The following is a 174,052-nucleotide window of genomic DNA, read 5'->3' as shown; positions in this document are numbered from 1 at the left end:
GCCGAGCGCGGCCTTGAGGAAGGCAATCACGGCGAGGCCGGCGACTACGTCATCGAAAAGGCCTTCGTCGAGAAATAGAATACGGGATTGAACCCCGGCCGGAGGCAGTGCAGATACAGGCGCCCGCGCAGCGGGTCGCCAGAGAGAACCCTCCCCCCGCGTGAACATGGACGGCCTGGGCGCCGAACGCGCCAAGGCCCGACACTAAGACATCCCCCCGATGCGGGCCGCCCCCACCCGAAGGCGACCGGAGGCACCGGACCGCAGCTTCGACGGAAGCGGCAAAGTCCGATTGACAGCGACGAAAAACCGACCCTATCATTCGTATACAAACAAATTATGCGCTGAAATCGCGAGGGGACGAGATGTACGACGTTTTCGCCACTGACCGCTTGATCGATCACTGGCTGATCGAGGACATCGGGGCCTGCGATCTCACCGTCCAGGTCATGATCGAGCCGGACGAGGTCGGCGCGTTCTACATGAACGCCCGCGAGCCGATGATCGTCGCGGGGGTCGAGGTGGCGGCGCGCGTATTCCAGCGCTACGACCCGACGCTGAAGGTGAAACTGCGCGTCAGGGACGGGGACCGCGTCGAGAAGGGCGCCGTCCTGGTCGAGGTCGAGGGAGCGGCCCGCAGCGTGCTCACGGCCGAACGCACCGCCCTCAACATCGCCCAGCGCCTGTCCGGCATCGCCAACGAGACCGCGCGCTATGTGGCGGCGATCGAAGGCACGAAGGCCAGGCTCATCGACACCCGCAAGACCACGCCGGGCCTGCGCATGATGGAGAAGCATGCCGTGAGCTGCGGTGGCGGTCTCAACCACCGGCTCGGCCTCGACAACGGCGTCATGGTCAAGGACAACCACATTGCCGTCTGCGGCAGCATCGCCGCCGCCGTCGCGCGGGCCCGCAAGAAGCTGCCCGTCCTGACGAAACTCGAGATCGAGTGCGACAACCTCGGACAGGTGCACGAGGCCGTCGCCGCCGATGTCGATGTCATCATGCTCGACAACATGTCGATCAAGGACATGGTCGAGGCCGTCGCCATCATCGGTGGGCGGGCGAAGGTCGAGGCCTCCGGCGGGATCAGGATCGACACGATCCGCGCCATCGCGGAGACCGGCGTGGACTATATTTCGACCAGCAAGATCACGCAGGCTGCGGTCGCGGTGGATATCGGCCTCGACGAGGCGTGAGCGGCGGCGATGCGTCCCGGCACGCTGTTCTTCGTCATCGGCCCGAGCGGCGCCGGGAAAGACACGCTGATGCTCGGCGCCCGCGAGGCGCTGGAGGCGACGGGGCGCTACGTCTTCGCCAGGCGGGCGATCACGCGGCCCGCGGGTTCGCCCGGAGAGGACCACGAGGCGGTATCCGATACGGAATTCGAGCGCCGCAGGACGGCCGGGGAGTTCCTGATCGATTGGGAGGCCCATGGCCTGCGCTACGGGCTTCCGGCCTCTCTTGAAGGAGAGCTGGCAGCTGGCAGGCATGTCGTCGCAAACGGGTCCAGGGCGGTCGTCGCCGCCCTCTCGCGACGCGCCGCTAGGTTGGTCCTGGTGGAGGTGGTCGCGCCTGCGGCCGTCCTGGCCCGGCGCATCGCGGAGCGTGGGCGCGAGGATTCCGGAGCTATCTGCGAAAGGCTCGCGCGCGTCGTCGAACCGCCGCCGGCAGGTGTTCGGCGCGTCGAGGTTCTCAACGACGACACCCCGTCGGTCGGCGTCGAACGCTTCGTGGCCGCGATCGAGAACGCGGCCAACTACCTGACCCTGAAGCGCATGCCCTTCCTGACCGGCAGGCGCTTCTGCGCCTATCTGCCCGTCGGTGGCACGGTCGATGGACGCGACTATCTCGGGCCGGGCAAGATCGAGCTCTCCAGCGGCATGGCGGCGGTTCGCGCCGAGGTGCAGGCGGTCGAGCCGTCCGGGCTGCTGGGAGCCGACGAGATCGGCCTCTCGGCCGAAGCTTTCGCCGAATTCGCGATGCCAGAAGGCAGCGAGGTGACGATCCGGCGAACGCCTTCACCCGAAAGCCGCGAAGCCCTCACCGGCAAGCTCCGTGGCGAGGCGCTCTCCGAGGAGCAGTATCGCCTGCTGATCCGGGATATCGTCGAATCGCGCTATCCCGATGCCGAGGTGGCCGCCTTCCTGGTCGCGGCGACGCAGAAGCTGACCGACCGCGAGGTGGCCGCGCTCGCGCGCGTCCGCACCGGCTTCTCGCAGCGGATCGCCTGGCCTGACCGGATCGTCGTCGACAAGCATTCCATGGGCGGTATTCCCGGCAGCCGCATCACCCTCATCGTCGTCCCGATCATTGCCGCGCACGGCAAGTTCCTGATGCCCAAGACCTCCTCGCGTGCCATCACCTCGGCTGCCGGCACGGCGGACGCCATGGAGGTCGTGGCGAATGTCGAGCTCGATCCGGCAGGCTTGCGCCGCTGCCTCGAACAGGCCCGGGCCTGCATCGCCTGGAACGGACGGCTCAACCATTCCGTCGTCGACGACGTGATGAATGCGATCACGCGGCCGCTCGGCATCGACTCCAATCGCTGGTCGGTCGCCTCGATCCTGTCGAAGAAGTTCACGGCGGGATCGACGAATGTGATCGTCGATCTCCCTTACGGCCCTCGCGCGAAACTGCATTCGCTGGAGGAGGCCACCGAGCTCGCTCGCCTGTTCGAATTCGTCGGGAAGGAACTCGGCCTGGTGGTCGAGGCCCATCCGACCGATGGGAGCAGGCCGATCGGACGAGGCATCGGCCCGGCGCTGGAAGTCCGGGACGTCAGATGGGTCCTGAACCGCGACCTGCAGGCGCCACCCGATCTGTTGGAGAAGGCCCTGTTCTTCGCCAGCCGCATCCTCGCATGGGATCCCGACATCGGCTCCCCGGAGGCAGGCAGGGAGCGGGCCATCGCGCTGCTGGAAAGCGGAGCCGCGGCACGGGCCTTCGAGACGATCATCGATGCCCAGGGCCGGCGCGCGCCGCCGATCGAGCCGGGTCTGCTGGTGCATACGGTGCGCGCCGGGCGCTCGGGGCTGATCGAGGAGATCGACGGCTGGGCGGTCGCCGGCATCGCGCGTCGCGCCGGAGCCCCCTTCGACAAATCCGCCGGGGTCGACCTGAAAATGCGCGTGGGCGAACAGGTCCGCGCCGGCGAAGCACTTTTCGCTATTCACGCCTCATCGGCGGCCGATCTCGACGAAGCAAAGCGTCTGGCCGAGGCCGAAGCCTGCTATCTGATCGGCGATTGATCGCCGGCCGCATCGCGCCGCGGCACGAAATCAGGCGTGAACGGGCTCACGGTTCCCTGCCCCGCCCTCCCGAGCGGGGCACCGCCATCGCTCAACCGTGCCCGAGAGCCGGCATGGTGATCGGCCGCGCGAGCCTCGCCTGCGCCGTCAGGCGGATGCCGGCATTGACCGCGCCATAGCCCGCATAACCGTCGCGCTGGACGATCTCGAAGAACAGCCCGCCATCCAGCGTCTGCGTATAGGCCTGCCGGAAGCTGCCGCCGGCATCGCTGTCATGGAGGATGTTCAGCGCCTTCAGCCGGTCGATCTCCTCGGCCGACAGATCGGAACGGGCTTCCAGATCGTCATAGTAATTCTCGGGGATCGGGAGCATCGCGACGCCATTGGCGATGAGCCGCTCCACCGTCGCCACGATGTCGTTCGTCGCGAAGGCGATGTGCTGCACGCCCGAGCCGAAGAAATCGGTGATGAAGCGCGCCGACAGTGTTCGGTGGCTCTGCGAGCCGTTGAGGATGAGCCGCAGACCATGACCGGGCTCTCCGTCGAGCCCGCTCTCGATCACCTGGCTCTGGACCACGCCGCCGGGATCAAGCACGGCCTGGCTCGGCGCCTTCCTCGTGTCGAACAGCGAGGAGTAGAACAGCAGCCAGGTCAGCATCTCCTCGTACTGCATGCTCTGCGAGACATGGTCGACGCCGGTCAGCCCGGCCTCGGCGTCGCTTTCCTCCGTCGCCTCGAAATCGACCTCGGCCCAGCGGCCGAGCGACGAGGTGCGATCGAGGAAGTAGACGAGGCTGCCGCCGAGCCCGCGCACGGCGGGGATATCGAGTTCGCCCGGCCCGATCGCGCCGGCATGCGGCACGTCGAGCAGCGCCTTGGCCCGGGTGATCGCGGCCTGCGCATCCGGCACGCGCAGCGCCAGCGCACAGACCGAGGTGCCATGGGTGATCTGGTAGCTATGGGCGAAGCCGTCCGCCTCGCTGTTGAGCACGATGCGGATATCGCCTTGGCGCCAGAGATCGACATCCTTCGAGCGATGCGCACCCTTGCGGCTGAAACCGAGCGCGCGCAGAAGCTTCTCGAAGCCCGGCCGCTCCGCCTCCGAGGCAGCGAACTCGATGAACTCCACCGCCTGGACCGGCCCGGGCGGCGGCATCGGCACCACACCCGGCACGGGCTTGCCGATCTGCCGTGCCGTCTCGTCGAGCAGCCAGATCAGGGAGCGATGCCCGTCGAGCGCCACCGAGCGGGCCGAGCCCGCGCGGAAGCGGTCGTTGAAGATCTCCAGCGAGAGCACGCCGTCATAGCCGGTGGAGACCAGCGCGCGCATGAAGCCGGCGAGGTCGAGCTCGCCCTGCCCCGGCAGGCAGCGCCAATGCCGGCTCCAGGAAAGGAGGTCCATCTGCAGCAGCGGCGCATCGGCCATCTGCACCATCGAGATCTTGTCGCGCGGGATCGTGCCGATGGCGGACAGATCGAGCTTGCGGGACAGGATATGGAAGGAATCGAGCACGATCCCCACCTCGGGCCGATTTGCGCGGCGCACGATCTCCCAGGCATCGCGATAGTCGAAGACGTGCCGTCCCCAGGCCAAAGCCTCGTAGCCGACCTTGAGGCCGCGCCGCCCGGCCCGCTCGCCCAGCTCGGCGAAATCGGCGGCAAGCCGGTCGATGCCGGCCAGCGCTTCCGGCGAGGTGTTGGAGCAGACGAAAAGCAGGTCCGTGCCCAGCTCCTGCAGGAGATCGAACTTGCGCTCGGCCCGGTCGAAGACACGCTGGCGGCGCCCCTCCGGCATGCCCTCGAAATCGCGGAAGGGCTGGCAGGTGACGATCTCGAGGCCGAGATCGGCACAGATGCGGCGTACTTCCGTCGGCGAGCCCGGAAAGGCGATCAGGTCGTTCTCGAAGATCTCGACCGCCGTGAAGCCGGCCGCCGCGATGGCCTCGAGCTTTTCCTGAAGCGTGCCCGAGACACAGACCGTGGCGATTGACGGAATCACAGAATGCCTCCTCCGGCGCGGCTCACGCGGCCTTGGCCAGTGCAGGCGCGACCGTAAAGGGCGCACCGGTCTTGGCCTTGACCTCGTCGAGGGTGACGCCTGGCGCAAGCTCGATGAGGGTCAGGCCGCCGCCATTGGCCTTGTCGCAGGTCATCACGCAGAGATCGGTGATGATCATGTCGACGACGCCGGCGCCGGTCAGCGGCAGCGAGCAGCGCTCCAACACCTTGGATTCGCCCGCCTTGTTGGCGTGGTCCATCACGACGATGACCTTCTTGACGCCGGCGACGAGGTCCATCGCGCCGCCCATGCCCTTCACCATCTTGCCGGGGATCGTCCAGTTGGCGATGTCGCCATTGGCGGCGACTTCCATGGCGCCGAGGATGGTCAGGTCGATATGGCCGCCGCGGATCATCGCGAAGGAATCGGCCGAGGAGAAGAAGCTCGAGCTCGGCAGCACGGTGATGGTCTGCTTGCCGGCATTGATCAGGTCGGGATCGGCCTCACCCTCATAGGGGAAGGGCCCGATGCCGAGCAGGCCGTTCTCGGATTGGAGCGTGACGTCCACACCTGCAGGAATGTAGTTCGCCACCAGCGTCGGGATGCCGATGCCGAGATTGACGTAGAAGCCGTCTTTCAGCTCCTTGGCCGCGCGGGCGGCGACTTCTTCGCGGGTCCAGGCCATCAGGCTGCCTCCCTCTTGCGCTCGGTCAGCTTCTCGATGCGCTTCTCGTTGATCGTGCTCTTGATGACGCGGTCGACATAGATGCCGGGGGTGTGGATCGCCTCTGGATCGAGCGAGCCGACCGGGACGATCTCCTCGACCTCGGCCACCGTCACCTTGCCGGCGGTCGCCATGTTCGGATTGAAGTTCCGCGCGGTCTTTCGATAGACGAGGTTGCCGGCGGTGTCGGCCTTCCAGGCCTTGACGATGGCGAGATCGGCCTTGAGCCAGGTCTCGCGCACATAGAGCTGCCCGTCGAATTCCTCGACCGGCTTGCCCTCGGCGACGACGGTGCCGACGCCGGTCTTGGTGTAGAAGGCCGGGATACCGGCGCCGCCGGCGCGGATGCGCTCGGCCAGCGTGCCCTGCGGATTGAGCTCGAGCTCGAGCTCGCCGGCGAGATATTGCTGCTCGAACAGCTTGTTCTCGCCGACATAGGACGCGATCATCTTCCTGATCTGCCGGGTCTGCAGCAGCATCCACAGGCCGAAGCCGTCGGCGCCGGCATTGTTCGAGATCACGGTGATGTTCTTCACGCCGGAATCGCGGATCTCCGGGATCAGGCTCTCGGGGTTGCCCGACAGGCCGAAGCCGCCGGACATGATCGTCATGCCGTCGAACAGCAGTCCGTCGAGAGCAGCCTTCGGGCCGTCATAGATCTTGTTCGTCATCCATCCCTCGTCATTGTCGCTTGCCGAACTGACGGCAGACTATCCTGTTGTCTCAGACTCGTTCCAGCCCGATTGCGATGCCCTGCCCGACGCCGATGCACATGGTCGCGAGCGCACGGCGCTTGCCGGTCAGCGACAGCTCCAGCGCCGCCGTGCCGGCGATGCGGGCGCCGGACATGCCGAGCGGATGGCCGAGCGCAATCGCGCCGCCATTCGGGTTCACATGGACGCCGTCTTCGGGGATGCCGAGATCGCGCAGCACGGCGATGCCCTGGCTCGCGAAGGCCTCGTTGAGCTCGACGATGTCGAAATCCGTGGGCTTCAGGCCGAGACGCTCGCAGAGCTTGCGGGTCGCGGGAATCGGCCCCAGCCCCATCACGCGCGGCGCGACGCCGCCCGCAGCGCCGCCGACGATCCGCGCCAGCGGGGTCAGGCCATACTTCGCCGCCGCCTTCTCGGAAGCGATGATGAGAGCCGCCGCGCCGTCATTGACGCCTGAGGCATTGCCAGCAGTGACGGTGCCGCCTTCCTTGCGGAAGGGCGTCGGCAGCTTGGCGAGCTTCTCCAGCGTGGTGTCGCCGCGCGGATGCTCGTCGACCTCGACGCGGATGGGGTCGCCCTTCCGCTGCGGGATCGAAACCGCGACGATCTCCTTGGCGAGCCTGCCGTTCTGCTGCGCGGCCACGGCCTTCTGCTGCGAACGGACAGCGAAGGCATCCTGATCGGCGCGGCTGATGTTGCAATCGGCCGCGACGTTCTCGCCGGTTTCCGGCATGGAATCAACGCCGTACTGTGCCTTCATCAACGGGTTGATGAAGCGCCAGCCGATAGTGGTGTCATGGATCTCGGCATGGCGCGAGAAGGCGCTGTCGGCCTTGGGCAGCACGAAGGGCGCGCGCGACATGCTCTCGACGCCACCCGCGATCATCAATTCGGCCTCGCCTGCCTTGATCGCGCGGGCCGCGGTGATGACGGCGTCCATGCCCGAGCCGCAGAGCCGGTTCATCGTCGTGCCCGGCACCTCCTTCGGCAGGCCGGCGAGCAGCAGCGACATGCGCGCGACATTGCGATTGTCCTCGCCCGCCTGGTTGGCGCAACCGAAGATCACATCGTCAACGGCAGCGAAATCGACGCCCGCATGACGCTCGACCAGGGCCTTCAGCGGCACCGCACCGAGATCGTCCGCCCGCACCGAGGATAGCGACCCGCCGAAACGACCGATGGGCGTGCGGACATAGGCACAGATGAAGGCTTCGCTCATGTCGTCGTTGCTCTGCTTGCTGTCTGTTCGGGTCGGGAGGACGGCCGGAAGCCGCCCTCAGATATCGAAGAAGACCGTCTCGTTCTCGCCCTGCAGGCGGATGTCGAAGGTATAGACCGGCATGCCGTCCTCGTCGTCGCCGCGCGTCGCGATCAGCGTCGGCACGCGCAGGCGGTGCTCGATGCGGGCGAGAAGTGGATCGGCCGCATTGGCCTGTTCCTCATCGCCGAAATAGAGCCGCGTATGCAGGCCGATATTGATGCCGCGCGCCACGATCCAGAAGGTGATGTGCGGCGCCATCGGGCGACCGTCGAAATAGGGGACGATGCCCGGCTTGATCGTCTCGAAGCGATAGACGCCGGTGTTGCCGTCGAGCGGCTGGCGGAACCAGCCGGGAAAATGCGGATCGGCCTCGCCCCGGCGCTCGCCGGAGCCGGGATAGAGCCCCTGCGCATCGGCCTGCCAGATCTCGATCAGCGCGTCCTTGATCGGCGCCCCCGTCCCGTCGAAGACGCGGCCGGTGACGACAATGCGCTCACCCTTCACCTCCGGCGACAGCGGCAGCGAGCCGAGATCATGCGGAAAGATGCCCTCGATGCCGGAGAAGTTCGGCGTCGCGCCGATATGGATGTAGGGCCCCGCCGTCTGCGACGGGCTTTCCTTGAGACGGCGCAGAGACTGGACCATCAGTTCCCCTCCATCCGGTTCTCGAACAGGGTCGAGCGCCGGCCACGCAGCACGATATCGAATTTGTAGGCCATCGTGTCCATCGGCAAGGTCGCCTCGCGGTCGAGCCCTGCGACGAGTTGCTCCACCGCCTCGCGGCTCGGGATGCCCATCACGATCGGGCACTGCCAGATCATCGGGTCGCCCTCGAAATACATCTGGGTGATCAGCCGCTGCGCGAAGGCATGGCCGAAAACCGAGAAATGGATGTGCGCCGGGCGCCAGTCATTGACCCCGTTCGGCCAGGGATAGGGGCCGGGCTTGATGGTGCGGAACCAATAGCGGCCCTCGTCATCGGTGATGGTGCGCCCGCAGCCGCCGAAATTCGGGTCGATGGCGGCGAGATAGCTTTCCTTCTTGTGGCGGTAGCGGCCGCCGGCATTGGCCTGCCAGAACTCGACCAGCGCGCCGCGCACCGGCCTCGCATCCTCATCCAGCACCTGGCCGTGCACGATGATGCGCGGGCCGATCGGCTCACCGGTCTGGACGTAGTTGAGGATCAGGTCGTTATCGAGCGGCCCGAGCATGTTGTGGCCGAAGACCGGCCCGGTCATCTCGGAGAGCGTATTGCCAAGCGACAGCAGCGCGTTCTTCGGCGAGCGCAGCACGGAGGTCTTGTAATCGGGCGTAAAGGCCGGCGGATGCCAGCTTCGATCACGCTGGTAGAACGAACCGCCCTGATGGCTCGAATTCTCGTTGCGCATTTGCGGCGCCTCCCTCCGTCGGAGCCTGTCTCGTCAAGCTGAAAGCCAGATTGCGACGAGATCGGCCCACTGTTCTTGATCTTGCTCAATTCAAGGCTTTGCCACGCCCAAGCTGCTGCTCACCGAACGGCCGGCTCGCGACAGGTGGGCTCAGCCCGCCTTCTCGTTCTCCATCTCCGCATAGACCGCCTTGGCGATCTTGAAAGCGTGATTGGCCGCCGGCACGCCGGCATAGATCGCCACATGCAGCAGCGCTTCCTTGATGTCGTCCATGCTGGCGCCGGTATTGCGCGTGGCCCGGACATGCATCGCGACCTCGTCATGGTGGCCGAGCGCGGCGAGCAGAGCGATGGTTAGCATCGAGCGCTCGCGCTTGCTGATCCTGTCGCCCGACCAGACCGTACCCCAGGCGCTTTCCGTGATCAGCGTCTGGAAGTCTTCGGTGAAGGCATCGGTATTGGCGACGGCGGCGTCGACATAGCGCTCGCCGAGCACTTTGCGGCGGGTCGCCATGCCCTGTTTGAAACGATCCGATACGTCAGCCACGTCCGTGCTTCTCCAGATGTCCGGCCACCAGCGCGAGCAGCCGGGCGGGCTGCTCCACCGGGGGAATGTGTCCGCAGCCCTCGATCAGCGCGAAGCCCGCGCCCGGAATGCGCTGCGCCATCGCCCGAACCAGATCGGGCGGCGTCGAGAGGTCGCCATCGCCGGCCACGGCCAGCGTCGGCACCGTGATAGCGCCTATGGCGGCGGTCAGATCGGCCTGGCTCAGCGCCTGGCAGGTCGCGATATAGCCATCGGCAGGCTGGCGGAGCAGCGCATTGCGCCAGCCGGCGAGATCATCCGGCCGCTCGGCATGGAAGGCAGGAGTGAACCAGCGCTCCATGACGGGATCGGCGATGGCGGCAAGCCCGCCCTTGCGGACGGCATCGATACGCGCATTCCAGCTTTCGGCCGTGCCGACCTTCGCGGCGGTATCGGCCAGCACCAGCGCCGCAAGACGCTCCGGCGCGCGCACCGCCAGATCCTGCCCGATCAGCCCGCCGATCGAGAGCCCGACCAGCGAAAAACGCCGCAAACCAAGGTGATCGGCAAGCCCGATCAGATCATCGGTGAAGTCGGCAATCGCATAAGGCCCCGGTGGTACGTCCGAGAGGCCATGGCCGCGCTTGTCATAGACGATGACGCGCCAGTCGCGAGACAACGCCGCGACGACCTCGTCCCAGATTCGGAAATCCGTACCGAGCGAATTGACCAGCACAACGGCCGGCGCCGCGCGCGAGCCGCTGTCGCGCCAGTGCACGAGCTTGCCGTCGATGCGAGTGAAAGCCATGGAAGACGTCTTACCCCGAATACGAGGCCATCATGAGCGATTTGGATGCTCATGTTAAATGGCATTATCGCCGGTCAACATAACCCTGTAGTTATTTTAACTGGCGATCAAATGCTCCTCCGACTCCGTCTGGTTATGACTGGCGTCGTCGGCGCCCGCCGAGGCAGGCTGCGGCGCGAGCTGCGTGCCGCCGCAGACATGGATGACGTCGCCCGTGATGAAATTCGCGCGCGGCGAGGCCAGAAAGGCGATCGCGCCGGCGACATCCTCGGCAGTCCCGAGCCGGCCAAGCGGCGACATCTTGCGGAAGGAAGCGGCCAGCCCCGTGTTCTCCTTCACGATCTTGTCGTTGAAGGGGGTGTTGAGGAAGCTCGGCGCCACCGCGTTGACGCGGATATTGTCGGGGCCGAGCTGCACGGCGAGCACGCGGGTGAGACCGATCAGCCCCGATTTGCTGGAGGTATAGGCGACGCCGGTGCCGGCGAGATAGACCCGCGAGGCGACATTGACGATGCTGCCGCCGCCGCTCCCCTTCATCAAGGGCTGCGCCGCCTGGGCGAGCAGCATCGGCACGGTCAGGTTGAGCGCGAGCACCGCGTTCCAGACCGACAGCTCGACGCTGTCGATGCGCGGAGCGCCGGTCATGCCGGCATTGTTGACGAGGCAGTCGAGCCGCCCGAAGCGCTCCGCCACGCTGTCGATCAGGCGTTGCGAAGCCCCCTCCTCCAGCAGATCCACAGGCTCGGCGACGGCTTCGCCGCCATTGCGGCAGATCTCGTCGCAGATCGCTTGCGTCCGTTCGAGGGCGCGATCCGCCAGCACGACGCGAAAACCGTCCTCGGCCAGCATCCGCGCGGCGGCGGCCCCGACGGCGCCAGCACCGCCAGTGACAAGAGCAACCTTCATCGCCGTACCTCTTATTTCTGCTGCCAGGGCATGAGCCGGCGCTGCAGCCATTGCAGCGCGTAGGTCAGCAGCACGCCGAGGATCATGACGACGACGAGGCCGGCATACATCTTCTCGGGGTTGAGGACCTCCCAGTAATAGAAGGTCATGTAGCCGACACCCTGCTTGGCGCGCACGAACTCGACCGAGATGATCACGATCATCGCCGTGCCCAAGGCGATGCGCAGGCCGGAGAAGATCACCGGCATGGCGCCGGGCAGGATGACGTGGCGCAGCATCGACCAGCCCTTGGCACCGTAGTTCTTGCCCGCCATCAGGTAGACCTTGTCGATGCCGCGCACCGCCGCCATCGTGTTGATCGCCATCAGGATGAAGACGGACAGCGCCACCACCAGGATCTTCGGCGCCTCGCCGAACGGGTCGGCGAACATCAGCATCACGATCGGGAAGATCGCGATCTTGGGCAGCACATAGATCGCTGAGAGCGTCGTATCGAGCATCAGCCTGACCGTCTGGTTCAGGCCCATCACCACGCCGAGCAAAACGCCCGGAATGGCGCCGAGCACGAAGCCGACGAGGACGCGCGCCACCGTCGCGAAGACATGGCTCTCGGCCACCAGCTTCCAGACCCCGGCCCAGCCCTCGCTATTGAAGGCTTCCGGCATCAGCCAGGGCCGGCCGAGCAGGGTCGTGCCGGAGAAGCGATCGTAGCGCGTGCTCAAATCCCAGAGCGCCGCGCCGATCCGGCTCGGCGGCGGAAACCAGGTCGGGTTGATGAAGCCGCTATCGGCAGCGAGCTCCCAGAGCACGAGGACGAGGAGCGGAAAGCCCAGCGCCAGCGTGCGCTCATAGGCACCCCTGCCCTTCACCGGCACCAATCGGCCGACGCGCTCACAGGCCAGCACCAGCAGGACGAAGCTCGCCCCGATCGCCGGCCAGGCGAAATCGCTCCACAGCCCGGCGATCGCGAGCGCGGCATTGAGCGCCACGCCTGCGGCGAGCAGGAGAAGGATGGCGCGCGCATCGTTGTTGGCCGCCGGAGACCCCTTCACAGGCGTCCGGTCGTCACTCGCCGTGATGCCTTCGGTGGATGCGATCGTCATGGCCGTGCCTCCATGGCGCGCGTCACCTCGGCGCTGAGCTTCTCCCAGATCTCGGCCCGGTATTCGGCAAAGCGCGGCGAGTTCTGCATCGCGATGGTGCGCGGGCGCGGCAGGTCGATCTTGAAGGTGGCGAGGTGCCGGCCGGGCTGGGCACTCATCAGGATGACGCGGTCGCCGAGCAGCACGGCCTCGTCGAGGCTATGGGTGATGTAGAGCACGGTCTTCCGCGTCTCTTCCCAGATCCGCAGCAGCTCCTCCTGGATGACGACGCGAGTCTGGGCATCGAGCGCGCCGAGCGGCTCGTCCATCAGCAGCACCTCGGGATCGTTGGCAAGCGCCCGGATGATGCTGACCCGCTGCTTCATGCCGCCCGAGATCTGGTGCGGGTAGTACTCGGAAAACTTGCCCAGGCCCACGCGGTCGAGCCAGTAGCGCGCGGTGTCGAGCCGTTCCTTGCGACCGATACCGCGCATCTGCGGGCCGAAGGCGACGTTCTCGATCAGCGTCTTCCAGGGAAAGATCGCGTATTCCTGGAAGACGACGCTGTTGAGCGGCTTAGCCCTCTCCTGGCCGGGACGGATGTCGATCGAGCCCAGCGAGATCGATTCCAGCCCCGCCACCATCCGCAGGAAGGTCGACTTGCCGCAGCCGGAGGGGCCGACGATGCAGACGAATTCGCCGTCGGCCACGTCGAGGGAGAAATCCTCCAGCGCGACCATGGTGCCGTCGGCCGTGGGATAGTGCTTGCTGACATTGCGCGCGCCGATCTTCGGCGCGGCGATGGCCTGCATGGCGACGGTCATCGGCCGACCCTCCGGGCTTGTTGTTCTTGCATCGATCCTGTCCGAAAGCCGGAATTCAATCCGGGCCGCCGTGCCGCTCACTTCGCCGGAGCGACCTTGCCGAGGATCTCGACCGCCTTGGCGACGAGGCGTCCGTCGATCACCTTCGCCATGTCGAGCGGCTTGTCGTACTCGGTGCGGCCGTTCTCGCGGTGCACGCGCTCGATATCGGCGAGGCCGTCGGTGGGGATCGCCATATTGGGATCGAAGATCACCGAGCCGCCGTTCTTGATCGCCTCGGGCGTCGAGGCGGTATATTTCAGATAGCCGTCCATATTGGGCTGGGCGAGGAAGTCGGCGCCCTGCATCAGCCGCGCGGCTTCCGTCATCGCCAGCACGAAGCGCTCGGCCACCTCCGGCCGATCCTTGATGAACTTGCCCGAGGCGACGAAGGCGACCGTCATCAGGCCGGGCGTGATGTCCTGCATCAGGAGCTTGCCGGTACCGGCCTTGAGGATCTGGTCGGAATAGGGCGAGGAGGTCAGCACCGCATCGACGGACTTCGCTTCCATCGCCGCCGGCATGTCGGCATTGCCGACATTCAGGAGCTGCGCGTCGCGCAAGCTGAGCTTGGCGCTCTCCAGCGCCTTGCTGACGAAATACTCGCCGCCGCTGCCCGGTCCACCCGCTGCCGCGATGCGCTTGCCCTTGAGGTCGGCGACCGACTTCACCGCGCCGGAATCGAGCAGGTCCTTGCGAACGATCAGCTTGGTCGGGCCGTCGGTCATCGGATCGAGCCCGCCCGGCGCGATCACGCGGATATCGAGGCCGCGATTCCACGCCGACCAGAGCGAGGCGACGATCGAGATGCCGCCGACATCGACGGAGCCCTTGTCGAGGAAGGCGATCGCCTCGGTGCCGGATTTGACGCTGTCGAGCTGGACGTTGAGCCCGTATTTCTTGAAGAGCCCGCGCGACTCCGCGACATAGGCGGTGGCGAACTTCATGATCGGGACATAGGCGACACGCACGGATTGGGGCGGGTCGAGCGGCTTCGGCGCGGGTGCCTGGGCCAAGGCCGGCGAGCCGGCAAAACCAAAGACCATGGCGACGCAGGCGCTACGCCAGCGAGCAAAACCTTCGAACATCCGTTCCTCCCTTTGGGGACGGCTGCCTGCCGCCTTCCCGTTCGTGTCACGTCTGCGGGCTTCTTCGGCCCGCTCATCCGCTTTCGTCAACCATCCTGAGCGGCGGAAGGCCGTCGTCTCCTAGCTTACAAGCTCCGACACCGCGCTGAGATAGGCTCCCTGAGCTGTAAGGCCCGCCTGCAATTCCGCGATCGGCACCTGCGCCGGCGTCACGCCCCGGTCGGCGGCGATGGCGGCGGCGACGCCCGCCGCATGGCCGGTCAGCCAGCATTGCGGGATCTCGCGCATGAAAGAATGGCTGGTGGCATCGCAGGAGAGATGCCGGCCAGGCGCCAGCAGACCGTCGATCTCGCGCGGCACGATGGAACCGTAGGGCACCGAGATGTTCGCGAATTTCGGTGCGAGCGAGGGCGAGACGCCAATCTCGTCCGGCGCCGTGCTGCCATCCCAGTTCTCGCGGGTGAGCTTGCCCAGCCCCTTGAGGCGCCGGCCGTGCCGGACGCCGAGCTGCGGCGCCGACAACATGATGAAGGCGTCCGAAAAGCCCGGGGCATGGGCGCGGTAGAAGGCGAGATGCTCCAGCATCAGCTGGTGGCTCCTGATCTCGACCTCGGAGAGGTCCTCGACCTTGAGCGCCGAATAGCCGGCGAGCCGCGGCCCCATGAAGACGGCGATATCGTCCCGCCACGACACCGAGGGCTTGTCGAAGAAGCGCATCGCCTCGCGACCGCGCGCCATGAATTGCGAGAACTGCTCCGGCGTCTCGGCCCGGAAGCGCAGGAAGGCCTTCATGTCGACGCCCGCAAACAGCCAGGAGGTGTTCATGCAGCCATGGATGTCGCGGATATCGACCTCGGTGTCGAAGCCGGAGCCGGCGCCGGCATAGAGATCTCCGTCGCCCGTCGCGTCGATCGTCACCCGGGCGAGGATCGCGCGCCGGCCCTCCTTGCTCTCGAAGGTGCAGCCGGCGACGCGCCGCCCTTCCATCAGCGGACTCGCACCCCAGGCGTGGAAGATCGGATGCACGCCGGCCTCCAGCACCATGGCCAGCGATTCCGCCTTGAGCCATTCCGGATCCAGCGTCGGCGCATGAGTGACGGTGTTGTTGAACGCCGCGTTGCGCTGCCCCCAATAGGCGACGCGCTCCGGGTCATGCGAGCCCCATTCCTGCGGCTCCGGCCCGGCGATCTTGTCGCGGGTCAGGCGTGACAGCAATTCCTCGGCGAAACCGCGAATGACATGCCGGCCCTGCCAGTCGCTCATCCGGTCGATCCAGATGACGAGGCCGCCGGTCGAAAGGCCGCCAAGATGGTTGTAGCGCTCCAGCAGCACCACATCGGCACCGCGCCGGGCGGCGGCAACGGCAGCCGCCGTGCCGGCAGGCCCGCCGCCGACGACCAGCACGTCGCATTCGGTATGAACAGGCAGTTCGCGCGCCGGCTCTGTGATCGTCTTGTTCGAGAGCCTGCGGCGCTCGAATTTTTCCGTATCGAAGGTCTCGGAGCGGAAGAACAGCCGTCCTCCCTCGCCTTCCATCGAACCCATGATGCGTTTCCTCGGGCTTCGTGGCCGGGCCTTTCCGCAGCCGCTTGGGGCGTGAGGGAGGCTCGGCGGCAGTTTCTTGCAAGGAGGATAGTCAAGCCGAACAACGCTGTTCAAATGAATTTGGGAGGCCTATTCATGAGCAATATTGCTCAATCGGAAGCCACATGATGGACGTCGCCGGGCTCGAGGCTTTCATCCAGATTGCCGAATTCGGCAGCTTCCGGCGCGCCGCCGAAGCGATGCGCCTGTCGCAGACGGCGTTGAGTCACCGCATCCGCAAGCTCGAGGAGGATGTCGGCGTCACGCTGTTCCAGCGCACGACGCGCAGCCTCGCCTTGACGCGAGCGGGACAGGCGTTCTTCCCGGAGGCGCGCGACGCGCTGCTGCGGCTCAGCAATCTCTACGACAATCTCAAGCGCGAGGGCCGGCAGTCGCAGGAGAAGGTCTCGGTCGGCTGCCTCGGCTCGCTCGGCGAGCATTTCCTGCCGGACGTCCTGCGCGAATTCCGCCAGCGCTACCCGCAGGTCTCGGTGACGGTCTTCGACGAACCGGCCGCGGCTTTGCGCGAGCGCGTCTCCTCGGGCGAGGCCCAGTTCGCCCTGACCATCCTCGGCGCGCAGCTCTGGACCCAGAAGTCCCGCGCCCTGTTCGAGGAGGATTTCGTCGCGGCGGTGCCCGCCAGCCATCCGCTGGCGGAACGCGAGGCGCTGACCTGGGCAGATCTCGTCGGCTATCCGCTGGCCCGCGTCGCCACCACGACGAGCCACGGCTTCATGCTGAGCGAAAGCCTCGGCACCTTCGGCGAGAGGCTCGACTGGGCCTATGAGGTCCAGCGCGTCAACATGGCGGTCTGCTTCGTCGCCAACGGCATTGCCGTCACCGTGCTGCCGCGCCTGGCGATCCCGCCGAGCCCAAACCTGCGCATCCTGCCGATCACCGCGCCCTCGATCCGGCGCACGGTCGGCATCATCGCGCGCGACGGCGTACCGCTGCCCCGCCCGGCGCAGCATCTGCAACGCATGCTGCTGCACGCGATCGCCCGCCATCCCAAGGGAATTCCCTCCGGTGAGGCTCAGGCCTCCGGTCGGGACAAGGCGACCACGCCGGGCAGTTCCTCCCTGTCGAGCAGATAGGCAAGGTCGTAGGCGGTCCAGCCCGCCCGCCCCGGCGCCAGCCCCTGCGCGTCGAGCACAGGCTCGAGCACGCCGGCGATATCCGCGAGCCGGTTCCGGTCGTAGCATTCGATCATGATCGCCCCGCCATCGGCATAAGCGGCAACGCCGGCCGCCGGCACCGTGAACGGCACGGGCGCGACCGCCGGGTCCTTCTGCAGGACATGGACCGCGCTCGCCGCCGTCTCGCGCAGGACATGGTCCGCGACCACGTCCCAAGCGCCCTCAGTGGCTGAGACATCCGCGAAGGTCGTCGCCATCAGCGCGCTGCCGACGCCGCCGCCGCGGCTCAGTACCGCAAGATGGCCCACACGGAAGAAACCGCGGAAGGACGGGCGCATGCTGCGCGACCACGGCGTCGGGGTCTCCAGCAGCTTCCGATAGGGCGCGCTCGCCAGCACCGCGTTGTCTTCGAGCTCGTAGAGCGTCAGGAATTCCGGCAACGGCCCCTCGCCGCGATGATAGCGGCGGGCGCGCAGCATGCCGGGGATCGCGAGCCGCTCGGGAACATGCTCGCGCGTATGCCAGAGATCGTATTCCGCGCGCCGGTCCGGATCGACCCCGTTCCAGAGCGAAAGCAGCCCGCGCCCTTTCAGCATCGTCCCGCCCCGCCTTTGTCAGCCCCGTCCGCGCCGATTCTCACGCCGGCTTCCTCTTCAGGCGGAAATCGTAGTGCAGGCTGTCATAGGGCCTGTCCATCATCCGACCGTCCGGAGCCGTGCCCGGCGAATGGGACGGGAATTCGCGGATCAGCGAATCCTTCACGCCGAACACCACGTCGGAATCGAGATAGCGATCTCCGGCGACGAAGACATGGGTGACGAGCGTGTCATGCCCGTCCGCATGGATCATGAAATGCACATGGGCCGGACGGTAGGGATGACGCGCCTGTGCCGCCAGCATCTCGCCGACCGGACCGTCATGGGGAATGGGATAGGCCGCGGGCCTGATCGTCCAGAAATGGAACCGCCCTTGCGCGTCGGCCAGCAGGCGAGCCCGCATCGCCAGCCCGCCCAGCTCGTCCATCTGCTGCACGTCGTAATAGCCGTCCGCATCGGAATGCCAGACATCGACCGCAGCGCCCGCCAACGGCGTCCCGTCGGCGGAAGCCACCGTGCCCGAGACGAAAAGCGGCTCACCCTTGATCCCGTCCGAGATGTTCGAGCCCAGCGGAAACACGGCCGGGTCCTGCACATAGAAGGGGCCTAGCACCGTGGTGTCGGTCACGCCGTCCGCGTCGCGGTGATTGATGGCATCGACCAGCATCGAGACGCCGAGCGTATCCGAGAGCAGGATGAATTCCTGGCGCGTGTCGTCGCACATCTGTCCGGTGCGGGTCAGGAAGCCGATCGCCGCCTCCCACTCCGCCATGCTCGGCTCGACCTCCTTCACCAGGGCATGGAGATGGCGCACCAGCGCCAGCCCGATCTGGCGCGTGCGCGGATCGGGCGCCTGCGCGACGCGGTCGAGCACCGCCTGGGTGATCGAGTTCTCGTCGAAATTGCGCATGGCTTCCTCCTGCCTGCGATGCCTGCCGGGGCTCGCCCCGCTTCGCCGGATGCGCTGCGCCTCAGGCCGCGCGCGGCGCCGATTCCAGCGGCTTGCCCGCGAGCCAGGCCCGGCCGCGCCGGTAGAGATCCTCGACGACCGGCCCGGTCAGTCCCGGCATGTCGGGCTTGACCTTGAAGCCCAATCCCGACTGCAGATAGGCGAGATGGCGATAACCGACGGGGAAACTCTCGAGCCTCGCCCGGTCCAGTTTGGGAGCCTGCGAAGGATCGACCGGATCGAGGCGATCCTTCTCGTAGATCGGCTGGCGCAGCACCAGCCCCCAGCTTCCGTCGCGCTTTTCCAGGAAATCGTAGAACCGGCCGGTGCAGACCACGTCGCAAATGACGCCGTCCACGCTGGCGCGCTGGTTGATCGTCATCTTGGTCTGGGCGATGGCGCGCTCGCCGGCAAGGTCGATCGCCGTCCCGCCGAGGAAATGCAGGATGCTGACGCCCTTCTCGAAGCCCTCGCGGCTGACCTTGATGAACTCGTCCGCCGTCCCCTGGAACCAGGTCGCCATCATCCGCCCGTCATCGTGCCAGACGCTGCGGAAGCGCTCCCAATCGCCGGCATCGCGCCAGACGGCCCAGTTCTCCACGAGATCGCGGATCAGCAGGCGCTCCCTCCATTCCTCGCTCATCCGATGCCTCCCATTGCACATTCGTTGGAAGTTTTCATATGAGAACAAGTTCATTATGTAAAGAAGTCATCGCGGCTCGCCGGGTCCGAACCGGGAAACAGGTTGAAACCACCCGGACGAAGCTCCACTATCGCACGGCGCTTCCACGGGCTGACCGAAGCATTTGAAGAAACCGGATAAATTCATGCAGCCGGCCGAGTCGGGCTCCGTCAAATCAGCCATGCGCGTGCTCGACCTGCTCGAGTATCTGCGTCGCTGGAACGCCGCCCAGACCCATACCCAGATCGCCGCGCAGCTCGCGATCCCCAAGAGCAGCCTGACGCAACTGCTCAAGACCTTGGTCAGTCGCGGCTATCTCGACTACGACCCGGCCAGCAAAGGCTATTTTCTCGGGCCGGCCATCGCGGCTTTGGGGCAGCGCAGCGCCGAGACGCGGGACCTCGCCAGCGTCGCGGAAACCGTGCTCGCCGAAACCGCGCGGGCGACCAGCGAGACCTGCGCGCTCAACGTGCTGAAGGGCGACGTCTCCGAGGTCATGGCGACGGCCAGCGGCACCCACCGGCTGCACTACCTCATGCGCGTCGGCGATACGGCGCCGCTCTATGCGACCTCGGGCGGCAAGGCGCTCCTCGCCCATCTGCCGACGGAGATGCGCCAGGACTACCTTTCCCGCATCCGCCTCGAGGCGATCACGCCGCGCACGATCGGCAGCGTCGCCGCGCTCGAAGCGGAGATCGCGGAGATCCAGCGCAGCGGCATCGCCTTCGTGGTGGAAGAGTTCACGCCCGGCATCGCGGGCATGGCCCGACCGATCCTGAATCGCTCCGGCTTTCCGCTCGCGGCGGTCAATATCGCGCTGCCGGTGGCGCGCTATGACGAGGCCCTGAAGCAGCGCTGCCTCAAGGCCTTGGACGCAGCCGTTGCGATGATACGCGAACGGATCGGCATCGCCTGAAACAGGCCGATTGAGATCGGGCCCTTCTCAGATCGGCTTGCCTTCGAGGAAGTCGAGCATCAGCTCGCGCTGCGCCAGAAACATGCCGACGCCGGTCTGCGTGCGGCAACCGATGCGCCGAGCCGCATCGAGCAAGGGCGAGACTTCCGGCACCGTGATGACATCGCCGACGAATGTCTCCGGCTTCAACCTGCTGACCTCGACCGGAAGCGGATCGCCCTGCTTCATCCCCATCGGGGTCGCGTTGGCGACGATGCCGAAACCGGTGGGATCGGCCGAACCGGGCACCACCTTGCGGGGATGCATGCCGGACAATTTCGCGATCAGCGCATCGCGCTTGGCCACATCCATGTCGTGCACGGCAAGCTCGGCGACGCCGGAATCGAGCAGTTGCAGGCCGATGGCGCTGCCAGCCCCGCCGGCACCCACGAGCAGCGCGCGTTGCCCCAGCGGCTCGCAGCCCGTCTGCATCATGGCGCTGACGAAGCCCTGCCCGTCGGTCATGTCGCCGTCCCAGGAGCCGTCGGCGTTACGCCGCACAACATTCGCCGAATCGAGCAGCCGCGCCCGCGCCGAGACCGAGCTGCAATGACGCCGCGCTGCGAATTTATGCGGCACGGTGGCGATGATGCCATCGACATTCCGGATCGGCCCCAGCGCCTCGATAAAGGCGTCGACATTCTCCGGCAGTACATGGATCGGCACGACGATGGCGTTGCGGCCACGCTCGACGAAACCCTTCGTCATGCCCGCCGGCGCCTTCACCTGCGCGATGGGGTGACCGATGATCACGAAAATCCGCGTCTCGCCGCTCAGCATCTCCAGCATCGCTTCCTCCGTCGCAGCGGCCATGGTGCCGCCTTTCGATTGATCTAATATATGAACTTATTTATAGATGAAAACAATCAGCGGACCAGCGGCGCTTGAAACGGCTGCCGCCTTTTCTCCGGAAGCCATGCCATGCTGTCGCTCGCGCACCTCACCTTCATGCAGGCCGGGCCGCTCGAGCTGATCTCGCTCGCCAAGCAGGGAGGGTTCGACGCGGTGGGGCTGCGCCTGATCGACCCCGCGCCCGAAGCCGCCTTCTTCCCGGTCGTCACCGATGCCGGGCTGCGCCGGCGGACCAAGGCGGCGCTGGAGGCGACGGGTCTCACGCTCCTCGATATCGAGGCGGTCTGGCTGTGGCCGCAGACGCAAGTCCCGAAACTTCGTCCCGCGCTCGAGGCCGGAGCCGAACTCGGCGCCCGCAACCTGCTGGTCGCCGGCAACGACACCGACCGGAACCGCATGACGGACCGCCTCGCCGAGCTCTGCGGCATGGCCCGCGAATACGGCATGGGTGTCGGCTTCGAGTTCATTCCCTATACCGCCCTGGATTCGCTCGCCTTTGCGCAGGAGATCCTGAAGGCGGCCGATCAGCCCCATGCCGGCCTGCTGATCGACGCCTTGCACCTCGCCCGCTCCGGCGGTTCCCCGGCCGACATCGCCGCGATCGATCCTGCACTGATCGCCTACGGCCATCTCTGCGATGCGCCCGAATCCTCTCCCGGCCTGGAGGGGCTACGGGCCGAAGCGCGCGGCGCAAGGCTCTATCCGGGCGATGGCGGCCTGCCTTTGGCGGACTTCCTGAAAGCGTTGCCGGCGGACAAGCCGATCGCCCTCGAAGCGCCCAGCGTCGCCTATGGCCATGACGACGGCGAAAGGGCACGCCGCGCCGGCGCCGCCTGTCGCGCTTTGCTGGCGAGCATCGGCCGCGGCTGACCGAGGCGCCATCAGCAGGCCTGCCGCTTCTCGCTCGACCGCGCGGCGCGCCTGGCTGCAAAGCGCCGCGTGTGCTCGGCGGCGCTGGCGACCTTCTCCCGGAGCGTCAGGGCAGCCTCGCTCGCGACGGGCGTTTCCACCACCATCTGCAAGCCATCCGGCAGGACGTCGAGGATGTCGTCGAGGGCGATGACACCCTCGCCGAGATGGAGACGCCCTCCCCGTGCCTCGGCCGGCAAGGCTTCGAGCGGCGGCGCAACCGGGCCGGCATCGCAAAGCTGGACATAGGCAATGCGTGCGGCGGGACAGGCGGCGAGCTGTTGCGGCGTGCCGCCGGTGCGGTGGAAATGCAGCACGTCCAGGATCACGCCGGCATTGGCCTTGCCCGCCGCCTCCAGCAGCGCGAGCGCGGCCGCCAGATTCGGGATGTCGCGATAGCGCATGAACTCGACACCGACATGCAGGCCGCAACGCGCGGCTTCCTCGCAAAGCCGGGAAAACATCGATCCGCTCAGCTTCCGACAGGAAGCTGTCATGGCCGATGATCTCGGTCCCGATCGCCGAGATATGGGTCGCGCCCAGCTCCGCACCGGTTTCGAGCGCGGGCACGAAGCTCGCCGCATCGATCCCGGGGCGCAGCACGAAGGCCTCGACATCGAAGACCCGGACACCGGTCGCCTTCGACGCAGCCTTGATCGCGCGGATGACCTCGGGTCGGCCGATGACCTCGCGGGCCAGCGGCTTGTTCATCGCCGAGCGCAGCACGAGCCCCGCAGCCCCGAAGCCGCTTTCACCCGCAGCCTCGATCAGGGCCACGGGATCGCCGCCGCCGACCGTCAGATTGGCGATGGAGAGGTCGTGCAGGTTCAGCGCGCGTGTCATGGCGGATGTCCTGTTGCGGAGGAGTGGAGGTGATGCGCGGCGTTCCTTCCGACGAGGTAGCCGAAGGTCATGGCCGGGCCGAGATTGATGCCACCCGCCGGATAGGTTCCGCCCATCACGCTCGCCATGTCGGCTCCGACCGCGAAAAGGCCGGCAATCGGACGCCCCTGCGTATCCAGAACGTTGGCTTGTGCGTCGGTCTTCAGCCCGGCGAAGGTGCCGAGGCTGCCCGGCACGATTTTGACGGCATAGAAGGGGCCATGCTCGATCGGCGCGACCGACGGATTGGGCCGGACCGCCGGATCGCCGCCCATCCGGTTATAGGGCGTTTCACCGCGGTGGAATTGCGGATCCCTGCCCTGAGCGGCTGCCGCATTGTAGCGCGCCACCGTCTCGACGAGCCCGTCCGGATCGATGCCGCAGATCCGCGCAAGCTCGGCCAGCGTCTTACCGCGCCTGAGATAGCCGCTGGCAAGATAAGGCGCGAGCGGCAGTGGCGCCGGCTTGGCGAAGCCGAGCCCATAGCGGCGCTGGAAGCGGTGGTCGCAGATCAGCCAGGAAACCGGCTCCGCCCCGGCCGGGATCGCCTTCAGCAGGGCCTCGACGTAGTCGTAATAGCTGTCGGCCTCGTTGACGAAGCGGCTCCCATCGACCGTCACCGCGATCAGCCCCGGCTTGGCGCGCTCGACGAGATGCGGGAAATGCCCGAAGGAACCGTCCCTGCGCGGCACCAGCGAGACCGGCGCCCAGGCGCAGGGCGCCGCGAGCCCGCCATCGACGAGGGCGCCGACACTCTCGCCCAGGCGCAGCCCGTCGCCGGTGTTGCTGCGCGGTGCCGCCGACCAATGCGCCCGCCCGGTCGGATTGCGCGGCACCAGCTCCTTCAGGCGCTCATAATCATGCGGAAAGCCGCCGCAAGCCAGCACGACGCCGGCGCGCGCGATGATCCGATGCTCCTGCCCGTCCCGGTCGACGACGGCCCCGATGACCGCCCCGTCATGGCTCAGCAAGCGACGGGCCGGCGCTTTCGCATGCAGATCGACGCCGAGATCGCTGGCGGATTTGAGCAGCCGCGCGACAAGCGCATTGCCGTTGACGAGCTGCATGCCGCGCCCGTGCCGCGCGAGGTCGAGAGCATGCCGACCGATGCGGCGCGCGACATGGCGGAAGGACGTCCAGGATCGTGTCGCGTTGAGGAAATGGGCGAAATCGGCACCCGAGGCGATCCCCATGCCCAGCAGCGAGATTTCGGGCAGCGGCGGCCGCAGCTTTGCGACCAGCGGTCCAAGCTCGCGCCCGTCGAACGGAGCCGCGCAGACCGAGCGCCCGCCCAGCCCGGCGCCGGGCGCGTTGCCATGCATGTCGGGGATCTTGTTGCCGTCGATGAACTGCACGGCGGTGTTCGCGCGAAAGAACGACACCATCTCGGGTGCCGCCGCCAGGAAAGCCTCGATCCGGGCCTCGTCGTAATGGTTGCCGAGTTCGTGCCGCAGATAGGTGCGAACCGCCTCCCCGTCCTCCTCGATCCCGGCCTCGCAGGCGAGCGGATTGCGCGGCACCCACATCCAGCCGCCGGACCAGGCGGTGGTGCCGCCGAAGACCGGCTCCTTCTCGACGACCACGACCTTCAGCCCGTGCCAGGCTGCGACGACGGCTGCCGAAAGACCACCCGCCCCCGAGCCGATCACCAGCAGGTCGCAATGCTCTTCAGGACGGTTGCTCATATCCATCAGGGATCGGCCTTCGCCGGTGGAGGCGTGAGGTATCAGACGCTGGCCGTGGCCTGGACCGCGCGCAGCATCGCCTCTGTCTTCTCCCGCAGCATCCGTGCGCGTGGCGCCGCCGGCATGGTCCTGGCGAGCTCGGCCATCGGAATCTCCACGCTGATCGGCAGGTCCTGAGGAACGGCGCGCAGCATGCCCGTGAGGTCGAGCCCGCCCTCGCCCGGCGGCAAACGTGCCTGCCGCGCCTGGTAGATCATCGTCTCGTGATCCTTCGGACGTTCGGCGGGCAGGTCGCAGATCTGGAAATAGCAATGCAGGTGCCTGGGCATCGCCGCCACGTCGGCGGCCGTTTCGCCGGAGCGGTCGACATGAATCGCATCGACGATGATGTGCCCGTTCGCCGGGTTGGTCGCCTCGACGATGCGCCGGGCGGCGGCGAGCGTCTTCACGCCGGTCCAGGGCATGTGCTCCAGCCCCATCCCGATGCCGAAGGGTGCGCCGAGTGCGCAGATCTCGGCGAATTTGTCGATCATGAAGGGCTCGTCCTCGACATCGCCGGCGACGAGCACGAACTTGCCGCCGAGCTTCGCGCCGGTCTCGATCACCGGCAGGAAATCGGTCAGGCGCGTGTCGCGGTTGATGCGCAGGATCTCGAAATCGAACAGCGCCACGCCGCTATCGGCGATACGCCGCTGCGTCTCACGGAACATCGGCGTATCGCCGATCATCGGGAACTGAGCCTCCTTGCCGGGCGCTGCCGGCGCAAGACGCAGGCTGGCATAGCTGTAGCCGGCCTCCGCAGCCGCGCTGAAGACGTCCGGCGGCGCGAGCTCCATGACAGTGAGATGGGCGAGCGAGATCAGGCGGTTCATGCCTTGCGGTCCTGATGGCGGTAATAGGCGATGGTGGCGGCGATGCCGTCCGAGAGGCTGGTCTCGGGCAGCCCCGGGAGGAGCGAGGCGATGTCGTCCTTCGCGAGCTCGGGTGCGATCGGCATCGGCGCGCCACGCGCGCTGAGCTTTGCGCCCGGCACCTGCCGTGTGATCTCGGCGATGACCTCGTCGATGGTCACGGTCCTGCCGGCAAGGGTGAAGGCGTGGGCGCCCGGCGCATCGCTGAACAGCGCCGCCTCGAAGGCCGCCGCGACATCGTCGACATAAACGAGCCCGGACGGGCCGACATAGTCGATCTCATAGGGCACGCCCTGCGCGGCGGCCCGGCAGGCCAGGGTCGGCCCGGCGCTGGCGCCCGCCTCGCCACGGCCCGGGCCGTAGACGATATAGGGGCGGAAGCCGACGCTCGGCATGGCGTGATCGGCCCAGTAAGCACGTGCGCTGCCCTCGCAGGCGAGCTTGAAGGCGCCGTAATGCGTCATCGGGAACGGGGTGCTGCCGCTGTCCGGGCCGAAGACGCCGGCCGAGCTGGCATAGACCACCCGCGCCATGCGCAGGCGCAGCGCCGCCTCGAAGACGTGGAGCGTGCCGATCAGGTTGATCTCCGCGCCCTTGACGGGATCGGCCCGGCAGGCCGGCGTCAGGATGCCGGCCATCGCGATGGCGCGGTCGCACCCCTCCGCCGCCTCATGGACGACTGCCCCGTCGCGGACATCGCCGCGCCGCCATTCCACCCGGCCGGCAAGCTCGCCGAGGATGTTGCGCACAGCGCCGCTGTCCGAGGCGATATCGAGGACGCGCACGGCAACGCCGCGGGCCAGAAGGCGGCGAATGATCCAGGCGGCGATGAAGCCCGTGCCGCCGGTCATGAGCACACGCATGGCGCCGCCCCTCCTAGCTCAGCGGCGAGAAGGCGGTCGGCAGATAGATCGCCGAGCTCAGGCTGGTCAGATGCGCCGGCCCGCCCTTCGGCGGCCAGATGCCGCGCTCGACGGCCTCGGCCCGCTTGGCCATGCGGTCATTGAGCGAGGCGAAGGGCCAGATATGGAGGAAGCGCGGCAGCGCCCCGTCGAGCGCATACATCGCGCCGAGCAGAGGCGAGACCTTCGCGCGCTCGGGCACGGCCGCGCGCCACAAATCCATGGTCGGCTTGAGGCCGCCCGCCTTCACGCCGTAGATGCGGATCTCGTAGACCGGGCCGTGCTTTCCGGGCGCGAGCGGCGCGACGAAGTCGAAAGGCGCATAGGTCGTCGTCTCGACCTCCAGGAAATGCTCAGCCGCGCCGAACAGACTGCCCTCGACGACCTGCCGCGCGCGATCCTCCGCCAGAGCGCGGTCATCCTCATAGCCCTGCAGAAACAGGACCTGGTTCAGCGCGCCGATCTCGGCCGTGAAGCAGCCGAGGAGCTTGCCCGCAAATCCATTGCCTGTGACGGCGGCCTCGATCCCGGCGAGAACCTTCGGCAGCCCTCCGACCTCGGGCCTGATCCTGGTGACGGCATAGCGCATCGGCGTTCCTCCTGCTCGTTAGCGACAGGACATAGCCGCATCGCGTCATCAATGAAAGTTCATTCTGGAATTTCATTTCAGTTTTGAATATACGGCTCACCAGAGAGCACCGACAAGAGCCGGGTAGCGGCGGCGTCGTGGTCGGCCGGTGGCGAAGGCCTCGCCGATGGCCGATCCGGCACCGCCAGGGAGAGGAAGCGAAGCGTGGCCGGATCACCCGAAGGAATCGCCTCGGCAGTGGCGAAGGATGCGAATGTCTACGACCTGGTCGTGATCGGCGGCGGCGGCGCCGGCCTCACGGCGGCCCTGTTCGGTACGCTGCGCGGGGCGCGCGTGCTGCTGCTGGAGAGCACCGAACATGTCGGCGGCACCACCGCCTTCTCGGGCGGGACCATCTGGATTCCGAACACGTTTCACACCGCCGAGGTCGGGACGCAGGACAGCGTCGAACAGGCCGAGACCTATCTCCATGCCGCGCTCGGCAACTACGCCGCCCCCGACATGATCCGCGCCTTTCTCGAGGCGGGCCCGCGCGCCGTCGAACTGCTCGACCGTGAGACGGATGTGAAGCTGCGGCCCTACCCGCTGCACCCGGACTACATCTCCGACCTGCCGGGGTCGACGATGAAGGGCCGCGCGCTGGAGCCCGTTCCCTTCGACGGCCGATTGCTCGGCGACAAGTTCGATCTGATCCGCCCGCCGATCCCGGAATTCACCATCCTCAACGGGCTGATGGTCGATCGCAACGACATCGCCCATCTGCTCAACCTGAAGAAATCCTGGGCTTCATTCCGCTATTCGCTGGCACTCGTCGCCCGCTATGCGCGCGACCGGCTCAGCCGCAGGCGCGGCGCCCGGCTGACCATGGGCAACGCCCTGATCGGCCGGCTGCTGCACTCCTTCCTCCAGCGCGGCGGCACGGTCTGGACTGAAGCCCAGGTCGACAGGCTGATCGAGGAGGACGGACGCATCGCCGGCGTCAGCCTCCTTCGCAATGGCGGGCGCCAGGACATCCATGCCGTGCACGGCGTCATCCTCGCCTCCGGTGGCTTCAACCGGAACCCCACCTTGCGCAAGGAACTGGTGCCGGATGCCGAGATCCACACGCCGGGCGCGCCGGGGCACAAGGGCGCGGCGCTCGAACTCGCGCTGAACGCTGGCGCGCGCATGGGCGACCGCAATGTCGAGAACGTGTTCTGGGCGCCGGTCTCGATCCGTCAGCGGGCGGACGGCACCAAGGCCGTCTTCCCGCATTTCGTCTTCGACCGGGCCAAGCCGGGCACGATCATCGTCAACAAGGCCGGCAGGCGCTTCTTCAACGAAAGCACCTCCTATCACCTCACCGGCAAGGCGATGATCGAGGCGCACCGCAACGAGCCCAGCATTCCGGCCTTCCTGATCGCCGATCATCAGGCCATCAAGACCTACGGCCTCGGCATGGTCCGTCCCGGCGGCAGCGGCATGCCCTTCCTGCTCAAGGACGGCTATCTGGTGAAAGGCGAAACGCTGGCCGAGCTGGCAAGCAAGCTTGGTGTCAATGCGCCGCAACTGCAAAAGACCATCGAGACCTTCAATGGGTATGCCGCGACCGGGATCGACCCGGATTTCGGCCGCGGGACCACCGCCTATCAGCGCAATCTCGGCGACCCGAAGCACGGCCCCAACCCAACCATGCGAGCGCTGGAGAACGGGCCATTCTACGCTGTGAAGCTCTATCCGGGCGATATCGGCGCCAGCGCCGGCCTGGTGACGGACGCCCACGCACGGGTGCTCGGCAAGGATGGGCCGATCGCCGGCCTCTACGCCATCGGCAACGACCAGAACTCGATCATGGCCGGCCTCTACCCGGCGCCGGGCATCACGCTCGGGCCGGCGATGACCTTCGCCTACATCGCGGTTCAGGACGCCCTCGCCGCCTGACCGGCTTCGCACCTCTGTCCCCGGATCGGAATTCACATGCTCGACAATTTCAGCGGCGCGACCCGCGTCTATTTCATCATCGGCCATCCGATTGCGCAGGTGAAATCGCCCTACGGCATGACCCGGCTGTTCGAGGAGAACGGCAAGGACGCCATCATGGTGCCGATCGACATCCTGCCCGAGGATGTCCCCGGCTTCGTCACGCTGGCCGGTCGCCTACCCAATTGCGACGGCATCTGCATCACGGTGCCGCATAAATTCGCGGTGGTCCCGCATTGCCGTACGATGTCGAAGACGACGCAGGTGCTCGGCTCCGCCAATGTCATGCGGCGCAACCCGGACGGTTCCTGGCATGGCGACATGTTCGACGGCCCCGGCCATGTCGGCGCGATGCGAAAGAACGGCGCCGAGCTCGACGGCAAGCGCGCCTTGCTGATCGGCGCAGGCGGGGCCGGCAGCGCCATCGGGCTTGCGCTGCTCGATGCCGGCGCGCGCGAACTCGCCATCCACGACACCGACGCCTCACGCCGCGACACGCTGATCGCAAAACTGAACGGGGCTCATCCCGGCAAGGTCACGATCGGCTCGCCCGACCCCACTGGCTATGACACCGTCTCCAACGCTTCGCCGGCCGGGATGAAACCGGACGACGCCCTGCCCTTCGACATGACGCGGCTGAGCCCCGCGACCTTCATCAGCGATGTCGTGACCAAGCCGGCGCTCACGCCGCTGATCGAGACGGCCCGCCGGATCGGCTGCAAGACCTCGACCGGCATCGAGATGTTCGAATCCGAGGCCGCGCTGATGCTCGACTTCTGGCTTGAAACCGCAAACTAGCGCGAGCCGCGGATTTCAGGGAAACGCCGCAGGCTCCGGCGCTTCAGACGAAGATGTTCGGGCGCGGCTCGCCCGGCTTCTCGACCGGCAGGCGCACCGTCGGGCCGAGCTGGCCGAGCTCCTGGGCGGCCGCCACCAGCAGAGGCGCGAGCTGCTGCATGCGCTCCTCGGTCAGCCGGATGAACGGCCCGGCGATGCTGATCGTGCCGGTGACGCGGCCGTCGAGCGAGGCACGGATCGGCGTGGCGATGGCGTTCATCCATTGCGAGAATGTCTGCTGGGTGACAGCGTAGCCGAGCAATCGCGCCTCGCGCAGCCGCCGGCGGACCGCCTGTGCCGTCTGCGGCGCGTTCGGCCCGTACTCCTCGCGCGAGCCGTAGCCTTGCTTCTCGATCAGCGCGATGGCCTCCTCGTCGGATTTGGTCGAAAGCCATGCCAGCCCCGAAGAAGAGCAGGAGAGCCTCGCTTCCTGTCCGGCGTCGGGATCGTAGCGCAGCCCGCCGCGCGCGCCTTGCGCCTTGGCGACGAAGATCAGCCGGTCCTCGTCCAGGATCGTGACCCGGACGAGCTCGCCGCAGTCCTGCGCCAGCCGGTCGAGCACCGGCTGCATCAGATCGGTGATGCCGTGCGCCTGCAAATAGCGCAATCCGAGAGAGGCGACCTTCGCCGTCAGAACGTAGGAACCGAAATCGCGCTCCTGCCGGACATAGCCCTCCTCGACCAGGCTCGCCAGAAGGCGATGGGTCGCGCTGCGCGGAATCTTGATGGCGTCGGCGACCTCGTAGAACGGCATGCCGCCCGGATGGTTGGAAAGGATTTCCAGGATCCGCAGGGTGCGTTTGAGAATGCCATCTGGCCCCGCCCCTTTTTCTTTTGTCCTGGGCATCATTGTCTCCGACAGCGTTGAAGGGTCACGATAGAGGAGGCCGGGCTCTCTTCACAAATGCCCGGCCGGGCCGTTCACCGCCACCCCATCGGCAAGAACGCCCTAACATCTTGTAAAAGATCGAATTTTTTATTGACCGGAGCACCACTTGAAGACCGGTATCACAAACTGGACTTTTATTCCAGTTTACGATACCGCTACCGCGAGCGACCCGAAAGACGGCGCCCCAAGAAGACACCCGGAGGAGACCTGATGACCCAACGCAACGGGAATGGCGGAAGGGGAGCCGGCACCTCGCGCCGTTCGCTCCTTCTCGGAGCCGGCGGCCTCGCCGCGACGCAATTGGCGAGCAGCAAGCTCGGCATGCCCTATATCGGCAATGCCGCCGCGGCCGAGCCGATCCGGATCGGGATGATCTGGGCCAAGACCGGCGCCATCGTCGACCAGTCGACCTTCCTCGCGCAGGGCGGTCTTTTCGCAGCCGAGCAGCGCAACAACCAACTCCTCGGCCGGCCTCTCGAGATCATCTGGCTCGACGAGCCGAACCCGCAAGGCGCCCAGCTCAACGCTCAGCGGCTGATCGACGAGCACAAGGTCTGCGCGCTCATCGGAGGCGCCCAGAGCTCCTTCGCGCTGGCCATCTCCGCGGTCGCCAAGAAGGCCAAGATTCCCTATGTCGCGGCCAACGCCGCCGCGCTCGATCTCACCGGCAAGCTCTGCAACAAATACACCTTCCGGCTGCAACCGCCCGTCGACGTCCACACCAAGGTCCTGGCCCCCTATTGCATGGGCCTCGGCAAGCGCTGGTACACGCTGACGGCGGCTTACGCCTTCGGCCAGGACATCAAGGCGAGCTTCACCGACTTCAACGCCAAGAACGGCGGTACCATCGTCGGCGCCGACGAGGTGCCGGTCGGCACGCCCGACTACTCGTCCTTCATCCTCAAGATCCGGGCCGCCAAACCCGACGTCGTCGTCGGCGGCCTTTCCGCCAGCGACCTGACCACCTTCCTGAAGCAGTGGAACGAGCTCGGCATGAAGGGCAAAATTCCCTTCGCCGAAATCTCGATCGGCAACACCGATATCTGGGGCGTCGGCCCGGACGCCGCGACCGGCATCTACACCATGGTCTGGTACTATAAGAACCCGGCCAACACCGAGGACGACAAGGCCTTCACCGACGCCTACATGAAGAAATTCAACCAGCCGCCGCCGGACAAGGCCTGGATGGGCTGGTTCGGCATGCGTTCCCTGCTGGAATCGATCGAGCTCGCGAAGTCGACCGAGCCGGCCGCGATCGTCAAGGCCCTGGAAACCTGGCACGTGAAGGACGGCGACCTCGACGTCAGCTATCGCGACTTCGACCATCAGATGAAGCGGCGCACCATCATCTGCAAGGTCAAGGACAAGATCACCGACAAGTGGGACTATGTCGACGTGCTCGAGAACGCGCCCAAGACAGTCGCCGAGATCGACGCGGCCTTCGGATCGGCGGCCGACAGCGCCTGCAAGATGGATAGCCTCTAGAGCCGGAACCTGAATCCGTCTCTCACCAAGGAGTCAGAGCAGGATGCGAAAAACCGGTTCCCGCTTTTTCGCATCCTGCTCCAAGGCGCCGTCGGCCAGCCGCGGCAACCCGGCGAAACCGCGGCTCTCGCGACCCTCTCATTCCGCGCCACGTCTTTGACGTGGCGCCTTCCCCGCCCGGCAGCCCGATCCGTGCCGGCGCGGGAGGGGCCATGCCATGCTCGACATGATCATCTCCCAGGCGGTGAACGGCCTCATCCTGGGCTTTCTCTACGTTCTCATCGCGATCGGCCTGTCGATCATCTTCGGCATGCTGGGTATCGTGAACTTCGCCCACGGCTCGTTCTTCGCCATCGGCGCCTATCTCGCTTTGGTGCTCGCCCGCGATTTCGGCTGGCCCGCCGCCCTGCTCTCGCCGCTCATCGTGGGCGCCATCGGCATGGTCGTCGAGATGACGTTGATCCGGCAGCTCTACGGCAAGGAGCCGCTGCTCGGCCTGATCCTGACCTTCGCGCTCGCCCTGCTGGCCGAAGCGATCCTGCGGCTCATCTTCGGCGGCGCCCCGGTTCCGTTCAGCCCGCCGGCCATCCTCTCCGGCTTCGTCGAATACGGACCGATCCTGATCACGAAATACCGCATGACGGTGTTGATCGTGACGGTGCTGGCGCTGATCAGCTTCTGGGCCTTCCTGCGCTTCACGCCCTTCGGGCGGATCATCCGCGCCGGCTCGCGCGATGCCGAAATGGTCGGCCTGCTCGGCATCAACCTGCCGATCGTGCTTTCCGGCGTCTTCGGCATCGGCTGCTTGCTGGCGGGGCTGGCCGGCATGCTGGCCGGGCCGCTCTGGACGGTCATCCCCAGCATGGCCTCAGGCGCCATCATGCCCGCCTTCGTCATCGTCACCATCGGCGGGCTCGGCTCCTATTCCGGCGCGATCATCGCCGGCCTTCTCGTCGGCATCACCACGGCCATGACCATCCAGTTCGCCCCGGTCTGGTCAGGCGCCGCGATGTACGTGCTGATGGCCGCCATCCTGCTCATCCGTCCGCGCGGCCTGTTCGGCGAGCGCTGGGAGAGGTTCGAATGAGACTCCGCTCCATCCTGACCAGCCCGATCCTCTGGATAGCGATCGTCTTCGCAGGGCTCACCCTGGCTTGGATGGCCCAGGGCGCCCCAGTCAACCTGATCACCCAGATCGCGATCTACACGCTCTATGGCGCCGGCGTGAACCTGCTCGTCGGCTATACCGGGCTGGTGCCCTTCGGAGCCTCCGTCTTCTTCGGCTGCGCCAGCTACTTCGCCGCCCTGCTGCTTCTCGGGCCGGTCAAGCAGGACATCGCGGCCCTGCTCCTCTCCGTGCTGCTTTCGATGGCGCTGGCAGCCGTGCTCGGCGCGCTGATCCTGCGCCGGCGCGGCCTCTATTTTTCGCTGCTGACGCTCGCCTGCTCGCAGATCGCCTTCGAGGTCGCCTATAAATGGACGGCCGTGACCGGCGGCGAGAACGGCCTTCAGGGCGTGCCTCGCACCAGCTTCCACACCGAGATGCAGTTCCATCTCTTCGCGCTCGCCACGGTGCTGCTCGCCATGTGGTTCCTCTGGCGGCTGGTCCATGCGCCGTTCGGCCGCGTCCTGCAGGCCGTCCGCGACAACGAGCAGAGGGCGAGCAGCCTCGGCTACAACACCTATCTGGTGAAGCTCCTCGCCTTCGTCATGATGGCCGGCCTCGTCGGTTATGCCGGCTCCCTGCTGACGTTGATGCTGCAAGGCGTCTACGCCAACAATCTCGGCTGGCAGCGCGCCGGCGACTCGCTGCTGATGACCGTGCTCGGCGGCGTGCATCATTTCCTCGGGCCGCTCTGGGGCGCGATCGCCTTCATCGTCCTGGAGAACCGGCTTTCCGCCATCACCGAGAATTGGTGGCTGATCTTCGCGCCGATCATCATCGTCTTCGCGCTCTTCTCCCCCGAGGGCATTCAGGGACTGGTGCAGCGCCTGCGCCGCAACCAGCGCTGGACGCTGACCCGCAACACCATCCCGCCGCGCCCCGCCGTGATCGAGCCCTATGAGAGCACGGCCCAGGCGATGGACCCTGACAAACCGGTGCTCGAAACGCGCAAGCTGAGCAAGAGCTTCGGCAGTCTGGTGACCGCCAAGGAGATCGACCTCGAGGTGCGCCCCTTCGTGCTGCACTCGATCATCGGCCCCAACGGCGCCGGCAAGACCACCTTCTACAACATGCTGACCGGCGTCCTGCCGCCGAGCGGAGGCACGATCCTGTTCGAGGGCAAGGACATCACGAAGCTGCCGATGTATGCCCGCGCCCGGCTCGGCATCAGCCGCTCCTTCCAGATCCTCTCGATCTTCCCGAACCTCTCGGTCTTCGAGAACGTCCGGGTCGCGGTGCAGGCGCAGCGGCACGGCGCGCTCGGCTTCTTCAGGGACGCCCACGACATCGCGCCGCTGAACGAGCGGACATGGTCGATCCTCGATGCGGTGGGGCTCGCGGACCGGGCGGCGGACCCGTGCATGAACCTGCCGCACGGCGCCAAGCGCCTGCTCGAGATCGCCGTCACGCTCGCGATCGATTCCAAGCTGCTCCTGCTCGACGAGCCGCTCGCCGGGCTGGCCGAGGCCGACCGGCAGATCGTCGCGGAGCTGATCCGCAACCTGTCGAAGAAGCACGCCGTGCTCCTGATTGAGCACGATATCGACCGGGTTCTGGCGATTTCGGACCGCATCTCCGTCCTGCACCAGGGCCGGATGATCGCCGACGGAAAGCCCGCCGAGGTCGCGCGCAATCCGGAGGTGATCGCCGCCTATCTCGGCACAGCCAAGGGCGAGTCCAAGGCGCCGCCCGCGGTCGAGCGCGTGGCGCATGCCGCAGGCAAGCCGTTGCTGGAGGCCAGGGCGCTGGCGGTCGGTTACGGCGGCAGCACCGTGCTGAACGGGGTCGACATCACGGTCCATGAAGGCGAGGCGATCGCCCTGCTCGGCCGCAACGGCGTCGGCAAGACCACGCTGCTGCGAGCGCTGACCGGCACGTTGCCGCTGGACGCAGGCTCACTCAGCTTCGCGAGCACGGATATCGGCGCGCGCAAGCCCTATGAGATCAACCGGCTCGGCATCTCGCTGGTGCCAGAGGGCCGCCGGCTCTTCCCCAACCTCACGGTGGTCGAGAACCTGCAGATCGCCCAGCGCGCCGGGGGCTTGAGCATCGAGCAGTGCTTCGAGCTCTTCCCGCGCCTGCGCGCCCGGCAGAAGGCCAAGGCCGAGAACCTCTCCGGCGGCGAACGCCAGATGGTGGCGATTGCGCGCGCCCTCGTCGTGCCGAGCAAGCTCGTCCTGCTCGACGAGCCTTTCGAGGGGCTCGCCCCCTCGGTCGTCGAGGAGGTGATGGCGGCGCTCGTCAAGCTGCGCGGCAAGGTCGCGATGGTCATTGTCGAGCATCATGCCGAGACCGTGCTGCCGATCGTCGACAGGGCGGTCGTGCTGGTCAACGGCCGCATCGCCTTCGCCGGCGACGCCGGCGATCTCGAGAAGGATCATGCCTTGCAGGCCAGGCTGCTCGGCGTGGTCCAGGCCGATGAATCCGTGGCGGCCTGAGGCGGCTACGCGGGAGAGGCCTCGACCTCTCCCGGCATGAGGACCATGCCATGTTCAAACGCATGTCCATTCTCGAAAAGAGGCCCGGCGACGATCCGGCCTTCTTCTCGCATCACTGGCAGGAGCGGCATGGGCCGCTGGTCGCCCGCCTCCCCGCCATCCGCAGCTATGTGCAGAACCATGTCGAGGTGGTGTACGAGCCTGTGCCCTTCCGCATCAGCGGCATCGTGGAGCTCGGGTTCGACGATGCCGACGCCATGGAGAAGGCCTTCACCGCCGAGACGGTGCGGGCCGTCAGGGCCGACGAGCCGCACTTTCTCGGGAACACCACCGGCTACGTGATCGGAGCTTCGAGCATCCGCATGGCCGAGGAGCAAGGCAAGCTCATCGTCCTTGCGGCGCATGGCGGCGACCGGGCCGGGCTGGAGCCTATCGAGACCGCGTTGCGGCGGTTGCCGGGCTTTGTCCAGTCCATCCGGGACGATGTCGCCTCGACAATCCCGCGCCCCGGCTCCGAAGGGGCGAGTCAGCGGGTCGACAGCTTCTTCCATCTTTATTTCAGCGACGTCGCCGGCGCGGACCGAGCCGCGCTGCAGATCGCCGCAATATCCGAGGGGACGGCAAAGCTCGGTATCGTCCGGGTGCGGACGGTCAGGATCGTCTAGCGGCCGCTTAGGCTCCCCGCCCGGGCCGCACATGCAAGGGCGCCGTGGGCTGCAATCATTTCCCAACCTTCAAGTTCACAGATCACATCGGAGGACATCATGGCGCGCGCGCGGATCGGGATCATCGGCCTCGGCACGATCGGAAAGACCCATCTTGCTGTGTTGCAGGAGACGGAGAATGCCGAGGTCGTCGCCATCTCCGATCCCACGCCGGCCGCACGCGACCATGCGGCCAGCCGCAACGTCAAAGCGTATGACGACCATCGCGCGATGATCGAGGCCGAGCGCCTTGACGGCGTCGTCATCGCCACGCCCAACGACCAGCACGTCCCCATGGCGCTCGACTGCATCGCCCGCGACATCGCGGTTCTCGTCGAGAAGCCGATCGCCGAAAGCGTCGAGGCGGCGCGTCGGCTCTGCGATGCCGCCGAGGCGAAAAATGTCCCGGTGTTGGTCGGCCATCACCGCCGGCACAATCCGGCGGTCCGGGCGGTGCGCCAGGCCATAGCGGACGGCCTCATCGGCAAGCCGGCCATCGCCACCGTGATCTACACGCAGCTCAAGCCGGAGAGCTATTTCAACCTCGGCTGGCGTCGCGACACCGCGAGCGGCGGCCCGATCCTGATCAACCTGATCCACGAGATCGACCTGATCCGCTATGTCTTCGGCGAAATCGACAGCCTGCAGGCGCTGAGCTCTTCGACGGTACGTGGCTTCCCGGTGGAGGACACCGCCGCCGTATTGCTGCGCTTCCGCAACGGCGCGCTCGGCACGATCAGCCTCTCCGACACGGCGGCCTCGCCCTTCAGCTGGGACCTAGCCTCCGGTGAATTCGACCAGATGTCGGACACGGCGGACAAGCTGAAACGCCAGAAGGTTTCCTCCCATGTCTTCGCCGGCTCGGAAGGCTCGCTGACCCTGCCGGATGTCCGCCATTTCAGCTATCGCGGCGCGGGCGAGCCGGGCTGGCTCAGCGAATTGAGCGAGGACAAGCTCGCCATCAGCGTCGAGAGCTCCTATCGCCGCCAGGCCCGGCATTTCGCCGCCGTCTCCCTGCGCCAGGAAGAACCCGTCATCAGCGGCCGCGACGGCTTGCGCACGTTGGAGGCGACGCTCGCGGTCAAGACGGCGTCCGAAAGCGGCAGCACCGTCCGGCTTCCAGCCTGACAGGCAGCCGCAGCCGCTACGGCGCCGTCAGAGTCAACATTGGAGATGGAAGGGACGCACTCAGCCGAGCCGGGCGACGCTGCGCAAATCCTCGGCCGTGGTCGAGGGGAAGCCGAAGAACTCCAGATAGGCGGGGATCTGCTCGAACAGCATGTCCTTGCCGACCTGGACCTCGCAGCCACGCGCACGCGCCGCCGCGAGGAACGGCGTGATCTCTTCGGCCATCACCACCTCGCCGACGAAGGTCGCGGCATCGAGCCGGGCGATGTCGAGCGGCAGCGGATCGCCCGGCTTCATCCCGAGCGGCGTGGCATTGACGACGATGTCGAAGCCGGCAGGATCATTGGATGCCAGGGACACGCCGAGCGCGGGATAGTAGCGCGCAAGCCGCGCGCCCAGCGCCTTGGCTGCGGCCGCGTTGATGTCGTAGAGGCCGAGCTCGCTGACGCCGGCCTTGGCGAGAGACGCAGCAATGGCGGAGCCGACGCCGCCGGCGCCCAGCACCAGCGCCCGCTTGCCGGGGATGGCGCGCCCCTTGCGCAGCACGCCGCGCACGAAGCCCTCGCCGTCGAACATCTCGCCGGTCAGGCGGCCATCGGCCTCGCGACGCACGGCGTTGCAGGCGCCGGCGATCGCCGCCGTCGGCAGCAGGACGTCGACGAGCCCGGTCGTGGTGACCTTGTGCGGCATCGTCACCAGCGCGCCATGGGCATTCGAAAGCCGGAAGACCAGCTTCAGGAAGTCCGGATAGTCCTCGGCCCGACAGCCCATCGGCACGACGACGGCGTCGATCCCCTCGCGCTCGAAATAGGGGTTGTAGATCATCGGCGCCTTGAAGCTCTCGGTCGGGTAGCCGAGATGGGCGATGAGCCGTGTGGTTCCGGTGATCATGCTGCGCTCGCCGCCGGCTCGGTGAGGACGACGGTTTCGCCCGAGCGGGCCGCCCGCTTGACGGCGTCGATCACGGTGAGCGTGGCAAGGCCTTCGCGGCCCGAGGCGATCGGTGCGACGCCGTTGCGGATGACATCGCAGAAATGGCGGATCTGGCGCGCCAGCGGGTCGTCCGGAACGAAGGGAATGCGCTCGCGCACAAGCGGCTCCCACCAGCTCCGCTTGTCGCGGTTCGACCAGATTTCGAGCTGCGGGATGGTGAGTGAACCATGCGTCCCGCCGATCTGGTAGCAGGACTGGTCCTGCTGCGGATAGGCCGGGTTCTCGCCGGTCGTCAGCTCCCAGCTCCAGGGCGCGACGATGGTGTCGGAGACCGTGACGGTCGCGAGCACGCCATTGGCAAAGCGCAGCAGGATCGCGGCCGTCTCCTCGACCGCGTGCCCCCTCACCGCATTCGAGCTCAGCGCCTGCACGGAGACGACCTCGCCGCAGAGATGGCGGAAGAGATCGACGTCGTGAATGAGGTTGAGCAGGATCGGCCCTGCCCCCTCTTCGCGGCGCCAGCCGACCTCGAAATAATCGTCCGGCTTCATCAGCCAGAAATGGCCCTGGATCGCGAGCACCCGGCCGAGCCGGCCGCTCTCGACGATCTCCTTCGCCTTGGCGATCATCGGATTGTAGCGGCGGTGATGACCGGTCAGCAGCGGTAAGCCAGCCCGCTCCGCGGCTGCGACGAGACGGGCCGCGCCGGCAAGATCGTCGGCCAGCGGCTTCTCGACGATGGCGGGGATGCCGGCCTCGATCGCTTCCAGCCCGTTCTCGACATGGAGCCGGTTCGGCGTCGCGATGATCACGCCCTCCGGCCTGTCCACCGCGACCAGATCGGCAAGGCTGCGATGCCAGCGCGTGCCGAGGCGCTCGGCCAGATCGCGCCCGACCTCGGAGGGGTCGACGATGGCCGAGAGCAGCGCGCCCGGCTCCCGCGCGACATGCTCGGCATGACGTCGGCCGATCAGGCCGGCGCCCATGACTGCGAGTTTGACCGGTGCCATGCTCAATTCCGTTGGAATCCGTGCCTGCCCGCCATCACTTGGCTGCGTCGTCGATGAGCTTCGCGATGCGCCTCAAGCCCAGCTGGTAGCCCTGGGTGCCGAAGCCGGCGATCACGCCGTCGGAGCGCATCGAGACATAGGAATGGTGGCGGAAGGCCTCGCGCTTATGCACCTGCGAGATATGGCATTCGATCACCGGTCCCTCGAAGGTGTTGAGCGCATCGAGCAGCGCGACCGAAGTATGGGTGAAGGCGGCCGGGTTGATGACGATGCCGGCACCGTCCTCGCGCGCCTCATGGATCCAGTCGATCAGCTCGTATTCGCGATTGGACTGGTGGAAGCGCAGTTCGAGCTTCAGCTCCTCCGCCAGCTTGCGGCAGTCGCGCTCGACATCGGCCAGCGTCTCGTGGCCGTAGATATGCGGCTGGCGCTTGCCGAGCAGATTGAGGTTCGGTCCGTTGAGGACATAGACGAGACGGGACATCGATCGCGGTCCGTTGCTGGTTCTGAGACGTTCAGTGCTTGTGCAGGATTTCGCCGAGGAATTGGCGCGTCCGTTCATGGCGCGGATTGCTGAAGAATTCCTGCGGCGGCGCTTCCTCGACGATCGCGCCCGAGGCCATGAAGATGACCCGGTTCGCCACCTGCCGGGCAAAACCCATCTCATGGGTGACGCAGATCATGGTCATGCCCTCCTCGGCGAGGCTGATCATGGTGTCGAGCACCTCCTTGACCATTTCGGGGTCGAGCGCCGAGGTTGGCTCGTCGAACAGCATGACCTTCGGCTTCATGCACAAGGCGCGCGCGATCGCGACGCGCTGCTGCTGGCCGCCCGAGAGCTGCGCCGGGTATTTCTCCGCCTGTTCGAGAATCTTGACGCGGCCGAGCAGCTTGCGGGCGGTGGCCTCGGCCTCGGCCTTGCTCACGCCGAGCGATCGCATCGGCGCCAGCATGCAGTTCTGCAGCGCGGTCATATGCGGGAACAGGTTGAAGTGCTGGAAGACCATGCCGACCTCGCGGCGCACCGCGTCGATCGTCCTGGCATCGTCGCCCAACCTGGTACCGCCGACCCTGATCTCGCCCTTCTGGTAGCTCTCCAGATGGTTGATGCAGCGGATCAGCGTCGACTTGCCCGAGCCCGACGGCCCGCAAAGCACGATGCGCTCGCCTTTGCGGACCGCGAGGTTGATGTCGGTCAGGGCCTTGAAGTCGCCATACCATTTCTCGACATGCGCCATGGCGATCATGGCGTCCGTCGCGGCGGTGTTTTGCGCGGCAGGCTGGTTCATGGCCCTGTTCCCGATCAGTGCTGGTTCAGCTCGCGGTGAAGGTGATGCCTTCGAGGCTGTCCGGGAACTTGTGCACCGGCACCTTCATCCACTTGTCGTAGACCTTCTGCAGCTCGCCATTGGCCTTGATCTTGTCGATGAAGGTATTGATCGCCGCGTTGATCTCCTTCTCGCCGAGACGGGTGCAGGCGCCGTTGTAGAGGTTCTGGAATTCGAGCTTGTTCTCGAACTCGCCCGGCCGGCCCTGCTCGATGCGCTGCATGTAGAAGATGTTGCCGCCGAGCGCCTGGACCTGGCCGGAGACCAGCGCCTGGATCGAGGGCGCATCGCCGTCATAGCGGCGAATGGTGGTGCCGGAGGGGGCATTCTTGGTGACCTGCGTGTCCTGCGCCGCGCCCTTGGCGACGCCGATGGTGTACTTCGCCATATCCTCGTTGGTGGTGATCTTGTCCTTCTTGGGGCCGATCAGCACGATGGTATTGGCGACGTAAGGCTTCGAGAACTGCACCGCCTTGGCACGCTCCGGCAGCATCGCCATGGTGGCGAAGAGCACGTCGACGCGGCCCGTCGTCAGCGCCGGGATGCGGTTGTTGACCTCGAGCGGCACGAACTCGACCTGCACGCCGAGTTCCTTGGCGAAGAGCGTCGCGATGTCGGCGTCGAGGCCGTCCTGCTTGCCGGCGCTGGTGACGAAGCCCCAGGGCGGGTTGTCGCCCTGGATGCCCACGATGATCTTGCCGCGGGCCTTGATCTCGGCCGGGGTGATGGCCTGGGCCGGGCTGCCGAGCAGCGCGGGCAGCGCGAGCGCAGCGGCACCGGCGGCAAGAATGCTGCGGCGTGTGGTCTTGGTCATGTTTCTCTCCCTCTGTCGTTGGTGGTTGGGCTTCTGCGGTGAACGTGTTGTCGGCCTCAGCGCGATGCGACGGCCATGCGGCGCTCCAGATGCGATCCGTAGAGCGAGAGCGGCCAGCAGATCAGGAAATACAGGATGCCGACGATCCCGAAGACCAGCAGCGGCTTGAAGGTCTGGTTGGAGATGATGTTGCCGGCCCGGGTCAGCTCGGTGAAGCCGACGATGGCGGCCAGCGACGTGCCCTTGATGAGCTGGACCAGGAAACCGACCGTCGCCGGCAGCGAGATGCGGATCGCCTGCGGCAGGATGACGTCCTTCATGCGCGAGACGTAATGCAGGCTGAGCGCCTTGGCGGCCTCGGTCTGCCCCTTCGGCACGGCCTCGATCGAGCCTCGCCAGATCTCGCCGAGATAGGCGCTGGCATGGAGCGTGAAGCCGATCGCGACCGCGACCCAGGCATCGAGCTTCAAGCCGACCAGGGCAAGCCCGTAATAGACCACGAAGAGCTGCATCAGGAGCGGCGTGCCCTGGAAGAGCGAGATGTAGCTCCTCGAACCCCGTTCGAGCGGAGCGATGCCGGAGGTGCGCAGCAGCGCGACCGCGAGCCCGAACACGCCGCCGCCGACGAAGCCGACGAGCGAGAGCAGCACGGTCCATTTGAGACCGGTGAGCAGGAAGAGGAATTCGTTCGATCCCATCGCGCCCTCACTTCACCGGATAGCTGAAGTAACGGGTCGAGATCGCGTCGAAGAAGCGCATCATCACCCAGGAGATCACGAGGTAGAACAGCGTGATCGTGCCGTAGACCTCGAAGGAGCGGAAGCTGTCGGACTCGATCCGCTGCGCCACCGAGGTGAGCTCGTAAGCCGAGATCGCCGAGCAGATGCTGGTCGACAGGGTCAGCAGCACGAACTGGCTGGTCAGCGACGGGAAGATCGCGCGCAGCGCCGGCTTCAGCACGATCAGCCGGAAGACCTGGGCCTTGTGCAGGCCGAGCGCGAGCCCCGCCTCGATCTGGCCTTTGCCGATCGACTGCACGCCGCCGCGGATGATCTCGATGGCATAGGCGCCGCCATTGAGGCCGAGCGCGATGATCGCCGTCGGCGTCGGATCGAGCCGGACGCCCGCCAGCGGCAGCGCGAAATAGATGAAGAAGATCTGCACCAGGAACGGCGTGTTCCGGACCAGCTCGACGAAGCCCTTGATCAGCCAACGCACGGGAGCGAAGCGGGAATCGCGCAGGATCACGCCGCCGACGCCGATCACGATCGCCAGCGCCATGCCGCCCAGAGCGAGACCGAAGGTGCCGAGGCACGCCAGCAACAGCTCCGGCAGCCCCTCGATCACGGGCGTGAAGTCGAGCTTGTAGTTCATTCTCTCTCCCTGGGCGGCCGACCTTCTTTGGGTCGATCCGTGGCGTTTCCCTGACGGCGCCTCTTGTCGGGCACCGGACACCGCGCAGCTTGCACCATCGCAGCGAAGTGATAAATGTACCGGCTAGTTCAATTGGTCAAGCGCAATGTACCGCCCCGTTCATTTCATCGTGGCCGGCCCTCGCCGTCACGCTCGCTCGACAAGAGCGGCAGCGTGACGAGCCCGGTCATCACCACGCGCGAAAAGCGGCGCCAGGCCTCCTGGACCCAGGATCCCGAAGGGGTGCGCCGCAACATTCTCGAGGTCGCTCGCGCGGAATTCGTCGAGAACGGCCTGAGCGGCGCCAGGGTCGACGATATCGCGGCCAAGACCGCGACCAGCAAGCGGATGATCTACTATTACTTCGGCGACAAGGAGGGGCTCTACCGCGCCGTCCTCGAAACCATGTATGAAGGCATCCGCAGTTTCGAGCGCAGCCTCGATCTCGGCTCGCTGCCGCCGGTCGAGGCGATGGCGCGGCTGGCGGAAGCCACGTTCGACTACCATGTCGAAAACCCCGATTTCGTGCGCATGGTGATGGTCGAGAACGTGCATCATGCCCGGAATCTCAAGGCTTCGCGCACCATCGCCGGCCTGAACAGCTCCGTCGTCGAGGTGACCCGCAACATCTACGAGCGTGGTGTTGCGGCAGGGCTGTTCCAGCCCGGGCTCGAGCCGCTCGACATCTCCCTCACGATCAGCGCGCTCAGCATCTACAATGTCTCGCATCGGGCGACGGTCGGCCAGGTCTTCGGCTACGACATGTGCACGCCGGAGGCCCTTGCCCGGCGCCGCAGCATGACCGTGGCGGCCGTGCTGGGCATGCTGCGGCGCTGAAGCAACAGCGATCCCGCCGTCTTGCGGGCCCCTACTTCCGCTCGACGAGCCCCGCCATAGCCTGGATGGCGAGCGCGTAGCCGGCGACGCCCAGCCCGGCGATGACCGCCGTCGCGGTGCGGGAGACCAGCGAGTTGTGATAGATCGCTTCCCGCGCATGGATGTTCGAGATGTGCAGCTCGATCTTGGGGCCATCGAACATCTTGAGCGAATCAAGCAGTGCCACCGAGGTGAAACTGTAGCCGGCCGGGTTGATGATGATGCCGCAGGCTTCCTGCCGGGCCTGATGCACGCTCTCGACCAGTTCGCCCTCGAAATTGGTCTGGCGAAAATCGACCTCGTAGCCCAGCGTGCGCGCCTTCTCCTCGCAAAGCTGTTTCACCTCGGCCAGCATCGTCGTGCCGTAGATATGTGGCTCGCGCTGGCCGAGCAGATTCAGGTTCGGGCCGTTCAGGACGAAAATGGGCTTGCTCAACGCGGTCACTCCAAAGGTGCTATGGTCGCTATCCGCCCATACTGATCACGGCAGCGGGGGCGGAAGGAACAAGGTTCGGCATAGACTAAAGAATGAGGAGAGACGCGGTTTAGACCGGCGCGCAGATGATTCATCATGGTGGCAATCGGGCGGCTAGATCCGATCTAATCCATTAAATTGGGAGGATAGCGATGCACCTGACCCGTCGCGGGTTCACGACCGCTCTTGCCGGCACCATTGTGTCTCCGGCCGTCATACGCAGTGCCTACGCCCAGGGCGCCACCGTCAAGATCGGCATGGTCGTCCCGATGACGGGCGCGGCCGCCGAATCCGGCTCCTTCGCCCAGACCGGCGCCAAGATCGCGCTGGAGCAGGTCAACAAGGCCGGCGGCGTGCTCGGCAAGCCACTCGAGCTGATCTTCGAGGACGACCAGACCACCAACCCCGGTGCGGTGCTCGCCTTCTCCAAGCTCGCCAGCCAACCCGACATCGTCGCCTTCCTCGGCTCGATCCGCTCGACGCAGATGCACGCCATGGCGCCCGACATGCTGAAGATCGGCAAGCCGGTCGGCTTCGGCGGCACCGACCCGAACCTGACCAAGCTCGGCAATCCCTGGCTCTTCCGCTTCCGCCCGAACGATTCCTATTCGGGCAAGGTGATCGCGCAATACGGCAGCAAGGAACTCGGCAAGAAGAAATGGGCGATCGTCCATTCGACCGATGCCTTCGGCACGGCCGGCGCCAAGGCGCTGACCGAGGCCCTGCCCGACAATGGCGCCACGCTCGCTCTCGACCAGGGCTATGCCAACCAGAGCCAGGACTTCACGCCGGTCGTGCTGGCGGTGCGGCAGTCCGGCGCCGATATCCTCGGCACCTATTTTACCTTCGAGACCGACCTCGGCATCTTCGCCCGGCAATTGCGCCAGCTCGGCGTCAACATCCCCTGGGTCGGCTCGCCTTCCATCGTCAACGTCTCGGCGCTGAAGCTCGCGGGGCCGGCGCTCTACAACACCTATGGCGTGGCCGACTATGCCGAGGATTCGAGCGACGCCTCGAAGGCCTTCGGCAAGGCCTATCGCGAGGTGCGGAAGGTCGCGCCGGACAACCAGTCGTCCTGGACCTTCGACGCCGTCACCTGCCTGGCGATGGCGATGAACAAGGCCGGCTCCACCGAGCCCAACAAGGTTCGCGAGGCGATGCTTGCCATCCGCGGCCACAAGGGCGCCGAGGGCGAATACAACTTCGACAAGAACGGTGACGGCCTGCACGGCTACAACATCGTCAAGAACGACAAGGGCGAGATCAAGTTCGACAAGCGGATCGACTTCACGCCGAATCTCGGCTGATCCTCAGGCTGCTCGGCTTCCCTGCTCCTGCCGGGAAGCCGGCCGCCAAGCGCGGCTCGGATCGCGAGCCCCGCGCGGCAACGCCCGACGCATCGCATGTCACGCCTTTCGCGGCGAACGGCCAAACCGTTCACCGCGGAGAACCGATCGCTTCAACGCCAGCGCGGTAGACAGATGGATCTCGTTCTTCAGCTTCTTTTCACCGGGATCGGCATCGGCTCGGTCTATGCGCTGGTCGCGCTGGGCTTCGTCCTGATCTTCCGGGCCACCAACGTCGTGAACTTCGCCCAAGGCGAGTTCTCCATGGTGGCGGCCTTCCTGATGGTGGTCTTCTCGGTCAAGATCGGCCTGCCCTACTGGCTCGCCTTCATCGTCTCATTGTTCGGCATGGCGGCGCTCGGCGCGGTCTTCAATCGTGCGGTCTATTATCCGCTGCGCCACCGCACCTATCTGCCGGTCATCATCTCGACCATCGGCGCCTCGATCTTCATGGCCAACACGACGCTGGCGATCCATGGGCCGGAGCCCGAGGTGCTGTCGGGCTGGTTCGACACGCCCGGCTTCATGCTCGGCCCGGTCTATCTCGACAACCAGTATCTGCTCATCATCGTCGTGACGGCGCTGCTGGTGGCGCTGCAATACTGGTTCTTCGAGCATACGCTGCTCGGCAAGAAGCTGCAGGCGACCTCGCAGGACAAGGAGATGGCCTCGCTGCTCGGCATCCCCGTGGCGGTGATGATCATGATCACCTTCATCTATTCGGCGGTAATCGGCGGCATCGCCGGCATTCTCGTGGCGCCCGTCCTCTTCGTCTCGATCGGCATGGGCGCGACCATCGCGCTGAAAGCCTTCGCCGCCACCATCATCGGCGGCTTCGGCGACGTGACCGGGGCGATCATCGGCGGGCTCGCGCTCGGCGTCATCGAGACCTTCGGGGCGGCCTACATCTCGGTGCCCTACAAGGACGGCTTCGCCTTCCTGGTGCTGATCGCCTTCCTGATCTTCCGGCCGCAGGGCATCTTCGGCGAGCGCGTGGCGGAAAAAGCATGAGCACGACCGAAACCACCGCGACTGCCGGCGATATCCGCCCCCGCCTGCGCTGGGGCGTCCCGGCCTATGTCCTGCTCGTCCTGGTCGCGATGACGCTCGCCATCGTCGTCCCCAAGACCGGCTATATCCTCAACATCTCGATGCAGGCGACGACCTACGCGGTCGCCGTGCTCGGCCTGACGATCGTGCTCGGGCTCTGCGGCCAGATCAATCTGGCCCAGGCCGCCTTCTTCGGGCTCGGCGCCTATGCGGTCGGCCTCGGCCAGACCGATTACGGCCTGAACTTCTGGGTTTGCCTCCTGATCGGCACGGGCATCGCCGCCGGCTTCGGTGCCCTGCTCGGCGCCTCGACGCTCAGGCTCGGCGGCCATTACCTCGCCATGGTGACGATCTCGTTCCAGCAGATCGTCACCCTCGTCCTGATCAACTGGATCCCCGTCACCAAGGGGCCCGACGGTGTCCGCGCCATCCCGCGCCCGCCTCTCTTCAGCGACGGCTCGGCCTATCTCGCGCTGTGCATCGCGGTGCTGGGCATCCTCGGCTATCTGGTCTGGCGCCTGCGCGACACGCGGCTGGGCCGCGCCATGCGGGCGGTGCGCGACAACGAGCTCGCCGCGGGCGTCGCCGGCATCGACGTCTACCGGACCAAGGTCACGGCCTTCGCGTTGTCCGCCGTCCTCGGCGGCATCGGCGGCGGCCTCTTCGCCGGCGGCTTCTCCTATGTCAGCCCGGACCAGTTCTCCTTCGCCGAATCGGTGGTGTTCCTCACCATGGTGCTGCTCGGCGGCGTCGCCTCGCCGATCGGCGCCGTCATCGGCACGGGGCTGCTGATCCTGATCCCGGAATGGCTGCGCTTCCTCAAGAGCATTCCCGGGCTTTACCTCGCCATCTACGGCGCGGCGGTGATCCTGATCGTGCTGTTCATGCCGGATGGCATCTGGGGCTATCTGCGCGGCCGGCTCGACCGCTTCAAGCGCGCCGTCCTCCCAGTCAGCTCCGGCCTGGCGCTCCCGCTGTCGGGCGGCGGCGAAGGCTCCGAGACCGTCCTGGAGGTGCGCGGTCTTTCCAAGCATTTCGGCGGGCTGAAGGCGGTCGACGAGGTCGATCTGACGATCAGGCGCGGCGGGGTCCACGCGCTGATCGGCCCCAACGGCTCAGGCAAGACCACGACGCTGAACGTCCTCTCCGGCCTCTACCGCGCCACGGCCGGGACCGTCACCCTCAACGGGCAGGACATCACCAATCTGCCGCCGCACGCCCGCACCAAGGCCGGGCTCGGCCGCACCTTCCAGAACATCCGGCTCTGGCGCTCGATGACGGCGCTGGAAAACGTCATGGTCGGTGCCGAACGGCCCGGAAACCCGGTCGCGAACGATCCTGCAGCCGTGGTGGCGCAGGCCCGGGCGGCTCTCGCCTTCGTCGACCTGGAAGACCGCGCCAATGAGGTGGTGGCGAGCTTCTCCTACGGCCATCAGCGCGCGGTCGAGATCGCCCGGGCGCTGGCCGGCGACCCCGTCCTGCTCCTACTCGACGAGCCGGGCGCGGGCCTCAACTCTTCGGAGAAGGTGGAGCTGCGCAACCTGCTCAAACGCATCTCGGCGCGCGGCCTCACCATCATGATCATCGACCACGACATGACGCTGGTGAGCGAGGTCGCGCAGCACATCACCGTGCTGAACTTCGGCCGCCGCATCGCCGACGGCTATTCGGCCGACGTGCTGAAACACCCCGATGTGATCGCCGCCTATCTGGGGACGGGTCCCGATGTCGCTGCTTGAACTCAAATCGCTTGTCGTCCGCTACGGCGAAGTCGAAGCCGTCGACGGCGTCTCGCTCATCGTCGAGGCCGGCGAGGTCGTGACGCTGCTCGGGTCAAACGGAGCCGGCAAGTCGACCACCTTGCGCGCCATCTCGGGCCTCGCGAAGCCGGCCTCGGGCGACATCCTCTTCGAGGGCCAGTCGATCGTCGGGCTGAAGCCCGAGGAGATCGTCCGCCGCGGCATCGCCCATGTTCCTGAAGGCCGCCGCGTGTTTCCGGGCCTGAGCGTGCGCGAGAACATCATGCTCGGGGCTTCCAACCGGCGCGGCATGAAAACCGCCGAGATCAAGCGGGAGGCCGACGAGATGTTCGACCTCTTCCCCGACATCCGCCGCTTCTCCAATGCGCTGGGCTGGACGCTCTCGGGCGGTCAGCAGCAGATGGTGGCGGTCGCGCGCGGGCTGATGGCGAAGCCGCGCATCCTGCTGCTCGACGAGCCGTCGCTCGGCCTCGCCCCCGTCATCGTCCAGGCGGTCTTCGCGATCATCGCCGAGATCAGGCGGCGGGGCACGACCGTGCTGCTGGTCGAGCAGAACGCCCGGATGGGCCTCTCTGTCGCGGATCGCGGCTATGTGCTGGAAACCGGCAAGCTCGTGCTTTCGGGCACGCCGGACCAGCTCTGGTCGAACGAGGAAATCCGTGCCGCCTATCTCGGCGGACGAACGGCTGCGGCCTGAGTCCGGCCGCCACGTTCAGGGCCCTCAAGCCTCCAGATCACCGACTGATTCCGGTCAGTCAATGTGCCGTCATTCCGGGCGCAGCGTAGCGGAGACCCGGAATCCATCGTCGAGCGCTGCATTCCAGGATGGATTCCGGATCGGCGCCGCTGAAGCGGCTCGTCCCGAATGATGGGAGCTGCGCGACCAACGCTCCGTTATCTCCAAACAATCGCTCTCCCCGCCAGTCGACCGTCCGAACGCATAAGCGCTGCACGCAGCTCCTTCGCGCGCTCCCTCTCGTCGGAGCGCAGCTCATCCCGGCCGCTGCGATGCAGAGAGCCGAAATCCATCCTGAACCTTCCACCGTAGGCGCTCTGGCATGGATCCCGGGTCAAACCCGGGGATGACGACGTGGTTCTGCGCGCTCCTTCCAGCCAATAGCTCCACGCAGGGACAGCTGCCGGACAGCCGGCCGGCGCATCGGCTTGCTGCGCGGTGGCATTTCCGCGCTTGACGCTTCATGGCCTCGCTTCGTATGATCCAAATAAGAAAACAATTGATCCATATATTGGACCACCCGATGACAGCAGCTCTCGCAGGCATTCTTCCCGTCCTGCCGACCCCCTTTGCCGCCAATGGCGCGATCGACCCCGCGGCACTGGGGCGCGTGACCGCCTTCGCCCTCGGGGCCGGCGCGGCGGGCGTGGTGTTTCCGGGCTTCGCCAGCGAGGTCGACAATCTCTTGGCGGAAGAACGGGAGATCTTGCTCCGCGAAGTCGTCCGCGCCGTCGCGGGGCGCGTGCCGGTGGTCGCGGGCGCGAGCGCGCCGTCTGCGGCGGAAGCCATCGGCTATGCCAGGCAGGCACAGGCGCTCGGCATCGGCCATGTCATGATCCAGGCGCCGAAATCCGTCGGCATCGATGGGGCAGCCGTGGCGGCGTTCTACCGCGAGATCGCGAATGCGGTGCCGGGGATCGAGATCGTCCTGCAGAATGCGCCCGCCCCGCGCGGCTCCGACCTCAAGCCCGACGTGCTGCTGGAGATCGTCCGCGGCAACCCGGCCATCACCTATCTCAAGGAAGAGACGATTCCCGCCGGGCCGGCGATCACGGCGATCCTGAAAGGCAAGCCAGCCCATCTGAAGGGCGTGATCGGCGGCGGCGGCGCCCGCTACATCATCGACGAATATGTCCGCGGCGCCTGCGGCGCGATGCCGGCGGCCGAATTCACCGATATCCACGCGGCGCTCGACCGGGCTTTCCGCGGCGGGGCGGTCGAGACGGCTCGTCACCTCTATATGCGCACCCTGCCGCTGCTGCTGGTCCAGGCCAATCTGCGCATGGCCTTCACCAAATACGTGTTGACCCGCCGCGGCATCCTGTCGAACCAGATCTGCCGAGCGCCGCTCCCGGCCTTCGACGCGGTCGACCGGGCCGAGATCGACGCCTGGCTCGGACGGATCGCGGACCTGCTTGCTCCGGCGGCCTCGCTTCAGGCAGCGGAATAGCGCCATGGCTGAGCGTGTCGCCAAGGTCGATGTCTATACGCTGACCATCCCGCGCGAGACCGTCTATCTCGGCGATCCGCGCCCCGGCGAGAGCATCAACGAGAAGGGCTACATCGTCCGCAAGGGCAACCGCACGGTCTATCCGACCATGGACCGCACCGTCGTGGTCCGGCTGGAGACGAGCGGCGGCCTTGTCGGCTGGGGCGAGACCTACGGCATCGTCGCGCCGGGCGCCGCCATCGCGATCATCGACGATCTGCTCGGCCCTTACGTGATCGGCCGCTCGCCGCAGGACGTCGTCGTAATTCACGAAGACCTCTACGACCTGATGCGCGTGCGCGGCTATACCGGCGGCTTCTATCTCGACGCGCTCGCCGCCATCGACATCGCGCTCTGGGACCTGAATGCCCGCCTCGCCGACCGGCCGCTCGTCGCCATGCTCGGCGGAAGGCGGCATGAGCGGCTGCCGGCCTATATCTCGGGCCTGCCCAAGCGCACCCGGGCCGAGCGCGCCGATTTCGCCGCCGAATGGCAGGCGAAGGGCTTCGACAGCTTCAAATTCGCGGCGCCCGTCGCGGATGACGGCAATGTCGCGGAGATCGCGACTTTGCGCGAACGGCTCGGGCCCCAGGCCCGCATCGCCTGCGACATGCACTGGGTCCACACCGCCGAGGAGGCCGTCTCCGCCATCCGGGCGATGGAGCCGCATGGCCTCTGGTTCGCCGAGGCGCCGGTGAAGCCCGAGGATGTCGACGGCCTCGCCCATGTCGCGGCCCGCGTCTCGACGCCGGTCGCGGCCGGCGAGGAATGGCGCACGGTCTACGATCTCGTGCCACGGGTGGCGCGGCGGGCCTGCGCGATCGTCCAGCCGGAGATGGGCCACAAGGGCGTCACCGAGTTCATGCGCATCGGGCAATACGCCCAGGCGCACAATCTCGCAGTGATCCCGCACGCGACCATCGGCATGGGGTTGTTCATGGCGGCAAGCCTGCATGCCAGCGCGGCGCTCTCGGCGGTGAGCTGTCACGAATACCAGCACTCGATCTTCGAGCCGAACCGGCGCCTGCTGACCGGCGACATGGATTGCCGCGAAGGCTTCTACAGCCTGCCGACCGGGCCGGGGCTGGGCGTCGCGCCCTCCGAGGAGGCGTTGAATCTGCTTCGCAAGCACTGACCGTAACCGCCGGACAACACGGCAGAAAAACGAGAGGGAGAAACGTCATGAGGATGCTGGACTGGAAGCGGCTCGCCGCCGCCGGGCTCGTCACGCTCGGCACGATGACGGCCCTGCCCGCGCTCGCCCAGAACAAGGTGCTGAAATTCGTCTCCTGGCAGAAGGACGAGCGCGGCACCGGCGACTGGTGGGGCTCGGTCATCAAGGAATTCGAGGCGACCCATCCGGGCGTCAAGATCGAGTGGACCAAGGTCGAGCGCGGCGCCTTCGCCGACACGATGACGACGCTCTTTGCCGGCGGCCAGCCGCCGGACATCGTCCATCTCGCCTCTTTCGAGTTCCAGAAATTCGCCGACAATGGCTGGCTGGAGCCGCTCGACCCCTACATCAAGAACGCCAAGCTCGACCTGAAAGGCTGGGCCGGCCAGGACACCTGCACCTGGAACAAGCAGAATGTCTGCGTGATGATGCTCTATTTCGGGTACTTCATGGCCTATAACGAAGACCTCCTGAAGAAGGAGGGGCTCGAGGTTCCGAAGAACTACGCGGAATTCCTCACCGCTGCCCGCAAGCTCACCAAGGACATCAACGGAGACGGCATCGTCGACCAGTTCGGCACCGGCCACGAGACCCGTGGCGGCGGCGGCCAGTACATGTCCGAGATGATGAACTACACGCTCGACGCCGGCGCGCGCTGGACCGACGAGAACGGCAAGGTCACGATCAACACGCCGCAGATGATCGAAGGCCTCACCCGCTGGAAGACCATCGTCAAGGAGAACCTGACGCCGCGCGACCTCGCCGCCGGCGAAGTCCGCCAGCTCTTCGCCGATGGCAAGATCGCGCTGAAGATGGACGGCCCCTGGCTCTGGCCGATCATCCAGAAGGGCAAGGCCCGGGACCAGATCAAGCTGACCACGGTACCGTTCAACCCGCCGGTCGGCGGCTCCTCGAACGTGCTCGGCATCGCCTCCGAGATTTCGCCGGAGAACAAGAAGCTCGCCTGGGATTTCATCGCGATCGCGACCTCCGACAAGTTCCAGTCGAGCTATGCGACGCTCGGGGCCTCGCCGCCGCCGGACCCGCGTGCCGACACGACCGGTGCCAGCAAGGAGACGCCGCATTTCGACCTGCTGGTGAAGGCCACCAAGGCCGCCGCCGACGCCAAGGTCGACCGGATCCCCAAGGGGCTCGAGCTGCAGTTCAATGAGTTCGCCAAGATGGTCATGGAGGAGAGCCAGCGCATGATCATCCAGGATCTCGACCCCAAGATCGTGGCCGCGACCATGCAGAAGAAGGCGGAGACGCTGCAGCAGCAGTGACGACCGTTCCCTTCTCCCCCTGCGGGAGAAGGTGGCTCGGCAAAGCCGAGACGGATGAGGGGTCGCGCCGCCTTGCGTCGTTAGCGCTCGTGCGAGGCACTCACGCCGGCAACGTCGAGAGACCCCTCGCCTCAACCCTCTCCCGCAAGGGGAGAGGGGGTCTGTCGCGGAACATGCTCCCTACCTGAAAGCCGACCCATGTCCCGATCAGCCTTTCTCGATCTCGCCCGCCCGAGCCGGCGCCATTGGCTCGGCTACCTCCTGCTGTTGCCGGCGGTGCTGCTGATCGGGCTGATCATCGCCTATCCGCTCTTCGTCTCGGTTGATCTCTCCTTCCAGAATGTCGGCATCCCCCGGCTCGACCAGCCGCGGCGGCCCTTCACGACGATGAACTACGAGCGGCTCTTCACCTCGCCGGAATTCTGGAACGCGAGCTGGACCACGCTGAAGCTCGTCGTGATCGTTTCCTTCTTCTGCTTCCTGCTGGGCCTCGGCACGGCGCTGCTGGTCAACAACCGCTTCAAGGGCCAGTCGCTGGCGCGCCTGCTTGTCGCCCTGCCCTGGGCGGTGCCGGAAGTCGTGGCCGTCGTGGTCTTCGCCTGGATCTTCGATTCCTCCTTCGGCCTGATGAACTGGGTCTTCATCCGGCTCGGGCTCGTCGACACCACGATCAACTGGTTCTCCTCGCCGGAGGCCGCCTTCGCCGTGGTCTGCGTCACCATGATCTGGAAGGGCTACCCGTTCGTCTCGATCATGATGCTCGCCGGTTTGCAGTCGATCCCGGAGGATTTCTACAACGCGGCCCGCGTCGACGGCGCCAATGCCTGGCAGCGGCTGATCAACATCACCCTGCCCTCGCTGATGCCGGTGCTCGGCGTGACCCTGATCCTCGTCATGCTCTGGGTCTTCCGCGACTTCTCGATCATCTACGTCATGACCGGCGGCGGGCCGCTGAAGGCGACGCAGACGCTCTCGATCATGACCTACGAGCAGGCCTTCGGCTTCTTCAAGATGGGCTACGCCTCGGCGATCGGCGTGGTCACGCTGATCATCTGCGTCATCGCGAGCCGGCTGCTGATGGGCCGGGCGCCCGAGAACATCTGAGGAGGCGCCGATGAAACGCAAGCTCCCCGCAGCCGCCCTGCTCTATGTGACGGTGATCGTCACCTGCGCGCTCCTGGTCTTCCCGATCTATTGGCTGATCGTCACCGCGCTGGCGACGCCGGCCGAGCTCAGGGCGCTGCCGCCGACATTCTGGCCGACAGCCCCGCGCTGGGGCGTCTTCGAGGAGATCATCGAGCAGCGGCCGATCCTGCTCTGGCTCGGCAATTCCGTGCTGGCGGCGGCGGGCGCGGTGACCTTGTCGATGCTGGTCTCGGTGCTCGCCGGCTACAGCCTCTCGCGCTTCAAGGTGCGCGGCGGCCAGTCGCTCGGCCTCTTCATCCTCACTGCCAAGATGCTGCCGGCGACGCTGCTCGTCATCCCGCTCTTCGGCATTTTCCGGATGACGGGAATGATCGGCAGCCTGTGGTCGATCATCCTCGCCCACGCCACGTTGATCGTGCCCTTCACCACCTGGATGCTGAAGGGCTATTTCGACACGATCCCGCGCGAGCTGGAACAGGCGGCGATGGTCGATGGCTGCTCTCCGCTCGGCGCGATGGTCCGGGTCATCCTGCCGGTCTCGGCGCCGGGCCTGGCCGCAACGGCGCTCTACGGCTTCGTCCTGTCCTGGTCGGACTATGCCTATGCCCGCACCTTCCTGACCAACGCCCAGACCAACTGGACCGCCAATCTCGGCCTGACCACGATGAAGGGCGAGTATGTCTCGAACTGGGCCGATATCTCGGCAGCGGCGCTGATCGTCGCCCTGCCGGTCCTCCTGATCTACCTCTTCCTCGAACGCTACCTCGTCGGCGGGTTGACCGCCGGCGCGGAGAAGTGAGCTCACGCATGGCCGGCATCAGCATCGAACGCGTCACCAAATCCTACGGCCCGCTGCAGGTCCTGAAGGACTTTTCGCTTGAGATCACGGATGGCGAGTTCGTCGTCTTCGTCGGCCCCTCCGGCTGCGGCAAGTCGACCATGCTGAAGATCCTCGCGGGGCTGGAGGATGCGACCTCGGGCACCGTCCGGATCGGCGGGCGCGACGTCACCGACCTCGCGCCGGGCGACCGCGACATCGCCATGGTCTTCCAGAACTACGCGCTCTATCCGCATCTGACGGTCGCGCGGAACATGGGCTTCGGTCTGAAGATGCGCGGCATGCCGGCGGCCGAGATCGAGCGGCGGGTCAACGAGGCCGCGCAGATCCTCGGCGTCGCTCATCTGCTCGACCGCAAGCCGAAGGCGCTCTCCGGCGGGCAGCGCCAGCGCGTCGCGCTCGGCCGGGCCATCGTGCGCGAGCCGCAGGCCTTCCTGATGGACGAGCCGCTCTCCAATCTCGACGCGAAGCTGCGCGTCCACACCCGCGCCGAAATCTCGGCCCTTCACCAGCGCCTGAAGACCACGACGATCTACGTCACGCATGACCAGACCGAGGCGATGACCATGGCCGACCGCATCGTCATCATGCGCGACGGCGAAATCCAGCAGATCGCCGATCCCGACACGATGTTCCGCAAACCGGCCAATCTCTTCGTCGCCGGCTTCATCGGCTCGCCGGGCATGAACTTCTTCCGCGCTGAGTTGACGGGCGCGCGCACGGCCCGGCTGCTCGGGCGCGAGATCGAACTGCCTCTGGCGAAGGCGCCCGGCACCCGCGAGCTGCTCGTCGGCCTCAGGCCCGAATATCTCAGCGCAGGCGCAACCGGCCCCGTCACCTTCGAGGCGACGCCACGGCTCGTCGAAAGCCTCGGCAGCGAGAAATACCTTTATCTCGACCTGGTCGAGGAGAACCGCACCTCTCTCAAGGATGCCGGCAGCGACGACCGCCGAGCGGACCAGTTCATCGCCCGCGTGATGGACGCCGACCATGTGACACAGGGACAGCCGGTCTCGCTCTCCTTCGATCCGGCGCGCCTGCATCTCTTCGATCCCCAGACGCATCTCGCCCTGAACTGAGGACAGCGTAGCCATGGCCATTCTCGTCACGGGCAGCGCCGGGCGCATCGGTTCCCGCGTCATCGACCGCCTCCTCGCCGAAGGGCAGACCGTCACCGGCTTCGACCTGCGCAGCGCGGGGCGCTCCCAGACCGGCTATCGCGAAATCGTCGGCGCCTTCGACGATCCGGCCGCGGCGCGCGAGGCGGTGAAGGATGCCGAGGCGATCCTGCATCTCGGCGCCTTCATGTCCTGGCTTACAGCCGATGCCGACAAGGTCTTCCGCGCCAATGTCGACGGCACGCGCATCCTCATGGGGGAAGCAGCCGGGGTGAAGCCCGCCCGCATCGTCTTCGCCAGCTCCGGCGAGGTCTATCCGGAGAATGTCCCGGACTACCTGCCGGTCGACGAGAACCATCCGCTCAAGCCGCGCTCGGCCTATGGTCTCTCCAAGCAGCTCGGCGAGGAGATCATCCGCCTCACCGAGCGCAGCGCCGGCATTCCGGCGACGATCCTGCGCTTCTCGCACACGCAGGACGCGGCCGAGCTGCTCGACGAGACGAGCTTCTTTTCTGGCCCCCGCTTCTTCCTGCAGCCGAAGATCCGTCAGCAGGAAGCCTTCGGCAACGCGACGGCGGTCGCCGCGCTGAAGGCGGCTGATGACGGCACGCCCGCGCTGGTGCTCTCCCGCAACGAGAACGGCCGGCCCTTCCGCATGCACATCACCGATTCCCGCGACATGGTCGACGGCATCCTGCTCGCGCTGAAGAGCGAGAAGGCGGCGGGGCGCACTTACAATCTCGGTGCCACCGCGCCCGTCGATTTCGCCGACGCCTTGCCGCTGATGGCGCAGGCGACGGGGCTGCCTCTGAAAACGGTCGACCTGCCCGGTTCCGGCGTGTTCTACGAAACCTCGAATGCCCGGATTCGGGCCGAATTGGGTTTCGAGCCGCAATGGACGATCGAGCGGATGATCGCGGAGGCCGCCGCAGCGCGCGTGGTCCGCACGAAGGTGGGTTGAGGATGCAGGAAGAGCGCGTCCTGCCCCCGAAAGAGCGCGACGTCCCGGTCGGCGCCGCCGCGCTGGCCAAAGGCCTCTATCTGCTCGAGGTCATCGGCGAGCACCCGACGCCGCCGCGCTTCAAGGATCTGCAGGCGGCGACCGGGCTCGCCAAGGGCACGCTCGCCCGCCTGCTCAACACGCTGCTGCTCTTCCGTTTGATCCGGCACGAGGACAGCGACAACACCTACCGGCTCGGCCACAGGCTGTTCGAGCTCGCCCATCGCGTCTGGGAATCCTTCGATCTGCGCGGCGCTGCCGCGCCCATGCTGGAGCGGCTGGCGGAGGAAACCCGCGAGACGGTCGCGCTCTGCGCCATCGATGGCGGCGAGGTGCTCTATATCGACCAGCGCAGCCGCGGCGGCGCCTTCGGCTTCCGCATCGAGGCGGGACGCCGTGCGCCTCTGCATTGCACGGCCGGCGGCAAGGCGCTGCTCGCCTTCGCGGCCCCCCATGAACGCCGGGCGTTGCTCGATGCGATCACGCTCGAATCGTACACTCCTGCGACCATCACCACGGAGGACGCGCTCCTCGCTGATCTCGCTCTCGCACAGGTGCGCGGCTACTCCGTTTCGCAGGAAGAGCATCTGCCAGGAGTGTCCTCCGCGGCGGCGCCGATCTTCGACCATACCGGGCGAGCGGTGGCCGCCATCGGCGTGTTCGGCCCTTCGACGCGGCTGTCGAACGATCGCCTCCACACGACAGGCCGCGACTTGATGGCCGCCGCGCGCCAGATCTCCGGCAATGTCGGTGCGGTTCCGCCCAACAGCATCGCGCCGCCCTCACCCGCCCACCGGCAAAGCGAGAGCGACGCCGAATGCGTGCTGCCCTGGGGCGCGCATCTGGCGGAAGGCCCGCTCTGGTCGGCCGCCGAGCAGCGCCTCTACTGGGTCGATATCCTCGCCCCGGCGGTCCACCGCTTCGACCCGGCGACGCGGACCAATCAGGAGGTCAAGCTGCCGCGCCTCGTCTCCGCCGTTATCGAGAGGCGGCAGGGCGGGCTCGCGGCGCTGACGCAGGAAGGGCTGGAAAGCTTCGATTTCGCCAGCGGCGCCTTGTCGCCCCTCGTCGACCCGGAAAACGACCTGCCTGACAACCGCTTCAACGACGGCAAATGCGACCGGCAGGGCCGGCTCTGGGCGGGATCGATGAGCCTCGATGCGAGCAAGCCGACCGGCTCGCTTTATCGAATCAACGGCGATCTGAGCTGGGAGCGGGCCGATGGCGGCTTCCGCGTCGCCAACGGCCTCGACTGGAGCCCCGACGGCCGCATGTTCTACTTCACCGACAGCGCGCCCGGCCGCATCTACGCCTATGACTTCGACATGGCCTCGGGCGCCGTCTCCAGGCGCCGCATCTTTGCCGAGATCGACCCTGCTGAAGGCCGTCCGGACGGCCTCGCCGTGGACAGCGAAGGCTTCATCTGGTGCGCGCTCTGGGACGGCTGGTGCGTGCGCCGCTTCACCCCGGATGGCCGCCGCGACCGCGATATCCGCCTGCCGGTGCCGCGCCCGACCAGCCTCGCCTTCGGTGGCGCCGATCTTTCGACCCTCTTCATCACCACGGCCCGCATTCGCCTGCCCTCCCGCGTGCTGGCGGAAGCGCCCTTCTCCGGCGGCCTCTTCGCTGCGCCCGCGCCGGTCCCCGGCCTGCCCTCGACGAGCTTCGCAGGATGACGGTCGAAGCCACCTATCCGGACCTCAAGGGCCGCACCGCCCTCGTCACCGGCGGGGCCGACGGGATCGGCCGAGCCACCGTCATCGCACTGGCCCGCCAGGGAGTCCGCGTCGGCTTCATCGACATCGCGATCGATGCCGGCCGGGCGCTCGAAACCGAATTGCGAGCAACAGGCGCCGATGTGGCCTTCGCCTGCGCCGATCTGCGCGACATCGAGGCTGCCCTGGCCGCTGTCGATGTCCTCAAGACGAGGCTCGGTCCGGCCACGATCCTCGTCAACAATGCCGGCCATGACGAGCGGCACGCCTTCGCGAGCGTGACGCCGGAGTACTGGGACGACCGTTTCGCCGTGAACCTGCGGCCGATGATGTTCCTCGCCCAGAAGCTCGCGCCCGAGATGGCGGCGCTCGGCGGCGGCACGATCGTCAATCTGAGCTCGACCTCCTGGATGAAGCGCTCGGCCGATCTCATCGCCTACACCACCGCGAAATCGGCGGTCATAGGCTTCACCCGCTCATTGGCGCGCGAACTCGGCAAGGACCGCATCCGCGTCAACTGCGTCACGCCCGGCTGGGTGATGACGCCGCGCCAGCGCGCCGAGCGCCTGACGCCCGAGCGCTGGGCCGAGGCCCAGGAGCAGCAGGCGATCAAGGGCGCGATCGAGCCCGAGGATATTGCCGCGATGATCCTGTTCCTCGCCTCCAATGCCTCGCGCATGTGCACCGGCCAGAACTTCATCGTCGACGCAGGGAGCGTCTGACGACGACGCGCCGAAGCTGCATGCCGCCGCACCCCGGCCATGCCCCGACCGAGCTTGAGCGCCCTGCCGGCCCATCCTAGTCTGAGTGTGCCGGCTGTCGTCGGCTGCTCGCGCCTCGCCTTCCGGCCGGCGCTTCCCCGAGTTCCAGGCGCATTCTCATGGCTACCTCCGACGCATTGGCCGCAGTCTTCGATCATATCGAGGCGAACCGGGCCGCCTTCCTCGACCGCCTGATCGACTATCTGCGCCACCCCAGCATCAGCGCCGAGAACATCGGCATCACCGAGGTCGGCAATCTGCTGCTGGGCATGCTGACGAAGATCGGCCTCGAAACCAGCCTCGTGCCGACCGAAGGCCATCCGATGGTGGTCGCGCGCTGGGAGAAGGCGCCGGGCAAGCCGACCGTGCTGCTTTACGGCCATTACGATGTGCAGCCGGCCGACCCGCTCGACAAATGGCTTTCGCCGCCTTTCGAGCCGACGATCCGAGACGGGCGCCTCTATGCCCGCGGCGTCGGCGACAACAAGGGCCAGCACTTCGCCCAGATCCTCGCCATCGAATCGCATCTCAAGGTCCATGGCGAACTGCCCTGCAACGTCATCCTGCTGCTGGAGGGCGAGGAGGAGATCGGCAGTCCGAACATCGCCGGCTTCGCGCGCGCCAACCGGCATCTGCTGAAGGCCGACCTCTCCGTCACCGCCGACGGCCCGCGCCATGCCAGCGGCAAGCCGAGCATCAAGTTCGGCTCCCGTGGCGTCGTCTCCTTCGAGCTGCGCTGCCGCCATGCCAGCCGCGACGTCCATTCCGGCAATTTCGGCGGCGTCGTTCCGAACCCGATCTGGACGCTCGTCCATCTGCTGTCCACGATGAAGAACGCCGATGGCGAGATCACCATCGAGGGGCTGCATGACGACGTCGAGCCGCCGACTGCCGAGGATATCGAGGCGATCAAGCGCCTGCCGCTCGATATCGAAGGTTTCAAGCAGGGTTTGAGCCTCACCCGGCTCGACGCGCCGCTCGACCGCCCCTTCTACGACCGCCTCTGCTTCCAGCCGACGCTGACGATCAACGGCTTCCATGGCGGCTATGGCGGGCCGGGTACCAAGACCGTGCTGCCGAACGAGGCGCTGGTGAAGTGCGATATCCGCCTCGTCGAGGCACAGGATCCCGAAGACATCCTGCGCAAGGTCAAGGCGCATGTGGAGAAGCATGCGCCCGAGGTTGAGTTCATCGCCGAGGAGATGGGCATGCAGCCCTCGAAGACGCAGATCGCCTCGGCCTATACCGCGCCGCTGCGCCGTGCCTTCGTCGCCGCCCATGGCGAGGAACCGCTGCTGATCCCGGCCGGCTTCGGCAGCCTGCCGAACTACGTCTTCACCAAGATCCTCGGCATCCCGGCTTACGTCACGCCCTATGCGAACCATGACGAGGCCAATCACGCCCCGAACGAGAACATGACCTTGGACTGCTTCTACAGCGGCTTGCGGACGGGTGCTGCGCTGCTGCACGAGCTTGGGCAGATGCCAAGCCGGCACTAAGCGCCAGCCCAAATTTCCACGTCATTCTGGACAAGCCGCGAAGCGGCGCCGATCCGGAATCCATCATAGGCCTCCGCGCTCTGCGATGGATTCCGGGTCAAGCACGGAATGACGGCGTGTTTCCGAACCACCCTGGAAGCACCTCGAACCTATGAGGCAGACGGCTCCTCTTCCGCACGCCTGCGCAAGACGTAAAGCCCGGCCCAGGCGCTCATCCCCGCGAGGCAGAACCAGGTCAGCGCATAAATCAGATGCGTGTTGCGGAAGCTGACCACCGTCAGCCCGCCCAGTGGCAGAGGGCCGGGCTCGGAGGCAGCATCCGCATCGACGAAATAAGGCGCGACCTCGCCGAGTCCGCCTGCCTCGGCAATCGCTGCGACATCGCGTGAATACCAGCGCCCGCCGGCCGCGTCGTTGCTGCGCAGGAACCCGCCGCCCGGCTCGCTCAATCGCAGCAGCCCGACGAGATGCGTCTCGCCGCGCGCCGCCGCATCGCTGCGCTCTCCTGGCTCGCGCCGGTCTTCCGGCACGAAGCCGCGATTGACCAGAACCGTGAAGCCGCGCGCGGTGTGGAACGGCGCCAGAACCCAGAAGCCGGGTCCTTTCTCGGTCACGGCCTTCACCAGCGTCTCCGGCCCGGGAAGATAGCGCCCTTCCAGCGCGACCCTCCGGTACTCGTCCCCGGCGATGCCCGCCCAATCCTCCGGCCCCGGCGCAGGGGCCGGCGGTGCGTGGATGCGCGCATCGACGCGCGCGATCAGATCGAGCTTCCAGCTGCGCCGTTCGACCTGCCAGAGGCCGAGCCCGGCGAAGACGAGCGTGAGCAGGCCGGTGAGGCCGAGAAGGGCAACCCGGCGTGCCGGCGATGGCCGGCCGGCCTCGGCCTGTGCCGGGGGCGGCCATGGCGACGCCCTCACATCGGGTGGTCGCCGGGCGCCATCGGCATCATGTTGCTGTTGAGGTGGTACATCACCCACAGCGAGCCCGAGAGCGCGATCACCACGATGACGATGGTGAAGATCAGCGCCATCATCGTCCAGCCGCCTTCCGAGCGCGAATTCATGTGCAGGAAGTAGACCATGTGGACGACGATCTGCACCGCCGCGAAGGCCATGACCACCAGCGCCGTCACGGTCGAGTTGCCGAGCACGTCGCCCATCACCAGCCAGAACGGAATCGCGGTCAGGATGGCCGCGAGGACGAAGCCGGTGAGATAGCCGCGCAGCGTCGCATGCGAGGCGCCGTGATCGTCATGGCCGGCGCCATGCGCTTCGGCGTGGGCTCCGGAGTGGTCCTGCGATCCGCTCATTTCAGCACGCCCATCAGATAGACGAAGGAGAAGACGCCGATCCAGACGACGTCGAGGAAGTGCCAGAACATGCTCAGGCACATCAGACGGCGGCGATTGGCCTCGATCAGGCCGCGCTGCTTGACCTGCACCATCAGCACGGTGAGCCAGATCAGGCCGAAGGTGACGTGCAGCCCGTGCGTGCCCACCAGCGTGAAGAAGGAGGAGAGGAAGGCGCTGCGCATCGGCGTCGCGCCCTCCAGGATCATGTGGTGGAACTCGTAGAGCTCGATGCCGATGAAGGCGAGGCCGAACAGGCCGGTCACCGCCAGCCAGCCCTGCACCGCGGCCTGCCGCCCCTTGTCCATCGCCAGCATGGCGAAGCCGTAGGTGATCGAGGAGAGCAGCAGCATGGTGGTGTTGACCGCCACCAGCTTGAGGTCGAACAGATCGGCGCCGGAAGGCCCCGCCGCATAGTTGCGCCCGAGCACGCCGAAGGTCGCGAAGAGGACTGCGAAAACCAGGCAGTCGCTCATCAGGTACATCCAGAAGCCGAGCATGGTCGAGCCGCCGGAGTGCTCGTGCTCGTCTTCCGTGACGTGGAAGACCGGGATGTCGGCCTTGTCGGTGTCCAGCGCTGTCGCCGTGGTCATCGTCATCCCTCAGGCCTGCCCGAGTTGCTCGGTGCGCGCATTCTCCTCGCGCAGGACCGTCTCGGCCGGGATGTGAAAGTCCCGGTTATAGTTGAAGGTATGGGCGATCGCCGTCGCGATCACCGCGATGAAGGCCAGCGCCGCCAGCCACCAGATGTACCAGACCAGCGCGAAGCCGCAGATCGTCGCGAAGGCGGAGATGATCAGGCCTGCGCCGGTGTTCTTCGGCATGTGGATCGGCTTGAAGCCGGTCAGCGGTCGCCGGTAGCCGCGCTTCTTCATGTCGGCCCAGGTGTCATGGTCGTGGATGACGGGCGTGAAGGCGAAATTATAGGCCGGCGGTGGCGAGGAGGTCGACCATTCCAGCGTACGCCCATCCCAGGGATCGCCGGTCGTGTCGCGCAACTGCTCGCGACGCAGGATGCTGACGCCGATCTGGATGAGGAAGCAGAGGATGCCGAGCGCGATCAGCACGGCGCCGAAGGCCGCGATCACGAACCAGATCTGCAGCGACGGATCCTCGAAATGGTTCACCCGACGGGTCACGCCCATCAGGCCGAGCACATAGAGCGGCATGAAGGCGACGTAGAAGCCGATCACCCAGAACCAGAAGGAGAGCCTGCCCCAGAACTCGTCGAGCTTGAAGCCGAAGGCCTTCGGGAACCAGTAGGTGATGCCGGCGAAGGCGCCGAAGACCACGCCGCCGATGATCACGTTGTGGAAATGCGCGATCAGGAACAGGCTGTTGTGCAAGATGAAATCGGCTGGCGGCACCGCCAGCATGACGCCGGTCATGCCGCCGATGACGAAGGTCAGCATGAAGGCGAGCAGCCACATCATCGGCAATTCGAAGCGGATGCGGCCGCGATACATCGTGAACAGCCAGTTGAAGATCTTCGCGCCCGTCGGGATCGAGATGATCATCGTCGTGATGCCGAAGAAGGAGTTCACGCTGGCGCCCGAGCCCATCGTGAAGAAATGGTGCAGCCAGACGAGGTAGGACAGGATGGTGATGACCACCGTCGCATAGACCATCGAGGTATAGCCGAAGAGCCGCTTGCCGGAGAAGGTCGAGGCCACCTCCGAATAGACGCCGAAGACCGGCAGGATCAGGATATAGACCTCCGGGTGCCCCCAGATCCAGATCAGGTTCACGTACATCATCGGGTTGCCGCCGAGATCGTTCGTGAAGAAGTTGGTGCCGACATAGCGGTCCAGCGTCAGCAGCGCGAGCGTGCTGGCCAGGATCGGGAAGCTCGCCACGATCAGCACGTTGGTGCACAGCGCCGTCCAGGTGAAGACTGGCATCTTCATCATGTCCATGCCGGGCGCGCGCATCTTCACGATCGTCGCGATCAGGTTGATGCCCGACAGCGTCGTGCCCACGCCCGCGATCTGGAGCGCCCAGAGGTAGTAGTCCATGCCCACCCCGGGCGAGTAGGCGGCCCCCGACAGCGGCGGATAGGCGAGCCAGCCGACCTTGGCGAACTCGCCGACGAAGAGCGAGGCCATGACCAGCACGACGCCGCCGACGGTCATCCAGAACGAGAAATTATTGAGGAAGGGGAAGGCGACGTCGCGCGCGCCGATCTGCAGCGGCACGACATAGTTCATCAGCCCCGTGACCAGCGGCATCGCCACGAAGAAGATCATGATCACGCCATGCGCCGTGAAGATCTGGTCGTAGTGATGTGGTGGCAGATAGCCCTCGTTCGCGCCGAAGGCGATGGCCTGCTGCCCACGCATCATCAGCGCGTCGGCGAAGCCGCGCAGCAGCATGACGATGCCGAGCACCATATACATGATGCCGATCTTCTTGTGGTCGACGCTGGTGAACCACTCGTGCCAGAGATAGCCCCAGGCCTTCATCCGGGTGATGAGCGCGATGAGCGCGAGGCCGCCGATCACCACGCCAGCGAAGGTCGCGAGCAGGATGGGCTCATGATACGGAATCGCCTCGAGCGTGAAGCGTCCGAACACGAGCTTCCACCAGTCGGGATAGGAATTCATGGCTTCCTCGGATCGCTAGGCTTGGCCAGGCGGCCGTTCAATTGGCGGCTCAATTCGCGACTTGGGCTGTCACGCCGCCCTTGCCGTAGACATCGGCCGGCGTGCAGATCGCGGTGACGAAGGGGCGCGGCGGCAGGGGCGCGCCGCCCCGGCGCACCGACTTGTCGTATTCGAGCGCCATGACGGTGGAGATGCCCTCCTTGCCGCCGCCGCCCTTGGCATCCATCGCCATCATGTCGCGCATGCACATCTTGGCGCGGTCGACGCACATGTTGAGGATGGCGTCGTAGAGATCGGGCGCGACGCTGCCGAACTGGCGGGCCGGCTCACGCTCGCTCGGCCGCTCGAAGACGAGATATTCCTCGCGGCCGAGCTTGTCGCCCTTGTCGCGCGCAGCCTTCACCCAGTCCTCGAATCCGTTGCCTTCGACACCACGGAAGCGGAAGCGCATCCCGGAGAAGCCCTCCCCGCTATAGTTCGCCGAGAAGCCCTCGAAATCGCCGGCATGGTTGATGACGGCGTTGAGCTTGGTCTGCATGCCCGGCATCGCATAGATCTGGCCGGCGAGCGCGGGGATGAAGAGCGAGTTCATCACCGAGGAGGCGGTGATGCGGAATTCGATCGGCTGGTTCACCGGCGCCACCACCTCGTTGACCGAGGCGATGCCCTGCTGCGGGTAGAGGAACAGCCATTTCCAGTCGAGCGCCACGACCTGGATGACGAGCGGCTGCTTGCGTACCTGCGCCTCGCCGCCCTGCGGCGTCGCGATCGGCGCCGTCGCGCTGATGCGGTTGAGCGGCCGATAGGGGTCGAGCAGATGCGTGCCCATCCAGGTCAGCGCACCGAGAATGACGATGATCAGCAGCGGCACCGCCCAGATCACCACTTCGAGCGGCAGCGAGTGATTCCAGTCCGGATCGTACTCGGCCTTCGCCGAAGCGCGGTAGCGCCAGGCGAAGAACACCGTCAGCGCCATCACCGGCAGGATGACGGTCAGCATGAGCCCCGTCGAGATCAGCATGAGGTTACGTTGCTGCAATGCAACATCACCGGAGGGCGACAACAGCACCGCCTGACAGCCCCCAAGCAGGGCGAAAAGCGGCAACAGCGCCAGAAAACGACGATTCATCAAGAGACCAAGCCCTCCGTGACCGGAAAGTCGCCGTCCTTCTATCGCATTCTATTGCACTGCACAGAGGACAGAATGTCCCATTGGCAGATGATCGACGCTCCGCTTTTATCCGCCGCATCCATGGCGTCCGGAGCGGGGGAATGTTATCCCTTTTCCGCGCGAACGAGGAAGCCCCCGAATGAGCGCCCATGTGGCAAGCCCGGCATCGAGCCATCCGACCGACGAACATGGTCGCGATCACGTCACCCCGGGCGAGATCGCGCTCGGCGTCATCATCGGCCGGACATCGGAATATTTCGACTTCTTCGTCTTCGGGCTGGGCTGCGTGCTGGTATTCCCCCAGCTGGTCTTTCCCTTCGCGGATCCGCTGACCGGAACGCTCTATTCCTTTGGCATCTTCGCCCTCGCCTTCCTGACGCGACCGATCGGCTCCGTGCTGTTCATGTCGATCGATCGCGTCTATGGCCGCGCCACCAAGCTCACCGCCGCGCTGTTCCTGCTTGGCGGCTCGACGGCCGCGATCGCCTTCCTGCCAGGTTACGAGACCATCGGCATCTGGTCGGGCATCATCCTGGCGACATTCCGCCTGTTGCAAGGCGTCGCGCTCGGCGGCGCCTGGGACGGGCTGTCCTCGTTGCTCGCGCTCAACGCCCCGCCGAATCGGCGCGGCTGGTATGCGATGCTGCCGCAGCTCGGCGCGCCCATCGGCTTCATCCTCGCGGCCGGGCTGTTCGCCTTCTTCGAGGGCGCGCTCTCGACCGAGGATTTCCTCGGCTGGGGCTGGCGCTATCCCTTCTTCGTCGCCCTGACGATCAATGTGGTGGCGCTGTTCGCCCGCTTGCGCATGGTCGCGACGCAGGAATTCGCGCAGCTCATGGAAACGCGCGAACTCATGCCCAGCCCGGTCATGCAGCTCATCCGCAAGCGCGGCAGCACGCTGGTCCTCGGCGCCTTCGTGCCGCTGGCGAGCTTCGCGCTCTTCCACATCGTCACGATCTTCCCGGTAAGCTGGATCAATCTCTTCACCAACCGCTCGGTCTCTGAGTTCCTGATCGTGCAGGGGGCGGGCGCCGTGGTCTGCGCCGGGGCGATCATGACGTCGGGCCTGATCGCCGACCAGATCGGCCGGCGCCGGACGCTGATCCTCTCCGGCCTGATGATCGGCCTGTTCAGCCTGGGTAGCATCATCGCCCCCCTGCTCTTCGGCGACAGCCTCGCCGGTCAGACGGTCTATGTCATCATCGGCTTCGGCCTGCTCGGGCTCTCCTACGGCCAGACGGCCGGCGCCGTCGCCTCGAGCTTCGGCCGGGAGTATCGCTACACCGGCGCGGCGCTGACATCCGACCTCGCCTGGCTGATCGGCGCCGGCTTCGCGCCGCTGGTGGCGCTGACGCTCTCCAGCAAGCTCGGCCTCGCCTGGGTCGGGCTCTATCTGCTGTCGGGCGCGATCTGCACCCTCGTCGCGCTCTGGTTCGACCGGCGGCTGGAAGCCCGCTACGGCTGAACGAAGCGTCTTCCGCCGCCTGCCTCAGCGCCCCCGCCAGATCGGGGGACGCTTGGCGAGGAAGGCCTCCATGCCTTCCCGGAAATCCTCGCTCGTGTAGCAGAGCGTGACCAAGTCCTCGCCAGCGACAGCTTGCGCCGTGGCGGCCGTCAGCCGCCGCATCGCCTCCTTGGTCGCTCGCATGGTGAGCGGCGCATGGCCGGCGATGGTCGTGGCGAGCTCGGTCGCCCGCAACATCAGCGCGGGATGATCCGGCAGCAATTCGCTGTAGAGCCCGGCCCGGCGCCCCTCCTCCGCCTCGACGAGCCGCGCCGTGAAGACGATGTCCTTGACCAGCGCCGGGCCGAGCAGGGCGAAGAGCCGGGCGTAGTTCGCCATCGACAGGCTGTTGCCGAGCGTGCGCGCGATCGGGAAGCCGAAGCGTGCCGTCACCGTCGCGATCCTGAGATCGCAGGCGAGCGCGATGGCCGCCCCGCCACCGGTGACGGCTCCGGAGATCGCCGCCAGCGTCGGCACGGCGCAGCGCTCGATGGCATCGATCACGCCTTCGATCCGCTCCTCATAGGCCAGAGCATCCGCCGCGCTCGCAAAGGAACGGAACTGCGCGATATCGGTGCCCGAGGCGAAAGCCTTGTCGCCGGCGCCGGTCACGATGATGACGCGCGGGTCGCCATGGGCCACCGGATCGCGGCAGATCTCGGCCAGCCGCTCATACATGGCGAAGGTCATGGCATTGCGCGCTTGCGGCCGGTTGAGCGTGATCGTCCCGATCCCGCCCTCTACCGCATAGAGAATGTCTTCGCTCACTCCGGCCTCCGTCAGATCACGCCCTCGGCCCGCAACCGCGCGAGCCCGGCTTCGTCATAGCCGAGTTCGGCCAGGACCTCGTCATTATGCTCCCCGGCGGCCGGCGTCGGCGTCGCCACCGTGGAGGGGGTGCGCGAGAGCGTCACCGGCTGGCCGACGACCCGGATATCCCCGAGCTGGGGGTGTTCCAGCGGCCTGGCGATGCCGAGATGGCGCACTTGCGGATCGTCGAACATCTGGTCGACCGCATAGATCGGCCCGGCCGGCACGCCATGCGCCTCCATCGCGGCGAGCCAATCCGTGCTGCCGGCGGCGGCGAAGCGCTCCTCGATCATCCGCCGCAGCTCCGGGCGCTGGTCGAAGCGCTTTTCCATGCTGTCGAAGCGGGGATCGCTGCCCCATTCCGGCCGCTCGACAGCCCGGCAGAAGGAGCGCCATTGCTCCTCCCCGCCGACGCCGAGATTGATGGCGCCGTCCCGGGTTTTATAGACCCCCATCGGCGTGGAATAGGGATGGTCGTTGCCGGCCTGCGGCGGCACCGAGCCTTCGACGAGATAGCGCGCGGCCTGGAAATCCATCATCGCAATCTGCGCCTCGAGCAGCGAGGTCTGCACCCATTGCCCCTTGCCGGACAGGGCCCGCTCCTGCAGTGCCACCAGCGCGCCGACGGCCCCGTAAAGCCCCGCCGAGGAATCGGCCAGTGCGATGCCGGCGCGTACCGGCCCCTGCCCCGGCAGGCCGGTCACCGACATCATCCCGCCCATGCCCTGCGCGATCTGGTCGAAGCCGGCCCGCGTCCGGTACGGGCCGGATTGCCCGAAGCCTGAGATCGAGACCAGGATCAACCGTGGATTGATGGCATGCAGGGTCTCGAAATCGAGGCCGAGCCGTTCCTTGACGTCCGGCCGGAAGTTCTCGACCAGGAGATCGGCTTCCTCGACCAGCCGCATCAGGATCGCCTTGCCCTCGGCCGTCTTCAGGTTGATGGCCAGGGAACGCTTGTTGCGATGCAGATTCTGCATGTCATAGCCGAGGCGCGGGCCGCTCATGTTCTCGTTCGGATCGAAACCCGGCGGGCTCTCGACCTTGATCACGTCAGCCCCGAAATCCGCGAAGATTCGCACGCAGGTCGGCCCGGCCCGCACCCGCGTCAGGTCCAGCACCCGCAGCCCTCTCAGGGCCATCGATGGCTCGGCTTGTGCCATGCCGTTTTTCCTCCCTGCCCTGCCGGACGCATGGCCGGAACGCGCCGACTGCATCGGAACGGCTCAGCCGCCAGCGCATCGGTCGCGTCCTGCCGCAATGACCCAGCCGGGCTGTCCGCCCGCTTTGAGGAGCCATTCATTTCTAGCTGCATACTGCATGCAGAGACAAGACCAGCGGCAATGCAAGGTTGCGCCGGCCTGGGATCGCGGCATCGGCGCGCTGTTCGCGGCGGCGATCATTTTTCCTCTTGAACCTGAAGTGGCTACAGCTTGTAGAAGCTGTGTCCCGTAGCGAAGGCAGACGGAGACAGGCCATGGCGACCCGCACCGAATCCGAACCGAAGACCCTCTCCTGGAAGGTCGGCGGCATGGATTGCGCGAGCTGCGCGACGAAGATCCGCGGCGCGGTGGAACGCATGCCCGGCGTCAGCGACGTCAGGCTTTCCGTGATGTCGGAGACGCTGACGCTGGCGCTCGACGAGGCGCAGACCAGCGCTGGCGCCGTGGAAAAGCGCGTCAACGGGCTCGGCTATACCACCTTCGCGCTCGCGGCCGCCCCCGCTCGGAAGCCGGCAGGCGAAGTGGCGCCCTGCTGCGGCGGCCACGATCATGACCACCATGGTCACGCCCAGGAATCGCATGACCATGAATCGCATGACCACGGCGCGCACGCCCATGACGGCGCCGGCTGCTCGGGTCACGATCATGGACACGACCACGCTGGCCACAATCACGCCGGCCACGATCATGCCGCCCATGGCCGGCACGGACAATCGGCCGGAGCCGCCGCGAAGGCCGACCAGGGCCACGGCCTGCCAGGCCATGTCCACGAGGTCACGCCGGGCGGCGTGAGCTGGTACCAGACCGGCAAGGGCCGGCTGGTGCTGGTGACGGGCGCGCTGCTCGCTGCCGCCTGGGTCGTCGGCACGGTCCGGCACGACATCGCCTATTGGGCTTTCGTCGTCGCCTGCGCGATCGGCGTGGCGCCGGTGGCGCGCCGTGCCCTCGCGGCGGCACGCTCCGGCATTCCCTTCACCATCGAGATGCTGATGACGATTGCCGCCATCGGCGCGCTCTTCATCGGCGCCGCCGAGGAAGCGGCACTGGTCGTCTTCCTCTTCGCCGTCGGCGAGGTGCTCGAAGGCGTGGCGGCCGATCGCGCCCGCGCCTCGATCCGCGCGCTCGGCGACCTCGTTCCGAAGACCGCCATCGTCGAGGAGAACGGCGCCACCCGGCAGGTCGACGCTGCCAGCCTGACGATCGGCCAGATCGTGCTGGTGCGTCCCGGCGACCGCATCCCGGCCGATGGCGAGATCACCGACGGCATTTCCGGTATCGACGAGAGCCCGGTGACGGGCGAGTCCGTGCCGAAAACCAAGGGCGTCGGCGAGCCGGTCTTTGCCGGCTCGGTCAACCGCGAGGCGGCGCTGCGCGTGCGCGTCGACAAGGCAGCGCAGGACAACACCATCGCCCGCATCATCCGCCTGGTCGAGGAGGCGCAGGAGGCCCGCGCGCCGACCGAACGCTTCATCGACCGCTTCTCGCGCTGGTACATGCCGGCGATCGTCGGCCTCGCCCTGCTGGTCGCGCTGGTGCCGCCGCTCCTTTTCGCCGGCGAGTGGTCAGTCTGGATCTACCGCGCTCTGGCGCTGCTGCTGATCGGCTGCCCCTGCGCTCTGGTCATCTCGGTTCCGGCCGCCATCGCCGCCGCGCTGTCGGCCGGCGCCCGCCAGGGCCTGCTGATGAAGGGCGGCGTCGTCATCGAGACGGCCGCCCGCACCGGCCTCGTCGCCTTCGACAAGACCGGCACGCTGACCCAGGGCAAGCCCCGCGTCACCGACATCGTCGCCCTCGACCGGGAAGAACGCGAGGTTCTGGCCTTCGCGGCCGCCGTCGAGGCCGGCTCCGCCCACCCCCTGGCGGAGGCCGTTCTGGAGCGAGCCCGCGCCGACGCGGTCGCCTTCGCACCGGCGGCGGAAGCGGCGGCACTGGCCGGCCAGGGCGTCACCGGCAAGGTCGGGAGCCGCGCCGTGTTCGTCGGCGCGCCGCGCCATGCCACGGCCCGCGCCCCATTCGACGATTGGGCCAAGGCCTCCGTCGAGTCGCTGGAATCGGCCGGCAAGACCGTCGCCGCCGTCATCGTCGACGGCACGCTCGCCGGGCTGATCGCGCTGCGCGACGAACCGCGGGAGGATGCCGCCCCCGCCATCGCCGAACTCAAAGCGATGGGCGTCCGCGCGACCATGCTGACCGGCGACAACGCCCGTACCGCGGCCGCCATCGCCGGCGCGCTCGGCATGGAGCACAAGGCCGAGCTGATGCCGGACGGCAAGGTCGCGGCGCTGCGGGAGCTCGCCGCCGGCACGCCGGTGATGATGGTGGGCGACGGCATCAACGACGCTCCGGCGCTGGCCGCGGCGAGTGTCGGCATCGCCATGGGCTCGGGAACCGACGTGGCGCTGGAAACCGCTGACGGCGCCGTGCTGAAGAGCCGGGTGCGCGACATCGCCGCGATGATCCGGCTGGCCCGCGCGGCGATGGGCAATATCCGCGCGAACATCGCCATCGCGCTCGGCCTCAAGGCCGTGTTCCTGGTGACAAGCGTGCTCGGCTATACCGGGCTCTGGGTCGCGATCCTGGCCGATACCGGCGCGACGGTCCTGGTCACGGCGAATGCGCTGCGGCTGCTGCGCTTCGACGCGGGTAAGGCCAGTTAAGGCGGGCTGTTTTGGATCGCAACCACGAGGCCGCCCAGGCTCCAAGGACCTTTCTTTAGAAGCGGCCGCTCAGACCTTGATATCGGCGACAGTGCCGGTGCGGCGCCCGCCCTTCGTGTCCATCTGGCGCAGGATCTCGTCGCGGACCTTGGCGAGGACATCGCCCTTGGCCTTGGCGTCGAGCTTGTTGAACTGTTCCTCGGTCATGCCGAGCTTCGACAGGACCGCCTGCTGAACCCGCTCCTCCGGGCTCATCCGCGCGAATTTCAGGAAGTCGGCCTTGACCGAGGAGGAGGCCGAAGCATCGCCCTCCTTGCCATCCGCTTCCGTCGCGGCGGTGCTCGACGAACGCGTCCCGAGCGGGAATGTGGAAGCCGGTGCAGGGGACCGGCTGGAGATGGCGACCGACATGGCATCCTCCGGATGTGATCCATATGCCCAGCAAGCCCCGGGCCGCACCGCCAGGCGGGGAAATGCCTTCTTTTTCAGTGAGATAATCGCGAGAGCCCATTCGCCCCTCGCCCAAGCGGCACAAATTGCCCGGCAAAAGCAGCCGATGGGCGGCTCGGAATCGGCTTCGCGGCTCGCTCCGCCGCTTCCGGGAATCGGCCCGGCTTCCGTTGCCGGCCGGCACCTCCGATTGCGACCGGACAATGACGATCGCTCCATTTTGCAGCGCAGAGCCTCAGCTGTCCCCGCCATGCATCAGTGAGCACATGCAACATGGTCAAAACGCAGGCACCCGTTCGTTCGACCTGGATCGCGAATGGAGGAAAGACAAAATAATAGGCAGGAAATCGGTTGCATTTGAAACGAGGCACGTCTCCAGCGCAGGGCAACGGCACAAAAGTAACCGACATCTTAATGGTTCATGCGTAAGGCGCATAACGGAATTGAGGCAGAGCCTCTGTAAGCGGCAGACCGCCTGGCTTATATGCACTGCACAACGAGATTGTCGCTGTGGGCACCGCCCCGCTCCGGAATACACGCAAGGAAAACCACCATGTTCGTCACCATGATCGCTGCCAAGATCCGCGCCTACCTCCGCTACCGCGAGACCGTTCGCGAGCTCTCCCGTCTGACCGACCGTGAGCTCGACGATCTCGGCCTTTCGCGCTCGGAGATCAACTTCATCGCCCGCTCGCACGCCGCGGCCTGAAGTGACCGAATACGAACCGCCACGCGTCGTGCGTGGTGCGTTCCGTGTAGTTTCTCCTGAGGCTCGTGTTTCCCCTCCCCTCGAGCTTCGGTCGAAGAGCGAATGCCCGCCTCCCGGCGGGCATTTTGCATTTTGGGGCCGTCTGACCCCGCCGTCATTGCTTCGCCGCTACGCGTCTCGCAATGATGCAGCCCGAATTCATCCCTTGACCTGAAAGCCGGCTGCGGACACATCCGAGCCATGGCAACCTCGTCAGTTCAACCCGTACACGTCATCGGCGGCGGCCTCGCCGGCTCGGAAGCTGCCTGGCAGATCGCTCAGGCCGGCATTCCCGTCATCCTCCACGAAATGCGTCCGGTGCGCGGCACCGACGCACACAAGACCGAGGGGCTGGCCGAGTTGGTCTGCTCCAACTCCTTCCGCTCCGACGATGCGTCGAGCAATGCCGTCGGCCAGCTCCATTGGGAGATGCGCCGGCTCGGCTCGCTGATCATGGCCAAGGGCGACGCGCATCAGGTCCCGGCCGGCGGCGCGCTCGCGGTCGATCGCGACGGCTTCTCGCAGGCCGTCACGGCCGCGCTGGAGGCTCACCCGCTCGTCACCATCGAGCGTGGCGAAATCGCCGGCCTCCCGCCTACGACATGGGACAATGTCGTCATCGCCACCGGCCCGCTCACCTCCTCGGCTTTGGCGCAGGGCATCCTGTCGCTGACCGGCGAGAGTTCGCTCGCCTTCTTCGACGCGATCGCGCCGATCGTCCATTTCGACTCGATCGACATGGATCAGGCCTGGTTCCAGTCGCGCTATGACAAGGCCGGTCCGGGCGGCACCGGTGCCGACTACATCAACTGCCCGCTCGACAAGGACCAGTACGAGGCCTTCATCGACGCGCTCCTCGCCGCCGAGAAGACCGAGTTCAAGGAGTGGGAAGGCACGCCCTATTTCGACGGCTGCCTGCCGATCGAGGTCATGGCCGAGCGCGGCCGCGAGACCCTGCGCTGGGGCCCGATGAAGCCGGTCGGCCTCACCAACAAGCATAACCCGACCGTGAAGGCCTATGCGGTGGTGCAGCTTCGCCAGGACAACGCGCTCGGCACGCTGTTCAACATGACCGGCTTCCAGACCAAGCTGAAATATGGCGAACAGGCCGCGATCTTCCGGATGATCCCCGGCCTGCAGAACGCCGAGTTCGCGCGGCTCGGCGGCATCCACCGCAACACCTATCTCAACTCGCCGAAGCTGCTCGACGAGCGGCTGCGGCTGAAAGCCGATCCGCGGCTGCGCTTCGCCGGCCAGATCACCGGTTGCGAGGGCTATGTCGAGAGCGCCGCGATCGGCCTCCTCGCCGGACGCATGGCGGCGGCCGAGCGGCTCGGTCGCGACCTGCCGCTGCCGCCCGCGACGACGGCGCTGGGCGCGCTGGTCAACCACATCACTGGCGGCCACATCACCACCATCGACGAGGGACCGCGTTCCTTCCAGCCGATGAACATCAATTTCGGCCTGTTCCCGCCGATCGAGGGCGTCGCCAAGACGGGCCCCGACGGCAAGCGCCTCAAGGGCCCGGCCAAGAGCCTCGCCCGCAAGCAGGCGCTGACGGCGCGCGCCAAGCAGGTGATGGAGGAATGGGCCGGGAGTGAGCAGGCGGAAGCGGCCGAGTGAAGCGCTGACCGTCATCCCCGGTTGGAAGCGAAGTGCAGCGCCGGGGGCTCTTTTGGAGGAGATGCTCGGTCCGAGCCCGAGCATGACGGAGCCTTTCAGCTTTTCCGCGCCGCCCGCCACAGGATCCACTGCCGGCGCCAGGCCGGCAAGGCGATGATGGTGCGATAGGGATCGTAGCCCTTGCCTTCCATCTTGCGCAGATAGGGCTCGACCAGCGCGACCGGCAGGAAGGCTGCCTGCACCGCCGGCGGAATCGTGTCGCTCAGGCTCGCGAGCTGCTTGAGATGGTTGCGCGCGATCTCGCGCAATTCCTTGAGCGTATAAAGCACACCGGGCCCGCCGCGCCCGCGCACGATGTCGTCCCGCGTCACGCCGTTGCGGGCCAGGATGTCGGCCGGCAGATAGACCTGCCCCTCCGCCGCATGCCAGGGGAAGGCGCGCATCAGCCCGGCCAGCGCATAGGCGACGCCGGCATGGCCGCAAGCCACCGCCCCGCCGGGGTCACGCCCGCCGGCCAGCACGATGCAGGCGAGCCGGATCAGGGCGCTGGAAGTCTCTCCCGCATAGCCATCCAGATCCCGCAGCGACGGCATGGGGTCGTCATAGAGATCGAAGGTGCGGGCATCGATCAGCCCGGTCAGCGGCGCGATCGGCAGGCGATAGCGCTTCACCGTGTCGAGCAGCGCCGCAGCGACAGGGTGGCCCTGCACCTCGCCATTCGGCTGGCCTTCGAGCAGGTCGCGCCACCATTGCATCCTGACCTCGCCCGGCAGCGGCTCGCTGACGAGCGCCCTCACCCGCGCGATCTCCTGGCTGAAGGCATAGAGCGCGAAGAGCCCGTGGCGGCGCGCCTCAGGCGCGTAGAGCGTCGCGATATAGCGATCCTGATCCTGCTCCCGGATCAGCGCCGCGCAATGCGCATAGGCCTCCGGCAGGCGCGCAGGCACCCTATCGTCGCGCTGATCTGTCTGAACCTGCGGTGTCGTACCGTCTCGGCCCGCCATGCCCGGCCTCGCTTTCGTCCTCAGTCTAGGCCAATGCCCCCGCGGGGGCTACGCCCACGATTCATGGCTGCCAAAACGCCGCAGCCGGATGCGGCCCGTGCCGCGATCTCAGGGGATCGCGATCAGCGCCGCAGCAACGCGGCGATCCTCGGCGACGAGGACATTATAGGTCCGCGCGGCGGCGCCGGTCGCCATGCCTTCCACGGTGATGCCGGCCTGCTTCAGCGGCTCGCGCAAGGCCGGCGGAATGAAGGCGATGTCCGGCCCGGTGCCGATGATCAGGAAGTCGATCGCCCCGGCCTCATCGAGTATCGGCTGGAGGCTGTCGAGCGTGACCTCGGAGAATTGCGTCACCGGCCAGAGCCGTATCCCGGCCGGCGTCGCGATGATCGAGCCCTTGTGGCTCATCTCGGCGAAACGGAAGCCACCGGCTCCGATCGCATCGAGCGCCCAGCGCCCCGGCACGAAGCCCTCGAAGCGTGCCATGGCCGCCGGTCTCAGCCGGCCTCGGGCTTGGCGCCGGCGAGCGTCTTCTCGCGGGCTTCCTCGCGCTGGCCCTGGCCGCGAACGTCCATGTAGAGCAGCACCGGCGTCGAGACGAACATCGCCGAATAGGTGCAGACCACGACGCCGAACAGCATGACGAGCGCGAAGCCCTCGATCGCCGAGCCGCCGAAGATGACGAGCGCGAGCAGCGACAGGAAGGTCGTCGTCGCCGTCATCGCGGTGCGCGACAGGGTCGAGTTGACCGAAAGGTCGAGCAGCTCCGGGATCGGCATCGTCTTGTAGCGGCGCAGCAATTCGCGCGTGCGGTCGAACACCACGACCGTCTCGTTCAGCGAATAGCCGACGATGGTCAGGATCGCCGCAATCGAGGTCAGGTTGAATTCGAGCTGCGTGATCAGGAAGAAGCCCATCGTCAGCACGATGTCGTGCAGCGTGCCGAGGATCGCGCCAATGGCGAGCGGCATCTCGAAGCGGAACCAGAGATAGATCAGCACGCCCATGATCGCGAGCACGACGCCGAGCGCGCCGGCCTGAACCAGCTCGCCCGAGACACGCGGCCCGACCGTCTCGACGCGGCGGAACTCATAGGTCGAGGCGAAAGCGTCGCGCGCCTTCGTCACCACGCCCTGCTGCGCCGCCTCGCCGCCCGCCTGGAGCGGAAAGCGCATCGACAATTCGGTGCCGTCGCCGAACTCCTGCACCTCCGCCTCGCCGAAGCCGAGGGCATTGGCGGTCTGACGCACTTGCGCGATCTCGATCTTGCCGCTCTTGGCCTGCATCTCGATCAAGGTGCCGCCCTTGAAGTCGATGCCGAAATTCAGGCCGACCGTCAGGAAGAGCGCCAGCACCAGAATCGAATAGGCGGCCGAGATCGGATAGCTGAACCGGCGGAACCAGACGAATTTGAAGCGGGTATTGTCGGGAACGATACGAAGCAGGCGCATGGCCAATCTCCTGGAGCTTGGGCTGCGTCAGAACGGGAGGTGCTTGGGCTTGGCCCAGCGATACCAGACGGCGATCAGCATCCGAGTCAGCGTCACCGCCGTGATGACGGTGGTGAGGATGCCGAGGATGAACACCACGGCGAAGCCGCGCACCGGGCCGGAGCCGAGCGAGAACAGCGCCACGGCCGCGATCAGCATGGTGACGTTCGAGTCGATGATCGTCGCGAAGGCGCGCTGGAAGCCGGCCTCGAGCGCCGAGACGAGGCTGCGGCCCTGATGCTCCTCCTCCCGCATGCGTTCATAGATCAGCACGTTCGAATCGACGGCCGTGCCGATGGTGAGCACGATGCCGGCGATGCCGGGCAGCGTCATCGTCGCCCCGATCAGCGACATCAGGCCGAAGATCAGGCAGACATGGACGAAGAGTGCGACGCTCGCGATCAGCCCGAAGATGCCGTAGGTCCCGAGCATGTAGAGCACGACGAGAACGCCGGCGATCAGCGTCGCGAGCTTGCCGGCATGGATCGAGTCGGCGCCGAGGCCCGGACCGACCGTGCGCTCCTCGACGATGGTCATCTTGGCCGGCAGCGCGCCGGCGCGCAGCAGGATCGCCAGGTTGTTGACCTGCTGGACGGTGAAGTTGCCGGAGATCTGACCCGAGCCGCCGGTGATCGGCGACTGAATGACCGGCGACGAGATCACCTTGTTGTCGAGCACGATGGCGAGCGGGCGGCCGAGATTTTCGGTGGTGATCTGGCCGAAGCGCTGCGCGCCGCGGATGTTGAAGCGGAAATTCACGATCGGCTGGCCGGTGCGCGAATCGAAGGAGGGCTGCGCATCGACGAGATCGGCGCCGTCGACGACGGGCTGGCGCAGCACCGGCACGGGCTGGCCGCCGGAATCCTGCGAGGGCAGCATGTCGACATCGGTGCTGTTGGCATCGCCCAGCAGGCGGAACTCCAGCTTGGCGGTGTCGCCGAGGATTTCCTTCAGCCGCTGCGAATCCTGCAGGCCGGGCACCTGGACGAGGATGCGGTCGAGGCCCTGGCGCTGGATGTTCGGCTCGGTCGTGCCGAGCGCGTCGACGCGCCGGCGCAGCACTTCCATCGCCTGCTCGACGGCGCGGCGGATGCGCTCGTTCGAGCCGGCTTCCGTCACGGTGAGCTGGATCAGTCCGTCGGGCTGCTCGGTGATCGCGATCGACTGGTTGCCGGACGGGCCGAAGGCGCCGAGCGTGCCGACCGGCTGCGAAAGCTCTTGCAGCTTGGGCAGCACACGCGCGCGCTCGGCCGCATCGGGGATGCGCATCTGCACGCCGCGCGTCGTCGTCTGGATGCCGCCCTGGAGGCTGATGCGCTCCTCGCGCAGGATGCGGCGCGTATCGTCGCGCAACTGCGTTACCTGGCTGCGGATCAGATCGGCGCGGTCGATCTCGAGCAGGACGTGCGAGCCGCCCTGCAGGTCGAGGCCGAGCACCACCGCATGGGTCGGCAGCAGGAAGCGCGGAATCCAGGAGGGGGCATTCTCCTCGATCGACTTGCGCGTCTCCGGCGAGAACAGGTTCGGCACGGCGAGCCCGCAGCCGAAGAACAGCACGAGCAGGACGAGAATGACCTTGCGGGCCTGGAGACGAAGCATCTGCGTGAACAGCCTTGTTGTGGGGGCTGGCCTCACGAGGAGGCCAGTCGTCGTCTTGGGCGACGTCGCCTCAGTTCTTGACCGGCTCGCTCTTCGAGCGGACGTCCTGGATCATGCCGCGCACGATGCGCACCCGCACGCCTTCGGCGATCTCGGCCTCGACCTCGCCGTCGTCGACGACCTTCGACACCTTCGCGACGAGCCCGCCGGAGGTGACGATCGTATCGCCGCGACGCACGTTCTTGATCATCTCCTGATGCGCCTTGGCCCGGCGCTGCTGCGGCCGGATGATCAGGAACCACATGATGACGAAGATCAGAAGGAACGGCACCAGCTGAATCAGCATGTCGGAGCCGCCGCCGGCTCCAAGCGACTGGGCAAAAGCGGGGGTGATCACAAAAACACTCCTCTGGTGCGACGGCAACGAGCCGCCAAGCCGCAAGACACGCCGCGAAAAGACACGACAAAAGCATCGCCCGGCCGGAAAATCGCGCGGACTATAGCCAGCAATGCCGTGAAATCAATCGGACACGCCCACTCGCGCAAGCGCGCTCCTCACCTATGGGCTTGCCGCCATTCGCGCAATGCCCTTGCGCAAGATCGCACAACGCGGTTTAGCTAGGCACGCAACCGTACCGGACGGTACGGTACGGTTGTCAGCCAAACCATGAAGGCGCATGCCAGATGACCGACAAGACCACCGAGAAGACCATCGACCAGACCGCCACCGAGACGCTCGCGACCCTGCTGCGGATCGCTTCCGCGCTGGAGCGCATCGCCCCCCTCCCGCGCAAGCCGATCGACCTTGCGGCGGCGGACGCCTTCGTCTGGCACGCGGCGGGCTCGGAGCTCGTGCCGGTGCCGAAGGTCAACCGCGTCGCCCTGTCCCTGCTGCGCGGCGTCGATCGCGTCCGCGACACGCTGGCCGAGAACACCGAGCGTTTCGCCCGCGGCCTGCCCGCCAACAACGTCCTGCTCTGGGGCGCGCGCGGCATGGGCAAGTCCTCGCTGGTCAAGGCGGTCCATGCCGACACCAACCAGCACCTCGCCAAGGGCGAACGGCCGCTGAAGCTGATCGAGATCCACCGCGAGGACATCGAGAGCCTGCCCGCCTTGATGAGCCAGCTCCGCAGCGATCCGCACCGCGCCATCGTCTTCTGCGACGATCTGTCCTTCGACGGCGACGACACCTCCTACAAATCGCTCAAGGCTGCGCTCGATGGCGGCGTCGAGGGGCGGCCCGAGAACGTCGTGTTCTACGCGACCTCGAATCGCCGCCACCTGCTGCCGCGCGACATGATGGACAATGAGCGCGCGACCTCGATCAATCCCGGCGAGGCGATCGAGGAGAAGGTCTCGCTCTCCGACCGCTTCGGCCTCTGGCTCGGCTTCCACAAATGCAGCCAGGACGAATATCTCGCGATGATCGACGGCTATGTCGCCCATTTCGGGCTCACCGTCGCCCCGGAGGAGTTGCGCCGCGACGCGCTCGAATGGGCGACGACGCGCGGCTCCCGCTCCGGCCGCACCGCCTGGCAATACATCCAGGATCTTGCCGGCCGGCTCGGAAAGAAGCTGGAGGGGTAAAGCGCGAAGGTCATGGTCGGGCCTGTCCCGACCATCCACGCCTTCATCGACGCAGCGCACTGCTCAGGATCTGGATGCTCGCCACAGGGTCGAGCAGGACGGTATCCCGAAAAGCAAACAAAACGGGGCGCCTCTTCTGGAGGCGCCCCGTTCCGTATTCGATCGGCGGGGTCTCGCGGGTACCGATCGAAGGCTGAAGCCGGATTTGGGCAGCTTCGATCAGTTGTTCAGATAAGGCGTCGGATCGACCGGGGTCGAACCCTTGCGCAGCTCGAAGTGCAGCTGCGGCGACGAGACGTTGCCGGTCTGGCCGGAGCTGGCGACGACCTGGCCACGCTTGACCGTATCGCCGCGCTTCACCTTGAGCTCGCCATTATGGGCATAGGCCGAGACATAGCCATTGGGGTGACGGATCAGGACCAGGTTGCCATAGCCCTTCAGCTCGCTGCCGGCATAGGCGACGGTGCCCTCCTCGGCGGCCTTGACCGGGGTGCCGTCCGGCACCGCGATGTTGATGCCCTCATTGCCACCCTTGCCGCTGAAACCCGAGATGACGCGGCCCCGGGCCGGCCAACGGAAATCGGCCTTGTCGGCGCTCGACGTCGCCGCTTCCTGCTTCGGCAGGCTGGCGGTCGTCTTGGGCTCGGGAGCGGGCTCGGCCTTCGCGGCCGGTGCAAGCTTCTCGGTCGCCGGAGCGCTGGCGACGGCGACGGGCTTCGTCGACTCGACCGCCGGAGTCGCAACCTTGGGCTGGCGGAGCTGCGCCGGGGCTGCCGCAGGCTTGGCCTCGGCGACGGCGGCCTTGCGGGCCTCCGCCTTGGCCTTGGCCTCGGCAGCGAAGCGGGCACGCGATTCCTTCATCGCCTGCGCATCGGCCTCCGCCTTGGAAGCAGCCGCAGTCCTGGCTTCGGCGACCGGCTTGACCTCGGCGGCGCTACGAGCCTGCGAGCGGACCTCGGTCGCAGCCTGGCGCACCGGCGCCGCTCCCTGAACGAAGCCGCGCGACTCGGGCGCGGGGGAAGCCGCACGCCGAACCGGCTCGGCCGCGGCCGTAGCCGCTCCACTGGCATTGTAGATCGGGATCGTCAGGCGGGTGCCCGGCGCCACATTGGCATTGCTCAGCCCGTTCGCCGAGATCAGCGCCGCGCGCGGCACGCCGTAGCGGGAAGAGATCATGTCCAGCGTTTCGCCCTGGGCGAGCACGATCGGCGTGCCGCCCTGCGCGGTCCAGCCAGCGGCGCTGCCCCCGACAGGCTGCGCCGACGGGGCGGCCGCGACCGGGGCGACCGGCGCCGGCCGCATTGCGGCGGAGGCCTGCGGCGGCGGCAGCGACTGCGAGCGCACGACCGGAGAAGACGGCACCGGCTGCAAAGCGCCGGAGCTGGAGCCGATCGAACCAGTGGTCACCGGGTCGCGCACAGGCGCGGCTTGCGCCGTCCTGAACGGATTGTCGAAGGGAGTCTCGGTGAAGCGCATCGTATCCGACGAGCAGGCGCTGACACCGAGGGCAAGCAGACAGACCGTCGAAAGACGGCAAAGGAGACGGGATTTGACCGTTCCGGCTTGGCTACGCATGGACAGAGTACTCGCGAACGACGCAACTCGATGAAGGCCATTAAAGTCCCGTTCAGGTTACGAAAGCGTTTCTCTCGCGAGTCCCGATTCACCTTTTTCGATTTTTTGCCGGCGTGGCCGCGACGTGCAGCGCGTTTGTCCGATCCGGCGGGAAAGCCGTCAAAGGGCCTGCGAGCGGCCCGGAATCAGCGGCGGCAGCCGCAGGATCGGCCCCGTCGCATAATCGAACTGGCCGTCACTGAGGCGGGTCACCACCACGCGCCGCGCCACGCCTTCGACGCGGAGCGCCCCGACCAGCCGGCCGCCGGGCGAAAGCCGCATCAGCAAGGCCTCCGGAACGGAATGCGTCACGCCATTGACGAGGATGCGGTCGAACTGGCCCAGCGTGCGATCAGGCTGGAAGCCGTCGGCGTGGCGCAGATCCACCACCTTGCCGAAGCCGCTGCCGGAGACGCGCTCATGCGCAGCCAGCGCCAGCGAGCGATAGCGCTCGAGCGAGACGACCTCGCCGCCAAGAGCGGCGAGAAGCGCCGTGACATAGCCCGAGCCGGTTCCGACCTCGAGCACGCGCGCGCCTGCCTGCAGGTCGAGCGCGCCGATCAGATTGGCGACCGTATGCGGCGCCGTCATCGTCTGGCCGCAAGGCAGCGGCACCGAGACGTCCTGCCGCGCGAGATCGGCGAAGCGGGCCGGCGCGAAGCGGTCGCGCGGCACGCGCTCCATCGCCCGCAGCAGCGCAAGATCGCGCACACCCCGCGCCCTGAGCGACAGGAGAAAGGCGACGGTGCGCTCGCCCTCGCTGGCCGGCACCTCCTCCCCCATCTCTGCCCCTCCCCTCAGCCTTCCCGAATCGCCTCAGGCGAAGACCTGCGCGAAGCGCGTCAGCGTCGGCTCATGGGTCAGGTCGAGTTCCAGCGGCGTCACCGAGATGCGGTTCTCGGCCATGGCGCGCAGGTCGGTGCCGTTGGCCGGCTCTTTGCGACTGCGCTGGAAGGCGATCCAGTAATAGGGATTGCCGCGCCCGTCCTTGCGGGGCTCGAGCTTGACCAGTTCCTGGTCGCGCCGGCCCTGCACCGTGACGGAGACGCCCTGCACATCGCCGGGCCCCGCATTGGGGAAGTTGAGGTTGAACAGCACGCCCTCGGGAATCCCCTCCTCCAGCAGGCGGCGGATGATGCCCGGCGCATGATGTTCGGCGCAGTCCCAGCGGATATTGTTGCGGTCGCCCGGCGTATAGGCCTGGCTGATCGCGATCGAGGGGATGCCGAGCAGCGTGCCCTCCATCGCCGCGGCGATGGTGCCGGAATAGGTGACGTCCTCGGCGACGTTCGAGCCGCGATTGACGCCCGAGAGCACGAGGTCGGGCCGCACCTCGGCCATGACCGAGCGCACCGCCATGATGACGCAGTCGGTCGGCGTGCCCGCCACGGCGAAGCGCTTCTCGCTGATCTGACGGAGCCTCAGCGGATTCGACAGCGACAGCGAATGGGCGACGCCGGACTGGTCGCTCTCCGGCGCCACGACCCAGACATCGTCGGAGAGCTGATGCGCGATACGCTCCAGCACTTCCAGCCCCTCGGCATGGATGCCGTCATCGTTGGTGACGAGGATTCGCATCTCAGGCTGCCTTCTCGATCCGCGTCACGCCGCGCATATAGGGCACCAGCACGTCCGGCACGGTGATCGAGCCGTCGGAATTCTGGTAGTTCTCCATCACCGCGATCAGCGCGCGGCCGACCGCCGTGCCCGAGCCGTTGAGGGTGTGCACGAAGAACGGGCCCTTGCCGTCCTTGGTCTTGTAGCGCGCATTCATGCGCCGCGCCTGGAAATCGCCGCAGACCGAGCAGGACGAGATCTCGCGATAGGTCTTCTGCCCCGGCAGCCAGACCTCGATGTCGTAGGTCTTCTGCGAGGCGAAGCCCATATCGCCGGTGCACAAGGTCATCACGCGATAATGCAGGTCGAGTTTCTTCAGCACGGCCTCGGCGCAGGCGAGCATGCGCTCATGCTCCTCGCGCGATTTTTCGGGCGCCGTGATCGAGACCAGCTCGACTTTCTCGAACTGGTGCTGGCGCAGCATGCCGCGCGTATCACGCCCAGCGGAGCCTGCCTCCGACCGGAAACAAGGTGTCAGTGCGGTGAATCGAAGCGGCAGCTCCTCTTCGGAAAGGATTGATTCCCTTGCCAGATTGGTCAGCGGCACCTCGGCGGTGGGGATCAGCCAATGCTCCTCCCCAGCGCGGAACTGATCCTCACGGAACTTCGGCAACTGCGCCGTCCCGAACATCGCATCGTCGCGGACCAGCAGCGGCGGATTGACCTCCGTATAACCGTGCTCCTCCGTGTGCATGTCGAGCATGAACTGCCCGATCGCCCGCGACAGCCGCGCGATCTGCTTCTCCAGCACGACGAAGCGCGCGCCCGAGAGCTTGGCCGCCTTCTCGAAATCCATCTGGCCGAGCGCCTCGCCCAGCTCGAAATGCTGCTTGGGATCGTTCACGCCCTTGAGAAGCCCGCGCTCCTCCGGTTTCACGCCATGGACATGCAGCACGACATTGCCGTGCTCGTCCGCGCCACCGGGCACGTCGTCGAAGGGCGTGTTCGGGATCGCCGCGAGCTTCTCGTCGAGAGCCTCCTTGGCGGCCTTCTCCTGCGCCTCCAGCGCCGGCTGCTCTTCTTTAAGCGCGGCGACCTCGGCCTTCAGCTTGTCGGCGAGCGCGACATCCTTCGCGCCCATCGCCTTGCCGATTTCCTTGGAGAGCGCATTGCGGCGCTCCTGCGTGGCCTGCGCTTTGGCGATCGACGAGCGGCGGACATCGTCGAGTTCGAGCAGCGAGGACGACAGCGGCGCCAGGCCTCTGCGTTCAAGCCCCTTGTCGAACGCCGCGGCGTTCTCGCGAATCCATCTGATGTCGTACATCGTCGTCCGGCCATGCCATCGCTGCGGAATGCAGCGTTGGATGCTCTAGACCGGGATCGCGCGCGAGGGAACCACCGACATCGGCATTCGGCGCCCCGATCACGTCATGGTCGGGCTTGTCCCGACCATCCACGTCTTCGTTCGGAAGCAGCGGCGTTCAAGACGCGGATGCTTGCCACAAGGGCGAGCATGACGACAGCACCCTACTCCGCGTCCTCGGCTGCCTTCGCGGCCTCGCCCTTCTTCTCCACGCGGCGCACCGAGAAGATCGAAAGCTCGTAGAGCAGCAGCATCGGCACGGCGAGCATGAGCTGCGAGATCACGTCCGGCGGCGTCAGAACCGCCGCGACGATGAACACGAAGACGATGGCGTAGCGCCGCTTGTCCTTGAGGAACTGCGAATCGATGATCCCCGCCTGGCCGAGCAGCGTCAGGATCACCGGCAACTGGAAGGCGATGCCGAAGGCGAAGATCAGCGTCATGATCAGCGAGAGATATTCGCTGACCTTCGGCAGGAGCGCGATGCCGGCCTGCGTCTCGGTCGCCGCCTGCTGCATGCCGAGCGAGAACTTCATCAGCACCGGCATGGCGAAGAAGAAGACCAGCAGCGCGCCGAGCGTGAAGAACACCGGCGTCGCCACGAGATAGGGCGCGAAGGCGGCCTTCTCATTCTTGTAGAGGCCGGGCGCGACGAATTTGTAGATCTGCGTCGCGATCACCGGGAAGGCGAAGAAGCCGGCGCCGAAGGCCGCCACCTTGATATGGGTGAAGAGCAATTCGAGCGGGCCGGTATAGATGAGCTGCGCGTTGGCCGCGCTCCCCGCCGCCCAGACATAGGGCTTCACCAGGATGTTGTAGATCTGCGTCGAGAAGCCGAAGCAGATGAAGAACATGATCAGGAAGGCGATCAGCGACTTGATCAGCCGCGAGCGCAATTCGATCAGATGGTCGAGGAGCGGCGCGCGCGAGGCCTCGATCTCGTCTTCGCCCTCGCGAGGATTGGCGACGCTCATGCGGAAGTCTCCTCGCCCTTCGCCGTCTTCGTCTTACGCTTGCGGGCAGGCTTGGCCGGCTCCGCCGCGGTCGCTTCCGGCAAGGGCGTGTCCAGCTCTGCCGGCGCCACGGCCGCGATCGGCTTGACGCGCCGCGCGCGGGCCGGCTTGGGCTCAGCGCCATTCGTCTTCGCGGCGGGCTCGACGGCTTCCGCTGCCGGAGCGGCGGCGACAGGCGCAACCTCTTCGGGCTTTTCTTCCGGCTTGGCCTTGCGGACGCGCTTCGGCTTGGCGGCCGGCGTCTCGGCGGCAATCTCCATCGGAGGCAGCTCGGGAGCCGGCATCGCGGCGAGCTTGGCTTCCGCCTCCTTCAGCGCGGCCGTATCGGGCTTGGCCACATCGCCGGCCGTTCCGGAAGCCGAAAAATCCTTCGGCTCCTCGATCGGCTTGTAGTCCGTATGGGTGTTGAGCGAGCTCGACACGCTGCCGCCGACATCCTCGACCTGCTTCTTCAGGTCGGCGAGCTCGGCCTCGCGCATGGCCTCGTTGAACTGGCCCTGGAATTCGGCCGCCATGCGCCGGACCTTGCCGATCGTCTGGCCGACCGTGCGCAGGACTTTCGGCAGATCCTTTGGACCGATCACGACGAGCGCGACCGCCCCGATCAGCACCATTTCGCTCCAGGCGATGTCGAACATCGACGGCTCTTCCTATCGGCGCGCTCGCCGTTCGACCACAGGGTCGAACGGTCGGGCCGCGCGCATCACCAACACCACGCCCTCGGGGCGCGCGCCGCGTCAGGCCTTGTGGTCGGCCTTGGCCTGCGCCTGAGCCGCCGCGTTGCTGGCCTGCGTCTGGTCGATCACCTTGGGGTCGACAGTGGTGGCGGTCGGCGTCGGCTCGTCATCTTCCGCCATGCCCTTCTTGAACGATTTGATGCCCTTGGCGACATCTCCCATCAGCTCGGACACCTTCCCGCGTCCGAACAGAAGCATCACGATGACGCCGACGACGATCCAGTGCCAAATGCTCACGCCACCCATGGCGAAACTCCTCCGAAATTGCCCCGACCGGGGCCTGTCCCCGACCAATTCTGGCCCGGTCGTTCGCTCGGCGGCGGAACCTATTGATCCGCCGCGGGAAACACAAGGACTTCGTCCGACGGAATGTCGACGCCGACCTCGTCGCCCACGCCGACCTCGTCCGACAGCGCCATGCGCGCGGCGAGCGGCCGGTCGAAGCCATCGACGGCCACGAGCACATGATCGACCTCGCCGAGAAAGCGCCGCGCGACCAGCCGCCCCTTGAGATAGTACCCCTTCGGCACGATCCGCACCCGATGCGGCCGGATGCAGACGATCGCGTCGCTGCCTTCCGCCACGCCCTGCGCCGCGAAGCGCCCGAACGGCGTCTCGACCGTTCCGCCCGAGACCCGGCCCTCGATCTCGGTAAAATCGCAGAAAAATCGGGCGGCAAAGAGGCTGGCGGGCTTGCGGTAGAGCTCCTCCGCGGTGCCGATCTGGGCGATGCGCCCGGCGCGCATCAGCACGATGCGGTCGGCGATGCGCATCGCGTCCTCGGGGTCGTGCGTGACGATGATCGAGGTCGCTCCCGTCTCCTCCAGCAGCGCGGCGGTCTCGTCGCGCACCACGTCGCGCAGCCGCCGGTCGAGGTTGGAGAAGGGCTCGTCCATCAGCAGGACGCCGGGGCGTGGCGCAATGGCGCGCGCCAGCGCGACACGCTGCTGCTCGCCGCCCGAGAGCATGTGCGGATAGGAGCCGGCCAGATGCTCGAGCCCGACGCGCGCCAGCGCCCGCAGCGCCGTGGCGTCGGCGGCGCTTCCCGACCGGTCGCGCAGTCCGAAGCGAACGTTCTCCCGCACGCTCAAATGCGGAAACAGCGCATAATCCTGAAAGACGAAGCCGATGCCGCGATGTTCCGGCTCGACGAAGGCGGCGGGCGACGAAACATCGCGCCCTTCCAGCAGCACCCGCCCCGCGCTCGGCCGCTCGACTCCGGCCGCGAGCCTCAGCAGCGTCGTCTTGCCGCAGCCCGACTGGCCGAGCAGGGCGACGATTTCACCGGGTCGAACCGAGAGGGAGACGTCCGACAGCGCCGTCACCGCGCCGAAGCGCTGGGTCACGTTCTCGAAGCCGAGCGCCATGGGAATCGCCGCGCCGGCCGTGCCGCGCCGGCCCCAGCCGAGCCATCCTGCTTTGGTCTCGCTCCGCGCCAAGTCCCTGCTCCACCTATCCAAATTTGCGCCGTCATCCGGGCGACCGAAGGGAGGCCCGGGATCCATGCCGGAGCGCTCCCGAGGAACGTTCAGACATGGATCCCGGACCGGCGCCGCTTCGCGGCTTGTCCGGGATGACGCCGGGGGAACTGGCGCGATATCGCGGTGACCGCTTTTACCCCTGCGGGCCGCCCTCGCCGTCGTCAAGCGGGCTGAACAGATCGCCGAGTGGATCCTCGTCGTCGCGCAGGCCCGGATCGTCGTCGGGAACCGGCACGGTGAGGTCGCGCGTCAGCCGGCCCTCGATGAAGCCCGCCCCCTTCAATTCGTCGAGCCCCGGCAGGTCGTCGATGCGGTCGAGCCCGAAATGATCGAGAAAGCCGCGTGTCGTGCCATAGGTCACCGGCCGGCCCGGCGAGCGCCGCCGCCCGCGCAATCGCACCCAGCCAGCCTCGAGCAGGATGTCGAGCGTGCCCTTGGCGGTGGCGACGCCGCGGATCTCCTCGATCTCGGCGCGCGTCACCGGCTGGTGGTAGGCGATGATCGCCAGCACTTCGAGGGCCGCTCGCGACAGCTTGCGTGGCGGCTCGGCCTCGGCGGCGAGCAGATAGCCGAGATCGGACGCCGTCCTGAAAGCCCAGCCTCCGGCGACCTGCCGCAGATTGACGCCGCGCGCCGCGTAGAACGCGACAAGACGGGCCAGGACCTGCCCGATATCGATTCCCGCCGGCACCGAGCGGCCGAGCTCCTCCTCCGACAGCGGCGCCGCGGAGGCGAAGAGCAACGCCTCGACGATGCGCAGCGCCTGCGCGAAGGCTTCCGCCCCGCCGCCATCCTCCTCGTCGCGCGTCTCGGCCATCGCCGCCGTCATGAGGCGTCCTGTCCGACGAAGGGCAAGGCCGGTGGCCGCGCCGAGCGGCGGCGGACATGGATGGGCGCGAAGGCGTCGTCCTGCCGGATGTCGAGCATGCCTTCCCGCACCATCTCCAGCATGGCTGAGAGTGCTGACGCCCTGACAGTCGCCCTCATCTCACCCACCGGCAGCCCATGCGCCTGCATGTAGCGCGTCAGATAGGGGTCGATATCGGTCCAGTCCCCCGCTTCGCCGACGAGCTTTTGCAGCGCCTCGCGCGCCTCGACCAGCGACCAGACGACGCGATGGCCGACCGAGATATGCCCCTGCACCCGCTTCTGCCGCTGATGCGCATAGGCGGCGAGCAGATCGTAGAGCTCCGCCTCCCAGACCGGCCGGGCACCGGCGACGATCTCCTCCGGGGCGCCGCGCGCGAAGACATCCTGCCCCAGCCGCTCGCGCGCCGAGAGCTTGTTCGCCGCCGCCCGGATCGCCTCCAGCCGGCGCAGGCGCAAGGCGAGCGCCGTGGCGAGATCGGCCGCGCTCGGCTCCTCGCCCCTCGGCGGCTCGGGCAGCAGCAGGCGCGACTTGAGATAGGCGAGCCAGGCCGCCATCACGAGATAATCGGCCGCCAGTTCCAGCCTCAGCGCCCGCACCTGCTCGACAAAGACGAGATACTGCTCGGCCAGCGCCAGGATGGAGATGCGGTGCAGGTCGACCTTCTGGCGGCGCGCGAGATCGAGCAGCAGGTCGAGCGGCCCTTCATAGCCGTCGACATCGACGACGAGCGCAGGCTCGTCCTCGCGCCGCGCGCGATCTTCCGCGAATGGCAAATCGGCCGTCATGCTGGCCTGCCCTCACCCGCCTTGCCCATCTCTCGCCGTCACCCCGGACGCAGCGAAGCGAATATCCGGGATGGCATGCGGGAAGATGTGATCAACCCCGTGGGACAGATTCGGCTTTTCAGCCGTCCAGCGCAAGGGCGCCGGCAACCTCGGCGCGCGCGGCGGTGACATCGAGAGGCTCTGGCTCGTGGCGGATGCGGCCGAGCGCAACGGCAGCCCGACGCGCGCGCGCGCCGGTCATCTCCGGCACCACCCCGGCGATGGCGACCATCTCCTCCATGATGCCGTGGCAATGCAGCACGACGTCGACCCCGGCGCGGATGGCGGCCCGGGCCTTCGCCTCGAACGTGCCGGAGAGTGCCTTCATCGAGATGTCGTCGGTCATGATCAGCCCGTCGAAGCCGATCTCCTCGCGCATGATCCCGCGCACGATCTTCCGCGACACGGTGGCCGGGTGCTTCGGATCGAGCGCAGTGAAGACCACATGCGCCGTCATCGCCAGCGGCATGTCGGCGAGATGGCGGAACGGCCGGAAATCATGCGCCCTGAGTTCGTCGAGCGTCGCATCCACCACCGGCAGGTCGTGGTGGCTATCCGCCCGCGCCCGGCCATGGCCGGGCATGTGCTTGACGACCGGCAGCACGCCGCCGGCGAGAAGCCCTTCCGCCGCCGCCCGGCCGAGGCGCGCCACCTGGTCCGGCTCATAGGCATAGGCGCGGTCGCCGATGACGTCGTGGCTGCCGGCGACCGGCACGTCGAGCACCGGAAGGCAGTCGACATCGATGCCGACGCTTTTCAGGTCATGCGCCATCAGCCGTGCCGAAAGCCGCACGATCTCGCGCTGGCGCACCGCATCGTTGATGGTCAGGAAGGCCCGCGCCGACGCGTATTTCGGCCAGTTCGGCGGCCCCATGCGCTGCACGCGGCCGCCTTCCTGATCGATCAGGATCGGCGCCTGCCAGCCGACGGTCTCGCGCATCTCGGCCGTCAAGGCCGCGACCTGCTCGGGCGACTGCGTGTTGCGCCGGAACAGGATGAAGCCCCAGGGACGGGCATCACGGAAGAAGGCGCGCTCGTCGGGCGTGAGGCTCGTGCCGAGGCAGCCGGCGATGAAGGCGCGCGAGGTCATGGCACCGGGTTAGAAACTGGCGCGGGCGCGGTCAAGCACCACGCGTCCCCTCCCCCCGCTTGCGGCGGGGAGGGAACGGCGGAGTGCCGACCGCCTCACTTGATCTGTTGGAAGTTCTGCGCGTTGAAGGCGTCGAAGGGCAGCTCCGCGATGCGGAACCAGAGCTGCTCCTTCTTCCAATAGGGCAGGAAGGAATCGTAGAAGGTCTTGAACTGCGGGTTGCTGGCGGCGAGCTCCGCATACATGGCGAAGGCCTCCTTATAGGCGGCCGCCATCACCTCCTGCGGGAAGGCGCGCAGCTCGGCCCCGGTGCCGACCAGCCGCACCAGCGCATCCGGGTTGCCGTGATCGTATTTGGCGACGCAGAGCGCGTTGGCCTCGGCGCAGGCCGCCTCGAGAATCGCCTTGTAGGACGCCGGCAGCGCGTTCCACTTATCGAGGTTGGCGATGAAGCTGACGTTGGCGTTGCCCTCCCAGAAACCGGGATAGTAATAATATTTCGCCACCCGGACGAAGCCGAGCTTCTCGTCGTCGAACGGCCCGGAGAACTCGACCGCATCGAGCGTGCCGCGCTCCAGCGCCGGATAGATGTCGGCCCCGCCGATGGTCTGCGGCACCACGCCGAGCCGCGCCATGATCCGCCCGCCGAGCCCGGCGATGCGGAACTTCAGCCCCTTCAGATCCTCGAGCGTCTTGATCTCCTTGCGGAACCAGCCGCCCATCTGGGCGCCGGTGTTTCCCGAGGGGATCGTGTAGCAGTTATAGGTCTTCATGAAGGCGCGGCAAAGCTCGAGCCCGCCGCCCTGATAGAGCCAGGCGTTCTGCTGGCGGGTGTTGAAGCCGAAGGGCAGCGAGGTCTCGAAGGCGAAGGCCGGATCCTTGCCGATATAGAAGCTCGACAGCGTGTGGCTGCATTCGACCGTGCCGTTCTGCACCGCGTCGAGCGCCTGCAGCGCCGGCACGATCTCGCCCGGCGCGAAGACCTGGATCTGGAAATTGTTGTCGGTCGCCTCCGCCACGCGCTTGGCGACATGGGTCGAGATTCCATAGAGCGTGTCGAGGCTCTTGGGATAGCTCGAGGTCAACCGCCAGCTGATCTTGGGCTGAGACTGCGCGAGCGCCGGCGCCGCGATGGCGGCGCTGCCGGCAGCGCCCACACCGGCGACCTTGACGAAGTTGCGACGATCCATGGGTATCCTCCAGCTGGTGCTTTGCGTCACGCCGGCGGCACGCGGCCTTCCGACGCATCGTTGATTGTTGTCAGCTAAGTCGCATGCGCCTTCGGGCGCGACAAGTATGCCCGGCGCCATGCCTGCTCGCACAAAAAGCGCAGGCGGCCGGAGCATGGACGCAGCGAGACGGCCAAACAAAAGGGCAGCGCCCGAAGGCGCTGCCCTTTCATGACGAAACGAGGCTGTCTCAGTTCTTGGCGATGAAGCACTGACCGCCCGCGGCCTGAAGCGCCGAGCACATCGAGGTGGCGTCATCGCGGGAATAAGGCCCGACGCGCAGGCGATAGACCGTCTTGCCGCCAGCGAGCTCCGTCTTGCGGACGATCGGCGACTGACCGCCGAGCTGCTGCGGATATTTGCGCTGCAGCGCCGCGAAGGTCGCCCGCGCCTCCTGCTCACTGCCCGGCGCCCCGAGCTGGACCACGAAATCGCCGGTTCCGGCGCGGATCGCGGCGTTGGCGGGAGCCGGCGTCGGAGCGGCAGGCGCTGCGCTGGCGAGGCGGGTCGGAGCGGCAGGCGCTGCGCTGGCGAGGCGGGTCGGAGCGGCGGGCGTGGTCGCGGCCGGCGGTGTCGTCGCGCGCTCCTGCGGCTTCGGCGCAGCCGGCGGCGGCACGGCGGCCGCGATCGGCAGATTCGCACTGGCCGGGCTGCCCGCGATCGAGCGGCTCGGCGCCGAGCCGGTCGCGATCGGGCGGTTGCCATTGGCGTCGGCAGCGGCCGCCTGCGCCGGCGAGCCGTCGGGACGGATCGAGACGGTGCGGACCTTGCGCGGCTCGCCGAGGCCCGGCACCGGCGGCATCGGGGTCAAGGCGGGCTCGGGCATCACGATGCTGCGCTCGGCGCCGCTGGGCGCCGGAGCGGTGACGGTTTCGCTCGAAGCGGTGCCCGGTCCGGGCAGAACCACCCGCGAGGGCATCGAGCGGGCCGCTTGCTGGATGTCGACCGGCTGCTCCTGGCTGTCGACGAGCTTGGTCTTGCCCTGCGGGTCTTCGGCGGAGCGCTCGTAGATCTGCTTGTTCTGGTTCGGAATTTCCCGGCCGCCCGGATTGGCGGGCTCGACCTTGACCGGGCCGCTATCGGCCGCGATCACCGGCGGCGCGCCGCTCTTCGAAGACGAGCCGCCGCGCAGCAGCATGGTTCCGCCGACGCCGATGACGCCAATGGCGATCACCGCAGCCGCCGCCCAGAGGCCCTTGCGAGAGCGCCGGGGCTCGAGATCGGGCAGGTCGTCTTCGGCATATTGAGGATGGTAGGTCTGCTGCCGCGCATCGAAGCCCTGGTCCGAAGCCTCGGCGTCATAGGCGGGTTCCTGCTGATAGACCGGGGCCCGGTAGAAGCCCTGCTCCTCGTCAAGGTCGCGCGCGGCTGGCGCCCCTTGGGCCGGCACCGGCCGGGAATAGGCGGCCGGCTCGGGATGAGCGTAATCCTGCTCCGCGGGCTCGTCGTCGTATTGATAGTGTTGCCGGGGCTGAACCGGCGCGGCCGCGGGCTTGCGCTCGGGCTCGGTCCGGCGCAACAGGGCCTCGAACTCGTCGAGGGCGCCGCGCATCTCGGCCGGCGGCTCGGCGACGGGCAAAGGAGCCTGCGCCGCACGCGGCGGCACATAGACGGGCTGCTGCGGCACCACAGCGAAGCTGGGCTCCTGGCGCGTCGCCGGCGCAGCAGGCTGCTGCCTGCGCTCGGTGAAGATGTCCTTGAGCGGATCGTCCTGACTGACGATACGGGTCAGCTCCGCCAGCGGATCGGGCGAGTGCGCGGGGCGCTGCGCCTGCCCTGCCCCCCGAAGCTGGCGCTCGAGATCCTCGAGATCGAGCGCGAAACGATTCCTAGCTGGCTCACTCATGGTACGATCCATTCCAGCACAAGCCGCTTCCCCCTATGGAAGAACCGGGAACTCTGTGCGGTCAACCTGACCTTGTGCGCGCCGCCGGAATAGTGCCCCGTCAGCGCATCTCTTCCGGCGCCGCAACTCCGGCGACAGCCAGACCGGAAGCAAGGACGCTGCGCACCGCATGTACGAACGCCAATCTCGCCAAGGTCGACTTTCGATCAGTTTGATTAACGAACCGTAATTGCGGCGAGTCTTTGCCCTTGTTCCAGAGAGAATGGAACGCGCTCGCCAGTTCATGCACGAAGAATGCCACGCGATGCGGCTCGTGGGCCGTGGCCGCGCCTTCGATGATCCGCGGATAGGCGGCGATCATCTTCACGATGCCGACCTCGGCCTCATCCACCAGAATCGACAGATCCGCCTGCGACAATGCAGCGGGGGACAGGTCGAGATCGGGGAACGCCTCGCGGGCCTGCCGGAAGATCGAGGCGCAGCGCGCATGGGCATACTGGACATAGAAGACGGGATTGTCCTTCGACTGCTCGACCACTTTCGCAAGATCGAAGTCCAGTGTCGCGTCGTTCTTGCGGAAGATCATCATGAAGCGCACCGCGTCGCGGCCGACCTCGTCGATGACCTCGCGCAGCGTGACGAAGTCGCCGGAGCGCTTCGACATGCGCACCTGCTCGCCATTGCGCAGCAGCCTGACGAGCTGGCAGAGCTTGACGTCGAGCGAGCCCTCCCCGTTGGTCACGGCCTTCACCGCGGCCTGCATCCGCTTGACGTAGCCGCCATGGTCGGCGCCCCAGACGTCGATCATCTCGGCAAAGCCGCGCGTGAACTTCGAGCGGTGATAGGCGATGTCGTTGGCGAAATAGGTATAGCTGCCGTCCGACTTGAGCAGCGGCCGGTCGACATCGTCGCCGAACTGCGTGGCGCGGAACAGCGTCTGCTCGCGATCCTCCCAGTCCTCGTCCTTCTGGCCCTTGGGCGGCGGCAGGCGGCCTTCATAGACCAGGTCGCGCGCGCGCAGATCCTCGATCGTCTCAGCGACGGCATCCTTGTTGCCGTCGACGGCCTGCAGCGAGCGCTCCGAGAAGAAGACGTCGTGGACGACGCCGAGCGCGGCGAGATCGTCGCGGATCATCGCCATCATGCCGTCGATGGCGGCCTGCCGGACGAGCGGCAGCCACTCGCTCTCGGATTTGTCCTTCAGCGCCGGACCGTACTGCTTCGCCAGCGTCTCGCCGACCGATTTGAGGTAGTCGCCCGGATAGAGCCCCTCGGGAATCGCCCCGATATCCTCGCCCAGCGCCTCGCGATAACGCAGGAAGGCCGAGCGGGCGAGCACGTCGACCTGCGCGCCGGCATCGTTGATGTAGTATTCGCGCGTCACGTCATGGCCGGCGAAGGCGAGCAGGCGGGCGAGCGCGTCGCCGAACACCGCGCCGCGGCCATGGCCGACATGCATCGGCCCGGTCGGATTGGCCGAGACGTATTCGACATTGATCTTCGGCGCAGGCTTGCCCCTGCCGCGGCCATAGTCGAGCCCCGTCTCGATCGCGGATTTCAGGATCGCAGTGAACACCGCCGGCTGCAGCGTCAGATTGATGAAGCCCGGCCCGGCGATCTCGGCCTTGGCGATCTCGGGATCGCGCGACAACTCCTCGACCAGCAACGCGGCCAGCGCGCGCGGATTGGTGCCGGCCTCCTTGGCGAGCACCATCGCGGCGTTGGTGGCGAGGTCGCCATGCGCCGGGTCCTTGGTCGGCTCGACCACGACACGCCCGAGATTGAGCCCGGCGGGAAGCGCGCTTCGCTCAGCAAGCGCCCAGAGCGCGGCGTGAAGGCGAGCGGAATAGGTCTCGAACAGGTTCATCGTGGTCATCTTGTCGGCAGGAAACTTCCGAGCCCTCATCCTGAGAAGCGTTTCTGCGAAGCGCGTCTCGAAGGATGATCCAGGAGGCTCCGGAAACCGCTGGAGCATCCTTCGAGACGCGGCCTTCGGCCGCTCCTCAGGATGAGGGCTCACCAAGCTCGAACATTTTTGTACGGCCGCCCGGCCCTATCGCAGCGAGGGGGTGACGTCAAACAGGCGGCGATGCTCGTCGAGCGCGTACCAGTCGGTCATGCCGGCGATGTAGTCGGCGATGCGGCGCATGCGGCGATGCTCGTCGAGCCCGTCGCAACCCGCCGCCCACTCCTGCGGCATCGCCAAGGGATCGGCGCTGAAGCGCGCAAACAGCTCCCGCACCACCTGCGCGGCCTGGGCGCGGATCGGCGCGATGCGCGGATGACGGTACATATTGGGATAGAGAAAGCCCTTGATGTCCCGGTCGGCCGCCTCGATCGCCGCCGAGAAGGCGACGACCGGCTGCCCTGCCCGCCTGATCGCATCGGCCTCAGTGGGCGCGAGCGCCTCGAGCCGCCGCTGCGATTCTGCGATCACATCCTCGACGAAGCGGGTGATGACGCGCCTGACGAGCTCATTGGTCAGGCGCGCTTTTTCGAGCCCCGGATGCAGCCGCTCGATCTCGTCGAGCAGCCCGGCCAGGAACGGCACCGAGCGCAGGGCGGCATGGCCGAACAGCCCGGCCCGCAAGCCATCGTCGATGTCGTGGGCGTTGTAGGCGATGTCGTCGGCGAGCGCGGCGGCCTGCGCTTCGGCCGACGCATAGCTGTCTAGCCAGAGATCCTGCCGATGCTGGTATTCGACGATCGCCGCCGGAATGCCGGTTTTGGCGTAGCGCGCCGTCGGCTTCCCTTCGGCGTCGAGCAGCGGGCCGTTGTGCTTGACCAGCCCTTCCAGCGTCTCCCAGCTCAGGTTGAGCCCGTCGAAATCGGCATAGCGTTGCTCGAGCCGGGTCACGATCCTCAGCGTCTGGGCGTTGTGGTCGAAACCGCCGAACCCCGCCATGCATTCGTCGAGCGCATCCTCGCCGGTATGGCCGAAGGGCGTGTGGCCGAGGTCATGGGCCAGCGCCAGCGCCTCGGCCAGATCCTCGTCGAGACCAAGCGCACGCGCCAGCGCCCGGGCGATCTGCGCCACCTCGATCGTGTGGGTCAGCCGCGTGCGGTAATGGTCGCCCTCATGCGAGACGAAGACCTGCGTCTTGTGCTTGAGCCGCCGGAAGGCGGTCGAATGGATGATGCGGTCGCGATCGCGCTGGAATTCGCCCCGCGTCGCCGAGGCGGGCTCACCGACGAGCCGGCCGCGGCTCATGCTGGAGCGGCACGCATAAGGAGCGCGCCAGCGCTCACCGGGCTCAGCGCCCGCTGAGAAGACCGATGTCGGGATGTGCGGATGCGGCATGGCAGCCTCGTCGCCGCCCCGTGCTTGTAGAGGCGCTGCCGGGCCATTACCTTTACGGACAACCAGGGTGCAAGGAACATCTGCCCATGTCGACCGATCTTGCGGTCAACCCGCGCGGCATCGCGGTGACGGCAAACGCCGCGAAACGGATTCTCTCGGTGATGGCAAAGGAGCCGCCGGGCGCGATGCTGCGCGTCAGCGTCGCCGGCGGCGGCTGCTCCGGCTTCCAATATGTCTTCGATATCGAGGAGAAGAAGGCGCCCGACGATCTCGTCATCGAGCGCGATGGCGCGACCGTGGTGATCGACGAAACCTCGCTCGACCTGCTCGAAGGCTGCACCATCGACTTCGTCGACGACCTGATCGGCCAGTCCTTCCGGATCACCAATCCGAACGCGACCAGCTCCTGCGGCTGCGGCACGTCCTTCGCGGTCTGAGCCGGTTCAGGCCGCGTCCTCGGCCGCAGCGCTGGCCGCAGGCCGCGCCATCATCTTGCCGAGCCGCGCCACGGAGCTGCTCAGGACCACATTGCCGAAGGCGCGCAAGAGGTCCCGGTCGAGCTTGTCGCCCATGCCGATCAGCGTGGCGAAGGCTTCCTCCGGCGACATGGGCGCCTTGTAGGAACGACGTTCGATCAGCGCGGCATAGATGTCGCAGATCGTGATCATCCGGACCGGATCGGGAATTCTGTCGGCGCCGATGCCATGCGGGTAGCCGGAGCCGTCGAGCATCTCGTGATGCGACAGCACGGCGGCGAGCACCGCCGGCGCGAAACCGCCCTGCGCGACCAGCATGTCGTGCCCGATCTGCGGGTGCTGGCAGATGACGGCACGCTCTGTCGGCGTCAGGCGTCCTGGCTTGCGCAGGATATCGAGCGGGATTCGCGCCTTGCCGACATCATGCAGCACGGCGGCCGTCGTCATCAATTGCCGGTCGCTCTCGCCGAAGCCGAGCTTGCGGGCGAAGGCGGCGACCAGTCCAGAGACCAGAAGGCAGTGCTGGTAGGTGGCGTCGTCATGCTGCCAGACCATATCCAGCCAGGCATCGAGATTGCCGTCATCGGCCGCCCGGTTGATCGCCTCGACACTGTCGTTGATCGCCTGCACGGGCAGCGGCCCGTCGGAGCCGGCGGCTTCGAGCAGGCCGGCGAATGCGGCGGAAGCCCTGACGAATCGCCGCTGCAGAACCGTTTCCGGCCCACTGCCCCGCAGCAAGCCGAGCATGGCCCCGACCTTGTCGAGCAGCGCCGACGGCGGCGTTTCGGCCGGCAGGATCGCCTGGGCCCCGAGAGCGTTCGCCTGCATCTGGCTGCGCGGCGACATGTCCCGCAGGAGGAAGAGGAAGGGGGCGCCGGACTGTCGGTGAGTCGCGAGCGCCGCGCTCGCCGAGACGATCGTCGCGGGCCGGGAGAGATCGAGATCCACGATGAGCAAACGACCAGCGGCCTTGCGGATCTCGTCGATCTCGGCGAGGTCGAAGGCCCTGCACGCTCCCCAGACCGAGAGCGCGCGTTGCAGCGACTGACGCTGCTGATCACGATCGCTGACGAGAAGGACGATGGCGCTAGGTCTCCGGCAAGACCTCCATCTTAGCCCGGCCGATTGACGAAGCGTAAAAACCGCAGCCGGAATTCGCGCCAGGCGGGTGCCGGCGCGATAAAAAACCGGCAAGGGACGATAACCTTGCCGGCGTGCTTACCGGATTCTCAATTTAGAGCTCCCAACAACCCCAGAGGGGTTTCGATGGGGTTTGTCGAAGGCCCTCAGTGCGATGCGGCGGCGCCGCCCGGCTCGAGCCGGATCTCCGCAGCCATGAGCCCCTTCGGCCCCGGTCCGTAGCGCACCAGCACGGTCTGTCCCGGAACGAGCTCGACGAGCCCGTAGCGGCGCAGCGTCTCCATATGCACGAACACGTCCGGCGCCCCTTCGCCCTTCGAGACGAAGCCGAAGCCGCGCAGCCGGTTGAACCACTTCACCACCATCGGCTCCAGGCCGCTCGTCGGCGCCACGGTGACGTTGGTGCGGGCGAGCGGCATCTCCGAGGGATGCCGCGCCACTGTCGTATCGATCGAGAGAACGCGGACCGCCTGACGCCCCCGCGGCTTCTCGACCGCCTCGAGCACGATGCGAGCACCTTCCGCTATCGCATTGAATCCGTCGCGTTTCAGGGTCGTGACATGGAGCAGCACATCCGCCCCGCCGGTCTCGGGAACGACGAAGCCGTAGCCCTTCGACACGTCGAACCATTTGACGTAGCCGCTGGTCTCGACCGGGACCTCCGAAGCGTGAGGGCTTGGCCCATCGAGGCGCACGACACGGTTGAGTGACTGGATGGGACCCATCGGTGGTCGCCCGCTCTCACCGAATTCGTCGGACATTTGCCGCTCACCCCACGCAGAACGTCTTGATTCGTGACATTACGATAGCACTGCTGCGGATTCGGGGAACACCCCCGAAGATCTCGTCCACATAATCTCCAGCGGAAAGTTCACTTTTTCGATCGGGAAAGCTGGAGCCGTGAGCGAGTCGGTGCCTTGTCTCGGATCGGCGCAGGCCTGTCGCTCAGGACAGGAGCGGCGCCAGGGCCTTGCCGCTTTCGGCCCGGATCACGAGATCGGCGATCGCGTCGAGCTCCGTCGGCTCGCGGTTGAGGATGACGAGCCTCGCCCCCTGCCGTTTGGCGATGACGGGCAACGTCGCCGCCGGAAAGACCACGAGCGACGAGCCGACGACGAGGAAGAGGTCGCATTCCAGCGCCAGTCCTTGCGCCCGCATCATCGCCTCCTGCGGCATCGCCTGCCCGAAGGAGATCGTCGCGGATTTCACCGGCCCGGTGCACATCAAACAGGACGGCGGCTCGCCCGTCGCCTCGAAGGCCGGCCGGATCGCGGCGAGCTCATGCCGCCAGCCGCAATCGAGGCAGGTCGCATAGGTGCCGTTGCCGTGAAGTTCGATCACCTGCTCCTCCGGCACGCCGGAAGCCTGGTGCAGCCCGTCGATGTTCTGCGTCACGATGGCGGGCGAGCGCCCATCCGCCACGAGTCGCGCCAAAGCGCGATGGCCGATATTGGGCTGCGCGTCGCGGTAATGGTCGTCCATCGTGAATTTGCGCCGCCAGGCCTCCCTGCGCGCCTCGCGGCTCGTCACGAAGGCCTCGAACGGGATCGGCTTGTTGACCATCCAGGGCGAGCCCGGCGAGCGGAAATCCGGCACGCCCGATTCGGTCGAGATGCCCGCGCCGGTAAAGCTGACGATCCGGTTCGCGCGATCCAGCATCGCGTGCAGCTCGGCGATCGCATCCTCTGTCTCGTCCTGCATCGGCTCGCCCGGTTTTATGGAAATGGAACACCTCCAGATATGGAACGCCGCTGCGACGCTTCCAAGGCGATTGACGCAAGGCCGGCGCCGCAGCAAACCAGACTGATCATGCCGACACTCTCCCCCGCCGCGCTGAATCCCGACCTGATCGATACCGGCACTCCGCCGATTCCGGAGGCGCAGGGCTGGGCCAGGTCCTATGACGGCCGCCATGGCCCGCTGATCGACCTGTCGCAGGCCGTGCCCGGCTCGGCCCCGCCGGAAGCGCTGCTGCGGAAGCTGGCGGAAGCGGCGGCGGAGCCCGGCAGCGCCCGCTATGGCGGCATCACCGGCGATGCCGCTTTGCGTGAGGCCTATGCCGCCGAGATCGCGGGCATCTATGGCGCGCCCTTCACGCCGGCGGAGATCGCGATCACGTCGGGCTGCAACCAGGCCTATGTCGTGACGATGATGGCGCTGGCCCGGGCCGGCGACAACGTGCTGCTGCCGACGCCCTGGTATTTCAATCACGAGATGACGCTGACCATGCTCGGCGTCGAGGCACGCCCGCTGCCCTGCACGCCCGAATCCGGCTTCGTGCCGGATGTCGCCACTGCCGAGGCGCTGATCGACGAACGCACCCGCGCCATTGTGCTGGTGACGCCGAACAACCCGACCGGCGCCGTCTATCCGCCGCAGACCATCGCCGCCTTCGCCGCGCTCTGCGCAAGGCGCGGCCTCTGGCTCGTGCTCGACGAAACCTATCGCGACTTCCTGCCCGAGGGGCTTGCCAGGCCGCATGAGGTTTTCTGCGCAAGCGACTGGCAGGATTCCGTGATCGGCCTCTACAGCTTCTCGAAGGCCTATGCCGTTCCGGGCTGGCGCCTCGGCGCGATCACGGCCGGCGAACAAGTCCTCGCCCAGATCGGCAAGGTGCTCGACTGCGTGCAGATCAGCCCCGTCCGGGCCGGTCAGGCCGCCGTGACCTGGGGCATCGACGGCATCCGCGACTGGCGCGAGCGCAACCGCGCCGAGATCAACACCCGTGCCGGCCTCTTCCGTGAGACGATGGCGCCGCTGAACGGCTGGCGCGTGCTCTCGGCCGGTGCCTATTTCGCCTATGTCGCGCACCCCTTCGCGGGCGCGAAGGCGGCCGAAATCGTGCGCCGGCTGGCGCAGGAGCGCGGCGTGCTCGCCCTGCCCGGCCCCTATTTCGGCCCCGGACAGGAAAACCATCTGCGCATCGCCATCGCCAATGTCGCCGCCGACCGGATCGGATTGCTGGGCGAGCGGCTCAGGGGCTTTTCGTTCTAACCTGATCTGAACGCCGTCATCCCGGACAAGCCGCGGTAGCGGCGCTGGTCCGGGATCCATCGAAGGGCGCTGCGCTCCATGATGGATTCCGGGCCTCCGCTTCGCTCCGCCCGGAATGACACGATAGTTCCAAGGCCTAAAGGCCTACCGAAACATCTCCGCATAACGGTCCCGGTAGGCCCAGACCAGCGGCAGCCCCAGGACGACGAGGACCGCTGCCACCGGCAGACCCTGCGGGTTGATCGTGGCGTGGAAGAGCACGATTACCGCCATCACCGGCGCGATCAGCGCGAGCCCGAAGGCCGGCACGACGTTGGAGATCAGGCTCAGGCCCCCGGTCAGGTTGATCGCCTTCACGAAGGGCCAGAAGAAGCCGGAATCCTGCAAGGCCGCCTCGAAGGCGGCACCCCGCGCGCTGGTCGGCGGATGGATCAGGTTCATGCCCGTAGCGAGCCACCAGAAACCGTCGACGGCGCTGATGAGGAAAATCAGCCCAAGCAGGATGCGCGGGGCGGTCACGAGAAAAAGATTCTTCATGGGAATCCAGGCCGATGCGAGAACAGGCCGGCGCCGCTCTCGAGCAGCGCCGGCCTGTTCCTTGATCGCTTCGGCCTCTCGCCGGGTTCAATCGGCGAGACGAAAAACTACATCGTCGCGCCGATCTGCCACGGCACGTATTCCGCGTCGCCATAGCCGAGCAGCTCAGACTTGGTCTTCTCGCCCGACGCGACCTTCAGCAGCTTCTCGAAGATCTCGCGGCCCTTCTGCTCGAGGCTGACGCCGTCGAGCACATCGCCGCAATTGATGTCCATGTCGTCGATCATCTTCTCGTAGATCGGCGTATTGGTGGCGAGCTTCACCGAAGGCGTCGGCTTGCAGCCATAGGCCGAGCCGCGCCCCGTGGTGAAGGCGAGGATGTTGGCGCCGCCGGCCACCTGCCCCGTCGCCGCGACGGGGTCGTAGCCGGGCGTGTCCATATAGACGAAGCCCTTCGCCCTCACCGGCTCGGCATAGTGATACACCGCCGAGAGCGTCTTGGTGCCGCCCTTGGCCGCCGCACCGAGCGACTTCTCCAGAATGGTGGTCAAGCCCCCCGCCTTGTTCCCCGGCGAAGGGTTGTTGTTCATGCTCATCCGGGCGCGTTCGGTATAGTCCTCCCACCACTTGATGATGCCGACAAGCTTCTCGCCGACCTCGCGCGTCGCGGCGCGGCGCGTCAGGAGATGCTCGGCGCCGTAGATCTCGGGCGTCTCGGAGAGGATCGCCGTGCCGCCATGCTCGACCAGGATGTCGACGGCCGCACCCAGCGCCGGATTGGCGGTGATGCCCGAATAGCCGTCAGAGCCGCCGCATTGCAAAGCCAGCATCAGTTCGGAAGCCGAGACCGTCTCGCGCACCGCCCGGTTGGCGATCGGCAACATCACCTTCAGCGCATCGATGCCGGCGGCGACGGCCTTCTTGGTCCCGCCCGTCTCCTGGATCGTCAGCGTGCGGAAGACGTCGCTTTCGGTAACACCGTAGGCTTCCTTCATCCTGCTGATCTGGAAGCCCTCGCAGCCGAGGCCGACGACCAGCACCGCCGCCATGTTGGGGTTGCAGGCATAGCCCCAGGTGGTGCGCTTCAGCACCTCGAAGCTCTCGCCATTATAGTCGATGCCGCAGCCGGTGCCGTGGGTCAGCGCGATCACGCCGTCGACATTGGGATAATCGGCGAGCAGGCCGGAGCGCTTCACCTCCTCGGCCATGAAGCGCGCGGCCGAGGCCGAGCAGTTCACCGAGGTCAGGATGCCCACGTAGTTGCGCGTGCCGGCCTTGCCGTTGGCGCGGCGGAAGCCCTCGAAGGTCGCCTGCTGCTCGACCGGCAGCACGAATTCGGGCTTGGCCTCGGCCGCATAGGCATAGTCGCGCTCGAAGGCGTGGAAACCGGTATTGTGCTCGTGCACCCAATCGCCCGGCACGATGTCATCCGTCGCGAAGCCGATGATCTGGCCGAATTTGCGGATCGGTTGATCCTTGGCGATCGGCACGATCGCCATCTTGTGCCCGCGCGGAATGCGCTTCAGCGCCTCCACGCCGGCCGCGGTCACGCCTAGATCGACCGGATCGACGGCGACGACGACATTGTCGGCGGCGTTGAGCTTCAGCGTGCGGGGCGGCGCGGATTTGTCGAGCATGGCGGGAACCGAGATCTCCGGACGCCGCGATGGCGGCGCGCGTCCCTAGAGATGCGCCCAACCGGCCGCGTTTTCAATCGGTTCAAAGGAGGAAACGGTCATGCGTCAGACTCGGGCGCCGGCTAAAGAACGAACGCCCGCGGCAAGGTTCACCCAACAGTAACCATCCAAGCCGATGTATCTCCTCAGACCTGCCTGAGAGATACCCCATGCTGACGCGCCGCTCGTTTACGTTTCCTGCCCTGTCCGTCGCGGCGGCAGGCTTGGCCGGCTGCGGGTCGAGAAGCATCGTCGCGCTGCCGGAGATCGGCTCAGGCGCGATCGCCCAGAGCCCGCAGGGCCTCGTCACGCGCACCTTGGCACGGCCCAACTATGCCGAGGTCTATGCCGATTATCCCGGCGAGCGCTTTCCGATTTCGGCCATCGACTATCAGCGCATCGATCCCCGCTTCCTCCGGCAGACCGTGGCGTTTCCGCGCGACGACAAGCCCGGCTCGATCGTCGTCGATCCCGCCGGCTACCATCTCTATTTCGTCGAGTCACCGCGCGTCGCGACGCAATACGGTGTCGGCGTGGGGCGCGAAGGCTTCGGCTGGTCGGGCGCCGCCCGGATCAACATGAAGCGGGACTGGGCCGACTGGGTCCCGCCGCCGGAGATGATCGCGCGCGATCCCGAGATCAGGTCCCAGCTCGAGCAGACGCCGCGCGGCCTTGGCGTGCGCGGCGGCTCGAAAAGCCCACTCGGCGCCCGAACGATGTACCTCTTCGGCGAAGGACGGGACCTCGGCTACCGTATTCACGGCACATTCGAGCCCTACACGGTCGGCACCAATGTCTCGTCGGGCTGCATCCGCATGATCAATCAGGATATCGCGCATCTCTACGCGCGCGTATCGCTCGGCACCCCCGTGACGGTGCTGCCTGCGTGAGCAGGGCCGGATGAACGGCAGCGCTCGGACCGGTTCATGTTCCGTTGAACTTCTGTGTGTTTTGATGGGTATTGAAAGGAGTTTGCCATGCGCAAGCTGTTGATTTTTGCGACGATTGCGGTCGGGAGCGCGCTCGCCGCGCCGGCCATGGCCACCGAGGCCCTGCCAAGGGAACTGGCCGCGCGCCTCGACAAGGCGCCGGCCGAATATTCCTGGTCGGCGGCAGCCGAGCGGCGGCACATGATCATGGAAGAGACGATGCGCCAGCAGCGCTACGGTCGCGGCTACGGCCCGCCGCGTGGCTATGGCCCACCGCGCGGTTATGGCTACGGTCCCCGCCCGGGCTGGGGCCCGCCGCCTCCGCGCTATTATGCTCCGCCCCCGCCTCCCGGCTGGTGGTAATTCCGAGAGCGACGGGCAACCGTCGCTCTTTTTTTTGATAGGCAGGCGCGCTTGCCAGCCGGGCCATCTGGCGGCGATCTCCGCCACGCTCCACCTTCTACTGACCTGAGATCCTGAAGGCCGCGCTCGATCCGCCTGGGCAGGCGGCTGCGACAAGCCGATGCTCATGACCGGCTCGAAGAAGCCTTCCACGCTGGCGCTTTTCGAGGCAGCGGGTTTCGAGCCATCCAAGACCGGCCTTCAGGCCAGACGGCTTCCGGCCCGCACCGGATAAGCGGCAGCCGGCGCAACGAAAAACCCCGGCCTTGCGGGCCGGGGCTCTCAAACGCAACTGAACTCTAGGCAGCACCGGCAACGCGGATCAACCGCGCCACAGGATCACTTGCCGCAAATCACTTGCCGGCGGCGGCCGGGACAGCCTTCGAGACGATACCTTCGAACGGCTTGTAGGCGTCCTTGGCGAGAGCGGTGTAGAGCTCGCCCATCTTGGTGAGCTGGGCGACAGCGCCCTCGAACGAGGTCTTGACGTAGTCGGCCTGGATCTCGAGAGCCTTGTCGAAGGTCTTCACGCCGGCGAGCTTCTCGAGCGTCGCGGTGCTGGCCTCGAAGGACTTCTTGGCATAGTCGGTCGCCTCGACGGCGATCGTCTGAACGCCCTTGGAGGTGGCGCCGAAAGCCTTCAGAGCGGCATCGACGTTCTCTTTGGAAGCCTTCTGGATGGTCTCGAATTGCTGGATCATGGCTGGTCTCCTGGCACCTTGGGTGCGGCCTCTGGTGACGGGCGTTGTCTCGCCCTGACGTGTCGCCCCAAGGTCGGATGAAGAGATCACCACCGGGGACTGCCGCTATATTGTGCAGCGCAACATGAATGTCAAGCGAACGCTGCAATGCACCAAACGCATATCGTTCCGATCGCAACCATTCAAGTTTTAACGGCTCCGTAACCGCGTCCGCCTAACCTCTCCCTCTGTGTCCTTCGCGCCACGTCAACCAGCGCGCGGAGGTCGGACTTTTGAGTATCGAGTTCGGGGCGTTTCATGGTGTTTGGTTGCGTTGGGTTGCGGCGTCCGCGTCTGCGGGTCGTCGCCGGGCTGATCGGAGTTGTCGCCATTGCGGCTACGATGGCCGCTTCCCCCGCCGAGGCGCGCAAGCGTCGCCATCATGCTGCGGGCGGCGGTGGCTACACCCCGCCCTATGCCGCGATGGTCGTCGACGTGAAGAGCGGGCGCACGCTGCACGCCGTCAATGAAGACGCGGCCCGCATCCCCGCCTCGCTCACCAAGGTCATGACGCTCTATCTGTTGTTCGAGCAGATGGAACGCGGCCGCTTCGACATGGATTCCGAGCTCAAGGTCTCGTCCTATGCGGCCTCGCAGCCGCCGACCAAGCTCGGCCTGCGCGCCGGCTCCACCCTCTCGGTCGGAGACGCGATCCGCAGCATGATCACGCTTTCGGCCAATGATTCCTCCGTCGTCGTCGCCGAGAATATCGCCGGCTCCGAGGATGCCTTCGCCGAGATGATGACGCGCAAGGCGCGCTCGCTCGGCATGAGCTCGAGCCGCTTCTACAATCCGCACGGCCTGCCGCATTCTCCGCCGAACCTGACGACCGCGCGCGACCTCACCATCCTGGCCCGCGCCATCCAGGAGCGCTTCCCGCGCTATTTCGCGCTCTTCCAGACCCGCGCCTTCCAGTATGGCAGCCGCACCATCCGCGGCCATAACCGCCTGCTCGGCAAGGTCGAGGGCGTCGATGGCATCAAGACCGGCTACACCCGCGCCTCCGGCTTCAACCTGATGACCTCGGCCAAGGCGGACGGTCACCAGATCGTCTCCGTCGTGCTCGGCGGGCGCTCCGGCGCCTCCCGCGACAAGATCATGACCGACCTCGTCCTCGCCAATCTGCCGCGCGCCTCGACCAGCGGGCGCTCCTCGGTGATGGTCGCCGAGGCGCCTGAGCGCGAGGAACGCCCGCGCCAGGAAGAACGCCCGCGTCCCGAGGAGCGCGTCCGGCCGGAAGAGCGCCCGCGCGTCGCCGCCCTCGCCGAGCCTGCGCCGATCCCGGTGCCGCGTCCGGAGAACGTCGCCGCGCCGCAGCCCCAGCCGCTGCCGGTGGCCGCCCGCTCCTATGCGCCGATGCCGACCCAGACGCCGATCGCGCCGCCGCGTCCGATTGCCGCCGGCCAGCCGCTGCAGATCTCCGGCATGCGTCCGGTCACCGCGACCACCACGCCTTCGGCGATGCGCTGGTCCATCGGCGCCCAGCCGGCCGATGCCAAGGTCCTGCGCCCGCCGGCGAATGTCGACACCACCTCCTCGATCGCGCGACTGGCCGAGCCGGCCGCCGAGCCCGTCAAGGTCGCGGAGAACAAGGTCGAGGCCCCGGCCGCCACCATCGCCCGCAAGTCGGACGCCGTTCCCGCCAAGGCACAGGCTCCCGAGCCTGCCCCCGCCATGTCGCATCAGGCCGCGGTGGTCGCCTCCGGCAAATGGGTGATCCAGCTCGGCGCCACCGACGACAAGGGCAAGGCCGAAGAGATCCTGGCCCGGGCCCGCGCCAAGGCGGCCGGCTCGCTCGCCAGCGCCTCCGGCTTCACCGAGAAGGTCGAGAAGGGCGGCTCCACCCTCTTCCGTGCCCGCTTCGCCGGCTTCGACGACTCGAAGGACGCGCAGAACGCCTGCAACAGGCTGAAGCGTGGCGGCTTCTCCTGCTTCGCCACCCGTAGCTGACCGGACCGGGAAAGGAGTTCACGCCATGTCGCAGACCTACTCCGGAAGCCCGTCGCTATCCCCGCTTCAGAAGGATGTCCTTGGCCTGGTTGACGCGAGCGGCAAGGCCGCTCGTACCCCCGGCATCCGGATGAATCCGCTTCATCAGGGATCGGTGGGCCTCACGGACCGCCTCCTCGCCCGCCCCCTGCTGAAGCCCCAGGATCTCGTAGGCCTCCTGCTGCGACATCGTGCCCGTGCCCGCCGCGCCGCGCTGCCCCGCGTCACCGTCACGATCAGCGTCTTCACGCCAGCCGGGCGACCGGCGGTCGAGATATGCCTCTAGCAGGCGAGCCCCGTCAGGATCTCGCGCCAGGCAATCGCGCATCAGAGCGCCGAGATCCGCCTGGCCCAGGCTGTCGAGATCGCGCCCGGCATAAGCTCCGCTCTTGACCCGGCCCCGCATCGCGCCGCTGTCGTGATCGAGTTCCATCGCAAGCAGGACCGACTGCACCTGCGAGGTCGCGCCCGGCGCCGGCCCGGCGCGATCGGCCCAGGGAAAGCGGATGCCGCCCGGCCCGGTGGCGCTCCAGCCGAGCAGCCAGGCGCCGATGCCGCCGAGAAAGACGGCCATGTCCAGCCGTCCGCGCACCATCAGCAGGGCGGCGACACCCAGCGCAGCGACCCCGCCCACGGTCTTGGCAAGCTTGGCGACGATCTTCGGATTGGCGCCGGCGAACAATTTCACCAGCCACCAGACGAGAATGAGAACGGCGACGCCGTAGAGCAGGCTCACCCGCGCCCTCCTTCCATCGCCGCGATCAATCCTTTGACCGCCGGGCTCGCGCCGGCGAGACGCAGCATCGCCTCGCGCCCGCCCGCGGCATAGGCCGCCGCGCCGCGCAGGAGCTCCAGCAGCGAGGCCGGCGCATTGACGTCGAAGCGCGCATGGGCGCCGCCGGTCAACCTCGCGATGCCGGCGAAGGCACGGCTCGCCGCCGGCTCGGAACCCTCCTGGAACACAAAGCCGCGGATACCGCGCAGGCCGAGCTCGCCGGCCAACGCCGCGAGCGCATCGGCATCCTCCTCCATCGCATCGCCGACGAAGACGAAGGCCCGGATCGGCACGCTGCGCGCCTCGTCGCGCACATGCCTCAGCACGCGCGCAATCTGCGTCTGCCCACCCTCGCAGGCGATGCGGCCCATCAATCCCTTCAGCCGCTCTGGCTCGCCGACCCAGCCGGAAGCCCGGCACTCGCCGAGCCCGCGGAAATAGACGAGCTGGACAGCAAGGCCGCCGCTCTCGGCCGCCACCTCGAACATCCGGCCCTGCAATGAGCAGGCGAGATCCCAGCTCGGCTGCCGGCTCATCGTCGCGTCGAGCGCGAAGACGAGGCGGCCCGCCGTTCCCGCCGCGAGCGGCGCCAGACGCTGCGCCGCGCCGAGAAAACGGTCGATCTCGCCCGGCTGCGACCGGCTGGCCGCCGCCGTCCCGGCGGCCTTGCCAACGGCACGGTCATTCTTCTCGCTCATGACGCGACGGCGACCTTTCTGAATCACTTCCCATCCTGATATTGGCCACAGCGGCCGCATTTGCTACCCGTCCGCCAAACGGAGGACGCGAGAGTGGCTGGGATCACGGTTTTCGAGACGGTCGCCGCGATGCGGGAAGCCGTCGCCGGCTGGCATGCGGCAGGCGAAAAGGTCGCTCTGGTTCCCACCATGGGCGCCCTGCACGAGGGCCATATCGCCCTGGTGAGCGAAGGCCAGCGCCATGCGAAACGGGTCATCGTCTCGATCTTCGTCAACCCGACGCAGTTCGCCCCGCACGAGGACTTCAAGAAATATCCGCGCACTTTCGACGACGATTGCGCCAAGCTCGTCGCCGCCGGGGCCGACGCGGTGTTCTTCCCCTCGGTCGAGGAGATGTATCCGGCCGGCTTCGCGACCCGCGTGCTGCTGCTCGGCCCCGCCGCGGTCGGGCTGGAGGATCGCTTCCGGCCGACGCATTTCGAAGGCGTGGCAACGGTCTGCTGCAAGCTCTTCACCCAGTCGCGCGCCGACTGCGCCGTCTTCGGCGAGAAGGACTACCAGCAGCTCAAGGTCGTCACCCGCATGGCTGGAGATCTCGACCTCGGCATCCAGATCGTGCCGCTGGCGACGATCCGCGAGGCGGACGGCCTCGCCATGTCCTCGCGCAACCGCTACCTCTCGGCCGAGCATCGGGCGCTCGCCCCCACGCTTCATCGCGTCATGCAGGGACTCGCCGCGCGCATCCGCAACGACGACCTGCTCTTCCAGGCGGTGACGGAGGCGCAGAACGCCATCATCACCGCCGGCTTCGAGCTCGACTATCTGGAAGCCCGCCATGCCGAGACGCTGGCGCCGGTCACTGCGCGCACGGACGGCCCCATCCGTCTGATCCTGGCCGCCCGCATTGGCGGCACGCGGCTGATCGACAATATCGCGGTGTAAGCGCTCGCAGCGATCTGCGCCGGCCGGCTCGTCCGCCTTTGCCGCGTCTGCACCGTTTCCTGATGAACTGCGGCCCGTCTCGCATCGGGCGGAAGTCGCATGCCTGCGACAGTGCCAAAGCGCGTCGGCCAATTTATCTTGATGATCAAGATAAATGGAAGTAAGCTCGCTCCGAACGCCCTTGGTAAGCGGCGCAGGACGGGGCAACGGCAGTGGAGCTGATCATCGGAATGGCGATCCTCGCCGCCGCCACGGGGATCGGCGGCGGGCTATACGAGTTCATCGTGATCGATCCGGCCTGGCCGAACCGGCCGTCCCTGGTCCAGCCGAAGCATGGCGGAGTATCCCGCAAGCGCTTCTGGATCCCGCAGCATATCGTCTTCGAGTTTCTGCTCGTTGCGGCGCTGGTCGCGGCCTGGACGGCATCCGGCGTTCGGCAGTGGCTGCTGGTTGCCGTCGCGACCCATGCGGCGATGCGCATCTGGTCGGCATGCGACTTCATCCCGAAGGCCCTCGCCTTCGAGCGAGCCGAGGCCGACAGCATCGCGCCTGAGGCCGCGCTTCGCTGGACCAGGCGCAGCCGCTTCAGAATGCTGCTCGATCTCGCGACGCTGGCCGCCTTGCTCGCCGCATTCCGGGCAGCCGCCCAGAGCGCTGGCCTCTGATCGCCATGTCCGATCGCGACAACGACGCACTCCTGCGCCAGCTTGGCCTCGCGGTGAGGCGGATGGGCGCGCAGGGCGTGCTCAGCAGCGCCGCCATGGCGAGGCGTTTCGGGCTGCATCCGACCGATCTGGAGGTTCTCGACCTCATCTTCCTGCGCGAGACCGTCACGGCCGGCGAGCTCGCCACGGCCACCGGCCTGACCTCGGGCTCGGTGACGGCGCTGGTCGACCGGCTGGCGGCGCGCGGTTACGTCACCCGCCGCCGGGACGAGACCGACCGGAGGCGCATGCTGATCAGCGTCGTGCGGGCCGCGACGGCGCCGATCGAAGCAGCCTTTGAGCCGCGCCGGGTCGCCATGCACGCGCTCTGGTCGAGCTATGACGATGAGACGCTGCGCGCCGTGACCGACTTCCTGACGCGCAGCACGGAGCTGCTCGTCCGCTACACCGAGGACATTGCCGCGCCGGCTGAAACCGGAACGATCAATGGAACGACCGAGCCAGGCTGAGGCGCAGCACGACCCGCCCTCACTCTACAGCAGCCCGAGCCCCGCCAGCTCCCGCCGCAATTCCTCCGGCATCTCGCCGAGATCGCCGCCGTGCTCGGAGAGGTCGCGCGGCGCGTCCTTCGCCTGCAGATAGCGCCAGCCCTGGAAGGGCCGGAACGGGCGCGGCTCGACCGGCACCACCACCGGCTCCATGACCAGATGGCAGCGGCCGATGCCCTCGCCATCGGTGAAGGGGCGGATGTCGGTGAGACGCTGCCGCGCCGAGATCTGTCCCTTGATCACCCAGTAGAGCGAGCCGCCGTCGAGGATCTCCTCGATCTTCTTGGGGACCATGCGCGTGGTGTGCAACTGCTCAAGCGGCTCGCCGCGGGCACGCCGCTGCGCCTGGCGTTCGGCGATCCAATCCTCAAGATCGCTGATCGATTCGGCGCCGACGCAGAGCTTGAGCAGATGAAGGGACATGGCCGGTAAAATAGGCTCCTCCGCGCCGCCGGGCCAGCCTCCCGCATGCTTCTCCACAGACGCTCCTCAACGGCCATGCGCGAGCACGTTGACCAGCCGCCCGAAGGGATCGCGGAGGAAAAAGCGCCGCACGCCCCAGGGTTCCTCAACCGGCCCGTATTCGATCGGGAGGCCCGCGGCCCGAACCTTTCGCAAGACCGCCTCGAGATCGTCGACCTCGATCGAAAGATCGGGTACTGGCGTGCCCGAGCCGCCTTCGCTGGCAAAGCTGAGCTGCGGTCCGGCGGGGTCTCCCTCCGCCGCATAGGTCTGGATCCAGCCGTGATCCATGACGGGGTGCATGTCGAAAATGCTGCCGTAGAAGGGCTTCGCGAGGCCCGGTTCGGCCGTTAGCATATTCGCCACGATACGCTTCACCGTCATTTTCCCCTCCCGCAACTGGCTACGGACGTTTCATCATGCGCGGACTTGCAGGCAAGGCCATCCTCGTCACCGGCTCCTCGACCGGTATCGGCTATGCGATGGCGGAACGCCTCGTCGCGGAGGGCGCGAAGGTCCTCATCCACGGTCGCGACAAGGCGGAGGTCGATGCTGCCGTGGCGCAGCTCGGCGACGCCGCGAGCGGCACGACGGGCGATCTCGCCGAACCCGAGACCGCGCAGGCCATCGTCGACGCCACCATCGCCGCCTTCGGCCGCATCGACGGCCTCGTCAACAATGCCGGCATCTATCCGCGCGGCATTCTCGGCGAGACCACCGCCGCCTTCTTCGACCATATGTTCGCGATCAACACCCGCGCGCCGCTGCTCTGCGCCGAGGCCGCGATCCGCGCCTTCCGCGCCCAGAAATCGCCAGGCGCCATCGTCACGGTCGGCTCGATCAACGCCTATTGCGGCCTGTCCAACCTCACCGTCTATTCGATGTCGAAGGGCGCGCTGATGACGATGACGCGCAATCTCGGCAACACGCTCGGCCCCGAGCGCATCCGCGCCAACCAGCTCAATGTCGGCTGGACCTTCACCGCCAATGAGGACGCCACCCAGCAGCGCGAGGGGCGCAAGCCCGGCTGGCAGAACCATCTCTCGCTGCGCGAGGCGCCGACCGGCCGCATCATGCAGCCGGACGAGATCGCCGCCCACACCGCCTTCTGGCTCTCCGAGGACAGCGCGCCGGTCTCCGGCCAGATCTACGAGGCCGAGCAGTACCCGATGATCGGCCGCGGATGAACGACACGTCTCCCTCGCCCCTTCTTGCGCCCTTCGAGCCCTGGCTGACGCATTGGCGGCTGGTCCCGGACGGCGAGCCGATCAGGACCCATGCCAGCCGCCTGCTGCCGGTCCGGCAGGATGGCGCGCCGGCGATGCTGAAGCTGCCTGGGGTCGAGGACGAGCGCCTCGGCTATCGCCCGCTCCAGTACTGGGACGGCGATGGTGCCGCCCGCCTGCTCGCGCACGCCGACGAAGGCGCTGCCATGCTGATCGAGCGCGCCACTGGCCGACGCTCGCTCTCCGCCATGGCCCGCAACGGCGAGGACGATGCCGCGACGGCGATCCTCTGCGACGCCGTCGCGGCGCTGCAGAAGCCACGCGGCCCTTTCCCTATCGGGCTGATCCCGCTCGAAATCTGGTTCAAGGACCTGTTCCCGATGGCGGCCGAGCGCGGCGGCTTGCTGGCGCGATCGGCCGCTATCGCGAGCGAATTGCTGCCGGCTCAGCAGGACATCCTCCCGCTCCATGCCGATTGCCACCACGACAACGTCCTCGATTTCGAAGAGCGCGGCTGGCTCGCCATCGATCCGAAGGGCGTCATCGGCGACCGCGCCTTCGAATACACGATCCTGTTCTGCGATCCCGATCTCGGCGATCCCGAACCACCGGTCGCGATCCTGCCCGGCCGTTTCGAGCGCCGTCTGGAAATCGTGCTGGCGAAATCGGGGCTGGAGCGGCGCCGGCTGCTGCGCTGGATCGTCGCCTGGTGCGGGCTCTCGGCCGCCTGGTTCATGGGCGACGACGATCCGCTGGCGGAGGTCAATCTGACGATACTGGGAAAGGCAGCAGCAGCGCTCGGCGAATAGCGCGCCGTCATGCTCGCCCTTGTGGCGAGCATCCACGTCTTGAACACCGCATGGCATCGACTAAGACGTGGATGGTCGGGACAAGCCCGACCATGACGCACTGAATCGAAACCTCAGCGATCGCCCACAAGCACCTCCAACGACTCGACTATTCGCCGATCACCACCACCTTCGCGCCCTCGGCCACCTGCGCTCCCGGCTCGCCGACGACCTCGCTCACCGTGCCGTCGCGCGGAGCGGTCAGCACATGCTCCATCTTCATCGCCTCGACGATGGCGAGGCGCTGGCCCTTCACCACCGCCTCGCCCGGCGCCACGAAGAGCGCGACGAGCTTGCCATGCATCGGCGCCTTGACCACGCCGCCGGAACCGGCAGCCCCATCGAGATCGACCGTAAAGGGATCGAACAGCGAAACGGCCGTCTGCCGGCCGCGATGCAGCGCGTACCAGACACCGCCCTCGCCCTCGGCCAGCGAGACCTCGTGCTCGCCCTCGCCGATCTCATGGCCCGGCAGGCTGACGCGGGCATCCTCGCCCCGCCACTCGATGCGCGCGTCGACGCGCTCGCCATCGACCGTGAGCGGCAGGCCAAGCGGCTGGCGCGGCATCAGCGAGAAGGCATCCGTCACCAGCCAGGGCGAGCGCGTCTCGCCCTCGGCTCGCCCGGCCGCCTCGACGATGCCGGCGACCTGCCGCTCTTCCTCGAGCTGCAGGGCGACGGCCGCGACCGCCGCGGCATCGAGCGGCTGCGGCTCGGCGCCGAGCGCCTGGATGTTGCGGTCGATGAAGCCGGTATCGAACGGCCCCTTCCGGAACCCCTCCGCCTCCGTCAGCTTCTTCAGGAAGGCGAGATTGCTGCGCGGACCGGCGACGACCGTCTCGCCCAGCGCCGCGCCCAACCGGTCGAGCGCCTCGTCGCGCGTCGCGCCATGGGCGATGACCTTGGCGATCATCGGGTCGTAGAACGGCGTCACCGTATCGCCGGCCTCGACGCCGGTATCGATGCGGATGCCTTCGCCATGCGGAAAGCTCAGCGCCCAGAGCTTGCCGGTGGAGGGCAGGAAGCCCTTCTCCGGATCCTCGGCATAGAGCCGCGCCTCGACGGCATGGCCCTTCGCCTCGACGTCGTCCTGCGTGAAGCCGAGCGGCTCGCCGGCCGCGACCTTGAGCTGCAATTCGACGAGATCGAGTCCGGTGATCGCCTCCGTCACCGGATGCTCGACCTGGAGGCGCGTATTCATCTCCATGAAGTAGAAGCGGTCGGCCTGCAGGCCCTCGCGCCCATCGGCGATGAACTCGACCGTCCCGGCCCCGACATAGCCGACGGCCCTGGCGGCTTCCGTCGCGGCCTTGCCCATGGCGGCGCGCACCTCCCGTGTCATGCCGGGCGCCGGTGCTTCCTCGATCACCTTCTGATGACGCCGCTGCAAGGAGCAGTCGCGTTCATAGAGATGGACGACATTGCCGTGGCTGTCGCCGAAGACCTGGATTTCGACATGGCGCGGCGAGAGAACGTATTTCTCGACCAGCACACGGGCGTCGCCGAAGGCGCTTGCGCCCTCGCGCTGGGCGCTGGTCAGCGCGTCGTCGAAATCCTCGGGCCGATCGACCTTCTTCATGCCCTTACCGCCGCCGCCGGCGACCGCCTTGATGAGCACGGGGTAGCCGATGCGCCGCGCCTCCCCGCGGAGGAAATCGGCGCCTTGCTCGGCGCCGTGATAGCCCGGCACCACCGGCACAGCGGCCTTCTCGACCAGAGCCTTGGCGGCGTCCTTCAGCCCCATCGCCCGGATCGCCGAGGCCGGCGGCCCGACGAAGACGATGCCCGCCGCGGCGCAGGCATCGGCGAATTCGGCATTCTCGGAGAGGAAACCGTAGCCCGGATGGATGCAGGCCGCGCCCGCCGCCTTTGCCACGGCCAGAATCTTCGCGGCGTCGAGATAGCTCTCTCGGGCCGGCGCGGGGCCGATATGATAGGCTTCGTCGGCCATCTGCACGAAGAGCGCCTCGGCATCGGCATCCGAATAGACGGCGATGGTGCGAAGCCCCAGCCGCTTCGCGGTGCGGATGACGCGGCAGGCGATCTCGCCGCGATTGGCGATCAGGATCGAGGGCAGCTTGGCAGCGATCGTCATGGAAGCGTCCTCGGCAACATCCTTGAAAGGCTTTTCGCCTTTATAGCCCGCCTGCCCCATCTGTCTGCGCCTTGTTGCGCAAACCGGTTTGGGCCGCTTCCGAATCCGCGCTCCGCCGCAACGAGCGCCAGATCGCCCATGTCGCCTGGAAGCAGATCCCGGCGACGACAAGGTCGAACAGATATTCCGGCCAGCGCACCACCGGCAGGGCACGGGCGGCGAGCCCGACCAGAGCGAAACCCGTGGTCGAGATCGCATCGTTGCGGCTCGACAGCCAGGTTGCCTTGATCACCGGATTATCCTCGCGGCGGAAGCGCCAGAGCACGGCAATCACGAGGAGCGCGATCACGATGGCGCTCACCGCGGCGAAGCCGAGCGTCCAGATCTCGATAGGCCTGGGATTCAGAATCTTGTCGTGGAGGTCGTAGAGCGTGTGCAGCCCGGCGACGGCCATCACCGCGCCGATCGCAATCGCAGCCAGGCGTTCGGCCCGGTCGTCGCGGCCGAAGACGATGGCGGCGATGCCGTAGAGCGCGACGTCATAGACCCAATCGACGCCGTCCTTGAAAAGCTGGGCATTGCCGATGGCATGCGCCCAGGCGACCGTCGCCGCCGCCTGGACGAAGATGCCGAGCGCGATGCCCCAGATGGTGAGGGTGTAGGCGCGGGCGATGGCGGGATCGGGAGCCGCAGTTCCGCCTCCCTCGCCATGGGCGGGCCTCTCCAGACCATCCATGTCTTGCGCCCCAGCGACCATCCTCACCTCGTCATCCTGGACAAGCGGCTTTAGCGGCGCCGATCCGGGATCCATGCCGGAACGCGAACCGATCAGGTTCAGGCATGGATCCCGGGTCTACGCTTCGCTCCGCCCGGGATGACAAGCAAGCGGGACGGCCAACGGGAAGGAACGCCTCACCCCCGCCCGACGAGCGGAGCCTTGGTCGCCATCACCGTGACGAAGAGGATGTTGGCGTCGAGCGGCAGCCCGGCCATGTGCAGCACGGTCGAGGCGACATGCGCGACATCCATCACCGGCTCGACCTTGATCGAGCCGTCGGCCTGCGGCACGCCGGTCGTCATCTTCTGCGCCATGTCGGTCAGCGCATTGCCAATATCGACCTGGCCGACGGCGATGTCGTATTTGCGCCCGTCGAGCGAGGCGGTCTTGGTCAGGCCCGAGATCGCATGCTTCGTCGCGGTATAAGCCGCCGAATTCGGCCGCGGCACCTGCGCCGAGATCGAGCCGTTATTGATGATGCGCCCGCCGCGCGGCTCCTGTGCCTTCATCGCCTTGAAGGCGGCCTGCGTGCACAGGAACGGACCGGTCAGATTGGTGTCGACCACCTTCTGCCAATCCTCCAGCGAAAGGTCCTCCAGCAGCACGCCGCCCGGCGCATTGACGCCGGCATTGTTGAACAGCACGTCGACCCGGCCGAAAGCCGCCTTTGTCCTGGCGAACAGGTTCTCGACCGAGGCCTTGTCGGTGACGTCAGTCGGCACGGCGAGGCCCCTGCCCTTGTCGACGCCGGAGAGCGCGATCGTCTCCTCCAGCGCATCCGCCCGGCGCCCGGCCAGAACGGTGCGGTAGCCATCCTTCAGGAAGGCGATGGCGACGGCCCGCCCCACGCCCGAGCCGGCACCGGTGATGATCGCGACCTTGTCGTGCTGAGCCATGCGTTTCCTCGCGCTTTTGGGAATTCAATCGTTTCGTTCCCAAAGCATAAGCGTAGGCGCGCGACAAGGAAGAACGGCCGGCGCAACCCTTGCCGGCGCCGGCCGAGGAGCGCGCGCCTCAGGCGACGCCGTAGCGCTTGAACCAGGCGAGCGCCCGCGCCCAGCCATCCTCGGCCTGCGCCTTGCGATAGCTCGGCCGGTAATCGGCGTGGAAACCATGCGGCGTGTCCGGGAAGATCACGATCTCCACGGTCTTGCCGGCGGCCTTCGCGGCATCGCGCTGCTTCTCGACATCCGCGACCGGAATGCCCGTATCCGCCCCGCCATACAGGCCGAGGACGGGCGCCTTGAGATCGCCGACGACATCGGCCGCCGTCTTCGGCTGGATGTCGGTGCGGCTGCCGCCGAGCGGCCCGTACCAGGCGACGGCCGCCTTCACCTGCGGGTTATGGGCGGCATAGAGCCAGACGGCCCGCCCGCCCCGGCAGAAGCCGGTGACGCCGAGCCTTGCCGCATCGCCTTTCGAAGCGGCCGCAGCCCATTTCGCCGTGGCGTCGAGGTCGGAGAGCACGGTCGCGTCCGGCGCCTTCGAGATCACGTCCCGCACGATCGCCTGCACATCGGTCATCTTGGAGAGATCGCCGAGCCGGGCATAGAGCTCGGGCGCCACGGCGCAGTAGCCCAGCTTGGCGAAGCGCCGGCAGATGTCCTTGATGTATTCGTGGACGCCGAAGATCTCCTCGATCACGAGGACGATCGGAAACGGCCCCGCCCCTTCCGGCATGGCGCGATAGCCCGGCAGATCGCCATCGGCCGTCGGGATCTTCACCTCTCCGGCGACGAGGCCCTTGCTGTCGGTCGAGATCGTCTGGCCGTGGACGACGGTGGTGGCGAGGGTGAAGCCGCTGATCAACCCGGTCATGACGAAGCCGCGACGGGAGAACGGCTCCCTGACCAGCCCGTCCAGTTGCTCGAGCGTGCTTTCTGCTGCGGTCTGCGCCGGCGCCGTCATGTGCATCTCCCGTTGTTGTGGCGGGAGCCTGCCGCGACGCGGGACGGCTTGCCAAGAGGCGTCAGCACGGCTGCGGTCACAGTGGCGTGAGGAAAGCCGCCCTCACATCCGGAACACGCCGAATCTCGTCTCGGGAATCTCGGCGTTGAGCGTCGCCGAGAAGGCCAGCGCCAGCACCCGGCGCGTCTCCGAGGGCAGGATGATGCCGTCATCCCATAGCCGCGCCGTGGCGAAGTAGGGCGAGCCTTCTTCCTCGTAATTGCTGCGGATCGGCGCCTTGAAAGCCTCTTCCTCGGCCGCCGACCAGATCTTGCCCTCGGCCTCGATATTGTCGCGGCGGACGGTGGCGAGCACGCTCGCGGCCTGCTCGCCGCCCATCACCGAAATCCGCGAATTCGGCCAGGTGAAGAGGAAGCGCGGCGAATAGGCCCGCCCGCACATGCCGTAATTGCCGGCGCCGAAGGAGCCGCCGACCAGCACGGTGACCTTCGGCACGCGCGCCGAGGCCACCGCCGTGACGAGCTTCGCTCCGTCCTTGGCGATGCCGCGCGTCTCAACATCGCGCCCGACCATGAAGCCGGTGATATTCTGCAGGAAGAGCAGCGGGATCCGCCGCTGGCAGCACAGTTCGATGAAATGCGCGCCCTTCAGCGCGCTTTCCGAGAACAGGATGCCGTTATTGGCGATGATTCCGACCGGGATGCCGTGGATACGGGCGAAGCCCGTCACCAGCGTCGTGCCATAGAGCTTCTTGAACTCGTCGAATTCCGAGCCGTCGACGAGGCGCGCGATCACCTCGCGGATGTCGTATTGCTTCTTGAGATCGGTCGGCACCACGGCTTCGAGCTCGGCCGGATCATAGAGGGGCTCGACCGGCTCGGCGATGTCGATGTCCGGCCGCTTCACGCTGTTGAGGTTGCCGGCGATCCGCCGGGCGATGGCGAGCGCATGGGTGTCGTCGCCGGCATAGTGATCGGCGACGCCCGAGAGTCTTGCATGGACATCGGCGCCGCCGAGATCCTCGGCCGAGACGACCTCGCCGGTCGCGGCCTTCACCAGCGGCGGACCGCCCAGGAAAATAGTGCCCTGCTTCCTGACGATGATCGTCTCGTCCGACATCGCCGGCACATAGGCGCCGCCGGCGGTGCAGGAACCCATCACCACCGCGACCTGGGGGATACCTTCGGCCGAAAGCGTCGCCTGATTGTAGAAGATGCGGCCGAAATGCTCGCGATCCGGAAAGACCTCGGTCTGGTGCGGCAGGTTCGCGCCGCCGGAGTCGACGAGATAGATGCAGGGCAAGCGATTCTCGCGCGCGATCTCCTGGGCGCGCAGATGCTTCTTGACCGTTAGCGGATAGTAGGTGCCGCCTTTGATCGTCGCATCGTTGCAGACGATCATGCATTCGCGGCCGGCGACACGCCCGATTCCCGCGATCATGCCGGCGGCATGGACATCGCCCTCATACATGCCGAAGGCGGCGAGCGAACCGATCTCGAGGAAGGGCGAACCCGGATCGGTCAGCCGCAGCACGCGCTCGCGAGGCAGCAGCTTGCCGCGCGCCGTGTGGCGCTCGCGGGACCGCGCATTGCCGCCGAGCGCGGCGGTAGCGCGGCGCTCCTGCAATTCGCCGCGCAGCCCGGCCCAGGCCTCCGCATTGGCCCGCGTCTCGGCGGCATTCAGGTCGACCTTGCTTTCGATGACCGGCACGGGCGCGCTCCCTCGAGACTTCAGCCTTATCGGGAGCGTTATGGCGCGGCGCCGGGCAAACGCCAACCGGCGCGGACGCACGGACGCGACCATGCAAATCCGCGCCGAAGGATGATCTTACTCGCTCGCCTGGTTGATCGACCCGGTCACGCTGGGCGCCGCGACCGCGCCGATGGCTCCGCCCGCCACGGCCCCGATCGGCCCGCCGACAAGCGCGCCCGCCCCCGCTCCCGCGGCCGCGCCGGCGATGCGCTGGTCGGTGGTGTTGCAGCCCGCGAGCAGCGTCGCAAGGCAGCTTGCGAGAAGAATGGCTCGCATAATTCGTCCCCTTTTGCTCGAGGCATCAGGCCGAAAAGCGAAATCCGCCTGTCTCAGCAGCCCGATGCATCACCGAAAGCCGGGCCGCCAACGCGCCCATGCAGGCGCATCGCGGCCAGGCTCTGACCGGGCCGAGCATGGGTTTGCATGGCTAACGAAAGGTAAATCAGGCCGAGACGGTTGGGCCGAAGACCCGCTCGAAGGCTTCGCGCAGCACCGAATCGACCTCAGGCATCGTCACCGGCAAGCCGAGATCGACCAGCGAGGTCACGCCGTGCCGGCTGACGCCGCAAGGCACGATGCCGTCGAAATGGGAGAGATCGGGATCGACATTGAACGAGATGCCGTGGAACGAGACCCAGCGGCGCACGCGGATGCCGATGGCGGCGATCTTGTCCTCGACGCCCTCGCCCCGTTCCGGCCGGCGCACCCAGACGCCGACACGATCCTCGCGCCGTTCGCCACGAATGTTGACATCGTCGAGCGCGCCGATCAGCCAGCCCTCCAGCGCAGCGACGAAGCGACGCAGATCCGGCTGGCGACGCTTCAGGTCGAGCATGACATAGGCCACGCGCTGGCCGGGGCCGTGATAGGTGAACTGCCCGCCCCGCCCCGAGCGGAACACCGGGAATCGCTCCGGCGCGATCAGGTCCTCGTCGCGCGCCGAGGTGCCGGCGGTGTAAAGCGGTGGATGCTCGACCAGCCAGACGCGCTCGCGCGCCTGCCCGTCGGCGATCAGCGCCGCGCGCGCCTCCATCTCGGCGACCGCCTCGTCATAGCCCGTCAGCCCTTCGGCCACGACCCATTCCACCGGCTCGGCGCCCGCTTCCGGCAGGAAGGAAACCGCCAGCGCATCCCGCATATTCACCATGGCTTAACCATGTTTCGTCCAAAGTTTACGGGCCGGTTTCTGCCGGCCGACCATGACCGAGCCTCTTGCGCCCAAAAGCCGCCGGCAGGCAAGTTTCGCTGGTCCAATTCTGAAGTAGGGTTCCGGAGGCAGGACTTGAAGACCGATCTCGATCTCGTTCCTGTCGAGCTTACCGTCGTGCTGGGGCAGACCCAGATGCCGATCTACAAGCTGCTGCGACTCGGCCGCGGCGCGATCATCGAGCTCAACGCCAGCGAGATGGACGAGGTCCAGATTCTCGCCAACAACCACCCCTTCGCCAAGGGAATCGTCGTGGTCAGCGGCGCGCGCATCTCCGTCGAGATCACCCAGATGCTGAAGCGCCCCACCGTCTACACACTCCAGAGCGTCGCCGAGGCGGCCTGATCCCTCTTTTTTCAGGAAAATGCGGCGCGCGTCGCTTTTCCACAGTGATGCTCTTGTGGCGGCGGATTCGATTTGCTAGATCGGCGCCGCTCCCTGGTTGCACCGCCCGCAACTGGAACAGAGCTGCGGTCGTGGCGGAACTGGTAGACGCACTACCTTGAGGTGGTAGCGGGGAGACCCGTGGAGGTTCGAGTCCTCTCGACCGCACCAAATTCGGACGATAAGTCCAGCGAACGGCGACCCCCTCGGGTCGCCGTTCGCGTTTCCGGCCTCATGCTCGATTCGTCCCAGGCTGCACCGTTCCAGGCTGACAGGCGTCAGAACTTTGGTAACGTAAATCGGTCATCAACGTGTCTCGTCTGATCCCCGAGAATACCGCTCCCCGCATGTCACGCATCCGCATCCTGCCTCTTCTGGCTGCCGCCGCCGTTGCGGTCCTTGGCGGCTGCGTGGCGCTCGACACCGCCGGTGACCGGCGCCCGCATGCCGGCGTCGTCGAGGCTCACAGCTACCCGATCCACGGCATCGACGTGTCGCGCTGGCAGGGTGACATCGACTGGTCTGCGGTGCGCGCCTCCGGCATCCGCTTCGTCTACATGAAGGCGACAGAGGGCGGCGACCACATCGACCCGGCCTTCCAGCGCAACTGGGACGGCGCGCGCCGCGCCGGCATCGCCCGCGGCGCCTATCATTTCGTCTATTGGTGCCGCCCGGCCCATGAGCAGGCGCTCTGGTTCAAGCAGCAGATCCCGAACGATCCCGACGCCTTGCCGCCGGTGCTCGACGTCGAATGGAACGGCCATTCCAAGACCTGCCCGCAGAAGGTCAGCCGCGAGCTGGCGCTGGAGAAGATCCAGCTCATGCTCACCGAGCTCGAGCAGCTCACCGGCAAGAAGCCGGTGATCTACACCGACATCACCTTCCACAAGGAGGTGCTGGAAGGCCAGTTCAACGACTACCCCTACTGGATCCGCTCGACGGCGGCGAAACCCGAGACCCGTTACCAGAACCGTCCCTGGGCGATCTGGCAGTTCACCACCACGGCCAAGGTCCCGGGCATTCGCGGCGATGTCGACCGCAACGCCTTCTTTGGCAACGAAGGGCAGTTCATCGGCTGGCTGCAAGGCGAATACGACATCGCCACCCGCCGCTGGGAGAAGCGCAAGCCTGTGCCGCCGCAGCCGAGTCCCGGGCCGGATCATCCCGCGGCGCCAACCCCGATGCCCGTGGCACCCGGCCCGTTCTCTCCCGCTCCCGCCCCGCTTCCGAACGAGGACCCGGAGGACGTGCCGATGGCGCGCATTCCTGGCGGCGTACCGCCGATGGCCTCGGCCTTCCAGCCTCTGGGCGACCAGAGCATTTCGGACTGAGGCTGCTGGACGCCGTCAGAGGCGCACCGTCATTCCGGCTTGACCCGCGATGACGCGCCTTTTCCCCCAAAAACAGCACGCAGCAGCCCTGTCACGCCGCGCGAATCCCGCCGGTTAACCAAAGCTGAAAAACATCCTGCGATTGCCGGGCAATTCTAACCGCCGCTTAACCACGCTCTCCGCATCTGGACCTGTGATGCAGGAGAAACACATGCCGGCGCGCAAGCTGACCCACGGCAGGATCTATCTCGGAGCCTTCGCCTTTCTGACGGCCCTCACCTGTCTGGCCGAGCCCGTCTTCGCGCTCTATCCGAAGAAGGGCGACAGCGCACCGCATCACGGCGTGCGCGATGCCCGCCGCAAGGTCATCCAGGGCATCGACGTCTCGCGCTGGCAGGGCGAGATCGACTGGGAGAAGGTCAAGGGCGCCGGCACGCGCTTCGCCTTCATCAAGGCGACGGAAGGCGGCGACCATCTCGACCCCAATTTCCGCCGCAACTGGGCCGAGGCGAAGAAGCACGGTGTCCCGCGCAGCGCCTATCACTTCGTCTGGTGGTGTCGCCCGGCCGCCGAACAGGTGCGCTGGATCAAGAAGCACATTCCGCGCGACCCCGACGCATTGCCCCCGGTGCTCGACGTCGAATGGCAGAACGGCTCGCAATGCGCCCGCAGGGTCTCGCGCGAGGATGCGCTCGCGAAGATCGAGATCATGCTCAAGGGGCTGCGTGAGCACACCGGCAAGAAGCCGATCATCTACACCGACATCAATTTTCACGAGGACGTGCTCGAAGGCGCGTTCAACGACCATCCCTACTGGCTGCGCTCGACCGCCGCGCCGCTGGCGAAGCGCTATGCCCGCGACCGCTGGGAATTCTGGCAGTTCACCACCACCGGCCGCGTGCCCGGCATCGCCGGCGATGTCGACCGCAACGCCTTCTTCGGCAGCGAGCGCGAATTCGAGGCCTGGCGGCAGGGGCGCTTCGACATCGGCCTGCGCAAATGGCATGGCGGCGAGCCGAAGGTCGCGGCACGCACGCCGCCCCCGACGCCGGCAGGGCTGCGCGCACCCAGGGCGGCTGGCGGCGCCACGCTGAAATTCGCCCCGCCCGGCCGCATTCCCTCGCGCACGGCGGATAGTCGCGACGTCGGCACGACGGGTTCCGTCCGGCGCAACTGAAGCGGCGCCGGCCGTCACGTTCCTGTCATATCGGCGGAGCCCTGTGCCGCGCGCACAAGCGCCACCCGTGATCGAGACGAACGACGATGCCGACCGATCTGCAATCCCAAACCGGCGTCATCTGGGCCTATCGCTTCGATACCGAGGGCCGGCCCAGCCTGATCGCGCGCGACACCCTGCCCGACCTCGCCCCGGATGAAGGCTTCGTCTGGCTGCATCTCGACCTCGTGCATACCCGCGCACAGAGCTGGATCGGCGAGCAGGAGCTGCCGGACGCGGCGCGGGAAACCCTCCTCTCGCAGGAAACGCATCAGCGGCTCGACCATTCGGCCCAGCTTGCCTGGGGCGTCTCGCATGACCTCATCCGCAGCATCGCCGACAAGTCGGACAGCGTCGGCGCGCTGCGCTGGGTCATCGGCGACAGCTTCCTGCTCACCGGCCGGCGCGAGGCACTGCACTCGATCCGGATGACGGCGGAGGCGCTGAATCGCGGCGAGCCGGCGGAGAGCCCGAGCGCGCTTTTCGAGCAGATCATCGAATACATCATCGACGACATCACCGACAGCGTCGTGCGCCTCGTCGACGAAACCGACAGCGTCGAGGACCAGATCCTGCTGGACCGGCTGCATGACGGGCCGCAGCGCGTCGGCGCGATCCGCCGCACCGCCGTGCGGCTGCACCGGCAGCTCAGCGGCCTCCATGTCCTGTTCCGGCGCTTCGCCGAGACGCAATCCGGCCGCAGCGCCCCCGATGCCGTCAAGGCGACCGCAGCGCGCCTGCTGCAACGGGTCGACACGCTGCATCACGACGTCCAGTCGGTGCAAGATCGCGCCCGCCTGCTGCAGGACGAGATCGCCGCCCGCTCGGCAAACCGCACCAACCGGCAGCTCTACGTCTTGTCGATCCTGACCGCGCTCTTCCTGCCGGCGACCTTCATCACCGGCCTGTTCGGCATCAATGTGAAGGGGCTGCCCTGGGTCGAGTCCGAGGCCGGCGCGATCTATGTGTCGCTGGCCTGCATGCTCGCGGCGCTGCTGACGCTCATCCTGCTGCGGCGCCGCGGCGTGATCGGCGACTAAGCCGCGCTGCCGCGCAAAGGCTTCACATGGCGGCTGGTCGCGTATTCACCTCGACAGTGACATGCGACAACGTCGGCAGGTCGGCAAGCAGCGCCTTGTAGGCCGAGGGTGATTTCGGCTGGCCGGTCACGACCGAGACGATGGCGCTGCGATGCCCGGGCCCGACCTGCCAGAGATGTAGGTCGGCGACCTCCGCGCCCTCGGCGGCGAGCCGCTGGCCGATGCGCTTCGCCAGCGCCTCATCCGGCACCGTGTCGAGCAGCACGGCCCCGGAACGACGCAGCAGCCCGACGGACCAATGCGCGATCACGCCGGCGCCGACGATCCCGATCAGCGGATCGAGCCAGACCCAGCCATAATACCGCCCGCCGAGCAGCGCCGCGATCGCCAGGACAGAGGTGAAGGCATCCGCGATGACATGCATGTAGGCCGCGCGCAGATTGGTATCGGCGCCATGGCCGCCATGGGAATGATGGCCGTGGTGGTGATCGTCGTGATCATGGTGGTGGTGCCCGTGGCCGTGATGCCCGGTGTCGCCATGGTGATGGTCGTGCCCGTCCCTGAGCAGCCAGGCGCTTGCCAGATTGACCGCGAGCCCAAGCGCCGCGATCGCGGTCGCCTGGGTGAAATCGATCGCAACCGGCGCGTAGAGCCGCAGTGCCGATTCCCCGGCGACCGCGAGCGCGATGAACATCAGCAGCAGGGCGCTGGCGAAGGCGGCGAGATCGCCGAGCTTGCCCGTCCCGAAGCTGAAGCGGCGATCATGTGCATGCTGCCGCGCGAAGCGATAGGCGAAGGCCGCGATGCCGAGCGCCGCCGCATGGGTCGACATGTGCCAGCCATCGGCCACGAGCGCCATCGAGCCGAAGACCGTGCCGGCGACGATCTCCGCCACCATCATCACGGTCGTCAGGCCGACGACGAACCAGGTCCGCCGCTCGTGGCGCTCATGCTCGCTGCCAAGGAAGACGTGCTGGTGCTGGGCGGGAAAGCTGTTCGCAGCCGGCATCGGTTCGCTCCGGACGGTCAGAGATATTTGGTGAGGGCCTTGAGCTCGTCGAGCGACTTGCGCGCCTCAGGCGTCGCGACCTGAGCGTGGTCGAACAGGTGATGCTCGATATGATCGAAGATCAGCAGTGACTTGACCTTCTCCAGCGCCTTCTCGACGGCTTGGAGCTGCTGCACCACGTCAGGAACCGCCCTGCCCGCCTCGACCATCCCCACGACCGTGCCGAGATGGCCCTGCGCGCGGCGCAGGCGGTTGATGATGTCGGAATCCATGGCGTGGCTCATGTGCTCTATCCTATCCTCTTGGATAGGATATGCAATAGCTCTCGATTGCCTGCGGCAGCGCAACCGCAAAGCGCCACCTCAAGCGGGCAGCGACGATGTCGACAGATCGATGACCGAAGCCGCGAGGCGCTCGTTTCCCTGCAGGTCGCCCCGCTTCTCGGGTGACCGAAAGCGAAAGCCTCGGGCGGAGACAAAGGGCCAGGTCGCCGCCTTGCCTCCGTCAGAGCGCAGGCCGGTCTAGGCTTTGCCCTTGGCAGCCTGCCGCTGTGCCCGCTTTTCCTCGGCCTTCGCGCCCCAGCCGATCGCGAGGCGGATGACCAGGAACTCTAGCACCAAAATCCCAAAAAACGCCGCAGCAATGATCACTTGATCGCTGCTGCGGTATCCCCCGATGCTCGCGACGCCGCCGGGCATGAAGCCCGCGATGACGAGCACAAAAACACCCTGCACCACAAAGGTCGCAAGCGCGCACAGAAGCGCGACGGGCCAGGCCCGGCCAGACGGCGGACGGGCCTGCTCACGCTTGAACCAAATTTGCCCGATCCAGGAAGCCGCGCTCCAGACCATGATCAGGCCAAGGGCGCCCATGCTGCCCGGAGCCGCCTTGAAATAGTCCTCCAGGGCAATGACCACCACATTGAGGATGATCACCCCGGCAACGAGGAAGGCGATATACCGCAGGACGAGAGCCCCATTGGAAATAGGCGAGGCAGTCGATGGTTGGGGCATTGGGAAACTCCGGGCAGGCATGGTCCAGCGTGCCGGCTACGATGACCGGCAGTGCGGGTAAAGCCCGGGCGCTGCATAGGGGGCAGCCTTTTCGGGCGGTTTCGACCGGTGCGAATCCTCGCAGACCGCCCTCTGATCTGCTCAGCCTGACACCGGCATTTCCGATCTGTAAGCTCACCGCAAAGCGGCCCCGTGCAGGCTGCGCAACACCGTCTGACCCGGGAGGTTCCGCCATGCTCGCCAACGCGCCGCGCCCGTTCAATTTCGACCTCGGAGAGACCGCCGATGCGATCCGCGACACGGTCCACGCCTTTGCGCAGGAGAAGATCGCACCGCGCGCCGAGGAGATCGACAGGACCAATCAGTTCCCGCGCGATCTATGGCCGGAAATGGGCGCGCTCGGCCTGCACGGCATGACGGTCGATGAGGAGCATGGCGGCTCAGGCCTTGGCTATCTCGAGCACTGCATCGCGGTCGAGGAAGTCAGCCGCGCCTCGGCCTCGGTCGGCCTCTCCTACGGCGCCCACTCGAATCTCTGCGTCAACCAGATCAGCCGCAACGGCAACGAGGCGCAGAAGCGGAAATATCTGCCGAAGCTGATCTCCGGCGAACATGTCGGCGCGCTCGCCATGTCGGAGCCCGGCTCTGGCTCGGACGTCGTCTCGATGCGCACCCGCGCCGACAGGAAGGGCGACGCTTATGTCCTCAACGGCAACAAGATGTGGATCACCAACGGTCCGATCGCCGAGACGCTGGTCGTCTACGCCAAGACCGATCCGGAAGCCGGCCCGCGCGGCATCACCGCCTTCCTGATCGAGAAGGGCATGAAGGGTTTCTCGACCCACCAGAAGCTCGACAAGCTCGGCATGCGCGGCTCCGACACTTGCGAACTCGTCTTCCAGGATTGCGAGGTGCCCGAAGAAAACGTGCTGGGCCAGGTCGGGCGCGGCGTCAACGTGCTGATGTCCGGCCTCGACTACGAGCGCGTCGTGCTGGCGGCCGGCCCGCTCGGCATCATGCAGGCGGCGCTCGACGTGGTCATGCCCTATGTCCATGAGCGCAAGCAGTTCGGCCAGTCGATCGGCGAGTTCCAGCTTGTCCAGGGCAAGGTCGCCGACATGTATGTCGCGCTGAATTCCTGCCGCGCCTATGTCTATGCCGTGGCCAAGGCCTGCGACCGCGGCGAGACCACCCGCGAGGACGCCGCCGGCGCCATTCTGCTCGCGGCCGAGAAGGCGACGCAGGTCGCGCTCGACGCGATCCAGCTCCTCGGCGGCAATGGCTACATCAACGACTACCCGACCGGCCGCCTGCTGCGCGACGCCAAGCTCTACGAGATCGGCGCCGGGACGAGCGAGATCAGGCGGATGCTGATCGGCCGGGAGCTGTTCAACAAGACGAAGTGAGGCTAGAGGGCTTCATGCCCCTCTACTTCGCCTACGGCCTCAACATGGACCCGGACGGGATGGCGCGGCGCTGCCCGAACGCCCGGCCGCTCGGCCCGGCCCGCTTGCCCCGCCACCGCTTCATCGTCACCCGCGACGGCTATGCCTCGGCGATCCGCGATCCGCGCGAGGAGGTCCATGGCGTGCTGTGGGATTGCTCGCTCAGTGACATCCGCGCGCTCGACAAGTTCGAGGACATCGCCAGCGGTCTCTATGTGAAGATCAATCAGCCGGTGATCGTGCCCGGCGGCGCCAAGCGCGCGCTGATCTATATCGGCCGTTCGGGCGATCCGGGAAAGCCGAAGCCGGGCTACATGGAAGCGGTCATCGCTGGGGCGAAACATTTCGCCCTGCCAGAGACTTACATCGCCGGCTTGAATCGCTTTCTGATCGAAAATCGCCGCGCCGTGCTGCCGCGATTGTAGGAAAAACTCCGCAATTCGCTTTCCCTCGCGCGGCCTCGGCCAGGCGTTGGATGTGGTGCCGACAGACCTAGAACCCTTTGTAGTCGGGCACCCATCCATTCATCCTTTGGCGCGAAACTCCGCCGGTGCGAATGTCGCGAGCTCCTGCAGCAGAAGCGGCCAGCTGCGCAGGCCGAGCGCGATTGAATCGAGATGGAAGAACTCGTTGGGTGCGTGAACATCCTCGTCTGGCAGGTTCAGGCCGAACATCAGCGTGTCCATGCCGAGCAGCTCCTTGAAGATCGCGGTGATCGGGACTGTCGCGCCGAGACGCACATGGACGGGGTCGCGTTGCCAGACCCGTTGCAGCACCCGCGTCGCCGCCTGGACCAGCGGGTGGTGGCCCGCCAGCGTCGAAGCCGGCGAGCCACCGCCGATGCCGGCGAATGCGATGCGCACGCCGGGGCGAGCGACCGAGCGGATATGATCCTGCAGCGCCTGAATGGCCTGTTCGGGATCCTGTCCGGGTGCCAGCCTGATCGTGACCTTGGCGCGCGCTTCATCGGGGATGACCGTCTTGCTGCCGGCGCCGGTATAGCCGCCCCACATGCCGTTGACGTCGATCGCCGGGCGCAGCGTCAAGCGCTCGCGCAGGCTGTAGCCGGGCTCGCCCGCCGCGATCCCGCCGACATCGGCGACGAAAGCGGCCTCGTCGAACGGCAACGCCGCGGCATCGCGGCGGTCCTGCGCACTCGGTGGCGGCAGCGCCTCCATCAAGGCGGGGACGGCGATCGCCCCGTTGGCGTCGTGCAGCGAGGCGATGATCGCGGCGAGTTCGTGCAGCGCGTTGCGCACGGCTCCGCCATAGCGGCCGGAATGCATCTCCTTCTCCGCGCTGCGCACGATGAGTTCGAGCTTGGCCAGGCCACGCGCCCCGACATTGATCGTCGGTTCCGTCGGGCTCGCACGCCCGCCATCGGCCGAGATCATCGCATCGGCCTGCAGCAGCGTCCCGTAGCGGTGCACGATTTCGCGGAGGCTTGGGCTGCCGGTCTCCTCCTCGCCCTCCAGGAAGAGCTTGATGTTGACGGGGCAGCCTCCGTGCACGGCGAGGAAGCCGGCGACGGTCTCGATCGCGATCGTGGTCGAGCCCTTGACGTCGGAAGCGCCGCGCGCATGCAGGCGCCCGCCCTGGATCGTCGGCTCGAAGGGCGGCGTCCGCCACAGGGCGAGCGGATCGGGCGGCTGCACGTCGTAATGGCCGTAGACGATGATGGTCGGCGCGCCCGGCGCCCCGAGCCAGGCGCCATAGACCGCCGGATGTCCGCCGCCATCGAGCAGTTGCACATCCGACAGCCCGATCTCCGCCAACCAGTCGAGCAGAAAGGCGCGGGTGGCGGCCATGCCCTCGGCATAAGCAGGATCGGTGCTGACGCTCGGCAGCCTGAGGAAGGCTGTCAGCCTGTCAAGCACGGCGTCATGGCGCTGCAGGAGGTGGTCGACGACCGGCTCGGCATTCATCGGGACTTCCTCGACATGGGTGCCGACGGCGCAAGGTGCCGCCTGCGTTGGGCTCTATTCCGGCTGGATGCCGGCGGCCTTCACGATCTCGGCCCATTTGGCGATCTCGGTCCCGACGAAGGCCTTGAGCTCGTCTGGCGTGCTGGTCTCAGGCTCGACGCCGGCCGCGAGCAAACGCTCCTTTGTCGCCGGATCGTTGACGGCGGCAGTCAGCGCCTGATTCAATTTGTCGACGGTGGAGCGCGGCGTCCTGGCCGGGACAAAGGCCGCGAACCAGGCCGCGAGGTCGTACCCCTTGACGCCGCCCTCGGCCATGGTCGGCAGATCGGGCGCCAGCACGCTGCGCCTGGCGGTCGAGACGGCGAGGCCGTTGACCGCGCCCGCTTTGATCTGAGGCAAAGTCGTCGAGATGTCGGCGAAAACGATGTTGATCTGCCCGCCGAGCAGATCGGTGATCGCCTGCGGATTGCTGCGATAGGGCACATAGGTGATGTCGAGGCCGGCCAGGGACTTCAGCATCTCGCCGGCGATGCGCGACGAGCTCGACCCGGCACCGAAGGTCAGCTTGCCTGGATTGGCCTTGGCATAGGCGACGAACTCCTGGACGGTTTTGGCCGGCACGGCGGGGTTGGTCGCGAGCGCGAGCGTGATCGTGCCGAGCTTGCCGACGGCCTCGAAGCTGTTGATGGCGTCATAGGGCACATGCTTGAGCAGGCTCTGATTGGCGCCATGCGTGGTGTTGGTGGTGATCAGCACCGTGTGGCCGTCGGGCTCGGCGCGGGCGACGTTCTGCGCGGCGATGACACCGCTCGCCCCGGCCAGATTCTCGATAACCACCGGTTTCCCGAGGTTCTTCGAGACATGCTCGCCGAGGATGCGGGCCACCGCGTCGGTCGCGCTGCCGGCCGCGAAGGGCACGACGAATTTGAGGGATCTCGACGGGAATTCCTGGGCACTCGCGGTGCCGGTGAGGCCGATGGCCAGCGCACCTGCGGCGATCATGCGCAAAATCGATGTTCTCATGGATTTTCCTCCGCTTTTGTCGGTCATGTCGGGGCGGCGTCTTGCTGCGCCGTTCGATTGGGATCAGTCGTCCGGAATTTCGATGTCCAGCAGGGCGGAGCTCAGGGACTTGCCGTGGGTGTCGAGGGCGAGCGAGCGCGTCACCCCACCGCCCAGCGCCTGCCGAAGCACGAAGTTGAGCGCCCCCAGCGACGCGATCTCGTAGCGGCTGACGCTGCCGCGAAGGAGGCCAGCGAAATGCGTCGCCACCCGCTCCGCCGTGACGTGCCGCACCAGGCGCGGATAATCCGCCTCCTCATAGGCGATCAGCGAGATGCTGGAGGTGTCACCCTTGTCGCCGGCGCGAGCATGGGCGATGGCGCGCAGCTTCATTTCAGCTCTCCAACATATGGATCGAGGGCTGGACCCGCTCGCGCGGCAGCAGCGTCGAGAGCACTCCGAGAACCTCGCGGACCTGTTTGGTGACGCCACCGCCGCCCGCCGGCCCGTTGGTGTAGAGGGTCTCCACCTCGCTGCCGACGCGCACCGCTTCATCCATCGTGGACGTGCGCCCGACCACGCGCAGCCGCACCTCGTAGGGCTCCGCCCGCTCGCCGCCGCCGGCCGGCAGTCCGAGGCCGTGGAGCGCATCAATGCCGATCAGATCGAAGCGCAACTCCTGCGCCGTGAGCCCCGTCAACTCCAGCCGCTCGCGCACGATCGCGGCCGCCAGTTCCGCGCGGTCTCGCGCGCCGCTGCCGGCATAGGAAATCTGACCTTCGCCCACGAAGCCTTCTGCGACGCCGAGCGAGACCTTCAACGCTTCGGGCCGCGCGCGGCCGCTCGCTCCGGAGATGCGGACCCGGTCTTGCCCGACCTGTTCGACACGAACCTGCGAGAAGTCCGCGACGACGTCGGGGGTGAAATACGCCGCCGGGTCATGAATCTCGTAGAGAATCTGCTCCTTGCAGGTGGCGGATGTCACGCAGCCGCCCGAGCCCTCGACCTTGGTGATGATGGCCGAGCCGTCCTCGCCGACCTCGGCGAGGGGAAAGCCGAGCCGCGCCAGCCCCGGCACCGTCTTGAAGCCGGGATCCGCGAAATAGCCGCCGGTGACCTGCCCGGCGCATTCCAGCACATGGCCGATCAGCGTCGCCTGGCCGAGCCGCGGCCAATCCTCGAACGACCAGCCGAATTCATGCACCAGCGGCCCGAGGAAAAGCGAAGGATCGGCGGCACGTCCGGTGATCACGAGATCGGCGCCGGCGGCGAGCGCCTGTACGATCGGCTCGGCCCCCAGATAGGCATTGGCCGAGATCAGGCTCGCCCCCAGCGCAGCAGCGGGCCGCCCATCTTCCAATATACGGCCATGACCATCGCCGACCGAAGCCGCGACGTCGTCGCCCGTCACGGCCGCCACCTTGTAGCCGCGCAAGCCGAGGTCGCGCGCGGTCGCACGGACAAGCTCGGCCGCCGCCAGCGGGTTGGCCGCCCCCATATTGGTGATGATGGCAGTGCCGGCGCGGCGACAGGCCGGAAGCACCGCGCGCATGCGTGCCGCCAGCAGCGGATCGTAGCCGAGCCCTGGATCACGCCGCCGTGCCTGCTGCGCCAGCGCGATGGTGCGCTCCGCCAGACATTCAAAGACGAGGTAGTCGAGCCGGCCGCGCTCCGCGAGTTCGACCGCAGGCTCGATCCTGTCGCCCGAATAGCCCGCGCCGGCCCCTATTCTTACCTGTCGCATGCATCCTCCAGTTGCCAGAGAATGCCGCCGTAAATTCATAGCACAATTGAAATTATTCTATCTCAGTAATAGCGTTTCAGTATGAATTTCGATGTTCGGCAGCTACGGGCGTTCATTGCGGTGGCGGAGCATGGCAGCTTCACCCGCGCCGCGGCGGCGCTCAATCTCTCTCAGCCCGCCCTGACCGTTCAGGTCCGGGCGCTGGAGGAAGCGCTCGGCCTGCGGCTCTTCGACCGGAACACGCGCAATGTCGCGCTGACGCGCCTGGGCCGCGAGCTCTTGCCGGAACTGCAGCGCGTCCTGCGCGAACTCGAGGCGCTGCTCGACAAAACCCGGCAGCTCGCGCGCATGGCCGGAGGGATGGTTCGCATCGCGGTCCTGCCCTCCTTCGCCTCGAGCCTGCTGCCAGATGTGATCGCACGCTTCCGCGCGCAGCATCCCGAGATCGGCTTTGCGCTGCGTGACGTCGTCGCCAGCGGCGTCACGGCGCTGACGCTTGCCGAGGAGGTCGATCTCGGCATCACCGGCGGACCGTTCGAGGATGCGGAGCTGGAGCTGATGCTGAGCAGCGTCGATCGGATGCATGCCGTATTCCCATCGGGTCACACACTGGACGACGGCACCTCGCCTTCACTTGCAGCGGTGGCACGCCACCCGCTCGTCCTGATGTCGCGGGCGACCAGTGTGCGGGCGGTGGTCGATGCCGCCGTCGCGGCTGAGGGGCTGGTGGCGGAGGTTGCCGCGGAGGCGACCTACATGTCCACGGCCGTCGGCATGGTCCGTGCTGGAATGGGGATCGCGATCCTGCCCGAGACCGCAATGGAGATCAAAGCGCTGCCGATGCTTCGTTCGGCGCCGATCGACGATCCGCGGCTGGCGCGCAGCATCTCGGTGATCAAGCGCAGAGGCCGGACATTGCCACCGGCAAGTGCGGCCTTCCTGGACCATCTTGGCGTTGCGTTCGATGCGCTGCGGCAAAACGCAATGTGAGCCGGGTTTGCCTCTTGCCTTGGGTGCGGTGCCCGGCACCCGCTATCGCGGGGTCCGCGCCGCGATCCATCGCGCTAGCGATCGAACAGGCCTTCGAAGACAAGGCGAACATCCTTGGACGGATCGGTCCGGAGTTCGGCGCCGTCGACGTCGAAAACCAGCGTCGCCCGCTGTCCCAAGTCGTATGGCGGCCAGGCGGCGACGCCGCCGGCATGGATGAAAGCCGTGACCATTTCGTGCATGCCACCATCGCCGGGCCCCGCCGCAGTGCCGTAAGGTCCCGGCTGATTCCAGATGAGGCTGAGATCGGCGACATGGGGTGCCTGGCCGGCGAAGGGCCCGGCCGCGAGCGGCCTGTCGTTGCGATAGACCCAGGTCGGCCGCCCGGCCGCATGATGCGCATCGGCCAGCCGGATCGATGGCAATTCGTATTCTTCCGCCGTCAGCAGCTTCAGGTGCCGCGCGCTTGCTGGCATGCCGGGCCACATCCGCAAGGCACGCCTCTCGGCTTCCGCCATGATCTCGGGCCCCAGATGCGCCAGCAGCCGGCCATCCCAGTCCTCCGCCGAATGACCGTCTCCATGCGTCGCTTCGCCCAGGAAGGGCGCGGCCTCGTCGCGCGCCGTCCCGATCAGAAGCGGCACGGGGTGGCGGGGCAAGAGCCGCCGCGGCGACCGGGGCAGGAATGTCCCGTCGGCTACGGGGCGAAAGGGCTGGCGCCGGGTCTCGTTTCTGCTCAATCGCTCTTGCAGGGCAATGAGGCCGGCGGCCGGAATGTCCTGGAGGTCGCGGAGGCAACCGCCGGCGAGGGCCAGCACCCTGTCGGCCACGGCATCCGCCGTCTCCCGGCTATGGACCGTGTCGCCGCCGCCGGAGCTCGAAAACGCCGCATGGAACAGGCCGGCCGCCGAGGGCGCAGCCAGAAGGGCCGCGACGTTCTTGGCCCCGGCCGACTCGCCTCCGACCGTGACGCGGCCGGGATCCCCGCCAAAGGCGCCGATGGCCTGCCGGATCCAGACGAGCGCCGCGACGATGTCCCGCAAGGCATTGTTGCCGCTGCCGCGGAATTCCTCGCCGAAGATCCGCCCACCTTCGAGAAAGCCGAGCAGGCCGAGCCGATGGCCGATCGTGACGCACGTGATGCCGGCTCGGGCAAAGACCGCTCCGTCATAGACGGGCCGGCTCGTCCCCCCGACAGACTGGCCGCCGCCATGCAGCCAGACCAGCACCGGATGCGGCCCCGCCTCGGCCGGCGACCAGATGTTGAGATAGAGACAATCCTCGCTCGTCGGCACGGCGGGCATGGCGTCGGGATCGCCGGGATAGAAGCCCGGATCGGCTGGCTGCGGCGCTGCCGGCGCGAAGGTCAGTGCCTCGCGCAGGCCGGTCCAGGGCGCAAGCGGCTGCGGCGGACGGAAGCGCAAGGAACCGATCGGCGCGGCGGCATAGGGCACACCCTTGAATGACCGGATCCCGCCGGAGAGCAGGCCGCGCAGCCGGCCGAAGGGCGTATCGACGATGAGAGCTTCGCCGGAGAGCGCGCTTGCGGATGGATCGAGTGACATGGGTTGGGATGTGTCGCGGTGCGGCTGCGGCCGTGGGTTATGCCGGGCCTTCACCGGAGTGCCCGCTGCCGGCGATGCGAGGCAGCAGGCACTCCGGGAATTGCGGCAGGGCCGATCGTCGGAGGGCTATTTGCGGGCGATGTTCCAGTAGACCGGCGCCGGCGGGGTCAGGAGCCCGGTCAGATCAGTGCGATAGGCACGGATCTGATATTGGACGCCAATCGGGACATAGGGAACGGTCTGAGCCGCGCGCAGCTGGATCTTCTCCGCCAGCGCCTTGCGCTGCGCGCCGTCCGAAAGGTCGGAAAAAGCGGCACGCATCTGTTCGATATCGGCATCGCAGGGCCAGCCGAACCAGGCCTTCTCGCAGTTCGAGCGAAGGCCGAGATGGCTGACCGGCTCCATCATGTCGAGCCCGCCCGGCCCCGAGATGAAGATCGACCAGCCGCCCTTGCCGACCGGCTCCTTGCTGGCCCGGCGGGCGACGACCGTCGCCCAATCCATCGCCTGCACATCGGTCTTGAAGCCGATGCTCTTCAGCAAGGCTTCGGCCACCATGGTGAAAGCGTGGATATTGGCATTCTCGGTGGCGTCGAGCAGCACCACCGGAGTGCCGTCATAGCCGGCTTCCTTCAGGAGGGCCTTGGCCTTGTCGAGATTGACCGCTGGAAAGCCGGCCTCGGTGAAATAGGGAGACGAGCAGACGTAGAAGGAGCGGCAGGGCTTGCCGAGGCTCGGATCGTCGATCACCGCGGAGAGGAACTCCGCACCGTCGACGGCATGGAGCAGGGCCTGCCGCAGCTTCGGATTGTCGAATGGCGGCTGGGTCGAGTTGATACGGATCTGCTGGGCGACGCCGATATCGTCCTGGCGCTCGAGAGCGATGTCCTTCGACGCCTTGGCGAGCGGAATGAGATCGCCGGGAATCTCCTCGCTGATATCGAGTTCACCCTTGATCAGGGCGTTGATCGCGGTCTGCTGGTCCGGGATGATCTGCCATTCGACACGATCGACCTTGACCACCTTGCCGCCGGAGAGGCCGGCCGGCGCCTCCGGGCGGGGCTTGTATCCCGCGTTCCTGGTGAACACCAGCCGGGCGCCGGCCAGCCATTCGTCCTTCTTGAAAACGAATGGGCCGGAGCCGGTGTGATCTGTCACCGCCTGATTGGGTGGCGTCGCCGAAGCGACGCGGGCCGGCATGATGAACGGCACGGGCGCGCCTGGCTTGCCGAGGGCATCCAGCACCATCCCCCAGGGCGAGGTCAGCGTCAGGCGGACGGTCTTCGCATCGACCGCCTGCCAGCTCGCACCACGCTGGTTGAGCTGCTGCCCCATGCTGTCATTGACGCTCCAGCGCTTCAGCGAGGCGATCACGTCGTCAGCCGTCACGGGCTGGCCGTCGCTGAAGGCGAGGCCATCGCGCAGGACGAAGGTCCACACCTTGCCATCGGCCGAGATGTCCCAGCTTTCGACCATTTGCGGCTTGATCGCCAGCTTGTCGTCCACCGCGAACAGCGTGTCGTAGACCATGTAGCCGAAATTGCGGGCCATGGAATCCGAGCCGAGGAGCGGATCCAGCAGCTTCACGTCCCCGGACGGTTTGACCTTGAGAACGCTCTCGGCGATGGCCGGCCCCGTCAAGACGAGCATGGCACCGGCGAAAAGCGCGGCCGTCACTGTTTTCAGACTCATGTCCTCCCCCTTATCGTTTGATGAAGTTATGCGCGGCCCTGTTCTCGGCCGCTTCCGCGGGTCGCATCGCGCCCCGTTGCAGATAGGCGTGGGTGGCGAGCGCCAGCCCGGCGGCCGGCTCCCGCCCCAATTCCGCATTCGCGAAGGTGAGGTTCACGGCTGCGGCTCCGCCGAACAGGCTGGCCTCGATGCCGCCGAGCACGCTGGCATGCATCTTTTCGCCCAGCTCCGCCGGCCAGCCGGCCACCACCACCCGTCGGATCGGCGTCAGGTTGAGCGCATTGCCGATGGCGTGTCCGAGGCGCGCCAAACGCGCCGCGAGGTCGGCCTGCGCGCGCGCCGACAGTTTGAGCCGGCCGGCCTGCCATTCATCCATCGCCAGCAGGTCTTGCTCACGCAGACCGATGGCCGGCGCGACGGCGGCCGTGGACACATAGGCCTCGAGACAGCCGGAATGGCCGCAGCGGCAGCGGGGCCCGCGGGGATCGAGCACCATATGGCCGATCTCGCAGGCAGCCACCTCCCCGCTCGAAGCGAAGTCATCGACCAGGGCGGCGGCCACGCCATGGCCGACGAAGGTGTAGAAATAGGGGCCGCCGGCAAGATCGACACCGAGCTTCAGGCGGTGGGCGACGGCGCGGGTCACGATCGAATTCGCCGCGAGCAGCGGCACCGAAGGCAGTGCGGCCTGGATCTCCCTCAGGAGCTCGGCGGGGTCGAGCGCGATGATCGGATTTGCGCGCAGATCCTCATGATAGCCCGGGATCGACACCGCGAGCTGGCAAAGCCTGATGCCCGCCCGGTGCAGATGATCGGTGAGCTGATGAAGAGCACGGCGGTAGGTCGACCTCACCGTTTCCGGCTCTGCGCCGTCCGGCAAATCCAGCCATTCGGAAAAGCGGATCTCGCCGGTCAGCGACCCGACGCCAATATGGACACGGCTGCCGGAGAACTCGATCGTGCCGACATAGAGATCGTTACTTAATGTAAGAAAGGAGCTTGGACCGCCCTGGTAAGGCGCGGTGCGCTTCGACTCGTCGATCAGCCGCTCGGATTTCAGCTCGGCGACGATGCGCGAGATGCTCGCATCGGTCAGCCCGACATGATCGGCCAATGCGGGGCGAAACGAGCCGCCAGAGCACCAGAGATAGCGCAGGACAGCCGATCGCGTTTCTCGCCGGCTTCGCGGCTCCCGCATGCATCCTCCCGAGTTTATTTTTACTTTATGTAACGATGCTGCTGTGCGCTGGCGATCTTGTCAATATCGCCATACCGGCTCTCGGAATGGAAACGCCATGCAGGTGGTGGCAGGCGTGGGGCAGACAGGCCGACGCCCTGCTCGGCTCGGGGCCGGACGTCAGGCGAGACAAAAGGCAACCCTGCTTCCGGGCGACGAGCGAGAGGCCACTGGCGGCTGGGCCCTCCCCGCAAACGTTGCGCAATCCCGATGCCGCATGTGGACGAACGCGCCCTACTGCGCGCAGCGCGTCTGCAAGGAGCCGCCTACGTATCTCGGATGGGTCAGCCGTAACGAGGAGAGCCGCCCGCGGCTCAGATATCGAGAAGCCCGGCCAGGCTTTTCGCCGCTTGCTCGATGTCGGCTTGGAGGGATCGTCTGGCCGCCGCAGCATCTTTGCCCAGCAACGCCGCATGGATCGCCTTGTGGTCGCGATTGGCGCTCGTCCAGTTGTCGGTCTCTTTGAGCAGGTTGATGTAGGGCCCGATCTGCAGCCAGAGCGACTCGATGATGGCCATCAGGGCCGGCGAGGCGGCGGCCTTGTAGATGGTGAAGTGGAAGTCCCGATTGGCCGGCACATAGCGGGCGCGGTCCTTCTCGGCCTTCGCGGCGTCCATGATCGCAATCAGCTCTTCGAGATGGCGCAATTGCGCCGGCGTGATCGCCGCAGCGGCCCACTCCGTGGCCATGCCCTCGATCTCGCAGCGGACGCGCCTGAGGTCGTCGAGTCGTTCGGCGCTGAGCGGCGGGATGCCGACGGAGCGGCCAGCCACCACGGTCAGGGCCTTTTCGGCGACGAGCCGGTGCAGCGCCTCCCGCACCGGCATGGCGCTGACGCCAAAGGCCTCGGACAGGCTGCTCACCGTCACCGTACGGCCCGGCTCGATGTCGCCGTTCAGGATCATCTCCCGGATCCGGCCATAGACATGCTCCTGGATCGTCGCGCGGGAGATGGGTGAGTAAGGCAGCTCCTGAGGGCGCACGAGGCTCATCGTCTTGAAATCCAAGGTGTTCGTCGGGGCGACCATAGCGGTCGCGGGCTCGACATCAAATCCGCATTGCATTGATATATGATTTGTGATCTTTGATCAAAAGAAACGAGGCACCGGTCAAGGCGCCCTGACGATTGAACGCCACCGCGTCGGGGAGGACGCTCATGATGAAAAAGAAGCACTTGATGGCTGCTGCCGCCGCGCTGGCCTTGTCCGCAGCCGGAGTCTCCGCCGCGCAGGCCCAGGCCAAGCACAAGATTTTCCTGTCGATGAGCTATATCGGCAATGATTGGCAGGGTGAGGCCGCCAACATGATCAAGGCCATGGCCGCGTCCAAGACGATGGCCGACAAGGTCGACCTGCAGGTCCAGGTCGCCGGCCCCAACGCCCAGCGCCAGATCCAGCAGATCAACGCCATGGTCCAGGCCGGGGCCAAGGCGATCATCGTCTTCCCGATCTCGCCGACGGCGCTCAACGCCGCGGTGAAGAACGCCTGCGAGAAGGGCGTGACCGTCATTGCCTATGACGGCGAGATCACCGAGCCCTGCGCCTACAATGTCGCGATCGATCAGGAAGAGGCCGGGCGCGTCACCGCCGAATGGCTGGTCAAGAAGCTGAACGGCAAGGGCAACATCGTCTCGATCACCGGCGTGCCCGGCACTTCGGTCGACACGCTGCGCACCAAGGCGGCAAAAGAGGTCTTCGCCAAGCATCCCGACATCAAGATCGTCAACGAGGCGGTCGGCATGTGGAGCCAGGCGGTCGCGCGCACGGAGCTGTCGAAGATCCTGGCCACCCGCAAATGGGACCAGATCGACGGTCTCTGGATGCAGGTCGGCTGCTACACCGCCAATACGATGCAGATCGAGGCCGGCATCCCTGAGGACAAGCTGAAGCCCTGTGCAGGCGAAGGCTCCAATGGCGGGCGTGTGCAGATGCTGCCCACCGGCACCGAGGTCGAAGGCGCCAACGGCACCTACAAGCCGATGGCCGCGCCGCGCATCTCCTACGCCTCGCCGCCCTATTCCGGCGCGCTGGCGCTGAAGCTCGCCGTGGCCAAGCTGGAAGGCAAGGACGTGCCGAAGAAGACCGTCCTGCCGCTACCGGTCGTCACCAACGAGACGATCAAGCTCTGCCAGGAAGGCACCTGGGACGAGATGAAGGCGGGCTGCAACGCCTTCAAGCCCTCGATCGTGACCAATCCCGGCTGGTTCGCCTCGATCTTCTCGAGCGAGACGCCCGAGATCGGTCTCAACGCTGCCCTCGTCGGCCAGCCCGAGAACTGATCGCAGGATCGCCGCGCCCGGGTCGGGCGCGGCATGACAGTCCTGCTCGTTCAGCATCGGACTTTTCCGAAAAGTGGATCCCACTTTTCGGTCCGGTGCTCCAGCGCCCGGCGGCGCCACGTCGCCCGGCATCCCGCTACCGCCAACGCAGGAAGGACGGCCGCCCGTGCTTCAGCGCAAGATTTCCCCTGACGGCGCACCTGTCGCGATCGCCGCCCGCGACATCCGCAAGGTTTATGGCGCGACTATCGCCGTCAACGATGTCGGCTTCGACATCATGGCCGGCGACACCCATGCGCTGCTCGGCGAGAACGGCGCCGGCAAGTCGACGCTGGTCAAGCTGCTCTCCGGGCTGGTGCGACCCACCACGGGCGGGTTCGACATCTTCGGCGAGCGCGCGGATTTGCATTCGCCGGCCGCCTCGCACCGCTGCGGCATCCGCACCGCCTTCCAGGAACTCAGCCTCGTCCGCGATCTCAGCGTACTCGACAACATGCTGCTGCCGACCCCGCCGCGCGGGCCGCTCGGCCTGATCCGGCGGGCGGAGGCGCGCCGCACGGTCGAGGAACATCTTGATGCTCTCGGCCTCAGCGCCATCGACCCTCGCTCGGAGATCCGCGACCTCGATCTCAACGAGCGACAGAAGATCGAGATCGCGCGCGCACTGTTCCGCAGCCCCCGCATCCTGCTGCTCGACGAGCCGACCTCGACATTGTCGGGCAGCGATATCGACTGGCTCGGCACGATCATCGCCAGGGGCAAGGCTCAAGGCGTCACCACCGTCTTCATCTCGCACCGCATGCGTGAGGTCCGCGCCTTCTGCGACCGCGTCACCGTCCTGCGCGGAGGCAAGCATATCGCGACGCGCCCGCTATCCGATGTCGGGGACGAGGAGCTGATCGGGCTCATCGCCGGCGGCAGCGGCGGCCATTCCTTTCCACCGCGCCCGCCGCGCAGCAGGCTCTCCGAGGAACCCGTGCTGGCGGCCACCGAGCTTTCGGTCGGCAACCGCCTCGACGGATTGTCCTTCGGGCTGCGACGCGGCGAGATCCTCGGCGTCGCCGGCCTCCAGGGCATGGGCCAGCTGGAATTGTTCTCGGCCCTCTTCGGCACGGCCGAGAGCCGCGGCGAAATCCGCATCGACGGCCGTCCGGTCAGCCTGACCTCGCCGCGCGATGCTCTCGATGCGCGGATCGGGATCGGCCTCGTGCCGGAGGACCGCAAGACGGAGGCGCTCTTCCTCAAGCTCGACGGCCGGCGCAACATCTCCTTGCCGGCAATCGAGCGCTACAGCCGCTTCGGCTTCGTCGACCGAAAGCGCGAGGAAACGGTGGTTGCCCGCGTCATGGCTCGCCTCAACGTACAGATGCGCGCGCTCTGGACGCCGGTGAAGGCCTTCTCCGGCGGCAACCAGCAGAAGATCGCCGTGGCGAAATGGCTCTTCGCCGAAAGCCGCATCCTGCTGCTGTTCGACCCGACGCGCGGCATCGATGTCGGCACCAAGAACGAGATCTATGCGCTGATGCGCGAATTCGCGGCTGCGGGCGGCTCGATCCTGTTCCACTCGACCGAGACGGCCGAACTCGACCATCTCTGCGACCGCGTGATCGTGCTCTACCGGGGCAAGGCAGCGGCGCGGCTGGAAGGCGACGCGATCACGGAGGATGCGATCCTGCGCGCCATGCTCGGGAGCGAAGCCGGCGCACTTGCCGCGCAACAGGTTTCGACGCTGGAGGCCCTCTCATGAGCGCGATCGCTGCCACGGCGCCGCAGGCCGCAGGCGCCTCCCTCGTCCGCGGCTGGCCCGACCGCCTGCGCGGACCGCTGATCGCGATCGGCGTCTTCCTGCTCTGCCTCGGACTCGTGCGCTGGCTCAGCGGCGGCACGCTCGGCTATTACGAGCTCGGCACGCTGGCTGCCGGCGGCGCGACGCTCGCCATCGCAGCGAGCGGCCAAACCATCGTGGTGCTGACCGGCGGCTTCGACCTGTCGGCCGCTGCCGTCATCTCGCTCGTCAACGTCACGCTCGCCGGGCAGATGCAGGACAGCCCCGATTCGATGCTGCTGTGGACGCTCGCCGGCATCGGTGTCGGCGCGGCGACCGGCGCCTTCAACGGCCTGTTCATCGCGGGCTTGAGGCTCCAGCCCATCGTGGTGACGCTCGCCACCATGTTCATCCTGCAAGGCGTCACCCTCCTCGTGATGGACAAGCCCGGCGGGCAGATTCCCGGCAGCTTCGCGCAGGCCCTGACCGGCGACGCCATCCCCGGCGTGCTGCCGATGCCGGTGCTGCTGCTGGCGGCTCTCATCGGCCTGTGGCTTGCCTTGAAGAACACGCTCTTCGGCAAGGCCCTGCCGGCCCTGGGCTCCGACCGGGAGGCCGCCCGCGCCGCAGGGCTCAGCGTCCGGCTGCACGAGTTCTTCGCCTATGTGCTGGCGGGCGGGCTCTATGGTCTGGCGGGCGTCTTCATTACGGCCCAAACCGGCTCGGGCGATCCGCTCGTCGGCAATCCGATGCTGCTTCAGATGTTCGCGGCCGTGGTGCTGGGTGGCACCGTGCTGGGCGGTGGGCGCGGCGGCATCGTCGGCACGATCTTCGGCGCCTATGTGCTGATGCTCGTCGTCAACATCCTGCTCGTGCTCGACGTGCCCGCCTTCTACTCCTCGGTGGTCGAGGGCTTGATCCTCGTGCTGGCAGTCCTCGCCTCCTCCCTGGCGCGCGATTCCGTGCTGGCCCGCACGCTGCGCCAGGGTTTTGCCCGCGGTGCCGCCCGCCGGGCCGGGCGCCTGCCGCGCCAGCTCGATCTGCCCCCTGCCCGCATCGCCCTGCCGATGCACGATCCGGCGATCGAGCACCCAGCCTGGTGGCGCCGCCATGCCGAAGCGCTGCGCAACGCGGTGCCGGCCTATCTGTGCTTTGTCGCGGTCCTCGTGGTGACGCAGTTCGTGCTCGGCAACACGATTGTCTCCTGGCCCTATTACGACTCGCTGATCGTGCTCGGCTGCTTTCTCGCCGTCCTCGCGCTCGGACAGGGCGCGGTGATCCTGACCGGCGGGCTCGACCTGTCGCTGCCCTGGACCATCGGCCTCTCCGGCATTCTCTGCGCCGGCCTGCTCTCGGGCTCGGATGCCGCGCTGGTCTATGCCGTGCCCGCCGTGCTCGCGCTCGGCGCGCTGATCGGCCTCGTCAACGGGCTCGGCATCGTCGCGCTCGGCCTCTCGCCGATCGTGATGACGCTGGCAATGAACGGCATCCTGCAAGGAGCGGCGCTGGTCTATTCCGGCGGGACGCCAAACGGCTTCGCCTCGCCCGCCTTGCGCTGGTTCATGACCGCGAAAATCTTCGGCGTGACGCCGGTCGTGCCGCTCGTGGTGCTTTTCGCTGCCGGCGCCTCGATCCTGCTCGGACGCACCGTCTTCGGCCGGCGGATCTACGCCATCGGCAATGGCGAGCGCCCGGCGGAGCTTTCCGGCGTTCCGGTCAAGGCGACGCTGGTCAAGGTCTACATGCTTTCGGGCGCCTGCGCCGCGCTGGTCGGCATCATGCTCGCGGGTTTCTCCGGTCAGGCGAGCCTGGGCATGGGCGACGACTACCTGCTGCCCTCGATCGCGGTCGTCGTGGTCGGCGGCGCGCTCATCACCGGTGGGCGCGGTTCCTATCTCGGCATGCTCGGCGGCGTGCTGCTGCTGACCGCGCTCCAGACCCTGCTCGCCGGAACCACCCTGCCCTATGCCACGCGCGCCATCCTCTATGGCGTCGTGGTGCTCGGCGCCGTCGTGGCGCTGCGCGAACGCGCGCATTGAGGAGACGCAAGACGATGCCAGCACTCGCCCTGAAGCCCGGCCTTCGCGTCGTCGTCACGGCCGGCGCCTCCGGCATCGGCCGTGCCATCGCCGATCTGCTGATCGAGAACGGCGCACGCGTCCATATCTGCGACATCGATGAGAGGCATCTCGCCGATTTCCGCGCCGCCCATCCCGGCCACGGCGCGACGACCTGCAATGTCGCGGATGACGACGACGTGGCGCGGCTGTTCGACGAGGCTCAGGCCACGCTCGGCGGGCTCGACGCGCTGATCAACAACGCCGGCATTGCCGGGCCGACCGGCGGCGTCGACGAGATCGACCCGGGCGAGTGGCGCCGCACCATCGACATCTGCCTGACCGGCCAGTTTCTCTGCACGCGGCTTGCCGTGCCGATGCTGAAGGCGGCGGGTGGCGGCGCCATCGTCAACATGTCGTCCTCCGCCGGGCGCTTCGGCTACGCCTTCCGCACCCCCTACTCCGCCGCGAAATGGGGCATCATCGGCCTGACGCAGTCGCTCGCGAAGGAACTGGGCCCGGCCAATATCCGCGTCAACGCCATCCTGCCCGGCATCATCAAGGGGCCGCGCATGGACGGCGTCATCCAGGCCCGCGCCGAGCAGGTCGGCGTATCGTTCGCGGAGATGCGCGAGCAGTACCTCCAGCGCATCTCGCTGCGCCGCATGACCGACGCCGAGGACGTCGCGGCGATGACGCTCTTCCTGCTGACGCCGGCCGGCAACAACCTCTCCGGCCAGTCTTTTCCCGTCGACGGCAATCTGGAGTCGCTATGAGAACGACCATCGTCGGCTCCGGCCTGATCGGCCGCTCCTGGGCGATCAGTTTCGCCCGCGCCGGGCATGAGGTCCGGCTCTGGGATCGCGATCCGAAGGCGCCGCGTGCCGCGCTCGAATTCGCGGCGTCCGTCCTGCCCGAGCTCGCGGCCAACGGCCTGCTCGACGGCCAGGAGCCGGCCGAGGTGCTGGCGCGGCTGCAACCCGTGGACGCCCTCGACGAGGCGCTCGCCGGCACCGACCATGTGCAGGAAAGCACGGCGGAGATCGTCGAGAGCAAGCGTGCGGTCTTTACCGATCTCGACCGGCTGGCGCCATCGCACGCCGTGATCGCCAGCTCGACTTCGGCGATCCTGCCCTCGCGCTTCATGGACCATGTCGCGGGCCGCGGCCGCTGCCTCGTCTGCCACCCGATCAACCCGCCCTATCTCGTGCCGGCGGTCGAGGTCTGCCCCTCGCCCTGGACGGCACCGGAAACGGTCGATAAGGCCGCCGCCTTCATGCGCGGCTGCGGACAGCAGCCGCTGGTGATGAAGCGCGAGATCGACGGCTTCATCATGAACCGGATGCAGGGCGCGCTGCTCGACGAGGCGTTCCGGCTCGTCGCCGACGGCATCGCCGATGTCGAGGATGTCGATATCGGCATCCGCGAGGGGCTCGCGCTGCGCTGGTCCTTCATCGGCCCGTTCGAGACGATCGACCTGAATGCGCCCGGCGGCGTGCGTGACTACGCCCAGCGCTACCAGCACATCTATAGCGGCATCGCCGCCGAGCTCGCCGGCCGCCGCGCCGACTGGAGCGGGCCGCTGATGGACGAGGTCGAAGGCCAGCGCGCTGCGCGCCTCTCCCGCGACGACCTCGCCCAGCGCCAGATCTGGCGAGACCGGCGCCTGATGGCGCTCGCCGCCCATAAGCGCGCCGCCGCGCGCGACATCGGAGAATAGGAGTCCATCATGGCGAAAGCCCGCAAGGTCATCATCTCCTGCGCCGTCACCGGCGCGATCCATACGCCCTCGATGTCGCCCTACCTGCCGGTGACGCCGGAGGAGATCGCGGACGCGGCGATCGGCGCGGCTGAAGCCGGCGCTGCGATCGTCCATCTTCACGCCCGCGATCCGCAGACCGGCGCGCCGGACCAGACGCCAGAGGCCTTCGCCCGCTTCCTGCCGATCATCCGCCAGCGCAGCGATTGCGTCGTCAACATCACCACCGGCGGCGCCCCGACCATGACGATCGAGGAGCGCGTGAAGCCGGCCGCAACCTTCAAGCCGGAGCTGGCCTCGCTCAATCTCGGCTCGATGAATTTCGGCCTCTTCGGCATGCTCGACCGCTTCAAGGACCTGAAGCACGACTGGGAGCGGACCTATCTCGCCAACAAGGAGATCATTTTCCGCAACACCTTCGGGCAGATCGAGCACATCCTGACGACCTGCGCCGGCAGCGGCACGCGCTTCGAGTTCGAGTGCTACGACACCGCCCATCTCTACAATCTCAAATACTTCCTCGACCGCGGGCTGGTGCAGGGGCCGCTCTTCATCCAGACGGTGTTCGGGCTGCAGGGCGGCATCGGCAACCACCCCGACGACATCGCTCATATGAAGCGCACGGCCGACCGGCTCTTCGGAGACCAGTATCGCTGGTCCGTGCTCGGGGCGGGTCGCAATCAGATGAATGTCGCCGCCATCGCCGCGGCCCAGGGCGGGCATGTTCGCGTCGGGCTGGAGGACAGCCTCTGGCTCGGGCCGGGGCGCCTCGCCGAGACGAATGCCGATCAGGTTCGCCGCGTGCGGCTGATCCTGGAAGGGTTGGGGCTGGAGATCGCCACGCCGGACGAGGCCCGCGAAATGCTGTCGCTCAAGGGCGGCGACAAGGTCGCGTTCTGAACCATCACGGAGCAGGAGACGAACATGCGCATCGAGGTGCTGGTCGACGTCAAGACGACGCTCGGCGAAGGCCCGCTCTGGGACGTGGAGCAGGAGCGGCTCTACTGGATCGATTCCTTCGACGGCCGGGTCTTCCGCGCGACCGTGGATGGGCGTGAGGTCCGGGCCTGGGACGTGCCGCAGAAGATCGGCTCGATGGCGCTGCGCAAGGATGGGCAAGGCGCGATCGTCTCGCTGCAGCGCGGCTTCCATGCGCTGGATTTCAAATCCGGCGAGGTCACGCTCGTCCATGATCCGGAGCCTGATCAGCCCGCCAACCGCCTGAACGACGGCAAGGTCGACAAGCGCGGCCGCTTCGTCGCCGGCTCGATGGACACGCAGGAGGAAGGCGCCAACGGCGCGCTCTACAGCCTCTCGACCGACTTCAAGGTGACGAAGCTCGACACCGGCATCGTCTGCTCGAACGGTCCGTGCTGGAGCCCGGACGGCAAGACCTTCTATTTCCAGGATACCTGGTCCGGCGAGATCTGGGCCTATGACTACGACCTCGACAGCGGCGCCGCCACCAACCGGCGGGTCTTCGCCAAGGTGGATACCTCGAAAGGTGGCGCGGCGGACGGCTCGACCGTCGATGCCGAGGGCTATCTCTGGAACGCGCTGGTCTATGACGGGCGGCTGGTGCGCTACGCGCCGGACGGCAGCGTCGACCGCATCATCGACATGCCGGTCAAGAAGGTGACGAGCGTGATGTTCGGCGGCCCGAAGCTCGACATCCTCTTCGTGACCTCGATGGCGAAGCCCCCGCTACCGCGCTTCCCCGGAGACGGCGTGCTGCGCGGCAGCCTCTTCGCGATCCACGATCTTGGCATTCGCGGCCTGCCGGAGATGCGGTTCGGGGCATGAAGAATCCCGACATTCAGCCGGGATCAGGCAGTTAGCCTGGGGTTGCGCAGCCGCTCAAACGGCAGCTCCCGCCCATAGAGGGAGCATGGCCGCGAGCGGACGCATCGAAGCCCAACGGCAGGGCGAGTTCGTCGTCAATGCTCCCTTCCCTTGCCTTGTCCACTTCTGGTGTGGCTGGAGCAGCCATGCCATCCTGCCCGCTGCGGCGGAGGACATGGCAATGGAGTTGAAGTGGCTGGAAGACATCCTGAGCCTGTCGACGACGCTGAGCTTCTCGCGCTCCGCCGTTGAGCGGAACATCACGCAATCCGCCCTGAGCCGCCGGGTCAAACAGCTGGAGGAATGGCTCGGCCTGCCGCTGTTCGACCGCAGCAGTTATCCGATCCGCCTCACCGAAGCCGGCCGGACCTTCCTCCCGCGTGCCCAGGACATCCTCAGGCAGGTGCAGGACGCGCGTCGGGAGGTCCGCCAGCAGCACGAAGACGAGTCGGAGACGCTGACCTTCGCCACGCTCAACACCCTGTCCCTGACCTATTTCCCCAGCCTGATGCGCCGCATCGAAGACAAGCTCGGTCCGCTGAAGACGCGATTCTGCGATCAACGCTCATCCTTCGACGGCAATGTCGCACTGCTCAATCATGGCGAATGCGATTTCCTGCTGACCTATGCGCATCCGGCCGTGCCGCCCGAACTGGACGCCGAACACTTCGTCTACCGCCACCTCGGCGCCGAAAGAGCGATCCCCGTCTCGATCCCCGACAGCGCCGGCGAGCCGCTCCACGCCTTCCGCTGCGGCGGTGCGCCGGTGCGCCTGCTGAGCTATGGCAACGCCTCCTTCTTCGCGCGCCGGCTTGCCTTGCTCTTCGCCGAGCGGCCGACACCGCTGGTCACCGTCTACGAGAATCCGATGTCGGTTGGCCTCAAGGCCATGGTCCTGGCCGGACATGGCGTCGCCTGGGTGCCCGAGAGCCTTGTCGTCGAGGAATTGCGCAGCGGCCAGCTCGTGCCGGCGGCCGACCCCTCATGGTATATCTCGGCCGAAATCCGGCTCTATCGGGCAAGGCAGCGGAGCCGCCTTCCCGTCGAGCAGTTCTGGGCCGCCATCGCGGATGACGGCCAGCCAGCACGCCCGGACGACCCGCCCTGCCCTGCCGTCAGTCGACGCGGCTATGCGCGCCCGGCTTCCGCGGGTTCCGACAGCAAGCTGTCGAGATCGGCCATGGCGTCGATATCGGCGAGCCGGGCGTAAAGCGCGGCGGCGCCCGGCATCCCGGCGCAACAATCCCGGAACTTCGCTTCCCGGTCGGCATCGTCGAACGGATCGGCGATCGAGCCCTTGGCCTCCAGCCGATCGGCCTTGAGCACGCGCCCGTCCTTGAGGCTGATGGTGACGCGATGCGGCTGGCGCCCCGCCACCTCCTCGCTCTTGTCGTAGGACCGCATCACCGTCAGCGGCAACAGCCGCCGGACCTCCCGACGCGCGACCGCTTCCGGCGTGAAATCGGCCAACGAAAGCCGGTCCTGCAAGAGCGCGAGCGCGACGCAATAATGCATCGAGAAGCGGCCCTGCATCTCGTCCTGCGGATCGGGATAAGCGAGATTGCGCGCATTGGCGATGCCGACCAGCGTGTCGACCCCCGCGACATCGTCGGCTGCGAAACCATGCTCCGCCTTGAGGTCGAGGATCGCATCGACCGCAAGATGCGTCGAGCCGCAGCAGGGATGGCGCTTCGGGGTCAGCCCGTCACTCTCGATCACGTGCGGCGCTGCCAGCACCATCCGCTCCCAACCGGCGGCGCTGTCGTCGCCGAACAATTCGGCAATGCCCATCGGGCATTCCAGGATGTCGAGGCGCCCGGTCATCCCCGCTGCCGCGAGCGCAGCCGCATCGACGGCATTGCGCGCCGCGAGCCCGGCATGCAGCGGCTTGGCCGGCGTGCCGAACTGGCCCTTCGGGCCGGCTGCCATGCTGGCGGCAACGCTCATCGCGCGGGCGATGCCCGCCCCGTCGAGCCCCATCAGCCAGGCCGTGCCCGCCGCCGTCCCGATCGCGCCGACCGTCGAGGTCGCGTGCCAGCCGATGGTGTAATGCGCCGGGTTGATGCCGCGCCCGACGGCGGCCTGCGCCTCTAGCCCGACGAGATAGGCGTCGACGAAGGCCCGCCCGCTCGCCCCGCGCCCCTGCGCCACCGCGAGCAGCGCCGGCACCAGCACCGCCGAGGCATGGGTGATGCCCGGCCTGAAATTATCGTCATAATCGAGCGCATGCGCCGCCGTTCCGTTGACCAGCGCGGCGATCGCCTCGGTCGCCCTGCCACCGCCCGCAACCGCCGCAGCGCCCCGCGGGCCGATCCCGGAAGCGAAGGCCTGACGCACGGCCTGCGTCGCCTGATCGCCAACCCCGGCCAGCATGCAGCCCACGGTATCGGTGATGGCGTGATGCGCTCGCAATCGGGCCAGTGGCGAGAAGGCTGGCGCGGAGCGGCTCCACTCCGCGATACGTTCGATGGCGCTCGGCATGATCACTCCCGGTCGGTCTTGCGATGGCAAACGCTGCTCAACTCTGCCGGCGCGCTTCGAGGATCAGGCGCAGCAGGCGGCCGAAGGCGAAACGGCTCACCTCCGTGCCCTTGATATCGGTGTTGACGCGGTGGACGATGACGAGGTCGAGCGACGGAATGACGAGGCAGGTCTGCCCGCCGACGCCCTGGGCGCTGTAGCTGCCGGCCGGCAGCACGACTCCGGGGAAGCCCGTGCCGGAGCGCTCGGTCCACCACATATAGCCATAGCCGCCGCGCGGCCCGGCATCGGAGAGCGGCAGCACGCTGGTCGCGACCCAGTTGGCCGGCACGACCTGCTCATCTTGCCAGCGGCCCTGCCGCAGGAACATCAGGCCGAAACGGGCGAGGTCGCGCGTCGACATCCGGAACGGATAGGCGGGATGAACCGAGCAATCGTCAGGCTCCAGCCAGCCGTCGCGCCGCTCGCTGTCGAGGCGGAAATCCTCCATGCCGAGCGGGCGGCCGATCCGCGCCAGGAAATCGTCATGGATGCCGGCGCCGGTCAGCGCCGTGAAGATCGTGCCGAGCGCGTTGAAATCCCAGTTGTTGTACAGCCAGAAGGCACCCGGCGGCTGCGAATGGCGGGCCGGCTTGATCGACTTCATCCAGGGCGATTCATAGCCGGCGGGGTGGAAGATGCCTGAGCGCGCCGTCAGCAGATCATAGATCGTCGCCGCCTTCTCGCGCTCGCTGAGGCCTTCCTTGTCGTCGATGCCGAGATCGGCGAGCGTGCGCGACAGGTCGATCCGGCCTTCTTCTTCATGGATGCCGATCAGGGCGCTGAGGAAGCTCTTGCGGACGGAATGGCACTGGTAGCGATGGGCGAGATCGCCGCGGCTCGCCACCACGCGCCCGCCCTGCACGATCATCAGCGTCGCCGTCGAGATGGTATCGGCGAAGCGCCAGGCCCGGTCGAGCCCCTCGCGCGACCAGCCTGCCGCCTCCGGCGAGACGCTCTCCCAGCCCTTCGCCGGCCAATGCTCCGCACCCAGGGCTTCGCCCCTCATCACTGTCTCGTCCATCATCTGATCCTCCGCAGCCCGGCCGCTCACGCGATCGGGCGATAACCGACGCTCGCCTCGAGGAACTCGCGCGTATAGGGCTCATGCGCCCGGCCCGCCCTGACGTCGGCGGCGCTCATCTCCTCGAGAATGCGGCCCTCGCTCATCATCGCGACGCGCTCGCAGAGATGCGTCACCACCGCGAGATCGTGGCTGACCATCAGATAGGTCAGGTCGCGGTCACGGCGGAGCTGCTTGAGCAGGTTGAGGATTTCCGCCTGCACGGAGACGTCCAGCGCCGAGGTCGGCTCGTCCAGCAGCAGCAGCTCAGGCTCGATGATGAGCGCGCGGGCGATCGCGACGCGCTGGCGCTGCCCACCCGAGAGCTCGTGCGGGAAGCGATAGCGGAAGGACGGCCCGAGGCCGACGGCGGTCAGGATTTCGTCGATGCGCTCCTGCGGCCGGTCGAAGCCGTGGATCTTCAGCGGCTCGGCCAGCACGTTCTGCACCATCTTGCGTGGATGCAGCGAGGAATAGGGGTCCTGGAACACCATCTGCACGCGCCGGAAGAAAGCCTTGTCGCGCTTATGCGGCACCTCGCGATCCTGGAAGCTGATCGTGCCGCCATACTCGCTGTTGAGCCCGGCAAGCGCGCGCAGCACGGTCGACTTGCCGCAGCCGGATTCGCCGATCAGCCCGAAGGCTTCGCCATGGCCGAGCGTGAAGGAGACGTCGTCCACCGCCTTCAGCATCGAGCTGCCACGGCCGAAGACGACCGAGAGATGGCTGACCGTCAGCGCGGCCGGGCGGCTCACCGCCGAAGCGGGATCGACAGCGCTCATGCCCGGCTCCCGCTCTGCAAGGTCGGCCCATCCAGCCAGGCCGGGTCGCGGCTCGGCACCTGCAGCATGTCGGCCTGCCGGTCGAGCCGCGGCAGGCTGTCGAGCAGCGCACGGGTATAGGGATGGCGGGCATTGCGGAGCTCCCGCGCCGGGATGTCCTCCATGATCCGGCCGGCATACATCACCAGCACGCGGTCGCAGAAATCCGCCACCAGATTGAGGTCGTGGCTGATGAAGATCAGCCCGGCGCCGCGCCGCGTCACCAGCTCGTCGAGGATGCTCAGCACCTGCCGCCGGATGGTGACGTCGAGCGCCGAGGTCGGCTCGTCCGCGATGATCAGGTCAGGCTCCGGGATCAGCATCATCGCGATCATGATGCGCTGGCCCATGCCGCCCGAGACCTCGTGCGGGAAGAGCTTGAAGACGCGCGCGGGGTCGCGGATCTTCACCGCCTCCAGCATGGCGAGCGCCCGCGCCTCAGCCTCCTTGCCGCCGACCTTGTGGTGCAAGCGGTAGGCCTCGGTGATCTGCTCGCCGACCCGCATCAGCGGATTGAGTGAGAATTTCGGGTCCTGCAGGATCATCGAGATGCGGTTGCCGCGGATGGTCCGCATCTGGCGCTCGCTGGCGGCGATGAGGTCGATCCCGTCGAAGGAGAGCTTCCTGGCGGAGATGGTCGCCGCCTTCGGCGTCAGCTTCAGGATCGTGCGCCCCGTCAGCGACTTGCCGGAGCCGGATTCGCCGACGATGCCGACCTTCTCGCGGCCGACACTGAAGGAGATGCCGCGCACCGCCTGCACCGAGCGATGCGCGCCCTTGAAGGTGACGGAGAGGTCCTCGACCTCGAGCAGCGGCTTATCCATGACGCGGGTCCAGGATGTCGCGCAGGCCGTCGCCGAACAGGTTGAAGGCCAGGCTGGTGACGAGGATGGCGAGGCCGGGAATGCCGGCGATCCAGCCATTGGTCAGGATGAACTCGCGGCCCGAGGCCAGCATCGCGCCCCATTCCGGGCTCGGCGGCTGCGCGCCCAGGCCGAGGAAGCCGAGGCCGGCCGCCGTCAGGATGATCGACGCCATGCTCAGGGTGATGCGCACCACGACGGAGGGGATGCACATCGGCACGACATGGCCGAGGATGATCCGCAGCGGCGACGCGCCCTGCAGGCGGACCGCCGCGATGTAGTCGGACTTGCGGATCGACAGCGTTTCGGCCCGCGCCAGCCGCGCGATCGGCGGCCAGGCGGCGAGCGCGATCGCAATGATCGCATGGTCGATGCCGGGCCCGAGCGCCGCGACGAAGGCGAGCGCCAGCACCAGGCTCGGGAAGGCCAGGAAGATGTCGACGATGCGCATCAGCACGGTATCGACCCAGCCGCCGAGATAGCCGGAGGTCGTGCCGACGATCAGCCCGAGCGGCGCGGCGATCACAGCCGTCAGCAGGGCGATGTAGAGCGTGATCCGGGCGCCGAAGACCAACCGGCTGAAGATGTCGCGGCCGAGCTCGTCGGTGCCGAACCAATGCGCAGCCGAAGGCCGTTGCAGGCGCTTGGTCAGGTCCTGCGCGTAGATGTCGTGGGTCGCGACGAGGGGCGCGAACAGCGCCACCAGCACGATCAGAACGATGACGGCGAGGCCGAACATGGCGGCAGGATTGGCCCTGAGCCGCCACCATTTCAGCGACAATTGCTGCATCCGCGCCTGGAAGGGCGAGGACGGAACGGGCGCCGCGAGCCAGGCCTTGAGGCCCCGCCCGCCGGCCTGGTCGATGGATTGTGGTGTCATGGCCATGCCTCAGCGGGTCCGCGGGTCGAAGACCCGGTAGAGCAGGTCGCACAACAGGTTGAGCGTGACGAAGATGACGCCGACCAGCAGCGTGCAGCCGACGACGGCGTTCATGTCGCCGGCGAGCAGCGCATTGGTCAGGTAGCGGCCGAAGCCCGGCCAGGCGAAGACCGTCTCGGTCAAGACCGCGCCTTCGAGCAGGAAGGCGTAGGACAGCGCCACCACCGTCACCACCTGCACGGCGATGTTGCGGAAGGCATGGCCCCAGACGGTGCGCGCCCAGGACAGGCCCTTCACCCGCGCCGTCACCACATATTCCTGGCTGAGCTGCTCCATCATAAAGCTGCGGGTCATCCGGCTGATATAGGCGAGCGAGCTGAAGGCCAGGATCGAGGCCGGCAGGATGATGTGCGACACCGCATTGCCGAACATCTCCCAGTTGCCGGCGAGAAGACTGTCGATCAGCAGGAAGCCGGTGACGGGCTCGAGGTCGAACTCGTAGGTGAAGTCGATGCGACCGGGGCCGCCGACCCAGCCCAGCGTCGCGTAGAACAGCACCAGCCCCATCAGGCCGAGCCAGAAATTCGGCGCGGAATAGCCGATCAGGCCGACGACCCGGACGATCTGGTCGACAAGGGAACCGCGATACATCGCCGAGAGCACACCGAGCGGGATGCCCAGGCTGGTTCCGATGACGATCGCGACGCTGGCGAGCTCGATCGTCGCCGGGAAGACGCGGGCGATATCGGCCATCACCGGCTTGCCGGTGGTCAGCGCCATCCCGAAATCGAGATGCAGCACACCCCAGATATAGCGGCCGAATTGGACATAGAGCGGCTGGTCGAGACCGAGCTGCTTGTACATCGCCTGATAGGCTTCCTGGGTCACGTTGTCGCCGAGCACGGCGACGACGGGATCGAGTGGCAGCAGACGGCCGATGAAGAAGGTCAGCGCTGCCAGCCCGAGCAAGGTGACGGCGAAGGATGCGAGGATCCGGCCCGATACCTTGAGCCAGGACGGAAGAATCCGCCCTGGTTCGGTGCCCGGGCCGGACGCCGCTATGGCGGTCCGGGACATCGCGGCGGCCTTACTTGGTCGCCAGCTCGTAATAGGTCCGGAAGCCGTTCCAGGTCCACGACTTCAGGTCCTTGCGCACGCCGGCGACGTTGTTCATCTGGAACATGAAGGCCATCGGGCCCTTGGCCATGACGTCCTTCTGGAGCGCCGCATAAAGCGCGTCGCGCCTGGCCGGATCGGGCTCGAGCAGCGCCTCGTCGACCTTCTTGTTGAGCTCGAGATCCTGATAGGCCGAGCGCCAGCTCGGATACTGGGTCTGCTTCGCTTCGAGCCGGTTGTCGGGGTTGAAGACGAGGCGCGAGGCGTTGCCATGCGCATCCGGCACGTTGGTCTGCCAGGCCAGCATCGCCGACTGGTATTCGCGCCCGCGCACCTTGCTGAAGAGCTGGGCATTGGCCATGCGTTCGAGCGAGAGCTTGACGCCGACCTTGGCCGCATTCTGCTGCACACTCTGGGCGATCGGGTTCGAATGCGGCAGCGTGCCGAAGATCATCGTCGCCTCGAAGCCGTTGGGATAGCCCGCCTCCGCCAGGAGCTGCTTGGCCTTGTCGAGGTCGAGCTTGAAGGGCTGGCCTTCCTTCGCGTCGAGCGCACCGACGGCGCCGAGCTGGGCGAAGCTGGCGCGCGGCACGCCGAGATGGGTCATCACCGTCTTGCCGAGGCCGTCATAGTCGATCAGGTAGCGCATCGCGAGGCGCACCTTCTCCTTGGAGAACGGGCCGTCGGCGACGTTGAAGCCCCAATAGAAGAGCTGTGGCCGCAGGACCTTGTTGATCGTGATGTCCTTGGAGGACTCGAGATCCCGCAGGTCCTCCGGGGTCAGGTCGCGCGCCACATCGACATCGCCCTGGCTCAGCAGCAGGCGCTGGGTGCCGGGCTCCGCGACATGGCGGATCAGCACGCGCTTGAGTGCAGGCGCCTTGCCCCAATAGCCATCATTGGCTTCGAGCACGATCGACTCGCCGGCATTCCAGCGCGTCAGCTTGTAGGGGCCGACGCAGGCCGTGCGCGTCGCCAGATATTTGTTGCCGAGATCGCCGCCCTGTTCGTTCGCCATCAGGGTCTTCTTGTCCATCACCATGGACACCCGGTTGGCCGCGATCGACTGCAGCACGAGCGTCGTCGGATAGGGCTTGTCGAGCTTGAAGACGAGCGTGTCGTTCGGGCCCGCGACGATGGTCTGCTCGACATTGTCCCTGGTGAAGCCGAACTCGGTCAGCGTCGCCGCGTTGCCGAAATTGAGCTTGACGACGCGGTGCAGCGACCAGGCGACATCCTCGGCCGTGACGGGATTGCCGGAGGGGAATTTCGCGCCCTTCTGCAGATGGAAGGTGATCTCCTTGCGGTCCGGCGAGACGTCCCAGCGCTCGGCGAAGCTCGGCACGACCTTGCGCTCGTCGGCCGGGTCGAAATCGGCCAGCGTATCGCAGGTGTTCTGCAGGATCTCGTTGGTGACGACCTCACCGACCTGGGCGGGGTCGAATGTGCTGATCGCGTCGACGTTCCACGCCATCACCAGCGCGTTCTTCGGCGTCGCAGCAACGGCCATTCCCGCGCCGGCGCAAAGGGCGGCGACTGCCGCGGCGGAAAGCAGCTTGCGTCCGGCGAGGCGTCGCTTGATTACGATCTCGTCGTTTCGGTTGGTCATGATCTCGATCCCGCTCTTTGATTATTGTTTGATTGGAAACGCATATGTCGTCCGGGAGCAGCCTTGCGGTTGCTCCCGAGGTCGCGCCGACTCAGGCGGCAGCAGCAGGCCGCGGCTTGATCGGCGGCTTCACATCGGCCGGGATCGGGCAGACATAGGGCGTCCGCGTCACCCGCTCCTGATGGTCCTTCTTGGCGCGCGCCAGCAGCGTCTCGTCGCTGATCACGTCGACCGCGGTCGCCGCCATGATCTTGGCGGCATGGACCATGCCCTTGTGCGCCGCCGGCGCCTTGCCCTGCGCCGTGATCTGCCAGGAATGGCCGGGCGTGCCGATGGCATGGGTCGCAACCCGCGCCTGGATGGTCGGCACCTTCCAGCTGACATCGGCGACATCGGTCGAGCCGATCATCGGCACGCCGCGCGTGCCTTGCGGCACGACGAAATCGCAGAGCGGCGTGTTCTCGCGCGGCGCGATCCCGGTCTTGCGATAATCGTTGAGGATGTCGGCCGGGCCGAGCGTCGCCTGGATCTTGGCCGCATAGGCCTTGTCCGCCGCGTCGAAGGGCACGGGGCCGAGCCGGTCGATGTTCTTGAACATCGCATCTTCCAGCGGCGTATTGCCGAGCATGTTGGAGACCGCGCTCATGATCGAGATCGAGACCGTGGTCTCGGTCATCAAGGCCGCACCCTCGGCGATCTTCTTCACGCGCTCGTTGAGCTCCAGCATGCCGGCGAGGTCGCGGGCCCGGATGGCGTAGCGCACCTTGGCCGAGGCCTGCACGACATTGGGCGCAATGCCGCCGGCATCGAGATAGGCATAGTGGATGCGCGCATCGGACGGCATATGCTCGCGCATGTAGTTGACGCCGACATTCATCAGTTCCACCGCATCGAGCGCCGAGCGGCCGAGATGGGGCGCAGCCGCAGCATGCGAGGCGCGGCCGGTGAACTGGAAATCCATCCGGGTGTTGGCGAGCGACAAGGCATCGTCGACCTTGGTCATCGAGGCCGGGTGCCAGCTGATTGCGACATCGACATCGTCGAAGGCGCCGGCCCGCACCATGAAGGCCTTGGCCGCGCCGCCCTCTTCCGCCGGGCAGCCGAAATAGCGCACGCGCCCCGAGCGGCCGGTCTTGGCGAGCCAGTCCTTCACCGCGGTCGCCGCCAGCAGCGCAGCCGAGCCCAGCATGTTGTGGCCGCAGCCATGGCCGTGCCCGCCGGCCTCGACCGGCTTCGGCTCGGCGATACCAGCCTCCTGGCTCAGGCCCGGCAGCGCGTCGTATTCACCGAGGATCGCGATCACCGGGCCGCCCTCGCCCGCCTCGCCCATCACCGCGGTCGGAATGCCCGCGACGTTCTCGGTGATGCGGAAGCCCTGCTCCTTGAGCATCGCGATATGCTCGCCGACCGAGCGGTACTCGGTATAGGCGATCTCGGGCATGCCCCAGACGCGGTCGCTCAGTGCCTCGAAAGGCTGCCGCTTGGCATCGACCAGCTCCCAGATGATTTCGGAATTCTGCATGGCTTGCGTCCTTTCAGATGCCGGGGGCGCTCAGAGATGCTCTCGCAGGAAACGGGCCACCCCGCCGAAGACGGTGCGCCGGTTCTCGATCCGGGCGAAGCCATGGCCCTCATGCGGGATGCGGACATACTCGACCGGCCGGCCAAGGCCGCGCAGCACCGAATAGACCATCTCGCTCTCGCCCGGCGGCACGCGCGGATCGTCGAACCCCTGCGCGATGAAGAGCGGCGCCCGGATGCGGTCGAGCTTATGGATCGGCGAGAAGCGGATCAGGCTCTCGCGGTCGGCGACCGGATCGCCATATTCCACCGCGCGCAGATAGCGCCGCCACGGCCCGGTCGTCTGCAGCAGCGTCAGGAAATTGGCGATGCCGTAGAACTCGATGCCGACCTTCCAGAGTTCGGGCTGCTCGGTCAGCGCCGCCAGCACCATGAAGCCGCCATAGGAGCGACCATAGACCGCGACGCGGTCATCGTTCACATCCGGTTGCTCGCGCAGCCACAGCCGAACCGCCTTGAGATCGGCGACGCTGTCCATGCGCAGATGCTTGTCGTCGAGATGGTGATAGCTGCGGCCATAGCCGGTCGAGCCGCGCACGTTCGGCGCGATCACCATGATGCCCTGGCTCAGGAAGAACTGCAGGTCGGCCCGGAAGATCGGGGTCCACTGCGCCTCCGGCCCGCCATGGACCACGACGACGGCAGGATAGCCGCCCTCGGGCGCCTTGCCGCGCGGCCGGTAGACGAAGAACGGCACGTCGAGCCCGTCGAAGCTTTTCGTGCTCGCAACGGTCGGCTCGACGAAAACAGCGGGATCGAGCCCGGCCTTCGAGGCATCCGTCAGGCGCTCGACCTGCTGGGTCGCACTATCGAAACGCCAGATATCCGACGACGAGGTCGATCCATCCAGCGGGAAGACGAGCCCCGAACCATCCGGCAGCCAGGTGACGGAGCCGATCGAGCCGGGAGGGAAACCCTCGACCTCGAACTCGGCTCCACCGGCGATCTCGCGCACGAAGATGCGGTTCCAGCCGCGATCATTCGCGACATAGGCGAGGCGGTTCTGGTCCGGCGCCAGCGCCACCGCCTCGATATCCTGCCCGTCGCGTTCGACGATCCAGTGCAGCGAACCATCGGCCATCGACCGGAAGCCGACGCTGAGAAACTCGCGGCCCTGGTCGGTGATGGTGAAGAAGCCGCTGCCGTCCTTCTTCATCCGGTTGGCGGCATAGCGGGCGCGGCCCTCATGCGGCAACAACGCCTCGCGCGCCCCGCTTTCGAGATCGAGCCGGTAAAGGTCCTGATCGTTCATCGCATGGGTGGCGTCGGCCACCAGAAGCGAGCGCCCATCCGGGAAGAAGGCGACGGCCTCGCGATAGCCGCTGCCCTCGAAGACACGCCGCGCCGCCCGCGTCGCCATGTCCATCACATAGATGTCCATATGCTCGCGGTCGCGCGCGTTCGAGGCGAAGGCGATGCTCTGCCCGTCCGGCGCCCAGCAACCCCAGACATGCACCACCGTCGGATCGTCGGTCAGCGACTGCGGCACGCCGGAGGCGTCCGGTATGAGCCAGAGCTGGTGGCGCTCGTCGCCGCCGCAATCCATCGTGAAGAGCAGGTCGCGGCTCTTCGGGTTGAAGGCGATCGAACCGACCGGCTCCGGCATGTCGGTCAGGCGCCAGGGCGCCCCGCCGGCCAGCGGCCGGAGCCAGATCTGGTGCGTGCCGCTCTCGTCGCTGAGATAGGCGAGTAGCTCGCCATCCGGCGCGACGGCCGGGCTCTTGGCGCTGCGGATTTCGAGATAAGGCTCGATACCCAGGCGGATCTGGCTGGCGGCTTCGTACATGGTCTTTCCTTCAGGCCGCGAGGGCCGGCATGGAGTCGCGCAGGCGATCGGTCGCGTCGCGCAGCGCCAGCGACAGGGCCGGGGCGCTCGGCGTCGCCGCGTGATTGGCCTCGGTCACGATGGTGAAGCGCGCCTCGGGCCAGGCCGTCTTCAGGCGCCAGGCCGTGCACATCGGCGTCACGATGTCGTAGCGCCCCTGCACGATCTCAGCCGGCAGATGCCGGATGCGCGAGACGTCGCGCAGCAGCTGGCTGGGTTCGAGGAAGGCGCCGTTGACGCAGTAATGCGTGAAGATGCGGGCGAGCGCGAGCGCAGCATCCGGCTCGGTCAGCGCCGCGACATGCTCGGCATCGGGCAGGAAGGTCTGCGTCTTCCCCGAGAATGTCCTGAGGCTGATCGCAGCCGCCAGCTGCTGCTCAGGGTCGGACCCGGTCAACCGGCGATAATAGGCGGCGAGCAGGTCGCCGCGCTCCGCTTCCGGCACGAAAGTGGCGAAGGTCTCCCAATGGTCCGGGAAGATCGTGCGCGAGCCGTGGAACCACCAGTCGATCTCGGTACGCTCCGCCATGAAGATGCCGTGCAGGCGGAAGCCGAGGCAGCGCTCCGGGTGGGCCTGTCCATAGGCGAGACCGAGGCAACTGCCCCAGGATCCGCCCGTGACGAGCCAGCGCTCGATGCCGAGATGCTCCCGGATTCGTTCGAGATCGGCGATCAGTGCCTGCGTGGTATTGCCCGCGAGTTCGGCGGCGGGGCTGGAGCGCCCTGCCCCGCGCTGGTCGAAGGTCACGAGGTGGAAGGCCGCCGGATCGAAGGTCCGGCGCTGGGCCGGCTTGGTGCCCGCGCCGGGGCCGCCATGCAGGAAGACGACGGGAATGCCATCGGGATTGCCGCTCAGTTCGACCTGAAGCTCGTGGCCGTCACCGACCGGGAGACGCAGCGAGCGGTAAGGTTCGACCACGGGATAGAGAGCGCTCTCGTCGTCAGGCACATCGGGCTCCGCTGCAAAGGAGCGCCCCGACGCTCCCCATGCGACCGGAGGATGGCATGGCCGAACCATCGCTGGCCAATGCATTTGGAATGCGTTGTTATGACGATCTGGAATAGTTTTACGTGAACCGACGGTGGCAAATGCTCCTTTGCTTGAAGGTTCGTGTCACGATCTCAAAGGCTTAACCGCCTGATCCCGTGCCGATCATCCTCGAACCATGTTGCGGCGGAGACGGACACGGCAGGCAACTGCCGAATTCCGGACTGGCTCGCAGCGCTCGATCAGCGTCGCTGTTGGAATCCGTATCTTTCAAGCGGGTTGCTGCCCCGGCGGTCGGACGACATAAGCGCCGGCGGGCGTTGCGGATCGACGATATTGGCCATTGCAGTGCGTAGGCAGGCGCTCACACGGCCGATCTCCGCGAAGAGGTTGAGGCCGGCGTCATGCGGCCAGCGCATGGCTGATGCTGTAAACGGGGCTCTTATTCGAATTTGTCGCAGTATAGGTTGGCTGGGCGGCTCGCTATGAAAGCTGAGCCCGCAAGAGAACGGTTGGTAGGCGATGCTCTCCACCAAAACCACGCGGCCCAACCGCCGGCAGTTCCTCTCCTCGACGGCGATCGCCCTGTTTCTCGGCTCGACCGGGCGAGGCCTTGGCGAGACGATCGCGGGCAGCCCACCCTGGAAGCCCTTCGACGCAAGCCCGCCGCAGACGCTGGGCTCAGGCACCTGGTATTTCCTGACGCCCGATGAAGTCCGCATGGTCGGCGCGATCACCGAGCGCCTGATCCCGGCTGACGAATTGAGCATCAGCGGCAAGGATGCCGGTTGCGTCGAGTTCATCGACCGGCAGCTCGCCGGCAGCTATGGCTCCTCCGAGCGGCTCTACATGAAGGGGCCGTTCCAACCCGGCACGCCCGAACAGGGCGACCAGTTCCCGCTCGACCCGCGTCAGCGCTACCGGCTGGGGCTCGCGGGCCTTCAGGCGCATTGCCGCGAAACCTATCAGAAGGCTTTCGCCGATCTGCCGCCCGAGCAGCGCGACCAGGTCCTGACCCAGCTTCAGACCGGCGCGATCACGCTGAAGGATGTCGATGGCAAGGCCTTCTTCGCGCTCCTCCTGCAGAACACCATGGAAGGCTTTTTCGCCGACCCGATCTATGGCGGCAACAGGGAGATGGTGTCGTGGCGGATGCTCGGCTTTCCCGGCGCGCGCTACGATTACCGCTACTACATCGACAAGCATAACCAGAAGCTCGATTTGCCCCCGCTCAGCATCGCCGGGCGGTCCGAATGGCGCGTGAAGGATTGAGCCATGGCCACGAAACTGCCCGCGACGGATGTGGTGGTGGTCGGCCTCGGCTGGGCGGGATCGATCATCGCCAATGAACTGACGGAACAGGGGCTCTCGGTCGTCGCCTTCGAGCGAGGCCCCTGGCGCGAGACGGCGCGCGACTTCAACATCGCCTCCGCCCCGGATGAGCTGCGCTACAGCCAGCGCCAGGAGCTGATGCTCCAGACCGCGCAGAACACCGTCACCGCGCGCAACAACCCGTCCCAGACGGCGCTGCCGATGCGCAGCTGGGGCTCGTTCCATCCCGGCAACGGCACGGGCGGCGCCGGCAACCACTGGGCCGGCATCACCTTCCGCTTCCAGCCGGAGGAGTTCCGGCTCAAATCCCATCTCACCGAGAAATATGGCGCAGGCGCCATCCCGGCCGAGCTCACCTTGCAGGACTGGGGCACGGATTGGAGCGAGATGGAGCCGTTCTACACGGCGTTCGACCGGCTTGCCGGGCTCTCCGGCCGGGCCGGCAACCTCAAGGGCCAGATCCGCGAGGGCGGCAACCCGTTCGAGGGGCCACGCTCGGAAGAATACCCGACCGGCCCGATGCGCCAGCCCTATGGGCCGACCCTGTTCGCGCAGGCCGCCAAGGAGCTCGGCTACAAGCCCTTCCCGGTTCCCTCGGCGCTGATCTCCGAGGCCTATACGAACCCGCTCGGTGTCACGATGGGGCCCTGCACCTTCTGCGGCTTCTGCACCAATTACGGCTGCGCCAACTACTCCAAGGCGAGCGCGATCACGACCGTCCTGCCCGTGCTGGTGCGAAAATCCAATTTCCGGGCACAGACCAATTCCGAGGTGCTGAGGGTCACGCTCGACGCCACCGGCAAGCGCGCCACCGGCGTCGTCTATATCGACACCTCCGGCAAGGAATGGGAGCAGCCGGCCGACCTCGTCATCGTCACCGCCTTCACCTTCGAGAATGTGCGGCTGATGCTGCTCTCGGGCGTGGGCACGCCCTATGACCCCGAGACCCAGACGGGCACGACAGGGCGCAACTACGCCTATCAGACCGCCAACAACGTCCAGCTCTTCTTCGACGACAAGAACTTCAACCCCTTCATCGGCGCCGGCGCGCTCGGCATGGGGATCGACGATTTCAACAACGACAATTTCGACCATTCCGGCCTGGGCTTCTTCGGCGGCGGCAGCATCCGCGTCACGCCGATCGGCGCGGCCCCGATCGGCTACCGGCCGACACCGCCCGGCACACCGCTCTGGGGTTCGGAGTGGAAGCGCCAGACCGTCAAGAACTACCTCAGCTCCATGTCGATCGGCTGCGAGGCGTCGAGCTATGCGACGCGCACCAACTATCTCTCGCTCGACCCGACCTATACCGACCGGCTCGGGCGGCCGCTGCTGCGCATCACCTTCGATTTCACGCAGAACGACCTGAAGATGTCGCAATACTGCACCGACAAGGTCGCCGGCATCGCCAAGGCGATGAACCCGCGCCAGTTCGTGCCCCATCCGATGACCGGGCACTGGAACACCGGCCCCTACCAATCCTCGCATGTGGTCGGCGGCTTCGTCATGGGCGCGGATCCCAAGACGAGCGCGGTCAACAAATACCTGCAGAGCTGGGATGTGCCCAATCTCTTCGTGGTCGGCGCCTCGGCCTTCCCGCAGAACCCCGGCTACAACCCGACGGGAACCGTCGGCGCCCTCGCCTTCAAGGCGGCCGACGCCATCCGCCGGCTCTATCTCAAGAACCCCGGCCCGTTGGTGAGCGCATGAGGATGCTCCTTTCCAAACGGCTCGGCAGGGCCGCCTTCGCCGCCTTCATGACCGCCGCCATTCCGGTCGGCGCGCAGGTCACCGGTGACGCCGCCTTCTCGCAGGTCGAGAAAGGGCGCTACCTCGCAGTCCTGGGAGACTGCGCGGCTTGCCATACCGCACCGGGCTTGCCGCCTTTCGCCGGCGGGGTGGTGCTGCAGACGCCCTTCGGCAATCTCGTCGCCCCCAACATCACGCCCGATCCCGGGACCGGGGTCGGGAGCATGTCGCTCCAGGACTTCCAGAGCGTGATGTCGAAGGGCATCGGCAAGGGCGGCTATCATCTTTATGGCGCGATGCCCTTCACCGCCTACACCAAGGTGACCGCGCAGGATAACGCGGCGATCTGGGCCTATCTGCAGACGCTGGAGCCGGTGAAGAACAAGATCGAGCCGAACCAGTTGCCGTTTCCGTTCAACATCCGCGCCAGCCTGATCGGCTGGAACCTGCTCAACTTCACCCAAGGCGAGTTCAAGCCCGATCCGGCGAAATCGCCCGACTGGAACCGGGGCGCCTATATCGTCGAGGGGCTGGGCCATTGCGGCACCTGCCATACGCCCAAGAACCTGATCGGCGGCGACAAGAACAGCCAGTTCCTCGAAGGCGCGACGCTGCAGGGCTGGTTCGCGCCCAACATCACCGCCGACCCGCATAAGGGCATCGGCGCCTGGAGCGAGGACGAAATCGTCCAGTATCTGAAGACGGGCGCCAACCGCTTCGACATCGCGTCGGGCCCCATGGCCGAGCTGGTCGAGAAATCGTCGCAGCACTGGACGGACGCGGATCTGAAGGCCGTGGCGGTCTATCTCAAGGCTGGCCGCAATGGCGAGGCGAAGGCGCCTTCACCGCTGCCCGCCGGCGACAAGCTGATGACAGCCGGGCAGGCAATCTTCGCAGACCGCTGCATGGGCTGCCATCTGTCGAACGGAGCCGGCGTGCCGAAGCTCTTTCCGCGTCTGGCAGAGGCGCCGCTCGTCAATGCGGGCGATCCGACCTCGCTCATACGCGTCGTGCTCGCGGGAAGCCGGGCCGGCGCCACAGAGGCCGTTCCGACAGGTCCCGCGATGCCCTCCTTCGCCTGGAATCTCGGCGACCAGGAGATTGCGGCGGTTCTCACCTATGTCCGAAACAGCTGGGGCAATGCTGCAGCGCCCGTCGAGGCGAAGGATGTCGCAACGTTGCGGAAGACTCTGGCACCCTAGCCCGATCGAAGCTCGGCACCCGCCTGCAGCTCCCCGCACAGCATCGCGCGAGACCCCAGATAAGCCCGTCGGCAAAACGAAAGGGCCGCTCGCGCGGCCCTTTCGGTCTCGGAGCAGGCTGACGGCTTACGCCGCCAGCCCCTTGGCCAGTTCGCTGACCTGCTTCTCGAACAGCGCGCGATAGGCGCCGTCCTCGCGGGTCAGCAGGGCCTCGTGCGGCCCCTCCTCGACCACCTGGCCGCGATCGAAGACCAGGATGCGGTCCATCGCCCTGACCGTCGAAAGACGGTGCGCGATCACGATCGTGGTGCGGCCCTCCATCAGGCGCTCGATCGCCTGCTGGATCAGCGCCTCCGATTCCGAATCGAGGCTCGAGGTCGCCTCGTCCAGGATCAGGATCGGCGCATCGGCCAGGAAGGCGCGGGCCAGCGCGACGCGCTGGCGCTCGCCGCCCGAGAGCTTGATGCCACGCTCGCCGACCAGCGTGGCGTAGCCCTTGGGCAGGCGCATGATGAAGTCATGCGCGTTGGCGAGCTTCGCCGCCTGCTCGATCTGGGCCTGCGAGGCGCCGGGCCGGCCATAGGCGATGTTCTCGGCCAATGAGCGATGGAACAGCACCGGCTCCTGCTGAACGATCGCGATCTGCCGGCGCAGGCTCTCCTGCGTGACGCTCGCGATGTCCTGCCCGTCGATCGCGATGCGGCCCGCCGTGACATCGTAGAGCCGCTGCACCAGCTTGACGAAGGTCGTCTTGCCGGAGCCCGAGCGGCCGACGAGGCCGACCTTCTCGCCGCCACGGATGGTCAGCGAGAAGTCGCGATAGAGCGGGTGGTGATGGCCGCCATAGTGGAAGGTCACGTCCTCGAAGGCGATCTCGCCCGCCGTCACCCCCATCGCCACCGCCCCCTTCCGGTCCGGCACGCCATAGGGAAGGTCGTGCATCCAGACCAGCTCCTCCATGTCGTTGACCGAGCGCTGCAGGTTGTGGATGTGCTGGCCGACATCGCGCAGATAGCCGTGCACCACCGCATAGGCCGTGAGAACGAAGGCGACATCGCCCGTGCTCGCCTGCCCGTTCAGCCACAGCCAGATCACGAGGCCGATCACCGCCGCCCGCAGGAAGAGCAACACGACGAGCTGGCCGGTGCCGGCCCAGGTGCCACGCAGCCAGGCGCGCCGCGTCCTCAGGCTCCACTTCGCCACGACGGTCGCGAGCCGCAGATCCTCACGCGTCTCCGCGCCATAGGCCTTCACCACCGGGTTGCAGGTGATGGCATCGGCCAGGGAGCCGCCGAGACGGGTGTCCCAGGCGTTGCCGAGCCGCGCCGCCGGCGCGACGAAGCGTAGCGACAGCACCAGCGTCAGCCCGATATAGGCGAGCGCCCCCGCCGCCACGACGAGCCCCATCACCGGCCAATGCCAGGCCAGCAGCGCCGTCATGCCGAGCAGAATGACGAGCGAGGGCAGCAACGCGATCAGAATCGTGTCGGTCATCAGGTCGAGCGCCCACATGCCACGCGTGATCTTGCGCACCGTCGAGCCGGCGAAGTTGTTCGCATGCCAGTCGGTGGAGAAGCGCTGCAGCCGCGCGAACGCTTCCTGCGCCACGTTGCTCATCGTGCGCAGGGTCATGACCGTGATCCCGGTGAAGGCGAAATGCCGCCCGAGCACCGTGATCGCGGCGAGCACCATCATCGCGCCCAGCGCCCATAGCGCCGCATCCGCGCTGCCGACGCCGCTGGCGACCGCATCGACGAGCCGACCGGCATAGACCGGCGTGAACAGCTCCGCGAGCGTGGACACGATGGTGACGCCCGCAACCCAAGCGACCTGGCCGGGCAGGCGTGCCCAATGACTGAAAGTGAAGCCGAGAACGGCCCGGAACGGCTCCCGCCGCCCGGTTTGAGTATCGAGAGACATAGCGTCATTCGGCGCCAGGACGGCAGCCGACTCCGAATCAAGGTGGAGACGACGACGGGACGCCAGTCTCCAGAAAAAGGGAAAAGGTTTGAAAAAGGCTCTGGGAGGCCGCGGCAGGCGGGCCTCGTGCGAGACCGACCTAGTGCCGGTTTGGTCGCTCGGGAGCGACGATGATCATGAATTTCATTCAGTCCTCCCTTGTTCGTGTTGGAGCCGGAGAATCAAAATGCCTGATCCGCGGGCAGAACGCAAGCCACCCTCCCATGCGCCGGTCGCACAGGTCGCCCTCCCCCATTTCAAATCGGGATAGACCGCTACCAGAACAGCGCCAGCACTCGCAGCGCGATCACCAGCACGAAGGCGGCGATGATCGTGGCCAGCACCTGCTGGCGCTTGGCGCGATTCGGAAACTGCCGGGCGAGCAGTCGCCCGAGCGGCTTGCGGAAGATGAAGGCGGCAACCAGCAGGACGATGACGATATGGGACAAGGCGTCGGTCTCAAGCCCTGGCCGCTGGGGCGGCTTCGACCGCTGCGCCGGCCTTCTTCCAGGCCCCGAAACCGCCATCGATATGCGCGACCGGCTTCAGCCCCATCTCCTGCGCCGTCCTCGCCGCGAGCGCCGAGCGCCAGCCGCCGGCGCAGAAGAAGACGAAGCGCTTGTCCTCCTGGAACACCGGCTTGGCATAGGGGCTTTCCGGATCGATCCAGAATTCCAGCATGCCGCGCGGGCAGTGGAAGGCTCCGGGCATACGCCCTTCCCGCTCGAGCTCGCGCGGATCGCGCAGGTCGACGAAGACGACATCGTCCCGGCCGTGCAGCGCCCGCGCCTCTTCGACGGAGAGCGTCTCGACCGCCTGCCCGGCCTCGGCGAGCAGCGCCTTGTAGCCCTTCGTGATCACCTGCGGCATGGCCTCGTCTCTTGGGGTCTGCGGGCGCGGCGTGACGACAGCCCGCGTAGCGTCAATGACATCGCCCTCTCTTGCTGCCACCGGCGCCGCGAAGCAAGCTGCTTGCCTCGGCAGCAAGAGAAATGGCAGAGCGGCGCCATGTTCGGTTTCACCCCCTTCGACCTGTTTGCGCTGGCCTTCTACGCCGCGTCCTGGATCGGCTACCATTATGCCGTCGAGCTCGGCCCGCATGCGCCCAAGAGCCTGAACATGCGCATGAACCAGCGCCGCGCCCGCTGGGTGCGCGAGGCGATGATGCGCGACAACCGGATCGTCGACACCCAGGTCATGAACGGCCTGCAGAACGGCACGGCCTTCTTCGCCTCGACCTCGCTGATCGCGATCGGCGGCACGCTCGCCTTGCTGCAATCGACCGACCGTGTGGTCGCGATCTTCGGCGACCTGCCCTTCGTCCCGATGACCCAGCGTGCGGCCTGGGAGCTGAAGGTGATCGGGCTCGCCATCATCTTCGGCTACGCCTTCTTCAAGTTCGCCTGGGCCTATCGGCTGTTCAACTATTGCGTGATCCTTGTCGGCGCGCTGCCCTCCGCGCGCAATCACGACGAGAAGGAGGCCCGCAACGCCGTGCACGAGACGATCGAGATGAACGTCGCGGCCGGGCGTCATTTCAATCGCGGCCAACGCGCCTTCTTCTTCGCGCTGGCCTATCTCGGCTGGTTCCTCGGGCCGATCACCTTCCTCATCTTCACCGGCTCCGTACTGGTGGCAATGTACCGGCGCCAATACGCTTCCGACGCCGCCCGCGTCTTCCGCTACCCCGAGGATCCTTGATGGCCGACCAGGCGACGCTCGAAACGACGATCCTCGATCTGCTGGCGCGGCAGGAGCCCGGCCGCACGCTCGCGCCGATGGATGTCGCCCGCGCGATCGGCGGCGACCATCCCGATGGCTGGAGCCCGCTGATGCAGCCTCTGCGCCGCGCCGCGGTGAAGCTGATGAAGGAAGGCCGGCTCGTCATCACGCGTAAGGGCCGCCCGGTCGACCCCGACGATTTCCGCGGCGTCTACCGGCTTTCCTTGCCCGACACGCCCTGACGATTCAGGGGCCGGGAAACAGCGTGTCCGTATAACCGGCGAGACGATAGGCGACGAGGCCAACCCATTCCTTGAAGCCATTATCGGCGATCTCGAGCGCGCGCGGCGCGCGGCTATAGGGCTGGGTGAAATCATCCGGCTTGCCGCGCGACCAGTAGTCGACCGGGAAGGCCTCGACCGCGAAGCCTGCCTTGCGGAAGACGCCCATTGCGCGCGGCATGTGCCAGGCCGAGGTCACCAGCAGCCAGCGCTCGCCGGGCTTGGGATCGACGAGGCGGCGCGTGAAGACCGCGTTTTCGAGGGTGTTGCGCGACTTGTCCTCCAGGATGAGCCGGCCCGGTTCCAGTCCGAGCCCCTCCATCAAACGCTTGGCGCCATCGGCCTCGGTCACCGTCGCCTCCGAGATCAGATTGGCGGCGCCGCCCGCGAAGACGATCTTGGCCTGCGGGTGCAGGCGCGCCAGCTCCACCGCCTTCGTCATCCGCGAGGCCGAGGCATTGAGCACGACGTCGCCGCGCGCCAACCCGATCGCCCCGCCGAGCACGACGATGCCGGTCACCGGCCCCTTCGCCGCGTCCTGCTGCGGAAACCGGTCCTCCAGCGGGCGGATGACCGCACGCGGCAGCGGGCTGAACGCCATCAGCCCGAGCATGATCACCGCAAACAGCCCGAGCCAGCGCGCGGGCCGCGCGAAGCGGGTGAAAGCGAGGAGCGCCGCAAGTCCGGCCAGCAGGATGACGAAATTGACCGGCGAGAACAGGAACCAGACAATCTTGGAAAGGACGAAGAACATCGCTGGCCCGGATCGAGAGGAAGATCGCGCACCCGCTATAGCCGCCGAATGCTGACAGCTTTCTAAAGCCGCTCTCTTCAGCGAATGATCTGCGGGGGACTCTGCGGGCGCCGCGACGGCGTCCGAGGCAGCGACTTCGCCACCTCGATCGCGCGCTCGGCCACCTCACGCAATTCGCAGCCGGCCTGCCGGCCGGGCTGGAGGCCGTCGCGCTGGCCAGCGCCGTAGAGCGCGCATTTCTGCGCGACATAGCTTTCCCAGGTCAGTTGCAGCGCCGCGAGCCGGCTGCGTTGGCCGGCATCGAGCGGACGCGAAGCCATCTGCAAAGCGAGGCCCAGCCGCTCGCGCCAGGCCACCTCCTCGCGACGAGCGCATCCGGCCTCCGCCCCACGTGGGTCGCTGCTGGCGGCACGGACGCAAGGCACCGCGACAGCGCCGATGCAGGCTGCCGGCGATGCGCCATTGTCCCGCAGGCATGCGGCGAGCTGGGTCCGATCCGCCGGAGCGGCCGGTGCCGGCGTCGAATCCTGCGCCAGCGCCGGCACGGAGAGGGAAGTCAGGATGCAAAGCGCGGCGAAGGAACGGATCATCCCCGCATCATGCCAGCCGCCGCCTTGCGATCAAGCCGCCAGGCGCGTCCTCACGCAATCGGCAACGGCAACGCGGCCTTGGCCGCCGGTCGCGCGAAAATCGTCTCGTACCAGCGCCGCACTGCCGGCCGCTCCACGCGCTCGACCGGCATGTTGAGCCAGCGATGTGCGCCACAGCCGACAGTGATGTCCGCCACACCGATGCGCTCCCCTGCCAGGAAGGGCCGCTCCGCCAACTGGTCCTCGATGATCGCCATCAGCGCCTCGGCCCGCTTCATGCCCTCGGTAATCACCTTGGGCTCGGTATAGCCCGGCACCTTGCGCACCACGCCCCAAAGCACCGGCGCCAGCGCCGGCTGCAACTCGGAGAGCATCCAGTCCATCCAGCGTTCGGCTTCGGCCCGCCGCGCCGGCTCCTCCTCCCACAAGGTGGAGGCGCCATAGCGTGCCGCCAGATAGCGCACGATGCTGTTCGACTCCCACAGACGAAAGGCGCCATCCTCCAGCACGGGAATCTGCCTGTTCGGGTTCATCGCGCGAAATTCCGGCGTATCGAGCCCTCCGAACGGACCGCCGACATCGACGCGCTCGAAAGCCTGCCCGACCTCCCCGGCCGCCCAGACGACCTTCTGGACATTGATCGAGCTCAAACGCCCCCAGATCTTCAGCATGACCGGCCCTCTCAGGCGAATTCCATGATCACGGCATCGACAGCGAGCGAGTCGCCCTCCTTCGCCAGGATCTTGGCGATGGTGGCGTCCTTT

The 174,052-nt window shown here is 67.0% G+C and carries 166 protein-coding genes, 1 tRNA gene and 1 pseudogene; 64 read left to right on the top strand and 104 right to left on the bottom strand.

Going from position 1 to position 174,052, the window contains the following annotated elements; translation table 11 throughout:
* Nucleotides 1–365: 365 nt before the first annotated feature.
* Together nadC and phnN are read left to right on the top strand one after the other, a co-directional pair.
* Nucleotides 366–1,199: a carboxylating nicotinate-nucleotide diphosphorylase gene (gene nadC / locus AB6806_RS26025; protein ID WP_142022708.1), complete on the top strand. Its 834-nt coding sequence runs from the start codon at nucleotides 366–368 to the stop codon at nucleotides 1,197–1,199.
* A 9-nt stretch (nucleotides 1,200–1,208) separates the two neighbouring features.
* Entirely contained in the window at nucleotides 1,209–3,251 is a 2,043-nt protein-coding gene (gene phnN, locus AB6806_RS26020; protein ID WP_142022707.1) for a phosphonate metabolism protein/1,5-bisphosphokinase (PRPP-forming) PhnN, read from the top strand.
* A gap of 91 nt (nucleotides 3,252–3,342) precedes the next feature.
* On the opposite strand, the gene AB6806_RS26015 is transcribed toward phnN, so the two are convergent.
* From AB6806_RS26015 to AB6806_RS25955, 13 genes are all read right to left on the bottom strand, one after another.
* Nucleotides 3,343–5,250 carry a bifunctional sugar phosphate isomerase/epimerase/4-hydroxyphenylpyruvate dioxygenase family protein gene (locus AB6806_RS26015; protein WP_038365675.1) on the bottom strand — a complete coding sequence of 636 codons (1,908 nt, stop codon included), beginning with the start codon at nucleotides 5,248–5,250 and terminating at the stop codon, nucleotides 3,343–3,345.
* A 22-nt stretch (nucleotides 5,251–5,272) separates the two neighbouring features.
* Nucleotides 5,273–5,935: a 3-oxoacid CoA-transferase subunit B gene (locus AB6806_RS26010; protein ID WP_038365674.1), complete on the bottom strand. Its 663-nt coding sequence runs from the start codon at nucleotides 5,933–5,935 to the stop codon at nucleotides 5,273–5,275.
* Nucleotides 5,935–6,645 carry a CoA transferase subunit A gene (locus AB6806_RS26005; RefSeq protein ID WP_133563699.1) on the bottom strand — a complete coding sequence of 237 codons (711 nt, stop codon included), beginning with the start codon at nucleotides 6,643–6,645 and terminating at the stop codon, nucleotides 5,935–5,937. Before AB6806_RS26005 ends, AB6806_RS26010 begins: the two co-directional genes overlap by 1 nt.
* 52 nt (nucleotides 6,646–6,697) lie before the next feature.
* A complete protein-coding gene (gene pcaF, locus AB6806_RS26000; RefSeq protein WP_112763248.1) occupies nucleotides 6,698–7,906 on the bottom strand; it encodes a 3-oxoadipyl-CoA thiolase in 1,209 nt (402 codons plus the stop codon).
* Nucleotides 7,907–7,963: 57 nt separating this feature from the next.
* On the bottom strand, nucleotides 7,964–8,593 hold the full coding sequence (gene pcaG / locus AB6806_RS25995; RefSeq protein WP_038365671.1) for a protocatechuate 3,4-dioxygenase subunit alpha: 630 nt from the start codon (nucleotides 8,591–8,593) through the stop codon (nucleotides 7,964–7,966).
* Nucleotides 8,593–9,336, bottom strand: coding sequence for a protocatechuate 3,4-dioxygenase subunit beta (pcaH, locus tag AB6806_RS25990; RefSeq protein WP_038365669.1), 744 nt, complete (start codon nucleotides 9,334–9,336; stop codon nucleotides 8,593–8,595). Before pcaH ends, pcaG begins: the two co-directional genes overlap by 1 nt.
* A 150-nt stretch (nucleotides 9,337–9,486) precedes the next feature.
* On the bottom strand, nucleotides 9,487–9,882 hold the full coding sequence (gene pcaC, locus AB6806_RS25985) for a 4-carboxymuconolactone decarboxylase (RefSeq protein ID WP_133563694.1): 396 nt from the start codon (nucleotides 9,880–9,882) through the stop codon (nucleotides 9,487–9,489).
* Nucleotides 9,875–10,669 carry a 3-oxoadipate enol-lactonase gene (pcaD, locus tag AB6806_RS25980; RefSeq protein ID WP_142022706.1) on the bottom strand — a complete coding sequence of 265 codons (795 nt, stop codon included), beginning with the start codon at nucleotides 10,667–10,669 and terminating at the stop codon, nucleotides 9,875–9,877. The genes pcaC and pcaD overlap by 8 nt, the downstream gene beginning before the upstream one ends.
* A 96-nt stretch (nucleotides 10,670–10,765) precedes the next feature.
* A complete protein-coding gene (locus AB6806_RS25975) occupies nucleotides 10,766–11,575 on the bottom strand; it encodes an SDR family NAD(P)-dependent oxidoreductase (protein WP_185748003.1) in 810 nt (269 codons plus the stop codon).
* An 11-nt stretch (nucleotides 11,576–11,586) separates the two neighbouring features.
* On the bottom strand, nucleotides 11,587–12,678 hold the full coding sequence (locus tag AB6806_RS25970; RefSeq protein WP_142022704.1) for an ABC transporter permease: 1,092 nt from the start codon (nucleotides 12,676–12,678) through the stop codon (nucleotides 11,587–11,589).
* The gene (locus AB6806_RS25965) at nucleotides 12,675–13,481 is read right to left on the bottom strand and encodes an ABC transporter ATP-binding protein (RefSeq protein ID WP_370955854.1); all 807 of its coding nucleotides are present in this window, start codon (nucleotides 13,479–13,481) and stop codon (nucleotides 12,675–12,677) included. The genes AB6806_RS25970 and AB6806_RS25965 overlap by 4 nt, the downstream gene beginning before the upstream one ends.
* Before the next feature lie 77 nt (nucleotides 13,482–13,558).
* Nucleotides 13,559–14,608: an ABC transporter substrate-binding protein gene (locus AB6806_RS25960; RefSeq protein WP_142022703.1), complete on the bottom strand. Its 1,050-nt coding sequence runs from the start codon at nucleotides 14,606–14,608 to the stop codon at nucleotides 13,559–13,561.
* Nucleotides 14,609–14,728: 120 nt separating this feature from the next.
* The gene (locus AB6806_RS25955; protein WP_142022702.1) at nucleotides 14,729–16,153 is read right to left on the bottom strand and encodes an FAD-dependent oxidoreductase; all 1,425 of its coding nucleotides are present in this window, start codon (nucleotides 16,151–16,153) and stop codon (nucleotides 14,729–14,731) included.
* A gap of 164 nt (nucleotides 16,154–16,317) precedes the next feature.
* Here AB6806_RS25955 and AB6806_RS25950 point away from each other — a divergent pair, with 164 nt between their 5' ends.
* On the top strand, nucleotides 16,318–17,286 hold the full coding sequence (locus tag AB6806_RS25950) for a LysR family transcriptional regulator (protein WP_142022701.1): 969 nt from the start codon (nucleotides 16,318–16,320) through the stop codon (nucleotides 17,284–17,286).
* Here the strand turns inward: AB6806_RS25950 and AB6806_RS25945 are convergent.
* The 3 genes from AB6806_RS25945 to AB6806_RS25935 all read right to left on the bottom strand — a co-directional run bounded on the left by AB6806_RS25945 (nucleotide 17,226) and on the right by AB6806_RS25935 (nucleotide 19,516).
* Nucleotides 17,226–17,924: a hypothetical protein gene (locus AB6806_RS25945; protein ID WP_142022700.1), complete on the bottom strand. Its 699-nt coding sequence runs from the start codon at nucleotides 17,922–17,924 to the stop codon at nucleotides 17,226–17,228. The two genes, AB6806_RS25950 and AB6806_RS25945, sit on opposite strands and share 61 nt — an antisense overlap.
* 40 nt (nucleotides 17,925–17,964) lie before the next feature.
* Complete coding sequence (locus AB6806_RS25940; RefSeq protein WP_370955851.1) at nucleotides 17,965–18,834, bottom strand: intradiol ring-cleavage dioxygenase; 870 nt, start codon at nucleotides 18,832–18,834, stop codon at nucleotides 17,965–17,967.
* A gap of 61 nt (nucleotides 18,835–18,895) precedes the next feature.
* Nucleotides 18,896–19,516 (bottom strand): nuclear transport factor 2 family protein, encoded by a 621-nt coding sequence (locus AB6806_RS25935; RefSeq protein WP_113254097.1) that lies wholly within the window; start codon nucleotides 19,514–19,516, stop codon nucleotides 18,896–18,898.
* A 184-nt stretch (nucleotides 19,517–19,700) separates the two neighbouring features.
* On the opposite strand from AB6806_RS25935, the gene AB6806_RS25930 reads away from it, so the two are divergent.
* Nucleotides 19,701–20,471 (top strand): IclR family transcriptional regulator, encoded by a 771-nt coding sequence (locus AB6806_RS25930; protein ID WP_370955849.1) that lies wholly within the window; start codon nucleotides 19,701–19,703, stop codon nucleotides 20,469–20,471.
* Between the two features lie 27 nt (nucleotides 20,472–20,498).
* Here AB6806_RS25930 and AB6806_RS25925 read toward each other — a convergent pair whose 3' ends face one another.
* Nucleotides 20,499–21,323, bottom strand: a complete 825-nt coding sequence (locus AB6806_RS25925; RefSeq protein ID WP_370955847.1) for a shikimate dehydrogenase family protein — start codon at nucleotides 21,321–21,323, stop codon at nucleotides 20,499–20,501.
* Between the two features lie 108 nt (nucleotides 21,324–21,431).
* Here AB6806_RS25925 and AB6806_RS25920 point away from each other — a divergent pair, with 108 nt between their 5' ends.
* Nucleotides 21,432–22,232 carry a sugar phosphate isomerase/epimerase family protein gene (locus AB6806_RS25920; RefSeq protein WP_370955845.1) on the top strand — a complete coding sequence of 267 codons (801 nt, stop codon included), beginning with the start codon at nucleotides 21,432–21,434 and terminating at the stop codon, nucleotides 22,230–22,232.
* A gap of 11 nt (nucleotides 22,233–22,243) precedes the next feature.
* On the opposite strand, the gene AB6806_RS25915 is transcribed toward AB6806_RS25920, so the two are convergent.
* Nucleotides 22,244–22,735, bottom strand: coding sequence for a sugar phosphate isomerase/epimerase family protein (locus AB6806_RS25915; protein WP_370955843.1), 492 nt, complete (start codon nucleotides 22,733–22,735; stop codon nucleotides 22,244–22,246).
* A 31-nt stretch (nucleotides 22,736–22,766) separates the two neighbouring features.
* Between AB6806_RS25915 and AB6806_RS25910 the strand changes: the two genes are divergently transcribed.
* A complete protein-coding gene (locus tag AB6806_RS25910; protein ID WP_370955841.1) occupies nucleotides 22,767–23,147 on the top strand; it encodes a hypothetical protein in 381 nt (126 codons plus the stop codon).
* Here AB6806_RS25910 and AB6806_RS25905 read toward each other — a convergent pair.
* The 4 genes from AB6806_RS25905 to AB6806_RS25890 are packed head-to-tail and all read right to left on the bottom strand — an operon-like array spanning nucleotide 23,111 to nucleotide 27,240.
* Entirely contained in the window at nucleotides 23,111–24,838 is a 1,728-nt protein-coding gene (locus tag AB6806_RS25905; RefSeq protein WP_370955840.1) for an FAD-dependent oxidoreductase, read from the bottom strand. The two genes, AB6806_RS25910 and AB6806_RS25905, sit on opposite strands and share 37 nt — an antisense overlap.
* 41 nt (nucleotides 24,839–24,879) lie before the next feature.
* A complete protein-coding gene (locus tag AB6806_RS25900; RefSeq protein WP_142022694.1) occupies nucleotides 24,880–25,710 on the bottom strand; it encodes a sugar phosphate isomerase/epimerase family protein in 831 nt (276 codons plus the stop codon).
* Nucleotides 25,707–26,612, bottom strand: coding sequence for an NAD-dependent epimerase/dehydratase family protein (locus AB6806_RS25895; protein ID WP_142022693.1), 906 nt, complete (start codon nucleotides 26,610–26,612; stop codon nucleotides 25,707–25,709). The genes AB6806_RS25900 and AB6806_RS25895 overlap by 4 nt, the downstream gene beginning before the upstream one ends.
* Before the next feature lie 13 nt (nucleotides 26,613–26,625).
* Nucleotides 26,626–27,240: an NIPSNAP family protein gene (locus tag AB6806_RS25890; protein ID WP_142022692.1), complete on the bottom strand. Its 615-nt coding sequence runs from the start codon at nucleotides 27,238–27,240 to the stop codon at nucleotides 26,626–26,628.
* A 204-nt stretch (nucleotides 27,241–27,444) separates the two neighbouring features.
* Between AB6806_RS25890 and AB6806_RS25885 the strand changes: the two genes are divergently transcribed.
* Nucleotides 27,445–29,160, top strand: coding sequence for an FAD-dependent oxidoreductase (locus AB6806_RS25885; RefSeq protein WP_142022691.1), 1,716 nt, complete (start codon nucleotides 27,445–27,447; stop codon nucleotides 29,158–29,160).
* 36 nt (nucleotides 29,161–29,196) lie between these two features.
* Nucleotides 29,197–29,997 carry a shikimate dehydrogenase family protein gene (locus AB6806_RS25880; RefSeq protein WP_142022690.1) on the top strand — a complete coding sequence of 267 codons (801 nt, stop codon included), beginning with the start codon at nucleotides 29,197–29,199 and terminating at the stop codon, nucleotides 29,995–29,997.
* 43 nt (nucleotides 29,998–30,040) lie between these two features.
* Here the strand turns inward: AB6806_RS25880 and AB6806_RS25875 are convergent, their stop codons facing one another.
* Nucleotides 30,041–30,883 (bottom strand): IclR family transcriptional regulator, encoded by an 843-nt coding sequence (locus AB6806_RS25875; RefSeq protein ID WP_112763267.1) that lies wholly within the window; start codon nucleotides 30,881–30,883, stop codon nucleotides 30,041–30,043.
* A 252-nt stretch (nucleotides 30,884–31,135) separates the two neighbouring features.
* Here AB6806_RS25875 and AB6806_RS25870 point away from each other — a divergent pair, with 252 nt between their 5' ends.
* The 5 genes from AB6806_RS25870 (at nucleotide 31,136) to AB6806_RS25850 (ending at nucleotide 37,845) form a co-directional block, all read left to right on the top strand.
* Nucleotides 31,136–32,410 carry an ABC transporter substrate-binding protein gene (locus AB6806_RS25870; protein ID WP_038365635.1) on the top strand — a complete coding sequence of 425 codons (1,275 nt, stop codon included), beginning with the start codon at nucleotides 31,136–31,138 and terminating at the stop codon, nucleotides 32,408–32,410.
* A 217-nt stretch (nucleotides 32,411–32,627) separates the two neighbouring features.
* Nucleotides 32,628–33,497, top strand: a complete 870-nt coding sequence (locus tag AB6806_RS25865; RefSeq protein WP_038365633.1) for a branched-chain amino acid ABC transporter permease — start codon at nucleotides 32,628–32,630, stop codon at nucleotides 33,495–33,497.
* Nucleotides 33,494–36,013, top strand: a complete 2,520-nt coding sequence (locus tag AB6806_RS25860) for a branched-chain amino acid ABC transporter ATP-binding protein/permease (RefSeq protein WP_142022689.1) — start codon at nucleotides 33,494–33,496, stop codon at nucleotides 36,011–36,013. Before AB6806_RS25865 ends, AB6806_RS25860 begins: the two co-directional genes overlap by 4 nt.
* A gap of 50 nt (nucleotides 36,014–36,063) precedes the next feature.
* Entirely contained in the window at nucleotides 36,064–36,678 is a 615-nt protein-coding gene (locus AB6806_RS25855; protein WP_142022688.1) for an EthD domain-containing protein, read from the top strand.
* Between the two features lie 99 nt (nucleotides 36,679–36,777).
* Entirely contained in the window at nucleotides 36,778–37,845 is a 1,068-nt protein-coding gene (locus AB6806_RS25850; protein ID WP_142022687.1) for a Gfo/Idh/MocA family protein, read from the top strand.
* 60 nt (nucleotides 37,846–37,905) lie between these two features.
* On the opposite strand, the gene AB6806_RS25845 is transcribed toward AB6806_RS25850, so the two are convergent.
* Genes AB6806_RS25845 through AB6806_RS25815 form a run of 7 tightly spaced genes read right to left on the bottom strand, consistent with a single transcriptional unit; the run spans nucleotide 37,906 to nucleotide 43,304 of the window.
* The gene (locus tag AB6806_RS25845; protein ID WP_142022686.1) at nucleotides 37,906–38,736 is read right to left on the bottom strand and encodes a shikimate dehydrogenase family protein; all 831 of its coding nucleotides are present in this window, start codon (nucleotides 38,734–38,736) and stop codon (nucleotides 37,906–37,908) included.
* Entirely contained in the window at nucleotides 38,733–39,788 is a 1,056-nt protein-coding gene (locus AB6806_RS25840; protein WP_142022685.1) for a Gfo/Idh/MocA family protein, read from the bottom strand. The genes AB6806_RS25845 and AB6806_RS25840 overlap by 4 nt, the downstream gene beginning before the upstream one ends.
* A 34-nt stretch (nucleotides 39,789–39,822) precedes the next feature.
* Nucleotides 39,823–40,272, bottom strand: coding sequence for a type II 3-dehydroquinate dehydratase (gene aroQ / locus AB6806_RS25835; protein WP_038365623.1), 450 nt, complete (start codon nucleotides 40,270–40,272; stop codon nucleotides 39,823–39,825).
* Nucleotides 40,273–40,303: 31 nt separating this feature from the next.
* Nucleotides 40,304–41,077: an amino acid ABC transporter ATP-binding protein gene (locus AB6806_RS25830; protein ID WP_370955836.1), complete on the bottom strand. Its 774-nt coding sequence runs from the start codon at nucleotides 41,075–41,077 to the stop codon at nucleotides 40,304–40,306.
* A gap of 25 nt (nucleotides 41,078–41,102) precedes the next feature.
* A complete protein-coding gene (locus AB6806_RS25825; protein ID WP_038365619.1) occupies nucleotides 41,103–41,930 on the bottom strand; it encodes a transporter substrate-binding domain-containing protein in 828 nt (275 codons plus the stop codon).
* Nucleotides 41,931–41,986: 56 nt separating this feature from the next.
* Nucleotides 41,987–42,628, bottom strand: coding sequence for an amino acid ABC transporter permease (locus AB6806_RS25820; protein WP_038365618.1), 642 nt, complete (start codon nucleotides 42,626–42,628; stop codon nucleotides 41,987–41,989).
* A gap of 7 nt (nucleotides 42,629–42,635) precedes the next feature.
* A complete protein-coding gene (locus AB6806_RS25815) occupies nucleotides 42,636–43,304 on the bottom strand; it encodes an amino acid ABC transporter permease (protein ID WP_142022684.1) in 669 nt (222 codons plus the stop codon).
* 213 nt (nucleotides 43,305–43,517) lie between these two features.
* Between AB6806_RS25815 and AB6806_RS25810 the strand changes: the two genes are divergently transcribed.
* Nucleotides 43,518–44,180 carry a TetR/AcrR family transcriptional regulator gene (locus AB6806_RS25810; RefSeq protein WP_051988291.1) on the top strand — a complete coding sequence of 221 codons (663 nt, stop codon included), beginning with the start codon at nucleotides 43,518–43,520 and terminating at the stop codon, nucleotides 44,178–44,180.
* Between the two features lie 31 nt (nucleotides 44,181–44,211).
* Here the strand turns inward: AB6806_RS25810 and AB6806_RS25805 are convergent, their stop codons facing one another.
* Nucleotides 44,212–44,655: a type II 3-dehydroquinate dehydratase gene (locus tag AB6806_RS25805; protein ID WP_142022683.1), complete on the bottom strand. Its 444-nt coding sequence runs from the start codon at nucleotides 44,653–44,655 to the stop codon at nucleotides 44,212–44,214.
* A gap of 191 nt (nucleotides 44,656–44,846) precedes the next feature.
* Here AB6806_RS25805 and AB6806_RS25800 point away from each other — a divergent pair, with 191 nt between their 5' ends.
* The 14 genes from AB6806_RS25800 (at nucleotide 44,847) to AB6806_RS25735 (ending at nucleotide 61,609) form a co-directional block, all read left to right on the top strand.
* Nucleotides 44,847–46,001 carry an ABC transporter substrate-binding protein gene (locus tag AB6806_RS25800; protein WP_038365612.1) on the top strand — a complete coding sequence of 385 codons (1,155 nt, stop codon included), beginning with the start codon at nucleotides 44,847–44,849 and terminating at the stop codon, nucleotides 45,999–46,001.
* Nucleotides 46,002–46,175: 174 nt separating this feature from the next.
* Nucleotides 46,176–47,051: a branched-chain amino acid ABC transporter permease gene (locus tag AB6806_RS25795; protein WP_038365609.1), complete on the top strand. Its 876-nt coding sequence runs from the start codon at nucleotides 46,176–46,178 to the stop codon at nucleotides 47,049–47,051.
* Nucleotides 47,048–48,829, top strand: coding sequence for a branched-chain amino acid ABC transporter ATP-binding protein/permease (locus tag AB6806_RS25790; RefSeq protein ID WP_142022682.1), 1,782 nt, complete (start codon nucleotides 47,048–47,050; stop codon nucleotides 48,827–48,829). Before AB6806_RS25795 ends, AB6806_RS25790 begins: the two co-directional genes overlap by 4 nt.
* A complete protein-coding gene (locus AB6806_RS25785) occupies nucleotides 48,816–49,547 on the top strand; it encodes an ABC transporter ATP-binding protein (RefSeq protein WP_038365605.1) in 732 nt (243 codons plus the stop codon). Before AB6806_RS25790 ends, AB6806_RS25785 begins: the two co-directional genes overlap by 14 nt.
* Before the next feature lie 562 nt (nucleotides 49,548–50,109).
* Nucleotides 50,110–51,036, top strand: coding sequence for a dihydrodipicolinate synthase family protein (locus AB6806_RS25780; protein WP_370955833.1), 927 nt, complete (start codon nucleotides 50,110–50,112; stop codon nucleotides 51,034–51,036).
* Between the two features lie 4 nt (nucleotides 51,037–51,040).
* Entirely contained in the window at nucleotides 51,041–52,210 is a 1,170-nt protein-coding gene (locus tag AB6806_RS25775) for a mandelate racemase/muconate lactonizing enzyme family protein (RefSeq protein ID WP_038365603.1), read from the top strand.
* A gap of 53 nt (nucleotides 52,211–52,263) precedes the next feature.
* Nucleotides 52,264–53,532, top strand: a complete 1,269-nt coding sequence (locus AB6806_RS25770) for an ABC transporter substrate-binding protein (protein ID WP_142022722.1) — start codon at nucleotides 52,264–52,266, stop codon at nucleotides 53,530–53,532.
* A 198-nt stretch (nucleotides 53,533–53,730) separates the two neighbouring features.
* Nucleotides 53,731–54,636 carry a carbohydrate ABC transporter permease gene (locus AB6806_RS25765; protein WP_142022679.1) on the top strand — a complete coding sequence of 302 codons (906 nt, stop codon included), beginning with the start codon at nucleotides 53,731–53,733 and terminating at the stop codon, nucleotides 54,634–54,636.
* Nucleotides 54,637–54,646: 10 nt separating this feature from the next.
* Nucleotides 54,647–55,477: a carbohydrate ABC transporter permease gene (locus AB6806_RS25760; protein WP_142022678.1), complete on the top strand. Its 831-nt coding sequence runs from the start codon at nucleotides 54,647–54,649 to the stop codon at nucleotides 55,475–55,477.
* A gap of 8 nt (nucleotides 55,478–55,485) precedes the next feature.
* Complete coding sequence (locus tag AB6806_RS25755) at nucleotides 55,486–56,595, top strand: ABC transporter ATP-binding protein (protein ID WP_142022677.1); 1,110 nt, start codon at nucleotides 55,486–55,488, stop codon at nucleotides 56,593–56,595.
* A 13-nt stretch (nucleotides 56,596–56,608) separates the two neighbouring features.
* Nucleotides 56,609–57,595 (top strand): NAD-dependent epimerase/dehydratase family protein, encoded by a 987-nt coding sequence (locus AB6806_RS25750; RefSeq protein WP_038365593.1) that lies wholly within the window; start codon nucleotides 56,609–56,611, stop codon nucleotides 57,593–57,595.
* Nucleotides 57,596–57,597: 2 nt separating this feature from the next.
* Nucleotides 57,598–59,310: an SMP-30/gluconolactonase/LRE family protein gene (locus AB6806_RS25745; RefSeq protein ID WP_142022676.1), complete on the top strand. Its 1,713-nt coding sequence runs from the start codon at nucleotides 57,598–57,600 to the stop codon at nucleotides 59,308–59,310.
* A complete protein-coding gene (locus AB6806_RS25740) occupies nucleotides 59,307–60,071 on the top strand; it encodes an SDR family NAD(P)-dependent oxidoreductase (protein ID WP_370955831.1) in 765 nt (254 codons plus the stop codon). Before AB6806_RS25745 ends, AB6806_RS25740 begins: the two co-directional genes overlap by 4 nt.
* A gap of 158 nt (nucleotides 60,072–60,229) precedes the next feature.
* Nucleotides 60,230–61,609, top strand: a complete 1,380-nt coding sequence (locus AB6806_RS25735) for a M20/M25/M40 family metallo-hydrolase (protein ID WP_142022674.1) — start codon at nucleotides 60,230–60,232, stop codon at nucleotides 61,607–61,609.
* Nucleotides 61,610–61,758: 149 nt separating this feature from the next.
* Here the strand turns inward: AB6806_RS25735 and AB6806_RS25730 are convergent, their stop codons facing one another.
* From AB6806_RS25730 to cyoA, 5 genes are read right to left on the bottom strand one after another with little or no spacing between them, the layout of a single operon-like run.
* A complete protein-coding gene (locus AB6806_RS25730) occupies nucleotides 61,759–62,526 on the bottom strand; it encodes an SURF1 family protein (RefSeq protein WP_465247259.1) in 768 nt (255 codons plus the stop codon).
* Nucleotides 62,523–62,918, bottom strand: coding sequence for a cytochrome o ubiquinol oxidase subunit IV (gene cyoD / locus AB6806_RS25725; protein ID WP_038365587.1), 396 nt, complete (start codon nucleotides 62,916–62,918; stop codon nucleotides 62,523–62,525). Before cyoD ends, AB6806_RS25730 begins: the two co-directional genes overlap by 4 nt.
* Nucleotides 62,915–63,550 carry a cytochrome o ubiquinol oxidase subunit III gene (gene cyoC / locus AB6806_RS25720; RefSeq protein ID WP_142022672.1) on the bottom strand — a complete coding sequence of 212 codons (636 nt, stop codon included), beginning with the start codon at nucleotides 63,548–63,550 and terminating at the stop codon, nucleotides 62,915–62,917. Before cyoC ends, cyoD begins: the two co-directional genes overlap by 4 nt.
* Nucleotides 63,551–63,559: 9 nt before the next feature.
* The gene (gene cyoB, locus AB6806_RS25715; RefSeq protein WP_142022671.1) at nucleotides 63,560–65,560 is read right to left on the bottom strand and encodes a cytochrome o ubiquinol oxidase subunit I; all 2,001 of its coding nucleotides are present in this window, start codon (nucleotides 65,558–65,560) and stop codon (nucleotides 63,560–63,562) included.
* 49 nt (nucleotides 65,561–65,609) lie between these two features.
* Nucleotides 65,610–66,689: a ubiquinol oxidase subunit II gene (gene cyoA / locus AB6806_RS25710; protein WP_081925532.1), complete on the bottom strand. Its 1,080-nt coding sequence runs from the start codon at nucleotides 66,687–66,689 to the stop codon at nucleotides 65,610–65,612.
* Nucleotides 66,690–66,870: 181 nt separating this feature from the next.
* On the opposite strand from cyoA, the gene AB6806_RS25705 reads away from it, so the two are divergent.
* Nucleotides 66,871–68,196: an MFS transporter gene (locus AB6806_RS25705; protein WP_370955828.1), complete on the top strand. Its 1,326-nt coding sequence runs from the start codon at nucleotides 66,871–66,873 to the stop codon at nucleotides 68,194–68,196.
* A gap of 24 nt (nucleotides 68,197–68,220) precedes the next feature.
* Here AB6806_RS25705 and AB6806_RS25700 read toward each other — a convergent pair whose 3' ends face one another.
* The gene (locus AB6806_RS25700) at nucleotides 68,221–69,003 is read right to left on the bottom strand and encodes an enoyl-CoA hydratase/isomerase family protein (protein ID WP_370955826.1); all 783 of its coding nucleotides are present in this window, start codon (nucleotides 69,001–69,003) and stop codon (nucleotides 68,221–68,223) included.
* 11 nt (nucleotides 69,004–69,014) lie between these two features.
* A complete protein-coding gene (locus AB6806_RS25695) occupies nucleotides 69,015–70,208 on the bottom strand; it encodes a CaiB/BaiF CoA transferase family protein (protein ID WP_113254072.1) in 1,194 nt (397 codons plus the stop codon).
* Between the two features lie 314 nt (nucleotides 70,209–70,522).
* On the opposite strand from AB6806_RS25695, the gene AB6806_RS25690 reads away from it, so the two are divergent.
* Nucleotides 70,523–72,925 carry a heavy metal translocating P-type ATPase gene (locus AB6806_RS25690; RefSeq protein WP_370955824.1) on the top strand — a complete coding sequence of 801 codons (2,403 nt, stop codon included), beginning with the start codon at nucleotides 70,523–70,525 and terminating at the stop codon, nucleotides 72,923–72,925.
* 69 nt (nucleotides 72,926–72,994) lie between these two features.
* Here AB6806_RS25690 and AB6806_RS25685 read toward each other — a convergent pair whose 3' ends face one another.
* Nucleotides 72,995–73,336: a hypothetical protein gene (locus AB6806_RS25685; protein WP_112763203.1), complete on the bottom strand. Its 342-nt coding sequence runs from the start codon at nucleotides 73,334–73,336 to the stop codon at nucleotides 72,995–72,997.
* A 592-nt stretch (nucleotides 73,337–73,928) separates the two neighbouring features.
* Between AB6806_RS25685 and AB6806_RS25680 the strand changes: the two genes are divergently transcribed.
* Nucleotides 73,929–74,084 (top strand): DUF1127 domain-containing protein, encoded by a 156-nt coding sequence (locus AB6806_RS25680; RefSeq protein WP_081925531.1) that lies wholly within the window; start codon nucleotides 73,929–73,931, stop codon nucleotides 74,082–74,084.
* Between the two features lie 240 nt (nucleotides 74,085–74,324).
* On the top strand, nucleotides 74,325–75,746 hold the full coding sequence (gene trmFO / locus AB6806_RS25675; RefSeq protein ID WP_370955823.1) for a methylenetetrahydrofolate--tRNA-(uracil(54)-C(5))-methyltransferase (FADH(2)-oxidizing) TrmFO: 1,422 nt from the start codon (nucleotides 74,325–74,327) through the stop codon (nucleotides 75,744–75,746).
* A 95-nt stretch (nucleotides 75,747–75,841) separates the two neighbouring features.
* On the opposite strand, the gene AB6806_RS25670 is transcribed toward trmFO, so the two are convergent.
* The 5 genes from AB6806_RS25670 to yajC form a co-directional block, all read right to left on the bottom strand.
* Nucleotides 75,842–76,750, bottom strand: a complete 909-nt coding sequence (locus tag AB6806_RS25670; RefSeq protein WP_142022664.1) for a phytoene/squalene synthase family protein — start codon at nucleotides 76,748–76,750, stop codon at nucleotides 75,842–75,844.
* Between the two features lie 108 nt (nucleotides 76,751–76,858).
* Complete coding sequence (locus tag AB6806_RS25665) at nucleotides 76,859–77,236, bottom strand: Mth938-like domain-containing protein (RefSeq protein ID WP_038365570.1); 378 nt, start codon at nucleotides 77,234–77,236, stop codon at nucleotides 76,859–76,861.
* 11 nt (nucleotides 77,237–77,247) lie between these two features.
* Entirely contained in the window at nucleotides 77,248–78,201 is a 954-nt protein-coding gene (gene secF, locus AB6806_RS25660; protein ID WP_142022663.1) for a protein translocase subunit SecF, read from the bottom strand.
* A 27-nt stretch (nucleotides 78,202–78,228) separates the two neighbouring features.
* Nucleotides 78,229–79,839 (bottom strand): protein translocase subunit SecD, encoded by a 1,611-nt coding sequence (secD, locus tag AB6806_RS25655; protein ID WP_038365566.1) that lies wholly within the window; start codon nucleotides 79,837–79,839, stop codon nucleotides 78,229–78,231.
* A 70-nt stretch (nucleotides 79,840–79,909) separates the two neighbouring features.
* A complete protein-coding gene (gene yajC, locus AB6806_RS25650) occupies nucleotides 79,910–80,185 on the bottom strand; it encodes a preprotein translocase subunit YajC (RefSeq protein WP_166653019.1) in 276 nt (91 codons plus the stop codon).
* Nucleotides 80,186–80,523: 338 nt separating this feature from the next.
* Here yajC and AB6806_RS25645 point away from each other — a divergent pair, with 338 nt between their 5' ends.
* Nucleotides 80,524–81,426, top strand: a complete 903-nt coding sequence (locus AB6806_RS25645; protein ID WP_370955822.1) for an ATP-binding protein — start codon at nucleotides 80,524–80,526, stop codon at nucleotides 81,424–81,426.
* A 219-nt stretch (nucleotides 81,427–81,645) separates the two neighbouring features.
* Here the strand turns inward: AB6806_RS25645 and AB6806_RS25640 are convergent, their stop codons facing one another.
* From AB6806_RS25640 to AB6806_RS25570, 15 genes are all read right to left on the bottom strand, one after another.
* Nucleotides 81,646–82,902: a peptidoglycan DD-metalloendopeptidase family protein gene (locus tag AB6806_RS25640; RefSeq protein WP_370955820.1), complete on the bottom strand. Its 1,257-nt coding sequence runs from the start codon at nucleotides 82,900–82,902 to the stop codon at nucleotides 81,646–81,648.
* 258 nt (nucleotides 82,903–83,160) lie between these two features.
* Complete coding sequence (locus tag AB6806_RS25635; protein ID WP_051988287.1) at nucleotides 83,161–83,823, bottom strand: protein-L-isoaspartate O-methyltransferase family protein; 663 nt, start codon at nucleotides 83,821–83,823, stop codon at nucleotides 83,161–83,163.
* A 33-nt stretch (nucleotides 83,824–83,856) separates the two neighbouring features.
* Nucleotides 83,857–84,618, bottom strand: a complete 762-nt coding sequence (gene surE / locus AB6806_RS25630; RefSeq protein WP_113254066.1) for a 5'/3'-nucleotidase SurE — start codon at nucleotides 84,616–84,618, stop codon at nucleotides 83,857–83,859.
* 1 nt (nucleotide 84,619) lies between these two features.
* On the bottom strand, nucleotides 84,620–85,921 hold the full coding sequence (gene serS, locus AB6806_RS25625; protein WP_370955819.1) for a serine--tRNA ligase: 1,302 nt from the start codon (nucleotides 85,919–85,921) through the stop codon (nucleotides 84,620–84,622).
* 203 nt (nucleotides 85,922–86,124) lie between these two features.
* Nucleotides 86,125–86,934 (bottom strand): twin-arginine translocase subunit TatC, encoded by an 810-nt coding sequence (tatC, locus tag AB6806_RS25620; protein ID WP_038365557.1) that lies wholly within the window; start codon nucleotides 86,932–86,934, stop codon nucleotides 86,125–86,127.
* Nucleotides 86,931–87,611 (bottom strand): Sec-independent protein translocase protein TatB, encoded by a 681-nt coding sequence (gene tatB / locus AB6806_RS25615; protein ID WP_370955818.1) that lies wholly within the window; start codon nucleotides 87,609–87,611, stop codon nucleotides 86,931–86,933. Before tatB ends, tatC begins: the two co-directional genes overlap by 4 nt.
* 99 nt (nucleotides 87,612–87,710) lie before the next feature.
* Nucleotides 87,711–87,956 carry a twin-arginine translocase TatA/TatE family subunit gene (locus tag AB6806_RS25610; RefSeq protein ID WP_038365555.1) on the bottom strand — a complete coding sequence of 82 codons (246 nt, stop codon included), beginning with the start codon at nucleotides 87,954–87,956 and terminating at the stop codon, nucleotides 87,711–87,713.
* Nucleotides 87,957–88,036: 80 nt separating this feature from the next.
* Complete coding sequence (locus tag AB6806_RS25605; protein WP_370955817.1) at nucleotides 88,037–89,149, bottom strand: ABC transporter ATP-binding protein; 1,113 nt, start codon at nucleotides 89,147–89,149, stop codon at nucleotides 88,037–88,039.
* A gap of 175 nt (nucleotides 89,150–89,324) precedes the next feature.
* The gene (scpB, locus tag AB6806_RS25600) at nucleotides 89,325–90,008 is read right to left on the bottom strand and encodes an SMC-Scp complex subunit ScpB (protein WP_370955860.1); all 684 of its coding nucleotides are present in this window, start codon (nucleotides 90,006–90,008) and stop codon (nucleotides 89,325–89,327) included.
* 8 nt (nucleotides 90,009–90,016) lie between these two features.
* Complete coding sequence (locus tag AB6806_RS25595; RefSeq protein ID WP_370955815.1) at nucleotides 90,017–90,847, bottom strand: segregation and condensation protein A; 831 nt, start codon at nucleotides 90,845–90,847, stop codon at nucleotides 90,017–90,019.
* Between the two features lie 118 nt (nucleotides 90,848–90,965).
* Nucleotides 90,966–91,976, bottom strand: a complete 1,011-nt coding sequence (gene nagZ, locus AB6806_RS25590) for a beta-N-acetylhexosaminidase (protein ID WP_370955813.1) — start codon at nucleotides 91,974–91,976, stop codon at nucleotides 90,966–90,968.
* Between the two features lie 95 nt (nucleotides 91,977–92,071).
* Nucleotides 92,072–93,166: a TRAP transporter substrate-binding protein gene (locus AB6806_RS25585; RefSeq protein WP_038365551.1), complete on the bottom strand. Its 1,095-nt coding sequence runs from the start codon at nucleotides 93,164–93,166 to the stop codon at nucleotides 92,072–92,074.
* A gap of 229 nt (nucleotides 93,167–93,395) precedes the next feature.
* On the bottom strand, nucleotides 93,396–95,051 hold the full coding sequence (locus AB6806_RS25580; RefSeq protein ID WP_370955811.1) for an SPOR domain-containing protein: 1,656 nt from the start codon (nucleotides 95,049–95,051) through the stop codon (nucleotides 93,396–93,398).
* Nucleotides 95,052–95,151: 100 nt separating this feature from the next.
* Nucleotides 95,152–96,918 (bottom strand): arginine--tRNA ligase, encoded by a 1,767-nt coding sequence (argS, locus tag AB6806_RS25575; protein ID WP_142022653.1) that lies wholly within the window; start codon nucleotides 96,916–96,918, stop codon nucleotides 95,152–95,154.
* Nucleotides 96,919–97,104: 186 nt separating this feature from the next.
* Nucleotides 97,105–98,352, bottom strand: a complete 1,248-nt coding sequence (locus AB6806_RS25570; protein ID WP_142022652.1) for a deoxyguanosinetriphosphate triphosphohydrolase — start codon at nucleotides 98,350–98,352, stop codon at nucleotides 97,105–97,107.
* An 86-nt stretch (nucleotides 98,353–98,438) separates the two neighbouring features.
* Between AB6806_RS25570 and AB6806_RS25565 the strand changes: the two genes are divergently transcribed.
* Nucleotides 98,439–98,789 carry a HesB/IscA family protein gene (locus tag AB6806_RS25565; RefSeq protein ID WP_038365549.1) on the top strand — a complete coding sequence of 117 codons (351 nt, stop codon included), beginning with the start codon at nucleotides 98,439–98,441 and terminating at the stop codon, nucleotides 98,787–98,789.
* Nucleotides 98,790–98,795: 6 nt separating this feature from the next.
* On the opposite strand, the gene AB6806_RS25560 is transcribed toward AB6806_RS25565, so the two are convergent.
* The 3 genes from AB6806_RS25560 to AB6806_RS25550 all read right to left on the bottom strand — a co-directional run bounded on the left by AB6806_RS25560 (nucleotide 98,796) and on the right by AB6806_RS25550 (nucleotide 101,669).
* The gene (locus AB6806_RS25560) at nucleotides 98,796–99,776 is read right to left on the bottom strand and encodes an HD-GYP domain-containing protein (RefSeq protein WP_370955859.1); all 981 of its coding nucleotides are present in this window, start codon (nucleotides 99,774–99,776) and stop codon (nucleotides 98,796–98,798) included.
* Between the two features lie 338 nt (nucleotides 99,777–100,114).
* A complete protein-coding gene (locus tag AB6806_RS25555; RefSeq protein ID WP_038365547.1) occupies nucleotides 100,115–100,729 on the bottom strand; it encodes a cold-shock protein in 615 nt (204 codons plus the stop codon).
* Nucleotides 100,730–100,913: 184 nt separating this feature from the next.
* A complete protein-coding gene (locus AB6806_RS25550; protein WP_142022651.1) occupies nucleotides 100,914–101,669 on the bottom strand; it encodes an SIR2 family NAD-dependent protein deacylase in 756 nt (251 codons plus the stop codon).
* 108 nt (nucleotides 101,670–101,777) lie between these two features.
* On the opposite strand from AB6806_RS25550, the gene AB6806_RS25545 reads away from it, so the two are divergent.
* On the top strand, nucleotides 101,778–102,962 hold the full coding sequence (locus AB6806_RS25545) for an aminotransferase (protein ID WP_142022650.1): 1,185 nt from the start codon (nucleotides 101,778–101,780) through the stop codon (nucleotides 102,960–102,962).
* Between the two features lie 144 nt (nucleotides 102,963–103,106).
* Here AB6806_RS25545 and AB6806_RS25540 read toward each other — a convergent pair whose 3' ends face one another.
* Together AB6806_RS25540 and AB6806_RS25535 are read right to left on the bottom strand one after the other, a co-directional pair.
* Nucleotides 103,107–103,499, bottom strand: coding sequence for a hypothetical protein (locus AB6806_RS25540; RefSeq protein ID WP_112763188.1), 393 nt, complete (start codon nucleotides 103,497–103,499; stop codon nucleotides 103,107–103,109).
* Between the two features lie 107 nt (nucleotides 103,500–103,606).
* A complete protein-coding gene (locus tag AB6806_RS25535) occupies nucleotides 103,607–105,136 on the bottom strand; it encodes a UxaA family hydrolase (protein WP_142022649.1) in 1,530 nt (509 codons plus the stop codon).
* 209 nt (nucleotides 105,137–105,345) lie between these two features.
* On the opposite strand from AB6806_RS25535, the gene AB6806_RS25530 reads away from it, so the two are divergent.
* Both AB6806_RS25530 and AB6806_RS25525 read left to right on the top strand, forming a co-directional pair.
* Nucleotides 105,346–106,065, top strand: a complete 720-nt coding sequence (locus tag AB6806_RS25530; protein ID WP_142022648.1) for a L,D-transpeptidase — start codon at nucleotides 105,346–105,348, stop codon at nucleotides 106,063–106,065.
* 87 nt (nucleotides 106,066–106,152) lie between these two features.
* Nucleotides 106,153–106,467 (top strand): hypothetical protein, encoded by a 315-nt coding sequence (locus AB6806_RS25525; protein WP_038365539.1) that lies wholly within the window; start codon nucleotides 106,153–106,155, stop codon nucleotides 106,465–106,467.
* A gap of 392 nt (nucleotides 106,468–106,859) precedes the next feature.
* Here AB6806_RS25525 and AB6806_RS25520 read toward each other — a convergent pair whose 3' ends face one another.
* Nucleotides 106,860–107,207, bottom strand: coding sequence for a phasin family protein (locus tag AB6806_RS25520; protein ID WP_038365537.1), 348 nt, complete (start codon nucleotides 107,205–107,207; stop codon nucleotides 106,860–106,862).
* Between the two features lie 381 nt (nucleotides 107,208–107,588).
* Between AB6806_RS25520 and AB6806_RS25515 the strand changes: the two genes are divergently transcribed.
* Nucleotides 107,589–109,196: an SPOR domain-containing protein gene (locus AB6806_RS25515; protein WP_248312556.1), complete on the top strand. Its 1,608-nt coding sequence runs from the start codon at nucleotides 107,589–107,591 to the stop codon at nucleotides 109,194–109,196.
* A 55-nt stretch (nucleotides 109,197–109,251) separates the two neighbouring features.
* On the opposite strand, the gene AB6806_RS25510 is transcribed toward AB6806_RS25515, so the two are convergent.
* Both AB6806_RS25510 and AB6806_RS25505 read right to left on the bottom strand, forming a co-directional pair.
* Nucleotides 109,252–109,971, bottom strand: coding sequence for a DnaJ domain-containing protein (locus AB6806_RS25510; RefSeq protein WP_142022647.1), 720 nt, complete (start codon nucleotides 109,969–109,971; stop codon nucleotides 109,252–109,254).
* Nucleotides 109,968–110,708: a VWA domain-containing protein gene (locus tag AB6806_RS25505; protein WP_370955807.1), complete on the bottom strand. Its 741-nt coding sequence runs from the start codon at nucleotides 110,706–110,708 to the stop codon at nucleotides 109,968–109,970. The genes AB6806_RS25510 and AB6806_RS25505 overlap by 4 nt, the downstream gene beginning before the upstream one ends.
* 93 nt (nucleotides 110,709–110,801) lie before the next feature.
* Here AB6806_RS25505 and panC point away from each other — a divergent pair, with 93 nt between their 5' ends.
* The 3 genes from panC to AB6806_RS25490 all read left to right on the top strand — a co-directional run bounded on the left by panC (nucleotide 110,802) and on the right by AB6806_RS25490 (nucleotide 112,824).
* Complete coding sequence (gene panC, locus AB6806_RS25500) at nucleotides 110,802–111,650, top strand: pantoate--beta-alanine ligase (protein WP_370955805.1); 849 nt, start codon at nucleotides 110,802–110,804, stop codon at nucleotides 111,648–111,650.
* Between the two features lie 230 nt (nucleotides 111,651–111,880).
* On the top strand, nucleotides 111,881–112,315 hold the full coding sequence (locus tag AB6806_RS25495) for a hypothetical protein (RefSeq protein ID WP_142022646.1): 435 nt from the start codon (nucleotides 111,881–111,883) through the stop codon (nucleotides 112,313–112,315).
* Between the two features lie 5 nt (nucleotides 112,316–112,320).
* Complete coding sequence (locus AB6806_RS25490; RefSeq protein WP_142022645.1) at nucleotides 112,321–112,824, top strand: MarR family winged helix-turn-helix transcriptional regulator; 504 nt, start codon at nucleotides 112,321–112,323, stop codon at nucleotides 112,822–112,824.
* A 24-nt stretch (nucleotides 112,825–112,848) separates the two neighbouring features.
* Here the strand turns inward: AB6806_RS25490 and AB6806_RS25485 are convergent, their stop codons facing one another.
* Nucleotides 112,849–113,286: a DUF1489 family protein gene (locus AB6806_RS25485; protein WP_038365531.1), complete on the bottom strand. Its 438-nt coding sequence runs from the start codon at nucleotides 113,284–113,286 to the stop codon at nucleotides 112,849–112,851.
* Nucleotides 113,287–113,352: 66 nt separating this feature from the next.
* Nucleotides 113,353–113,709: a VOC family protein gene (locus AB6806_RS25480; protein ID WP_142022644.1), complete on the bottom strand. Its 357-nt coding sequence runs from the start codon at nucleotides 113,707–113,709 to the stop codon at nucleotides 113,353–113,355.
* Between the two features lie 35 nt (nucleotides 113,710–113,744).
* On the opposite strand from AB6806_RS25480, the gene AB6806_RS25475 reads away from it, so the two are divergent.
* Both AB6806_RS25475 and AB6806_RS25470 read left to right on the top strand, forming a co-directional pair.
* Entirely contained in the window at nucleotides 113,745–114,512 is a 768-nt protein-coding gene (locus AB6806_RS25475) for an SDR family oxidoreductase (protein ID WP_142022643.1), read from the top strand.
* Entirely contained in the window at nucleotides 114,509–115,360 is an 852-nt protein-coding gene (locus AB6806_RS25470) for an aminoglycoside phosphotransferase family protein (RefSeq protein ID WP_142022642.1), read from the top strand. Before AB6806_RS25475 ends, AB6806_RS25470 begins: the two co-directional genes overlap by 4 nt.
* 148 nt (nucleotides 115,361–115,508) lie before the next feature.
* Here the strand turns inward: AB6806_RS25470 and AB6806_RS25465 are convergent, their stop codons facing one another.
* The 7 genes from AB6806_RS25465 to lipB form a co-directional block, all read right to left on the bottom strand.
* The gene (locus AB6806_RS25465) at nucleotides 115,509–117,494 is read right to left on the bottom strand and encodes an acetyl-CoA carboxylase biotin carboxylase subunit (protein WP_185748002.1); all 1,986 of its coding nucleotides are present in this window, start codon (nucleotides 117,492–117,494) and stop codon (nucleotides 115,509–115,511) included.
* A 40-nt stretch (nucleotides 117,495–117,534) separates the two neighbouring features.
* A complete protein-coding gene (locus AB6806_RS25460) occupies nucleotides 117,535–118,251 on the bottom strand; it encodes a cation efflux transmembrane domain-containing protein (RefSeq protein ID WP_248311227.1) in 717 nt (238 codons plus the stop codon).
* A gap of 155 nt (nucleotides 118,252–118,406) precedes the next feature.
* Nucleotides 118,407–119,168: an SDR family oxidoreductase gene (locus AB6806_RS25455; RefSeq protein WP_038365528.1), complete on the bottom strand. Its 762-nt coding sequence runs from the start codon at nucleotides 119,166–119,168 to the stop codon at nucleotides 118,407–118,409.
* 118 nt (nucleotides 119,169–119,286) lie between these two features.
* Nucleotides 119,287–120,186 carry a dienelactone hydrolase family protein gene (locus tag AB6806_RS25450; RefSeq protein ID WP_210245683.1) on the bottom strand — a complete coding sequence of 300 codons (900 nt, stop codon included), beginning with the start codon at nucleotides 120,184–120,186 and terminating at the stop codon, nucleotides 119,287–119,289.
* A 96-nt stretch (nucleotides 120,187–120,282) separates the two neighbouring features.
* Nucleotides 120,283–121,890 carry a carboxyl transferase domain-containing protein gene (locus AB6806_RS25445; RefSeq protein WP_142022638.1) on the bottom strand — a complete coding sequence of 536 codons (1,608 nt, stop codon included), beginning with the start codon at nucleotides 121,888–121,890 and terminating at the stop codon, nucleotides 120,283–120,285.
* Nucleotides 121,891–122,007: 117 nt separating this feature from the next.
* On the bottom strand, nucleotides 122,008–122,208 hold the full coding sequence (locus AB6806_RS25440; RefSeq protein ID WP_142022637.1) for a hypothetical protein: 201 nt from the start codon (nucleotides 122,206–122,208) through the stop codon (nucleotides 122,008–122,010).
* A gap of 166 nt (nucleotides 122,209–122,374) precedes the next feature.
* Nucleotides 122,375–123,079, bottom strand: coding sequence for a lipoyl(octanoyl) transferase LipB (lipB, locus tag AB6806_RS25435; protein WP_142022636.1), 705 nt, complete (start codon nucleotides 123,077–123,079; stop codon nucleotides 122,375–122,377).
* A 135-nt stretch (nucleotides 123,080–123,214) separates the two neighbouring features.
* Here lipB and AB6806_RS25430 point away from each other — a divergent pair, with 135 nt between their 5' ends.
* The 5 genes from AB6806_RS25430 to AB6806_RS25410 all read left to right on the top strand — a co-directional run bounded on the left by AB6806_RS25430 (nucleotide 123,215) and on the right by AB6806_RS25410 (nucleotide 127,110).
* Nucleotides 123,215–123,484, top strand: coding sequence for a FliM/FliN family flagellar motor switch protein (locus AB6806_RS25430; protein WP_248311217.1), 270 nt, complete (start codon nucleotides 123,215–123,217; stop codon nucleotides 123,482–123,484).
* A gap of 125 nt (nucleotides 123,485–123,609) precedes the next feature.
* A tRNA-Leu gene (locus AB6806_RS25425) sits at nucleotides 123,610–123,694 on the top strand.
* 176 nt (nucleotides 123,695–123,870) lie between these two features.
* Entirely contained in the window at nucleotides 123,871–124,854 is a 984-nt protein-coding gene (locus AB6806_RS25420) for a glycoside hydrolase family 25 protein (RefSeq protein ID WP_112763174.1), read from the top strand.
* A gap of 211 nt (nucleotides 124,855–125,065) precedes the next feature.
* Complete coding sequence (locus tag AB6806_RS25415; RefSeq protein ID WP_112763173.1) at nucleotides 125,066–126,031, top strand: glycoside hydrolase family 25 protein; 966 nt, start codon at nucleotides 125,066–125,068, stop codon at nucleotides 126,029–126,031.
* Between the two features lie 86 nt (nucleotides 126,032–126,117).
* The gene (locus tag AB6806_RS25410; protein WP_142022634.1) at nucleotides 126,118–127,110 is read left to right on the top strand and encodes a CorA family divalent cation transporter; all 993 of its coding nucleotides are present in this window, start codon (nucleotides 126,118–126,120) and stop codon (nucleotides 127,108–127,110) included.
* A 22-nt stretch (nucleotides 127,111–127,132) separates the two neighbouring features.
* Here AB6806_RS25410 and dmeF read toward each other — a convergent pair whose 3' ends face one another.
* From dmeF to AB6806_RS25395, 3 genes are all read right to left on the bottom strand, one after another.
* Nucleotides 127,133–128,119 carry a CDF family Co(II)/Ni(II) efflux transporter DmeF gene (dmeF, locus tag AB6806_RS25405; RefSeq protein WP_142022633.1) on the bottom strand — a complete coding sequence of 329 codons (987 nt, stop codon included), beginning with the start codon at nucleotides 128,117–128,119 and terminating at the stop codon, nucleotides 127,133–127,135.
* Nucleotides 128,120–128,136: 17 nt separating this feature from the next.
* On the bottom strand, nucleotides 128,137–128,403 hold the full coding sequence (locus AB6806_RS25400) for a metal-sensing transcriptional repressor (RefSeq protein ID WP_142022632.1): 267 nt from the start codon (nucleotides 128,401–128,403) through the stop codon (nucleotides 128,137–128,139).
* A 237-nt stretch (nucleotides 128,404–128,640) separates the two neighbouring features.
* Nucleotides 128,641–129,132 (bottom strand): ABZJ_00895 family protein, encoded by a 492-nt coding sequence (locus AB6806_RS25395; protein WP_370955800.1) that lies wholly within the window; start codon nucleotides 129,130–129,132, stop codon nucleotides 128,641–128,643.
* Nucleotides 129,133–129,365: 233 nt separating this feature from the next.
* Here AB6806_RS25395 and AB6806_RS25390 point away from each other — a divergent pair, with 233 nt between their 5' ends.
* Together AB6806_RS25390 and AB6806_RS25385 are read left to right on the top strand one after the other, a co-directional pair.
* Entirely contained in the window at nucleotides 129,366–130,538 is a 1,173-nt protein-coding gene (locus tag AB6806_RS25390) for an isovaleryl-CoA dehydrogenase (protein ID WP_142022630.1), read from the top strand.
* Between the two features lie 14 nt (nucleotides 130,539–130,552).
* The gene (locus tag AB6806_RS25385; protein ID WP_142022629.1) at nucleotides 130,553–131,002 is read left to right on the top strand and encodes a gamma-glutamylcyclotransferase family protein; all 450 of its coding nucleotides are present in this window, start codon (nucleotides 130,553–130,555) and stop codon (nucleotides 131,000–131,002) included.
* Nucleotides 131,003–131,101: 99 nt separating this feature from the next.
* Here the strand turns inward: AB6806_RS25385 and AB6806_RS25380 are convergent, their stop codons facing one another.
* The 4 genes from AB6806_RS25380 to AB6806_RS25365 form a co-directional block, all read right to left on the bottom strand.
* Entirely contained in the window at nucleotides 131,102–132,502 is a 1,401-nt protein-coding gene (locus tag AB6806_RS25380) for a M20/M25/M40 family metallo-hydrolase (protein ID WP_142022628.1), read from the bottom strand.
* 54 nt (nucleotides 132,503–132,556) lie between these two features.
* On the bottom strand, nucleotides 132,557–133,525 hold the full coding sequence (locus tag AB6806_RS25375; protein ID WP_142022627.1) for a Bug family tripartite tricarboxylate transporter substrate binding protein: 969 nt from the start codon (nucleotides 133,523–133,525) through the stop codon (nucleotides 132,557–132,559).
* 63 nt (nucleotides 133,526–133,588) lie between these two features.
* On the bottom strand, nucleotides 133,589–133,897 hold the full coding sequence (locus tag AB6806_RS25370) for an AtuA-related protein (RefSeq protein ID WP_112763165.1): 309 nt from the start codon (nucleotides 133,895–133,897) through the stop codon (nucleotides 133,589–133,591).
* Between the two features lies 1 nt (nucleotide 133,898).
* Complete coding sequence (locus tag AB6806_RS25365; RefSeq protein WP_142022626.1) at nucleotides 133,899–135,248, bottom strand: acyclic terpene utilization AtuA family protein; 1,350 nt, start codon at nucleotides 135,246–135,248, stop codon at nucleotides 133,899–133,901.
* 81 nt (nucleotides 135,249–135,329) lie between these two features.
* Between AB6806_RS25365 and AB6806_RS25360 the strand changes: the two genes are divergently transcribed.
* Complete coding sequence (locus AB6806_RS25360; protein WP_142022625.1) at nucleotides 135,330–136,238, top strand: LysR family transcriptional regulator; 909 nt, start codon at nucleotides 135,330–135,332, stop codon at nucleotides 136,236–136,238.
* Nucleotides 136,239–136,312: 74 nt separating this feature from the next.
* Here the strand turns inward: AB6806_RS25360 and AB6806_RS25355 are convergent, their stop codons facing one another.
* From AB6806_RS25355 to AB6806_RS25340, 4 genes are all read right to left on the bottom strand, one after another.
* Entirely contained in the window at nucleotides 136,313–137,803 is a 1,491-nt protein-coding gene (locus tag AB6806_RS25355; protein WP_142022624.1) for a carboxylesterase/lipase family protein, read from the bottom strand.
* Nucleotides 137,804–137,929: 126 nt separating this feature from the next.
* On the bottom strand, nucleotides 137,930–139,495 hold the full coding sequence (locus AB6806_RS25350) for an ABC transporter substrate-binding protein (protein ID WP_142022623.1): 1,566 nt from the start codon (nucleotides 139,493–139,495) through the stop codon (nucleotides 137,930–137,932).
* 10 nt (nucleotides 139,496–139,505) lie between these two features.
* Entirely contained in the window at nucleotides 139,506–140,693 is a 1,188-nt protein-coding gene (locus AB6806_RS25345) for an ROK family transcriptional regulator (RefSeq protein WP_142022622.1), read from the bottom strand.
* A gap of 353 nt (nucleotides 140,694–141,046) precedes the next feature.
* On the bottom strand, nucleotides 141,047–141,724 hold the full coding sequence (locus AB6806_RS25340; protein ID WP_112763253.1) for a GntR family transcriptional regulator: 678 nt from the start codon (nucleotides 141,722–141,724) through the stop codon (nucleotides 141,047–141,049).
* A 185-nt stretch (nucleotides 141,725–141,909) separates the two neighbouring features.
* Between AB6806_RS25340 and AB6806_RS25335 the strand changes: the two genes are divergently transcribed.
* The 8 genes from AB6806_RS25335 to AB6806_RS25300 all read left to right on the top strand — a co-directional run bounded on the left by AB6806_RS25335 (nucleotide 141,910) and on the right by AB6806_RS25300 (nucleotide 151,643).
* Nucleotides 141,910–143,010, top strand: coding sequence for a sugar ABC transporter substrate-binding protein (locus tag AB6806_RS25335; protein ID WP_248311216.1), 1,101 nt, complete (start codon nucleotides 141,910–141,912; stop codon nucleotides 143,008–143,010).
* A 166-nt stretch (nucleotides 143,011–143,176) separates the two neighbouring features.
* Nucleotides 143,177–144,757 carry a sugar ABC transporter ATP-binding protein gene (locus AB6806_RS25330; protein WP_370955797.1) on the top strand — a complete coding sequence of 527 codons (1,581 nt, stop codon included), beginning with the start codon at nucleotides 143,177–143,179 and terminating at the stop codon, nucleotides 144,755–144,757.
* Nucleotides 144,754–146,814 carry an ABC transporter permease gene (locus AB6806_RS25325; protein ID WP_370955795.1) on the top strand — a complete coding sequence of 687 codons (2,061 nt, stop codon included), beginning with the start codon at nucleotides 144,754–144,756 and terminating at the stop codon, nucleotides 146,812–146,814. Before AB6806_RS25330 ends, AB6806_RS25325 begins: the two co-directional genes overlap by 4 nt.
* Nucleotides 146,815–146,828: 14 nt before the next feature.
* Nucleotides 146,829–147,608 carry an SDR family oxidoreductase gene (locus tag AB6806_RS25320; RefSeq protein ID WP_370955794.1) on the top strand — a complete coding sequence of 260 codons (780 nt, stop codon included), beginning with the start codon at nucleotides 146,829–146,831 and terminating at the stop codon, nucleotides 147,606–147,608.
* The gene (locus AB6806_RS25315; RefSeq protein ID WP_370955793.1) at nucleotides 147,605–148,552 is read left to right on the top strand and encodes a 3-hydroxyacyl-CoA dehydrogenase; all 948 of its coding nucleotides are present in this window, start codon (nucleotides 147,605–147,607) and stop codon (nucleotides 148,550–148,552) included. Before AB6806_RS25320 ends, AB6806_RS25315 begins: the two co-directional genes overlap by 4 nt.
* 9 nt (nucleotides 148,553–148,561) lie before the next feature.
* Complete coding sequence (kce, locus tag AB6806_RS25310; RefSeq protein WP_112763156.1) at nucleotides 148,562–149,491, top strand: 3,5-dioxohexanoate:acetyl-CoA acetone transferase; 930 nt, start codon at nucleotides 148,562–148,564, stop codon at nucleotides 149,489–149,491.
* Between the two features lie 24 nt (nucleotides 149,492–149,515).
* On the top strand, nucleotides 149,516–150,394 hold the full coding sequence (locus AB6806_RS25305) for an SMP-30/gluconolactonase/LRE family protein (protein ID WP_370955791.1): 879 nt from the start codon (nucleotides 149,516–149,518) through the stop codon (nucleotides 150,392–150,394).
* A gap of 85 nt (nucleotides 150,395–150,479) precedes the next feature.
* Nucleotides 150,480–151,643: a LysR family transcriptional regulator gene (locus AB6806_RS25300; RefSeq protein WP_370955790.1), complete on the top strand. Its 1,164-nt coding sequence runs from the start codon at nucleotides 150,480–150,482 to the stop codon at nucleotides 151,641–151,643.
* Here the strand turns inward: AB6806_RS25300 and AB6806_RS25295 are convergent.
* From AB6806_RS25295 to pip, 11 genes and pseudogenes are all read right to left on the bottom strand, one after another.
* Entirely contained in the window at nucleotides 151,562–152,914 is a 1,353-nt protein-coding gene (locus tag AB6806_RS25295) for an MmgE/PrpD family protein (RefSeq protein ID WP_370955788.1), read from the bottom strand. The genes AB6806_RS25300 and AB6806_RS25295 overlap by 82 nt on opposite strands.
* Before the next feature lie 37 nt (nucleotides 152,915–152,951).
* Entirely contained in the window at nucleotides 152,952–153,980 is a 1,029-nt protein-coding gene (locus tag AB6806_RS25290) for a serine hydrolase domain-containing protein (RefSeq protein WP_370955787.1), read from the bottom strand.
* A gap of 23 nt (nucleotides 153,981–154,003) precedes the next feature.
* Nucleotides 154,004–154,798: an ABC transporter ATP-binding protein gene (locus AB6806_RS25285; protein ID WP_142022615.1), complete on the bottom strand. Its 795-nt coding sequence runs from the start codon at nucleotides 154,796–154,798 to the stop codon at nucleotides 154,004–154,006.
* Entirely contained in the window at nucleotides 154,795–154,962 is a 168-nt protein-coding gene (locus AB6806_RS28985) for an ABC transporter ATP-binding protein (RefSeq protein ID WP_429069189.1), read from the bottom strand. The genes AB6806_RS25285 and AB6806_RS28985 overlap by 4 nt, the downstream gene beginning before the upstream one ends.
* Nucleotides 154,963–155,124: 162 nt before the next feature.
* Nucleotides 155,125–155,583 (bottom strand): annotated as a pseudogene (locus AB6806_RS28980) (ATP-binding cassette domain-containing protein); the annotation flags it as partial.
* Nucleotides 155,584–155,653: 70 nt separating this feature from the next.
* Complete coding sequence (locus AB6806_RS25275; RefSeq protein ID WP_142022613.1) at nucleotides 155,654–156,580, bottom strand: ABC transporter permease; 927 nt, start codon at nucleotides 156,578–156,580, stop codon at nucleotides 155,654–155,656.
* 9 nt (nucleotides 156,581–156,589) lie between these two features.
* Nucleotides 156,590–157,657, bottom strand: a complete 1,068-nt coding sequence (locus AB6806_RS25270; protein WP_142022612.1) for an ABC transporter permease — start codon at nucleotides 157,655–157,657, stop codon at nucleotides 156,590–156,592.
* Nucleotides 157,658–157,667: 10 nt separating this feature from the next.
* Nucleotides 157,668–159,305 (bottom strand): ABC transporter substrate-binding protein, encoded by a 1,638-nt coding sequence (locus AB6806_RS25265; protein ID WP_370955785.1) that lies wholly within the window; start codon nucleotides 159,303–159,305, stop codon nucleotides 157,668–157,670.
* 91 nt (nucleotides 159,306–159,396) lie between these two features.
* A complete protein-coding gene (locus tag AB6806_RS25260) occupies nucleotides 159,397–160,827 on the bottom strand; it encodes a M20 family metallopeptidase (RefSeq protein WP_370955783.1) in 1,431 nt (476 codons plus the stop codon).
* Between the two features lie 30 nt (nucleotides 160,828–160,857).
* Entirely contained in the window at nucleotides 160,858–162,672 is a 1,815-nt protein-coding gene (locus AB6806_RS25255) for a S9 family peptidase (RefSeq protein WP_370955781.1), read from the bottom strand.
* A 10-nt stretch (nucleotides 162,673–162,682) separates the two neighbouring features.
* The gene (gene pip / locus AB6806_RS25250) at nucleotides 162,683–163,660 is read right to left on the bottom strand and encodes a prolyl aminopeptidase (protein WP_370955779.1); all 978 of its coding nucleotides are present in this window, start codon (nucleotides 163,658–163,660) and stop codon (nucleotides 162,683–162,685) included.
* Nucleotides 163,661–164,221: 561 nt separating this feature from the next.
* On the opposite strand from pip, the gene AB6806_RS25245 reads away from it, so the two are divergent.
* From AB6806_RS25245 to AB6806_RS25235, 3 genes are read left to right on the top strand one after another with little or no spacing between them, the layout of a single operon-like run.
* Entirely contained in the window at nucleotides 164,222–164,971 is a 750-nt protein-coding gene (locus AB6806_RS25245) for a gluconate 2-dehydrogenase subunit 3 family protein (RefSeq protein ID WP_370955778.1), read from the top strand.
* Nucleotides 164,972–164,974: 3 nt separating this feature from the next.
* Entirely contained in the window at nucleotides 164,975–166,741 is a 1,767-nt protein-coding gene (locus tag AB6806_RS25240; protein ID WP_142022605.1) for a GMC family oxidoreductase, read from the top strand.
* 2 nt (nucleotides 166,742–166,743) lie between these two features.
* A complete protein-coding gene (locus AB6806_RS25235) occupies nucleotides 166,744–167,982 on the top strand; it encodes a c-type cytochrome (protein WP_370955776.1) in 1,239 nt (412 codons plus the stop codon).
* Between the two features lie 126 nt (nucleotides 167,983–168,108).
* Here AB6806_RS25235 and AB6806_RS25230 read toward each other — a convergent pair whose 3' ends face one another.
* From AB6806_RS25230 to AB6806_RS25220, 3 genes are all read right to left on the bottom strand, one after another.
* Nucleotides 168,109–169,902, bottom strand: a complete 1,794-nt coding sequence (locus tag AB6806_RS25230) for an ABC transporter ATP-binding protein (RefSeq protein ID WP_142022603.1) — start codon at nucleotides 169,900–169,902, stop codon at nucleotides 168,109–168,111.
* Between the two features lie 314 nt (nucleotides 169,903–170,216).
* Entirely contained in the window at nucleotides 170,217–170,390 is a 174-nt protein-coding gene (locus tag AB6806_RS25225; protein WP_156116002.1) for a hypothetical protein, read from the bottom strand.
* Between the two features lie 10 nt (nucleotides 170,391–170,400).
* Entirely contained in the window at nucleotides 170,401–170,811 is a 411-nt protein-coding gene (locus AB6806_RS25220; RefSeq protein ID WP_112763141.1) for a rhodanese-like domain-containing protein, read from the bottom strand.
* A gap of 138 nt (nucleotides 170,812–170,949) precedes the next feature.
* On the opposite strand from AB6806_RS25220, the gene AB6806_RS25215 reads away from it, so the two are divergent.
* On the top strand, nucleotides 170,950–171,642 hold the full coding sequence (locus tag AB6806_RS25215) for a DUF599 domain-containing protein (RefSeq protein ID WP_038365468.1): 693 nt from the start codon (nucleotides 170,950–170,952) through the stop codon (nucleotides 171,640–171,642).
* On the top strand, nucleotides 171,642–171,905 hold the full coding sequence (locus AB6806_RS25210) for a DUF3253 domain-containing protein (RefSeq protein ID WP_370955774.1): 264 nt from the start codon (nucleotides 171,642–171,644) through the stop codon (nucleotides 171,903–171,905). The genes AB6806_RS25215 and AB6806_RS25210 overlap by 1 nt, the downstream gene beginning before the upstream one ends.
* A 4-nt stretch (nucleotides 171,906–171,909) precedes the next feature.
* Here the strand turns inward: AB6806_RS25210 and AB6806_RS25205 are convergent, their stop codons facing one another.
* The 3 genes from AB6806_RS25205 to AB6806_RS25195 all read right to left on the bottom strand — a co-directional run bounded on the left by AB6806_RS25205 (nucleotide 171,910) and on the right by AB6806_RS25195 (nucleotide 173,959).
* Nucleotides 171,910–172,698, bottom strand: coding sequence for a YdcF family protein (locus AB6806_RS25205; protein ID WP_038365464.1), 789 nt, complete (start codon nucleotides 172,696–172,698; stop codon nucleotides 171,910–171,912).
* A gap of 77 nt (nucleotides 172,699–172,775) precedes the next feature.
* A complete protein-coding gene (locus AB6806_RS25200) occupies nucleotides 172,776–173,288 on the bottom strand; it encodes a lysozyme inhibitor LprI family protein (protein ID WP_142022602.1) in 513 nt (170 codons plus the stop codon).
* 50 nt (nucleotides 173,289–173,338) lie between these two features.
* Nucleotides 173,339–173,959, bottom strand: coding sequence for a glutathione S-transferase family protein (locus AB6806_RS25195; RefSeq protein ID WP_142022601.1), 621 nt, complete (start codon nucleotides 173,957–173,959; stop codon nucleotides 173,339–173,341).
* Between the last annotated feature and the right edge of the window lie 93 nt (nucleotides 173,960–174,052).

Source organism: Allobosea sp. RCC_152_1 (assembly GCF_041360765.1).
GTDB classification, from domain to species: Bacteria; Pseudomonadota; Alphaproteobacteria; order Rhizobiales; family Beijerinckiaceae; genus Allobosea; species Allobosea spartocytisi.
Note: the sequence above shows the minus strand (reverse complement) of the source record. Positions and strands in the feature narration are given on the sequence as shown.

Excerpts from the sequence above, each read along its gene's own strand:
- AB6806_RS25395 (WP_370955800.1), bottom strand. The coding sequence starts at position 129,132 with ATGCCCCAACCATCGACTGCCTCGCCTATTTCCAATGGGGCTCTCGTC.
- AB6806_RS25495 (WP_142022646.1), top strand. The coding sequence starts at position 111,881 with ATGGCGATCCTCGCCGCCGCCACGGGGATCGGCGGCGGGCTATACGAG.
- AB6806_RS25950 (WP_142022701.1), top strand. The coding sequence starts at position 16,318 with ATGATGGACGTCGCCGGGCTCGAGGCTTTCATCCAGATTGCCGAATTC.
- tatB (WP_370955818.1), bottom strand. The coding sequence starts at position 87,611 with ATGTTCGACATCGCCTGGAGCGAAATGGTGCTGATCGGGGCGGTCGCG.
- AB6806_RS25300 (WP_370955790.1), top strand. The coding sequence starts at position 150,480 with ATGGCCGCGAGCGGACGCATCGAAGCCCAACGGCAGGGCGAGTTCGTC.
- AB6806_RS26010 (WP_038365674.1), bottom strand. The coding sequence starts at position 5,935 with ATGGCCTGGACCCGCGAAGAAGTCGCCGCCCGCGCGGCCAAGGAGCTG.
- AB6806_RS25335 (WP_248311216.1), top strand. The coding sequence starts at position 141,910 with ATGGCTGCTGCCGCCGCGCTGGCCTTGTCCGCAGCCGGAGTCTCCGCC.
- AB6806_RS25965 (WP_370955854.1), bottom strand. The coding sequence starts at position 13,481 with ATGACCGTCGCCATGCAGGCCATCGCCGCGCCGAAGATCGGCGCGCGC.
- AB6806_RS25275 (WP_142022613.1), bottom strand. The coding sequence starts at position 156,580 with ATGACACCACAATCCATCGACCAGGCCGGCGGGCGGGGCCTCAAGGCC.
- AB6806_RS25680 (WP_081925531.1), top strand. The coding sequence starts at position 73,929 with ATGTTCGTCACCATGATCGCTGCCAAGATCCGCGCCTACCTCCGCTAC.
- AB6806_RS25540 (WP_112763188.1), bottom strand. The coding sequence starts at position 103,499 with ATGAAGAATCTTTTTCTCGTGACCGCCCCGCGCATCCTGCTTGGGCTG.
- AB6806_RS25865 (WP_038365633.1), top strand. The coding sequence starts at position 32,628 with ATGCTCGACATGATCATCTCCCAGGCGGTGAACGGCCTCATCCTGGGC.
- AB6806_RS25410 (WP_142022634.1), top strand. The coding sequence starts at position 126,118 with ATGCCGACCGATCTGCAATCCCAAACCGGCGTCATCTGGGCCTATCGC.
- AB6806_RS25370 (WP_112763165.1), bottom strand. The coding sequence starts at position 133,897 with ATGAAGCTGCGCGCCATCGCCCATGCTCGCGCCGGCGACAAGGGTGAC.
- AB6806_RS25365 (WP_142022626.1), bottom strand. The coding sequence starts at position 135,248 with ATGCGACAGGTAAGAATAGGGGCCGGCGCGGGCTATTCGGGCGACAGG.
- AB6806_RS25455 (WP_038365528.1), bottom strand. The coding sequence starts at position 119,168 with ATGGCTCAGCACGACAAGGTCGCGATCATCACCGGTGCCGGCTCGGGC.
- AB6806_RS25230 (WP_142022603.1), bottom strand. The coding sequence starts at position 169,902 with ATGTCTCTCGATACTCAAACCGGGCGGCGGGAGCCGTTCCGGGCCGTT.
- AB6806_RS25610 (WP_038365555.1), bottom strand. The coding sequence starts at position 87,956 with ATGGGTGGCGTGAGCATTTGGCACTGGATCGTCGTCGGCGTCATCGTG.
- AB6806_RS25550 (WP_142022651.1), bottom strand. The coding sequence starts at position 101,669 with ATGCAGGACGAGACAGAGGATGCGATCGCCGAGCTGCACGCGATGCTG.
- AB6806_RS25790 (WP_142022682.1), top strand. The coding sequence starts at position 47,048 with ATGAGCACGACCGAAACCACCGCGACTGCCGGCGATATCCGCCCCCGC.
- AB6806_RS25385 (WP_142022629.1), top strand. The coding sequence starts at position 130,553 with ATGCCCCTCTACTTCGCCTACGGCCTCAACATGGACCCGGACGGGATG.
- AB6806_RS25390 (WP_142022630.1), top strand. The coding sequence starts at position 129,366 with ATGCTCGCCAACGCGCCGCGCCCGTTCAATTTCGACCTCGGAGAGACC.
- AB6806_RS25860 (WP_142022689.1), top strand. The coding sequence starts at position 33,494 with ATGAGACTCCGCTCCATCCTGACCAGCCCGATCCTCTGGATAGCGATC.
- pcaH (WP_038365669.1), bottom strand. The coding sequence starts at position 9,336 with ATGCGCAACGAGAATTCGAGCCATCAGGGCGGTTCGTTCTACCAGCGT.
- AB6806_RS25875 (WP_112763267.1), bottom strand. The coding sequence starts at position 30,883 with ATGCCCAGGACAAAAGAAAAAGGGGCGGGGCCAGATGGCATTCTCAAA.
- AB6806_RS25760 (WP_142022678.1), top strand. The coding sequence starts at position 54,647 with ATGAAACGCAAGCTCCCCGCAGCCGCCCTGCTCTATGTGACGGTGATC.
- AB6806_RS25770 (WP_142022722.1), top strand. The coding sequence starts at position 52,264 with ATGCTGGACTGGAAGCGGCTCGCCGCCGCCGGGCTCGTCACGCTCGGC.
- AB6806_RS25205 (WP_038365464.1), bottom strand. The coding sequence starts at position 172,698 with ATGTTCTTCGTCCTTTCCAAGATTGTCTGGTTCCTGTTCTCGCCGGTC.
- dmeF (WP_142022633.1), bottom strand. The coding sequence starts at position 128,119 with ATGCCGGCTGCGAACAGCTTTCCCGCCCAGCACCAGCACGTCTTCCTT.
- AB6806_RS25240 (WP_142022605.1), top strand. The coding sequence starts at position 164,975 with ATGGCCACGAAACTGCCCGCGACGGATGTGGTGGTGGTCGGCCTCGGC.
- aroQ (WP_038365623.1), bottom strand. The coding sequence starts at position 40,272 with ATGTCCCGTCTCGTCTATGTCCTCAACGGACCGAACCTCAATCTGCTC.
- AB6806_RS25585 (WP_038365551.1), bottom strand. The coding sequence starts at position 93,166 with ATGGATCGTCGCAACTTCGTCAAGGTCGCCGGTGTGGGCGCTGCCGGC.
- AB6806_RS25420 (WP_112763174.1), top strand. The coding sequence starts at position 123,871 with ATGTCACGCATCCGCATCCTGCCTCTTCTGGCTGCCGCCGCCGTTGCG.
- AB6806_RS25285 (WP_142022615.1), bottom strand. The coding sequence starts at position 154,798 with ATGAGCGCTGTCGATCCCGCTTCGGCGGTGAGCCGCCCGGCCGCGCTG.
- AB6806_RS25780 (WP_370955833.1), top strand. The coding sequence starts at position 50,110 with ATGACAGCAGCTCTCGCAGGCATTCTTCCCGTCCTGCCGACCCCCTTT.
- AB6806_RS25960 (WP_142022703.1), bottom strand. The coding sequence starts at position 14,608 with ATGTTCGAAGGTTTTGCTCGCTGGCGTAGCGCCTGCGTCGCCATGGTC.
- AB6806_RS25315 (WP_370955793.1), top strand. The coding sequence starts at position 147,605 with ATGAGAACGACCATCGTCGGCTCCGGCCTGATCGGCCGCTCCTGGGCG.
- AB6806_RS25595 (WP_370955815.1), bottom strand. The coding sequence starts at position 90,847 with ATGACGGCCGATTTGCCATTCGCGGAAGATCGCGCGCGGCGCGAGGAC.
- AB6806_RS25215 (WP_038365468.1), top strand. The coding sequence starts at position 170,950 with ATGTTCGGTTTCACCCCCTTCGACCTGTTTGCGCTGGCCTTCTACGCC.
- AB6806_RS25545 (WP_142022650.1), top strand. The coding sequence starts at position 101,778 with ATGCCGACACTCTCCCCCGCCGCGCTGAATCCCGACCTGATCGATACC.
- secD (WP_038365566.1), bottom strand. The coding sequence starts at position 79,839 with ATGCTTCGTCTCCAGGCCCGCAAGGTCATTCTCGTCCTGCTCGTGCTG.
- AB6806_RS25195 (WP_142022601.1), bottom strand. The coding sequence starts at position 173,959 with ATGCTGAAGATCTGGGGGCGTTTGAGCTCGATCAATGTCCAGAAGGTC.
- pcaG (WP_038365671.1), bottom strand. The coding sequence starts at position 8,593 with ATGGTCCAGTCTCTGCGCCGTCTCAAGGAAAGCCCGTCGCAGACGGCG.
- AB6806_RS25925 (WP_370955847.1), bottom strand. The coding sequence starts at position 21,323 with ATGGCCGCTGCGACGGAGGAAGCGATGCTGGAGATGCTGAGCGGCGAG.
- AB6806_RS25635 (WP_051988287.1), bottom strand. The coding sequence starts at position 83,823 with ATGGGGGAGGAGGTGCCGGCCAGCGAGGGCGAGCGCACCGTCGCCTTT.
- AB6806_RS25705 (WP_370955828.1), top strand. The coding sequence starts at position 66,871 with ATGAGCGCCCATGTGGCAAGCCCGGCATCGAGCCATCCGACCGACGAA.
- AB6806_RS25900 (WP_142022694.1), bottom strand. The coding sequence starts at position 25,710 with ATGAACCGCCTGATCTCGCTCGCCCATCTCACTGTCATGGAGCTCGCG.
- AB6806_RS25255 (WP_370955781.1), bottom strand. The coding sequence starts at position 162,672 with ATGTACGAAGCCGCCAGCCAGATCCGCCTGGGTATCGAGCCTTATCTC.
- AB6806_RS25775 (WP_038365603.1), top strand. The coding sequence starts at position 51,041 with ATGGCTGAGCGTGTCGCCAAGGTCGATGTCTATACGCTGACCATCCCG.
- AB6806_RS25340 (WP_112763253.1), bottom strand. The coding sequence starts at position 141,724 with ATGAGCCTCGTGCGCCCTCAGGAGCTGCCTTACTCACCCATCTCCCGC.
- AB6806_RS25755 (WP_142022677.1), top strand. The coding sequence starts at position 55,486 with ATGGCCGGCATCAGCATCGAACGCGTCACCAAATCCTACGGCCCGCTG.
- AB6806_RS25210 (WP_370955774.1), top strand. The coding sequence starts at position 171,642 with ATGGCCGACCAGGCGACGCTCGAAACGACGATCCTCGATCTGCTGGCG.
- AB6806_RS25665 (WP_038365570.1), bottom strand. The coding sequence starts at position 77,236 with ATGGCACGCTTCGAGGGCTTCGTGCCGGGGCGCTGGGCGCTCGATGCG.
- AB6806_RS25470 (WP_142022642.1), top strand. The coding sequence starts at position 114,509 with ATGAACGACACGTCTCCCTCGCCCCTTCTTGCGCCCTTCGAGCCCTGG.
- pcaF (WP_112763248.1), bottom strand. The coding sequence starts at position 7,906 with ATGAGCGAAGCCTTCATCTGTGCCTATGTCCGCACGCCCATCGGTCGT.
- AB6806_RS25525 (WP_038365539.1), top strand. The coding sequence starts at position 106,153 with ATGCGCAAGCTGTTGATTTTTGCGACGATTGCGGTCGGGAGCGCGCTC.
- AB6806_RS25800 (WP_038365612.1), top strand. The coding sequence starts at position 44,847 with ATGCACCTGACCCGTCGCGGGTTCACGACCGCTCTTGCCGGCACCATT.
- AB6806_RS25690 (WP_370955824.1), top strand. The coding sequence starts at position 70,523 with ATGGCGACCCGCACCGAATCCGAACCGAAGACCCTCTCCTGGAAGGTC.
- AB6806_RS25555 (WP_038365547.1), bottom strand. The coding sequence starts at position 100,729 with ATGTCCGACGAATTCGGTGAGAGCGGGCGACCACCGATGGGTCCCATC.
- AB6806_RS25915 (WP_370955843.1), bottom strand. The coding sequence starts at position 22,735 with ATGTTTTCCCGGCTTTGCGAGGAAGCCGCGCGTTGCGGCCTGCATGTC.
- AB6806_RS25345 (WP_142022622.1), bottom strand. The coding sequence starts at position 140,693 with ATGCGGGAGCCGCGAAGCCGGCGAGAAACGCGATCGGCTGTCCTGCGC.
- AB6806_RS25270 (WP_142022612.1), bottom strand. The coding sequence starts at position 157,657 with ATGTCCCGGACCGCCATAGCGGCGTCCGGCCCGGGCACCGAACCAGGG.
- AB6806_RS25530 (WP_142022648.1), top strand. The coding sequence starts at position 105,346 with ATGCTGACGCGCCGCTCGTTTACGTTTCCTGCCCTGTCCGTCGCGGCG.
- AB6806_RS25745 (WP_142022676.1), top strand. The coding sequence starts at position 57,598 with ATGCAGGAAGAGCGCGTCCTGCCCCCGAAAGAGCGCGACGTCCCGGTC.
- cyoB (WP_142022671.1), bottom strand. The coding sequence starts at position 65,560 with ATGAATTCCTATCCCGACTGGTGGAAGCTCGTGTTCGGACGCTTCACG.
- yajC (WP_166653019.1), bottom strand. The coding sequence starts at position 80,185 with ATGCTGATTCAGCTGGTGCCGTTCCTTCTGATCTTCGTCATCATGTGG.
- AB6806_RS25890 (WP_142022692.1), bottom strand. The coding sequence starts at position 27,240 with ATGCGCTATGCCGTCACCAGGATCAGGCCCGAGGTCGGAGGGCTGCCG.
- AB6806_RS25735 (WP_142022674.1), top strand. The coding sequence starts at position 60,230 with ATGGCTACCTCCGACGCATTGGCCGCAGTCTTCGATCATATCGAGGCG.
- AB6806_RS25910 (WP_370955841.1), top strand. The coding sequence starts at position 22,767 with ATGGCCGATGATCTCGGTCCCGATCGCCGAGATATGGGTCGCGCCCAG.
- AB6806_RS25440 (WP_142022637.1), bottom strand. The coding sequence starts at position 122,208 with ATGCGAGCCATTCTTCTCGCAAGCTGCCTTGCGACGCTGCTCGCGGGC.
- AB6806_RS25825 (WP_038365619.1), bottom strand. The coding sequence starts at position 41,930 with ATGACCAAGACCACACGCCGCAGCATTCTTGCCGCCGGTGCCGCTGCG.
- AB6806_RS25695 (WP_113254072.1), bottom strand. The coding sequence starts at position 70,208 with ATGGCACAAGCCGAGCCATCGATGGCCCTGAGAGGGCTGCGGGTGCTG.
- AB6806_RS25475 (WP_142022643.1), top strand. The coding sequence starts at position 113,745 with ATGCGCGGACTTGCAGGCAAGGCCATCCTCGTCACCGGCTCCTCGACC.
- AB6806_RS25490 (WP_142022645.1), top strand. The coding sequence starts at position 112,321 with ATGTCCGATCGCGACAACGACGCACTCCTGCGCCAGCTTGGCCTCGCG.
- tatC (WP_038365557.1), bottom strand. The coding sequence starts at position 86,934 with ATGAGCGTCGCCAATCCTCGCGAGGGCGAAGACGAGATCGAGGCCTCG.
- AB6806_RS25905 (WP_370955840.1), bottom strand. The coding sequence starts at position 24,838 with ATGAGCAACCGTCCTGAAGAGCATTGCGACCTGCTGGTGATCGGCTCG.
- AB6806_RS25485 (WP_038365531.1), bottom strand. The coding sequence starts at position 113,286 with ATGTCCCTTCATCTGCTCAAGCTCTGCGTCGGCGCCGAATCGATCAGC.
- AB6806_RS25870 (WP_038365635.1), top strand. The coding sequence starts at position 31,136 with ATGACCCAACGCAACGGGAATGGCGGAAGGGGAGCCGGCACCTCGCGC.
- pcaD (WP_142022706.1), bottom strand. The coding sequence starts at position 10,669 with ATGGCTTTCACTCGCATCGACGGCAAGCTCGTGCACTGGCGCGACAGC.
- AB6806_RS25320 (WP_370955794.1), top strand. The coding sequence starts at position 146,829 with ATGCCAGCACTCGCCCTGAAGCCCGGCCTTCGCGTCGTCGTCACGGCC.
- trmFO (WP_370955823.1), top strand. The coding sequence starts at position 74,325 with ATGGCAACCTCGTCAGTTCAACCCGTACACGTCATCGGCGGCGGCCTC.
- AB6806_RS25450 (WP_210245683.1), bottom strand. The coding sequence starts at position 120,186 with ATGCACATGACGGCGCCGGCGCAGACCGCAGCAGAAAGCACGCTCGAG.
- AB6806_RS25360 (WP_142022625.1), top strand. The coding sequence starts at position 135,330 with ATGAATTTCGATGTTCGGCAGCTACGGGCGTTCATTGCGGTGGCGGAG.
- AB6806_RS25265 (WP_370955785.1), bottom strand. The coding sequence starts at position 159,305 with ATGACCAACCGAAACGACGAGATCGTAATCAAGCGACGCCTCGCCGGA.
- AB6806_RS26005 (WP_133563699.1), bottom strand. The coding sequence starts at position 6,645 with ATGACGAACAAGATCTATGACGGCCCGAAGGCTGCTCTCGACGGACTG.
- nadC (WP_142022708.1), top strand. The coding sequence starts at position 366 with ATGTACGACGTTTTCGCCACTGACCGCTTGATCGATCACTGGCTGATC.
- phnN (WP_142022707.1), top strand. The coding sequence starts at position 1,209 with ATGCGTCCCGGCACGCTGTTCTTCGTCATCGGCCCGAGCGGCGCCGGG.
- AB6806_RS25640 (WP_370955820.1), bottom strand. The coding sequence starts at position 82,902 with ATGCGCTTCACCGAGACTCCCTTCGACAATCCGTTCAGGACGGCGCAA.
- AB6806_RS25765 (WP_142022679.1), top strand. The coding sequence starts at position 53,731 with ATGTCCCGATCAGCCTTTCTCGATCTCGCCCGCCCGAGCCGGCGCCAT.
- AB6806_RS25955 (WP_142022702.1), bottom strand. The coding sequence starts at position 16,153 with ATGGGTTCGATGGAAGGCGAGGGAGGACGGCTGTTCTTCCGCTCCGAG.
- AB6806_RS25795 (WP_038365609.1), top strand. The coding sequence starts at position 46,176 with ATGGATCTCGTTCTTCAGCTTCTTTTCACCGGGATCGGCATCGGCTCG.
- AB6806_RS25465 (WP_185748002.1), bottom strand. The coding sequence starts at position 117,494 with ATGACGATCGCTGCCAAGCTGCCCTCGATCCTGATCGCCAATCGCGGC.
- cyoA (WP_081925532.1), bottom strand. The coding sequence starts at position 66,689 with ATGAATCGTCGTTTTCTGGCGCTGTTGCCGCTTTTCGCCCTGCTTGGG.
- AB6806_RS25740 (WP_370955831.1), top strand. The coding sequence starts at position 59,307 with ATGACGGTCGAAGCCACCTATCCGGACCTCAAGGGCCGCACCGCCCTC.
- AB6806_RS25260 (WP_370955783.1), bottom strand. The coding sequence starts at position 160,827 with ATGCAGAATTCCGAAATCATCTGGGAGCTGGTCGATGCCAAGCGGCAG.
- AB6806_RS25295 (WP_370955788.1), bottom strand. The coding sequence starts at position 152,914 with ATGCCGAGCGCCATCGAACGTATCGCGGAGTGGAGCCGCTCCGCGCCA.
- AB6806_RS25670 (WP_142022664.1), bottom strand. The coding sequence starts at position 76,750 with ATGGCGGGCCGAGACGGTACGACACCGCAGGTTCAGACAGATCAGCGC.
- AB6806_RS25305 (WP_370955791.1), top strand. The coding sequence starts at position 149,516 with ATGCGCATCGAGGTGCTGGTCGACGTCAAGACGACGCTCGGCGAAGGC.
- AB6806_RS25945 (WP_142022700.1), bottom strand. The coding sequence starts at position 17,924 with ATGCTGAAAGGGCGCGGGCTGCTTTCGCTCTGGAACGGGGTCGATCCG.
- AB6806_RS25400 (WP_142022632.1), bottom strand. The coding sequence starts at position 128,403 with ATGAGCCACGCCATGGATTCCGACATCATCAACCGCCTGCGCCGCGCG.
- AB6806_RS25840 (WP_142022685.1), bottom strand. The coding sequence starts at position 39,788 with ATGGCACCGGTCAAACTCGCAGTCATGGGCGCCGGCCTGATCGGCCGA.
- AB6806_RS25580 (WP_370955811.1), bottom strand. The coding sequence starts at position 95,051 with ATGAGTGAGCCAGCTAGGAATCGTTTCGCGCTCGATCTCGAGGATCTC.
- AB6806_RS25930 (WP_370955849.1), top strand. The coding sequence starts at position 19,701 with ATGCAGCCGGCCGAGTCGGGCTCCGTCAAATCAGCCATGCGCGTGCTC.
- AB6806_RS25570 (WP_142022652.1), bottom strand. The coding sequence starts at position 98,352 with ATGCCGCATCCGCACATCCCGACATCGGTCTTCTCAGCGGGCGCTGAG.
- AB6806_RS25535 (WP_142022649.1), bottom strand. The coding sequence starts at position 105,136 with ATGCTCGACAAATCCGCGCCGCCCCGCACGCTGAAGCTCAACGCCGCC.
- AB6806_RS25895 (WP_142022693.1), bottom strand. The coding sequence starts at position 26,612 with ATGCGTGTGCTCATGACCGGCGGCACGGGCTTCATCGCCGCCTGGATC.
- AB6806_RS25645 (WP_370955822.1), top strand. The coding sequence starts at position 80,524 with ATGACCGACAAGACCACCGAGAAGACCATCGACCAGACCGCCACCGAG.
- AB6806_RS25785 (WP_038365605.1), top strand. The coding sequence starts at position 48,816 with ATGTCGCTGCTTGAACTCAAATCGCTTGTCGTCCGCTACGGCGAAGTC.
- secF (WP_142022663.1), bottom strand. The coding sequence starts at position 78,201 with ATGCGCCTGCTTCGTATCGTTCCCGACAATACCCGCTTCAAATTCGTC.
- AB6806_RS25850 (WP_142022687.1), top strand. The coding sequence starts at position 36,778 with ATGGCGCGCGCGCGGATCGGGATCATCGGCCTCGGCACGATCGGAAAG.
- argS (WP_142022653.1), bottom strand. The coding sequence starts at position 96,918 with ATGAACCTGTTCGAGACCTATTCCGCTCGCCTTCACGCCGCGCTCTGG.
- AB6806_RS25830 (WP_370955836.1), bottom strand. The coding sequence starts at position 41,077 with ATGAACCAGCCTGCCGCGCAAAACACCGCCGCGACGGACGCCATGATC.
- AB6806_RS25880 (WP_142022690.1), top strand. The coding sequence starts at position 29,197 with ATGCTCGACAATTTCAGCGGCGCGACCCGCGTCTATTTCATCATCGGC.
- AB6806_RS25325 (WP_370955795.1), top strand. The coding sequence starts at position 144,754 with ATGAGCGCGATCGCTGCCACGGCGCCGCAGGCCGCAGGCGCCTCCCTC.
- AB6806_RS25290 (WP_370955787.1), bottom strand. The coding sequence starts at position 153,980 with ATGATGGACGAGACAGTGATGAGGGGCGAAGCCCTGGGTGCGGAGCAT.
- cyoD (WP_038365587.1), bottom strand. The coding sequence starts at position 62,918 with ATGAGCGGATCGCAGGACCACTCCGGAGCCCACGCCGAAGCGCATGGC.
- AB6806_RS25970 (WP_142022704.1), bottom strand. The coding sequence starts at position 12,678 with ATGACGATCGCATCCACCGAAGGCATCACGGCGAGTGACGACCGGACG.
- AB6806_RS25750 (WP_038365593.1), top strand. The coding sequence starts at position 56,609 with ATGGCCATTCTCGTCACGGGCAGCGCCGGGCGCATCGGTTCCCGCGTC.
- AB6806_RS25380 (WP_142022628.1), bottom strand. The coding sequence starts at position 132,502 with ATGAATGCCGAGCCGGTCGTCGACCACCTCCTGCAGCGCCATGACGCC.
- AB6806_RS25685 (WP_112763203.1), bottom strand. The coding sequence starts at position 73,336 with ATGTCGGTCGCCATCTCCAGCCGGTCCCCTGCACCGGCTTCCACATTC.
- nagZ (WP_370955813.1), bottom strand. The coding sequence starts at position 91,976 with ATGACCTCGCGCGCCTTCATCGCCGGCTGCCTCGGCACGAGCCTCACG.
- AB6806_RS25975 (WP_185748003.1), bottom strand. The coding sequence starts at position 11,575 with ATGAAGGTTGCTCTTGTCACTGGCGGTGCTGGCGCCGTCGGGGCCGCC.
- AB6806_RS25355 (WP_142022624.1), bottom strand. The coding sequence starts at position 137,803 with ATGTCACTCGATCCATCCGCAAGCGCGCTCTCCGGCGAAGCTCTCATC.
- cyoC (WP_142022672.1), bottom strand. The coding sequence starts at position 63,550 with ATGACCACGGCGACAGCGCTGGACACCGACAAGGCCGACATCCCGGTC.
- AB6806_RS25815 (WP_142022684.1), bottom strand. The coding sequence starts at position 43,304 with ATGAACTACAAGCTCGACTTCACGCCCGTGATCGAGGGGCTGCCGGAG.
- AB6806_RS25220 (WP_112763141.1), bottom strand. The coding sequence starts at position 170,811 with ATGCCGCAGGTGATCACGAAGGGCTACAAGGCGCTGCTCGCCGAGGCC.
- AB6806_RS25460 (WP_248311227.1), bottom strand. The coding sequence starts at position 118,251 with ATGGTCGCTGGGGCGCAAGACATGGATGGTCTGGAGAGGCCCGCCCAT.
- surE (WP_113254066.1), bottom strand. The coding sequence starts at position 84,618 with ATGCGAATCCTCGTCACCAACGATGACGGCATCCATGCCGAGGGGCTG.
- AB6806_RS25820 (WP_038365618.1), bottom strand. The coding sequence starts at position 42,628 with ATGGGATCGAACGAATTCCTCTTCCTGCTCACCGGTCTCAAATGGACC.
- serS (WP_370955819.1), bottom strand. The coding sequence starts at position 85,921 with ATGTACGACATCAGATGGATTCGCGAGAACGCCGCGGCGTTCGACAAG.
- lipB (WP_142022636.1), bottom strand. The coding sequence starts at position 123,079 with ATGGTGAATATGCGGGATGCGCTGGCGGTTTCCTTCCTGCCGGAAGCG.
- AB6806_RS25515 (WP_248312556.1), top strand. The coding sequence starts at position 107,589 with ATGGCCGCTTCCCCCGCCGAGGCGCGCAAGCGTCGCCATCATGCTGCG.
- AB6806_RS28985 (WP_429069189.1), bottom strand. The coding sequence starts at position 154,962 with ATGGAGGACATCCCGGCGCGGGAGCTCCGCAATGCCCGCCATCCCTAT.
- AB6806_RS25375 (WP_142022627.1), bottom strand. The coding sequence starts at position 133,525 with ATGAGAACATCGATTTTGCGCATGATCGCCGCAGGTGCGCTGGCCATC.
- AB6806_RS25415 (WP_112763173.1), top strand. The coding sequence starts at position 125,066 with ATGCCGGCGCGCAAGCTGACCCACGGCAGGATCTATCTCGGAGCCTTC.
- kce (WP_112763156.1), top strand. The coding sequence starts at position 148,562 with ATGGCGAAAGCCCGCAAGGTCATCATCTCCTGCGCCGTCACCGGCGCG.
- AB6806_RS25505 (WP_370955807.1), bottom strand. The coding sequence starts at position 110,708 with ATGAGCGAGAAGAATGACCGTGCCGTTGGCAAGGCCGCCGGGACGGCG.
- AB6806_RS25200 (WP_142022602.1), bottom strand. The coding sequence starts at position 173,288 with ATGATCCGTTCCTTCGCCGCGCTTTGCATCCTGACTTCCCTCTCCGTG.
- AB6806_RS25855 (WP_142022688.1), top strand. The coding sequence starts at position 36,064 with ATGTTCAAACGCATGTCCATTCTCGAAAAGAGGCCCGGCGACGATCCG.
- AB6806_RS25940 (WP_370955851.1), bottom strand. The coding sequence starts at position 18,834 with ATGCGCAATTTCGACGAGAACTCGATCACCCAGGCGGTGCTCGACCGC.
- AB6806_RS25235 (WP_370955776.1), top strand. The coding sequence starts at position 166,744 with ATGCTCCTTTCCAAACGGCTCGGCAGGGCCGCCTTCGCCGCCTTCATG.
- AB6806_RS25845 (WP_142022686.1), bottom strand. The coding sequence starts at position 38,736 with ATGATCACCGGAACCACACGGCTCATCGCCCATCTCGGCTACCCGACC.
- AB6806_RS25565 (WP_038365549.1), top strand. The coding sequence starts at position 98,439 with ATGTCGACCGATCTTGCGGTCAACCCGCGCGGCATCGCGGTGACGGCA.
- AB6806_RS25520 (WP_038365537.1), bottom strand. The coding sequence starts at position 107,207 with ATGATCCAGCAATTCGAGACCATCCAGAAGGCTTCCAAAGAGAACGTC.
- AB6806_RS25920 (WP_370955845.1), top strand. The coding sequence starts at position 21,432 with ATGCTGTCGCTCGCGCACCTCACCTTCATGCAGGCCGGGCCGCTCGAG.
- AB6806_RS25350 (WP_142022623.1), bottom strand. The coding sequence starts at position 139,495 with ATGAGTCTGAAAACAGTGACGGCCGCGCTTTTCGCCGGTGCCATGCTC.
- AB6806_RS25480 (WP_142022644.1), bottom strand. The coding sequence starts at position 113,709 with ATGACGGTGAAGCGTATCGTGGCGAATATGCTAACGGCCGAACCGGGC.
- AB6806_RS25245 (WP_370955778.1), top strand. The coding sequence starts at position 164,222 with ATGCTCTCCACCAAAACCACGCGGCCCAACCGCCGGCAGTTCCTCTCC.
- AB6806_RS25935 (WP_113254097.1), bottom strand. The coding sequence starts at position 19,516 with ATGAGCGAGGAATGGAGGGAGCGCCTGCTGATCCGCGATCTCGTGGAG.
- scpB (WP_370955860.1), bottom strand. The coding sequence starts at position 90,008 with ATGGCCGAGACGCGCGACGAGGAGGATGGCGGCGGGGCGGAAGCCTTC.